Below are 230,686 nucleotides of genomic sequence, written 5' to 3'. Positions count from 1 at the left end.
GGCGAATGGCTGGCGATGAATTTGTCGATGCCGGTCGGATCGTCATCGAGGCCGAGTTGTTTGAACAGGGCCGGTAGGCTGTGCTGCGGATTTTCCATGATGCAACTCCTCTGCAATTCAGGTCCGGCGTTGCGCCGTTTGCTGCAATGGAGTTGATCATAGCTGGCGCTGCGGGTTCAGGGTCTGGCGACGTCAGGTGAGCCTGCGGCCAGTTGCGCTGACGGATAGACCGATTGCCATCCGCCGCCCAACGCCTTGTACAAACCGACCATCGCCAGGGAAACGCCGGTCGAGCTTTCCACCCATTGCTCCTGCGTGGCGAGCAAGGCGCTCTGCACGGTGAGGACGTTGACGAAATCGACCACGCCTTCGACGTATTGCTGTTGCGCGGTGCGCAGGGCGATCTGGTTCTGGCGCACGGCTTCGGCGAGGCTGTCGCGCCGGCGCTGGCTGGCGTTGTAGGCGGTCAGCTGGTCGTCGATTTCATGCCAGGCACGCAGCACAGTCTGCTGGTAGGCGATGGCCGCTTCTTGTTGCTGGGCTTCGCGCAGTTGCAGCATGCCGCGAAGGCGACCGCCGTCGAACAACGGCAAGCTGAATTGCGGGCCGATGGCAAAGGCACGCGAGCCCCATGAACCGAAATCGCTCAGCTGCATGGCCTGGGAACCGAGGTTGCCGGACAGGGTGATGCGCGGATAGAAATCGCCCCTGGCCACGCCGATGTTGGCGGTGGCGGCGTGCAGACGCGCTTCGGCCTGGCGGATATCGGGGCGGCGTTCGGCCAATTGCGACGGCAGGCCGATGGCGACTTGCAGTGGTGACTGCGGTACTGCCGCGTCTGTGGATAACGTTTGAGCGAGAGCTTGCGGTGGCTCGCCCATCAACAGACTGATCGCGTTGATCAGTTGCGCCTGACGCTGCTCGAGCGCCGGCAGCCGTGCCTCGATGGCGGCGACTTGCGCGGCGGCTTCGGCGACGTCCAGGTCGGTCGCCACGCCATCGGCCAGCCGCAGCTGCGAGAGTTTCAGGCTGTGGCGAGCGACGTCGAGGTTCTGCTCGGTGACGGCGCGGGTGTTCTGCACGCCGCGCAGCTGAATGTAGTTTTGCGCGGTGTCGGCGAGCACGGTCAGCAGTACGTCACGACGGTCGTTTTCTGCCACTTCGAGATTGGCATCAGCGGCTTCGGTTTCACGGCGCACGCGGCCCCAGAAGTCCAGTTCCCATGACGCCGAGAAGCCGGCATCCCACAGGTTGAAGGCCTCGTCGCCGTTATTTCCCGATGGATCGTTCAAGCCTTTGCCACTGTTGCGTTTGCGCCCGTAGCTGCCGCTGGCGGTGCTGTGCGGATAACGCTCGGCGGTGATCACCTGGCGCGCGGCGCGGCTTTGTTGCAGGCGGCTGCTGGCCAGTTGCAGGTCGAGGTTGCTGTTCAGCGCGCGCTGGGTGAGCGCGGACAGCTGCGGGTCCTGGAAGGTTTCCCACCAGCGTTCGTTCAAGGGTTCGCTGACGGCCTGGCTTGGGGCGGACCGCGCCGGTTTGGCCCAGTCGGCAGGTTGGGTGGCTTCGGGTTTCTGGAAGTCCGGGCCGACGGTACAAGCGCTGAGGCTGACTGCAAGCAAGGCACTCAGGGTGAGCTGCTGCCTATGCCCCCATCGCTGGCAAGCCAGCTCCCACAAGGATTGTGCAGGTTGTGCAAAATGGTTCAGCCTGCCAATGACCCCTGTGGGAGCTGGCTTGCCAGCGATGAGGCCAACCGATTCAACACCGATCATCGCTGCGTCACCTCGCGCCCGGACGCCTTTGAGCTGGCGGTATCAATACTCGCCTCCGCCGACATTCCCACCCGCAAGCGCTCGGCCAGTGGCTGGCCCGGTTCCAGCATGATCTTCACCGGAATCCGCTGCACCACTTTGGTGAAGTTACCGGTGGCGTTATCCGGTTTCACCGCAGCGAAGGTCACGCCGGTCGCTGGCGCAATGCTCTCGACGCGGCCGGTCAGGGCTTCGCCGCCCAAGCTGTCGACCCGCACTTGCACATCCTGACCCGGCTGCACGTCGGTCAACTGGGTTTCCTGAAAATTGGCGACCACATAAGCCTGCTGCAACGGCACCACCGCCAACAGTTTGCTGCCCGGGGTGACGTAGGCACCGACACGCACCGCGCGCTCGCCGATCATGCCGTCCTGCGGCGCGGTAATGCGCGTGTAAGAGAGGTTGAAACTGGCGATTTCCAGTGCCGCCTGCGCGTGTTTCAGATTGCCTTCAGCGGCGTTGCGCTGGGCAGTGAGGATTTCGACTTGTTTGCGTTCGGCCGCCAGTTTCGCCGTCGCAGTGTCAAGGCGTGCCGAGGCCTGATCGATGCGCGTGCGCGCCTGCTGCGCGTTCTGCACGGTGCCGGCACCGACTCCGGCGAGATGGTTGTAGCGGTTCAGTTCCTGCTGCGCAAAAGCCATTTGCGCTTTGGCCGAGACCACGGTGGCCTGCGCCTGAGCGATCAGCGACGCCTGCCGCTCAAGGGTCGCATTGGCGTTCTGCAATTGCGCCCGCGCGACCAGGGTTTGCGCGTCCGCCGCTTCCGCCGCTGCGCGCAAATCACGGTCATCGATCAGCGCCAACAATTGCCCGGCCTTGACCTGCTGGTTGTCTTCGACCAGCACCTGCTTGATGAACCCGGCCACGCGCGGCACCACCAGCGTGTAGTCGGCGGAGACGAAGGCGTCATTGGTGGTTTGCTCGGTGCGTTGGCCGAACAGCCCGGGCATCGCCAGGTACACCAGCACGCCCACCGCCAGCGCGGCAGCCACGGCCACCGCGAGTTTTTGCTTGGATTGAGTCATAAAAAACCTTCAGTTTCAGTACAGCGATCAGGTCGGCGCGCGCGGCGGATAAATCCGCGTCGGCAGCCAGAAAATCAGCAGGATCAACGCCACGGCGACGCCGGCCATGCACACGTAGAGATCGGCCGAAGTCAGCACCACCGCCTGCTCGTGCACGCGGTGAGCGAGGCCCGGATCGCTGTGATCGGCCAGCGGCGAATTGCCCAGGCTGTCGACCAACATGGTCGAATGGAAATGCAGGCGCGCGGTGGTCAGCGCTTCGATCACGCCGGTGGCGACCACTGCGGCGAGACCTTTGACGGTGTTGAACCACGCCGACGCGAACGGGCCTTCCATCGGCGTGATACTGCCGGTCGACAACATCAGCAGCGGCAACACCGCCATCGGCTGGCCGAAAATCTGCAGCCATTGCAGAACGTAGAAATCATCGCGAATCCACGCCGAAGTCAGGTGTGAACCGCCGAGGCAGGACAGCGCGAGCATGCTCAGACCAATGCCAAGCACCCAGCGGCAATCGACCCAGCGCAAGTTGCATAGCGCCGCCACCAATGGCAGCGCGATCAACTGCGGCAGCGCGGCAATGAGCATGATCGGCGCGGTTTGCGCCGGACGATAACCCTGCACCTGGGCCAGATAACTCGACGGAATCAACACCACCGCCAGCAGCACGATCAGCACCCCGGCGAGGGTGATCAGGGCGAACAGCAGGTTGCGGATGCCGAGCATCTGCAGCTTGAAAAACGGAATCGGCTGCGACCATTCATTGATCATAAAAGCCACCAGCAGCAGCGAACCGGCACCGAGTAATCCACAGATCAGATTCGACTCGAACCAGTCCAGCCGATTGCCCTGCAACAGACCGATGACCAACATGCAGATCGCTGGAAAGCCCAGCAGCAGGCCTTTCCAGTTGAACGTCTTGAGACGCTCCAAGCGCAGCGGATCCTGCGGCAAACCGTAGGCTACGGCGGCCATGGCAATCAGGCACGGCACGATTATCTGCCAGAAAGTCCATTGCCAGCCGACGTATTCAGTCCACAGACCGGCCAGCGGCGTGCCGAGTCCCGGGCCGAAAGTCGCGGTCAGTGCGTAGCCGGCCAGTCCGTACAGTTTGATGTTCGCCGGGAGAAAGCGCAGCGCGACGGTCATCAGCATCGGCGGCAGAGCACCGCCGGCCAGACCCTGGAGGATGCGCATCAACAACAGACTTTCGTAGTTTGGGGCGAACGGGCACAGCACGCCGAGCACGGTAAACAGACCGATGGCGCAGAGGGTGAAGCGACGCAGCGAGAAGGTCACCGAGCACCAAGGCGCGAAGGCCATGGCCGCGACCGACGTGGCCGTGTAGCTGGCGACCAGCCAGGTGCCTTCGTCGTAGCCAATGTGCAGCGCGCCGCGAATGTCGGCGAGTGCGACTTTGGTGACCATCTCGTTGAGGCCCGAGACCAGCACGGCCAACAGCACGCCGACCAGACCAAGGATGATCCGCGCCCCGAACACCGGTGGCGCAGCCGCCGTCGCCGGGCTGGTCGCGGCGAGAGGCGCCGAGACCGTCAGGGATGTCATGAATGAAAAGCTCCGGGGGTGAAAATACCGGAGCATTTTAGTGGGGCTTGATGCTGACGAAAATTGACTTATTGACAGGTTATAAGTGCATCAGACACAACGGTGAATGCCTATGTGGGAGCGAGCCTGCTCGCGAAAGCGGTGGACCAGTCGCCATTGAGGTGACTGACTCGACGCCTTCGCGAGCAGGCTCGCTCCCACAGGGATTCGATGGTGTCTGATGATTTACGGCTGTGCCGCCAGCCACGTTTCATCGCAGCAGGTCTTGAGGGTTTCGCGCAGCCAGCGGTGGGCCGGGTCCTTGTCGAAGCGCGGGTGCCAGGCCTGGGTCAGCATCAGCATGGGCAGCGGAATCGGCAGGTCGAATGAACGCAGTTTCAGGCCCAGCCGCCGCACGCTGAGCAGGGCTTCTTTAGGCACCGGCAGGATCAGGTCGGAGTCCGGCAGGGCAAACATCGCCGCATGGAAACTCGGCGCGATCACCGCCACTCGACGCTCCAGCCCCAACGCATTCAACGCCGTGTCGATCGGGCCGCGAGCGATGCCACGGCGCGACATGCTGATATGGGAAAAACCGGCGTAGCGCTCGGCAGTGATTTCGCCGTCGAGCAAAGGATGGTTCTCCCGCACCAAGCCGACGAAATGCGTGGAGAACAGGTTCTGTACCTTAACCTCCGGCGTGAGCGGTCGGGTGTTGCTGACGCTCAGATCGATGCGCCCTTCGCGCAGCGCTTCATCGTCGCCATCGCCTTCCGGGACGAAGCGCAATTCGCAATGCGGGGCGAGTTGGTCGAGGGTGTCGAACAGCTTGCCGCCGTAAACGCCGACGAAGAAATCATTGGCGCGAATGCTGAAGCGCCGGCGCAAGGTGCCCAGCTCGACGCTGTCGGCGGAGCGGAACAGCAGCGCCGCCTGCTCGACCACGTCGCGCACCTGTTCGCGCAGTTCGAGGGCTTTGGGGGTCGGCACCAGGCCACGCCCGGCGCGCACCAGAATCGGATCGCCGATGGCTTCGCGAATCCGCGTCAGCGTGCGGCTCATGGCCGCCGGGCTGAGGTTCATCCGCCGCGCCGCGCCGACCACACTGCCCTCGTCGAGCAAGGCATCGAGGGCGACCAGAAGGTTCATGTCCGGGAGTTGCATGCTGAGCACTCTTGGCTGATCTGGATTGATCCGGGCGCAATGCTAGCAAACATCCCTAAAGAGTGACGATGCCAGCGCTGGCCTCTTCGCGAGCAGGCTCGCTCCCACCCTGGAATGCGTTCTCATGTGGGAGCGAGCTTGCTCGCGAAGAGGCCGGCCCAGCCAACGAAGATCTCAGCGCTGCATACCCCAGCGCTTGACGGTCACCCGCTCAAGGGTGGCAAACACCAGATTCTCCACCAACAGGCCAATCAGGATCACCACCGCCAACCCGGCAAACACCTTGTCGGTGTACAGCTCATTGCGATTCTGGAAGATGTACCAGCCCAGCCCGCCCTTGCCGCTGGTCGCGCCAAACACCAGTTCGGCAGCGATCAAGGTGCGCCAGGCAAACGCCCAGCCAATCTTCAAACCGGCGAGAATCGACGGGAGTGCCGCCGGGATCAGGATGAACAACACAAGGCGCAAACCCTTGAGGCCATAGTTGCGCCCGGCCATGCGCAGCGTCTCGGACACACCGAGAAATCCGGCATAGGTGTTCAGCGCCAACGCCCACAACACTGAATGCACCAGCACGAAAATCAGACTGTTCTGGCCCAAGCCGAACCAGAGCAGCGCCAGCGGCAGCAGGGCAATCGCCGGCAACGGGTTGAACATCGAAGTCATGGTGCTGAGCAGATCACGTCCCAACTGGGTCGAAACCGCCAATGTCGTCAGGGCAAAGGCAAGGACGATGCCGATCAGGTAGCCCTTGATCAGCACCACCAGGGAGATCCACACCTTGGCCAGCAACTCGCCACTGAGCAGCCCGTCGAACAGGGCCTGCGCTGTTTGCAGAAAACTCGGCAGCATCAGGTCATTGTTCTGAATCCGCGCGACCACCTCCCAGATGATCGCCAGCACGATCAGGATCAGGCTTTTGCGCAACCAGCCCTGTTGCCACAGGCGTGTGCCGAGCGGCAATTCGCGCTCGACCGGCACTGCGGTCAGCGGCTCGAGCACGGTTTCGAATTCTTCACGCACGGATGATGAATGGCTCATCGGGTAGTCCTCCTGGCCGCTCAATAGGCGATGCGAACATCGTTGAAGTCGTGATCACATTCGGTCTCCGGCGCCTGGCCCTCATCGAACAGCAGACGATGAATGCGCCGCGCCGACGCCTGAAACGCCACGCCGCCGAGGCTGTGCAGATCGTATTGATGGCTGTGCACTTCGGCGCGCACCCGGCCTGGATGCGGTGACAGCAAGAGGATGCGATTGCCCACCACCAATGCTTCTTCAATCGAATGGGTGACGAACAACAGGGTGAAGCGCACCTCTTCCCAGAGCAGCAGCAACTCTTCCTGCATCTTGCGGCGGGTCAACGCATCGAGTGCAGCGAAGGGTTCGTCCATCAAAAGAATTTTCGGTTGCATGGCCAACGCCCGGGCGATCGCTACCCGCGCTTTCATGCCGCCGGACAAGGTGTGTGGATAGGCGTCGGCAAACGCCGCCAGGCCGACCTTTTCCAGATAGTGCAGCGCGCGTTCTTCGGCGCCTTTCTTGCTCAAGGTGCGCGAGGCCAGCAGCGGGAACATCACGTTCTGCTTAACGGTTTTCCACGGCGGCAACTGGTCGAATTCCTGAAACACCACAATGCGATCCGGCCCCGGCGCATCGACGCGCTGGCCTTGCAGGCGGATCTCGCCTTCGCAGGGCTGGATGAATCCGGCGACCGCTTTGAGCAAGGTCGATTTACCGCAACCGGACGGGCCGAGCAGGACGAACCGATCAGCCGGGTCGACGGCGAAACTGACTTGATGGGTAGCGCGCACCACGCGCTGCGGCGTGCGGTATTCGAGGCTGACGTGATCGACGGCCAGCAACGCTTCGCTGTGGGCGATCGGGTTGCTGGCCGCGTGGCCTGGCAAAGGGGCGTTCATGGTCGATCTCCTGCAAATCAGAAAGGCGCATCGCCCTGGATGGTCGTGCGATACAGCTTGCGGCGCAGGTGCGCAGGACAGCCGGCGGCGAGATGGATCAGCGAGCGGTTGTCCCAGAACACCAGATCATGCGGCTCCCACTGATGGCGGTAGATGTTTTGCGGCAGCACGCTGTGAGCGAAGAGTTCGCCGAGCAGCTGACGACTTTCGTCTTCCGGCAGACCGACGATGCGCGTGGTGAAGCCTTCGCTGACGAACAAGGCTTTGCGGCCGTTTTCCGGATGCGTGCGCACCACTGGGTGCACCACTTCGGCGACCTGAGCCAGTTGTTCCGGGGTCAGGGTCGGGCGCCAGTTACCTTCGAACTTGGTTTCGCTGTAGCGCGCGGTATAGGAATGCGCAGCGGAACGTCCTTCGACCGCAGTGCGCAAGGCAGCGGGCAAGTCGTCCCAGGCTTTGTGCATGTCGGCGAACAGCGTGTCGCCGCCCTCGGCGGGCAGCTCTTGGGCGTGCAGCATCGAGCCGAGACTTGGCAGCTCTTTATAGGAGAGATCGGAATGCCAGAACTTGCCGGCGTCACCGAGACCGATGTTCTGGCCGTTCTCGATAATGTTGGAAACGATGAGGATTTCCGGGTGATTGGCCAGCAGGAACTGCTTGAGCACATGGATCTGCAACACGCCGAAGCGACGGCTGAAATCGATTTGCTGTTGCGGGGTGATCTGCTGATCGCGAAAGACCACGACGTGGTGATCCAGGTGCGCGCGGTGAATGCGCGCGAAGTCCTGATCATTGACCGGCCGGCGCAGGTCGAGGCCAACGATCTCGGCGCCGACGGCACCGCTGAAGGGGCGAATTTCGAAGATTTGCGGCGCGGCAGTTGCGGCGCTTTCGGTGGCAGTAGCGGCGGACATCAATCATCTCCCACGCACGGCGCGCTCACGGACGCGCTCGTCGATCAGACACTCACGCTGGATTGCGTGTCGGTTCAGGTCGTGCGGCGCGCCGATTGGTCGGCAGGTACGCAGGTGGGTGACTTTATAGCTATAAGAACTGGAGATTAAATACCGTTATTGAATAACGATATGGCGATTGATGAGGGGGCGGGTGACCATTTGTGTCACTTACCGACGGATATGTAGCGCTTCGGAGGACGCCTTCGCGAGCAGGCTCGCTCCCACAGTTGGAATGCAATCTCCTGTGGGAGCGAGCCTGCTCGCGAATAGGCCGTCACCAGCGCCGAAGATCTAGCGCTCGTGCAACGCCTCAGCCCGCGCCCGAATGATCGGCTTGAGCAAATAGCTCAACACCGACTTCTTGCCAGTGATGATATCCACCGAAGCGACCATCCCGGGAATGATCAGCAAAGGCTTTTCATCCGTGCCCAAGTGGCTGCGCTCGGTACGCACCTTGATCACGTAATAAGTGGTTTTCTTGTCTTCGTCGGTGATGGTATCCGCACCGATCTGCTCCAGCTGTGCCTTCAGGCCGCCGTAAATCGTGTAGTCATAGGCGGTGAATTTGACGATCGCTTCCTGACCCGGATGCAGGAACGCGATGTCCTGCGGGCGGATCTTGGCTTCGACCAGCAGGGTGTCGTCCAGCGGCACGATTTCGACCATGTCGCTGCCCGGCTGGATCACACCGCCGATAGTGTTGACCAGCAACTTGTTGACGATGCCCCGCACGGGTGAGGTAACCAGCGTACGGCTGACGCGGTCTTCCAGCGCCTTGCCGGTGGCCTGGGCCTTGTTCAGATCGGTGCGCGCTTCGTTGAGTTGGGTCAGCGCTTCGCTGCGGAATTTGCCGCGGGTTTCGTCGATCTTGCGCTGCACTTCCTTGATCGCCGATTCGGCGCGCGGAATGGCCAGCGTGGTCGCGTCGAGCTGGCCACGGGTTTCCACTTCGGCACGCTTGAGGCGCAACACTTCCACCGGCGAGACCGCGCCCTGCGCCACCAGCGGCTCGGACATGTTGATTTCCTGACGCTGCAAACCGAGTTGCTGACGGTACTGCGCCTGCTTGGAGCTGAACTCACGCAGCTCTTGCTGACGCTGGATCAACTGCTCCTGCAAGCCGCCGATTTCATCGTGCAACTGCTGACGGCGGCTGATGTACAGCGACTCTTCGCTTTTCGCCTGGCCCGGCACGGCTTTGAGCACGTCCTCGGGGAAATTCAGCGGACGATCATCGACTTCCGCGCTCAGACGCTCGACCCGCAGCAGCATCGACAGGCGATCGGCCTCGGTTTCGCCGACGTTGGAGGCAAAACGTGTGTCGTCGAGACGAATCAGCGGCGCGCCGGCCTCGACGATCTGGCCTTCCTTGACGAACAGCTCGGAGACGATACCGCCCTCCAGGTTCTGGATTTTCTGGATCTTCGACGACGGAATCGCCTTGCCGTCGCCCTTGGTCACCTCGTCGATCACGGCGAAGTTGGCCCAGAGCATGAGGAACACGAAAAAGCCGATGATCGCCCAGATGGTCAGGCGCACGACGCGCGGGGCGTCTTCGATCAGCGCCTTGTTGACCTCCGGCAGCGGCTGACCCTGCAGCGAGGCAGAGCCCTTGAAGTAGCGACGGATCGACTCCTTGACACCGGATTTAAGCAACACTGATCTGCCCCTTCTTCAACGCTTCCATCACGGCGGCTTTCGGGCCGTCGGCGAGAATCTGCCCGCGATCGATCACCAGCAGGCGATCGACCAGCGACAACAGTGATGCCCGGTGCGTGACCAGCACCACGGTCTTGTTTTCAATCACTGCTGCGAGGCGTTGCTTGAGGCGCTCTTCGCCGGTGTTGTCCATCGCACTGGTTGGCTCATCCATCAGCAGAATCGGTGGATTGAGCAACAGCGCCCGGGCCAGGGCGACGTTCTGTCGTTGGCCGCCGGAGAGGTTCTGCCCGCGCTCGCCGACTTGCAGCTCGTAGCCTTGCGGGTGCAGACGGGCGAATTCGTGGACGCCGGCCAGTTCGGCGGCTTGCAGCACCAGCTCGTCTTCGACGTAACGCGCGCCGGACACCAGGTTGTCACGCAGGGTGCCGGACAGCAGCTGGATGTCCTGCGGCACGTAACCTATGTTGTAGCGCAGTTCGCTGACGTCGATCTGGCGGATGTCCACGCCGTCGACCAGCAAGGCACCGTCGTCCGGTTGATACAGGCCCACCAGCAGTTTCGCCAGCGAACTCTTGCCCGAACCGCTGCGGCCGATGATGCCGATCTTCTCGCCGGGACGGATGACCAGGTTGATGTTCTTCAGCGCCGGGTTCTGCTGGTCCGGGTAGGTGAAGCTGAGCTGACGGCATTCGATCGCACCCTGCAAAACCTTGCGGCTCAGCGGGCGCTCTTCGAAATTGCGCTCCTGCGGCAGCTCCATCATCTGGTCGACCGAAGTCATGGTCACCCGCGCCTGTTGATAGCGCGTGAGCAGGCCGGACAGCGACGCCAGCGGGCTCAGCGCACGACCACTGAGCATGTAGCAGGCAATCAGCCCGCCCATGCTCAGGTTGCCGGCGATGATCTGGTATACGCCGAAGACGATCATGATCACCCCGGCCAGTTGCTGGATCAGCAAGGTGATGTTCATCGCCAGACCGGAGAGCATTTTCACTCGCAGCTCTAGGCGGCTGAGGGTGCCGATGGTCTGCTCCCACTGATACTGGCGCTCGCTTTCGGCGTTGTTGACCTTGACCGCGTCCAGACCGGCGAGGGTTTCGATCAGGCTCGACTGGCGCTCGGCGCCCAGCGCCATGGTCCGTTCCATGGTCGCGATCAACGGCTTCTGCAAGGCGTAGCCGATCAGCAGGGCAATCGGGAAAGCCAGCACCGGAATCCACACCAGATGCCCGCCGAGAATGGCGATGACGATGAAAATCAGGATGGTGAACGGCAGGTCGATCAGGCTGGTCAGGGTCAGCGACGCGAGAAAGTCGCGCAGGCTCTGAAACTCATGGATGTTCTGGGCAAAGCTGCCGACCCTCGCCGGGCGGTATTTCATCGCCATGCCGACAATGCGCTCGAATAGCGTGGCGGAGATGATCAGGTCGGTTTTCTTCCCGGCCAGATCCAGGCACAGGCTGCGCAGGCTCTTGAGGATCAAGTCGAAGATGTAAGCGCCGGTGATGCCCAGCGCCAGCACCCAAAGGGTTGCTTCGGCCTGGTTCGGCACTACGCGGTCGTAGACGTTCATCACGAACAGCGGTGCGGCCATGGCGATGATGTTGATCAGGAAACTGGCGGCGATCGCATCGGCATACAGCCAGCGCGAACGCTTGAGGGTGTCGCGAAACCAGGAGCGTGCACGCGGGATCAGCGTGCCGTGATTGACGTCGAATTTGTGCTGCGGCTGGGCGAAGAACACTTTGCCGGTGTAATCGTCGCTCAGCAGTTCGCGGCTGACCACCGATTCGCCGCCATCGCTTTCGCTGAGCAGCACTCGTGCTTCATTGTCGCCCTGCCAGCCGAGCAGAACGGCGCTGCGGCCATCCTTGAGCAGCAACAGCGCGGGCATGGCGATCGCCGGAATTTCTTCGAGCTTGCGCTGCAATACCCGCCCCTGCAGCCCGGCGCGGGCCGCTGCGCGCGGCAGCAACTCGACACTCAAACGTTGTTTGGGCAGCGGCAGGCCGGTGGTCAGCATCGCCGCGCTGGCAGGCTTCTGGTGCAGCATGCACAGGGCGAGCAGACCATCCAGCAACGGATCGTCATGCAACGCGCGTGGATCATGGCTGAGTTGAACTCGACTGACTTCTGATTCCACGCTCGACACTCTTTAACAGTTGGAAGGGATAACTCAGTTCATCCCAGGCAGCTGGACCTTGGGCTTCACGTCGTTCTGCACAACGGATGCCAACGGCGCGACCACTCCCTGGCTTTTGAGCAATTGGCCCATGGTCGCCTTGATTCGGTACTGAGTAAATAACTGAATGTTCTTGATTTCCGCCAGACGCCGCGAGGCGGTAAACAGTTCGTTTTCGCTGTCGAGCAAATCCAGCAGGGTGCGTTCGCCGAGGCTGAATTGACGCTGGTAGGCGGTACGCACCGAGGTGCTGCGATCGACGTACTGCTGAGCGATCGGCACTTGGGCGTTGGCATTGTTCAGCGCGTTCCAGGCGAGGCCGAGCTCTTCATTCAATTGACGCAGGGCGTTGTTGCGGATGTCCAGCGCCTGGTTGGCCAGGTACGACTTGGATTCCAGATCGGCCTTGTTGCTGCCGCCGGAATACAAGTTAAAACGCATGCGCAGCATGGCCTGCCATTCGTTGTTGTGGCCGTTCTGACCATCGAGATCGTTGTCGGCGGAGCGGCCCAGTTCGGCGTCGAAACGCGGGTAGAAGGTCGATTTGGCGGTGGCGAACTGCTTCTCGGCAGCGGCGATGTCCGACTCGGCGGAACGCAGGATCGGGCTGTTTTCCAGCATTTGCGCGCGGGCTTCATTGAGGTTGGCCGGCATCATCGCCATGAACGGCGCCGGGCGCTCGAGCTGGTCGGGCATCTGGCCGACGGCGCTGAGGAAGTTGGTTTCCGCATCGGCGAGGTTGGTCTGCTCGGTGATCAGATTGTTGCGGGCCTGGGCCATACGGGCTTCGGCCTGATCAAGGTCGGCACCGCTGCCGACGCCGCGCTGGGTGCGCAACTGGATCTGGTCGTAGATGCGCTGGTGGCTCTTGAGGTTCTCCTCGGCCAGACGCACGAATTCGCGACGGGTCAGCACATCCAGATACACCTGGGCGACGGTCAGTGCAGTACGCTCGGAAGTGCCCAGCAGCGAGTAAGCACGGGAGCTGACGTTGGCTTGTTGACGCGCAACTTCGTTGGACGTCGCGAAACCGTCAAAAACCATTTGCGAGAGACGTAAACTTGACTCGCTGCGGTTCAACGTCTCCCAGTGATTGCTTCCACCGTTCGCTCGCGTGGTCACACTGTCAGTGCCTTCACGGCCATAACCGCCCAGCAGATCGACCTTGGGCAGGTATCCCCCTTTCGCAGCCTTTAACTGATAATCCGCCGCCAATCGACTGTTGACCCCCGCCTGAATCTCCGGATGGACATCCAGCGCCTGTTGCATGGCTTCTGGTAAGGATTGTGCTTGTACAAAAGAGGCGGCGAGAGCGAAGGGAGCGGCAAGGAGCAAAAGCGAACGCATGGTTGGAATTTTCCCGGAACTTCTTGTCTTGAATCACAGCAGAAACGTGGTGCTGCGTCGGATGATGGCAACCCGAAAGACCGTATGTCGGAAAGTTCAAAACAGGAACTGGATGACAGGCTGAAGGACAGGTCGCCGCGGAAATATCAATGTGACATTAGTGGGGCGATTGTTTAGGATGGCTCCCAGAAGGTCAATAGTTTGGCATAAAGTTAATCGCGATAATTTATAGCCAGATTATTGACGGAAATACAGCGTCAATAAGTTATCCATTTATAGAAAGTACGTCCAGACTGAAGTGGCGCCGACGCCCGTCAGGTCCATGGAAGTCAACTGAATGTGACACCCCGGAGAGTCTTCAATGAGCAGTGTTGTTGCCGTCGTCAAAAGCATTGTCGGTCAGGTTTTCGTGGTGTCCCCAGAGGGCGTGCGTCGCGTACTCGTTGAAGGCGATCGCCTGTATGTCGGCGACCAGATCGATACCGGTCTGTCCGGCGCGGTGTCGCTGGAACTGGCCGATGGCCGCATGCTCGATCTGGGCCGTGACACCCAGTGGAGCGCCAGCTCGCCTGACTCCAGCACTGACCTGGCCGAAGCCACGGCGCAGGCTGCGCCTTCTGTAGAAGAACTGCAGCAAGCCATCGCCGCCGGTGTCGACCCGACCACCGCACTCGAATCCACCGCGGCCGGCCCGACCGCCGCAGGTACCGGTGGTGCTGCCGGTGGCGGTCACAGCTTCGTCATGCTCGACGCCACCGCTGGCCGCGTAGATCCGACCATTGGCTTCCCCACGGCGGGCATCAATTCTGCCGGGCAAGTCGCGCAGGACACCACGGGCGGCCTGACCACCGACACCACCACCAACGCACTGCGTGACTCGACCCTGAGCCTCAGCGCCACGCCGACCATCACCGAAGCCGGCGGCGTGCTGGTGTACACCGCGACCCTGACCCAGGCGCCGCTGACCGACCTGACTATCACCCTGTCCAACGGCGCAGTCATCGTCATTCCCGCCGGCGCCACCACCGGCACCGTCAACGTGCCGCTGGCGCCGAACGACACGGTCTATAACGACCCGACCCAGATCGACGTGACCGTCACTGGCACCAGCGGCGGCAACGGCATCACCGTGACCCCGCCGACTGTCCCGGCGACCACGCAAGTGACCGACACCGTCGATACCACTACCGTCACGTTGACGGCTGGTTCGAGCGTGACCGAAGGCGGTCAGATTACCTATACGGCGACTTTGACCAACCCGGCGCAGACACCGGTAACCGTCACACTGTCGAACGGCTCGACCATTACCATTGGCGCTGGCCAGACTACCGGCACCGTCAACGTGCCGACCCCAGCCAATGACGTTTACAACAATGGCAGCACCGTTACGACCACGATCACCGGGGCTACCGGCGGCAACTTCGAAAATCTGGTGCCAAACACCACACCTGCCGTTACCACGATCACTGATTCGGTCGACAACACCGGGCTGACCCTGACCGCGACCAACAACATCGTTGAAGGTGGCCAGATCACTTATACCGCGACGTTGACCAACCCGGCGCAGACCCCGGTAACCGTCACGCTGTCCAACGGCTCGACCATCACAATTGCTGCGGGCGAAACCGTCGGCACCGTCAACGTGCCCACAGCGGCCAACGACGTCTACAACAATGGCGGCACCGTCAGCACCACGATCACTGGCGCTACCGGCGGCAACTTTGAAAACCTGGTGCCAAGCAACACGCCTGCGGTCACCACGATCACCGATTCGGTCGACAACACCGGTCTGACGCTGACTGCGACCAACAATATCGTTGAAGGCGGTCAGATCACTTACACCGCCACGTTGACCAACCCGGCGCAAACCCCGGTAACCGTCACTCTGTCCAACGGTTCGACCATCACCATTGCTGCCGGCGAAACCGTCGGCACCGTCAACGTGCCGACTGCGGCCAATGACGTCTACAACAATGGCAGCACCGTCAGCACCACGATCACTGGCGCTACCGGTGGCAACTTCGAAAACCTGGTGCCGAACACCACACCAGCCGTGACCACCATCACCGACTCGGTAGATGACACTGGCCTGACACTGACCGCGACCAACGACATCGTCGAAGGCGGCCAGATCACTTACACCGCGACGTTGACCAACCCGGCACAAACCCCGGTAACCGTCACTCTGTCCAACGGTTCGACCATCACCATTGCAGCCGGCGAAACCGTCGGCACCGTCAACGTGCCAACAGCGGCCAATGACGTCTACAACAATGGCAGCACCGTCAGCACCACGATCACTGGCGCTACCGGTGGCAACTTCGAAAACCTGGTGCCGAACACCACACCAGCCGTTACCACCATCACAGATTCGGTCGACAACACCGGCCTGACCCTGACCGCGACCAACAACATCGTTGAAGGCGGTCAGATCACCTACACCGCGACACTGACTAATCCGGCGCAGACGCCGGTTACCGTCACCCTGTCGAACGGTTCGACCATCACCATCGCGGCCGGCGAAACCGTGGGCACCGTCAACGTGCCGACTGCGGCCAATGACGTTTACAACAATGGCAGTACCGTCAGCACCACGATCACTGGCGCTACCGGTGGCAACTTCGAAAACCTGGTGCCAAGCAACACGCCTGCGGTCACCACCATCACCGATTCGGTGGATGACACTGGCCTGACCCTGACAGCGACCAACAATATCGTTGAAGGCGGTCAGATCACCTACACCGCGACACTGACTAATCCGGCGCAGACGCCGGTTACCGTCACCCTGTCCAACGGTTCGACCATCACCATTGCGGCTGGCGAAACCGTGGGCACCGTCAACGTGCCGACTGCGGCCAACGACGTCTACAACAATGGCAGCACCGTCAGCACCACGATCACTGGCGCTACCGGTGGCAATTTCGAAAACCTGGTGCCAAGCAACACGCCTGCGGTCACCACCATCACCGATTCGGTGGATGACACTGGCCTGAGCCTCAGCGCCACCGACTCTGTGGCCGAGGGTGGCCAGATCACCTACACCGCCACGCTGACGAATCCGGCCGGCACCCCGGTAACCGTGACCCTGAGCAACGGCTCGGTGATCACCATTGATGCCGGCAAAACCACCGGCACCGTTAGCGTTCCAGCGCCGGCCGATGACGTCTACAAAGACGCCGGCCAGGTCGAAGTCAGCATCAAGGACGCCACCGGCGGCAACTTCGAAAATCTGGTGCCGAACACTACGCCGGCTGTGACCGAAATCACTGACACCGTCGATACCTCGACGGTGAAGCTGAGCGCAGACACCTCGGTTGCCGAAGGCGGCACCGTGACTTACACCGCCACCGTCGGCGCGCCAGTCACCGGTTCGCCTGTGGTCGTGACGTTGGCCAACGGTCAGAACATCACCATCGCCGTCGGCCAGACCACTGGCTCCATCACCTACACTGCACCGAACGATGCCTTGACCGGCAACGCTCCGCTGACCAATTCGATCACTGGCGTAACCGGTGGCAACTACGAAAATCTGGTGGCGGACAAAACTCCAGTTTCGACCACCGTCACCGACGTGGCCGACACCACCAATCTGTCGCTGAGCGCGACCGCTTCCGTGGCTGAAGGCGGCCAGATCACTTACACCGCAACCTTGACCAATGCTGCTGGCTCGCCAGTGACCGTGACCTTGTCGAACGGCGCCGTCATCACCATCAAGGCAGGCGAAACCAGCGGTAATGTGAGCTTCCCGGCTCCGTCCGACGACGTCTACAAAGACGCCGGCTCCGTGCAGGCCACCATCACCAGCGCCACCGGCGGCGACTTCGAGAACCTCGTTCCGAGTACCACGCCAGCGGTCACTCAAGTCACCGACACCATCGATACCTCGACGGTCAAATTGACCGCCGACACTTCGGTCGCTGAAGGCGGCACCGTCACCTACACCGCCACTGTCGGCGCGCCCGTCACCGGCTCGCCAGTTGTCGTGACCCTGGCCAACGGCCAGAACATCACCATCGCCGTCGGCCAGACCACCGGCAGCGTTACCGCCCCGGTATCGAATGACGTGCAGATCGGTCACGCACCACTGACCAACTCGATCACCAACGTCAGCGGTGGCAACTACGAGAATCTGGTCGCCGACAAGACCCCGGTCAGCACCACTGTGACCGACACCGTCGACACCACCAGCGTCGCGCTGACTGCCACCGGCAACGTCAACGAAGGCGGGCAGATCACCTACACCGCGACGCTGAGCAACCCGGCCGGCGCGCCTGTGACCGTGAATCTGAGCAACGGCTCGGTCATCACCATTGAAGCCGGCAAGACCACCGGCACCGTGACCGTTCCGGCACCTGCCGATGACGTCTACAAAGACGCCGGCAAAGTCGAAGTGACCATCAAGGACGCCACCGGTGGCAACTTCGAAAATCTGGTGCCGGATACTACGCCTGCGGTGACCAATGTTGCCGACACGGTCAACACCACGCACCTGACCCTCAGCGCAGAAAGCTATGTGCTCGAAGGCTCTTCGATCACTTACACCGCAACGCTGACCAACGCCGCGCAGACGCCGGTGACCGTCAACCTGAGCAATGGCCAGACCATCACCATCGAAGCCGGCAAGACCAGCGGTTCGGTGACGATTGCCGCACCGAGCGATGACGTCTACAAGGACGTCAGCAAGCTCACCGTAACCATGACCGATGCCAGCGGCGGCAACTTCGAGAAACTCGACGTCAGCAAGACCCCGGTCAGCACCACGGTCAACGACACCGTCGACACAACCGCACTGACCCTGACTGCCAGCGATACCGTCAGCGAAGGTGGCCAGATCACCTACACCGCGACCCTGAGCAATCCGGCCGGCACTGCGATGACCGTGACCCTGGCCAACGGCGCGGTGATCAACATTGCCGCTGGCGCGACCAGCGGCTCGGTGAATTTCCCGGCGCCCGCCAACACCCCGTACATCGATGGCAGCAACGTGCGGACGGCGATCGCCAGCCACAGCGGTGGCAATTTCGAGCGAGTCGAGGCCGATCGTTCGGCTGTGGTGACCAAAGTCACCGACGCCGTCGACACCACCAACATCAGCCTGAGCGCCACCGGCAGCGTTGCCGAGGGCGGCTCGATCGTCTACACCGCCACCCTGAGCAATCCGGCCGGCACCACCATGAGCGTGACCCTGAGCAACGGCGCGGTGATCAACATTGCCAAGGGTGCGAGCACTGGCACTGCGACCGTCGCCGCGCCTGGCGATGATGTGTACAAGGACGCCGGCAAGGTCGATGCGAGCATCACCAAGACCAGCGGCGGCAACTTTGAAAATCTGGTGATCGACAAGACGCCTGCGGTAACTGATGTCACCGACACCATCGACAACAGCACCGTTGCGCTGACCGCCAGCGCCAGCGCGGTAGAAGGCGGCGTGGTTGTATACACCGCGTCCGTGACCGCCCCGGTCGCCGGTTCGCCAGTGCTGGTGACCCTGTCCAACGGCCAGACCATCACCATTCCGGTCGGCGCCAGCAGCGCCAGCGTCAACTTCACCGCGCCGAACGATGCACAGGCCGGCGGCAACACCCTGAGTGTGAAAATCGACGGCGCCAGCGGTGGCAATTACGAAAATCTCGTCGCCGACCAAACCCCGGCGGTGACCTCGGTAACCGACGTCGCCGACACCACCAACCTGTCGCTGTCCGCGACCGGCTCCGTGGCCGAGGGCGGTTCGATTGTCTACACCGCGACCCTGAGCAACCCGGCCGGTACCCCGGTGACCGTGAATCTGAGCAACGGCGCGGTGATCACCATCGAGGCCGGCAAATCCACCGGCACCGTCACCGTTCCGGCACCTGCCGACGACGTCTATAAAGACGCTGGCAAAGTTGAAGTCACGATCAAGGACGCCACCGGCGGCAACTTCGAAAACCTGGTGCCAAGCACCACGCCAGCGGTCACTGATGTCACCGACACCGTCGACACCTCGACGGTCAAGCTGACCGCCACCGAAACCGCGGCCGAAGGTGGCACCGTCACCTACACCGCCACCGTCGGCGCGCCGGTCACCGGTTCGCCTGTGGTCGTGACCCTGGCCAATGGTCAGAACATCACTATCGAAGTCGGCAAGACCAGCGGCAGCGTGAGCACCACCGCGCCGAACGACGTCCTCGCCGGCCACGCGCCGCTGACCAACTCGATCACCAACGTCAGCGGCGGTAATTTCGAAAATCTTGTCGCCGACCAGACCCCGGTCAGCACCACCGTGACCGACACCGTCGACACCACCAACCTGTCGCTCAGCGCGACCGGCGCGGTGAACGAAGGCGGCCAGATTACCTACACCGCAACCCTGAGCAACGCCGCCGGCACACCGGTCACCGTGACCCTGTCGAACGGTGCGACAATCCTCATCGAGGCCGGCAAATCCACCGGCACCGTGACCGTCGATGCACCGAAAGATGACGTCTACAAAGACGCCGGCAGCGTTGAAGCGACCATCCAGAGCGCAACCGGCGGCAACTTCGAAAACCTCGTCACCAGCACAGCGCCGGCGGTGACCACGGTCAACGACACCATCGACACCACCACCGTGTCGCTGAGCGCCACTGCGAACGTCGCTGAAGGCGAAACCGTGGTCTACACCGCGACCGTGGGCGCGCCAGTGACCGGTTCGCCGGTCACCGTCAGCCTGTCCAACGGCCAGACCATCACCATCGCGGTTGGCGAAACCACCGGCAGCGTCAACTACGTCGCGCCGAACAGCCCATTGGCGGGCGGCAGCTCGCTGAGCGTGACCATTGATGGCGCCACGGGTGGCAATTACGAAAAACTGGTGGTCGACGGCAAGTCCGCAGACACCGTGGTTTCCGACACCACCGACACCACCAACCTGAACCTGACCGCCAGCGATTCGGTCGCCGAAGGCGGCCAGATCACCTACACCGCAACCCTGACCAACCCGGCCGGCACACCGGTGACCGTGACCCTGTCGAACGGCGCCGTGATCACCATCAAGGCTGGCGAAACCACCGGCACCGCAACTGTTCCTGCACCGTCCGACGACGTCTACAAAGACGCCGGCAAAGTCGAAGTGACCATCGAGGGTGCGACCGGCGGCAACTTCGAGAACCTGGTGCCAAGCGCGGTTCCAGCGGTGACCAATGTCACCGATACCATCGACACTTCGACCGTCAAACTGACCGCCGATACTTCGGTAGCCGAAGGCGGCACCGTGACTTACACCGCCACCGTTGGTGCGCCAGTTACTGGCTCACCAGTTGTGGTAACTCTGGCCAACGGTCAGACCATCACCATCGGCGTCGGCCAGACCACTGGCACTGCAACTGCTGTTGCTGCGAACGATGCGTTGGCCGGTAATGCTCCGATCACCAACTCGATCACTGGCGTGAGCGGCGGCAATTTCGAAGATCTGGTGGCGGATAAAACACCGGTTTCGACCACTGTCACCGACGTTTCCGACACTACCAATCTGTCGCTGAGTGCGACCGGTTCGGTAGCCGAAGGTGGCCAGATCACTTACACCGCGACATTGACCAACGCCGCTGGCTCGCCAGTGACCGTGACCTTGTCGAACGGCGCTGTGATCACCATCAAGGCTGGTGAAACCAGCGGCACCGCAACAGTTCCTGCACCGTCTGATGACGTCTACAAAGATGCCGGCTCTGTGCAGGCGACGATCACCAGTGCTACCGGAGGCAACTTCGAGAACCTGGTACCGAGCACTGCTCCAGCCGTGACGACTGTCACCGACACCATCGATACGTCGACCGTCAAATTGACCGCCGATACATCGGTGGCTGAAGGCGGCACCGTGACTTACACCGCCACCGTCGGCGCGCCAGTCACCGGCTCGCCTGTGGTCGTGACTCTGGCCAACGGTCAGACCATCACCATCGGCGTCGGCCAGACTACTGGCACTGCAACTGCTGTTGCTGCGAACGATGCGTTGGCCGGTAATGCTCCGATCACCAACTCGATCACTGGCGTGAGCGGCGGCAATTTCGAAGATCTGGTGGCGGATAAAACACCGGTTTCGACCACTGTCACCGACGTTTCCGACACTACCAATCTGTCGCTGAGTGCGACCGGTTCGGTAGCCGAAGGTGGCCAGATCACTTACACCGCGACCTTGACCAACGCCGCTGGTTCGCCAGTGACCGTGACCTTGTCGAACGGCGCTGTGATCACCATCAAGGCTGGTGAAACCAGCGGCACCGCAACAGTTCCTGCACCGTCCGACGACGTCTACAAAGATGCCGGTTCGGTGCAGGCGACGATCACAAGCGCTACCGGCGGTAACTTCGAGAACCTGGTACCGAGCACTGCTCCGGCCGTGACGACAGTCACCGACACCATCGATACGTCGACCGTCAAATTGACCGCCGATACATCGGTGGCTGAAGGCGGCACCGTGACTTACACCGCCACCGTTGGTGCGCCAGTTACTGGCTCACCAGTTGTGGTAACTCTGGCCAACGGTCAGACCATCACCATCGGCGTCGGCCAGACCACTGGCACTGCAACTGCTGTTGCTGCGAACGATGCGTTGGCCGGTAATGCTCCGATCACCAACTCGATCACTGGCGTGAGCGGCGGCAATTTCGAAGATCTGGTGGCGGATAAAACACCGGTTTCGACCACTGTCACCGACGTTTCCGACACTACCAATCTGTCGCTGAGTGCGACCGGTTCGGTAGCCGAAGGTGGCCAGATCACTTACACCGCGACATTGACCAACGCCGCTGGCTCGCCAGTGACCGTGACCTTGTCGAACGGCGCTGTGATCACCATCAAGGCTGGTGAAACCAGCGGCACCGCAACAGTTCCTGCACCGTCTGATGACGTCTACAAAGATGCCGGCTCTGTGCAGGCGACGATCACCAGTGCTACCGGAGGCAACTTCGAGAACCTGGTACCGAGCACTGCTCCAGCCGTGACGACTGTCACCGACACCATCGATACGTCGACCGTCAAATTGACCGCCGATACATCGGTGGCTGAAGGCGGCACCGTGACTTACACCGCCACCGTCGGCGCGCCAGTCACCGGCTCGCCTGTGGTCGTGACTCTGGCCAACGGTCAGACCATCACCATCGGCGTCGGCCAGACTACTGGCACTGCAACTGCTGTTGCTGCGAACGATGCGCTGACCGGCAACGCCCCGATCACCAACTCGATCACAGGCGTAACTGGCGGCAATTTCGAAGATCTGGTTGCAGACAAAACTCCAGTTTCGACTTCTGTCACCGACGTTGCCGACACGACAAATCTGTCCTTGAGCGCCAGCAATTCGGTGGCGGAAGGTGGCCAGATCACCTACACCGCGACCCTGACCAATGCCGCAGGCTCGCCTGTAACCGTGACGCTGTCGAATGGCGCCGTGATCACCATCAAGGCTGGCGAAACCACCGGCACCGCAACCGTTCCTGCACCGTCCGATGACGTCTACAAAGACGCCGGTTCCGTCCAGGCGACGATCACCAGTGCCACCGGTGGTAACTTCGAAAATCTCGTGCCGAGCACCACTCCAGCGATCACTCAGGTCACTGACACCATCGATACTTCGACCGTCAAACTGACGGCTGATACTTCGGTGGCTGAAGGCGGCACCGTGACTTACACCGCAACCGTCGGTGCGCCAGTTACCGGTTCTCCTGTCGTCGTGACATTGGCCAACGGCCAGACCATCACCATTGGCGTCGGTCAGACTACTGGCACTGCAACCGCTGTTGCTGCGAACGATGCGCTGACCGGCAACGCGCCGATCACCAACTCCATCACTGGCGTAACCGGCGGCAACTTCGAAGATCTGGTGGCGGATAAAACACCGGTTTCGACCACTGTTACGGATGTCAACGACACCACCAATCTGTCGCTCAGCGCCAGCAACTCGGTGGCTGAAGGTGGCCAGATCACCTACACCGCGACCTTGACCAACGCCGCTGGCTCGCCAGTGACCGTGACCTTGTCGAACGGCGCCGTGATCACCATCAAGGCTGGTGAAACCACCGGCACCGCAACCGTTCCTGCACCGTCCGATGACGTCTACAAAGACGCCGGTTCCGTCCAGGCGACGATCACCAGTGCCACCGGTGGTAACTTCGAAAATCTCGTGCCGAGCACCACTCCAGCGATCACTCAGGTCACTGACACCATCGATACTTCGACCGTCAAACTGACGGCTGATACTTCGGTGGCTGAAGGCGGCACCGTGACTTACACCGCAACCGTCGGTGCGCCAGTTACCGGTTCTCCTGTCGTCGTGACATTGGCCAACGGCCAGACCATCACCATTGGCGTCGGCCAGACTACTGGCACTGCAACCGCTGTTGCTGCGAACGATGCGCTGACCGGCAACGCCCCGATCACCAACTCGATCACAGGCGTAACCGGTGGCAACTTCGAAGATCTGGTGGCGGACAAAACTCCAGTTTCGACTTCTGTCACGGACGTTACCGACACCACCAACCTGTCGCTGAGTGCGACCGGCTCCGTGGCTGAAGGTGGTTCGATTGTTTACACGGCTACGCTGACCAACGCCGCTGGCTCACCTGTGACAGTCACGTTGTCGAACGGCGCCGTGATCACTATCAAAGCAGGCGAAACCACCGGCACCGCAACTGTTCCTGCACCGTCCGATGACGTCTACAAAGACGCCGGTTCCGTCCAGGCAACGATCACTAGCGCTACCGGTGGCAACTTCGAAAACCTGGTACCGAGCACCACGCCAGCCGTGACCAGCGTCACCGACACCATCGACACCACCACCGTAAAACTGAGCGCAACCGCCACGGCGGCCGAAGGCGGCAACGTCGTCTACACCGCAACCGTCGGCGCGCCAGTCACAGGTTCGCCAGTGGTGGTCACTCTGGCCAACGGCCAGAACATCACTATCGCGGTCGGACAGACCACCGGTACCGTAACTGCCGTCGCACCGAACGATGCGCTGACCGGCCATGCGCCGATCACCAACGCCATCACCAACGTCAGCGGCGGCAATTTCGAAAACCTCGTCGCCGACAAGACCCCGGTCAGCACCACCGTGACCGACACCGTCGACACCACCAATCTGTCCTTGAGCGCCACCAACTCGGTGGCCGAAGGTGGCCAGATCACGTACACCGCGACCCTGACCAACGCCGCAGGCTCGCCTGTAACCGTGACCCTGTCGAATGGCGCTGTGATCACCATCAAGGCTGGCGAAACCAGCGGTAATGTGACCGTTCCGGCACCTTCCGATGACGTCTATAAAGACGCCGGCTCCGTGCAGGCGACCATCAGCAAAGCTACCGGTGGCAACTTCGAAAACCTGGTACCGAGCACCACGCCAGCCGTGACCAGCGTCACCGACACCATCGACACCACCACCGTAAAACTGAGCGCAACCGCCACAGCGGCCGAAGGCGGCAACGTCGTCTACACCGCAACCGTCGGCGCACCCGTCACCGGTTCGCCAGTGGTGGTCACTTTGGCCAACGGCCAGAACATCACCATCGCGGTCGGCCAGACTACCGGCACGGTAACTGCCGTCGCACCGAACGATGCGTTGACCGGCAACGCTCCGATCACCAACTCGATCACCAACGTCAGCGGCGGCAATTTCGAAAACCTCGTCGCCGACAAGACTCCGGTCAGCACCACCGTGACCGACACCGTCGACACCACCAACCTGTCGCTCAGCGCGACCGGTTCCGTGGCAGAAGGTGGCCAGATCACTTACACCGCGACCCTGACCAACGCCGCTGGCTCGCCAGTGACCGTGACCCTGTCGAACGGTGCCGTGATCACCATCAAAGCGGGCGAAACCACCGGCACCGTGAACGTTCCAGCGCCAGCTGACGACGTCTACAAAGACGCCGGCACCGTGCAGGCGACCATCAGCAGCGCCACCGGTGGCAACTTCGAAAAACTGGTATCGAGCACCACGCCAGCAATGACCAGCGTCACCGACACCGTCGACACCACCACCGTCAGCATCACTGGCAGCAGCTCGGTGACCGAAGGCCAGACCGCCAGCTACACCGTCAGCCTCAATCACCCGGCGCAGACCGAAGTGACCCTGAAAATCGTCTACAGCGGCACTGCTGCCGACGGTTCGGACTTCACCGGTGTGTACACCGTGAAGATCCCGGCGGGCGCCAGCAGCGCGCAGTTCAACGTCGCCACCCTCGATGACAAGATCACCGAAGGCACCGAGAACTTCGTGGTCAAGATCGATTCGGCTACCGGCGGCAACTTCGAGAACCTCGCGGTCAGCAGCACCAATGGCAGCGTCAGCACCTCGATCATCGACAACGATGCGCCACCGGTGCTCGATCTGGACGCCAACAACTCCAGCGGTGCGACCGGTGCCGATTACAAGGTGACGTTCACCGAGAACACCCCGGGCGCCGGCGTGTCGATCGCTGACACCGACATCAGCATCACCGACCCGGACAGCACGATGCTGACCGGCGCCACTGTGGTACTGACCAACCGTCAGGACGGCGATGCGCTGAATCTGGGCAACAGCGTCAACGGCATCACCATCAATGCCAACAGCACCAACGGCACGGTGACCCTGACCCTCTCGGGTAACGCGACCCTGGCCGACTACATGCAGGCCATCAAGAACATCAGCTTCACCAACAGCAGCGAAAACCCGAGCACCGTGCCGCGCGTCATCACCGTGACGGTGACCGATGGCGGCAACTACTCGAACACGGCGACGACCACAGTCAACGTGGTGGCGGTCAACGATGCACCGGTCGCTGCGCCGAGCAATGTCACCGGCACCGAAGACACGCCGCTGGTACTCGGCTGGTCGACCTTTGGCGTCAGCGATGTCGACAGCCCGGCGAGCAGCCTTGGTATCAAGATCACGCAGCTGCCGGGCGAGGGCAAACTGCAGTATCTGGACGGCTCGACCTGGAAGGATGTTGCCAACAACCAGACCTTCAGCAAGGCCGACATCGACGCCGGCAAGCTGCGCTTCCTGCCGGACGCCAACGAGTCGGGCACCAACGGTTACGGCGGCACCGGTCTGGGCAACAATCAGGCGGACTACGCACAGATCAAGTTCCAGCCTACCGATGGCCAGGCGCTGGGCAGCACCGGCACGGTGAAGATCGACATCACGCCAGTGGCGGATGCGCCGACCGTAGCCGTGGCTGACAACAGCGTGAAATCCACCGGCCTGATCAAGGAAGTCTGGACCGGTCTCGCGGGGCTGGGCACTGACGGCAGCGGCGCGAACTCGACCACCCTGAAAAACGTGATCGACGCCGCCGGCAAACCGAACTCCAGCGGCAACGTCACCAACGTGCAGTCTGACGGCAGTGTCGCCGCCGGTACGGCGTCGAAGACCTCGGGCCTGATCTACCTGGAAGCCGGCAAGACCTACAGCTTCAGCGGCGTGGCCGATGACAGCCTGCTGATCACCATCGGCGGCAAGAACGTGGCGTCGGGTACCTGGGGCGCGGGCGGTGCGATCAACGGCTCGTTCACCCCGACCACCAGCGGTTACTACACGCTCGACATCTACCACCACAATCAGAGCGGCCCGGGCAGCTACGACGTCAACCTGTCGGTCAACGGCGGCACGCCAATCGATCTGAGCAACGCCGGCGTGCCGATCTACACCGGTGTGCAGGACCTGATCAACTCGGGCGTGACCGTCTCCGATCTGCACGGCACCAACGGCGAAGGTTATTACGACGGCTACAAGCTCAACACCGGCGCTGAAGGCACCACGGTGAAACTGTCGGCAATCAGCACCGCGCTGACCGACACCGACGGCTCGGAAACCCTGAGCGTGAAGATCAGCGGCGCACCGGTCGGTTCGGTGCTCAGCGATGGCGCGGGGCATACCTTCACCGTTACCGCGAGCAATGGCGAAGCCAACGTCACCGGCTGGAACCTCGGCTCTCTGACCGTGACTCCGCCGACCTACTACAACGGCCAGTTCAACCTGACCGTGACCTCGACGTCCACCGAACAGGTCGGCGGCTCGGCAAGCAGCACCGCGACCATTCCGGTCACGGTAGTGCCTGCGGTGTACAACGCGGTCACCGCCACCTCGGGTGATGACAACGTCATCGGCACCGACGCCAACGACATCATCGTCGCTGACATCGGCGGCCTGACCGTGGTGCCGGGCACCAACTACAACATTGCGTTTATGGTCGACAGCTCGGGCAGCATGAGCACTTCGTCGCTGAACGCCGCGAAAGACTCGCTGACCTCGGTGTTCAACAGCCTCAAGCAAAGCCTGGGCGGCAGCAACTCGGGCACGGTGAACATATTCCTGGTGGACTTCGATACCCAGGTCAACAAATCGGTGTCGGTGAATCTCAACGACCCGAACGCGCTGACGATGCTCAAAGCCGTACTCAACTCGATGGGCTCTGGCGGCGGTACCAACTATGAGGACGTGTTCAAGACCACGGCCAACTGGTTCCAGAGCGCCGACGCAGTGGCCAACACCGGGGCGAAGAACCTCACGTACTTCATCACCGATGGCCAGCCGACTTACTACCAGACCGGCGAGCAGACCAACCCGACGCTGTATGGCAACGTGAAACTCGACAGCGTGGTAAACACCAGCAACTACAAGCAGGGCGACACGTTCAGCACCTACATCGACAACTCGCACTACCTGACCATCAACAGTGCCGGCAGCGTTGTGCTGCAAACCTACAACTCGTGGTGGGGCTGGAGCAGCGAGACCCTGGGCACGATTCATGCGCAGGGCGACGGTACTTATGAATTGTCGAACCTCGCGGGTACCGGCAACAGCACCAACTCGTCGACGACCAGCAACTCGACCAGCGGCTTTGCCTTGTTGAGCGGGTTGTCGAGCGTCGAAGCCATTGGTCTGAACAACGACGTCAGCCTCAACGACCTCAAGCCGTACGATTCGGACAAAACGCCGCAAACCAACATCGATCCGAAGGACCTGGCCAACTCGATCATCGGCCATACCGAAGCGACGATGCCGGGTAACGACACCGTCAACGGTGGCGAAGGCAACGACATCCTGTTCGGCGATCTGGTCAGCTTCAACGGCATTGCCGGCGAGGGTTACCAGGCGATGCAGGCGTTCGTTGCCAAAGAGACCGGCGTCGACGTCAGCAAAGTCACCACCAGCAACGTGCACCAGTACATCACCGAGCACTATCAGGCGTTCGATGTATCCGGCGCGCACGATGGCAACGACACGCTGCTCGGTGGCGCAGGCAATGACATCCTGTTCGGCTCGGGCGGCACCGACCTGCTCGACGGCGGCAAAGGCAATGACATCCTGCTCGGCGGCACCGGCAACGACACGCTGATCGGCGGTCAGGGCAACGACATCCTCATCGGCGGTTCCGGTGGCGACACCTTCGTCTGGAAATCGGGCGACACCGGTAACGACGTGATCAAGGATTTCAAAGCCAGCGAAGGCGACCGCATCGACCTGCGCGACCTGTTGCAGGGCGAGACCGGCAGCACGATCGACAACTTCCTGAAGATCACCACAGTGGATGGCACGTCGTCGCTGCAAGTCAGCTCGGCGGGCAAATTCAACTCGGGCGATGCCGCTGCGGCCACGCCGGACGTGACGATCAAACTGGAAGGCAACAATTGGGCGAGCGCCAACCTGCACAACCTGATTGCCGGCAGCGATCCGACCATCAAGGTCGATCACAACAACAGCTGAGGCTGAAACAACAACGGCCGCCTCCTGTGAGGCGGCCGTCGCGTTTGCGGGCAATGCAGCGGTGACGATTTCATCGGCGCCCCGCATACTGGCGCGCAGTTGGCTATGCTGCTGACAGCATGACGCTGTTCATTTGTGAGGGATGCTCAATGTTTTACGTGCAACGCGATGCGCAAGGCCAGTTGATTCGCGTGGAAGCTGCGGCGTACGCCGAGGCCACGGAAACGCTGCCCGCCGATAACCATGAGATTCAGGCGTGGTACGCCAACGAAGCCGTGGAAAACAGCCTCAAACAGCTCAAGCAGAGCGACTTTGAAATGATTCGGGTACTCGACGACCTGATTCAGGTGCTGACCCAGAAAGGCGTGATCCGCGTCACTGACCTGCCAGCGGCGGCCCAGGCCAAACTGATGGACCGCACCCAGGCACGTGAAGCGTTGGGCGGGTTGAGCCAGTTGATCGATGAGGATGAGGGTGGGTTGATCTGATCCTCCCAGGATCCAAAGCTTACCCTCACCCCAGCCCTATCCCTGAGGGAGAGGGGGCCGATCGAGGTGTCTTGCGCTATCCATCGACCTGAGCGATCGAGTCGATTCTGGATTCAGTGGAGCTCTTGCACGTCGGCGTATCTCGTAAATATCCCACGGTCAGTCCCCTCTCCCTCTGGGAGAGGGTTAGGGTGAGGGCGCTTATTGGCTCACCCCCAAGGCTTCGGCTCACCGAGCAACTGCCCCTGCACGCCATACAAGCCCATCTCGCGAATCACTGACAACTCCCCTTCAGTCTCGACCCGCTCGGCAATCAGCGGCAGATCGATGCTGTGCGCCGCGCGCTGGATCGCTTCGATGAACAGGCGCTTGTCGCTCTCCTGATCGATCGCCCGAATGTAGCTGCCATCGATCTTCAAATACGCCAGACCCAACCGCGCCAGGTTGCCGATCATGCTGAAGCGCCCGCCGAAGCGTTGCAGGCTCAGCGAGAAACCGAGCTCGCGCAGGCGTCGGGTCAACTGCTCCAGCACCGCCTGTTCAGGCAACTGCTCCTCGCCAATTTCCAGAGTCAGACGCGCGCCGAGATTGGAATGCGCGCGCAGAATCTCGAAGACCTTGTTCAGCGCCTGCGGGTCGGCCAGCGTCGCCGAGGACAGGTTCAGCGCCAGCGAATCCTCGTGCCCTTTCATCTGCTCGAGCACGCGTTCGAGCATCAGCCGATCAAGCCGCGCGGTCCAGCCGAAGCGCTCCAGCCACGGCAGAAAGCGCCCGGCGGGAATGGTCTGGCCCTGCTCGTCGAGCAAGCGCGACAGGACCTTGTAATGCAGCACCAGTTGCGTGTCCTGCGCGGCGACCACCGGCTGGAAATACAACTCGAAACGCTGCTGACTTAAAGCCTGATCCAGCAGTCGATGCCAAGCGTGATGGTCGTCACCGACCTCCGCCACCAGACTCTGATCGATGCACGCCCAATTCTGCTCGCCCTGCCCTTCGGCCTGTGCGAGCGCCTGATCGCCCAGTGTCAGCACCGCTTGCGGGGAGTCACCGTGGGCGAAGGGCGCCAGCCCGATCGAAGCCACCGCCGGCACATCGGTCGCGCCAGTGGCATGCAGGCTGCTCAATGCATTGTCGAGATTCTGCGCCAGTTGCAGCGCTTCCTCACGCACCAGCCCCGGCGCCAGCACGGCGAATTCACCGCCGCGAATACGCGTGACCAAGTCCTGGGTTTGTGGATATCTGGCGCACTCGCGGGTCAGTTGCTCACCGACAGCCTTGAGCAATTGGTCGGTACGCTGGCCGCCGAGACGCTGGTTGAGCCCGGCCAGATCCTTGACCCGCAACAGCAGCAAATAACCGGAACTGGCCTGCTCCGGGTTGCTCACACGGTTGTTCAGTTGCATTTCGAAATAGCGGCGGTTGGCCAGGCCGGTGAGGTTGTCCTGATAGGACTCGGTACGCAGTTTTTCACTGCGCTCGGCCTGCTCCTGAAACAGCGTCTTGAGCTTCTCGACCATCTGATTCATCGCCTGCACCACGCGACGCAATTCAGGCGTGCGCGGCAGATCCGGCAGGCTGAGAAACTCGCGGCGGGCAATCGCATGGGACTGCTGAACCATGTAATCGAGCGGCTTCAACTGCCGACGCAGCAACAGCGCGCCGAGCACCGCACTCAATGCACCGCAGATCAGCAACCAGCCAAGGCTGCCCAGTGCGCTCTGCCACAGCTTGGCCACGGCGAACATCGGATGGCTGACGACTTCGACCCGCGCCGCCTGCTCCCAGCCACGACTGACCAGTGCATCGCCACCAGCCGGCTCGAGGCCGATCAGTTTGACGAACCAGTCCGGCACGTTGCTCACCGCCGGGGTACCGCTACGCTCGACAATGGTCTGGTCGGTCTTCACGTCGACCACGCGGATGCTCGCGTAATAACCGCTGTCGAAAATCGAACTGACCAACAGCTCGACCATCGCCGGGTCGTCGATATTCGGCGTCAGCGACAACGCCAGCGCCGTCGCCGCGTCCTGTGCGTGGGAGCGCAACTGGTTGACGTACTGGGTGCGCGAGCTCTCCAGGCTGACCATGAAGCTGCCGGTGAAGGCCACGACCAGGAACAGACAGATAGCGATCAACAGCTGTTTGAACAAAGACATCTGAGCGCGTGCTCCTAGTTAGTCGTCTCGACCGGGAAACCTTCGGCCTGCATTTTTTTCAGCACATCCTGCCAGCGTGACAGGCGTTTGGTGTCGCCGACCTTCTTGTTGCCCTTGGCGCCGGGCAAATACAGGCCTTCGGCATTGAAAGAGTAGACCGGCAGCAAGTCGGTTCGCTGCGCCGCCGGCTGGATCGGATCGATCAGGCTGTCGAGCACCAGCGGCATGGCATCGGGGGTCGCATAGTACGTCAACACCATGTGCGCGCGGTTCTGCCGCAGCGCCTTGACGTAGGTGATGCGCAGCTTGTCACTGGAAACGCCGAGATGGCGCAGGCTGAAATACTTGGCGATGGCGTAGTCTTCGCAGTCGCCGGCGCCCTTCCACAGCGCTTCGATCGGGGTTTCCCAATAATCCACTTCGCGCCACAGATCGATGTCTTCGACGTAACGCACCTGCTTGTTGAAGAACAGGTTCACCACTTTGAGCTTGTCCATCTCACTGGCCTGCTTCTGCGTCGCCAGCAGATTCTGCCAGGCATCGATGCGCTGCTGCCCGGCGCCCAGTGGCCCATAAAGAGCAGTGGCCTTGCGGCTGATCGCGGAAAAATCCCAATCGGCGTGCAGACCGCCCAGCATGACGCCGGCCAGCAGCAATGCGCAGCCAAGCCAGCGCAAGGTCCGAGGGATCGCGAAACGTACCGCCACTGCAGGTTTCCAGAAGGACAGAAAGGAAGCGTTTGATGGTGAAGCTTAGCCCGGCAAAAAACAATGGCACCGTGAGATCATCGAAGACCCGCTAGACTTGAGATTGCCGCGCAACGTTTTACAAGGTTTGACAACCTGTAGAGCAATCACTAGTGTCATTTGGATCCAAATATTGCGACCTACAGGGTGTGTTGTCGTGACTCAGAAGCCCAAACCGCTGCACAGCATTAAAGTCGAGGGACCGATTCCTGCGCATCTGGCCCGGTCGGTGATTGAAGAAACCCTGCGCTCGGCCATTCTCGATGGCCGCCTGCCCTGTGGCACTGCGCTGCGCCAGCAGGATCTAGCCGATCTGTTCGGGGTCAGCCGCATGCCGGTGCGCGAAGCCTTGCGTCAGCTCGAAGCGCAGGAGCTGCTCAGCGTCACCACGCACAAAGGCGCCGTAGTCGCACCGCTGATCCAGGGCGATGCCGCTGAAACCTACGAGTTGCGCATTTTGCTCGAATCCGAGGCATTGCGGCAGTCCATTCCGCTGCTGACTGAGGCCGAGCATCAACTCGCCGCCGGCTACATCGAAGAACTGGAAGCGCAGCACGACTACAACGAGATCGGCCGCCTCAACCGTCTGTTCCACATGGCCCTGTACAGCAAGGCGCCCAATCAGCGACTGCTGCGTCTGGTGGAAGACGGTCTGAATGAAGAAGAACGTTTTCTGCGTTTCAATCTGGAAGCCATGGGCCTGGGCAAGCTGTCCCAGGATGACCATCGCGCCATGCTCCAGGCCGTGATCGAGCGCGACATCCCGCGCTCGCTCGAAATGCTGGAGCAGCACCTCAACCGTGGCGTCGAGGTGATCACCCGCTACCTCGCGACTCCCGCCGCACAGAAGCGTCACACAGCACGCTGATATCTCGTACGTCGAATAATCCCCTTACAAATCTTCGCGACCGCTCTGCTGCCGGCTCTGGCAGCGGATCGGCGTGCCCGCTGGTGCCCGCCCCGGCCCTGCCGACGCATTTCTGCTGCCCGCCGATGACCAATCGGTAATAGCCGTGACGGCAATTTACCCGCACTCTTCCAGCGCCACCCCTACAGAACGGGGACGCGCCGCCCTGACGGCACAGTCCCCGCAACAGGAACCTACGGAAGGAGCCTTGTCACGGGAAACAGGAAGTCATGGCGCCGGTCCCGGCCAACTTTCGCCTCCTTTGAATTCATAAACTTCCCTTGCTTAAAAAGTTGCTTCGAGTGAGGCATTCACTCTTGTTATCGATTTTGGCCGTTATTAGCCGAAAGGAGTAACTACGCCCAAATAAAACTTGATCCGAAAGTTTTATCGGCAACTTTCATATCCAAAAAACAGCCAACTTAAAATAATTGAAAATAAACTTGTTAAATGCATTTGCCCTGTATTAGTTTTTCTCTCGCCAGGTTTGAACGTCGCCGTTCAGCGCGGCATACCCTACGCAGCAGATGCAGCAACCGTGGCGCCGCAACGGCGCCACAGCGCAATTAATATTTGCCCGATTAATTTGCTATCCAACTTGCTCGACCGCTTACAGCAACTGAAAAGAACCGTGCACTTCATATCACTGATAAAGGACATCATGATGCCTACTAAGCAGCAACTCGCCTTGAAGAAAGCCGAACTGAGTATTCACCCGATCTTTTCCGAGATTACTTCGTTATCGGTATTGCGTCGTTTCATGGAAACCCATGTATTTGCCGTATGGGACTTCATGTCGCTGACCAAGCGCCTGCAACAGGAACTGACCTGCACGCGTTTACCCTGGTTGCCGCCGCGCGATCCCCACGCCGCTCGGTTGATCAACGAGATCGTGCTGGGCGAGGAATCGGACGATCGCCTCGATGCCGGCCATTACAGCCACTTCGAGTTGTACCTGGATGCGATGCGCGAAATCGGCGCGAGCACCTCGGCGGTGGAGCGCTTCGTCGCGTTGCAGCGCGAAGGCGTGAGTTATGACGTCGCATTGCAAAGCGTCGACGTCGACCCGGCGGCGGCACAGTTTGTTCGCGATACCTTGCGCATTGCCCTGGAGGCGCCGGGACACAGCGTTGCCGCCGCGTTCCTGCACGGTCGCGAGAGCGTTATTCCGACGATGTTCCAGCGCATCCTTGATGACTGGGGCATCGGCATCGAACAGGCGCCGACCTTCCGCTACTACCTGCAACGGCATATCGAAGTCGATTCCGAAGATCACGGCCCCGCTGCCGAACAGTTGCTGGAGCGTCTGGTGGACGGCGATCCGCAGCGCGCAGCCGAGGTTTACGCCAGCGCCATCGCTGCCGTGGAAAGCCGCATCGCCTTGTGGGACGGGCTGCGCTTGAGCATGGGCGCAAAAGTTGCCGAGGTGGCCCAATGAACGCTGCCGACTATCAATCCTTCGCCGAGGCCTGGGAAAGCCGCGCGACCATCCGCACCCGTCCACGGCGGTTGCTCGAAGACGATCAGCGCTTGATCTATCCACTCAGCCGCCAGCCGCTGGTGCTCAGCGAAACCTTCCTGCGTGAATGCCCGCAACAACGTGATTTCGCCCTGGTGCAGACGTTGTACAAATTCATAAACGACGTAGTGATTTTCGAGACTGAAATCGTCGACAAGACCGCCCGCAGCATTGCCAAGAATCGCTTCGCCGTGGCGTTCCCGTTCGCCTGTCGTTACGACGCGATGACCGTGGTGGTCGATGAGGATTACCACGCGCTGGTGGCCATGGATTTCATGCAGCAGACGGTCGCGCTGACCGGTATCGAACCGATTCCGTTGCCCGACGAAATCGAATTGAGCCGGGCGATTCCCGCCGCTGTTGCGCTGGCGCCGGAACACCTGCGCAGCGCGGTGGAATTGATCTGCGTGGCGATCGCCGAAAACACCGTGACCGGTGATGTCGCCGCGTTCGCCCGCGACGATTCGGTCAAGCCATCAATCAAGGGCCTGATGGCCGACCACTTGCTCGACGAGGGTCGCCACTCGAGTTTCTGGGCGCGGATGGTGCGCATCTATTGGCACACCGCCAGCGACGCGGACCGCGAAACCATCGCGCAGATTCTGCCGGTGTTCATCGGCCATTACCTGACCAACGATATCCAGAAATCCTTCGATTTGCGCCTGATCGATGCGCTGCCGGTCAGCGAAACCACGCGGTGCTCACTGCGCGAGGAAATCGCCGGACTGGCCTTCCCGATCAACCGCCACCACCCGCTGGTGGGCAACATCGTCAGGTTTTTCCACAACAGCTCGCTGCTCGACACACCGTGCGTGCAGCACGCGCTGCGCGACTATCTGGTTTGAGGAGGCTGACATGAAACGTCTCGACATTTTGCTCACCGGCGCCAGCCAGGCCATGACCGATCTGGCCCGGGAGCTCGAACAGCATGGCCATGCTGTGACCCGCAGCGGCGTGGCTCAAACGGCGGTGGATCTGATCATCGACGATGGCTTTATCGCTGCCGGCGACTTCTGCGCGATCCCGCATCTGCACCTGCGCCTGGGTATCGCCGCGCAAGACCATGGCGGCCTGCCGACCCTCGACTTGCTGTGCTTCCTCGGCTCGTCGCTGATCAGCCGTGTGCCGATTGGCGATGAGCCATCCGGCAACGGTCAGTCGCTACGCCAACGAGCGCTTGCCCATGTGGTCGATGAGGTGGCGTTGCTGGTCAGCCGCTTTTCCCGCGATGCCGATTATTTGCGCCATGCCCCGGCCCTTAGAGCGCCGGATTTCGAACGCCTGGAAGACCTGCTGTTTCTCGACAAGCTAGCGTACGTCCACCGTCTCAACGACACGGCAAACCCGGCGCTGCTGGAGCAGGCGCAAATCCCGCTGATCGAGCGTCTGCAGCCAAGCCTGATCGAGCATGCCGAACGACCGGCGCTGCATGTCGGCGGGAAGACCATCAGCTACGAGCAGCTTCACGCCCACAGCCGCGCGATTCAACAGCGCCTGCTGCCCTTGCTCGAGCAACATCCGCAGCCGTGGGTGGTCGCTGTCTGCCAAGGCAAAAGCCCGGCACTGTTCGCCTCGATTCTGGCGACTCTCGGCAGCGGCGCGGTGTACTTGCCGCTGGAGCCCAGCCATCCATTGCCGCGTCAGCAATACATCCTGGAAAACGCTGGTGCGGTGCTGTTGCTTCACGATGGACAGCAGGCGCTCAGCGAATCGATGGCGGGGCTCGATGTCAGTGGCATCGAAGCGCCGAACGCCGCTCTCGACCGGCCGCTGATGCAGCACCGCCCGGTGCTCGATGCGCCGTGCATGGCGCTCTACACCTCGGGTACCACCGGGCATCCGAAAGGCGTGCTGCTCAGCCAGGCCAATCTCGCCCACTTCACCGCGTGGTACGCCGACTACGTGCAGTTGCACGCCGAGAGTCGGGTGTTGCAGTTCTCATCGCTGAGCTTCGATTCATCGCTGATCGACATCTTCCCCAGCCTGCTCGCAGGGGCAGAACTGGTCGTGCCCGACGACACCCAGCGCCGCGATCCTTTGCAGCTGATTGCGCTGATTCGCCGACGACAACTGACCCACGCCTTCCTGCCGCCGGCGCTGTTGAGCATCCTGGCGCTGGAGCAACTGGAGGGCGTGCAGGTGATGACCGGCGGTGATGTCTGCGAGCCGTACGTCATCGAGCAACTGACCCGCCAAGGCACCCTGCACAACCTGTATGGCCCGACCGAAGCCACCGTGCTGATCACCGCGCGCCAGCTCAAACCGGGCGACAGCAACCGCACGCTGGGAGGGCCAATCGCCAACAGTCGGGTGCTGATTCTCGACGACGACCTGCAACCGGTGCCCGATCAAACCGTCGGTGAGCTGTTCATCGTCGGCCCCGGTGTCTGCCTCGGTTACCTGAACAATCCGCAACAGACCGCCGAGCGTTATCTGACCCTGTCGCTGCCCGGCGGCGAGACCTTGCGCGCCTACCGCAGCGGCGACATGGCCCAATGGGGCGAGCATGGTATCGAGCTGTGCGGGCGGCGCGACAATCAGGTGAAAATCCGTGGCTTCCGCGTCGAGCCGGAAGAGATCGAGCGCTGCCTGCGCGAGAGCCGCTTGTATCGGCAGATCGCCGTGGTCATCGACAGTCAGCGGCGGATTCTGGCGTTCCTCGCCCAGCCACAGACCGAGACTGCCCGCGATGAATTGAAGGCGCATGCCCGGCAATTTCTGCCGGACTACATGCAGCCGATGGCATGGACTGAACTGGCGCAGATGCCGTTCGCCAGCAACGGCAAAGTCGATCGCAAGGCGCTGCTGGCATTGCCGGTGACGGTACAGGACAACGCTGCGAAATGCCTGCCGGCCAATGCTGATGAAGCGCTGCTGTTGGAGATCTGGGCCGAGTTGCTGGAACTGCCGACCAGCGACATTTCCACTGACGAAAGCTTCTTCAATCTCGGCGGTCATTCGATTCTGCTGTCGCGGATGTTGCTGCGCTTGCGTGAGGAATTCGGCCGGAGCATTTCGATCAATCGCTTCATCGAACAGCCGACCATCAGCAAACTGGCGACGCTGGTGCGCGGCAGCGATGACAGCGCCGTGCTCAGCGCTCAGGCCATGGCCGACGCCGAGCGCGAGCTGGATATCGAACCGCTGCCGATCAGCCGCATGGGCGATGTGCACAAGGTCATCGTCACCGGTGCCAACAGTTTTGTCGGCGTGCACATCGTCGAAGCGCTGCTCGGTTGGGGCGCCAGCGAGGTCGCCTGTCTGGTACGTGATAGCGCCGGGCAAACGGCGACGCAACGCTTCGCTCAGGCACTGCGCGAAAACCGTCTGGAGCACCTCGATCTCAGCCGTGTGCGGGTTTACGCAGCTGATATCAGTCGCCCGCAACTGGGCCTGGGCGATGAGGATTATCAGCGCCTGGACCGCGAGTTCGGTGCGCTGGTACACAACGCCGCCAACGTCAACCACGTACTCGATTACGAGTCCCTGGCGGCGGACAACGTCGAGCCGATCTTCGCCCTGCTGAAGCTGTGCGAGGGGCGCAGTAAGAAGGTCTTCAACTTCGTCTCGACCCTGTCGGCATCCAGCACCGTGGATGATGCCGGTCGGGTGCTGGAACTGCCCGCCGCCGCGACGCCGCCGATCTACATTCGCAACGGCTACAACCTGTCGAAGTGGGTCGGCGAACGTATCCTTGAGCGGGCGCGCGAGCGCGGTGTACGGGTCAATCTGTATCGCCCCGGCAACATCAGCTTCAATAGCCTGAGCGGCGTCTGCCAGCCGCACAAGAACCGCTTGATGCTGATGCTCAAAGGCTCGATCCAGCTCGGTCAGGTACCGGCCTTTGCGCTGAATTTCGACCTGATGCCGGTGGACTTTCTCGCCCGCTTCATCGCCTTCCATGCCAGCCGGTATTCAGCGGATCGCGCGGTGTTCAATCTGCACAACCCCGAGCCGCTGAGCTGGGATGCCTACGTCGCTTCGTTCCGCGAAACCGGCAGCGAGTTTGCGCTGGTCAGCGTCGCCGACTGGCAGCAGCAACTGAACCGGGTCAACGCCGACAACGCGCTGTTCGGCGTGCTCGGTTTCTACCTCAATGGTTTCGAAGAAGACATCGGCGACATCTCGCTGATCGGCCACGCCAACGCCGAGGCCGGCGTGCAGCAGATGGGCGCGCACTACCCACAGAAATCCCCGGCGCTGCTGCGTCGCGGCTGCGACTACCTGAAAGAAATCAACTTCATCTGACTCATCCCAAAGGAGCAACACCATGAGCAATCTGCAACCCGACACCCTGATCAAAAACCCGCAAGGCTGCCACGTTGTGTCGTCGGTGGAAGTGCCGGCGGACGCGGCAAAAGTCTGGGCGATCGTTGGCGATTTCGCTGGCTTCGAACGATTCATTCCGGCGCTGTCGCACACCGAAATGACCGGCGAGGGCGTGTCTTCGCTGCGCAAGAAAATCTTCAAGGACGGCAACGTCGTGGTCGAACAACTCAACTCGCGCGATGAACAGGCACAGCGCATGACCTGGACGACGATTTACAACACCCTGGGGGTGGCGAATCTGTGGGCGGCAATGCAGGTGGAATCGCTGAGCGAAGGGAAGTCGCGAGCGACCTGGACGATCATTGCTGAACCAGCTTCCGGCGGAGAAGAGGCGTTGCCGGGATTCAGGGATTTCGTGCAGGGGTTTGCCGATGATGCGATGGGCAATGTCTTGAAGTTGTTTGTTTAAGGCATCGGTTTGGCGGTGATTGAACCGCCGCTTTCGCGAGCAGGCTCGCTCCCACATTTGGAATGCATTTTCCCTGTGGGAGCGAGCCTGCTCGCGAAGAACGATAACGCGGTCTGCGATCTGTGAATCAGATCTTGAAGCTGTCGACCAACTGCTTCAACCGGTTCGCCTGCTGCGACAACGCATCACAATCCTTCAACGTTTCGTTGAGGTTGGCCACGCTCTGCTGGTTCAACAGGTTGATCTGGTTGACGTCGACGTTGAGAGTTTCCACCACCGCAGTCTGCTCTTCAGTCGCAGCTGCCACCGACTGGTTCATACCGTCGATTTCGCCGATACGCTGAGTCACGCTGACCAGACGCAGACCGGCCTGATTCGCCACTTCCACGCTTTGCTCGCTGGACGCCTGACTGGCGTTCATCGTGCTCACCGCCTCACGCGAGCCGACCTGCAGCGAGGTGATCATCTTGTGGATCTCTTCCGCCGATTCCTGGGTGCGATGCGCAAGGTTGCGCACCTCATCGGCGACCACGGCAAAACCGCGCCCGGCTTCACCGGCACGTGCGGCTTCGATGGCAGCATTGAGCGCCAGCAGGTTGGTCTGCTGCGAGATGCCTTTGATCACATCGAGAATGTGGCCAATGTTGTCGGTGCTGGCGTTCAGGGTTTCGATCTGTGTGCACGACAGGCTGATTTTCTGCGACAGCTCGGTCATCGCCTGAATGGTTTGCTCGACCACCTGACGACCGTCGTCAGCTTGCTCGCTGGCGCCACTGGCGTGCTGCGAAGCATCCGCCGCGTTGCGCGCGATCTCCTGAGTAGCGGCGCCCAGCTGATTGATCGCCGCCGCGACGCTGTTGGTGCGCGCACTTTGCTCGTCGGAACCGACGATCGAAGCGTTGGACGACGCCATCACCCGTTGCGACAAGTCGTGAACGTGACGAGTCGCCGACGACACTTCGGAAATCGATGCGTGAATCCGTTCAACGAACTGGTTAAACGCGCTGCCCAGTTCACCGAACTCGTCTTTGCTCTCGACCACCAGACGCCGGGTCAGATCGCCCTCGCCCTGGGCAATGTCTTTCATCGCGCGGCCCATGGTGGTCAGCGGACGCATCAACACGTTGATCAACAGGCTCAGCAGCAAAGCAATCGCCGCGACCGCGACAAACATGGCGATCAACGCCGAAGTGCGGAATTGGCTGAGTGCGGCGTAGGCCTTATCGCGATCGATCGACAGACCGATGTACCACTGCGCATTCGGCAGATCGCTGACCGGGGTGAACGAGAGAATGCGCTCCTGACCGTTGAGCACGACATTCTGGTTGCCCTTCTCGATGCGCACGCTGGTGTTCGGGTAGATGTCCTTGAGGTTTTTCATTACCTGATCTTTGTCCGGGCTGACGATCACCTGACCGTCAGCACTGACCAGAAACGCATGGCCGAGGCCACCGAAGTCCACCGAGTTGATGATCTTCACCAGGGTTTCCAGGCTCAGGTCACCGCCGACCACACCGAGCAGTTCGCCGTCCTTCTTCACCGGCATGGCGATGGTCACCACCAAGCCGCCGACTGCCGCCATGTACGGCGGCGTCAGCATGGTTTTGTCGGCGGCTACTGCCTGCTTGTACCAAGGCCGCTGACGCGGATCGTAACCGTCCGGCATCTTCGCATCGGGACGCTGGGTGAAGACACCGTTGGCCTGCCCGACATAAGTGAACTGGAAATTCGAAGTGAAGGCCGGTTGATCGACAAGGCCCGGCAAGTCGGCATTCCTGCCTTGATGGGCAACGTTCTGCGCGAGGTTTTCCAGCACCAGAATCCGTCCGCTCATCCAGTTCTGCACGCTGCTGGCGGTGAGGTCACCGGCCTGCTGCACAGAGGACTGCAGATTCTGGCGAATGGTGTTTCGCTGCAAGTAATCGTTGTAGAGCGTGAACAGCGCGAACGCCAGGACGACGACGCCCGAAGCGGCCAGGAGGATTTTATGGCTGAACTTGAGATTCATTTCATGGGACTTCTTATGCCAAAAGTGGGGATGCGTTCCGGTTGCAACATTCCATGTACAGCGCAGGCAGCGTTCTTCTGGCCGCTCTACTTTGGTGCACGCATTTCTCACCAGTCTGTCGGCCAACGGCGGAGAAATCTTAGGGCCGCGTGAGAAATGGACGGTTTTAGGACAGGATTCCCGCCGAACGGCGTGCCAGAGCGGCTGCGAGGGAATTTTTCACAACCGCCATAGGGACGACGGTTGCAAAATCTGTAACCCTTGATGACAATGCGACTAATTATCATTTGTGACGTTCGGGCTGGCGTGTCATGTCTTCACCTGAGTTGGTCGTACAGGCGCTTTACGGTAGTCATCACGGCTGGCTCAATGCCTGGTTGCGCGCGCGGCTGGGCAACGCAGCGGATGCCGCCGATCTGGCTCAGGACACTTTCCTGCGCCTGCTGCAACGTACTGAACGCCTCGAACTGAAAGCGCCTCGCGCTTTCCTGCGGACCATCGCGCGCGGCCTGGTGATCGATCATTGGCGTCGCGAGGAAATCGAGCGGGCCTATCTGGAAACCATTGCTCATTTGCCTGAAGGCGAAGTACCTGACGCCGAATCGCGCGCGTTGGTGCTGGAACTGCTGGAAAGCATTGCGCGCATGCTTGAGGGGTTGAAGCCGAAAGTGCGTCAGGCGTTTCTCCTGGCGCAGTGCGAAGGTTTGACTCACAAACAGATCGCCGAGCAGTTGGGCGTGTCGGTACGTTCAGTGGAACGCTACGTCGCCGACGCGCTATATCACTGCTATGTGTTGCGGTATGAAAGCTGATGCCTGTGGATAACCTCTCACTCGCTCGCCGCGTCGAACCGCGCCAACAGGTGGTCAAGCAAGCGATTCACTGGCTACTGCGGCTGCGCAACAACCACGGCAATTCGCGGCTGACTCGCCAATGCGAGCAGTGGCGCGCCGAGCATCACGAACATGAAATCGCCTGGCAGCGGGTACAGTCGCTGCAAGCCGAATTGAGCTCCAGTCTGCGCGCCGTGCCGGGTGCGCAGGTCGCTTTCAATACCTTGGAAAACAGTGCGCAGGGGCTGGGCCGACGCCAGGCCTTGAAGTTGTTGTCGGGCGCGCTGTTGATGGGCTCCGCCGCGTGGCTGGCCAAGGACAGCGCCCCTTGGCAGCAATGGAGCGCCGACTACGCGACCGCGACCGGCGAACGGCGCGGTTTCCAGTTGCCCGACGGCACGCGGATCGAACTCAACACGGCCAGCGCCGTGGACCTGGATTACACCGCGCAGCAGCGCCTGATCAAACTGACCCGTGGCGAGATCATCGTTACCTGCGGCGGCTCTGACGAAGGCGCGGCATCCGATCGACCGCTGCGCGTACAGAATCGCCACGGCAGTTATGCGCCGGTCGATGGGCGTTTCATTTTGCGTCAGGACGATCAGTGCACGCGGCTCAGCGTTACCCGCGGCCGAGTGTTGGTTCGCGCTGGCGGTCATTCCCTCGAAGCGCTCGCCGGGCAAAGTTTTCTGGTCGACCAAAGCGGTTTGCGCGCAGCGCCGACGCCGGATATGGATGCGGGCGCCTGGCTCGACGGTTTGATCGTCACGCGCAATATGCGCCTGGGTGATTTTCTTGCTGAAGTCGCCCGTTATCGCCCGGGGTTTCTGAGTTGCGCGGCGGATATCGCAGACTTGCGCCTCTCTGGGGTGTTCCGTCTGGAGGACACCGACAGGCTGCTGGCGGTCCTGCCGCAGACGCTGCCGGTGCAATTGCGTTATCGCACCCGCTGGTGGGTGACTCTGGAGCGTGCGGTCTGAACATTTTTTGGCGGGTTTTCGCAGGCAGTCCGGCTTAGTCAGTAAGCACTTCAACTCAGCCCCCGCGACTGCCTACGGAAATCCACAATGACTGTCCGCGCCACTTGTAAGAACCCTCTGAATTTCACTGCAGAATCGACACTGCTGCGCCATGCGGTTCGGGCGGCACTGCTGACCACCGCGCTGGGCGTCAGCGTGTTACCGAGCCTGAGTCTGGCCGCCAACACCGGCACCGAGATCAGCCACCGCTACAACATTGCTGCCGGGCCATTGGGCGAGGCGTTGAATCAGTTTGCCCGGCAGGCCGGTATCACCCTGGCGATGACACCGCAACAGACTCAAGGTCAGCAATCACCCGGCGTGCAGGGTGAATATTCGACCGACCAGACCTTGAGCCATTTGCTCGGCAGCTCAGGGTTGGAAGCCGTCAGCCAGGACGGCAGCAGCTACATTCTGCGCCCACTCGCTGAAAGCGAAGCTCTGGCCTTGCCGACCACTGATATCAAAGGTTTTGCCCTCGGCAACGCGCTGGGCAGCATGGCCGGCTACAACGCCACGCACAGCCAGATCGCCACCAAGACCAGTACCGCATTGCTGGAAACCTCGCAAAGCGTATCGGTGGTCACGCGCGAGCAAATGGATGACCAAGGCTCGCAGACCGTCTCGCAAGCGATGCGCTACGCCCCGGGCGTGCTGACCAACCCGTATGGCGCTACGCACCGTTACGACTACGTGGCGATGCGCGGTTTCAACGACGGCTCGGTGGACAACATCTACCTCGACGGCCTCAAGTCGATGGGCGACAGCGGCACCTACAGCACCATGCAGGTCGATCCGTATTTCCTTGAGCGTGTGGACATTCTCAAAGGCCCGTCGTCCGTGCTGTACGGCCGTAGCTCGCCCGGCGGTCTGGTCGCGCTGACCAGCAAAAAGCCGTTGTATGAGGCCTACCATCAGGTGCAGGCGACAGTGGGGACGCAAGGCCAGCGTGGGGTTGGTTTTGACTTCAGCGGTCCGGTCGATGACGACAAGCGCATTGCCTATCGTCTGACCGGACTAAGCGATCAGTCCGACACGCAATTCGACCATAACAAGGAAAAACGCTTCGCCCTTGCGCCGACGCTGAGCGTCGATTTCAGCGAAGACACCTCGCTGACTCTGCAAGCCTATCTGCAGCACGATCCGGACGGCGGCTATCACGGCGGCGTTCCGGCGGACGGCACAGTCCATCAGCGCAATGGCGAGCGCATCTCGCCGCGCTTCTTCGAGGGCGAGCCGGGGATCGATGGCTACTCCCGTGACCAGCAGTCGTTTGGCTATCAGTTCGAACATCGCTTCAACGATGTCTTCACCGCCCGGCAGAACTTCCGCTATCTCGATTCCAAAGTGAACATGGATCAGGTCTACGCCTATGGCTGGACCACTCCGACCAGCAATGAACTGAACCGTTATTACACCGGCGGTGATGAGCGCCTGCATGCGTTTATCGTCGACAACATGCTGCAGGCCGAATTCTTCACCGGCGCGACCAAGCACACAGTCCTGATGGGCGCGGATTATCAACGGCGCAAAACCGTGGTCGACTGGACCAGTGGTGGGCTGGCGCCGATCAATGCGTTCAATCCGGTATACGGCAACTCGGCGATCGAAATGTACGGCGACACCAGCTATCTGCGTCGCCTCGAACAGACCGGTGTGTACCTGCAAGACCTGATCGAGATGGACAAGTGGCGCTTCTCGCTGGGCCTGCGTCAGGACTGGGTCGAGACATCCGATGAAAACCGCATCGCCGAAGCGGGGCGTCCGGTTGGTACAGAAATCAATGATCGGCGCACGAAACTCACTGGCCGCGCCGGCGCGTTATACCTGTTCGATAACGGTCTGGCGCCATACATCAGCTACTCCGAGTCGTTTAACCCGAACTCCTATGCCGACAGCGCCGGTAATCCACTCGCCCCTACCGATGGCACACAGTGGGAAGTCGGTTTGAAGTATCAGCCGCCGGGCACCGATAACCTGTTCACCGCCTCGCTGTTCCGCATCGACCAGGAAAACCTCGCGACCAAACTGCCGCAGGAAAACTTCTATCGCGCGGTCGGTGCCGTACGCTCGCAAGGTCTGGAGCTGGAAGCGCACATGCAACTGACCGATAACTTGAAAGTGCTCGGCAGTTACACCTTCACCGACATCGAATATTCCAAATCGATGATCAGCACCTTGAGCACGCCGACCGATGTCATCGAGAACAAGGGCAACTCGCCGACTCAAGCGCCGCGCCACATGGCCTCGCTATGGGCTGACTACAAATTCGACAGCGCCGCACTTGATGGTCTTCGCCTGGGTGGTGGGGTGCGCTATGTCGGCTACAGCTGGGCCGATGCGGAGAACACAATGAAGGTGCCGTCTTACACGCTGTTCGATGCCTCGATTGGTTATGACTTGGGCAAGGTCGGCTTGAAAGGAGTGGATGTACGGCTCAATGCGAACAACCTGACCAATGAATCCTATGTCGCGTCCTGCGCCAGTCTGAACTTCTGCTACATGGGCGAAGAACGCAACGTAGCGGCGACCGTCAGCTATCAGTTCTAAAGCCGTGTCCTGTGCATAAAAAAGCCAGCCCCTGATATCAGGGGCTGGCTTTGTCGTTTCTTCGGGGGTGTTCTGTATGCGTGCGTTTCTGGTTTTATTGCATCGATATATCGGCCTGGCCATTGCGGTGTTTCTATTGCTGGCGGGCCTTACAGGCAGTGTGCTGGCGTTCAATCATGAACTGGATGAATGGCTGAATCCGCAATTCTATAAAGCGACGTCAGTGGGTGAGCGCCTGCCGCCCGGCGCGTTGGTAGAGGCGGTGCAAACTGCACATCCGAAACTGCAAGTCTGGTACATGGAGTATCCGCAGGAGGCGGGGCATACGGCGCTGCTGGCGGCCGTTCCGCGTAAAGATCCGGCGACGGGCCAGCCGTTCGATGAGCGCAATCAGGTGTTCTATCTGGACCCGATCAGCGCGGAGCAAAAAGGCGCGCGCTACTGGGGTGAATGCTGTTTTCAACGAGAGAACTTCATCCCGTTCATTCTGGAGTTTCATTACAACCTGACATTGCCCGGTAACTGGGGATTGCTGTTGATGGGTGGGGTGGCGATCGCGTGGGTGATCGACTGCTTTGTCGCATTGTTCCTGACCTTGCCGCGCGGCAAGCCCTTCTGGAAGAAGTGGGCGACTGCGTGGAAGGTCAAAGGCGGGCATGCCTACCGCTTGAACTTCGATCTGCATCGCGCCGGAGGATTGTGGTTGTGGCTGCTGCTGTTACCGATCGCCGTCAGCAGCGTGGCGATGAACTTGCCGAGCCAGGTGTTCAAGCCTGCGGTTTCGTTGTTTTCGCCCATCGAGCCGAGCGTTTATGAAGCCAGAGGACGAATGCCCGCCAATCAACTGGGGACGACACAGTTGAGTTATCAACAGGCGTACGAAAGGGCATTGCAGGAAGGGGAACGATTAGGACTGACGGCCGCGATCGGCGAGTTGTATTACAGCTTTGAGTACAACTTCTACGGCGCAGGATTTGGACAGCACGATACGGACGCTCACGGTAAATCCTGGTTGTTCTTTCACGGTACCGATGGCCGATTATTGGGACAGGAGATCGCGGGACAGGGCACGCTCGGAGAGCAGTTCTATCGACTCCAGTTGCCCATACATGGGGGACGGATCATCGGGGTAACAGGGCAGGTAATGATCGCGGTACTGGGTGTGTTGATTGCGGGGTTGTCAGGGACGGGGGTTTATATCTGGTGGCGCAAGTGGCAGGCAAGACGCAACAGCAAGACTCGCAGAACGGCATGATCTTTCGTACACGTTTTAATGACAAAACCCCTGTCTGCGTTAGCAGACAGGGGTTTCGGAATTCAATCTTGACGATGACCTACTCTCACATGGGGAAACCCCACACTACCATCGGCGATACATCGTTTCACTTCTGAGTTCGGGATGGGATCAGGTGGTTCCAATGTTCTATGGTCGTCAAGAAATTCTTTATCTGGCCCGTCAACACGGTAACAAGCCAGCAAAAACAGGAACTTCTACTAAAACAAAACCCCAACTGCTTTCGCAATTGGGGTTTCGGAATTTAATCTTGACGATGACCTACTCTCACATGGGGAAACCCCACACTACCATCGGCGATGCATCGTTTCACTGCTGAGTTCGGGATGGGATCAGGTGGTTCCAACGCTCTATGGTCGTCAAGAAATTCGGGTACTGACTCGGGACCGGATGGCCTCGCTTCAGCAAATTGGGTATGTGACAGCTAGGTTTTTGTGAATTTCGAACTTTCGGTTCGTTTCGTCTTCACACACCGCAATCTGGTGCCTTTTCAGGTCAGCAAATTGCTTGGGTGTTATATGGTCAAGCCTCACGGGCAATTAGTATTGGTTAGCTCAACGCCTCACAGCGCTTACACACCCAACCTATCAACGTCGTAGTCTTCGACGGCCCTTCAGGGAACTCAAGGTTCCAGTGAGATCTCATCTTGAGGCAAGTTTCCCGCTTAGATGCTTTCAGCGGTTATCTTTCCCGAACATAGCTACCCGGCAATGCCACTGGCGTGACAACCGGAACACCAGAGGTTCGTCCACTCCGGTCCTCTCGTACTAGGAGCAGCCCCTCTCAAATCTCAAACGTCCACGGCAGATAGGGACCGAACTGTCTCACGACGTTCTAAACCCAGCTCGCGTACCACTTTAAATGGCGAACAGCCATACCCTTGGGACCGGCTTCAGCCCCAGGATGTGATGAGCCGACATCGAGGTGCCAAACACCGCCGTCGATATGAACTCTTGGGCGGTATCAGCCTGTTATCCCCGGAGTACCTTTTATCCGTTGAGCGATGGCCCTTCCATACAGAACCACCGGATCACTAAGACCTACTTTCGTACCTGCTCGACGTGTCTGTCTCGCAGTCAAGCGCGCTTTTGCCTTTATACTCTACGACCGATTTCCGACCGGTCTGAGCGCACCTTCGTACTCCTCCGTTACTCTTTAGGAGGAGACCGCCCCAGTCAAACTACCCACCATACACTGTCCTCGATCCGGATAACGGACCTGAGTTAGAACCTCAAAGTTGCCAGGGTGGTATTTCAAGGATGGCTCCACGCGAACTGGCGTCCACGCTTCAAAGCCTCCCACCTATCCTACACAAGCAAATTCAAAGTCCAGTGCAAAGCTATAGTAAAGGTTCACGGGGTCTTTCCGTCTAGCCGCGGATACACTGCATCTTCACAGCGATTTCAATTTCACTGAGTCTCGGGTGGAGACAGCGCCGCCATCGTTACGCCATTCGTGCAGGTCGGAACTTACCCGACAAGGAATTTCGCTACCTTAGGACCGTTATAGTTACGGCCGCCGTTTACCGGGGCTTCGATCAAGAGCTTCGCGTTAGCTAACCCCATCAATTAACCTTCCGGCACCGGGCAGGCGTCACACCCTATACGTCCACTTTCGTGTTTGCAGAGTGCTGTGTTTTTAATAAACAGTCGCAGCGGCCTGGTATCTTCGACCGGCATGAGCTTACGGAGCAAGTCCTTCACCCTCACCGGCGCACCTTCTCCCGAAGTTACGGTGCCATTTTGCCTAGTTCCTTCACCCGAGTTCTCTCAAGCGCCTTGGTATTCTCTACCCAACCACCTGTGTCGGTTTGGGGTACGGTTCCTGGTTACCTGAAGCTTAGAAGCTTTTCTTGGAAGCATGGCATCAACCACTTCGTGTTCTAAAAGAACACTCGTCATCAGCTCTCGGCCTTAAGATCCCGGATTTACCTAAGATCTCAGCCTACCACCTTAAACTTGGACAACCAACGCCAAGCTGGCCTAGCCTTCTCCGTCCCTCCATCGCAATAACCAGAAGTACAGGAATATTAACCTGTTTTCCATCGACTACGCTTTTCAGCCTCGCCTTAGGGACCGACTAACCCTGCGTCGATTAACGTTGCGCAGGAAACCTTGGTCTTTCGGCGTGGGTGTTTTTCACACCCATTGTCGTTACTCATGTCAGCATTCGCACTTCTGATACCTCCAGCAAGCTTCTCAACTCACCTTCACAGGCTTACAGAACGCTCCTCTACCGCATCACCCGAAGGTGATACCCGTAGCTTCGGTGTATGGTTTGAGCCCCGTTACATCTTCCGCGCAGGCCGACTCGACTAGTGAGCTATTACGCTTTCTTTAAAGGGTGGCTGCTTCTAAGCCAACCTCCTAGCTGTCTAAGCCTTCCCACATCGTTTCCCACTTAACCATAACTTTGGGACCTTAGCTGACGGTCTGGGTTGTTTCCCTTTTCACGACGGACGTTAGCACCCGCCGTGTGTCTCCCATGCTCGGCACTTGTAGGTATTCGGAGTTTGCATCGGTTTGGTAAGTCGGGATGACCCCCTAGCCGAAACAGTGCTCTACCCCCTACAGTGATACATGAGGCGCTACCTAAATAGCTTTCGAGGAGAACCAGCTATCTCCGAGCTTGATTAGCCTTTCACTCCGATCCACAGGTCATCCGCTAACTTTTCAACGGTAGTCGGTTCGGTCCTCCAGTCAGTGTTACCTAACCTTCAACCTGCCCATGGATAGATCGCCCGGTTTCGGGTCTATTCCCAGCGACTAGACGCCCTATTAAGACTCGCTTTCGCTACGCCTCCCCTATTCGGTTAAGCTCGCCACTGAAAATAAGTCGCTGACCCATTATACAAAAGGTACGCAGTCACAGAACAAAGTCTGCTCCCACTGCTTGTACGCATACGGTTTCAGGATCTATTTCACTCCCCTCTCCGGGGTTCTTTTCGCCTTTCCCTCACGGTACTAGTTCACTATCGGTCAGTCAGTAGTATTTAGCCTTGGAGGATGGTCCCCCCATATTCAGACAAAGTTTCTCGTGCTCCGTCCTACTCGATTTCATGACTAAGAGATTTTCGCGTACAGGGCTATCACCCACTATGGCCGCACTTTCCAGAGCGTTCCGCTAATCTCAAAGCCACTTAAGGGCTAGTCCCCGTTCGCTCGCCACTACTAAGGGAATCTCGGTTGATTTCTTTTCCTCAGGGTACTTAGATGTTTCAGTTCCCCTGGTTCGCCTCTTGCACCTATGTATTCAGTACAAGATAACCATCTTATGATGGCTGGGTTCCCCCATTCAGACATCTCCGGATCAAAGTCTGTTTGCCGACTCCCCGAAGCTTTTCGCAGGCTACCACGTCTTTCATCGCCTCTGACTGCCAAGGCATCCACCGTATGCGCTTCTTCACTTGACCATATAACCCCAAGCAATCTGGTTATACTGTGAAGACGACATTCGCCGAAAATTCGAATTTCTCAACTAAGAGAACTCACAAATTTTACCTTAGCCTGATCCGTTACCAGTGAAAGTAACGTTCAGTCTATCTTTCTATCACATACCCAAATTTTTAAAGAACGATCTAATCAAAAGACTAGAAATCAATATTCATCACCGTACCGGTGGAATGCTCATTTCTAAGCTTTCAAACTTCAGAAGCAGTAGTGGTGGAGCCAAGCGGGATCGAACCGCTGACCTCCTGCGTGCAAGGCAGGCGCTCTCCCAGCTGAGCTATGGCCCCGTATTTCTACAGGCGTTTCCCACACAAAATTGGTGGGTCTGGGCAGATTCGAACTGCCGACCTCACCCTTATCAGGGGTGCGCTCTAACCAACTGAGCTACAGACCCAATTTCGGGCTGCTTCTATCGTCTTCTTCAATGAATCAAGCAATTCGTGTGGGAGCTCATGCAGCAGCTGATGTCGTCGATTAAGGAGGTGATCCAGCCGCAGGTTCCCCTACGGCTACCTTGTTACGACTTCACCCCAGTCATGAATCACACCGTGGTAACCGTCCTCCCGAAGGTTAGACTAGCTACTTCTGGTGCAACCCACTCCCATGGTGTGACGGGCGGTGTGTACAAGGCCCGGGAACGTATTCACCGCGACATTCTGATTCGCGATTACTAGCGATTCCGACTTCACGCAGTCGAGTTGCAGACTGCGATCCGGACTACGATCGGTTTTATGGGATTAGCTCCACCTCGCGGCTTGGCAACCCTTTGTACCGACCATTGTAGCACGTGTGTAGCCCAGGCCGTAAGGGCCATGATGACTTGACGTCATCCCCACCTTCCTCCGGTTTGTCACCGGCAGTCTCCTTAGAGTGCCCACCATTACGTGCTGGTAACTAAGGACAAGGGTTGCGCTCGTTACGGGACTTAACCCAACATCTCACGACACGAGCTGACGACAGCCATGCAGCACCTGTCTCAATGTTCCCGAAGGCACCAATCCATCTCTGGAAAGTTCATTGGATGTCAAGGCCTGGTAAGGTTCTTCGCGTTGCTTCGAATTAAACCACATGCTCCACCGCTTGTGCGGGCCCCCGTCAATTCATTTGAGTTTTAACCTTGCGGCCGTACTCCCCAGGCGGTCAACTTAATGCGTTAGCTGCGCCACTAAGAGCTCAAGGCTCCCAACGGCTAGTTGACATCGTTTACGGCGTGGACTACCAGGGTATCTAATCCTGTTTGCTCCCCACGCTTTCGCACCTCAGTGTCAGTATCAGTCCAGGTGGTCGCCTTCGCCACTGGTGTTCCTTCCTATATCTACGCATTTCACCGCTACACAGGAAATTCCACCACCCTCTACCATACTCTAGCTTGCCAGTTTTGGATGCAGTTCCCAGGTTGAGCCCGGGGATTTCACATCCAACTTAACAAACCACCTACGCGCGCTTTACGCCCAGTAATTCCGATTAACGCTTGCACCCTCTGTATTACCGCGGCTGCTGGCACAGAGTTAGCCGGTGCTTATTCTGTCGGTAACGTCAAAATTGCAGAGTATTAATCTACAACCCTTCCTCCCAACTTAAAGTGCTTTACAATCCGAAGACCTTCTTCACACACGCGGCATGGCTGGATCAGGCTTTCGCCCATTGTCCAATATTCCCCACTGCTGCCTCCCGTAGGAGTCTGGACCGTGTCTCAGTTCCAGTGTGACTGATCATCCTCTCAGACCAGTTACGGATCGTCGCCTTGGTGAGCCATTACCTCACCAACTAGCTAATCCGACCTAGGCTCATCTGATAGCGCAAGGCCCGAAGGTCCCCTGCTTTCTCCCGTAGGACGTATGCGGTATTAGCGTTCCTTTCGAAACGTTGTCCCCCACTACCAGGCAGATTCCTAGGCATTACTCACCCGTCCGCCGCTGAATCCAGGAGCAAGCTCCTTTCATCCGCTCGACTTGCATGTGTTAGGCCTGCCGCCAGCGTTCAATCTGAGCCATGATCAAACTCTTCAGTTCAAACATCTTTGGGTTTTTAAGAAACCCTAAACTTGGCTCAGCAATCGTTGGTTACATCTTTGATTTCTCGCGGAGTAACTTGTGATGCTGATAATCTTGTTGACTATCAGTCTGACTGCACAAGCACCCACACGAATTGCTTGATTCAGTTGTTAAAGAGCGGTTGGTTAAGATCTTTCGTCTCAACCGAGGCGCGCATTCTACAGCAGCCTCATTTGCTGTCAAGTGATTATTTTCAGAAGTTTTCGAAGAATTCTTCAACAACTTCAACCACTTGCGCTTCCGATCTCTCGTTAGCGGGAGGCGAATTCTACAGCGTTAATCGCTGCTGTCAACACCTCTTTTCTCCGCTTTCGACCGAGAAGATCGAACCGTTAAAAGAGCTACACATCACTGCTCTTTCAACTCCTTCCAGGCTTCGATGATCTGAAGCAAGCCACTGTCGAAAACTGCGTAACTCTTTGAATCTCAAGGAGTTTTCCGTTTCGACTGCGCCGGAAGTGGGGCGAATTATAGACCTCTGGAATCTGCCGTCAACCGTTAATTTCGCTTTTCTTTCAATAACTTGCGTATTGGTTAAAAAACATCCAATCAGATGAGAAAAGAGCTTCTTCTATATAGAAGAAGACTTAAAGGACGCCTTCCTTCTTCAACATAGCCACCGCGCCTGCCCCCAGACCCAGCACCCGCTGCAGAACCTCTAATGTGTGCTCACCTAATAAAGGAGGCGCATGACGATATTCAACGGGCGTCTCCGACAACCGAATCGGGCTGGCCACCTGAGGCACCATCCCCGCCAATGCATGCGGCAGCTCTATCGCCAGACCGCGCGCCTTCACCTGAGGATCTTCAAATACCTGCGACAGATCATTGATCGGCCCACAAGGCACGCCCGCCTGCTCCAATTGAGCAACCCACTCGGCCGTGGTCTTGAAGACCGTAGCTTGGCGGATCAACGGGATCAACACCGCGCGGTTCGCCACCCGCAGCTTGTTGGTCGCGAAGCGCGGGTCATCCGCCCACTGCGGTTGCCCCGCGACTTCGGCGAACTTGCGGAACTGCCCGTCATTACCCACGGTGAGAATGAAGTCGCCATCCGCCGTAGGAAAGTCCTGATAAGGCACGATATTCGGATGCGCATTGCCCAGGCGCTTCGGCGCATTGCCGGTGGTCAGGTAGTTCATCGCCTGATTGGCCAGGCACGCGACCTGCACATCCAGCAACGCCATATCGATGTGCTGGCCGCCACCGTCGTGATCGCGATGAGCCAATGCCGCGAGGATCGCCACTGTCGAATACAGCCCGGTAAGAATATCCGTCAGCGCCACGCCCACTTTCACCGGCCCAGCGCCTTCATCTCCTTCAGGTCGACCAGTCAGACTCATCAAGCCGCCGAGGCCCTGGATCATGAAGTCATACCCCGCACGCTTGGCGTAAGGGCCGGTCTGGCCGAAGCCGGTGATGGAGCAATAGATCAGATTCGGGTTGAGCGCCTTCAGCGACTCATAGTCCAGACCATAGGCCGCCAGACCACCTACTTTGAAATTCTCAATCAGAATGTCCGACTTCGCCGCCAGGTCGCGCACCAGCTTCTGCCCTTCAGAACGGGTGAAGTCGATGGTCACCGATTGCTTGTTGCGGTTTGCCGAGAGGTAATAAGCCGCTTCCGATGTGTTCTCGCCGTAAGCGTCTTTAAGAAAGGGCGGGCCCCAGGCGCGGGTGTCATCACCATTGCCCGGGCGCTCGACCTTGATCACCTCGGCACCCAGGTCGGCGAGGATCTGTCCGGCCCAAGGCCCGGCCAGCACTCGTGATAAATCCAGTACCCGTAGATGCGACAGCGCGCCCATGGTCCGCCCTCCTATTAATAGAACGCCTGCAGACCGGTTTGCGCACGCCCGAGGATCAGCGCGTGAACGTCATGGGTACCTTCATAGGTATTCACCACTTCAAGGTTGACCAGGTGACGGGCCACGCCGAACTCATCGGAGATGCCGTTACCACCGAGCATGTCGCGCGCCATCCGTGCGATATCCAGCGATTTGCCGCAGGAGTTGCGCTTCATGATCGAAGTGATTTCAACGGCGGCGGTACCTTCGTCCTTCATCCGGCCCAAGCGCAGGCAACCTTGCAGTGCCAGAGTGATCTCGGTCTGCATGTCGGCGAGTTTCTTCTGCACCAGTTGAGTCGCGGCCAACGGTCGACCGAATTGCTGACGATCCAGAGTGTATTGACGCGCGGTGTGCCAGCAGAACTCGGCCGCGCCCAGTGCGCCCCAGGAAATGCCGTAGCGTGCGGAATTGAGGCAGGTGAACGGACCTTTCAGACCACGGACGTCCGGGAAGATGTTTTCTTCCGGCACGAAGACGTTGTCCATGACGATCTCGCCGGTGATGGAAGCGCGCAGGCCGACCTTGCCGTGAATCGCCGGAGCGCTCAGGCCTTTCCAGCCTTTCTCCAGAACGAAACCACGGATGTCGCCAGCATCGTCCTTGGCCCAGACCACGAATACGTCAGCAATCGGGCTGTTGGTGATCCACATCTTCGCGCCGGTCAGGCTGTAGCCGCCATCGACCTTGCGCGCCCGGCTGATCATCGCGCCCGGATCGGAACCGTGGTTCGGCTCGGTCAGACCGAAGCAACCGATCCATTCGCCGGAAGCCAGTTTCGGCAGATACTTCTGTTTCTGTGCTTCGGTACCGAATTCGTTGATCGGCACCATCACTAGCGAGGACTGCACGCTCATCATCGAGCGATAGCCGGAGTCGACGCGCTCGACCTCACGGGCAATCAGGCCATAACTGACGTAATTCAGACCACTGCCACCGTATTGTTCGGGAATGGTCGCACCGAGCAGGCCGACTTCACCCATCTCGCGGAAGATTGCCGGGTCGGTCTTTTCATGACGGAAAGCTTCGAGCACACGCGGGGCGAGACTCTGTTGAGCGAACTGCGCGGCGGTGTCGCGGATCATCCGCTCTTCTTCGGTGAGCTGTTGATCCAGCAGCAGGGGATCGATCCAGTTGAAGCTAGCTTTACCGCCCATGAGTGTGCCCTCGCAATCGGGTGAATTAACGTGGCATTGATCCTAGGCGCGGTTCGCCGTCGGAGCAAACGAGGATTTCGCATTCTGTTGTGCTAATTTCTCACTCCGTACCGTCGCGAATAGCCTTTTATGCGGCGCATTAGTGAGGTTGACGTACATGCGCAGGAAGATCCCCAGCACCGCCGCCCTGATCAGTTTCGAAGCTGCCGCCCGCCATGAGAGCTTTACCCGTGCTGCTGAAGAACTGTCGCTCACCCAAGGCGCCATTTGCCGACAGATCGCCAGCCTGGAAGATTTCCTCAGCGTGGAACTGTTCCGACGCTCGCGACGTGGAGTGAAACTGACCGAGGCGGGTCTTTCCTACAGTCGTCGGGTGGCGACTCAGCTTGATGTGGTGGAGCGCGACACCCTCTCGGTAATGGGCCAGCAGGGCACCAACGTCATCGAGCTCGCAGTCGTCCCGACCTTCGGCACGCAATGGCTGCTGCCACGGCTCAAGGATTTCCAGCTCAAGCACCCGGAAGTGACCGTCAACCTGACCAACCGCACCCGGCCGTTCCTGTTTGCCGACACCGAATTCGATGCCGCGATCTACTTCGGCGATGCCGATTGGTCGGGTACCGAATCCCACAGATTGATGGGCGAGAATCCGATGCCGGTGTGCAGCCCCGCCCTACTCGGCGATCACACGCAGCTGACAGCGCAAGCCATCGCCGAGCTACCGCTGCTGCAGCAGACCACCCGACCTTACGCCTGGCGCCAATGGTTCAACTCGCAGCAATTGAATATCCCTCGCGACATGACAGGTCCACGCTACGAGCTATTCTCGATGCTTGCCCAGGCAGCCATGCACGACATGGGCGTTGCGCTGATTCCGCCGTTTCTGATTCAGCGCGAGCTGACAGAGAAACGTCTGGTGGTTGCCAACTCTCAAGCGCTTTCCAGCATCAAGGCCTATTACCTGATGATTCCGGAGCGAAAGGTCGAATCGGCATCGCTGAAGGCATTTCGTGACTGGCTGGTAAATCAGGCGCAGAGCTACAGCCTAGAAGAATAAAGGCTTTGCGCAATACCTAACCTCGTAGTCAGAAAAACCAAAGCCCTACAGATATAACTATTTGTCGCTTCTGAGCAGACTGTATCCGAAAGTCGTACAGACGTCCCACAAGCTGCCAAACACGTGGCTTTGAGCCTCTAACGGCGACTCATTGCTGCCTATTCACGCCACCGATGCGAATTTTTTTCAAATTCAGCCAGAATCCTTGCAGGGCACGGCCTGCAAGGGGTTCAACTGGCCATCTGCGACATTCGGTCACGGCATGACTTGTAGTTAATTTTCCGTCACCCGTCATAATCCCTTGAAGGGCATAAAGTTCGCCTGCAAAATGCCGCGCCCCGCCCTGATTCGGCGGGATCGTGCTGATCGGCCGCCCCAGTCGCACCATCCGTAGTGCATGGGTTTACTCAATAAGATCACGCAGGAGATTTGACGTGCACATTGGTGTTCCTCTCGAAACCCAGACCGGTGAAACACGGGTTGCTGCAACCCCGGAAACCATCAAGAAGCTGATCAGCCAAGGCCATAAGGTCACTGTGCAAAGCGGCGCTGGCGTCAAAGCCAGTGTCGTCGACAGTGCCTATGAAGCGGCCGGCGCAAGCATTGGCAGCGCCAATGACGCGTTTGGCGCCGAGCTGATTCTCAAAGTGGTCGCGCCAAGCGATGCCGAACTGCCGCTGATCAAGCGCGGCACGGTGCTCGTGGGCATGCTCAACCCGTTCAACAACGAGACCATCGCGAAGATGGCCGAATGCGGCATTACCGCATTCGCCCTCGAAGCGGCGCCGCGCACCTCGCGGGCGCAGAGTCTTGATGTGTTGTCGTCGCAGGCGAATATCGCCGGCTACAAAGCGGTGTTGCTCGCGGCTCACTATTACCCACGCTTCATGCCGATGCTGATGACTGCTGCGGGTACCGTGAAAGCGGCGCGGGTGCTGATTCTTGGCGCGGGCGTGGCCGGTTTGCAGGCGATTGCCACAGCGAAACGCCTGGGTGCGGTGATCGAAGCGTCCGACGTGCGTCCAGCGGTGAAGGAACAGATCGAATCCCTCGGCGCCAAGTTCGTCGACGTGCCTTACGAGACCGATGAAGAGCGCGAATGCGCCGTCGGTGTCGGCGGTTACGCGCGGCCGATGCCGGCGAGCTGGATGCAGCGTCAGGCCCAGGCTGTGCACGAGCGCGCCAAGCAGGCCGATATCGTCATCACCACCGCGCTGATTCCGGGCCGCAAAGCGCCGACGCTGCTCAGCGCCGAGACCGTGGCGCAGATGAAGCCGGGCTCGGTGGTCATCGACCTCGCGGCCGCTCAGGGTGGCAACTGTCCGCTGACCGTCGCCGATCAGGTCGTTGTGGAAAACGGTGTGACGATCGTCGGTCCGACCAACCTCGCCGGTGAAGTCGCTGCCGATGCTTCGGCGCTGTACGCACGCAACCTGCTGGACTTCCTCAAGCTGGTGTTCACCAAGGAAGGCCAGTTCGACGTCAACCTCGAAGACGACATCGTCGCCGCGTGCCTGATGTGCCGCGACGGCCAAGTCATCCGCAAAAACGCCTAAGCAGGGATTCAGACGATGGAAGAGCTTATCTCCCCCGGTATCTACAACCTGATCATCTTCGTGCTGGCGATTTATGTCGGTTACCACGTGGTCTGGAACGTTACGCCTGCGCTGCACACGCCGTTGATGGCAGTCACCAACGCGATCTCGGCGATCGTGATCGTCGGCGCCATGCTCGCTGCTGCGCTGACCGTCACGCCGCTGGGCAAAACCATGGGCACGCTGGCCGTGGCACTGGCGGCAGTCAATGTGTTTGGTGGCTTCCTGGTCACTCGCCGCATGCTTGAGATGTTCAAAAAGAAAGCCCCGAAAGCAAAAGAAGAGGCGCCGAAGTAATGAGCATGAATCTCGTGACGACGCTCTACCTGATCGCGTCGATCTGCTTTATCCAGGCCCTCAAAGGCCTGTCCCACCCGACCACCTCGCGGCGCGGCAACCTGTTCGGCATGCTTGGCATGGCGCTGGCCATCATCACAACGGTCGGCCTGATCTATAAGCTCGGGGCTGAGCTCGCTACAGCCGGTATCGGTTACGTCATCGTTGGCCTGCTGGTCGGCGGCACCGCCGGTTCGATCATGGCCAAACGCGTTGAAATGACCAAGATGCCGGAACTGGTAGCGTTCATGCACAGCATGATCGGCCTCGCGGCGGTGTTCATTGCCATTGCGGCAGTGGTTGAGCCGCAGTCGTTGGGTATCGTTAAACAGCTGGGCGATGCGATCCCGGCGGGCAACCGTCTGGAGCTGTTCCTCGGTGCGGCAATCGGTGCGATCACTTTCTCCGGTTCGGTGATTGCCTTTGGCAAGCTCTCGGGCAAGTACAAGTTCCGCCTGTTCCAGGGCGCACCGGTACAGTTCAGTGGCCAGCACAAGCTCAATGCGATTCTGGGTCTGGCAACGCTGGTTCTCGGTCTGACTTTCATGTTCACCGGCAACCTTACGGCGTTCGCACTGATGCTGGCCCTGGCGTTCGTGATGGGCGTGCTGATCATCATCCCGATCGGCGGCGCCGACATGCCGGTGGTGGTGTCGATGCTCAACAGCTATTCCGGCTGGGCGGCGGCGGGCATCGGTTTCTCGCTGAACAACTCGATGCTGATCATTGCCGGCTCGCTGGTGGGTTCGAGCGGTGCGATTCTCTCGTACATCATGTGCAAGGCGATGAACCGCTCCTTCTTTAATGTACTGCTCGGCGGTTTCGGCAATACGGCAGATGCAGGTCCTGCCGGTGCGCAGGAAGCCCGCCCGGTGAAATCCGGCTCGGCGGATGACGCGACTTTCCTGCTGACCAACGCCGACACCGTGATCATCGTCCCGGGTTATGGCTTAGCAGTAGCGCGTGCACAACATGCGCTGAAGGAGCTGACCGAGAAGCTGACCCATCGCGGCGTGACTGTGAAGTACGCGATCCACCCGGTGGCCGGTCGGATGCCTGGGCATATGAACGTCCTGCTCGCCGAGGCCGAAGTGCCTTACGACCAGGTGTTCGAGATGGAAGACATCAACTCCGAGTTCGGTCAGGCCGACGTGGTGCTGGTGCTCGGCGCGAACGACGTGGTCAACCCGGCCGCGAAGAACGATCCGAAGTCACCGATTGCCGGCATGCCGATTCTCGAAGCGTTCAAGGCCAAGACCATCATCGTCAACAAGCGCTCGATGGCCAGCGGCTATGCCGGTCTGGACAACGAATTGTTCTATCTGGACAAGACCATGATGGTTTTCGGCGACGCGAAGAAAGTCATCGAAGACATGGTCAAAGCGGTCGAGTAATCACCCGTTGCAATAACGAACGCCCCGACTTGTCGGGGCGTTTTTGTTTGCGCCAGACGCTGGACAATTTGCCGCGTTGTTGCAGATCCGGTAACGGTGTTTTACTGCAAACCCGCGAAATAGAGGCCTCGTTTGCGACCTTGGTAGCGGGACAGGCGCCGGCCAAATTCACTAGACTGCGCATCCTGCTACTCGTTGCCCGAGATAATAATCCATGTACCGTGACCGTATTCGCCTGCCTTCGTTGTTGGACAAAGTGATGAGCGCTGCCGACGCTGCCGCTCTGATTGAGGACGGCATGACCGTCGGCATGAGCGGTTTCACCCGCGCCGGCGAAGCCAAGGCCGTTCCCCACGCACTGGCCGAGCGCGCCAAGGTCACGCCGCTGAAGATCAGCCTGATGACTGGCGCCAGCCTGGGCAACGACCTCGACAAGCAACTGACCGAGGCCGGCGTGCTGTCGCGGCGCATGCCGTTTCAGGTCGACAGCACTTTGCGCAAGGCGATTAACGCCGGCGAAGTAATGTTCATTGACCAGCATCTCTCGGAAACCGTAGAGCAACTGCGCAACCAGCAATTGAAGCTGCCGGACATCGCCGTCATCGAGGCAGTCGCCATCACCGAACAAGGCCATATCGTGCCGACCACGTCGGTGGGCAACTCGGCCAGCTTCGCGATCTTCGCCAAACAAGTGATCGTCGAGATCAACCTGGCCCACAACGCCAACCTCGAAGGCCTGCACGACATCTATATCCCGACGTACCGCCCGACGCGGACGCCAATCCCGCTGGTGAAAGTCGACGATCGCATCGGCAGCACGGCGATCCCGATTCCACCGGAGAAGATCGTTGCGATTGTCATCACTCAGCAGTCGGACTCGCCGTCCACAGTATCGGTACCGGACGTTGATACCAACGCCATTGCCGAACACCTGATCACCTTCTTCAAGCAGGAAGTCGCGGCCGGGCGCATGACCAACAAGCTTGGCCCACTGCAGGCCGGCATCGGCAACATCGCCAACGCGGTGATGTGCGGCTTGATCGACTCGCCGTTCGAAGACCTGACCATGTACTCGGAAGTGCTCCAGGATTCGACTTTCGACCTGATCGATGCCGGCAAGCTGAGCTTCGCCTCGGGCAGTTCGATCACCCTGTCCGAGCGCCGCAACAGCGACGTGTTCGGCAACCTGGAGAAGTACAAGGACAAACTGATTCTGCGGCCGCAGGAGATCTCCAATCACCCGGAAGTGGTGCGGCGCCTGGGTATCATTGGCATCAACACCGCGCTGGAGTTCGACATCTATGGCAACGTCAACTCCACCCATGTCTGCGGTACGCGGATGATGAACGGCATCGGCGGTTCCGGCGACTTCGCACGCAATGCGCATCTGGCGGTATTCGTGACCAAGTCGATCGCCAAGGGTGGCGCGATTTCCAGCGTGGTGCCGATGGTCAGCCACGTCGACCATACCGAGCATGACGTCGACATCCTGGTGACCGAGGTCGGGCTGGCCGATTTACGCGGCCTCGCGCCAAGGGAGCGTGCGCGAGTGATCATCGACAACTGTGTGCATCCGGACTTCCGCCAGGCACTGAATGACTACTTCAGCGCTGCCTGTGCAATCGGCGGTCACACCCCGCATATTCTGCGCGAAGCCCTGAGCTGGCATATGAACCTGGAAGAAACCGGGCGCATGCTGGCGGTGTGATTCACACAGATAACCACCGAGGCAAACACAGTTTTGCATCGGTGGATGCCCGCGAGAAGCAGGATCGCAAAAAACTGTACTGCTGTACCGGTCTTTTCCTACAGCAAAGCCCTACTCAATCCCCTGATACGAGCTCAAATGCACCATTCAAGTGCAGACAGGTACAGTTTGCCCAATTTCGACCCGTACACCATCCATAAACAGTTAACTGCTCACTCACAATACAAATGAACTGTATCTACAGAGACTAGGCAAACGAGAGGATCATGGGCACCAGTCAAACCACTACCTGATCCCGCCACAAGCGGAAGGATGTCAACCATGGAACGTACACTCAGTTCCGAACTGTTCTTCGAAGACAAAGCTGTAAACACCCAGGCTTCCCTGCCTCTGCGCGTTATTGCCAACCTGATGTTGTGGCAGCGCCGCATCTCCAGCCGCCATCAACTGGCCCGTCTGGATTCGCGTCTGCTGGCCGACGCCGGTATCAGCGAAGCACAACGCTACGAAGAGCTGAGCAAGCCGTTCTGGCGCTAAGTAGCGTCGCTGGCTCTGGTCGTCAGACCCACCGCCAGCAACCCGAATTGCACAAGCAAAACCCGTCGTGGGCAACCACGACGGGTTTTGTCGTTCCATCGCCTTGAATGCTCTAAAACGCATAACTGAACGAGCACAGGTACAATTTACGAAATCATCAAATAACACCAGTACAGTTATGCAGAACCTTTAGGAGTATCAATAGCCACCACTGGGCGAACCGGATTTGGCAGCCTAATATTCATGCAGAACGTGGCGAACGTTGCGCAACAGGCGTCTGACTCCTCAGATACCGAGCCACCTCTCACTACGGTTTATCCAAAGGAGTTACATCATGACCCGTCTTCGCCTGCTCAGTGCCGCCGCCCTGCTGGCCGTGGCTGCCAACGCCAGTGCTACCAGTTTCATCGTGACCACCGACTCGATCGTCGGCGCGCTGAAAGCCACTTCCGACGCCACTTCCGATGTGACCTCCTCGTTCCGTGACGACAAGATCGTCCTCGCCGCCCGCGACGATGCCGCCAGCTTCGTGGCCAGCGAAGGCGATATCCGTGGGGTGAAGCTGGAAAGCGCGCTCGATCACATCCGCCATCAGGCGCCACAACTCAATGCCACCGATGCCCAATTGGCTCAGGCCATTCTGACGCTCTGATCGCTTGCGGTATTGCGGGACACGCCAGCCGTGTCCCGATGTTTCAACGCTGGCTCTGGCCCGGGCATTTGCGCTAGCCTTCAGGCTCGCTAACAGTTGTCGAGTCCCATGCGCTTTCTTCCAACTTTGCTCATCTCTTCCACTCTATTCACCGCCTGCTGGGCGATGTCTGCCAACGCCTTCGATGCTTTCAATGCATCGACCCAAGGCACGGTTGTCAGCGGTTACGCCACCAGCATGGTGTCTTCTGCGCCGTTCGACCGTAAACTGCTGCGCGCCGCCCATGATGACGCGGCCGCCTTCGTCGCCAGTGACGGTGAATGGCGAGGCGCACGGCTGGAGTCCGCGCTGCATTACCTGCGCAAAACCCGGCCGAAACTTCATGCCAGCGACCTTGAACTGGCAGAGGCAATTCTCGTCCAATAGTTATCCTTGTCCTTCCGGAGTCGTTCCATGCGTAGCCCGCTGATTGCTGCCGCCCTTGGCCTGTTTGTGTTGGCCGATGTGGCCCAGGCGCACACCCTGGTAGCCACCAGTAACATCATCGTTCGTGCCTCCCAGCGCAGCATCGATTTCACTTCCGATACCACCACGTCGATTCGCGATTCGAAAATCATCCGCGAAGCCCACGACGACGCCGCCAGTTTCGTCGCCAGCAACGGCGACATCCGTGGCGCGCACCTCGAAGCCGCTCTCAACACCTTGCGTACACGGGTGCCGGAAGCGCGCGACGCCAGTGACCAGGTACTCGCCGAAGCCATCCTCGCACTGTGAGGTCCGTTGGCGCCTGGCTGCTGGCCGGGGCGTTGTTGCTGCTTGGCAACAGCGCCCACGCCGGCCTGCAATTGCGGCTCAAGACCGAGGGTCTGAGCCCCGCTCAACAACAGGCCAGTCAGGCGCTGATTGATGAGGCCATGGCGAAACTGCCGCCGAGCTTCATCGAGCGGCTGGATCGGCGTATCGATGTCGGCTGGACCGACGACATGCCGGCCAATGCTTACGGGCAGGCGACGCTGGTTGCCGAACTTGATCTGAATCGCAAGCTTCTCGCAGCTCTCACCGATGGCAGCGCGGCGAAAGAGAAAACCAATCGCCCCCACGGCACTGTGCGCCAGGAACTGCTAGCCACAGTGCTGCACGAAATCACGCATATCTACGACCGCGCGCGTTTATGGCCAAGCGCCGAACGCACGTTGATCCAGCGCTGCACCCGACGCTTCAACAGCGCCGGGCTGATCGGTATTCCCGATGAGTGTCGCGGGCAGAACGGTCGGCGCTTCACCATCAGCGATGACCCGCGCCTGCTTGACCTCGCCGGGTGGCAGCAATACGTCGGCCGCCGCGGCGAGCGTGAACAACACAACCGGCAGATCGCGCGCAGCCCGGACCTCTACGAAATTTCCAGTCCCAAGGAATTTGTCGCGGTCAACATGGAGTACTTCCTCCTCGACCCGAGCTACGCCTGCCGCCGCCCGGCGCTGTATCGCTACTACAAGGAACATTTCGGCTGGGCGCCGCCAGCGCAGGACACCTGCAGCAAGAGCTTTGCCTTTCTCAATGCAGGCAATGACTTCGCCAAGCAGCCTCTGGGGCAAGTCGATCCGGAGCGCGTCTACGCTGTCGATTACCTGCTGGCCGAAGCCAATCAGAACTGGGTCAGCCGCTGGGGCCACAGCATGTTGCGCCTGGTGATCTGCGCCCCCGGTCGCCCGCGTGGCCCGGATTGCCGCCTCGACCTCGACCAGCACCTGGTGCTGTCCTATCGCGCCTTCGTTGGCGATGTGCAGCTGTCGAGCTGGGACGGACTGGTCGGCAAATACCCGTCGCGGCTGTTCGTGTTGCCGCTGGCACAGGTGATCGACGAATACACCAAGACCGAGCTGCGCAGCCTCGCTTCAGTGCCGCTGAACCTGTCTCGCGAGGAAATCGAAGGCGTGGTCGAACATGCCGCCGAGATGCACTGGAGCTACGACGGCAACTATTTCTTCCTGTCCAACAACTGCGCGGTAGAAGGTTTAAAACTGTTGCGCAGCGGCAGCAACAACAGCCAACTGGTCGGCCTCGACAGCATCATGCCCAACGGCTTGCTGGAAGTGCTCAAGGGCCGTGGTCTGGCCGACACCAGTGTGCTCGACGATCCGAAAGAAGCGCTGCGTCTGGGTTACCGCTTCGACTCGTTCCGCGATCGCTATCAAGCGATGTTCGATGTATTGAAGAAGCAGCTGCCGATCAAGCAGACCACTGTCGAAGACTGGCTGTCACTCAGCGCTGAGCAACGCCGCGAATGGTTCGACCGCGCCGACCTGCGCACCAGCGCGGCGCTGTTGCTGCTGGAGCAAGCCAGTTTCCGCCGGCAGTTGTTGCTGGCCCAGGACGAGGTCAAGCAACGCTACCTCGGCGCCCGCGAGCTGGAGAACGGCGGCATGGACAAGGCCAACGCGACCTTGCAGGAAATCCTCGCCAACAGTGGTTTCCTCAGCCGCCCGGCGGAACTGCTCGACTCCAAAGGTTACGGACTACCGCAGCCGAGCGAGTTTGGCCGACTGGAAGCGGAAAGCAGCCAACGGCAGAAGAAGCTGCTCGCCCTGTCCGGCGACCTCGATACTGAAGTGCGCAAGCTGCTCGAACCCAAGCGCGCCGCCGAGATTGCCGCCAGCGAGGCCAACGTGAAACAGATTGGCGAGCATCTGCGCAAACTGCACAAGGCTTCGGGCGGACTGCAATTGCCCTGAGCACAAAAAAAGGCTTCAGAACGCCTGTTCTGAAGCCTTTTTGATTTCCCCTGCGGCTTTAGACGCGAGCCTTGCGCACGCCTTGGGACAGCGCCGAACACAGACTCAACACGCCATCGATGGCCTGCTCAGGCGTATCGGCACTGGCGATGTGATCGATCAACGCCGAGCCCACCACCACACCGTCAGCCAGACGCGCGATGGCCGCAGCCTGCTCCGGTGTACGGATACCGAAGCCAATGCTGATCGGCAGGTCGGTATGCCGACGCAGACGCGCAACCGCCTCTTCCACGTGTTCCAGAGTCGCTGCACCGGCGCCGGTGACACCCGCGACCGACACGTAGTAGACAAAACCGGAACTACCGTTGAGCACACGCGGCAGGCGCGCGTCGTCGGTGGTCGGCGTGGTCAGGCGGATGAAGTCCAGGCCAGCAGCCTGCGCCGGGTCGCACAGCTCTTCGTTGTGCTCTGGTGGCATGTCGACCACGATCAGGCCATCGACGCCGGCATCCTTGGCTTCTGTGATGAAACGCTCGACGCCGAATTTGTGGATCGGGTTGAAGTAACCCATCAACACCAGCGGCGTGTCGCTGTTGCCTTCACGGAATTCGCGAACCATTTGCAGGGTTTTCGCCAGATTCTGTTTGGCGCCCAGTGCGCGGATATTGGCCAACTGGATCGCCGGGCCATCGGCCATCGGATCGGTGAACGGCATGCCCAGTTCGATCACGTCGGCACCTGCCGCCGGCAGGCCTTTGAGGATTGCCAGCGAAGTGTCGTAGTCAGGATCGCCAGCGGTGACAAAGGTCACCAGCGCGGCGCGGTTCTGTTGCTTGAGGTCGGCAAAGCGGGTTTGCAGGCGGCTCATCAGTGTTTCTCCTGCTGCGACTGTTGCATATGGTGCATTACGGTTTGCATGTCCTTGTCGCCACGGCCCGAGAGGTTGACCACCATCAGGTGATCCTTCGGCAGCTTCGGTGCACGTTTGAACACTTCGGCCAGGGCGTGAGCGCTTTCCAGGGCAGGGATGATCCCTTCCAGACGGCAGCATTTGTGGAACGCTTCAAGCGCTTCGTCGTCGGTCACCGAGGTGTACTGGACGCGGCCGATGTCATGCAACCAGGCGTGTTCAGGGCCGATGCCCGGATAGTCGAGGCCAGCGGAAATCGAGTGGGCGTCGATGATCTGCCCATCGTCGTCCTGCAGCAGGAAGGTGCGGTTACCGTGCAGCACGCCCGGCACACCGCCGTTCAGGCTGGCCGCGTGCTTGCCGGTTTCGATGCCGTAACCGGCGGCTTCGACGCCGATGATCTCCACGCTCTTGTCATCGAGGAACGGGTGGAACAGGCCCATGGCGTTGGAACCGCCACCGATGCATGCCACCAGACTGTCCGGCAGACGACCTTCCTGAGCCTGCAGCTGATCGCGGGTTTCCTTGCCGATGACGGCCTGGAAGTCGCGGACCATTGCTGGATAAGGGTGTGGGCCGGCCACAGTGCCGATCAGATAGAAAGTGTTGTCGACGTTGGTCACCCAGTCACGCAGGGCTTCGTTCATCGCATCCTTCAGGGTGCCGGTGCCAGCCACCACCGGAATGACTTCAGCGCCCAGCAGCTTCATGCGGAAGACGTTGGCCTGCTGACGTTCGATGTCGGTGGTGCCCATGTAGATCACGCAGTCCAGACCGAAACGCGCAGCGACGGTGGCCGTGGCCACGCCGTGCATGCCGGCGCCGGTCTCGGCGATGATGCGCTTCTTGCCCATGCGCCGCGCCAGCAGGATCTGGCCGATGCAGTTGTTGATCTTGTGCGCGCCGGTGTGATTCAGCTCTTCACGCTTGAGGTAGATCTTGGCGCCGCCGCAGAACTCGGTCAGGCGTTCGGCGAAATACAGCGGGCTCGGACGTCCGACGTAATCACGCTGGAAGTAGGCCAATTCTTCTTTGAATGCCGGATCTTCCTTGGCCGCTTCGTATTCGCGGGCCAGGTCGAGGATCAACGGCATCAGGGTTTCCGCTACATAACGGCCACCGAACGCACCGAACAGGCCGTTGGCGTCAGGGCCGTTACGCAGATCAGAGGTGTTCGAAGTCTGGGTCATGGGTCGCTCCAGGTGAATTCGGTCAGAAGACAATGACGACCACTCTACCCCTGACTTTCCAGGCTGAAAACCGATAAGATCGCCGCAACCTGTCAGGAAAACTCACAGATACCATGAGCCACGACCTTCCCCCGCTCAATGCCTTGCGCGCCTTCGAGGCCACCGCCCGTCTGAACAGCGTCAGTCAGGCTGCCGAGCAGCTGCATGTCACTCACGGCGCGGTCAGCCGCCAGCTGAAAGCGCTTGAAGAACATCTCGGCGTGAGTCTGTTCGTGAAGGATGGGCGCGGCTTGAAACTCACAGATGCCGGCGTGCGTCTGCGCGATGCCAGCGCTGAGGCGTTCGATCGCTTGCGCACTGTTTGTGCGGAATTGACCCAAAGCACTGCCGATGCGCCGTTCGTGCTTGGTTGTTCGGGGAGTCTGCTGGCGCGCTGGTTCATTCCGCGCCTGGGGCGGTTGAATGCCGATTTGCCTGATCTGCGACTGCACCTGTCGGCCGGTGAAGGCGATCTCGACCCTCGGCGCCCGGGACTCGATGCGCTATTGCTGTTCGCCGAGCCACCGTGGCCGGCCGATATGCAGGTCTATGAACTGGCGGCGGAACGCATCGGCCCGGTGATGAGCCCGTTATTCAGTGGTTATCAGAACCTGCACGACGCTCCTGGCGCAGAATTGCTCAAGCAGCCCTTGCTGCACACCACCTCTCGCCCGCAAGCCTGGCCCAGCTGGGCGCAGCAAAACCACCTCGATCCCAAGGCGTTGAAGCTCGGGCAAGGTTTTGAGCATTTGTATTATTTGCTGGAGGCGGCTGTTGCAGGTCTCGGCGTGGCAATCGCACCGGAGCCGTTAGTAACTGAAGACCTGAAGGCGGGTCGCCTGGTTGCGCCGTGGGGCTTCTGCGAAACCCCGGCGCAACTGGCGTTGTGGCTACCCAAGCGCGCCGCGGACGGGCGCGCCCGGCAACTGGCGCAGTGGCTCAAAAACGAGCTGCGCCAGCCTGATCACTCACCGCGCTTGAACAAAAAGTAGGCAGCGAGCAGACCGATTGCACCGACAGCCACGCCAGCCGTGGTCCATGGGTGTTCCTGCGCATAGTCACGAGTGGCAATGCCGGTCTCGCGGGTTTTCACTTTGACTTCTTCGTACGCGTCGCTGAGCAGATGACGGGAATGTTTCAGTGCACTTTCGGCATTGCTTTTCAGCGCCTTGAGGGTCTTGCGCGACTCGTCCGAAGCATCGTCTTTCAAGCTTTCCAACGATTTGAGCAGACTCTCGATCTCGGCTTCCATGCTTTGCAACGAGGCTTTACGTAAAGAGGTGTTGGCCATGGTGGCTCTCCTGCATTGGTGATGAGTGGCGTGTGTTGGTTGGGACTTCACCACTTCGAGAAAGTGCAGAAATTCTGAACTTCGCCAGCGCAGCGGCGCCGAAATCAACAGTGCAATTGCCTGCTAGGCTCAATTTCACACGCCATTCCAACCCAAGGAGAACGCCATGAGTGACCATCACACGTACAAGAAAGTCGAGCTGGTCGGTTCGTCCACCACCAGCATCGAAGACGCCATCAACAACGCACTGGCCGAAGCCAACAAAACCCTGCGCAATCTGGAATGGTTTGAAGTGACCGAAACCCGTGGCCACATCGAAAACGGCCAGGTGGCGCACTTTCAGGTAACGCTGAAAGTCGGCTTCAAGATTGCCGCCAGCTGAGTTTGAGCTAGTCTTCTGAACTTGCGCGCTGGCCGAGTGCCATAGGGAATGGCAAAGCGCTACAAGGTGAGCGCATCGGGTGGATGACCCGATGCCCGCCTCATTCAATCCGACCAGGGAGTGCGACCGATGAAGAAGTTCATGTTGGCAGTAGGTTTGTTGAGCCTTGCGGGTGGTGCGTTTGCAGCCGGCAAGCCTTGTGAAGAGCTGAAAAGCGAAATCGCCGCGAAGCTCGACGCCAAAGGCGTATCCGGTTATTCGCTGGAAGTTGTCGACAAGGGTGCGGCCGCTGATGGCGACGTCGTCGGCAGTTGCGAAGGCGGCAGCAAGGACATCGTCTACAAGCGAGGTTGATTGCGCCTGAAATACAAAAGCCGACGTGGATGCGTCGGCTTTTTTGTGGACGATGATTTTCCGGGTAGGAGCTGCGGGACGCTGCGATCTTTTGATCTTGATTTCAAATCATAATCAAAAGATCGCAGCCTCGTTGCACTCGACAGCTCCTACAAGGGTTCGCGTTATCCCTTCATGACTTGGGCCAACAATTCGTAGGAATGGATGCGATCGGCGTGTTCGTAAAGATCAGTGGTGAAAATCAGCTCATCCGCCTGGGTCTGCTCGATCAACACTTCCAGTTTGGCGCGGATCTTCTGCGGGCCGCCGACCATGGCGAGGCCGAGGAAATCGCCCACCGCTTCACGTTCATGGGGCAGCCACAGGCCGTCCATGGTTTTCACCGGCGGACGCTGCACCAGGCTCTGACCACGCATCAGCGCAAGAATGCGCTGGTACACCGACGTCGCCAGATAATCGGCTTGCTCATCGGTATCGGCGGCCACCAGCGGCACGCCGAGCATTACGTACGGTTTGTCGAGCACCGCCGACGGTTTGAAGTGATTGCGGTAGATGCGGATCGCCTCGTGCATGAAGCGCGGCGCGAAGTGCGAGGCGAAGGCGTAAGGCAAGCCGCGCTCACCCGCCAATTGCGCACTGAACAGGCTTGAGCCGAGCAGCCAGACCGGCACGTTGGTGCCGGTGCCGGGCATGGCGATCACCCGTTGTTCCGGAGTGCGCGGGCCGAGGTAGCGCATCAGTTCGGCAACGTCTTCAGGGAAGTCGTCAGCGCTGCCCGAGCGCTCGCGGCGCAAGGCGCGGGCGGTCATCTGGTCAGAGCCGGGCGCGCGGCCCAGGCCCAAATCGATTCGCCCCGGATACAGGCTCTCGAGGGTGCCGAACTGCTCGGCGATCACCAGCGGCGCATGGTTGGGCAGCATTACCCCGCCAGAACCGACGCGGATCGTCGACGTGCCTCCGGCCAGATAGCCGAGCAACACCGAAGTTGCCGAACTGGCGATGCCGTCCATGTTGTGATGTTCGGCGACCCAGAAGCGCGTGTAGCCGAATTTTTCGGCATGTTGTGCCAGATCCAGCGAGTTGCGCAGCGATTGCGCTGCGCTGCCGTTTTCGCGCACTGGCACCAGGTCGAGGGTGGAAAATTTTACGTCGGACAGTTTTTTCATGAACCTGCATCTCCGGGTGGGGAGGCAGGTTTTTCTTGCGAGCGAAAACCTGCCAAATCCATAAGCGTGTTTTATGGAATGAGGGCATATACCCGAGATTCAATAGCAGCGGCGAAATTTCCTACTAAAAAAGTCAACGATTCAGTCAGGCTGAACTTTGTTCCGCCGTCTATCCTCAGAAGCCTTGCTAGTAAAAACCGCGAAGGCGCGGCGTCCCGCGCCACATTTGAGGAGGCAGACATGGCTATCGTGAAAAAGGCATCGGCGCATTGGGAAGGCGATCTGAAAACCGGTCTCGGCTCGATCTCCACCGAAACCGGCGTACTGCGCGAAGCGCCGTACGGCTTCAAGGCGCGCTTTGAAGGCGGCAAGGGTACCAATCCGGAAGAACTGATCGGCGCGGCCCACGCCGGCTGCTTTTCCATGGCGTTTTCGATGATTCTCGGCGATGCCGGCCTGAAGGCAGACAGCATCGACACCAACGCTGAAGTCACCCTCGATCAGGTTGACGGCGGCTTCGCAATCACTGCGGTAAAGCTGATTCTCAAGGCGAAGATTCCAGGCGCAACTCAGCAGCAGTTTGAAGAACTGAGCAACAAGGCCAAGGAAGGTTGCCCGGTTTCCAAAGTGCTGAACGCGAAGATCACCCTCGAGGCTTCGCTGGTCAGCTGATTGGGCGTTTGCAGGGCTGACGCTTTCGCGGGCAGGCTCGCTCCCACAGGGGATTTGTGCACGGCGCAGATCCAGTGGGGGAGCGAGCTTGCTCGCGAAGGCAGTCTAGAAACCTGCTCAGCGGCCGGCAATTAATACAAGGTGTGAGCAAAGTCAGAACCCGCTCCGCAGAATTGTGGTCGAATAATCGACAGCAGCTTCAGCGCACACCCGTGCGCGCTGCCTCAAGGAGCTTCATCGATGAAACGTATTGGCTTGGCGATCCTTTGCAGTGCACTGGCCACTTCCGCTTTCGCAGCCCCCAAGGACTGCGAAAAGCTTAGAAAGGAAATCGAGGTCAAAATTCAGGCGAAAGCGGTCCCAACGTACACCCTGGAAATCATCACGGCGGAGGAGGCGAAGCAGCATGACTCAGCCATGATCGTTGGTTCTTGCGAGAACGGCACCAAGCGAATCATCTATCAGAAAAACGATAGCTGATTGCCTATCACGGCACGCAATTGATCTGCCGCTCGTTGGCAACGATCTGCCCCTGACGATTGATCAAGCGTGCACTTGGCGTGAAGGCCAGCGATCGGGCCTCAAGGCGGTAACGCTGCCCGGCCTCGAAGTGTTCATAGGGCACGGTCATGTAACACAGCCGCTCTTGCGGATCGGTATCCATGCCCTGACCACCCCCGAATACTTCGAAGTCAAAGCGCACGGTGAGCTCATGACTACCGGGCGTCACCTGAAAAAACCGTCCGTCGCGCAAGCGCTGTTTATCCAGGCGCTCGGCCATCAGCACTTTGCCGCCGGGGGTAGGCATGGCGAAGTCGACCCAGGCTTTGTCTGGATCGGCCGCCGGCAACGGGCTCTGACAACCGGCGAGCACACTGGCGGCCAGCAATGTCGTCAACTTGCGCATGATCGATATCCTTAGACGGGATTTCCAGCATAGCGCCGATCAACTGCTCTGACAGCCCGCCGGTGTGCCCTGACCGACAACCTTGCGCTGTTCGTCATACAGCTTGGCCCAAGGCCTGAAGCCGATGCTGCCAGCCTGCAGCTGATAGCGCTGGCCGGCGTTGAAGTCCTTGAATTTCACGCTCAACTGGCAATCGCGCCACAGCGGTTCGGCAGTCGGGCCGATGTTGGTGGCCTCGACCGGGAATTGATAGCGCACCTTCAGCTCATGGCTCCCGGGCTGCACTTCGAAATAGCGTTTGTCGATGGCCTGGGTGGCATCGACTTGAACGGCTTGCAGCGCCGTGTCGTGTTGGCGAGCGTCAAGATCGATCCAGGCTTGCGAGGGGTCGGGGTCGGGCATTCCGAATCCGGCACAACCGGCCAGCGTCAGCAGGCCTCCTGTCAGCATGAACATGCGCATAGCGGTGCTCCTTGAGGCGGGATAGTCTTGGGGCAGACTTTCCGGGGAATTTCTTATTTTGATCAGGCCGTTTTCCAGCCTTGGGTTACTTGATCGCGTTTTTCCGATTTTGTTTCCGGGTGTGTTGTTTTTGTTGCTCAACGGTTGCGCCAGCGTCAGCTATTACAGCCAGCTCGCCAGCGGCCAGTTGCAATTGCTGCGCGCCCGGGAGCCGGTGGAGAAGGTCATTGCCGACCCCAGCCGCGATGCCAAATTGCGCGCGCATCTGGCTCAATCACAAAAGGCCCGTACCTTTGCCAGCGAGCATCTGCATTTGCCGGATAACCAGAGCTATCGCCTGTACGCCGATATCCATCGCCCCTACGTGGTGTGGAATGTGTTCGCTACTCAAGAGTTCTCCCTGACACCGCAGAATCACTGCTTCCCGATTGCCGGCTGCGTGGCCTATCGCGGCTACTACAGCCAGAGCGCCGCCCGTGGCGAAGCGGCGATTCAACGTTTGCAGGGTATGGATGTGTCGATCGGCGGGGTCGAGGCGTACTCGACGCTCGGCTGGTTCAATGACCCGATCCTCAATTCGATGATGGGCTGGGGCGATGAGCGACTGGCCACGCTGATCTTTCATGAGCTGGCGCACCAGAAGTTCTATGTGAAGGACGACACCGAATTCAACGAGTCATTTGCCACGTTTGTCGAGCAGGAAGGTACGCGGCAATGGCGCGCCTTTCGCGGGCTACCGGCAGAGTCGGATGCGAGGCTCAAGCAGCGTGACCAATTCATCGAACTGGTACTCGCCACGCGTTCACGACTGGAGACGCTGTATGCGCAGCCGCTGTCGGTTGAGCAAATGCGTGAGCACAAAGCAGCTGAATTCGAGCGCTTGCGCCGGGAGTATCAGGCAACGCGCGACAGTCAGTGGGCCGGGGACAAGCGCTATGACGCCTGGGTCAATGCGCCGCTGAACAATGCGCGGTTGTTGCCGTTCGGGCTGTATGACCAGTGGGTGCCGGCGTTTGCGGCGCTGTTCAACCAAGTGGGTGGGGATTGGCTGAGGTTCTATGCCGAGGTTGAGCGGTTGGGGCGATTGCCGGTTGATGAGCGTAAGGCGGCTTTGAGGGCCTTGGCAGTTCCTGAGTCCACCAGCGGCTGAACGGGCCTCATCGCTGGCAAGCCAGCGATAGCCATCTGCTCAGCGCTGCAAAAAAGCCTGATGCAACGCATTCAAAGTTTCGAAGTGATAAGCCGGTGATTCGGCGTTCAATTCCTCGAAGCTGCCAAATCCATAGCCCACCGCCGCTGCATCGAGACCATTGCTGCGCGCGCCGATCAGGTCATGCTTGCGATCACCGATCATCAGGGTCTGTGCCGGGTCCAGGCGTTCTTCCTCAAGCAAGTGCGCAATCAACTCAACCTTGTTGGTCCGCGTGCCGTCCAGCTCGCTGCCGTAGATCACCTTGAAGTGGCGGGCGAAGTCGAAGTGCCGGGCGATCTCGCGGGCGAACACCCACGGTTTGGAGGTGGCGATGTACAACTGCCGCCCCTGCCCGCTCAAGGTTTCCAGCAACGGCGTGACCCCGTCGAACACCCGATTCTCGTAGAGCCCGGTGACCTTGAAGCGCTCGCGATAGAAATTCACCGCTTCCCAGGCCCTGGCCTCGTCGAAGTCGTAGAACTGCATGAACGCTTGCAGCAGCGGCGGGCCGATGAAGTGTTCCAGTTTGCTCAGGTCCGGTTCGTCGATGCCGAGATTGGCCAAGGCAAATTGAATTGAGCGGGTGATGCCCTCACGCGGGTCGGTCAGGGTGCCATCGAGGTCGAACAGTACGGTCTGGTAATGCATGAGAGTTCCTGAGCTGGTGTAGGGCAATTCAGAGCTGGTCGTAGCCTTCGGCCAGATGCAGGTCCTTGAGCTTGACGTAGTTCGCCGCGCTGTACGTAAAGAAGGCATTTTCCTTATCGGTCAGCGGGCGCACTTGCTTGACCGGGCTGCCGACATACAGGAAGCCGCTCTGCAGGCGCTTGCCCGGCGGCACCAGGCTGCCGGCGCCGATGATCACGTCGTCCTCGACCACGGCGCCGTCCATGACGATGCTGCCCATGCCGATCAACACGCGGCTGCCAACGGTGCAGCCGTGCAGCATGACCTTGTGGGCGATGGTCACGTCATCGCCGATCAGCAAGGGAAAACCGTCCGGGTTGAACGGGCCGGCGTGGGTGATGTGCAGCACGCAGCCGTCCTGCACGCTGGTGCGCGCACCGATGCGGATGCGGTGCATGTCGCCACGGATCACCGTCAGCGGCCAGACCGAGCTGTCTGCGCCAATTTCGACGTCGCCGATCACCACCGCCGAACCGTCGACGAATGCGCCGTTGCTCAAGCGGGGTGTGTGATTCTGGTATTTGCGAAGGGACACGATTAGTTCTCTCTCTGTCGCCGATAGCTGCGGTGAGTGCCGATTGTAATTAAGATGGGCGCATGTTTCTTCCAGCCAAGGTGCCAACCGTGAGCGTGAACAACCCTCTTTTGCAGTCCTACGACCTGCCGCCGTTCTCCACGATCCGTGCCGAACACGTCCTGCCCGCCATCGAAACCATCCTCGCGGACAACCGCGCCGCCATCGCCGAGATCCTCAAGACCCAGGGCAAGAACCCGACCTGGGCCGGTCTGGTGCTGGCGATGGATGAACTCAACGATCGCCTCGGTGCAGCATGGAGCCCGGTCAGCCATCTTAACGCCGTGTGCAACAGCGCCGAACTGCGTGAAGCCTACGAGTCGTGCCTGCCGGCTCTGAGCGCCTACTCCACCGAAATGGGCCAGAACCGCGAACTGTTCCAGGCGTATGAAGCGCTGGCCAACAGTCCGGAAGCTGCCAGTTTCGACGTCGCGCAAAAAACCATTCTGGAACACGCCCTGCGCGATTTCCGTCTGTCGGGTATCGATCTGCCGGAAGCCGAGCAGAAACGTTACGCCGAAGTGCAGAGCAAGCTGTCCGAGCTCGGCAGCCGCTTCTCCAACCAATTGCTCGACGCCACTCAGGCGTGGACCAAACATATTACCGATGAAGCCGCCCTCGCCGGCCTGACCGATTCGGCCAAGGCGCAAATGGCTGCCGCCGCCCAAACCAAAGGTCTGGATGGCTGGTTGATCACTCTGGAATTCCCCAGCTATTACGCGGTGATGACCTACGCGCAAGACCGCGCGCTGCGCGAAGAAGTCTACGCCGCCTACTGCACCCGTGCCTCGGATCAAGGCCCGAATGCCGGGCAGAACGACAACGGCCCGGTGATGGAAGAGATCCTCGACCTGCGCCAGGAACTGGCCCGACTGCTGGGCTTCGCCAGTTTCGCTGAACTGAGCCTGGCGACGAAAATGGCCGAATCCAGTGATCAGGTGCTGAGTTTCCTGCGTGATCTGGCCCAGCGCAGCAAGCCGTTCGCCGCGCAGGATCTGCAACAACTGCGCGCTTACGCCGCCGAACAGGGCTGCGCCGATCTGCAAAGCTGGGACAGCGGTTTCTACGGTGAAAAACTTCGCGAGCAGCGTTACAGCGTTGCTCAGGAAACCCTGCGTGCCTACTTCCCGATCGACAAAGTCCTCAGCGGCCTGTTCGCCATCGTCCAGCGTCTGTACGGCATCGAGATCGCCGAGCAGAAAGGCTTCGACACTTGGCACCCGGACGTCCGCCTGTTCGAGATCAAGGAAAACGGTCAGCACGTCGGCCGCTTCTTCTTCGACTTGTATGCCCGCGCCAACAAGCGTGGCGGCGCGTGGATGGACGGCGCCCGCGACCGTCGCCGCACCATCGACGGCGTGCTGCAAAGCCCGGTGGCCAATCTGGTGTGCAACTTCACTCCGGCCGACAGCGGCAAACCGGCGCTGCTGACCCACGATGAAGTGACCACCCTGTTCCACGAGTTCGGCCACGGCCTGCATCACCTGCTGACCCGCGTCGAACACGCTGGCGTATCCGGCATCAACGGCGTGGCCTGGGACGCGGTCGAGCTGCCGAGCCAGTTCATGGAAAACTGGTGCTGGGAGCCGGAAGGCCTGGCGCTGATTTCCGGCCACTACGAGACTGGCGAGCCACTGCCGCAGGACCTGCTGGAAAAAATGCTCGCGGCGAAGAACTTCCAGTCCGGGCTGATGATGGTGCGTCAGCTGGAGTTTTCGCTGTTCGACTTCGAACTGCATGCCACCCATGGCGATGGCCGCAGCGTGGCGCAAGTGCTCGAGGGCGTGCGTGACGAGGTGTCGGTGATGCGTCCACCGGCTTACAACCGCTTCCCCAACAGCTTTGCGCACATTTTCGCTGGTGGTTACGCGGCGGGTTATTACAGCTACAAGTGGGCTGAAGTGCTGTCCGCCGACGCCTTCTCGAAATTCGAGGAAGACGGCGTGCTCAACGCTGAAACCGGTCGGGCGTTCCGCGAAGCGATTCTGGCGCGCGGCGGTTCCCAGGCACCGATGGTGCTGTTCGTCGACTTCCGGGGCCGTGAGCCGTCGATCGACGCGCTGCTTCGCCACAGCGGCCTGAGTGAGGACGCGGCAGCATGAGCGACGGCCCTGTGATCACCAAGAAGCGCTTCATCGCCGGGGCGGTCTGCCCGGCGTGCAGCGAGCCGGACAAGTTGATGATGTGGAACGAAGACGGCGTGCCGCACCGCGAATGCGTGGCCTGCGGTTACTCCGACACGCTCAACGAGCAAGGCCTGTCGGTGCCCAAAGAGCTGGGCACGCGGGTCAATACCAGCGCGCTGAAGCCTGCCGCCGACAAAAAGGTTCAGGCGGTGCAGTTCTTCCCCAACCCCAAGTTGAAGAAAAAGCCCGACGAGCAACAATGACAACGACCGCTGCCTGCCGATCATCGTCGGCAGGTGGCGGTATCTATCCACCACCTTGCCTCTGCGCTTCCTGATTAGGCTGGCCAATCCAGCCCTCTCTCACGGAAGACGCCATGCCTGACACCAACCCACTCCTGCAACATTGGCAGTTGCCGCCCTGGGCGGCGATACGCGCCGAACATCTGCTGCCAGCAGTCGAGCGCATCGTTGCCGACAACCTGCTGATCATCGAAAACGTCATCGCCACTCAGGTCGATCATCCCAACTGGGACGACGTGGTAATTGCCATCGATGAAGCCGATGCGCGCCTGGATGAAACCATGGCGATCATCGAATTCCTCTCGATCAGTCATGCCGATGAGCCCCAGTGGTTGATGCAGGAAGCCCTGAGTACGCACGCCGCGCAGCGTTACAAGACTGCGAAGGCCGGCAATCGACAGTTGCTCCAGGTTTATCAACGATTGGCACAGAGCTCCATAGCCGCCAGCTTCAGTGATGCACGCAAAGCCTCGCTGGCGAAAATCCTGCGCCGGTTTCACTTGGCGGGAAGCGAATTGTCGAGTGCGCAGCGCAAGGATCTGGCGCGATTGAACGGCGAAATCGATCTGCTGGAAAAGCGCTTCATGAGCAACCTCAAATCGGTCAACGCGGCATGGAGCAAGGACATCGACGATGCCGCGCTATTGGCGGGACTGCCGGCCGAAATGCGGGCGCATCTGGCCGCCAATGCCCACAAGGCCGGCCTGCCCGGGTGGCGGCTGACCCTGGATCAGAACACTTACCAACAGGTCATGAGGCGGGCACAACACCGCGGACTGCGCGAGGAGTATTTCAAAGCCTGGTGCACCCGCGCTTCGGATCAGGGGCCACAGGCCGGTCGCTTCGATAACGGGCCGGTTTTGCAGACGCTGCTGGCCGCACGTCATGCCAAAGCCCGGCTCTTGGGTTTTGACAACTTTGCCCATCTGCGCCTGCACAACCGTATGGCTACCGGTACCGATCAGGTTGGCCGTTTTCTGCGCCAGCAGATCGCCCGCAATGCCGTGTCACTGGCGGGCGAGACCGATGAATTGCAGGCCTTGGCCCGCGAGCACGGGGTTGAACAGCTAGAAGCGTGGGATCACGATTTCCTCGCCGAGCAATTACGCCTGAAGCAGTCCGGCGGCACGGAGCAGGACCTGCGCGAGTTCTTCGCGCTGCAAGCCACACTGCACAGCCTCTGCCGCTTCAGCGAGCATATGTTCGGTATCAGCATCAGCGAAAATACCGTCCACGAGCGTTTCGCCGAAAATGTTCGCCTGTTCGAAATCAGCGAGCGTCAGCAACCGGTTGGTTACATCTACATCGACCCGTTCCACCGCGACGCGGGCAACGACTATGCCTGGACCGGTGTACTGCGCAATCGACGGATCACCGCCGAAGGCCGACCATTACTGCCGATTGCCTCGCTTCAATGCAATTACCCGGCAGCGGAAAACGGGCAAACGCACCTGCTGGATCCGCAGGATCTGCGCGTTCTGCTGCACGAATTCGGCCATTGCCTGCATCACGTGCTGACGCGTTCGCCGCATTACAACCTGTCCGGCATTTCGCATCTGAGCCGCGACGCTGCCGAGTTTGTCGGGCAACTGTTCGAAAAATGGGCGTTATCCGGGCAATTCCTGCGCTGGCTGGGTACGCATCACCAGAGCGGTGAGCGTCTGTCCGAAGCGCAGGCCAATACCGCGTTTTCCGCCACAGGCATCCAGCGCAGCCGGGAAACGGCAATGCTGTTGCTGAACGCGCTGGTCGACTTCGAACTGCACCGCTGTCACGGTGACGGTCGCACTGTTCAGCAAGTAGTCGAGGATGTGCAAAGTGAGTTCGCGCACCTGTCCATCCCGGCCTACTGCCGCTTCGCCAACAGCTGCGATTATCTGGTTACCGGTTATGAGGCTTCGCTGTACGCCTACAAATGGTCGGGTGTGCTGGCGAGCGAGGCGTTCAAGCGCTTCGAACGTGAAGGTCTGTTCAACGAACAGACGGGCCGCGACATGCGCGAACACCTGCTCTCGGGGGACAGACAGGCACTGCCCGCCGCACTGCAAGCCTTTCTCGGAAAACCCATCGACAGCGCACTGTTTCCTGCGCCAGCCGATTGAACTGATCAACGCTGAACGTGGGCCGAGTCGAACCAGCTCTTCATCGAACACATGGCGAATGCACTGGTGCTGCATTCGCCATTGATCAGGGCTTCGTGCAACCGATCAACATCGGCCTGCATCACGTAGCGCACGCTGTCGTGGAAATGCTGACTGTCACCAAAACCGCCCTCGGTCATTTCCTTGAGCGCCTGCTCTTTGCTCCAGCCCTGCACCACCACCCGGTACATCGCCGCCATCAGACCGGTGCGGTCAGAACCGTGCTTGCAGTGCATGAGCACCGGGCCGTCGGCTTCGGCGGACTGAATCGCGCGCAGAGCCTTGAGCACATCGCTGTCGTCGACGTGGTTGGTGCGATACGGCAGTTGCACCTGCTTGATGCCCGGCGCGGAGAGCCAGTCGCTATCAGCGTCAGGCAGGAAGTTGATTACGGTGACGACATGCAGATCGTTCAACAGCGGCACCGCACTGCGGCTGGGCAAGGCGCTGCGATACAGCGTCGGTGACATGCGGAACAGGTTGAACTGCGCCTCTACCGGTTGCGCCCACTCGGCCGGGCGAGATGGCGTGGCGTCGGCCGCCCGGGCGGCAATGCCATGCAACAGTGCAACAAGCGAGAAACATAACGCGGGGAAAAAGCGCACTCGATACATGCTGGGCTGACCGTTTCGGCAATCTTCATGGGAGGAATTGCAGCTTCGCTTTTGAGCGGTCAACGCGCCGTGAGCCGGTCGTCAAAGAAACGTGAATCGGCGCCTCGCCGGGCTTTTTTCCGGGAAAACGGTTTTTCTTGATGCTTAGCCTGCTACCATTTGTCACATGATGTTGCAGAGGGATCGGCCTTTACCCGACCGAACCCTGATCGTCGCAACGCAAAATTCCTCGAGCTGCTCGCAGAAGCGGCTGACTTCTATGCCTGATGAGGTGCCCCCCATGTCTGATCAAGATCGAGACAACCCGCGGCGTGAGTTCTTGCGCAAATCCCTGACCCTGATTCCGGTGGTCACGCTTGCCGGTACCGGCCTGGGCAGCAGCGTGCTGCAAGCCGCACCTGAAAGCACACCGGCGCCGGCCGCAGCAAAACCGGCCTCTGTCGCTGGTGACTATCAGCCGAGCTTTTTCACCGCTGAAGAATGGGCATTCATCAATGCCGCCGTCGCCCAGTTGATCCCCAACGACGCGCAAGGCCCCGGTGCCCTCGAAGCCGGCGTGCCGGAATACATCGACCGGCAGATGAACACCCCGTACGCCGCCGGTGCCCTGTGGTACATGCAAGGCCCGTTCAATGCCGACGCGGCACCGGAGATGGGCTGGCAGAGCAAACTGGTGCCCAAAGACATCTATCGCCTCGGCATCGCCGCCACGGATCAGTGGGTAAAAGGTTTGAGCGGTAAAACATTTGCCGAGCAAGACAGCGCTACCCGAGACGATTTGCTCAAGCAACTGGAAGCCGGCAAGCCGCAGTTCGATGCGGTGCCGGCGAAGATCTTCTTCAACCTGCTGCTGCAAAATACCAAGGAAGGTTTCTTCTGTGACCCGATCCACGGTGGCAATAAAGGCATGGTCGGCTGGACCATGATCGGTTTCCCCGGCGCCCGCGCCGATTTCATGGATTGGGTGGAACGCAACGAGCAATACCCCTTCCCGGCAGTGTCGATTCGCGGCGAGAGGGCGTAAGCATGGCAACGGTAATGAAGAAGGTTGATGCAGTCATCGTCGGTTTTGGCTGGACTGGCGCGATCATGGCCAAGGAGCTCACCGAGGCGGGTCTGAACGTGCTGGCGCTGGAGCGCGGGCCGATGCAGGACACCTACCCCGACGGCAACTATCCGCAGGTGATCGACGAACTCACCTACAGCGTGCGCAAGAAACTCTTTCAGGACATCTCCAAAGAGACGGTGACCATTCGCCACAGCGTCAACGACATCGCCCTGCCCAACCGCCAGCTGGGCGCGTTCCTGCCGGGGAATGGCGTCGGCGGCGCCGGTCTGCACTGGTCGGGCGTGCACTTTCGTGTCGACCCGATCGAGTTGCGCATGCGCAGCCACTATGAAGAACGCTACGGCAAAAGCTTCATCCCCAAAGACATGACCATTCAGGATTTCGGCGTCAGCTATGAAGAGCTGGAACCGTTTTTCGACTTCGCGGAAAAAGTCTTCGGCACCTCCGGCCAGGCCTGGACGGTGAAAGGCCAACTGGTCGGTCAGGGCAAGGGCGGCAACCCCTATGCGGCGGATCGCTCCAATCCGTTTCCGCTTCAAGCGCAGAAAAACACCGTGTCCGCACAGCTGTTCGGCAAGGCGGCTACAGAAGTCGGTTACAAACCCTACAACCTGCCTTCCGCCAATACTTCGGGGCCGTACACCAATCCCTACGGCGCACAGATGGGGCCGTGCAATTTCTGCGGTTTCTGCAGCGGCTACGTCTGCTACATGTATTCCAAAGCCTCGCCGAACGTGAACATTCTGCCGGCGCTCAAGCCCCTGCCGAATTTCGAGCTGCGGCCCAACTCCCATGTGCTGCGGGTCAACCTCGACAGCACGAAAAGCAAAGCCACCGGCGTCACCTACATCGACGGCCAGGGCCGCGAGATCGAGCAGCCGGCGGATTTGGTGATCCTCGGCGCATTCCAGTTGCACAACGTGCGTCTGATGCTGCTGTCCGGGATCGGCAAACCGTACGACCCGATCAGCGGCGAAGGCGTGGTCGGGCGTAACTTCGCCTACCAGAACATGGCCACCATCAAGGCCTTCTTCGACAAGGACACCCACACCAACAACTTCATCGGCGCTGGCGGCAACGGCGTGGCGGTGGACGATTTCAACGCCGACAACTTCGACCACGGCCCGCACGGCTTCGTCGGCGGTTCGCCGATGTGGGTCAACCAGGCTGGCAGTCGACCGATTGCCGGCACCTCGAACCCGCCGGGCACACCGGCCTGGGGCAGCGCATGGAAACGCGCCACCGCCGATTACTACACCCACCAGGTGTCGATGGACGCCCACGGCGCGCATCAATCCTACCGTGGCAACTACCTCGATCTCGATCCGGTGTACCGCGATGCCTACGGCCTGCCGCTGCTGCGCATGACCTTCGACTGGCAGGAAAACGACATCAAGATGAACCGCTTCATGGTCGAGAAAATGGGCAAGATCGCCCAAGCCATGGGCCCGAAAGCCATTGCAGTGATCGGCAAGCAGGTCGGCGATCACTTCAACACCGCCTCGTACCAGACCACCCACCTCAACGGTGGCGCGATCATGGGCACCGATCCGAAGACCAGCGCCCTGAACCGCTATTTGCAGAGCTGGGACGTGCACAACGTATTCGTCCCGGGCGCCTCGGCGTTCCCGCAGGGCCTGGGCTACAACCCGACCGGGCTGGTGGCGGCGCTGACCTACTGGTCGGCAAAAGCGATCCGCGAGCAATACCTGAAAAACCCCGGCCCGCTGGTGCAGGCTTAAGGAGCGATGACCATGAAAACCCTCGTTATCGCCACCGTCGCCCTGCTCGGCAGCACTGCAATTTATGCGGCCGATGTTGATCAAAATCTGATCAAGCAAGGTGAATACCTTGCCCGCGCCGGCGACTGCGTGGCCTGCCACACGGCCAAGGGCGGCAAGCCGTTCGCCGGCGGTCTGCCGATGGAGACGCCGATCGGCACGATCTACTCGACCAACATCACCCCGGACAAGACCGGTCTGGGCGACTACAGCTTCGAAGACTTCGATCAGGCCGTGCGCCACGGTGTGGCCAAAAACGGCAGCACGTTGTACCCGGCGATGCCGTATCCGTCCTACGCGCGGGTCAACCAGGCCGACATGCAAGCGCTGTACGCCTACTTCATGCACGGCGTCGAACCGGTGGCGCAGGAGAACAAGGCCAGCGACATTCCCTGGCCGTTGAGCATGCGCTGGCCGCTGATGGGCTGGCGCTGGCTGTTTGCGCCGAAGGTCGAGGATTACCAGGCCACATCGGCCGATCCGGTGATCGATCGTGGCGCATACCTGGTCGAAGGCCTCGGCCACTGCGGTGCCTGTCATACCCCGCGCGCGCTGACCATGCAGGAAAAATCCCTGAGCGCGGCGGACGGCAGCGAATTCCTCGCCGGCAGTGCGCCGCTGGAAGGCTGGATCGCCAAGAGCCTGCGCGGCGATCACAAGGATGGCCTCGGCAGCTGGAGCGAAGAACAACTGGTGCAGTTCCTCAAGACCGGGCGCAGTGATCGCAGCGCAGTGTTCGGCGGCATGGGCGATGTGGTCACCCACAGCATGCAGTACATGAGCGACGCCGACCTCACCGCGATTGCCCGTTATCTCAAATCACTGCCGGCCAATGACCCGGCGGATCAGCCGCATCAGTACGACGAGAAAGTGGCCAAAGCGCTGTGGAACGGCGACGACAGCCAACGCGGCGCGTCGGTGTACATCGACAACTGCGCAGCCTGCCACCGTACCGATGGCCAGGGCTACACCCGGGTGTTCCCGGCGCTGGCGGGCAATCCGGTGCTGCAGACGGATGACCCGACATCGCTGATCCACATCGTGCTCAAGGGCGGGACTTTGCCGGCAACGCACACCGCGCCATCGACCTTCACCATGCCCGGTTTCGCCTGGCGCCTGTCGGATCAGGAAGTCGCGGATGTGGTGAGTTTCATTCGTGGCAGCTGGGGCAACAAGGGTGCGCCAGTGAAAGCTGCCGATGTTGCCGAGTTGCGTACGGAGGATATGAAGCAGACCTCCGGTGACGATCTTGGGCAGCTCACCTCGCATAACTGAGCGAAATGTGTCGACAGACCGCTGGCACGACATGACTTCGCATGTTGAGTCAGCGGTGTTCATCGTGTCGATTTCAGACCTCTGAACTGCACAAACGCATCCGCCAACTGCAAGTACAGTCTCTTGTCATGGTTATCGATATCGCCATCTCCGTCGCTATCGATAACCTCTTCGGAAAGCAGGTCATAGCGATCGTTTGCCTGCGATGAAGAGGCAAATAGCGCGTAGTCGTAGTCCATCATTTCGGTGGCGTTATCGCCATAATGATAAAAAACAACCTCGGGACTTCCGTCGCGTTCCATGTCTGCAATTTCAAGCAAAATTCTGATTGGCATCACATTCAATCCATTCCGGTTGGCAAGACATTATTAGTCATGAGGCTTTAACCTAAGACGGCGCTTGCAACCACGTCTACTGTCATATCTGACAGGGTGTATGTGCACACAGTTGTGGGAACGTCGGTTACGATCAGAGAAAGCCCTGAATGCTGTTCCTCTCCGCGAACATAGCGGACATGAACAACCACAACTGATCACTCGCCCGACGGCACTAGCCAGATGAGGATCGCCCCGATACTGTGCGCATATACAGTATCGGGGCGTTTTCATGTCTACTCCATTGCCACCTCGCGGTCGCGGCACCGCGACCAACCCGCACAACCGCTTTGCGCCCAGTCGTTCGGTGGCCGAGGACGATGGCTGGTATCAGGAAGTGCCAGAGACGCAAAACACCGAAGTGATCATCGAGAAGGCCAAATCGATCATCAGCCGCAACACCTCGCCGGATCTGCCCTTCGACCGTTCGCTCAATCCCTATCGCGGCTGCGAACACGGCTGCATCTATTGCTACGCACGGCCCAGCCACGCCTATTGGGACATGTCGCCGGGCCTGGATTTCGAAACCCGGCTGATTGCCAAGACCAATGCCGCCCAGATCCTTGAAGAACAACTGAGCAAACCCGGCTATCAATGTGCGCCGATCAATCTCGGCTCAAATACCGACCCGTATCAGCCCATCGAGCGCGAATACAAAATCACCCGTCAGACCCTGGAAGTGCTGCTGCGTTACCGGCATCCGGTGACCATTGTCACCAAAGGTTCGCTGATTCTGCGCGATCTCGATTTGCTGACCGAGTTGGCGCAGCAACGGCTGGTGTCGGTGATGATCAGCCTGACCACCCTGGACGACGAACTTAAACGCATCCTTGAACCGCGCGCCGCTGCGCCCAAGGCACGCTTGCGCGCGATCCGGGTGATGCGCGAAGCAGGCATTCCAGTCGGCGTGCTGTGTTCGCCGATGATTCCGATGATCAATGACAGTGAAATCGAAAGCCTGCTCAACGAGGCCCACGCCGCCGGTGCGCAAAGCGCTGCCTACATGATGCTGCGCCTGCCGCTGGAAGTCGCGCCGCTGTTCGAGGAGTGGTTGCAGGCGCACTATCCGCAACGTGCCGCCCATGTGCTGAGCCTGATCCGCCAGAGTCGCGGCGGTGAACTCTACGACAGTCGATTCGGCGCGCGCATGCGCGGTGAAGGACCGTTTGCAGACCTGCTCGCACAAAGATTTGCCAAGGCCATCAAAAAGCTTGGCCTGAACAAACGCGAGGGCTATAACCTCGACTGCTCGGCCTTCTGTCCGCCGGGTCGCCAGATGTCGTTGATTTAGCGACAATTGGCTTTGGGTTGACGGGTTGGAATCCTTCCGCCGAAACACGCCAGTCACGTTTTTTGTGACCTGGAACACACGTTCTAGAGCGTTTGATTCAGTTTCAGTTAAGTTTCGGCGGCTACCTTGTTCATCGAGTGACTGACGGGTCGGGATGACCCGGATGGTTTAAACAGCCACTGGCTTCATACCGGAATACCGGGGAAGACTCCCTGAATCCGCACAAGAGGATGAATCATGAGTGACAAGGATAAACAGTCGTTGGCTGCCTCGGCGCAAAGCCCTGAAGCACAATCCGCCGATGCAGCACTGCGACAGATCGTTGATGGCTTTTTACGCTTTCACCATGACGTTTTTCCGCAGCAGGAAGAATTGTTCAAGAAGCTCGCCACCGCTCAGGCGCCCAAGGCGATGTTCATCACTTGCGCCGACTCGCGCATCGTTCCCGAGCTGATCACCCAGAGCTCGCCGGGCGATCTGTTCGTTACCCGTAACGTCGGCAACGTGGTGCCGCCCTACGGTCAGATGAACGGCGGCGTCTCCACCGCGATCGAATACGCGGTACTGGCGCTGGGCGTGCAGCACATCATCATTTGCGGCCACTCCGATTGCGGCGCCATGCGCGCGGTACTCAACCCCGACAGCCTGGAAAAAATGCCGACGGTCAAAGCCTGGCTGCGCCACGCTGAAGTCGCGAAAACCATGGTGCACGACAACTGCAACTGCACCGACGAAAAAGACAGCATGCCGATCCTCACCGAGGAAAACGTCATCGCCCAACTGCAGCACTTGCGTACCCATCCTTCGGTAGCCTCGCGCATGGCGAACGGTCATCTGTTCATCCATGGCTGGGTCTACAACATCGAAACCAGCGAAATCAAAGCTTACGACGCGGACCAGGGTCGTTTCCTGCCTCTCGACGGCAGCCATCCGATTCCTGTGGCGACGCCCAAAGCGCGCTTCTAAATCTTCCCAACAATCTGTGTGGTATGACGCCGGCCGCTGATTCAGCGGTCCGGCCTCGCCACGCCTGAAGAAAACTTCGGGAGAATCGCCATGCGTGCGGCTCAATTGAAAGCTGTGTTGCCACGGGAGCTGCTCGCTTCCGTGGTTGTGTTTCTGGTCGCCCTGCCGCTGTGCATGGGCATCGCGATTGCGTCAGGGCTGCCGCCGGCAAAAGGTCTGATCACCGGCATTATCGGCGGTCTGGTGGTCGGTTGGCTGGCGGGGTCGCCGTTGCAGGTCAGCGGTCCGGCGGCGGGTCTGGCAGTGCTGGTTTTCGAGCTGGTGCGCCAGCATGGCGTCGAGATGCTCGGACCGATCCTGCTGCTCGCCGGTTTTCTGCAACTGGTCGCCGGGCGGCTGAAGCTTGGCTGCTGGTTTCGGGTCACGGCGCCAGCGGTGGTCTACGGCATGCTCGCGGGCATTGGCGTGTTGATTGTGCTCTCGCAAATCCATGTGATGCTCGATGCCAAGCCGCAGCCTTCCGGGCTGGACAACCTCACGGCGTTCCCGGCGGCCGTGGCGCAGGCCTTGCCATCGTTGGGCTGGCAGGCGGGTCTGCTCGGCTTGTCGACGATTGCGGTGATGTGGCTGTGGGAAAAATTCCGTCCGCATTCGCTGCGCTTCATTCCCGGCGCATTGCTCGGTGTGGGTCTGGCGACGGTGGCGAGCCTGATGCTGGCGTTGCAGGTCAAGCGCGTTGAGGTACCGGCGAACCTGGCCGAAGCGATCGATTGGCTCAAGCCGGCCGACCTGATGAATCTGGCCGACCCGACACTGCTGATTGCCGCGTTCGCCGTGGCGTTTATCGCCAGTGCCGAAACCCTGTTGTCGGCGGCAGCGGTGGACCGCATGCACAGCGGCGTGCGTTCGGACTTCGACCGTGAACTGTCGGCGCAAGGTGTCGGCAACATGCTCTGCGGTCTGGTCGGCGCGCTGCCGATGACCGGGGTGATCGTGCGCAGTTCGGCCAACGTCCAGGCCGGTGCGACCACACGCTACTCGACGATTTTCCATGGCCTGTGGCTGCTGGCATTCGTGCTGTTGCTGTCGAGCGTGCTGCAAAGCATTCCGGTGGCGAGTCTGGCGGGTGTGCTGGTGTATACCGGCTTCAAGCTGGTCGACCTGAAAGCCTTCCGTGGTCTGGGCCGGTACGGGCGGATGCCGATGTTCACCTACGCCGCTACAGCGTTGGCGATCATCTTCACTGATCTGCTCACCGGTGTGCTGATCGGCTTCGGTCTGACCATGTTGAAGCTGGCGTTCAAGGCTTCGCGCCTGAAGATCAGCCTGATCGACTTGCCGCAGGACGGCGAGATGGAACTGCGTCTGGTTGGTGCAGCGACGTTCCTCAAAGTGCCGGCGCTGACCCAGGTGCTGGGCAGCATTCCTCACGGCACCACAGTGCATGTGCCGCTCAACAACCTGAGCTACATCGACCATTCGTGCCTGGAGTTGCTTGAGGAATGGGGCCGGGCGAATGCGGCCAAGGGTTCGAAGCTGTTGATCGAATCGCGTGGGTTGAAGCGAAGGCTTGAGGGGCGGGTGCGGACCAATACCGGGATTGGTGCGGCTGGCTAGATCTTCCTGCCTGAGCACAATCCCTGTGGGAGCGAGCCTGCTCGCGAAAGCGGTGTATCAGCCAACAGAGATGTTGAATGATCGACCGCATTCGCGAGCAGGCTCGCTCCCACATTGCATCTATGGTGTATGAGGGTTACGCAGCAGGCTGATCCAGCTCAAGCCCCACTCCCAACCGGCGGCTCATGCACGGCCAGCGTTTCCACGCCGCGCCAGTGTCCGGACTGCTGAGTTTTTCGCGGTAGGCTTCTACCGACTCCAAAGCAAAACTCTCTTCGTTGAGCATCTCGTCGATCGCGTGATGCACCGCTTCGTCCAGTTGGTTGGCGAATTCCTCACCGATCAATTGATGAGCAATCAGGTTGGCGACCGTCATGTCCAAGGGGATCAGTGGCTGGCCGAAATGCTTGATGTACAGGTCGTTGACCTCTTCGACAAAACGGTGTGCCAGATAGGCCTCGTCGAGCAGGCTGTCCAAGCCGACATGCCCGGCCATGATCGCCGGCGGCTGGAGGAAATACTGCTCGGCGATTTTCAGCACCGGTTTGATCTGCGATTCGATGCCGGCTTCCCTGGCGACTTCATTGGCTGCATCCAGCAGATCGGGTACTTCATCGATGTAGGCGGCGACAAAACGTGTCAGAACGCCCTGGGCGTCGGCTTCCGGCAACTGGATCGCCGGGTGCAGGTGAGGCAGCTTGCTTTCCAGCTGACGGGTCAGCAGGCCGGTGTCTTTTTCGTGCTGTTGGGCTTGTTGGATCTGCTCGCGCAATGCGGCGGTGTTCATGAAAACTCCAGGAAACAAGGCAATGAAATAGGGAAGACATAACTTAGCTGGCTTACGAAAAACGCTAAGACGCATTTGTCATAATTATTTCATCCTTGATGCAGCTGCGTTATATCCATTCGCCACCACTCGTCTGCATCCTTCTCCATTCGGGCACTTGAACGCAAGCGCCGGGTGTTTCAGCTCATTTACGTGCCCGGGTTGCAAATCCCGGGCGCTGTCTATACTCGCCAATGAATGGAGTTAGCTGATGACGCCCGACTGCACCCGCAGCAAGGCCCGGCGATTCAAGTTCGTAGTCTGATGCAGCCGCTCCCTTGCCGCAGGCGATACGCCGGCGGGATAACAAGAACGATAAGGGGAACCCGCAATGATGCGACATCCACATGTCTGGATGGGCCTCCTGTTGTGGTCGATTTTCAGCCCGGCCAACGCGGCCTGGACTGTGAATATGGCGCCTGGAGCGACTGAAATCAGTCACGCAGTATTCGACCTGCACATGACCATTTTCTGGATCTGTGTGGTGATCGGGATCATCGTCTTCGGCGCCATGTTCTGGTCGATGATGGTGCACCGCCGCTCTACCGGCCAGGTCGCGGCCAAATTCCACGAAAGCACCGGCGTCGAGATCATGTGGACCATCGTGCCGCTGCTGATCCTGGTGGCCATGGCCGTCCCCGCCACCGCGACGCTGATCAAGATGTACGACACCAGCGAGCCGGACATCGATATCCAGATCACCGGTTATCAGTGGAAGTGGCACTACAAATACCTGGGCCAGGACGTTGAGTTCTTCAGCAACCTGGCCACCCCCGCCGAACAGATTCACAATAAAGAAGCCAAGGGCGAGCACTACCTGCTCGAAGTCGACAAGCCGCTGGTGCTGCCGATCGGCGCCAAGGTGCGCTTTCTGGTGACCTCGGCTGACGTCATTCACTCATGGTGGGTGCCGGCGTTTGCGGTCAAGCGCGACGCGATCCCCGGGTTCGTCAACGAAGCCTGGACGCGCATCGACAAACCCGGCCTCTACCGTGGCCAGTGCGCCGAATTGTGCGGCAAGGACCACGGCTTCATGCCGATCGTGGTCGAGGTCAAGGAACAGGCCGACTACGAAAAATGGCTCGCCGAGCGCAAGGCCGAGGCCGCGCAGCTCAAAGAACTGACCAGCAAGGAATGGACCCTCGACGAGCTCAAGGAGCGCGGCGACAAGGTTTACCACACCACCTGCGTTGCCTGTCACCAGGCCGAAGGCCAGGGCCTGCCGCCGATGTTTCCGGCACTCAAGGGCTCGAAAATCGCCACCGGGCCGATCAAGGATCACCTGAGCATCGTCTACCACGGCAAACCGGGCACCGCCATGGCGGCGTTCGGCAAACAGCTGTCGGAAGTCGATATCGCAGCGGTCGTGACTTACGAACGTAACGCCTGGGGCAACAACAAGGGCGACATGGTCACGCCAAAAGAAGTGCTGGAGCTGAAACAGGCGGAAAGCAAATGAGCCGGTCAATTGCGTATTCAGTGAACCGGTCGGGGCAGCGCGCCCTGGCCTGCCCCGTCCACTTTCGTGAAGGAGACCGGCCATGAGCGCTGTCATCGATGACCACGGTCACGCCGACCACGCCCACGGCCCCGCCAAAGGCCTGATGCGCTGGGTGCTGACCACCAACCACAAGGACATCGGCACGCTGTACCTGTGGTTTGCCTTCTGCATGTTCCTGCTGGGCGGCTCGTTCGCCATGGTCATTCGCGCCGAGCTGTTCCAGCCCGGCCTGCAGATCGTGCAGCCGGAATTCTTCAACCAGATGACCACCATGCACGGTCTGGTCATGGTGTTCGGTGCGGTGATGCCGGCATTCGTCGGTCTCGCCAACTGGATGATTCCGCTGATGGTCGGCGCGCCCGACATGGCCCTGCCACGGATGAACAACTTCAGTTTCTGGCTGTTGCCGGCAGCGTTTCTGCTGCTGGTCTCGACGCTGTTCACCCCCGGTGGCGGGCCGAATTTCGGCTGGACGTTCTACGCGCCGCTGTCGACGACTTATGCACCGGAAAGCGTGACGTTCTTCATCTTCGCCATCCACTTGATGGGCATCAGTTCGATCATGGGCGCGATCAACGTAGTCGCGACCATCCTCAACCTGCGCGCACCCGGCATGACCCTGATGAAAATGCCGCTGTTCGTGTGGACCTGGCTGATCACCGCGTTTCTGCTGATCGCAGTGATGCCGGTGCTCGCTGGCTGCGTGACGATGATGCTCATGGACATCCACTTCGGCACCAGTTTCTTCAGTGCTGCCGGCGGTGGTGATCCAGTGCTGTTCCAGCATGTGTTCTGGTTCTTCGGCCACCCCGAGGTGTACATCATGATCCTGCCGGCGTTCGGCGCGGTCAGCCAGATCATCCCGACCTTCGCGCGCAAGCCGCTGTTCGGCTACACCTCGATGGTCTACGCCACGGCGAGCATCGCGTTCCTGTCGTTCATCGTCTGGGCGCACCACATGTTCGTGGTCGGCATCCCGCTGGTGGGCGAGTTGTTCTTCATGTACGCGACCATGCTGATCGCCGTGCCTACGGGTGTGAAAGTGTTCAACTGGGCCAGCACCATGTGGCAGGGCTCGATGACCTTCGAGACGCCGATGCTGTTTGCCGTGGCGTTCGTCATCCTGTTCTCGATCGGTGGTTTTTCCGGGCTGATGCTGGCGATCGCCCCGGCGGACTTCCAGTACCAGGACACCTACTTCGTTGTCGCGCACTTCCACTACGTGCTGGTGCCCGGGGCGATCTTCGGCATCTTCGCCTCGGCCTATTACTGGCTGCCGAAGTGGACCGGGCACATGTACGACGAAACCCTCGGCAAGCTGCATTTCTGGCTGTCGTTCGTGGGCATGAACCTGACCTTTTTTCCGATGCACTTCGTCGGCCTTGCGGGGATGCCGCGACGGATTCCGGACTACAACCTGCAGTTCGCCGACTTCAACATGGTCTCGTCGATCGGCGCGTTCATGTTTGGCGCCACGCAGATCTTCTTCCTGTTCATCGTCATCAAGACCATCCGTGGCGGCGCACCGGCCCCGGCGAAACCGTGGGACGGCGCCGAAGGGCTGGAGTGGAGCGTGCCGTCGCCGGCGCCGTATCACACCTTCACCACGCCGCCGGAAGTGAAATGAACACCTCCTGTTTTTTGCAATGTGTGCAGAGGCACAGATCCCCAGTGGATGCTCACAGATCTTCTGTGGATGTACACAGATCCCCCGTGGCGAGGGGATTTATCCCCGTTGGGCTGCGCAGCAGCCCCAAAATCTGCAATCGAAATTTATCAGGTAGACCGTGTGCGCTGGATTCAGGGCCGCTTCGCAGCCCAACGGGGATAAATCCCCTCACCACAGCATCACCGGCCACCAGGGAACACGAGGGAGGCATGAACCATGGCTGACTCGATCTCGCTGAAGAAACTCGTCACCCGCCTGTTGCTGGTGGTAGTGGCGATGTTCGTCTTCGGTTTCGCCCTGGTGCCGATCTATGACGTGATGTGCAAAGCCTTCGGCATCAACGGCAAGACCGGCGGCCAGTATGCGGGCGAGCAAGTAGTCGACACGTCGCGCCAGGTGCGCGTGCAGTTTCTCTCGACCAACACCGCCGACATGCCGTGGGACTTTTACCCGAAACACGACGAGCTGACCGCCAATCCCGGCGCGGTGAACGAGATGGTCTTCATCGCACGCAATCCCACCGACAAACCGATGAGTGCGCAAGCGGTGCCGAGTATTGCGCCGAGCAACGCCGCGGCGTTTTTCCACAAGACCGAATGCTTTTGCTTTACCCAGCAGGTGCTGCAACCCGGTGAACAGATCGAGATGCCGGTGCGTTTCATCGTTGACCGCGACATGCCCAAGGAAGTGAAGCACCTGACGCTGTCCTACACGCTGTTCGATATCACCGCCCGACATCCGCCGGTGGCTGTTAACACTGGCGGTTGAGCGTGGCCGATAAGGAGAACAATAAATGGCAACTCATGAGCATTATTACGTCCCGGCCCAGAGCAAATGGCCGATCATCGCCACGCTCGGGATGTTCGTCACCGTGTACGGCCTCGCCACCTGGTTCAACGATCTCAAGGCCGCACGCCCGGATTCCCACGGCCCGCTGATCTTTTTCGTCGGCGGCCTGCTGCTGGCGTACATGCTGTTCGGCTGGTTCGGTGCGGTGATCAAGGAAAGTCGCGCGGGGCTGTACAGCCCGCAGCTGGACCGCTCGTTCCGCTGGGGCATGAGCTGGTTCATCTTTTCCGAGGTGATGTTCTTCGTCGCCTTCTTCGGCGCGCTGTTCTATGTGCGCCATGTGTCCGGGCCGGCGCTGGGCGGTGAGGGGCCGAAAGGCATCGCGCACATGCTCTGGCCGAACTTCGAATTTGTCTGGCCGCTGCTGCACACACCTGATCCGAAACTGTTCCCGCCGCCAAAAGAAGTCATCAGCCCGTGGGGCCTGCCGCTGATCAACACCATTCTGCTGGTCAGCTCCAGCGTGACCATCACCATCGCCCACCATGCGCTGAAGAAAGGCCATCGCGGTGCACTGAAACTGTGGCTGGCGATCACCGTACTGCTGGGCATCGCGTTCCTCGGTTTCCAGGCCGAGGAATACATCCACGCCTATAAAGAGCTGGGGTTGACCCTCGGCTCGGGCATCTACGGCGCGACGTTCTTCATGCTCACCGGATTCCACGGCGCCCACGTGACCATCGGCACGATCATCCTGTTCGTGATGCTGATGCGCATCATGAAAGGCCACTTCGACAACGAGCACCAGTTCGGTTTCGAGGCGGCGAGCTGGTACTGGCACTTCGTCGATGTGGTGTGGATCGGTTTGTTCTTCTTCGTTTACGTCCTCTGACTGCTGGCGCTACCAGGGCGCATGGGACACCAACTGGCCGCTATAGAAACCCCAGGCCATCAGGCCGACGGTGACCACGGCCAGTGCCACCCGAACACTCAAGGCGATGACCAGGCGATTGGAGCTGCTGTCGTCCTTGACCAGGAAAAACAGGCCGCTGAACAGGCTGACGACCGTGGCAATCAGCATCAGGACGATCGCTGCTTTGAACATGGCAAGACTCCGGGGGACAGGCGATGCAATTGAGTATAGCGATCGCGATGACTGACTTTATGGCGCGCCCATGAAGCGCTTTAGCCCGGGCGTGATTCCCACTGTCGTGGTGGCGCTGTTGCTGCCGCTGATGGTTGCGCTGGGCTTCTGGCAACTGGGCCGGGGCGCGGAGAAAACCGCGCTGCTGGCCAGTTATGCCGAACGTCGCGTGGCCGAACCGCTGGCCAGCAGTGAACTGCTCGGCAACGCCGACCCGGCTTACCGCCGCGTGCGCCTGCACGGCCAGTTCGACCCCGCCCATACCCTGTTGCTCGACAACCGCCAGCGTGGCGGCAAGGTCGGCGTTGAATTGCTGCAACCGTTTCAGGATCACCGCAGCGGTCTCTGGCTGCTAGTCAATCGCGGCTGGTTGCCTTGGCCCGACCGGCGTGTGCCGCCGCAATTCACGACACCCGCCGAGGCGCTGACGCTCGACGCCTGGGTCTATGTCGCCCCCGGCGCAACGTTCCAGTTGCACGCCGATCCGGTCAGCAGTGTCTGGCCGCAGACCATCACCGCCGTCGAGCCGGGCAAATTGTGGCAAACCCTGGAGCGCGACGGCTTCGCCTACGAATTACGCGCCGAACCCGGCCCGGTCAGCTATCAGACCGATTGGCCGGTAGTCGCGATGGGGCCGGAAAAACACCTCGGCTACGCCGTGCAATGGTTCGCCATGGCCACGGCCCTGCTCGGTCTTTACCTCTATTTGGGCTGGCACAACGCAAAGGAGAAACGCCATGGGAAGCGCCATGAATCCACCCAGCATGTCTGAGGCCAAACCCGTTCCCAGCCGCCGGCGCGGGCGCATTCAGTTGTTGCTGATCGTGCTTGGCGTGGTCGGGCCGATGCTGCTCGCCACCGGCATGTACAAATTGCAGTTCTGGGTGCCGGAAGGACGCAGCTATCACGGCGAGCTGATCGGCAACGGCCAGACCCGCGCCGACCTCGGCGTGCAGGCCGACGAGCAGCGCTGGCAGATTCTGGTCACGGCGCCGAAGGATTGCGCCGTCGATTGCCAGCAACTGGTTTATCTGGCGCGGCAGATCCAGATCAGCCTCGGCCGCGAAGCCGGCCGCGCCAGCCACGCCCTCGCCGCCGCGCAACCACTGAGCGCCGATTACGCCGCCAAGCTCGACCGTGAATATCCGCAACTGCAGCGCTATCCGCTGGATGCCGGCGTGTTCGCCAGGACCACCGGCGACAAAGCCGTGCCGCAGCTGTGGATCGTCGACCCGCACGGCAATCTGGTGCTGCGTTACGAGCCGAATGTGAAGGGCAAGGATCTGCTTAACGACCTGCGGCATCTGCTGAAACTGTCGAACATCGGATGAGGGCATCGTCATGGCCAAACCTGGATTTCGCCTCGCGCTGTTTGCCACCCTGCTGGCACTGATTGTAGTGCTGCTCGGCGCCTACACCCGCCTGACCCACGCCGGCCTCGGCTGCCCGGACTGGCCAGGCTGCTACGGCTTTATCAGCGTGCCGAAAAGCGAGGCGCAACTGGCCCATGCCGAACTGCACTTCCCTGACGCGCCAGTGGAGGCGCACAAGGGCTGGAACGAGATGATTCACCGCTACTTCGCCGGCACCCTCGGTTTGCTGATTTCAGTGCTGGCCGGGCGCGCCTGGGTCAACCGGCGCCATCCGGGCCAGCCGGTGAAACTGCCGCTGTTTCTGCTGGCGGTGGTCATCGCCCAAGCGGCGTTCGGCATGTGGACGGTGACGCTCAAGCTTTGGCCGCAAGTGGTCACCGGGCACTTGCTCGGCGGCTTTGCCACGTTGAGTCTGCTGTTTCTGTTGACGCTGAGGTTATCCGGCGTGCTGCCGGCGCTGACGGTACCGAAGCGCCTGCAATATTGGGCGACGGCGGGGCTGCTGCTGGTGATCGGCCAGATCGCCTTGGGCGGCTGGGTCAGTTCCAACTACGCAGCGGTGGCCTGCATCGACTTCCCCACCTGCCACGGCCAATGGCTGCCGCCGGCGGACTTCGCCAACGGTTTCCACCTGACCCAGCACATCGGCCCGAATTATCTCGGCGGGCAACTCGATAGCGATGCACGCACGGCGATTCACCTGACTCACCGCATCGGCGCTCTGCTGGTGACGGTCGTACTGCTCGGTCTGGCCTGGCAGTTGAAAGCGGTAGGCATGACCCGATTGGCCGGATTGCTGCTGATCGCCCTTGCGGCGCAGATCACCCTCGGCATCAGCAACGTGCTGTTTCATCTGCCGCTGCCGGTGGCCGTCGCCCATAACGCTGGCGGTGCGGCGTTATTGCTGACGCTGGTACTGGTCAATTACCACGCCCGCACCAGCCTGCTGCGGGTGAGCCAACCGGTGCTGGCGCGCTGGCGCTTGAGTGCGCACAAACCTGCCGTTGCGCCCATCGCATTGAAAGGAGAAACGCCATGGCGAGTCTGATCGGCGAGCGTGCGGCGCAAGCGCTGTGGCGCGATTATCTGGAGCTGACCAAACCGAAAGTCGTGGTGCTGATGCTGATCACCTCGCTGGTCGGCATGTTCCTCGCCACCCGCGCGGGCGTACCGTGGACAGTGCTGGTGTTTGGCAATCTGGGCATTGCCTTGTGTGCCGGCGGTGCGGCGGCGGTCAATCATGTGGTCGATCGGCGTATCGATGCGGTAATGGCGCGCACGCACAAACGTCCCTTGGCCGAAGGCCGGGTTTCACCTGCGGCGGCGCTGACCTTCGCCTTGGTGCTGGCGCTGCTCGGTCAGGCGCTGCTGCTGACTTTCACCAATCAGCTGACCGCGTGGCTGACCCTCGCCTCGCTGCTCGGTTACGCGGTGGTCTACACCGGTTTTCTCAAGCGTGCGACGCCGCAGAACATCGTCATCGGCGGCCTCGCTGGCGCCGCGCCACCGCTGCTCGGCTGGACCGCCGCCACCGGTCATGTCAGCGCCGAACCGCTGTTGCTGGTGCTGATCATCTTCGCCTGGACCCCGCCGCATTTCTGGGCGCTGGCGATTCATCGCAAGGAGGAATACGCCAAGGCCGACATTCCGATGCTGCCGGTGACCCATGGCGAGCACTACACCAAAGTACACATTCTGCTCTACACCTTCGCGCTGCTGGCGGTGAGTCTGCTGCCGTACGTGATTCACATGAGCGGCATGTTGTATCTGGTCTGTGCGCTGGCGTTGGGCGCAAGGTTTCTGCAATGGGCCGTGGTGCTGTACCGTGGCACTCGGCCGCACGCGGCGATCAATACCTTCAAGTACTCTATTTATTACTTGTTCCTGTTGTTCATCGCCCTGCTCGTAGACCACTACTTACTGTTGAACCTATGACCCGAACCCAGAAAACCGTCTTCATCCTCGTCGCCGTGATCGCGCTGATCCTCGGGCTTACCGTGAATAAAGTGCTGAACGGCAAAGGCCAGGGCGATCCGACTGCGCTGATCGACGCCGGGATCATTCTGCTGCCGCAGAGCCGCAACCTGCCGGACGTGACCATGACCGATCAGGACGGCAAACCGGTTGCAATCAATGAGTTGAAAGGCAAGTGGAGTCTGTTGTTCTTCGGCTACACCTTCTGCCCGGACATCTGCCCGACCACCCTGGCGCAACTGCGACAGATCAAGAGTGAACTGCCGAAAGAGGCTGTGGATAAATTGCAGATCGTGCTGGTCAGCGTGGACCCCAACCGCGATACGCCGAAGCAGTTGAAGCAGTATCTGGGCTACTTCGATCCGCAGTTCATTGGCCTGACGCCTTCATCTATCGAAGAGCTGCAGAAGGTGGCGAATGCGGTGAGCATTCCGTTTATTCCGGCGGATACGAGTAAGCCGAATTACACGGTGGACCATAGCGGCAATCTGGCGGTGATCGGGCCGGATGGTACGCAGCGTGGGTTTATTCGGGCGCCGTTGAACAATGCCAAGCTGGTGGCGCAGTTGCCGGCGATGCTTGAGCGCAATTGACAGTTCAAAAGCTAAAAAGCCCCTCACCCTAACCCTCTCCCAGAGGGAGAGGGGACTGGCCGAGGTGTTTATTCGAATTGCGCCGACCTCCAATTGTGAGTCGAACTCAGGCTCGAAAAGCTTGAAGGTCGGCCCCCTCTCCCTCGGGAGAGGGCTGGGGTGAGGGGCAGCTTCAAAGCAGGTCCAAAGCCAGACACCAGACACAAAAAAGGGGACGCCATTGGCGTCCCCTTTTTCATTGCAGCCATCCAAATCAGAACGCCGGCAATACCGCGCCTTTGTACTTCTCGGTAATGAACTGCTTCACTTGCGGGCTGTGCAGCGCAGCCGCCAGTTTCTTCATCGCGTCGCTGTCCTTGTTGTCCGGGCGGGACACGAGGATGTTTACGTATGGCGAGTCGTTGCCTTCGATCACCAGCGCATCCTTGGACGGATCAAGCTTGGCTTCCAGCGCGTAGTTGGTGTTGATCAGCGCCAGATCGACCTGAGTCAGCACGCGCGGGATGGTCGCGGCTTCCAGTTCACGGATCTTCAGGTCTTTCGGATTCTCGGCGATGTCTTTGACGGTCGACAGAATGTTCTTCGAATCCTTGAGCTTGATCACGCCAGCCTTGTCCAGCAGCAACAGCGCACGGCCGCCGTTGGTGGCGTCGTTCGGGATCACCACGTTGGCACCGCCGGGCAGGTCTTTCAGATCCTTGATCTTGCTCGAATATGCGCCCAGTGGCTCCAGATGCACACCGGTCACGGCTACAAGATCAGTGCCCTTGGCCTTGTTGAATTCATCAAGATACGGCTGGTGCTGGAAGAAGTTCGCGTCCAGACGCTTTTCCGCGACCTGTACGTTCGGCTGAATGTAGTCGGTGAAGACCTTGACCTTCAGATCCACGCCTTCCTTGGCCAGGGCCGGTTTGACGAACTCGAGGATTTCCGCGTGCGGCACCGGAGTGGCGGCAACGGTCAGGGTCTCGGCGTGGGCCGAAAACGCCGCAACAGCGGCGAAAGCAGCGATCAGTTTTTTCATTCAGCTAACTCCTTGTGAGGGCGCCCGCCAGCGAATGGCCGGCGCCTCTTGATTAAAAAACCGCTTATTTGCGCGAGAAATGCACGACCAGGCGGTCGCCAACCATTTGCAGCACTTGCACCAGAATCAACAGCAGCACCACGGTGACGATCATCACGTCGGTCTGGAAACGCTGGTAGCCGAAACGGATCGCCAGGTCGCCCAGACCACCGGCGCCGACCACACCGGCCATCGCCGTGTAGGACACCAGTGTAATCGCTGTCACCGTAATCGCTGCGAAGATGCCCGGACGGGCTTCCGGCAGCAGGGCGTTCATGATGATCTGCCGCGTGGTCGCGCCCATCGACTGGGTCGCTTCGATGATGCCGCGATCGACTTCGCGCAGCGCGGTTTCCACCAGACGCGCGAAGAACGGCGTGGCGCCCACCACCAGCGGCGGGATCGCCCCGGCCACACCCAGCGAGGTGCCGGTGATCAGCACGGTGAACGGGATCATCACGATCAGCAGAATAATGAACGGCAGCGAACGCAAGATGTTCACCACCAGCGACAGCACGGCGTAGAGGCCACGGTTCTCCAGCAACTGACGCGGGCTGCAGAGAAACAGCAGCACCCCCAGCGGCAGACCGAGCAGCACGGTGAACAACAGCGAACCGCCGAGCATCAGCATGGTGTCGCCAGTCGCCAGCCAGATTTCGTACCAGTCGATATTGGCGAAGAAACTTATCAGGTCGGCCATTAGCGCAACACCTCCATGTGAACGTCAGCGGCGGTGAAGCGGGCAAACGCCGCTTCCATGTCGCCACCGGTGACAGCGAGGGTCAGTTGCCCGTACGGAATGTCTTTGATGCGGTCGATGCGACCGGCAAGGATGCTGTAGTCGACGCCGGTTTCCCGGGCGACGGTGCCGAGCAACGGCGCGTAGGTCGCTTCACCCTGGAAGGTCAGACGCACGATGCGCCCGGGCACGTGGGCGAAATCGTCACGCTGCTCGCTCTCGTCAATCTGCTCGCTTTCCTGGACGAAACGCTTGGTGGTCGGGTGCTGCGGATGCAGGAACACATCGGCCACCGGACCCTGCTCGACGATCACGCCGGCGTCCATCACCGCGACCTGATCGCAGACTCGACGGATCACGTCCATTTCGTGGGTGATCAGGACAATGGTCAGTTTCAGCTCGCGATTGATTTCTGCCAGCAGTTGCAGGACCGATGCGGTGGTCTGCGGGTCGAGGGCGCTGGTGGCCTCGTCGCACAGCAGAATCTTCGGCTTGGTCGCCAGCGCACGGGCGATGCCGACGCGCTGCTTCTGACCGCCGGACAGTTGCGCCGGGTACTTTTTCGCGTGGTCGGACAAACCGACCCGCGCCAGCAGCTCGGCCACCCGTTGGTTGATTTCACTGCTCGACAGCTCACCGGCCAGGGTCAGCGGCAGGGCCACGTTGTCGGCGACGGTCTTGGAGGCGAGCAGATTGAAGTGCTGGAAGATCATCCCGACCTGCTGGCGGAAACGGCGCAGGCCGTTGGCGTCCAGTGCGGTGACTTCTTCGCCGTCGACGATGATCTTGCCGCCACTGGAGTCTTCCAGGCGATTGATCAGACGCAGCAGGGTACTTTTGCCCGCACCGGAATGGCCAATCAGGCCGAACACCTGGCCGTTCTCGATGGCGAGACTGGTCGGGTGCAGCGCGGGAATATCCTTACCGGCAACGCGGTAAGTCTTGTGGACGTTTTGAAACTCGATCACGTAGCGAACCTTGTGGGGCGCGTTGGAAAAGGATCAGCGGTTAGCCGGGCGCGCATTTTAGCCTGTCCGTATAGAGGTTCTTAGCATTTATTTCGCAATTAACCTTCAATTTGGCAATAACGCGATCAAAGGTCAGATAAACGGAACGGCTGAAACGCTCATCAGTCACTACTTAAGCGACTTGAAACCCCTGGGTGCCGTGCCCGGGAATCACTCAAGGGTCTTCGGAAGGCATCCGGGGCCAAACGAGGAGTTTACGTCTGATGAGCATCAAAAAGCCTGCACCTGATAAAAGCGAAATGGCCGGGACCGATACCCCGGATCGCGCCAACACCAACGCCAAGCTCGACAGCCTGGAAGAATTCCGTTCCGACGCCACCGGTCAGGCGCTACGCACCAATCAGGGCGTGAAGATCGCCGACAACCAGAACACCCTCAAAGCCGGGCCGCGCGGGCCGTCGCTGCTGGAAGATTTCATCATGCGTGAAAAGATCACGCACTTTGACCATGAGCGCATTCCGGAGCGTATCGTCCATGCGCGCGGTACCGGCGCGCACGGTTTCTTTCAGACTTACGAGAACCATGCAGCACTGACCAAGGCCGGTTTCCTACAGGATCCGGGCAAGAAAACCCCGGTGTTCGTGCGTTTTTCTACGGTGCAGGGGCCACGGGGTTCCGGCGATACCGTGCGTGACGTGCGCGGCTTTGCGGTGAAATTCTTCACCGACGAAGGCAACTTCGACCTCGTCGGCAACAACATGCCGGTGTTCTTCATTCAGGACGCGATCAAGTTCCCGGACTTCGTCCACGCGGTGAAACCCGAGCCGCACAACGAAATCCCGACCGGCGGCTCGGCTCACGACACGTTCTGGGACTTCGTCTCGCTGGTGCCGGAATCGGCGCACATGGTCATCTGGGCGATGTCCGACCGGGCGATCCCGAAAAGCCTGCGCAGCATGCAGGGCTTCGGCGTGCACACCTTCCGCCTGATCAACGCCGAGGGCAAATCACGCTTCGTCAAATTCCACTGGCGCCCTACCGCCGGCACTTGCTCGCTGGTGTGGGACGAGGCGCAGAAGCTCGCCGGTAAGGACACCGACTACCACCGCCGCGACCTGTGGGAAGCGATCGAGATGGGCGATTACCCGGAATGGGAACTGGGCGTGCAGATCGTCGAAGAAGAGAACGAACACGATTTTGACTTCGACATCCTCGACCCGACCAAGATCATTCCAGAAGAAATCGTCCCGATTACGCCGCTGGGCAAAATGACCCTGAACCGCAACCCGGACAACTTCTTCGCCGAAACCGAGCAGGTCGCCTTCTGCCCTGGCCACATTGTGCCGGGTATCGACTTCTCCAATGACCCGTTGCTGCAAGGTCGGCTGTTTTCCTATACCGACACGCAGATCAGCCGACTCGGCGGGCCGAACTTCCATGAGTTGCCGATCAACCGTCCGGTGGCGCCGTTCCACAACGGCCAGCGCGATGCGCAACACCGCACCACCATCGACAAGGGGCGTGCCTCGTACGAGCCGAACTCGATCGACGGCGGTTGGCCAAAAGAAACCCCGCCAGCGGCACAGGACGGTGGTTTCGAGAGCTACCCGGAGCGCATCGATGCGGCGAAGATCCGTCAGCGCAGCGAATCGTTCAGCGATCACTTCTCCCAGGCCCGCTTGTTCTTCAACAGCATGAGCGACCACGAAAAAGAGCACATCATCGCTGCCTACAGCTTCGAGCTGGGCAAGGTCGAACGTGAGTTCATCCGTGCCCGTGAAGTGAACGAGATCCTCGCCAATATCGACCTGACCCTGGCCAAACGTGTGGCTGAAAACCTTGGTTTGCCGGCACCAGCCAAAGGCACGGTCGAAGTGCGCAAGACCTCGCTGGAGCAATCGCCAGCGCTGAGCCAGGCCAACCTGCTGCCAGGCAACATCAAGACGCGCAAAGTGGCGATCCTTGCTGCCAACGGTGTTGACGCTGCGGCCATCGATGCGATGAAGAAGGCGCTGGAAGCCGAAGGTGCCCACGCGAAACTGCTTGGCCCGACCTCGGCGCCAGTGAAGACCGCTGATGGCAAGGCATTGCCGGTGGATGCCTCGATGGAAGGCATGCCTTCAATTGCGTTCGATGCGGTGTTCGTACCGGGTGGCGCGGCGTCGATTACCGCGTTGAGCGGTGACGGCGTGGCGTTGCATTATCTGCTCGAAGCTTACAAGCATCTCAAGGCGATCGCGCTGCACGGCGAGGCCAAGCAGTTGCAGGACCTGTTGAAGCTCGACGCGGATGCGGGGTTGTTGCAGGGCGCGGATGTCGGGGCGTTGACCAAGCCGTTCTTCGCCGCGATCGGCAAGCATCGGGTCTGGGCGCGGGAGCCTAAGGCCAAGGCTATTCCGGCTTAAGACCTTTATTGGTTGAGAGGACGCTTTCGCGAGCAGGCTCGCTCCCACAGGTACGCTGTTGCACCTGTGGGAGCGAGCCTGCTCGCGAAGCTTTTTATGGCTTGCGCGGGCTTAAAACCATCTGCGCCGGAACCGTGCGCAAGATCTGCTTCTCGATCTGCAAATCAAAATCAGGATCGAGCTTCTTTACTCGCTTGCTCAGCAACGTCGCCAGCCAAGGATAATCCGCGGTGCGCGGCGCCTGAATGCTGACAGCGCATTCGTAATTCACCACATCGGCGGCGATAGCATCGAGTTGCCGTTGCAGCTTGTGAATATCGCCGATGTTCAACGCAACAGTGGTGCTCTCGGCGGTCGGGTCGATGACCTTGGCTTTCGGCCTGGCTTCGGCAGCCAGCAGCGCGGCCTCGGCCTTTTCCAGCTCGGCCTTGCGCGCTTCGGTGATCGCGCCGTTGACGCCGCCGGTCAGCGCTGGCGCCTTGGGCATCAGAGCACGGGCGCGGCTGAGCGCGGTGGCGGCAGCGTTGACATCGCCTTTCTGCAGAACGATCTGGCTGCGGCGCAGGTACGCCTCGGCCAGCTGCCGCTGGTACTGCTCAAGGGACTGATCGTTGGGGGTCGCGGCCTGCAACGCGGCCAACTGGTCTTCGGCGGTGGCCAGTTCGCTGCTGGCCAGGCTTTGCTCCAGCTGTGCGATGGCCGTAGCCCGCGCGTCCGGGAGTTCAGCCACCGGCGGCGTGCTTTGGCAGGCGCCCAGTAGCACTGAAAATGCGACAAGGAGCAGATAACGGGAGGCGAACGGCTTCATTCCTGCGACTCTCTAATTGCGCAAAAAGCGGCCAAGTCTACACCCCACGACGGGGCAGAACAAAACTCAACAGAAACAGCGCGGCTGCCGTCACAACGATAGACGGCCCCGCCGGGGTGTCCTTGAACCACGACAACGCCAGCCCGCCGCACACCGCGAGCATGCCCAGCAGGCTCGCGCCCAAGGCCATCTGCTCCGGCGAACGGGCGTGACGCTGTGCCGCAGCCGCCGGGATGATCAGTAGCGATGTAATCAGCAACACCCCGACGATTTTCATCGCCACGGCGATCACCACCGCGATCAACAGCATCAGCGCCAAGCGCAAACCCGCAACCGGCAGGCCTTCGACCCGCGCCAATTCTTCGTGCACGGTGACCGCCAGCAGCGGCCGCCACAGCGTCACCAGCAACACCAGCACCGCCGCGGTGCCACCGAGAATCCACGCAAGATCGCTCGGACTGATTGCCAGCAAGTCGCCGAACAGATAGGCCATCAGGTCGATCCGCACTTCATGCATGAAGCTTAGTACCACCAGGCCGAGAGAGAGGGTGCTCGGCGCAAGAATTCCCAATAGTGTGTCGGACGCCAGTGGCTGACGCTGTTGCAACGTCACCAAGAGCACCGCCAGCAGCAGGCAACCGACCGTCACCGCCACCGTCGGGCTGACGTCCAGCAGAAAGCCCAGCGCCACGCCGAGCAACGCAGCGTGGGAAAGGGTATCGCCGAAATAGGCCATGCGCCGCCACACCACAAACGAGCCGAGCGGTCCGGCCACCAGCGCCAGGGCCAGACCTGCAAGCAGGGCATACAAAAGAAAATCAGCCATGCTTGCAGCCGTCTCCATGAACATGAGGTTGCCCGCCGAGCGGACCTTTGACCACCGAACCGTGCAGGTCGTGGGCGTGGTCGTGATGGTGGTGATAGATCGCCAGACTCGGCGCGTTCTTGCCGAACAACTCGACAAATGCCGGATCGCCGCTGACCTGCTCGGGATGCCCGGAGCAGCAGACGTGACGATTGAGGCAGACCACCTGATCGGTAGTGCTCATCACCAGATGCAAATCGTGGGACACCATCAGCACGCCGCAACCGTGGCGGTCGCGCAGACGGGTGATCAAGCTGTACAGCTCGGCCTGCCCGGCCACGTCGACGCCCTGCACCGGCTCATCGAGCACCAACAGTTCCGGCTCGCGCAGCAGTGCCCGAGCCAGCAGCACGCGCTGCATTTCGCCGCCGGAAACGCTCTGCACCGGGCTGTCGATCACGTGTTCAGCGCCAACTTCCTTCAACGCGGCCAAGGCACGCGAACGATCGACGCCAGGCACCAGGCGCAGGAAGCGCAGCACTGACAGCGGCAGGGTCGGGTCGACATGCAGCTTCTGCGGCATGTAGCCGACGCGCAGCTTCGGTTTGCGCCAGACGCTGCCGCTGTTTGGCTTCAACAGCCCGAGCACGGCGCGTACCAACGTGGTCTTGCCGGCGCCATTGGGGCCGATCAGGGTGACGATCTGCCCCGGCTCGACGCTCAGCTCGATGTTGTCCAGCACGGTCTGCCCGGCAAACGTGACGGCGACCTGCTCCAGACGGATCAGCGCGTTGCTCATCAGGCCCCCTGGCAACCGGCGCACAGACCAACCACTTCGACCGTCTGCGCTTCGACGATGAAACCCACGTCTTTGGCGCTGCTGATGATCGCGTCGCTGATCACTTTTTGCTCAAGTTCGATGGCGGCGTGGCACTCGCGGCAGATCAGGAACTGGCCTTGATGCGCGTGTTCAGGATGCACGCAGCCAACGAAGGCGTTGAGCGACGAGATGCGATGGACCAGGCCGTTTTCGAGCAGGAAATCCAGTGCGCGGTACACCGTAGGCGGCGCGGCGCGGCGGCCGTCCTGCTCGCTGAGCACCGCAAGGATGTCGTAGGCACCCAGCGGCTTGTGGCTTTGCCAGACCAGTTCCAGCACGCGGCGGCGCAGGGCAGTCAGACGCAAACCTTTCTGCGCGCACAAGGTATCGGCCTCGGACAGAGCGCTGTGCACGCAATGGGAGTGGTCGTGGGGACGGCTGGCAATCGGTGTAATAGGCATGAGCGGCGACGAGATTTGCTGGAGACGTTATTATGTTACCCGTTCTCGCTTCCTTGAGTGATCATCGTGTCCCGACTTTTTTCTGTTTTTGTGGCTTTTGTTGCCAGTTTTCTGCTGATCGGTACGGCCGAGGCCGAGGTCAAAGTGCTCACCAGTATCAAACCGTTGCAGCTGATTGCGGCTGCCGTGCAGAACGGCGTGGCGATTCCCGAGGTGCTGCTGCCGCCGGGTGCCTCGCCGCACAATTACGCCCTGCGCCCATCCGACGTACGGAAGGTGCAGTCAGTCGATCTGCTCTACTGGATCGGCCCGGACATGGAAGGTTTCCTGCCGCGCGTACTCGGCGGTCGCAGCCTGCCGAGCGTCGCCGTGCAGGATCTGCCGGGGCTCAAGCTGCGGCATTTCGGCGCGGACAACCATTCCCATGCCGAAGAAGCCGACGAGCATGATCACGATCATCGCCCCGGCTCGCTGGATGCACATTTGTGGCTGTCACCGGTCAATGCGCGGGTGATCGCCGACAAAATGGCCGCCGACCTCAGCGCCGCCGACCCGGCCAATGCCCAGCGCTATCAGAGCAATGCCAAAGCCTTCGATGAACGTCTGGATGCGCTGGATCAGCGCTTGAAGAAGCGTCTTGCCAATGTCGAAGGCAAGCCGTACTTCGTCTTCCACGAAGCCTTCGATTATTTCGAAGACGCTTACGGCCTGAAGCACGCCGGGGTGTTCGCGGTGGCCGCCGAAGTACAGCCCGGCGCCCAGCATGTCGCGGCGATGCGCAAGCGTTTGCAGGAAGTAGGCAAGACCTGTGTGTTCAGCGAGCCGCCATTGCGTCCGCGCCTGGCGGAAACCCTGGTGGCCGGTTTGCCGGTGAAACTCGCCGAGCTGGATGCGTTGGGTGGTTATACGCCGGCGACGGCTGAGGGCTATGAGCAGGTGCTGGAAAAGTTGGGCAATGATTTGGCGGGATGCCTGGAATCTCTGTAACCCAGAAATAGATCGCAGCCTTCGGCAGCTCCTACAGGGTGTACATCAATCCCTTGTAGGAGCTGCCGAAGGCTGCGATCTTTTGATCTTAAAGGGCGAAAGGCAACGGTGTGTGCACCTGCTGCCGCTGCGCCAGGCGCTGCTCGAATTCCTGCGGATCGTGAATCAACACGTCCTGCCCGGCGAACTGCTCGGCGGCGATCAGGCGTGACAGCCAGAACCGCACACAAGCCACACGCAACATCGTTGGCCAGAGCTCAGCCTCCGCCGCCGTGAACGGGCGCAGCGCCGCGTAGGCACCGAGGAATGCCCGGGCGCGCGGGCCATCGATCACGCCCTCCTCGTCCGAACACCAGTCATTCAACGCGATCGCCACGTCGTACAGCATCGGCCCCGAGCAGGCGTTGTAGAAGTCGATCAACCCGGTCAGATGGGTGCCTTCGAACATGGCGTTGTCGCGGAACAGATCGGCGTGAATATTGGCGCGAGGTAGCGCAAGAATCTTCTCTTTGCGCTCGGTGATCTCATCCAGCGCCTTTTGCAGCAAGGCACGCGGCTCATCGCTCAGGTGCGAGAGAAATTCAGTGCCCTCCTCCAGCATCCAGTCCAGGCCGCGATCGGTTTTGCGCTTGATCATGCGCTCGCCCTGAGTCGCCAGATGCAGATGTGCCTGCAACTCACCGACCTGGGCGCAATGCTGGGCGTTGGCGACCTTGATGTGCTTGCCCGACAGACGCGGTTGCAGCAACGCCGGCTTGCCTTTGAGTTCACGCAGTGCCACGCCGTCAGTGGTGCGCAGGGCGTAAGGCACCGGCAGTTCGGCTTCGTGCAGCACGTCGAGCAGGTCGATGAAGAACGGCATCTCCTGCACCGGGCCGCGTTCGACCAGGGTCAGGACAAACTCGCCCTGCTCCAGACTGATGAAGAAATTGGTGTTTTCGCTGCCGGCGGCGATCCCCTGGAAATCGAGCAGGCGGCCGAGCCCGTAAGGGGCGAGAAAGGTTTCCAGCTCGGGCCGAGCCAGGGGAGTGAACACAGACATGTCTTGACTGCCAGTACGGGCGCCGCAACGGCGGCGCCACAAGTGAATTAAAAACCTACTTCCATTCGAAGATCTTCCATGACGGGATCAGCATATCCGGCTGGTCCGAGCGGATGAAGTTGGCATCCGTTCCGTCGGCGCGCACCAGAAAGTACGGCGGCGCGCCCTTCGGCGTGACCTTGATCGCATACAGGAAACCGTTCTGACGGTACTCCTGAATAGTCTTGTCGCCCTCCGTGCGGATGGTGACCTCGGGGTCGCCGCCCGGCGCATCATCCGCCGCAATCGCGGCCAGTGGTGAGACAGCGATCAACCCGACCAGCAGCAAGCGATTTAACGTACGCATGATAACCTTGTCCCTTTGTCGTCAACGGTCCCGCTATTCTAGCGCCGGACCCGCCGAAAAGGTTGATCCTGCTCATGAGCCAAGCCCCCCTCGTCCTGGTGGACGGTTCGTCTTACCTGTACCGCGCCTTTCATGCACTGCCACCACTGACCACGTCCAAAGGCCTGCCGACCGGTGCGGTCAAAGGCGTGCTGAACATGCTCAAGAGTCTGCGCAAGCAGTACCCGGACAGCCCCTTCGCCGTGGTGTTCGACGCCAAGGGTGGAACATTTCGCGATGAGATGTACGCCGAATACAAGGCCAACCGGCCGAGCATGCCCGATGACATGCGCGTGCAGATCGAGCCGCTGCACCAGAGCGTGATCGCCCTCGGCTTCCCGCTGCTGTGCGTCGACGGCGTCGAGGCCGACGACGTGATCGGCACCCTCGCCCGCAGCAGTGCGGCAGCAGATCGGCCGGTGATCATTTCCACCGGTGACAAGGACATGGCGCAACTGGTCGACGGCCACATTACCTTGGTCAACACCATGTCCGGTAGCTCGATGGATGTGGAAGGCGTGAAGGAGAAATTTGGCGTCGCACCGGAGCAGATCATCGATTATCTGGCACTGATGGGCGATTCCTCCGACAACATTCCGGGCGTGCCGGGCATCGGCCCGAAGACGGCGTCCGGCCTGTTGGTCGGCGTCAACGGCGGTCTGACCGAGCTGTACGCCAACCTCGACATCGTGCCGACCCTGCCGATCCGTGGCGCAAAAACCTTGCCGGCCAAGCTCGAAGAGCATCGGGAAATGGCTTTCCTGTCCTATCAACTGGCGACCATCAAGGTCGACGTGCCGCTGGATATCGGCCTCGATGATCTGCAGATGGGCCAGGAAGATCCGGCCAAACTCTACGAGCTGTACACCCTGCTGGAATTCAAGAGCTGGCTCAATGATCTGGATCGCGATGCCAAGCGTCTGGAACTGAGTGCGGCGGCCGAACCTGCGCCCGCCCATGATCTGTTCAGCGCCCCGCAAGCCGAGGCACCTGTTGCCCCTGCCGAGGCCGCGTACGAAACCATCCTCGATCAGGCTCGCTTCGACGTCTGGCTGGAAAAACTGCGCAACGCCAAACTGATCGCCTTCGACACCGAAACCACCGGCATCGACGCGCAGCGAGCGCAACTGGTCGGTCTGTCGTTCGCCGTACAGGCCAACGAAGCTGCGTACATCCCGCTGACCCACTCCTACATCGGCGTGCCTGAGCAGCTGGATCGCGACACCGTGCTGCGGGCACTCAAGCCGATTCTGGAAGACCCGAGCAAACTCAAGGTTGGCCAGCACGCCAAGTTCGACATGAACATTCTGGCCAACTGCGCCATTGGCGGCGATCAGAGTGAAGGCATCAGCGTGCGCGGCATCGCCTTCGACACCATGCTCGAGTCCTACGTACTCAATTCCACCGCGACCCGTCACGACATGGACAGCCTCGCGCAGAAGTACCTTGACCACACCACGGTGAGCTTCCAGGACATCGCCGGCAAAGGTGCCAAGCAACTGACCTTCGACCAGATCGCTCTGGAACAGGCCGGGCCGTATGCCGCCGAAGACGCCGACATCACTCTGCGCCTGCACCAGATCCTGTTCGACAAGCTCAGCGCGATTCCGAGCCTGGCCAGCGTCTTGACCGACATCGAAATCCCACTGGTACCGGTACTGGCGCGCATCGAACGCCAGGGCGCGTTCGTCGATGCCGAACTGCTCGGCATTCAGAGCATTGAGCTGGGCAACAAAATGGTCGCGCTGGAGCGTGAAGCCTTCGAAATTGCCGGGGAGGAATTCAACCTCGGCTCGCCGAAGCAGCTGGGCGTGATTCTCTATGAAAAGCTCGGCCTGCCGGTGCTGAAGAAAACCGCCAAGGGCCAGCCGTCCACCGCTGAAGAAGTGCTGGCGAAACTCGCCGAAGACGATCACCGCTTGCCGAAGGTGCTGATGGAGCACCGTTCGATGAGCAAGCTGAAAAGCACCTACACCGATCGCCTGCCCGAACAGATCAACCCGCGCACTGGGCGCATCCACACCTCGTATCACCAGGCTGTGGCTTCGACCGGACGCCTGTCCTCCAGTGATCCGAACCTGCAGAACATCCCGGTACGCACTGCCGAAGGCCGGCGCATTCGTCAGGCGTTCGTCGCGCCGAAGGGTTACAAACTGCTGGCGGCGGACTACTCGCAAATCGAGTTGCGGATCATGGCGCACCTGTCCCGCGACGAAGGCCTGATGAACGCCTTCCGCAACAACCTCGACGTGCACACCGCGACCGCTGCCGAAGTATTCAAGGTCGAGCTTGATCAAGTGACCTCCGACCAGCGCCGCAGCGCCAAGGCGATCAACTTCGGTCTGATCTACGGCATGGGCGCGCAGAAGCTCGGCAAGGACATCGGCGTCGACACCAAGACCGCCAAGGCTTACATCGACACCTACTTCGCCCGTTATCCAGGCGTGCGCGAATACATGGAGCGTACCCGCGCGCAAGCGGCGGATCAGGGTTACGTCGAAACTTTCTTCGGTCGTCGCCTGTACTTGCCGGAGATCAACTCGAACAAGCCGCAGGAACGCGCCGCTGCAGAACGCACAGCGATCAACGCGCCGATGCAGGGCACGGCAGCGGACATCATCAAGAAAGCGATGGTGGCTGTGGATAACTGGCTGGCCACGTCGGGGCTGGATGCCCGGGTCATCCTGCAAGTGCACGACGAACTGGTGCTGGAGGTTCGCGAGGATCTGGTCGAGCAGGTCAGTGCCGAAATTCGTACGCACATGAGCGAAGCGGCGAAACTGGATGTGCCGCTGCTGGTGGAAGTTGGCGTGGGCAACAACTGGGATGAGGCGCACTGAGTTTGTAAAGGTGCCGCGACGCGACGTCGCGGCAAGTCCCGTAAACCGGCTTAGAACGATAAATGCTTGAGGCTATTCCAAAGCTTTTTGAAAAAAATCTGAACTAATCTGTCGACCGAACACTCAGAGGTACTGAATGGCTGGTGAAGCCCTTCGATGCTCCTATGTTGTGTTAAGTGTTGGCAGATATCTGAACCCCGCCCTAGCGGTTCGGAACTTGAACCCCGGAACTTCTCCCTCCCCAATGAAGTCCGGGGCTTTTTTTTGCCCCAAAACTGGCTGTGATGCCGTCATGCTGCGTTAAAAGCACCGCTAAAAATGCTCATTTAGGTACCCTAAACTCCGCTTTTTAGCGGTGCTTTCGCCTTGCCTGACAGCACCACAGTCAGTTTTGAAATTGTCTTACTCGGCTGCCGCCTCGGTGTTTTTGTCTGCCAGTTCCATCCAGTCGGCCAATACGGTGTAGGCCTCTTCCAGGCCCATGCGTTTTGGTGCGGAGAACAGTTGGATGGTGATCGAGTCGCCCCAGCCTTTGCGGATTTCCGACTGTACTTTCAGCAGGGTGTTCTTGGCTGCGCCGTAGGTGAGCTTGTCGGCTTTGGTCAGCAGGATGTGCATTGGCATGCCAGCGGCGACGGCCCAGTCGAGCATCAGCAGGTCGAAATCGGTCATCGGATGGCGGATGTCCATCATCAGAATCAGACCTTTCAAACTCTCCCGACCACCGAGGTAAGCCTCAAGGTGGCGCTGCCAGTGTTGCTTGAGCGGGATCGGTACTTTTGCATAACCGTAGCCCGGCAGGTCGACCAGACGGCGATCATCGTCTAGCTTGAAGAAGTTCAACAGCTGTGTGCGACCCGGAGTTTTCGAGGTGCGCGCCAGGCTGGCGTGGGTCAGGGTGTTCAGCGCGCTGGATTTGCCGGCGTTGGAACGACCGGCAAACGCCACTTCGAAGCCTTCGTCGTCTGGGCATTGATCGACTTTGGCGGCACTGAGCATGAACGTGGACTGTTGGCACAGGCCGAGGATGGGATTCTTGAGTTGCATGGGATTTCCGATGTGGGCGGCGCCGGGATTGGGCGCGGAACGCGGTGTCGCTTCCGTTTCAGTGACGCCAGTATATAATGCCGCAGATTTTGTGTGTGCTTTGTCCCAGCGAAGGATGAAGTTCACGAGAGCGACAGACTTTGATTGCGCATTAGAACGCAGAACGCTCTCAACCCTGAAAAGGTCGTTTTATGACGAAATGGCTGCTGGCTGCCGGAGTCTTGATGCCGCTTTACAGCGCACAGGCTACACAGGATCCGGAAGCCGTGTACAACCGTGTTTGTGGTGCCTGTCATTCCGGCCAACTACCCATGGCGCCCGCAAGAGGCGATCAGGAAGCTTGGACGCCGAGGTTGGCGAAAGGTATGGGGACGCTGGTGCAACACGTGACCCAGGGTTTCAAGGCGATGCCGCCGCGTGGTTTGTGCATGGACTGCAGTGCCGAGGATTACCAGGCCATCATCCTGTGGATGAGCGAGAGTAAGCCCGGTCCATAACTTAACCCTTAGCCGTAGTTGGATTAGCTGATGAACAAATTGATCGTGAGTCTGCTGTTGACCGTGGGAATTTCAGGTGTCGCCCATGCTGCCGGCGATGCCGCAGCAGGCCAGGCCAAAGCTGCCGTGTGCGGAGCCTGCCATGGCCCGGACGGCAACAGCATGGCGCCAAACTTTCCGAAACTGGCAGGTCAGGGTGAACGCTACCTCGACAAGCAATTGCACGACATCAAGTCGGGCAAGCGCGTAGTGCTGGAAATGACCGGGCTGCTGACCAACCTGAATGACCAGGATCTGGCCGACATCGCTGCGTACTTCGCCAGCCAGAAAGGCAGCGTCGGCGCCGCCGATCCGAAGATCGTCGCTCGCGGTGAAGCGCTGTTCCGTGGCGGCAACCTGGAAAAAGGCCTGCCAGCCTGCACCGGCTGCCATTCGCCGAACGGTGCCGGCAATGCTGCAGCAGGCTTCCCGCACCTGGGTGGCCAGCATGCGCAATACATCGCCAAGCAACTGACCGATTTCCGCAAGGAAGAAGGCGGTCGCGCCAACGACGGCGACGCAATGACCATGCGCACCATCGCACGCAAGCTGAGCGACGAAGACATCGCTGCGGTTTCCAGCTACATCCAGGGCTTGCACTGAGACCCTGATTCGAGGGTTGCACGAGGCGCGTAACGCCGGCCACGTTAACGCTCGATTAATCCTTCGCAGCAAGTATAAAAAGGGTGGCTTTGGCCGCCCTTTTTTGTGGCCGCTGCCGTTACACTACAGCACTCATGCCCGCCAGGATCTGTGTCGCAACAGGTCGAGCGAGGCGACCCAAATTGTTCAGGAGTAAAGCATGCGTAATCTGATCATCAGCGCCGCCCTCGTCGCTGCCAGCCTGTTCGGCGTCACCGCCCAGGCCGCTGAAGCCCCTGCCGCCCCTTATGTCGAACTGGCCAATCCGGTGCCGGTTGCAAAGCCTGGCAAGATCGAAGTGGTCGAGCTGTTCTGGTACGGCTGCCCGCATTGCTACGCTTTTGAGCCAGTGATCAATCCATGGGTTGAAAAACTGCCGTCCGACGTCAACTTCGTGCGCATTCCCGCCATGTTCGGCGGCCCATGGGACGCTCACGGCCAGATGTTCCTGACTCTGGAAGCCATGGGTGTCGAGCACCAGGTGCACAACGCCGTGTTCAACGCGATCCAGAAAGAACACAAGAAGCTCACCGACAAGAATGACATGGCTGACTTCCTCGCCACTCAAGGCGTGGACAAGGACAAGTTCCTCGCCACTTTCGACTCGTTCGCTATCAAAGGCCAGATCGTCAAGGCCCGTGAGCTGGCGAAGAAGTACGAAATCACTGGCGTGCCAACCATGATCGTCAATGGTAAATACCGCTTCGACATCGGCTCTGCCGGTGGTGCCGAGCAAGCATTGAAGCTGGCTGACGATCTGGTCGCCAAAGAGCGAGCGGCTAACAAGGCTGCTGCCAACTAAGCGCGGCATTCGCCATGCGCCGCTGGAAGTCCGAACGCATCGTTGGCCTGCATGATCCGCAGGTCAACGAGCATCATCTGGCGTCTACGGGCCTGCCCGCAGACCAGCGTCTGCGCTTGCTCAGTTTCAACATTCAGGTCGGCATCAGCACCGAGCGCTATCGGCATTACCTGACCCGCAGCTGGCAGCATCTGCTGCCGCACACCGGGCGTTCCGGCAATCTGCAGAAGATCGGTGACCTGCTCGGCGACTTCGATCTGGTCGCCCTGCAGGAAGCCGATGGCGGCAGCCTGCGTTCGGGCTACGTCAATCAGGTCGAACATCTGGCCCACCTCGGCGCCTTTCCCTACTGGTATCAACAACTCAATCGCAACCTCGGTCGACTGGCCCAGCACAGCAATGGCGTGCTCAGTCGCCTGAAGCCGTGGGCGATCGAGGATCATCCGCTGCCCGGCCCGAAAGGTCGCGGCGCGATCCTGCTGCGTTTCGGCGAAGGTCCGGAAGCGCTGGTGGTGGTAATGATGCACCTGGCCCTCGGCGCGCGGACGCGCAGCCTGCAACTGGCCTACATTCGTGATTTGATCAGCGGTTACAAGCATCAGGTGCTGATGGGCGACATGAATACCCATGCCAGCGACCTGCTCGAACACTCGCCATTACGCGATCTCGGCCTACTGGCCCCGCAGGTGGAAGCGACCTTCCCCAGCTGGCGCCCACAGCGTTGCCTTGATCATATTCTGCTCAGCCCGACCCTGACCCTGGAAAAGGTCGAGGTACTGGCCCAGCCCATTTCCGATCACCTGCCGGTCGCGGTGGAAATTCGTCTGCCGGGTTCGCTCACGGCCGACGCATTGCCCGCGTTGAGCCCTGCCCCTCGCGGAACCTGTGAATGAGCGACGACGCCCAGCGCTGGAAAGAGAAGTACCTCAAGAGCATCGAACAGCAGGACAAGCTCGAACGCCGCTGGGCCGCGCGACTCGACCTGCTGCGGCGCGGTCTGGTGCGCAGCACGCTGGCGGCCGAGGGCACCGACAAGGTCGTCGATCAGTGCATGAAAGAAATGCGCGAAGTGGTGCGTACCGATGACATGGACGCCGGCCTCGCCGCCCTGCTGCCGCGCCTGGAAAAAGCCGTGCTCGACTCCGAGCAGCGCCGTGAGACCCGCATTGATCAGGTCAGCACCGCGCTGACCGCGCTGGTCACCCAGTTGCAGGCTTTGCCGCTGCCGCGCGAAGTCGCGCAACCGCTGAAGAAATTCGCCAAACAACTGGACAGCCGCGTCGGTCAGGCGCGGGAAATGCCACTGCTGCTGAGCGAACTCAGTGGCTTGCAGGGCAAGGCCTTGAGTCAGTTGGAAACGCCTGCCGAGCCGGGTCGGCCGGGGTTGTTGCAGCGTTTGTTTGGTAGTCGCGACAGTGAAGAAACCGTTGCACCGGCGGCCGACATACCAGCAACACCAGTGCCGCAGCTGGTCGAAGCTCAGCAGCCTGAACCGGAGCCTGCGCAATCGGCACCGGTGGCCAACGCGGAGCCAGCGATCGCAGCGCCCGAGACCATCATCGAAACGCCCGCCCAGACGCCGCCTGATGAGCCGCAAGTCATTGCGTTCGCTGCGCCTGTGGTCGTCGTTGAAGCCGAGCCAGCGCAAGTTGAACCCGCCGCGGACGCCGAGATGACCGTCGCTGCGCCAGCAACCGAGGCGTTCAACCCCGATGAATTGATCCACCCCGGCGATCCCTCGCCGCTGCTCCTCGACAGCCTGCCCTTGCCCGAGCCAATCGCTCAAGCATTGGCCGCTATCGACCCGGAGCAGTCGGAACACGACATCCTCTTCGCTCTGCCGGATTCCCCGGAGCCGTCCTACAGCTCCGTGGCCAGACATATCGAAGACACGCTGATCGGCCTGCTCGACGACCTGACCCTGCCCGAGCGTCACCGGCCGCAAGCCGAAGCCATGCGCGAACGGCTCAAACACGGGTTGAACTGGTACGAACTGCTGCCGATCCTCGACGATCTTGCAACTTTGATGCTGGCGATTACCGATAGCGGTCAGCACGAATTCGAAGCCTATCTGCAACAGCTCAACGAACGCCTTGAAGCGTTTCAGAGCAACCTGCAAGCGGCCAGCGAAGGGCATGCCGACAACAGCTCGGCGGCGCGGGCCATGGACACGCAGATTCGCGAGCAGGTCGACGGCTTGCAGAGCAGCGTCCAGCAAGCAGCCGACCTCGATGACCTCAAGCATGTGCTGGAGAATCATCTGGAAGGCCTGCTGGGAACGATGGACCAGCACCAGAAGCAGCGCGACGCACGCGAACAGGAAGTCGCCGCCAGATTGAAGAGCCTGTCGGAGCGGGTCGCGCATATGGAGCAGGAAGCCTTGGGTTTCCGCGAACACCTTGAGGAACAGCGGCAGAAAGCCCTGATCGATCCGTTGACCGGCCTGCCTAACCGCGCGGCGTGGAGCGAACGCCTGGAGCATGAAATCCAGCAATGGCAGCAGCACGGCAACACCCTTAGCCTGGCCATGCTCGACCTCGATCACTTCAAGCGGATCAACGACAGCTACGGCCACCTGGCGGGCGACAAAGTCCTGAAGATCATCGCCACTGTGCTGCGCAAGCGCCTGCGCGGCTCGGATTTCATCGCCCGTTTCGGCGGTGAAGAGTTTGTGCTGTTGCTGCCGGCGACGCCGCCAGCGGTTGGCGCAAAGCTGCTGGAAACCCTGCGCGCGGCGATCGAAGCCTGCCCGTTTCATTTCAAGGGCGAGCGAGTGACCATTACGATTTCCATGGGACTGGCATCGTTCAGGGTCGGAGAACACAGCGATCTAGTGTTGAAAAGAGCCGATCAGGCGCTGTATCGGGCAAAAAACGCCGGACGCAACCGAGTGGAGCTCGGCTAAGGCAATTGTTCCATTTTGTTTAATTCCGCCCGCTGGCGAACGCTGGCCAAACCGGTACGTTACACTGTTGCATTACTGTCTTCTGCGTATTGTCCTCTGCCATGAAATTCTTTGCCCTTGTTGCCTCGCTGTTCGTCCTCGCTGGTTGCGCCAGCGGCCCGCGTTACGACACCAGCCACCCTTCGGCCAATTACGACAGTCGCATCCAGTTCGTTGTGGTGCATTACACCTCGGCGTCGCTGGAGCGTTCGCTGCAATTGCTGACCCATGGCGACGTCAGCAGCCATTACCTGATCGGCGATGACAAGAACGCCACAATCTACAAGCTGATGGACGAAAACCAACGGGCCTGGCACGCCGGCGAGAGTCAATGGCAAGGCCGCACCTGGTTGAACTCCAGCTCCATCGGCATCGAAATCGTCAATCCCGGCTACAAGGACACCCCGACCGGGCGCCTGTGGTATCCGTACAGCGAAGCGCAGATCGAATCGTTGATCACCCTGCTCAAGGACATCAGCAAGCGCAACGGCATCAGCCCGCGGCACATCATCGGTCACAGCGACATCGCGCCGCTGCGCAAGCTTGATCCGGGGCCACTGTTTCCGTGGAAACGTCTCGCCGCCGAAGGCCTTGGCCTGTGGCCGAACGAGCAAGCGGTGGCGCGTCAGCAGGCGGTTTTCAACACCAATCCGCTGCCGGAGATCGGCTGGTTCCAGGCGCAACTTGCGCGCCTGGGTTACGACACGCCGCAGACCGGCGAGCTGGACGTCGCCACGCGCCACGTCCTCGCAGCGTTCCAGATGCATTACCGCCCTGCTCGCTTCGACGGCACGCCGGATGCACAAACCGCGGCACTTCTCCTGATCCTCAATCAGACAAAATAATGACGCCCGCCCGACGGTCAGGGCGAAATCGCAATCAGCAGCTATAACTCATGGTAATTCTTCGGAAAATCCTTGATGGCTGCGACCCGAGAGACGCTGCGTAGCTGGTTTTATCGCCCTGCTTTTTTGGCGATGATCGCGGCTGTCCTCAGCGCCAGCCTGTTGATCGCCGGCGGTATGTTCGCGGCGATACGCCAGATGGAAGTGCGCGAGAGCCAGGAAATGAACGCCCAGGGCGAGCGTTTCCTCGCTCGCCTCGAACAATTGTTCGGCCAGTTGCGCGAAAGTCTCGACGATCTTGAAGCCCAGCCCTTGCGTGGCTGCGACGAAGAAATGATCGCGACCCTGCAGCAAGTCACCTTCAACTACCGCTTCGTCTATGAAGCGGCATATATGGACGCTTCGCGATTCTGCTCCAACCGTCCGCGCCAGGAAGGTCTGTCGTTGGTGCGCGCGCCGGACATTCAGGGTCCGACCTACAGCTATTGGCTGAATACCACCACCGAACCCGATGAAAACCGCGCGGCACTGATGCTCGGTCGCGGTAACTTTCGTGTCGCTACCTCGCGCGGACATTTGACCGACATGGTCGATCTGTCGCCCGGCAGCAGCCTGCTGGTGGTACTCGATCACGGCACTCGCGCGATTCCGGTGCTCGGCACCGCACAGACCTGGCCACCGACCGAACCCTGGCCACCGAAGAGCCGTGATGCGCTGCAAGTCACGCAAACGCGGCTGATCTATCGCATGCCCACCGACAACCCGGAATATCAATTGGTGCTGATCACGCCGCGCACGGGCATGCACGTCCCGGCTGTGTGGTGGTGGCTGTTGCCGGTGTGCCTGATCGCCGGCGCCGTTGTCGGCTTTCTGACCTTGCTGCTGGTGCGTCAGCGCCAGTCACTGGATGCCGAGCTGCACGGTGCGATCCGCCGGGGTGAGTTGCAGGTGCTATATCAGCCGATCTTCGACCTCGACAGCCGCCACTGCGTCGGCGCCGAAGCGCTGCTGCGCTGGCGGCGCCCGGACGGCACCCTGACCAGCCCCGACCTGTTCATTCCCATGGCGGAGAACACCGGGCAGATCCGGCAGATGACCGACTTCGTGTTGCAGCGTCTGCTCGAACAACTGGGCCAGTTACTGCGCGCCAATCCGCAGCTGTATATCTCGGTGAACCTCGCGGCCTGCGACGTCATGGTGCCGCGCATCGGCCAGGTCATGGCGCGGCTGCTTGCCCTGCACCGGGTCGCCGCGCGGCAGATAGCCTTCGAAGTCACCGAGCGCGGCCTGATCGATGTGGTGGTGGCGCGGGAAAACCTGCAAGCCTTGCGCGACGTCGGCCATCAGGTGCTGATCGATGATTTCGGCACCGGCTATTGCAGCCTTGCCTATCTGCAGACCTTGCCGGTGGACTGCCTGAAGATCGACAAGGCGTTCATCGATGCGCTGGGCCATGACGCGGCGAGCAGCGGCGTCGCTCCGCACATCATTCACATGGCGCAGGCGCTGGATCTGAAAGTGATTGCCGAAGGCATCGAGCTGGAATCCCAGGCAGCGCTGCTCAGCAGTGAGGGGGTCAAGTTCGGTCAGGGCTGGCTGTTCGCCCACGCCTTGAGCGCCGTGCAATTCATCGAACTGATCACCCGAGGTCGACGCCTGGCCGGGCGGCGTATGGACGACGAGGCTTAAACCGCCAGCGCCATGTAGAACTGGGTGCCCTGCCCAGGCCGCGAGTAGACGCCCATGCGCCCGCCGTGCAGCTGGACGATTTCCTTGCACAGCGCCAGGCCAAGGCCGGCACCGCCCTTCTTGCGCCCGACCTGCACGAACGGCTCGAAAATCCGCCCCTGCTGGCCGTAGGCAATGCCTTCGCCATTGTCTTCGACGCTGATGATGACCCGCTCGCCATGGCGGCGCGCCTGCAGACGGATCTGGCCGTCGCGGGCGGTATGGCGCAGGGCGTTGTCGATCAAATTGTCGAGGACCCGATCGAGTTGCGCCTGATCAGCCTGCAACCTCGGCAGCGGGCCTTGAATCTCGACGTTCAGCGCAACACCTTTGGCCGCAGCCACGTCGGCAAAGCGCAGTTGCGCCTGCTCCAGCAGGTCCTCAATGGAACATGGCGCCAAGGTGAGTTTCTGTAGACCGTTCTGGTAGCGCGAGAAATTCAGCAAGTCGTTGATCAATTGCATCAGCCGCTGCATTTCTTCGTTGACCGTATCCAGCAGGTCCGCTTCGCGCGATTCAGCCGGGAATTTCGCCCGCTCGCGAAACAGCCCGAAGGCCATGTGCATGCCTGTGACCGGCGTGCGCAGTTCATGGGAAGCGCGCAAGACAAACTCACTGCGCACGCGCTCGAACGCGCGTTGCTCGGTGACGTCGTGCAGCACCATCACCGCGCCGAGAATATGCCCCTGGGTATGACTGACCGGCGTCAGGCTGTAGGTCAGCAGGCGCGATTCGCCATCGACTTCGATACTCAGATCTTCCGGCGCACGCTCCAGCGTGCCGCCGCGCAGGACCAATTGCAGTTGCGCATCCAGCTCCGGGCGCCCAAGTGCGGTGCCCAAGCCTTGGCCCAGTCGATCGTCTTCCCAGCCCAACTGGCGCTGGGCAACAGGGTTGAGGTGTTCGAGCTGACCCTGGCGATCAATCATCAACAAACCGTCGTCGATACTGTCGAGCACCGCTTGCAAACGCTGCTGACCGGCCAACAGTTCGTCGACATTCATCGCCTGGTGTTCGCGCAACGCCTCGGCCATCAAGCCGAAGCGTCGCGACAGCAGGTTGACTTCCATGGCCGTGGAAATCGGCAGGGTCACGTCATAGTTGCCCTGGCCGATGTTGTCGGCAGCCTTGGCCAGCGCTTCGATCGGTGCGCCGAAGCGCCGAGCAATGCCCTGCGCCGTGACAAAACCGATGATCAGCACTGCCAGCCCGACCAGGCCAAGCAGCCCGGCTATCAGCAGGGCGCGTTCGCGAGCGGCGTGCTGCACCTTATTGATACTGTCCAGCGCGTGCTTGTGCTCAGCAATCAACCCATTACGCAGGATATTGAAGCGCTCGCGGAAATCCGCGCTGGTGCTGGCGTTCTTTGCCGCTTCGGCAGTCACATCGAATGAGGCGAGGAAGTTCAGGTAATCGGCCTTGGCCTGGCGGAAACCGTAAGGCTGGCCATCGCCCTCCTGCTGCTGGGCGATGCCTTGGTCGAGCAACTCGAAGTAGTGCTGCTTGGACGCTTCGAACGCGACGGGGTCGGGCTTCTCGGCGAGCATGATGATCAATTGATCACCGAGGGTCTGGCGCAGCTTGAGGCCCAGATCCAGAGTGACAAAGTTGCTGCGCACCAGCGCTTCCTGCGACCCGGCCATCTGCATCACGCTGACCAGCCCGAGCAAGAGCCCGAGCAAGGCCACGGTGATCAACGCAGAAATGCTCAGGAACAGGCGCGTGCGCAGCTTGATCGCCAGTTTCATCGCGCAGTGCTCACAGGTTGTACTGCTTGCGTTTGCGATACAGGGTCGAGGCGTCGATGCCGAGGGTTTTCGCCGCTTGATCCAGAGTGCCGGCGGTGGCCAGCACCGCGCCGATGTGCGCTTTCTCCAGCTCGTCCAGGCTCAGTGCCGCGCCGACCCGTGGCGCGTTGTTGGCCGGTTGTTCGGCCATGCCCAGGTGGCTGATTTCCACGCGTTCCTGCGGGCAGATGATGCTGGCCCGCTCGACCACGTTGCGCAGTTCGCGAATGTTGCCCGGCCAGCGATAACCGAGCAGCGCTTCGCGCGCCTCATCGCTGAAGCCGCGCGCTGGGCGTGCGTACTCTTTGACGAAACGTGCAAGGAACCGATCGGCGAGGGTCAGGATGTCTTCGGCGCGCTCGCGCAGAGGCGGCAGATGCAGGGTGATGACGTTGAGGCGATAGAGCAGATCTTCGCGGAAGCGGCCGTCGCGGACCATGTCTTCGAGATTGAGGTTGGTGGCGGCGAGGATGCGCACATCGGCGCGGCGAGTGACCGGATCGCCGACCCGCTCGTATTCCTTGTCCTGGATGAAGCGCAGCAACTTGGGTTGCAAAGTCAGAGGAAAGTCGCCGATCTCGTCGAGAAACAGCGTGCCGCCGTCGGCCTGGTTGACCCGACCCAGCGTGCTTTCGCTGGCACCGGTAAACGCGCCACGGCTATGGCCAAACAGCTCGCTTTCCATCAGTTCGGCAGTCAGCGACGGGCAGTTGATAGTGACGCAGGATTTCTTCTCGCGCTTGCTCCAGCCGTGGATCGCACGGGCCAGTTCACCTTTACCCGTACCGGACTCGCCAAGGATAAGAATGTTGGCGTCGGTGCTTGCGACCTGCCGTGCGGTTTCCAGCACGACTTTCATCGCCGGGCTGTGGGAATCGAGACCGTCTTTCGGTTTGCGGATCTCGCCTTCGAGCGCTTCAAGGCGTGCGGAGAGCTGGCGCACTTCCAACTGCTTGGCGGTGGCCAGGCGCAGTTGATCAGGGCTGCACGGCTTGACCAGATAATCGGCGGCGCCAGCCTGGATGGCATCAACCGCGGTGTCGACCGCCGAGTGGGCGGTGACGATCACTACGCGCATCCACGGCGCCTGAATGCGCATCTGCGCGAGGACGTCGAGACCGTTGTCCTCGCCCAGACGCAAATCGAGGAAGCACAGGTCGAAGACCTGACGTTGCAGCAAAGCATCGGCCTGAGCTGCGCTATTGGCGGTGGCTACCGTATAGCCTTCGTCTTCGAGGCAATAACGAAACGTACGCAGGATGGCGGATTCATCGTCCACCAGCAGAATGCGGCCTTGTTGCTCAGTGGCAGATTCCATTTTTCCTACGCTCCATAGTGATTAGTCTTGGGTTAGTCCCGGAAAAATCGGGCAAGTTGCATGGTTGATTCTGAACGATACCAGCCATAGGAGGGTAGCTCTCTACTGCCATAACGGCCAATTCATTGATTTCGTTGAGTTTTAAAACATTCGGCGTTTTGCAGGGCAGATCCTGCGTCCTCTTCTGACATCTGCGTACCGGTAGCAATTCCATATCATCGAAATTTCCCACGAAATAATCGTGCATTGCGCACGACCGCAGAAGAGCCATCGTGCAGGATGCGTCGCAGGAAATTTCCGAAGAGTACGTAACTTATTGTTTTTATTGATAATTTCTGACATCAAAAAACTGGCATGCAGGCTGCAATACCTCACTCAGCCCGGGCAGAACAGCACTGCCCCAACAGAACAAGCGTGAGGAACACAGGATGACTCGCCCAATCGCCGCCCAAGTACGTATTTCGCCACTGCAGATCCAGCAAGGTCTGTTCGGTGTACTGGCGTTGCTGATCACCCTGATCGTCTGCCAGCAGTACATGAGCTGGGAAAACAGCCGTAAACCCGAGCCATTGATTTCGATGCAGCACAGCACTCAGACGCACTTCAGTGCCGTGAGCAGCAGCCAGGCTGAAAACGCTTCGATGCACATGATCGATGTCGACCAGGCGCAACCGCTGGATCAATTGCCACGGGAAGAGCGCTGGGTTTTCTAAGTCAGTGAATACATTCGGGCGCGTAGCGCCGGAAACCGGAAACACCCCTAAATAGAGAAGTAAGGAGAATCACCATGTTGAGCTGGGCAATTACATTCTTGATCATTGCCATCATCGCCGCCGTTCTGGGCTTCGGTGGTATCGCGGGCACCGCCACGGGTATCGCCAAGATTCTCTTTGTCGTGTTCCTGGTGATGTTCATCGCTTCCTTCTTCTTTGGCCGTCGCGGCCGAGGTTAACGATGATCGGTCTCAAGACATTGGCCGCCGCCCTGCTTCTGGGCGGCAGTGCCATGGCCATGGCGGCCAATGACGGCCAGACCCGGGTCAACGAACTGCTCGCTTCCGACGCGCAGTACCGTGAAACCTGGGAAGGCGTGATCAAAAAGGAAGAGCGCGTACCTGAATGGGTGATCAACCTGTCCGGCACTTCCGAGCAACAGATGCACGCCGTTACGGAAGATGGTGATCAGTATCTGGTCGGCCCGCTCTGCGAGAGTCAGGACAAGTGCCTGAATCACCGGTTGATCGTGGCCTTCAGCTTCGACAAGGATGACGCCTACGCCATGCTGGTCGATGTGCCGGAAGGTCTGCCGCAGGACAAGTCGCCGACGCGCCACGCGGCGTATCGCTTCTTCGGCAAACCTGATCAGGGCATGCAGGATCTGCTGATGGAAACCCTGAAGAAAGATCCGAAGTGGTACTGACGCAGGACGCGCAAAGGTTTCGAACACGAAAGCAGCGCCCCGCTGCTTTCCATTGCGCCGCCCGATGAGGGTCGGTGCATGACCAGGGGGCCGGGACGTTCTGACTGATGCAGGGTCGGAGTGACCTACGGGTACAGGGAGTACCTGCGCAAGGGCCGGGTCAGGGTAAAAGCTGCGCCGCAGGTTCGTCGACCCGATGGTCTGACGAATCTGCGCTGGGCTTTGAATCAGCTAAACCATTGATCCAGCGCGCCAATCCCCTTCTTACAATCGTCGACACTGTGCGGAAAAACATTTCGCGGTGTTTCCTGACGACCGTATATCGACAAAGATCGCGCTCGATTCGTGTGACTCCTAGTCTTTCGATTTGGAGTTTTTCTGGAAATTTCCGCCAATTCCCGCTGTACAACATTTGACCGCCCTAAGCTGTAATGGCCGGTTCACGGCACTTATGCCGGCTGAAATGTCACAATCGAACCGCTTGGGACGCCAGTTTCAAATGAAAAAGCTCATGCCGATTCGGCATAGGGTAGGCGTTTACGGCATTAGACGGCGCCACCTTGCATCGGAATAGTTGCGCCTTTTTTCGCCTGCCGAAGAGCCGTAAACACGCGCTTCGGGGCACCTTATACGGAGGCAGATGCACAGACTTTTCCGCTGATGAGCGTTCCAGTTCCTGCATGTGCCTGAGTCAAACGCAAGTAAGGGTAAAGATAATGAAGAAGGCAAAAATCAGCCTCGCCTGGCAGATCCTCATCGGTCTGGTTCTGGGGATTGCACTGGGTGCGTTGCTCAATCACTTCAGCGCCGAGAAGGCCTGGTGGATCAGCAACGTCCTGCAACCGGCAGGCGATATCTTTATCCGTCTGATCAAGATGATCGTGATCCCGATCGTCATTTCCTCGCTGATCGTCGGCATCGCTGGCGTGGGCGACGCCAAGAAGCTCGGGCGTATCGGCCTGAAGACCATCATCTATTTCGAGATCGTCACCACCATCGCCATCGTCGTCGGCCTGGTGCTGGCCAACGTGTTCCATCCGGGCACCGGCATCGACATGAGCACTCTGGGCACGGTGGATATCTCCAAGTACCAGGCGACCGCCGCCGAAGTGCAGCATGAACATGCGTTCATCGAGACCATCCTCAACCTGATCCCGTCGAACATCTTCGCGGCCATGGCTCGCGGCGAAATGCTGCCGATCATCTTCTTCTCCGTACTGTTCGGTCTCGGCCTGTCGAGCCTGCAGTCGGACCTGCGCGAGCCGCTGGTAAAGATGTTCCAGGGCGTTTCGGAAAGCATGTTCAAAGTCACCCACATGATCATGAACTACGCTCCGATTGGCGTATTCGCACTGATCGCGGTGACCGTCGCCAACTTCGGCTTCGCTTCGCTGTTGCCGCTGGCGAAACTGGTGATTCTGGTTTACGTCACCATCGCCTTCTTCGCCTTCGTCGTGCTGGGCCTGATCGCCAAGCTGTTCGGCTTCTCGGTGCTCAAGCTGATGCGCATCTTCAAGGATGAGCTGGTGCTGGCCTACTCCACCGCTTCCTCGGAAACCGTGCTGCCACGTGTCATCGAGAAGATGGAAGCCTACGGCGCGCCGAAAGCCATCTGCAGCTTCGTGGTACCGACCGGTTACTCGTTCAACCTCGACGGCTCGACCCTGTACCAGTCGATCGCGGCGATCTTCATTGCCCAGCTGTATGGCATCGACCTGTCGATCAGCCAGCAACTGCTGCTGGTGCTGACCCTGATGGTCACCTCCAAAGGCATCGCCGGTGTACCGGGCGTGTCTTTCGTGGTGCTGCTGGCCACTCTGGGCAGCGTCGGCATCCCGCTTGAAGGCCTGGCGTTCATCGCTGGTGTCGATCGCATCATGGACATGGCACGTACTGCACTGAACGTGATCGGTAATGCCTTGGCAGTGCTGGTTATCGCGCGCTGGGAAGGCATGTACGACGACGCCAAGGGCGAGCGTTACTGGAATTCCCTGCCGCACTGGCGCAGCAAGGAAAAACTGCCGGCTGGCGAGATTTCCAAGAACTGACACCCCCCTGTAGGAGCTGCCGCAGGCTGCGATCTTTTGATCTTGCTTTTAAAAAACAAAATCAAAAGATCGCAGCCTTCGGCAGCTCCTACAGTAGATTGAGGCCACCCAGTAAATCGGGGGGCGGCAGATCCATACGAACCCCGGAGCAATCCGGGGTTTGTCGTTTCTGGTGACCCCGCTATCATTCGCCGCATTCTTCGGGGGATTTGACTGATGCTTAATGGCCTGTGGCTTGGCTTCTTCATCGTGGCAGCCGTGTCGGCGCTGGCGCAGTGGCTGATCGGCGGCAACGCCGGGATCTTTGCGGCGATGGTGGAAAGCATTTTCGCCATGGCCAAGCTGTCGGTCGAAGTCATGGTGCTGCTGTTCGGCACCCTCACCCTGTGGCTGGGCTTTCTGCGCATCGCCGAAAAGGCCGGGATCGTCGAGTGGCTGGCCAAGGTGCTCGGTCCGCTGTTTCTGCGGCTGATGCCGGAAGTCCCGGCCGGCCACCCTGCCCTTGGCCTGATCACGCTGAACTTCGCCGCCAACGGTCTGGGCCTGGACAACGCCGCCACGCCGATCGGCCTCAAAGCCATGAAAGCGCTGCAAGAACTCAACCCCAGCGCCACCATCGCCAGCAACGCGCAGATCCTGTTTCTGGTGCTCAACGCCTCGTCGCTGACCCTGCTGCCCGTGACCATCTTCATGTACCGCGCCCAGCAAGGCGCGCCGGATCCGACGCTGGTGTTCCTGCCGATTCTGCTGGCGACCAGTTGCTCGACCATCGTCGGCTTCCTCTCCGTTGCCTTCATGCAACGCCTGCGCATCTGGGACCCGGTGGTGCTCGCCTATCTGGTGCCCGGCGCGCTGATCCTCGGCGGCTTCATGGCCCTGCTTGGTACGCTTTCTGCGACAGCACTGGCGGGATTGTCGTCGATCCTCGGCAATCTCACGCTGTTCGGCTTGATCATGCTGTTCTTGCTGATCGGCGCGCTGCGCAAGGTCAAGGTGTACGAGGCGTTCGTCGAAGGCGCGAAAGAGGGCTTCGATGTGGCGAAGAACCTCTTGCCGTATCTGGTGGCGATGCTCTGTGCGGTTGGCGTGTTGCGCGCCTCTGGTGCGCTGGATTTCGGCCTGGACGGTATTCGGCATCTGGTCGAGTGGGCCGGCTGGGACACGCGCTTCGTCGATGCGTTGCCGACGGCGATGGTCAAACCGTTTTCCGGCAGCGCCGCGCGGGCGATGCTCATCGAGACCATGCAGACCTCCGGCGTCGACAGCTTCCCGGCGCTGGTCGCGGCGACGGTGCAGGGCAGTACCGAAACCACGTTCTATGTGCTGGCGGTGTACTTCGGCGCGGTGGGGATTCAGCGCGCACGGCATGCGGTGGGGTGTGCGTTGCTGGCCGAGTTTGCTGGTGTGGTGGGCGCTATCGGGGTCTGCTACTGGTTCTTTGGTTGATAAAGAACCCTGTGGGAGCTGGCTTGCCAGCGATGAGGGAAGCACATCCGAAATATCTGGTAGCTGACACACCGCCATCGCGGGCAAGCCCGCTCCCACAGGGATTGTGTTGGGCTTAAGGCCTTTGGGGGGCCAGTTTCTGGCCTTGCTCCACGGCCCAGGCCACAACCTCGGCCGTAAGGCGATCACTGGCCTGGCCAAACCCGGCGACCACCGCTGGCACCTGCACATCATTCAACGACTGGCGCTCTTCAAAACGGCGGCTGGCGAGGATGCGCTGGTCGTAACCACGCACCAGCAACGCATCAACCCGCACCACAACGCCGGCCTGGGTGCCCTGATATTCCGTCTGAAACGCCTGCAAACTACCGCCCAGTTCCAGATCCGCCTGGAAGTTGCTGTCGTCGGTGCTCAGCAACGTCACTCTGCCGTCACGCTGGAATCCATCGAGCAGGCGATTGCGCAGCAGCACCGGCGCCGGATCACTCCAGCGCGAGCCTTTGTAGCTGCTGATCACATCGCCCTGCGGGATAACGGCAATGCTCGGCCGGTTCAGTGCTTCGCTGGCCTGCAATTTATTCAAGCGCAGCGACCACGACTGCGCCGCCGCCGGGCTGGCCGAGGCGGGCGCTTGCGCGGCGGGCAGGCGGTAGACATCCGAAGGTTCCGACTGGGGCAAGATCGAGCACGCGCCGATCAGGGTCAGGCCAGCGCCGAGCAGGGCGATTCGAGTCAGTTTCATGGGGTGAATTCCTTGTTCTTGTCGCTGCCCAGCAGGTAGCCGCTGGGATTGGCCTCAAGGCGCTGGGAAATCGCGCGCAGCGAGGTCAGCGTCTCGCGCAGTTCGCGAATCGCCGGGGCCAGGCCGTTGAGGCCCTGCATGCCGTTATCCAGCGAGTTCTGGTTTTTGCTGAGCAAGCCGTTGATGGTCACGCTGCTTTGCTCCAGCGACTTCATCGCCTGCTCGGCGCTGCCAAGGGCCTGTTTGCCCTGATCGTTGAGCAGGCCGTTGGCGTTGCGCATCAGCAGTGAGGTCTGCTCGAGCATGCTGCCGGCCTGTTTGCCGACCGTTGCCAGTTGCTGCATGGCTTGCTTGATGTCGCCGCGCTGGTCATTGATGGTGCCGGTGGTCTGTTCCAGATGGGCGAGGGTCTTGCTCACGCGCTCGACGTTTTCCGCGGAGAACATGTGGTTGGCGTTTTGCAGCAGGGCGCTGATGCCGGTCATCAAGTCGCTGCTGTCGTTGAGCAGACGCGAAATAGGCGAGGGCGAGGCGACCAGCGTTGGCAACTTGCCGTCATGCCCGCGCAATTTCGGGCTCTCGGGTGTGCCGCCGCTGAGCTGGATGATCGACGTGCCAGTAATGCCGGTCAGTGCCAGCTTGGCCTGGGTGTCTTCCTTGACCGGCGTGTCGCCCGCCAGACGAATCCGCGCCAGCACCCGGCGCGGGTCCTGCGGATCAAGGCGCAGGCTGACCACGTCACCGACCTTGATGCCGCTGTACTGCACCGAGCTGCCCTTGGACAGACCGCTGACCGCCTCGTTGAACACCACTTCGTAATCCTTGAACTCGGTGTCGACGCTGGACTTTGCCAGAAACAGGCCGAAGAGCAGGGCGCCGGCCACGACGATCACCGTGAACAGGCCGATCAACACATGATGGGCTCGGGTTTCCATATCAGACCTCGTTGAGCAGTTTGGCGGCGTCCAGCGCCGAGCGGCCGCGCGGGCCGTGGAAGTATTCGTGAATCCACGCGTCGGCGGTTTCCGAGACGACGTCGATAGGGCCGGCAACCAGCACTTTCTTCTGCGCCAGCACCGCCACGCGATCGGTGATGGTGTACAGCGTGTCGAGGTCGTGGGTCACCAGAAACACGCTCAGCCCCAACGCATCGCGCAGGGTCAGGATCAATTGATCGAACTGCGCCGCGCCAATCGGATCGAGTCCGGCGGTGGGCTCATCGAGAAACAGAATGTCCGGATCCAGCGCCAAAGCCCGCGCCAGCGCCGCGCGCTTGATCATGCCGCCAGACAGCGACGCCGGGTATTTATCCGCCGCCGACAACGGCAGCCCGGCCAGCGCCAGTTTCACCGCCGCCAGATGCTCGGCGTCGTGACGGCTGAGGCCGGCGTGTTCGATCAGGGGCAGGGCGACGTTCTCGGTCACGGTCAGCGACGAGAACAGCGCGCCTTTCTGGAACAGCACACCGAAGCGGCGTTCGATCAGCGAGCGTTCATGCTCGGCCAGGTTCGGCAGGTTCTGGCCGAAGACTTTGACCATGCCTTCGCTGGGCCGATTCAGCCCGACAATGCTGCGCAGCAGCACCGATTTGCCGGTACCGGAGCCGCCAACCACGGCGAGGATCTCGCCCTTGTACACGTCCAGATCAAGGTTCTCGTGCACGCTCTGCGGGCCGAAGCGATTGCACAGGCCACGGACTTCGATCACCGCCTCCGAGGGCGCGCGGGGTAGACGACTCACCAGCCCATCTCCATGAAAAACAGCGCAGCCACCGCATCAAGCACGATCACCACGAAAATCGACTGGACCACGCTGGAGGTGGTGTGCGCGCCGACCGATTCGGCGCTGCCGCTGACCTTGAAGCCTTCCAGGCAACCGATCGCCGCGATCAGGAAGGCGAAGATCGGCGCCTTCACCAGCCCGACCAGAAAATGCTGAATGCCGATGTCCGATTGCAGCAGCGAGAGGAACATCGCCGGCGAGATGTCCAGCGACACCGCACAAACCACACCGCCGCCGACGATCCCCGAGAGCATCGCCAGAAACGTCAGCATCGGCAGCGCCACCAGCAGCGCCAGCACACGCGGCACCACCAGCAATTCGATCGGGTCGAGGCCAAGGGTGCGGATCGCGTCGATTTCTTCGTTGGCCTTCATCGAGCCGATCTGCGCGGTGAATGCACTGGCGGTGCGCCCGGCCATCAGGATCGCCGTGAGCAACACGCCGAATTCGCGCAGGAACGAGAAGCCGACCAGGTCCACGGTGAAAATCGTCGCGCCGAAACTGGCCAGTACCGTGGCGCCAAGAAACGCCACCACCGCACCGACCAGAAACGTCAGCAAGGCCACGATCGGCGCAGCGTCGAGGCCGGTCTGCTCGATGTGCGCGATCATCGGCGTAATGCGCCAGCGCTTGGGCCGCAACAGACCACGGGCGATGACTTCGAGAATCAGGCCGACGAAGCCGAGCAGCTGCATCGTGTCTTTCCACACCGTATCCACTGCGCGGCCGATGCGCGTCAGCAGTTGCACGCTGACGCTGACTTCCGGCTCCTTGATCGGCACGCAGAAATCGCTCAGCGAGCAATACACGGTTTGCAGCAAGGCGCGGTCGGCAGTTGAAAGGGTGCAATCGGGGTGTTCGGCGGTTTTGCCCAAGCGCTCGGAACCGAGCAGCTCGACCAGCAACGAGGCGCCGGCGGTGTCCAGGGCTCCGAGGCCGTTCAGATCGATGGAAGTGTTGGCGTCGTACTGGCCGCGGAGCTTTTCGCTCAGATGCTTGAGCGCGGTGTAGTGGGCGAGCGTCCAGTCGCCGCTGACCCGCAGACGGGCAGGGCTGAGCGCGGTGTCCAGATGGGCACTGCCGGGGGTTGGGCTGCTGGTCATAAGCTCCGTGCTTGTACGGCCGTTACGAGATCCTACGTAATAGCACGAACCGGATTACTTTTCTTTGGCCGGTGTGCTGTCGGTAATTGCGAAACGCAGCACGCCGATCAACTGGCCATCCTCGGTCAGCACCCGCACCTGCCACTTGCCCGCCGGGTTGCCGGGGAAATTCTGTTTGTGCGTCCACGCCCGGTAGCCTTCCTTGCGCCCGCCATGGATGTCGAGGGCGATGCGGTCGACCTCTTTGCCGTTGAAGGTCCACACGTGATAAATCCGCTCGTCGAGACCGCGCGGCGCGTTGATCGCAGTGTAGGCGTAGAGCCCGCCGCTGCGGATCTGCTCGGCACTGACGGTGTCGAGGCTGGCGCCGGGGGTGCGATCCTGCAATTGCGTGCTGATCGCTACGTCGGTCATCCACAGCGTTGCCGGCGGCACCCACGAACGCAGCGCCCAACCGACGCCGCCGATGCCGAAGGTAATGAACAGAATCGCCAGGGCATTGCGCACTGTGCGGATCGGGAAGATTGACGCCAGGCTCGGGAACGACAGCAGCACGGCAATTCCCAGCGCCCATTTGAAACTCTGCGCGGTGGTCAGGTGCATGATCACCGGCAACGCAGTGAGCAGTGCGGCGAACAGGGTCAGGGTGTGCAGCGCGAGAAACGCCCAGCGCCGTGGCGCCAGCCATTTGTAGTACAGCGGATCGACGATGGAGATCAGTGCGGCAACGCTGAGCAGCCCCGTGAAGACAAACTGGCCGCTGTTCCACGTAGTGGTGATGAAGAAGAATGGCAAAACGAAAAACAGGCTTTCCTGATGGATCATCTGCGTCGCGTAACGCAGCAGCGGCTGGGGAATTTCGCGTTTGAAGATCCGTGTGAACAGCCCGGTCAGGGTGTTTTCCAGCATCAGCCAGATCCAGCTGAGCAGCATGATCACCGTGATCCAGCTCGCCAGACCCTGTTGGCGATCGACGAGGATGAAACTGCCGACCCCGGAAATGAACCCACCCGCCGCGATCAACCCGGGGTAGCGCTTCATCAGCTCGAGAATGCGCTGGATAAGGAGGGTCAGTTTTGGCATTTTGGCGGTTCACGACGATATGGGGAAAATCCCGGAAAGGTTAACGCCGCATGACCCCTGTGGCGAGGGGATTTATCCCCGATCGGCGGCGCAGCCGTCGTAGATCCTGCGAGCGAATTCTGTCTGGATATACCGAGCTGCCCTTATCGGGGCTGCTGCGCAGCCCATCGGGGATAAATCCCCTCGCCACAAGTGCTCACTCACCACAGGATTAATGGCTTCCAGCAATTTTTTGGCGACGATACACACGCCAGCCGATCAACATCAGCAGCACCAGCCCCACCCCACCTGCAGCCAGCCACAACACTTGATCATCACTGATCAACGGCTTCTCGATCCGGATATACCCCGGCTGCAGCAACAGCTCGCGCATCGCCTTGTTCGCCGCTTCCAGCGTCACCCCCTGCAACTCCCGCGCGGGATTGGCAAAGCGACCATCCTGATAGTCGGCCAGCGCGCTCCAGTAATAGTCCGCCAGTGCGCTGTTGCCCTGCACGGCCCAGGCTTGGTGGGCGATGGCGGCTTGCTTGATGCGGGCGAAGGTGCTCGGGTCGAGACCGTTTTGCAGCAGGTCGGCCTTGAGGTCTTCAAGCACCTGGATGGCTTCGTCGACGTCATCGCGATCCAGGTCAGCGTTGAGGCTCATGAAGCCGACACCGCCGAACACTTCGCGCTCGGCCCACGGTCCGTACGACAAGCCATGGTTGAGACGAATCTGCCGGTACAACGCCCAGTCGAGGTAATCCTTGAGAATGTCGAACGTCTGATCGTACTGATCGTCGAGCACCGGTTCCGGCACCAGCCAGTGCAGCTTGGCGCTGTCGCCGATAAAGCCACGGGTGAGGGTGCGTTCATGGGCGGCGCTGGTGCGGATGTCCGGCAGCGGCCGATGCTCGCTCGGCTCGACCGGCTCCAGCTCACCCCAGGTACGCTCCAGATAGGCCGGCAGCAGTTTGTCGAGTTCGCCGACGACGATCAGGGTCATGTTGTTCGGCGCATACCAGGCCTTGCGCACCTTCTCCAGTTGCTCTTGGGTCAGATGGCCGACTTCGGCGCGCTGCGGGCATTTCAGTCCCAGCTCGACAGCCAGTTGATTGCTCGCGGTATGACCGAGGTCCTGACGGTCGAGGAAACGTTGCAGCCTGGTGTAGTGCCCGCCGTCCTCACGCTCGACCACCCGCTTGGCGGCGTTGATAGCATTGTCGTCGATGCGTGTCTGGGTCAGCAGCGCGAGCAGCAGGTCGAGCACCTTGCGCTGATTTTTCGCCGGGGCCTCGATGACGAACGTGGTGTCGGCATTGCTGGTGAACGCGTTCCAGTCACCACCCAACGCCTGCATGCGCTCTTCCAGACCGCCTTCGCCAGTGGCGTCGATACCGCTGAACAGCAGGTGTTCGAGCAAATGCGGCAGCTCTTTCTCGTCGCAATCGAAGTCATCCAGGCCAACGCCGACCACCAGCCGGATCGCCACATGGCCACGTTCGGTGCCGGGTTTGAGCATCAGTTGCAAACCGTTGGGCAGCGCATAGCCTTCGACCTGAAACCGATCCAGGGCAAAAGCGGGCAGGGAACCGAGCAACAGACAGGCGAACAACAGGCAACGCATAACAGGCTTCCATACGGCTGATTTGGAGATCCGTGTCGTCAGTCAGGGCCCCATCGCTGGCAAGCCAGCTCCCACAAGGATCTGCGGCGCTCACAAAACCTTGTGGGAGCTGGCTTGCCAGCGATGACGGTCTCAAGGCTGAACCACTGTAACTGACTGGCCCCAGCCCCAGACGTTCAAGGCGAATGCGTAATGTCGGCCATGTCATCCACGGCCAGCGCGCCGGTGTCCGCCGTTTCCAGCACCACATAGGCGCTGCTGCAGAACAGCGAATTGAGCCGTTTCATGTCGGCGATCAACTCCAGATGCAGCGAGCTGGTCTCCAGGCTCTGAACGATCTTGCGTTGCAAACGGCTGACATGCGCATGGGCCAGACGCCGTTCCTGCGCACGAAAGCGGCGTTTCTCCCGTAACAACTGCCGCGCGCTTTCGCGGTCGCCGCTGAGAAACACCGACAGGCCCAGGCGCAGGTTGGCGATCAGTTGCTGTTGCAGCCCGGCAAGATCTTCCAGGCCTTCTTCGGAAAACGAACGACGCTGCGAAGTCTTCTGCTGCTGGATCTTGCGCAGCATGCGCTCGATCAGGTCTGCGGCGAGTTTCAGGTTGATCGCCAGTTCGATGATCTCGGCCCAGCGCCGACTGTCGTGCTCGCCGAGATCCTCGCGGGGCATCTGCGCCAGATACAGCTTGATCGCGCTGTACAGCGCTTCGATGTCGTCGGTCAGTCGGCGCATCTCCTGGGTGACGGCGGTCTGCTTGCCGCGCAACACATCGAGGGAGGCGTCGAGCATGTTGTCGAGCAGATCACCCATGCGCAGGGTTTCCCGCGCGGCATTGGCCAGCGCCAGGCTCGGCGTGACCAGCGCGGTCGGGTCGAGATGGCGTGGTTTGGCGGCGCCGTTGACCTCCGGCCGCTCGGGCAGCAGCCACGCACAAAGCCGCGCCATCGGCCCGACGCTCGGCAGCAGGATCAGGCAGCGCGCGGTGTTGTAGAGCAGGTGGAAGCCGATGACCATTTCCTGCGGGCTGAAATCAAGGCTGTCGATCCAGTGCACCAGCGGGTCGAGCACCGGGATGATCAGCAGCAAACCGATCAATTTGTACAACAGACTGCCCAGCGCAACCTGGCGGCCGGCGGCGTTCTGCATGCTGGTGCTCATGAAGGCGAGGATGCCGCTGCCGATGTTGGCGCCGATCACCAGACCGATCGCCACCGGCAAACTGATCACCGCAGCCCCGGCCAGCGTGGCGGTGAGCAGCACGGCGGCGAGGCTGGAGTAGGAAATCATCGCAAACAGTGCTCCGACCAGGGCGTCGAGGAGGATGTCGCCGGTCAGCGAGGCGAAAATCACTTTCACCCCTTGCGCGTGAGTGATCGGCGCAGCGGCCTCGACGATCAATTGCAGGGCGAGAATGATCAGCCCCAGCCCGATCGACACCCGGCCCATTTGCCCGAGCCGCGTCTGTTTGCGCGACAGAAAGAAAATCACCCCGAGGAAAATCAGCAGCGGCGACAGCCATGACAGATCGAGGGTCAGCACCCGCGCCATCAACGCGGTACCGACATCGGCGCCCAGCATGGTCGCCAGCGCCGGGGTCAGCGCCATCAGACCCTGACCGACAAACGAAGTGACCAGCATCGCCGTGGCGTTGCTGCTCTGCACCATGGCGGTGACGAGAATACCGGCGATGAACGCCAGCCATTTCTTCGACATGTTCTGGCCGATGACATGTCGCAGATTGGTGCCATAAACCCGCAGGATGCCGGTTCGGACGATGTGCGTGCCCCAGATCAACAGGGCGACGGCGGACAACAGATTGAGCAGGGTGAGCATGCAGACCCCCTGTAGTAGCAGCGCCCCAGAGGGGCAAGTGAACGGCACCGCGCGGTTTCTACGTTCTTGATACTTAAGCTGTAGTTGGCGAACGGTCTCGGCGCCAGCATTGCACAGCTAAAGAGTGGATTGAAACAAAAGTGTCATGAAAAGCGCTTCATACACTCCCTTTAAATCAACGCCGTCTCCTGTGGGAGCTGGCTTGCCAGCGATGGCGTCAGCACAACCAACATTGATGTCGCCTGACACTCCGCTATCGCTGGCAAGCCAGCTCCCACAAGGTCCGCAGTGACTGAATGTTGCACAAACAAATGTGGGAGCGAGCCTGCTCGCGAAAGGGGTGGATCAGCCAACATTTCAGTCGACTGACACTCCGTCTTCGCGAGCAGGCTCGCTCCCACAGGGGGTACTGCGTATTGCCGGACTAGCAGATTACTGGCCCGGGACATCCTTGCGCAGTTTCACCGGATCCTGCTGCTGTCTCTTCTTGGCCATCGCGCCGCGCAGTTTGATGTTGATCGCTTCCACCGCCAGCGAGAACGCCATGGCGAAGTAGACGTAGCCTTTTGGCACGTGCACGTCGAACGATTCGGCGATCAGCACGGTACCGACCACCAGCAGGAACGACAGCGCGAGCATTTTCAGCGACGGGTGCTTGTCGATGAATTCGCTGATTTTGCCCGACGCCAGCATCATCACCAGCACGGCCACAACGATCGCCGCAACCATCACCGGCACGTGGGAAACCATACCCACTGCAGTGATCACCGAATCCAGCGAGAAGACGATGTCGATGATCGCGATCTGGATGATGGTGTAAAGGAAGTTGCCACCCTTGCCACCCGGGGTTTCGTCGCTTTCGTCTTCGCCTTCCAGCGCGTGATACATCTCTTGCGAGCTCTTCCACAGCAGGAACAGACCACCGAAGAACAGGATCAGGTCGCGGCCGGAAATGCCCTGACCGAACACCTCGAACAGGTCGGCAGTGAGGCGCATGACCCAGGTAATCGACAGCAGCAACAGGATCCGGGTGACCATGGCCAGGCCAAGACCGAAGATCCGCGTGCGCTGCTGCATGTGTTTCGGCATGCGGCTGACCAGGATCGAAATCATGATGATGTTATCGATACCGAGGACGATTTCCAGGGCGGTCAGGGTAAAAAAGGCAACCCAGATTTCGGGGTTGGTCAGCCAATCCATGTGTATTCCTTTGAGCGAGTGTTAAACCGAAACAGGTCCGGGCTTCAAACCGCGAAGCCGGGACCCGTAACGGTGAGTCTTGGGCTTATAGAGTGCTGAACAGCGGGAAAGTCCCCAACAGCAGTGCAGCAATCAGAATGCAGATACACACCAGGATCGCCCATTTCAGGGTGAAACGCTGGTGATCACCGAAATCGATGCCGGCCAGCGCCACCAACAGATAGGTCGACGGCACCAACGGGCTCAGCAAGTGGACGGGCTGGCCGACGATCGAGGCACGGGCCATTTCCACCGCAGTGATCCCATAGTGGCTGGCCGCTTCGGTCAGCACCGGCAATACACCGTAATAGAACGCATCGTTGGACATGAAGAAGGTGAAGGGCATGCTCACCAGCGCCGTAATCACCGCCAGGTACGGGCCGAGGAATTCCGGAATCACCGCCAACAGGCTCTTCGACATCGCATCGACCATGCCGGTGCCCGACAGGATACCGGTGAAGATACCGGCCGCAAAGATCAGCCCGACCACTGCCAGCACGCTGCCGGAATGCGCGGCGACGCGATCCTTCTGCATTTGCAGGCATGGGTAGTTGACGATCATCGCAATACTGAACGCCACCATGAACAGCACCGGCAGCGGCAACAGACCGCCGATCAGCGTGCACATCAGGCCGAAAGTCAGTGCGGCGTTGAACCAGATCAGCTTCGGACGGCGTGCGTCGGGGAATTGCGAGACGCTGATTTCACTGTGATCGATCTCGTCGCCGACCAGGTGCAGCTCGCCGAGGCGGGCACGTTCACGCTTGCCGTAGAAGTAGGCAATCACCAGGATCGCCAAGACACCGGCGGCCATGGCCGGGATCATCGGTACGAAAATGTCCGACGGATCGACATGCAGGGCACTCGCCGCGCGGGCGGTCGGGCCGCCCCACGGGGTCATGTTCATCACGCCACCGGCGAGGATGATCAGACCGGCCATGATTCGCGGGCTCATGCCGATGCGGCTGTACAGCGGCAGCATCGCGGCCACGCAGATCATGTAAGTGGTCGCGCCGTCACCATCGAGGGAAACGACGAGCGCCAGAACGGCGGTACCGACCGAAACTTTCAACGGGTCGCCCTTGACCAGTTTGAGGATCTTGCGCACGGCCGGGTCGAACAGACCGGAGTCGATCATCAGGGCGAAATACAGAATGGCGAACATCAACATCACGCCGGTCGGCGCCAGTTTGGTGATGCCTTCAAGCATCATCGGGCCGATCTTCGGCGCGAAACCACCGAACAGGGCGAACAGGATCGGGATGATGATCAGGGCGATCAGCGCGGACAGGCGCTTGGTCATGATCAGGAACATGAACGTGATGACCATGGCGAAGCCAAGGAAAGTCAGCATGGGAATACTCCAGGCGTAGCGCGGCTAGTTGAATGAGCGGATCGGGCGGGATCAGCGCAGAACGGGAGGCGCGAGGCGTACGGGCGGAGTGACCAGCAGGAAGCGGGAGAAACGGCGGGTTGCAGAAGACATCAGAATCACCATTGTTGTTGTTAATTGGGCCGGGCCTGTGGAAAAAACACAGGGCTTGGGCCAACCGGTCTGTTGCCGGGAGTGGGGCGATCCTAATCGGGGAAGCTTTCAGCTACCTTTCGCGACCGAAAGCGATGAATGAATGGTCAACCGGCGGTCGGATGCAGCGACAGCCAATGAATACGGGCCGAGAAGCGATGCGAGGGAACGGACAGGCAACGCTGGCTGGCAGTCTGGACATATTCGTTATCAGTTCAGTCCAAGCACCTGGTTAAAAAATCGACAGATCCAGCGGCCGCACCGCGCCCATCCAGATCGCGTGTTCGGTGTGGTCGAGCAGGTCATCGCCAGTGTCCGGATGCAGGAACACCACCAACCCCTTGCGGTTAAGCGCCAGCCACGGCAGCACCTCGCCGATCAGCTCGGGACCGAAAGCCAGTTGGCAGCTCCAGTCGGGGTGCGGCCCCACCGGGCGTTCGTGCACGCGGCCCATTTTCAGCGCAAACAACTGCGCGGCCTGTTCGCACAAGGCCCGCGCCTGGTCGATGCTTTGTGCGTCGAAATAGACATGGGCGTGATAGCCCTTGATCCCTTGCATCGTGTCGCCTCTCAATCGGTTCGAACCCTTGGCTGTTTCCACCGTCACAGGTCATATAGGACAACTATAAGGAAAACAGCCATGAAAAATGCCGAGACCCAAGTGGTCAAAGTGGTGCTTTATGGTGCCATGGCCAGCCTGGGCGGTGCATTGATGGCTGAATTGCTGCGTCGCCAACACGAAGTCATCGCCATTCTCGACGATCTCACCGCACTCGCGCCGCGTCCGGGGTTGCGCACCAAGACCGGCGATCTGTTCGATGCCGAGCGGGTCAATCAGAGCGTCGCCGGCAGCTCGGCGGTGATCTGCCTGCTGGACGCGCCGGGGTTGCCGTTCAGCAGCGACCACGTTGAACGCTCGGTGACGCTGGGGCCGGTCGAACAGGTGCTGGCAGTCGACGCCTTGGTCGAAGGTTTGCAACTGGCCAGCGTGCCGCGCCTGTTTCTGGTCGGCAACTTCGGTGTGCTCGACGAGCCTGACAATGACGAGCGCCTGCAACGTCACGCTGCCGAAGAAATCCTCGAGGCGATACAAAGCAGCTCACTGCGCTGGACCTTGGTCAATGCGCCCCATGGAGTGGCCGGATTGACCATCGAGCACTTCAGTCAGGTCGGCGGCAATCTCGAACCGGGATTGGCCGAACCGCTGGAACGCTTGAACCGTGTCGCGGTGGGGATTGCCGATGAACTGCGGTTGAACCTGCATGTGGGGCAGCATGTGAATTTTGTGGCGGCTTCTGATTCGTAAAAGATCGGACGATCTTTTGCTCTTCACACCGCAATCGAGGGCAGGGCCAGACCGTTAAGCGATTCGGCACTGCTGGCCTGTTCCGCCATCAACCAATCAACAAATTCTTGAATCAACAAACCTCGACGTTTGCGTTGCGGTAACACCACGTAATACCCCAGCCGCGACAGCGTGGTTTCCGCCAGCGGTCGGCACAGCAAACCCTGCACCAGCAAGTTATCCACAAGGTGGCGCCAACCGATTGCCACGCCTTGCCCGCCGATCGCCGCTTGGATCAATAACGTGTAATTGTCGAAGCGCAGCTGCCCCGGCGCCGGCGGCGTGGTCAGGCCAAGTTGACGGAACAGCCCGCTCCAGTCGAACCAGTTGCTGCTGTTTTCACCACGCAGATGCAGCAGCGGCAATTCCAGCAGGGCCTGCGCGGGCAACGGCAATGAACGCTCCTTGAGCAGCAGCGGGCTGCACACCGGGAACACTTCTTCGCTGAACAGCCAGTGGCTCTCACCCTGCTTGAATCGACCATCGCCAAACAGGATCGCCACGTCGATGTCGGTGCGCAGCATGTTGTGGTTGCGCTCGCTGGTGACCAGGCTGACATCAATGTGCGGATTGGCCTCATGGAAGCGATGCAGGCGCGGCATCAGCCAATAAGCGGCGAAAGCGAAATCCGTGGCCACTTGCAGCACTTCATGTTGCTGCTGAGTGCTGATTGCGCTTAATCCTGCGTCGATATTCTGCAAACCGAGGGCAACTTGCTCGAAAAGCAGGGCGCCAACCTCTGTCAACTCGATACCCCGGTAAATCCGGTCGAACAGGCGCGTACCGAGCTGCTCTTCCAGACGTTTCATTTGCTGGCTGATCGCCGGCTGCGTGGTGCCAAGCTCCACCGCAGCAGCGGTAAAACTGCGATGGCGGGCCGCCGCTTCAAAGGTGCGCAGCAGATCGAGGGAGAGGTCACCGAGGGCGTCATACATAAGCTGTACTTATCCTAGTCATTGTCCGGCGCGGGCTTTACCGGAACAGGCATGGAATCCATGCTCGATCGCAGCACTCTCGCATAAATATTCAACATGGAATGCCGCGATCACATGAAGCGCAAGAACATTCTTTTCATCATGGCCGATCAAATGGCCGCGCCAATGTTGCCGTTCTACGGCCCATCGCCAATCAAACTGCCGAATCTGTCCCGCCTCGCCGCCCAAGGCGTGGTGTTCGATGCTGCTTATTGCAACAGCCCGCTGTGCGCGCCGTCGCGTTTCACCCTGGTCAGCGGCCAGTTGCCGAGCAAGATCGGCGCCTACGACAACGCGGCTGACTTTCCTGCCGACATTCCGACTTACGCGCATTACCTGCGGCGTCTCGGCTACCGCACCGCGCTGTCGGGCAAGATGCACTTCTGCGGGCCGGACCAGTTGCACGGTTATGAAGAACGCCTGACCAGCGATATCTATCCGGCCGATTACGGTTGGGCGGTGAACTGGGACGAGCCGGACGTGCGGCCGAGCTGGTATCACAATATGTCTTCGGTACTGCAGGCCGGGCCGTGCGTGCGCACCAATCAGCTGGATTTCGACGAAGAGGTGGTGTTCAAGGCGCAGCAATATCTGTTCGATCACATCCGCGAGGACGGCGACCAGCCGTTCTGCCTGACTGTGTCGATGACCCACCCGCACGACCCGTACACGATTCCCAAGGCGTTCTGGGATCTGTATGACGATGCTGATATCCCGTTGCCTACAGCTTTGAACCAGGGCGAACTCGATCCGCACTCGCAACGTCTGCTCAAGGTTTACGACCTGTGGGACAAGCCGCTGCCTGTGGATAAGATCCGCGATGCCCGTCGCGCCTACTTCGGCGCTTGCAGCTATATCGACGCCAATGTCGGCAAACTGCTGCAAACCCTTGAGGAAACCGGGCTGATCGATGACACCGTCATCGTCTTCTCCGGTGACCATGGCGACATGCTCGGCGAGAAAGGCCTCTGGTACAAAATGCACTGGTTCGAGATGGCTGCTCGAGTGCCGCTGCTGATCAGCGCCCCGGGACAATTCGAGGCCGGCCGGGTCAGCGCCGCCGTTTCCACCGCCGACCTGCTGCCGACCTTCGTGGATCTGGCCGGTGGCACGCTTGAGCCGGGCCTGCCACTGGACGGCCGTTCCTTGCTGCCGCACCTGCAAGGGCAGGGCGGGCATGACGAGGTGTTCGGCGAATACATGGCCGAAGGCACTGTCAGCCCGCTGATGATGATTCGCCGGGGCGCCTACAAATTTATCTACAGCGAAAGCGACCCGTGCCTACTCTTCGATGTGGATAACGATCCGCGCGAAGAAGAAGAGCTGAGCCAATCGCCGCAACATCGTCCGCTGTTCGAAGACTTTCTCGCCGAAGCGCGGGCCAAGTGGGACATTCCGGCGATCCATCGGGACGTACTGGCCAGCCAGCGCCGACGCCGTTTCGTCGCCGATGCGTTAACCATCGGCAAGTTGAAGAGCTGGGATCACCAGCCGCTGGTCGATGCCAGTCAGCAGTACATGCGCAACCACATCGACCTTGATGATCTGGAGCGCAAGGCCCGTTATCCACAACCCTGCCAAAACCAAAAATGTTAAGGGGAAGTCCATGCGCAAGTTATCCACAGCTGTCACTGTCGGCCTGATCGCATTGAGCAGCGCCTCGGCGTTCGCCGAGCAAAGCTGCGAGACCGTGAAGATGGCCGATCCGGGCTGGAGCGACATCGCCGCAACCAATGCCATCACCGGGTTTCTGCTGGACGGCATGGGCTATAAGGCCAAAGTCGACACCCTTGCGGTGCCGATCACCTTCGGCGGCTTGAAGGATGGCCAGGTTGACGTGTTCCTCGGCAACTGGATGCCGGCGCAGCAGGGCTTCTATGACAAGTTCGTCGCCACCGGCGATGTGACGCAATTGGCCAAGAACCTGGAAGGCACCGAATTCACTCTCGCCGTCCCCGACTATGTCTGGGAGGCAGGCGTGCATGATTTTGCCGACCTGAACAAATTCGCCGACAAGTTCGACAAGAAGATCTACGGCATCGGCTCAGGCGCGCCGGCGAACATTTCGCTGCAGGAGATCATCAAGAAGAACGACTTCAACATGGGCCAGTGGAAGCTGATCGAGTCCAGCGAACAGGCGATGCTCGCCGAAGTGTCGCGGGCGGTGAAGAAACAGAAATTCGTCACCTTCCTCGGCTGGACCCCACACCCGATGAACGTGCAGCTGAAAATGCGTTACCTGAAGGGCGGCGAAAAATACTTCGGCGATACCGGCAGCGTATTCACCCTGACCCGTAAGGGCTACGCCGAGGCCTGCCCGAATGTGGGCAAGTTGCTGACCAATCTTGCGTTTACCCAGGACATGGAGAACAGCATCATGGCCGAGGTGGTGAACAAGAAGATCAGCAATGCCGAAGCGGCGAAGGCGTGGATCAAGGCCAATCCGGCGGTGCTGGACAAGTGGCTGGACGGGGTGAAGACCGTGGATGGCAAGGATGCGTTGGTGGCGGTGAAGGCCAAGCTTTGATCTCAGTGTTGCTGGAATAGCGTTCGGCTGGAGATTTTTTCCCCCTCACCCCAGCCCTCTCCCCCAAGGGGGCGAGGGGGGAAAGGGAGCCGATCGCTGTTGAATCAAAACTTGCGTTCAACGCCGAAATCGCAGGTCGGTGAATCTTCAACAAACAGCTCGGTCAGTCCCCTCTCCCTCAGGGAGAGGGCTAGGGTGAGGGGCCTTTACACCTGACACCCTGATAACCTTGAACAAAACCCCAACCGCGAGGACCCATGGCCTTCCCCAGCCGCCATTCACTTTTTCCTTTCCTGAGCTGGTTGCCACGGCAAACCCGCGCCAGCGTCGGGCGGGACCTGATCGTCGGCCTCAGCGGTGCGATTCTCGCCTTGCCCCAGTCGATTGCCTACGCGCTGATTGCCGGACTGCCACCGGAATACGGCCTGTATGCGGCGATCATCCCGGTGTTGATCGCCTGCCTGTGGGGGTCGTCATGGCATCTGATCTGCGGCCCGACGGCGGCGATTTCGATTGTCCTGTACGCCAGCGTCAGCCCGCTCGCGGTGCCGGCGTCCGAGGACTACATCACTCTGATCCTGCTGCTGACGTTCCTTGCGGGGATTTTCCAGTGGTTGCTCGGCTTGCTGCGCTTTGGCGCACTGGTGAATTTCGTTTCGCATTCGGTGGTGCTCGGCTTCACCCTCGGCGCCGCCGTGGTGATCGCCATCGGGCAATTGCCCAATCTGCTCGGGCTGGAATTGCCGGCCAACACCACGGCGCTCGCCAGCCTGATGGATCTGCTGCGACATCTGGGGGCTGTGGATAAGCCCTCGCTGATGCTCGGCGTCGCTACAGTGATCGTCGGCGTGGCCCTGAAAAAACTCCTGCCGCGCTGGCCGACGCTGTTGATCACGCTGGTGCTGGCCAGTCTGCTGGTGTGGATCTGGCCAGCGATGTTCGGCCATGTGCATCTGGTCAGCGCTTTCGTCGGACGCCTGCCGCCGCTGAGCGCCTTGCCGCTGGATCTGGAGGTGATCCTGCGCCTGCTGCCAAGCGCGGTGGCAGTGGGCATGCTCGGGCTGGTCACCAGCCTGTCGATTGCCCGCTCGATTTCGGCGCGGTCGCAGCAGTTGCTCGATGCCAATCAGGAAGTCCGCGCACAAGGTTTGTCGAACATCGTCGGTGCGTTCTTTTCCGGGTCGCTCTCAGCCGGATCGTTTACCCGTTCGGGATTGAGTTATGAGGCGGGTGCCTGCTCGCCGCTGGCCGGGGTGTTCTCGGCGATCTGGGTGGCGCTGTTCGCGGTGTTCGGCGCCGGGCTGATCGCACACATTCCGATCCCGGCCATGGCCGGCAGCATCCTGTTGATTGCCTGGGGTCTGGTCGATCACCGGGGCATTCGCGCTTTGCTACGGGTCAGCCGCGCCGAGTTCGTGGTGATGGCCCTGACTTGCCTGGCGACTCTGCTGCTGGAGTTGCAGACGGCAATTTACGCCGGGGTGCTGGCGTCGTTGTTTTTCTACCTCAAGCGCACCTCGCAACCACGGGTGCAGCATTGGCGCGATGGTGACGACGATGTGTTGCGCGTGGGTGGTTCGATCTTCTTCGGCGCCAGCCATTACCTGCAAGTGCGCCTGCAACGCCTGCATGGCGCACGGGTGGTGATCGAGGCGCAGCAGATCAACTTCATCGATTATTCGGGGGTGGAAATGCTGCACCAGGAAGCGCGACGCCTGCTGAGCCAGGGTCGCAGCCTGACCCTGCGCCGGGCGCGGCCGCCGGTGGTGGAGGAGTTGAGGAAGCTGGAGGGGGCGGAGAAGTGCCCAATCAGGTTTGAGGATTGATCTGATATCGCGGTGGTGATGCGATTCGCGAGCACGCTCGCTCCCACATTGATCGTATTTCAATGTGGGAGCAAAGCTTAAAGGGCCAGTTGGCGGCGCAGCTCGGCGAGTACCGGCGCGGTATCCGGGCGCACGCCACGCCACAGCCAGAATGCCTCTGCCGCCTGTTCGGCGAGCATGCCCAGACCATCCATCGCCAGCGCCGCGCCGTGCTCAGTGGCCCAGCGGCAAAACGCGGTCGGTTCCTTGCCGTACATCATGTCGTAGCACAGCGTCTGGCCTGGCTCGATCAGGCTTGGCGCAATCGGCGGCACGTCACCGGTCAGGCTGGCGGAGGTGGCGTTGATGATCACGTCCACCGGTTCGCGCAGCCAGTCGAAACCACTGGCCGACACCGGCCCGAGGTCGCAGAACAACTCGGCCAGCAGTTCAGCCTTGTCCACGGTGCGATTGGCGATGATCACCGAGGCCGGCTTCTCCGCCAGCAATGGCTCCAGCGCACCGCGCACCGCGCCGCCAGCGCCGAGCAAAAGGATGCGCTTACCGGTCAGGCTGAACCCGGCATTCACCGTCAGATCGCGGACCAGGCCTGCGCCATCGGTGTTGTCGCCGAGCAGTGAGCCATCGTCCAGTTTGCTCAAGGTGTTCACCGCACCGGCGCGCTGCGCGCGGGCGGTCAGGCTGTTGGCCAGACGGTAGGCATCTTCCTTGAACGGCACCGTCACATTGGCGCCGCGCCCTTCGCGAAAGAACGCCTTGGCGCAGCCGGCAAAATCATCCAGCGGCGCCAGCAGCGTGCTGTAGTCGAGGCGCTGGCCGGTCTGTTCGGCGAACAACTGGTGAATCATCGGCGACTTGCTGTGGCCGATCGGATTACCGAAAACGACGTAACGATCCATCACCCGTCCTCAGGCCTCGGCCAGCCAGTCGCGATCCTGCAGGAAGTAATCGGTCAGGCGCGCTTCTGCGCTGCCCGGCTCGGCCTTCCAGTCATAGCCCCAGCGCACTTGCGGTGGCAGCGACATCAGAATCGATTCAGTGCGGCCACCCGATTGCAGACCGAACAGCGTGCCACGGTCGTAAACCAGGTTGAATTCGACGTAGCGGCCTCGGCGGAATTCCTGGAATTCGCGCTGCTGGGCAGTGAAGGCGTCGTTCTTGCGCCGTTGCACGATCGGCAGGTAGGCCTCGATATAGGCATCGCCGATGGCGCGCATGAAGGCGAAACTGGTGTCGAAATCCCACTCGTTCAGATCGTCGAAGAACAGACCGCCAATGCCACGTGGCTCATGACGATGCTTGATATGGAAATAGGTGTCGCACCAGGCCTTGTAACGCGGATAGACGTCCGCACCGAACGGCGCACAGGCTTGCTCGGCGACACGGTGCCAATGAATGCAATCTTCCTCAACGCCGTAATACGGGGTCAGGTCGAAACCGCCGCCAAACCACCAGACCGGTTCTTCGCCTTCTTTTTCAGCAATGAAAAAACGCACGTTGGCGTGGGAGGTCGGCACATGCGGATTGTGCGGGTGGATCACCAGCGACACGCCGAGCGCCTCGAAACCACGCCCGGCCAGTTCCGGCCGATGGGCGCTGGCCGAGGGCGGCAGGCCGCTGCCGAATACGTGGGACAAATTGACGCCGCCCTTTTCGATCAGCGTACCGTTTTCCAGCACGCGGGTGCGCCCGCCACCGCCCGCCGGCCGGGTCCAGGCGTCTTCGACGAAGCATTTGCCGCCGTCTTCGGTTTCCAGTGCAGCGCAGATGCGGTCTTGCAGATCGAGCAGATAGGCCTTTACGGCGTCGGTGCGGGTCGTCATAGCTTCACCTTGAATCGGGCGGCGCCCCGGCAGGCGGGCGGCGCAAATGGGCGCGTAGCATACCATCGCAGACCGGCGCGCCGCAGTTGACGAAGATCAAGCAGGGGAGTTGGATAGAGGGCTTAGCAACGACCCAAGGAGAGCAGGCAGATGGCAAAGCGTATCCAGTTCCGCGCCCACGGCGGTCCCGAAGTGCTCGAACATGTTGACTACGAACCCGCTGCGCCCGGGCCGAATCAGGTGCGCGTGGCCAACCAGGCGATCGGCCTGAACTTCATCGACACCTATTACCGCAGCGGCCTCTATGCACCGCCCGCGTTGCCGTCCGGCCTGGGTTCGGAAGGCGCCGGCACGGTCGATGCGGTGGGCAGCGAAGTCACCCGTTTCAAGGTCGGCGATCGCGTGGCATACGGCAGCGGCCCGCTCGGCGCCTATAGCCAGCTGCATGTTCTGCCGCAGGACAATCTGGTGCATCTGCCCGATGAAATCAGTTTCGAAACTGCCGCCGGGGTCATGCTCAAGGGTCTGACCGTGCAATACCTGCTGCGCCAGACCTACCAACTGCAGGGCGGCGAAACCATTCTGTTCCACGCCGCAGCCGGTGGCGTCGGCTCTCTGGCCTGCCAATGGGCCAAAGCGCTGGGCGTGAAGCTGATCGGCACCGTCAGCTCGAAGGAGAAAGCCGAACTGGCCAAGGCCAACGGCGCCTGGGCCACCATCGACTACAGCCATGAAAACGTTGCCGAGCGCGTGCTGGCGCTGACTGACGGCAAGAAAGTCCCGGTGGTGTATGACGGCGTCGGCAAGGACACCTGGCTCACGTCCCTGGACAGCGTGGCACCACGTGGCCTTGTAGTGAGTTTCGGCAATGCTTCGGGCGCAGTCGACGGCGTCAACCTTGGCATTCTTGCTGCGAAGGGCTCGTTGTACGTCACCCGGCCTACGCTGGCGACCTACGCCAACAACGCCGAGAACCTGCAGCGCATGGCCGACGAGCTGTTCGAGATGATCATCAGCGGCAAGCTGAAGGTCGACATCAGCCAGCGCCATGCATTGGCCGATGCGGCAAAAGCACAAACCGAACTGTCGGCACGGCGCACTACCGGTTCCACGATTCTGTTGCCATAACGCTTCAAGTTGATACTCGGTGAACTCTTCCATGAGTTCGCCGAGTATCTTTCAGCTATATCAAGTACATCTTCCGGTGAAGCTTCTTCGCCGCTGGCCTACGACCGGAAAACTTCCTGCGCAACTTCTTCGGCTCGTATACAAGCCATTTCTCTGCCCACTCTTCGATTATTGGCGGATCAATACTGACGGTTATGAACATCACGATACTCCGGCTGATGCACGTTCATGTTCACTGGCTGATCCAGGGCCATCAGAATTTGCCGCCATTCGGCGGACAACAGCCAATAATCGCCCCGGGCACGCTGCTCGATATGCATGGCGTGCGAAGCGATCGGTGTCAGGCCGAAGCGCTGAAACAGTTGCCGCTGTGGCGATCTGCACAAGGCCGTGACCCCATGATATCCGCGATCGATCGCCCATTCGGCGGCGGTGGCGAGCAGGCCATTGATCGACACCGGCCGGTGCTGCTGGGAATGGGTGATCAAGCGACTGAATTCGACATGCCGTGCCAATGCCACAGTGGGAGACACGTGATGCTGCGCCAGTGAGGCCCATTCGAACGGCGCCGGGGTTGCCCGCAGCACTGCAATGAGTTGATCTCGCTGGTAGAGCAAGAAGTGCGTACTGCGCGAGGTGATCGCCAAGTGGGTTTCCAGCGCCCGGGCTCTGGAGGTGAGCATGTAATGCTGCAATCGCAGGCGAAACTGCCGACCAATGAAACGCTCGAATTCTCCGGCGTCCGACCCCGCCTCAAGAATGGCCACTCGATAGTCGGCCTGTTGATTCTTGAGTGTCTCCTGAAAGCCCTGCAGATAATCCTTGAGGTGTAAATCCGTAATATCCATTACTTCTCCGCAGCCATTAACATTTCGAAGTTGTATCAAGCACATTGAAAGAATGGATGCTTTTGAAAATCTCGCCACTGCACGCGTTCTGATAATCGCGTGGGAAAACTTACAGATATTGCAGAGTCGAAGATCCGTCTGACGCATGCAAGAACAATGGCAACGGATAAGTTTTAAACGAGTGCAGGAATAAACTGCAGGCATGCGCAGAACTCCTCGTCGATAGCGCCGAGGAGTCCGCAAAAAAATAAAAAGAAGGGCGTCAGTCAGGACGAACGACGTTACCGGTGGCCAGGTCGCGGATCACGCTAGGATTCTTGCGCCCGCCAAGGCTGCCGCCGAGCACCAGATCGACCTGCCCACGGAAATACTGCTCGATGCGCAAACGCGTGCGCGCGGGCGGTCGCCCCTGTGGATTGGCTGATGTCGAGATCAGCGGCCCGACCAGCGAGCACAAGTCGCGCACCTGCGGGTGATCGCTGACTCGCAGCGCCACGGTGTCATGCACGCCTGTGACCCATTCCGGCAACAGGTTCTGATGCGGCACCAGCCAGGTGTTCGGCCCCGGCCAGGTGCTGGCCATGCGGTCGATCCAGTCCTGCGGGAAGTCCTCGAAGAGGAAATCGAACTGGCGGATATTGTCGGCGACCAGGATCAGCCCTTTGCTCACCGAGCGATTCTTGATCGCCAGCAAGCGGTCCACTGCGTCTTCGTTCCACGGGTCGCAACCCAGCCCCCAGACGGCTTCGGTTGGATAGGCAATCACCGCGCCGGCGCGAACTTCCCGCGCGGCTTGTTGCACACGCCAACTGTTGACCATGAAAAAACTCTCCACAAACAGGTTTCGCGCAGTTTACCGATCTTCATCGTAAAACCTAGCTCGACCGCGCCAACCAGCGACCGTTTTCGCATACCGCACGGCCTTCGATCTCCAGCTCGGTCAACGTTGCCAGCACTTTCGGCAACGCCCAGCCACAGCTCGCGGCCAACGCCTCGCTGGTGTGCGGCGCCGCGTGCAGCAGCGTCAGCAACGGGTGATCGGCCTGCGGCGGCGCTGTGGATAACAACGGTTGCTGCCAGCCGCGCAGGGCTTCGAGGATATGTTCGATAGTCTCCACCAACACCGCCCCGTCGCGAATCAACTGATGACAACCGCGCGCGCCGGGGTGATGGATAGAGCCCGGAATGGCATAAACCTCGCGCCCTTGCTCTGCCGCCAGCCGCGCGGTAATCAACGAACCGCTGGCAACACTGGCCTCGACCACCAGCACGCCAAGGGATAACCCGCTGATGATGCGATTGCGCCGGGGGAAGTTGCTCGCGGTTGGCCCGGCGTCCAGCGGAAACTCCGAGAGCACCGCGCTGCCCGACGCAATCATCGCCTCAGCCAGGCGTTTATTGCGCTGTGGATAAAAATTCTCCAGGCCCGTGCCAAGCACCCCCACGGTCAACCCGCCAACGTCCAGAGCAGCCTGATGGGCAGCGGCATCGATGCCCAGCGCCAGACCACTGGTGATGACAAAACCGGCCCCGGCCAGACTGCGAGAAAACGCCGCCGCCGTGTCCATGCCCGGGCGCGAAGCGCGGCGGCTGCCGACCATCGCCAGTTGCGGTTTTTCCAGAATCGACGGATCGCCGGCGACGAATAACAGTGGCGGCGGGTCAGGAATCTGCGCCAGCAACGCTGGATAGTCCGCCTGGTCCCACATCAGCAAATGTTGACCGGGGCGCTCTAGCCAGCGCATTGCGTGGCTGGCGCCGTCGCGCACCGTCGGACAACGCCGTGCTTCGGCACACGCCGCCGGCAACCCGAGCGAGCGCCAGGCACTGGCCGGCGCGCTGAGGGCTTTGGACGCCGAGCCGAAGGCTTCGAGCAATTTGGCAAAACGCTTGGGACCGATATCCGGCATGCGGTGCAGGCGCAGACGCGCCTCCAGTTCCGCCGGGGAAATGGCTGTACTGACAGACAACATGAATGGATCATCCTTGATCGTTCGATGCTCCGAACCATTCGGAACAAGCTGTGGATAACTCTGTTGGTAACTTGTTAAGCAAGCTTACGGATTTCGCACCTTGTCGAGCACCGCCAGCGAGCGTGAAGCGTTGAGCACCAGGCCGTAACTGAGTTTGTCGTAGGTGCGGAACACCATTAGCAGGCCGGCGCGTTCATCGGGAATTTTCAGCGGCTGGCCAGTGATCCGGTCACGCACCGTTTCGCCGGTTTTCATCACCGCCAGAACATTGCCTTCGGCCAGACCGTCGCGTTTGCCCTTGTTCAGGGTGACCACGTCCATCACGCCGATCTGCGTGACGCCGCGTGGCACATCGATGATCACGCCGTTGATGTCGCTTTTCGGCGCGCTCGGCATGAAGGTCGAATTGATCGAACGTTCTTCACCGCCGAACAAGCGGTCACCGAGGCGTACTTCCTGGGTGGTGCGTTGCAGGGCGAGGGTGGCGACGTCGCCTTCGGTGGCAACAACCTCGCCGCCGCCGATATCGTCGGCGTTGATGCCGAGAAACTCCTTGGTCTGCGGGTCGGTGTATACCTTGCCTTGGCGGAAGATGCCGTACACCGGTTGCTCCGGATCGAAATGGCCACGGGCGAAGATGCGGTCACCGGTACCGCTGAGCACCCGTTCGGCATCGCCGGCGACGATGTACGGCGCCTTGTCGAAGTCTTCGGCCTTATCGACGATGCGATTGCTCAGCAGAAAGCTGTTGATCGATTTCAGCGGAATGCTTGGAATCGCCTCGGCCACCGGGCTGGTGCGAATCCGTGGCGAGAGCTTGATGGTGCCGCGCGACTCGCCACGATGGACGGTCAGTTGCGGTTGGCCGTTGACGTAGCTGAGGGTCAGCGTGTCGCCGGGATAGATCAGGTTGGGGTTTTCGATCTGCGGATTGGCCCGCCACAGTTGTGGCCACTGCCAGGGCTCGCGCAGGTATTTGCCGGAAATGTCCCAGAGCGTGTCCCCGGAAACCACCGTGTATTGCTGTGGAAAACCATCCTTGAGTTGCACTTGCCCTTGCGCGGCGCCGGCCGAAGCCAGGAGCAGCAGGGCGAGTAGTGTTTTCCTCATGCAGTGAATCCCTTTATCATGTGCGTTCGCGTGAATCGTCAGAGCCCCCGTGGCTCGCTTCTGTATTTCAGAAGCTACGCTTCACAACGGTAGCCTGCATCTTCGGACCCGCCAGGCCATCGACCCGACTTTACTCAACGTGTGCAGCAATCGAAGCCTATGGCCATTTTAAACATCCTCGAATTTCCGGACCCGCGTCTGCGCACTATCGCCAAACCAGTGGCTGTAGTGGACGACGAAGTGCGTCAGTTGGTCGACGACATGTTTGAAACAATGTATGAAGCGCCGGGCATCGGCCTCGCCGCGACCCAGGTCAACGTGCACAAACGTATCGTCGTGATGGACCTGTCCGAAGACCGCACCGAGCCACGGGTGTTCATCAACCCCGAGTTCGAATCGCTGACCGACGAGATGGACCAGTACCAGGAAGGCTGCCTCTCGGTACCGGGCTTCTACGAAAACGTCGACCGCCCGCAGAAGGTCAAAATCAAGGCGCTGGACCGCGACGGCAAGCCATATGAGCTGATCGCCGAAGGCCTGCTCGCGGTGTGCATCCAGCACGAATGCGACCACCTCAACGGCAAATTGTTCGTCGATTACCTGTCCACACTCAAACGCGACCGGATCAAGAAGAAGCTGGAAAAGCTGCACCGCCAGAACGCTTGATGCCCCTCTTCAAAGGCTTGCTGCGGCAAGCCTTTTTCTTTTATGAGACGCCTTTCATGACTGAGCCACTGCGCATTGTTTTTGCCGGTACCCCGGAATTCGCCGCCGAACACCTCAAGGCCCTGCTGAGCAGCCCATACGAGATCGTCGCGGTCTACACCCAGCCGGATCGCCCGGCCGGCCGTGGGCAAAAACTCATGCCAAGCCCGGTCAAACAACTCGCCCTGGAAAATAATATCCAGGTGTTGCAGCCGCCGACGTTGCGCAATGCCGAGGCCCAGGCGGAGCTGGCCGCGCTGAAGCCGGACTTGATGGTGGTGGTCGCCTACGGTTTGATCCTCCCGCAAGCGGTGCTGGATATTCCGCGTCTGGGTTGCATCAACAGCCACGCGTCGTTGCTGCCACGCTGGCGCGGTGCGGCGCCGATCCAGCGCGCGGTTGAACACGGCGACGCCGAAAGCGGTGTAACGGTGATGCGCATGGAAGCCGGCCTCGACACCGGGCCGATGCTGCTCAAGGTCGCCACGCCGATCAGCGCGCAAGACACTGGCGGCACCCTGCATGATCGCCTCGCCGAGATGGGGCCGCCCGCTGTGGTGCAGGCGATTGCCGGTCTGGCTGCCGGCACCCTGCAAGGTGAGGTGCAGAACGACGAGCTCGCCACCTACGCACACAAACTCAACAAAGACGAAGCACGCATCGACTGGAGCCGTCCGGCAGTGGAGCTGGAACGTCTGGTGCGCGCCTTCAATCCGTGGCCGATCACCCACAGCACGCTCAATGGCGAAGCATTGAAAGTGCTGGCCGCGACCGTGGCCGAAGGCTCTGGCGCCCCGGGTGAAATCCTCAGCGCCAGCAAGGACGGCCTGATTGTCGCCTGCGGTGCACAAGCGCTCTGTCTGACCCGCCTGCAATTGCCCGGCGGCAAGGCGCTGAACTTCAGCGACCTGTTCAACAGCCGCCGCGAGAAATTCGCCGTCGGCAGCGTGCTCGGCGCTGCGGTGGAAGCGCAATGAACCCGCGTCTGGCCGCCGCCAAGGCGCTCGCCGCCGTACTCAGCGGCAAGGCTTCGCTGAACAGCTCCCTGCCGACGCAACTGGACAAGGTCGAGGATCGTGATCGCGGTTTCACTCAGGATCTGGCCTTCGGCACCGCACGCTGGCAGCCACGCCTGTCGGCATTGGCGGAAAAACTTCTGCAGAAACCGTTCAAAGCCGCCGACGCCGATGTCGAGGCGCTGCTGCTGGTTGGTCTGTATCAACTGCTCTACACCCGCGTGCCGGCGCACGCCGCCATCGGTGAAACCGTCGGCTGCGCAGACAAGCTGAAAAAGCCTTGGGCCAAAGGTCTGCTCAACGCCGTGCTGCGCAATGCCCAGCGCGAAAGCGAGACGATCTTCGCCGAACTGGAACGCGACCCGGTGGTGCGCACGGCCCACCCGCGCTGGCTGCAAAAATCCCTGAAGGCATTTTGGCCCGAGCAGTGGGAAGCGATCTGCGCAGCGAACAACGCGCATCCGCCAATGATCCTGCGGGTCAACCGCCGTCATCACAGCCGCGATGCTTATCTTGCGTTGCTGGGCGAAACCGGGATCGCCGCGACACCGTGCGTTTACAGCCGCGACGGCATCGTCCTCGAAGCCGCTGCCGACGTGCGCAGCCTGCCGGGTTTCGCCGAAGGCTGGATCAGCGTGCAGGACGAAGCCGCGCAAATGGCCGCCGACCTGCTCGATCTGGCGCCAGGCCAGCGCGTACTCGACGCCTGCTGCGCCCCTGGCGGCAAGACCTGCCACATCCTCGAAGCCGAACCGGCGCTCGCTGGCGTGGTCGCGGTGGATCTGGAAGCCAAGCGTCTGGTACGGGTGAAGGAAAACCTCGAGCGCCTCGGCCTCGACGCTGAACTGATCGCCGCCGACGGTCGCGATATCGACAAATGGTGGGACGGCAAACCGTTCCAGCGCATCCTCCTCGACGCGCCATGCTCGGCCACCGGGGTGATCCGCCGCCATCCGGACATCAAGCTGACCCGCCAGCCGGACGACATCGTCGCCCTCGCGCAACTACAAGGCGAACTGCTCGACGCCATGTGGAAAACCCTCGAAGTCGGCGGCATCCTGCTCTACGCCACGTGCTCGACGCTGCCGACCGAGAACACCGAAGTCATCGCTGCGTTTCTCGAACGCACCCCCGGTGCCCGTGAACTGGATCTGGCCACAGCGGCCGGCATCAAGCAGCCCCATGGTCGCCAGTTGCTGGCCCAGCAGGGCGGGCATGACGGGTTTTACTACGCCAAGCTGATCAAGATCGCCGCCGCGCGCGGCTAAACGGATTCATGGAGTGACTGGATGAAAATCATCATCCTCGGTGCGGGACAGGTCGGCGGTTCGCTGGCCGAACATCTGGCCAGCGAGGCCAACGACATCACTGTGGTCGACACCGATGGCGAGCGCCTGCGCGACCTCGGCGACCGCCTCGACATCCGCACCGTGCAGGGCCGGGGCTCGCTGCCGTCGGTGCTGCGTCAGGCCGGTGCCGACGACGCCGACATGCTGGTAGCGGTGACCAACAGCGACGAAACCAACATGGTTGCCTGCCAGGTCGCGCACACGCTGTTCCACACGCCGACCAAGATCGCTCGCGTGCGCGAAGCGTCGTACCTCAATCGCGAGGAACAGCTGTTCCAGAACGAAGCGATTCCGGTCGACGTGCTGATCAGTCCCGAGCAGGTCGTGACCAACTACATCAAGCGCCTGATCCAGCATCCCGGCGCCTTGCAGGTGATCGACTTCGCCGAAGGCGCGGCGCAACTGGTGGCGGTGCGCGCCTATTACGGCGGGCCTTTGGTCGGCCAGCAACTGCGCCAGTTGCGCGAGCACATGCCGAATGTCGAAACCCGCGTAGCGGCGATCTTCCGCCGTGACCGGCCGATTTTGCCGCAGGGCGACACGGTGATCGAGGCCGATGACGAGGTGTTCTTCATCGCTGCCCGTGAGGACATTCGCGCGGTGATGAGCGAAATGCGTCGCCTCGACGAAACCTACAAACGCATCGTTATCGCCGGGGGCGGGCAGATCGGCGAGCGCCTGGCCGAGGCCATCGAAAGCCGCTATCAGGTGAAGATCATCGAGATGAGCCCGGCGCGCTGCCGCTACCTCTCCGATACCCTCGACAGCACTGTAGTGTTGCAGGGCAGTGCGTCGGACCGCGATCTGCTGCTGGAAGAGAACATCGCCGACGCCGATATCTTCCTCGCCCTGACCAACGATGACGAAGCCAACATCATGTCGTCGCTGCTGGCGAAACGGCTGGGGGCGAAGAAGGTCATGACGATCATCAACAACCCGGCCTACGTCGACCTGATCCAGGGCGGCGACATTGATATCGCCATCAGCCCGCAACTGGCGACCATCGGCACCTTGCTCGCCCACGTGCGCCGTGGCGATATCGTCAGCGTGCACTCACTGCGGCGCGGCGCGGCGGAAGCGATCGAGGCGATTGCCCACGGTGATGCGAAATCGAGCAAGGTCATCGGCAAACCGATCGAGAAGATCGGCCTGCCACCAGGCACCACCATCGGCGCGGTGATCCGCAACGAGAACGTGATCATCGCCCACGACGACACGGTGATCGAAGCGGGTGACCATGTGATTCTGTTCCTTGTGGATAAAAAGCATATTCGCGATGTGGAGAAGCTGTTCCATGTGGGGTTGAGCTTTTTCTGACCTGAAGACAACGTTGCCCGCGATGGCCCCTTCGCGAGCAGGCTCGCTCCCACAGTGGAATGCATTCCAAATGTGGGAGCGAGCCTGCTCGCGAAAGCGGTTTGACAGACTCGCAGGTTCTCTGACGAACAATAGAAAGGAATCCGCCAATGCTCGAATCCCTGGAAAAAATGCTCGCCAAGGGTGTGGATAACGCGCTGTTGCGCTTCGGTCTGGGCAAGGGTTATCTGGACTTGGGTGAAAACGCCAAGGCTGCCGAGCATTTTCAGCGTTGTGTCGCTTTCGATCCGAAATACTCGGCAGCGTGGAAGCTGCTGGGCAAGGCGCAGCTGGCGCTAGGCGATCACGCCGCTGCGCGTCAGGCCTGGGAACAAGGCCTGGAAGCGGCCCGCGCCCAGGGTGACAAACAGGCCGAGAAGGAGATGACGGTATTCCTGAAAAAGCTTGAGCGGCAGGCGCCTTGAGCTACCGATTGAGCAAGGCGAGCCCGTCTGCATCAACCGTCACCCCATCGAAGTTGCTCAGTACCAGCGCGCCTCGCCCGGCGGACGCTTCTTGAAGCGTTTCATGCTCCACATGTACTGGCTCGGATACGCCGCAACATAACGTTCCACTACCTTGCTCATCGCCGCGCAGGACTCTGCGGTATCGGTGCTGTACATCGCTTCGGGCGCGGCTTCGAGAATGACTTTGTAGCCCGAGCCGTCAGGCAGGCGCAGGGCGTGCAGGAACACACCGACCGCTTTGCCGCCGGCCAACATGTTCGGCACGAATTTGCTGGTCAGCGCCTGAGTTGCGAAGAACGGCACGAAAATCCCGGCGGATTCGGCCGGTTCCGGGTCGGCGGGAATGCCCACGGCACCACCCTTGCGCACTTCCTTGATGACGCTGAGAATGCCTTCCTTGGTCGACGCCGCGACCTTGTTGCCCAGCTGCACGCGCTGTTTGCGCAGCAATTCATCCACTGCCTTGAGCTTCGGCGGACGATAGAAAATGATCGGTTTGCACTGGCTGCAATAGAAGTGGTTGAGCACTTCCCAGTTGCCGAGGTGGCTGGTGATGCCGACCACGCCTTTGCCCGAAGCGAGCGCGTCTTTCAACACATCGAGGCCTTCGACTTCGCGAACCAGATCGATCGAGCGCTGCGCCGGCCAGATCCACGCGCAGGCGCTTTCGGTCAGCGACTTGCCGATGTCCTTCAAACTCTGTCCGACCAGACGCTCACGTTCGGCCGCATCCATCTGCGGAAAACACTTGGACAGGTTGATCCGCACCACGTCGCGGGAACGATTGGGGGTTTTCCACATGATCCAGCCGATCACCGAACCCACGGCCTGCACGGCCCGCCATGGCAGCAGGGCAAACAGCCGCAGAGCGCCTACCAGCAAGGCGCCTTTAAACTTTTCCACAGGTCACTCCTGATCTTTGTGCTGTGCGCGAGGCGGGCATTCTAACCGGCGTTGGCGAGCTGCGCGTAGCGGTCGCAATCCTGGGTGTGGTCCATGACCATGCCCGAGGCCTGCATCAGCGCGTAGCAAATGGTCGGACCGACGAAGGTGAAGCCGGCTTTTTTCAGCGCTTTGCTCATCGCCAGCGCTTCGGGGGTGATCGCCGGGACCTCGCTGCGATCCTTGAAATGATTGATGATCGGTTGGTCGCCCACGAACGACCAGAGCAATGCCACCGGATCCTCCAGCGCCAGCCACGCCTGGGCATTGCGCCGCGCGGCGTTGAGTTTCAGGCGATTGCGGATGATGCCCGGGTCGAGCATCAGTTCGTCGATCTCGGCGTCACTCATCTGCGCCACGCGCTGCACATCGAAGCCGAACAGCACCTGACGGTAACGCTCGCGTTTGCGCAGCACAGTGATCCACGACAACCCGGCCTGGAACCCTTCGAGCAAAAGCAACTCGAACAAACCCTGCGCATCGCGCAGCGGCGTGCCCCACTCCTGATCGTGATAAGCCATGTACAGCGGATCTTCGGTACACCAAAAGCAGCGTGGCATAAGGCTCCAGGGGGCGTGCGCAGCAACGAATCGGGTATACTCCCGCTCTTTAAATCGCAGCCCAAGAAACAGGTGAATTTCGTGAGCCAGCCTACGCCAGCCGTGCGTACCTTCCAAGACTTGATCCTCGCGCTCCAGCAATACTGGGCCGAGCAAGGTTGTGTGGTACTTCAGCCCTACGATATGGAAGTAGGCGCCGGCACTTTCCACACCGCGACCTTCCTGCGCGCCATCGGCCCGGAAACCTGGAACGCCGCGTACGTGCAGCCAAGCCGCCGTCCGACTGACGGCCGTTACGGCGAAAACCCGAACCGTCTGCAGCACTACTACCAGTTCCAGGTAGTCCTGAAGCCGAACCCGGACAATTTCCAGGAGCTGTATCTGGGCTCGCTCAAGCATGTCGGCCTCGACCCGCTGGTGCACGACATCCGCTTCGTCGAAGACAACTGGGAATCGCCGACCCTCGGCGCCTGGGGTCTGGGCTGGGAAGTCTGGCTCAATGGCATGGAAGTCACCCAGTTCACCTACTTCCAGCAAGCGGGCGGCATCGAGTGCTACCCGGTGACCGGCGAGATCACCTACGGTCTCGAGCGCCTGGCGATGTACCTGCAAGGCGTCGATTCGGTCTACGACCTGGTCTGGGCTGACGGCCCGTTCGGCAAAGTCACCTACGGCGACGTGTTCCACCAGAACGAAGTGGAGCAGTCCACCTACAACTTCGAACACGCCAACGTCGACAAACTGTTCGAGCTGTTCGACTTCTATGAAAGCGAAGCCAAGCGCCTGATCGAACTCGACCAGCCGCTGCCGTTGCCGAGCTACGAAATGGTGCTGAAGGCGTCGCACACCTTCAACCTGCTGGATGCGCGCCGGGCGATCTCGGTGACTGCGCGTCAGCAATACATTCTGCGCGTACGCACCCTGGCGCGTTCCGTTGCGCAAGCCTACCTGCTGGCCCGCGCCAAGCTGGGCTTCCCGATGGCGACCCCGGACCTGCGTGACGAAGTACTGGCCAAGCTGGAGGCTGCACAATGAGTGCGCAAGATTTTCTGGTTGAACTGGGCACCGAAGAACTGCCACCCAAAGCCCTGAACACTTTGGCTGATGCGTTCCTCGCCGGTATCGACAAGGGCCTGCAAGCCGCTGGCCTGAGCTACGAAAGCAAAACCGTTTATGCCGCGCCACGTCGTCTGGCTGTGCTGATCACTGCGCTGGCCACTCAGCAGCCGGATCGCAGCATCAACCTCGATGGCCCGCCACGTCAGGCCGCGTTCGACGCTGACGGCAATCCGACTCAGGCCGCCCTGGGCTTTGCCAAGAAGTGCGGCGTCGAGCTGAGCGAAATCGACCAGAGCGGTCCGAAACTGCGTTATAGCCAGAACATCGCCGGCAAGCCGACCGCGAGCCTGCTGCCGACCATCGTCGAAGATTCGCTGAACGACCTGCCGATCCCGAAACGCATGCGTTGGGGTGCGCGCAAGGAAGAATTCGTGCGTCCGACCCAGTGGCTGGTGATGCTGCTCGGTGACCAGGTCATCGACTGCACGATCCTCGCGCAGAAGGCTGGCCGTGAATCCCGTGGTCACCGTTTCCATCATCCGGAGAGCGTGCGCATCGGTTCGCCATCGAGCTACCTCGCCGACTTGCGTGCCGCTTACGTATTGGCCGATGCCAACGAGCGTCGCGAGATCATCAGCAAGCGCACCGAAGAGCTGGCCACCCGTCAGGAAGGCACGGCGATCGTGCCGCCGGCACTGCTCGACGAAGTGACTGCGCTGGTGGAATGGCCGGTGCCGCTGGTGTGCTCGTTCGAGGAACGCTTCCTCGACGTACCGCAAGAAGCGCTGATCACCACCATGCAGGACAACCAGAAGTATTTCTGCCTGCTGGATGCCGACGGCAAGTTGCTGCCACGTTTCATTACCGTGGCCAACATCGAAAGCAAAGACCCGCAGCAGATCATCGCCGGTAACGAGAAAGTGGTTCGCCCACGCCTGACCGACGCCGAGTTCTTCTTCAAGCAGGACAAGAAGCAGAAACTCGAAGACTTCAACCTGCGCCTGCAGAACGTGGTGTTCCAGGAAAAACTCGGCAGCGTCTACGACAAGGCCGAGCGCGTTTCCAAACTGGCCGCGTACATCGCCGCGCGCATCGGCGGCAACGCCTCGTGGGCTGCCCGTGCGGGCCTGCTGTCGAAGTGCGACCTGGCCACCGAAATGGTTGGCGAGTTCCCGGAGATGCAAGGTGTCGCCGGTTACTACTACGCCCTCAATGACGGCGAGCCGCAGGACGTCGCGCTGGCGCTGAACGAGCAATACATGCCACGCGGTGCCGGTGCCGAATTGCCAGCGACCCTGACCGGTGCAGCTGTCGCCATCGCCGACAAGCTCGACACTCTGGTCGGCATCTTCGGTATCGGCATGCTGCCAACCGGCAGCAAAGACCCTTATGCCCTGCGCCGTGCGGCACTGGGCGTGCTGCGTATCCTGATCGAGAAACAACTGGATCTGGATCTGAACGACGCCGTGGCTTTCGCGGTGAATGCCTTCGGCGGCAAGGTCAAGGCGGCCGGTCTCAACGAAGCCGTGCTGGAATTCATCTTCGACCGTCTGCGTGCGCGTTATGAAGACGAAGGCGTCGACGTCGCCACTTACCTGTCGGTCCGTGCCCTCAAGCCGGGCTCGGCGCTGGACTTCGACCAGCGTGTGCAAGCGGTTCAGGCCTTCCGCAAACTGCCGGAAGCGGCAGCGCTGGCCGCGGTGAACAAGCGCGTGTCGAACCTGTTGAGCAAAGTCGAAGGCTCGGTACCGACCGTGGTCGAGGCCAAGTATTTCGACAATGCCAACGAGTTCTCGCTGTACTCGGCGATCCAGCAAGCGGATCAGGCGGTGCAGCCAATGGCCGCGGCGCGTCAGTACAACGAATCGCTGGCGCGCCTGGCGGCACTGCGCGAGCCGGTCGACGCGTTCTTCGACGCGGTGATGGTCAATGCCGACGACGCCAATGTGCGGGCTAACCGTTACGCGCTGCTGGCGCGTCTGCGTGGCCTGTTCCTCGGTGTTGCCGACATTTCGCTGCTGGGTTGAGGGATTGCTGTTGAAACTGCTGATTCTCGATCGTGACGGCGTGATCAATTACGACTCCGATGCCTACATCAAGTCGGTGGAGGAGTGGATCCCGCTGCCCGGCTCGATCGAAGCGATCGCGCAGTTGAGCAAGGCCGGCTGGACGGTGGCGGTGGCCACCAACCAGTCGGGCATTGCTCGCGGCTATTACGACCTCGCCACCCTCGAGGCCATGCACGCGCGCCTGCGCGAGCTGGTCGCGGAGCAGGGCGGTGAAGTCGGTTTGATCGTGTATTGCCCGCATGGCCCGGATGAAGGTTGCGATTGCCGCAAACCGAAACCGGGAATGCTCAAAACCATTGCCGAGCATTACACGGTGCCGTTGACCAACGTCTGGTTCGTCGGCGACAGCCTTGGTGACCTGGAGGCCGCCAAAGCCGTCGATTCACAGCCAGTTTTGGTGAAGACCGGGAAAGGCGAAAAGACTCAGGGTAAAACCCTGCCGGTTGGCACCCTGATTTTTGACGATCTGGCGGCGATTGCCGCAGAACTTATCCACAACTAGAGTACTTCTGAATTTCCTGGCCAGGGATTGCTCGGGAGTGCGCTTGAACAGTCGGGGCATTGCCCCGTAACGGTAACCGTCGCCATGTCGATACTGCGGGCCTTCAGAATCTTTGTTTTTTATCTGCTGCTGGGCACAACAGCGTTGCTGTGGTGCAGTCTGAGCTTTTTCATCGCGCCGTTTCTGTCCTTCAAGGCGCGCTATCGTTTCATCAATGTGTACTGGTGCCGTTGCGCCCTGTGGCTGACCAAGGTTTTCCTTGGCATCCGCTACGAAATCAAAGGTGCGGAAAACGTGCCTGACCGGCCCTGCGTGATTCAATCGAACCACCAGAGCACTTGGGAGACCTTCTTTCTCTCCGCTTATTTCTCGCCATTGAGCCAAGTGCTCAAGCGCGAATTGCTCTACGTGCCGTTCTTCGGCTGGGCCATGGCCATGCTGCGCCCGATCGCCATCGACCGCGACAACCCGAAGGCCGCGCTCAAACAAGTCGCGGCCAAAGGCGACGAGCTGCTCAAGGACAACGTCTGGGTGCTGATCTTCCCCGAAGGCACACGAGTCCCCTACGGCACTGTCGGAAAATTCTCCCGCAGTGGCAGCGCATTGGCAGTGAATGCGGCGCTTCCGGTGCTGCCGATTGCACACAATGCCGGCAAATTCTGGCCAAAAATCGGCTGGGGCAAACAGGCCGGAGTGATCACCGTGGTCATTGGCGAACCGATGTATGCCGAAGGCAGCGGGCCGCGCGCCATCGCTGATCTGAATGACCGTGTGCAGGCGTGGAACGAGAAGACCCAGCGTGAAATGGGTTCGCTGCCACCGGCGCCACAGGCACCGGCCGCGAGTGACCAAATGGCTGTCTGAATTTTGTGGATAACCTGTGTACGCTTTCCCTCCAAAGCAGAGCAATTCAAATTTAACTTGTTGATTTCTATATATATTTTCAAATCTTTAATTTGAATGAAATCCGTGCATAAGTTTTATTCGGATGTAAAAAAACCGGCCGTTATAGCCGGTTTTTTTGTGCCCCTTTTTCAATCAGCAACCAGCGGCAACTCGATAAGGAAAGTGGTTCCCGCATCGACCACGCTACGACACTCAATCGTACCTCCATGATGATCAATCACGGCTTTGACCATCGATAGACCCAAGCCCACGCCGTCGATGCCCTGGGCCGAAGAGAAACGCCGATACTGGCTGAACAGGTCAGGCAATTCATCGGCGGCAATGCCCTTGCCCTGATCGGTCAATTCGCAGCGCAGCCACTGTCCATCACAGCTGACCTTCAGTTGCACAGTGCTGTCTGCGGGGCTGTACTTGATCGCGTTTTCCAGCAGGTTGAACAGGGCGCGCGTCAGCAGTCCCTGATCGGCCAGAATCAGCCGCTCCTGGCATTGCTCATCGACCTCGTTGAGCAGCTCGATGCGTTTCTGCTGGGCGATCGGCAACGCCTGATCGAGCACGTCCAGTACCAGCATGGCGAACAATGTCGGGCGGAACTGGTAGGTTTCGGATTCAGCGCGCGCCAACAAGACAAAACCATCAGTCAGATCCAGCGCTCGGCGCACCTGACGCTCAATCTGCTCGAACAGCGGCGCATCAGCACCCGCCTGATGACGATGCACATCCAGCAGGGCGAGGATCGCCGAATGGGGGGCGCGCAGGTCGTGGGAAAGAAAACGCAGCAGGACGCCGCGCTGCTCCTCGGCCGCACGCTCGGCACTCAAGTCCGTCAGGCTGAGCAGCCAACCGATCGGCGTATCGCCGTCGACCGGCAGCAGCGCCGCTCTTTCCAGGCGCAGACTGCGCTCCTTGTGATCGCGAAATTCCAGCAGCGGCAGGGTGGCCAGCGGCGGTCGCGGCGCTGTGGATAATTCCGGATAGCCGAGCCGTGCCAGTTGATCGAGCACGTCATCGCCCACCAGCGGATCCTCGAACAACTCGCGCGCCTTGCGATTGCCCAGCAGGATCTTGCCCAGCGGATCACTGATCAGCGTCGCCACCGGCAGGTATTCCAGGCCATCGGCAATGAACCGCCGGGTGTCGCGGGTGCGGCTCATGGCTTGTTCGAGCGCCATGATCTGGCCCTGCAAACGGTCGGCACCGGTGAAGCGGGTCCGCCGACGTTCAGGGAAGACTTTCGGTTCGCTGTCCAGACGTGCCAGCTCCCAGCCGAAATACGTCAACACAACACTCAAGCGTCGCCAGTTCCAGATCAGGTAACCGAACAACATCCCCAGGGCTGCTGGCGTTGGCGACCACCAGTAGCGGACTTCGGCCAGCAGGGCGCTGGCGATCAGCGCACAGGCCATACCGACCAAGGTTACCCACAGCGCCCAACGCGGCCGCCACAGCAACAATCCCAGCACACCCGCGACCATCGCCACGGACAACAGAGCGCCGGGCGCTGGCGACGGATTGTGCAGATTGATCTGGGCGCGATAAGACAACAAGGCAGTCAGCGGCAACAGCACTAGACTTATCCACAACCACTCGCGCACCAGCCGCCGGAACAGACGCTGGACCTGGCTCGGCTCACGACTTTCACGTCGGCGTTGAGGGTTACGCATGAGGCAAAGGGCAGGGCAGTGGATAGGGTTTCATAGGTCTCGGGGCGGAGGCGTAGACCCGAAGAATCATAGCGGACGTCGACCACCGACGGGCTGCTTCTTTCATCGCGGCCGGGGAGTCGCTATTGTCGACATCCCAGCCCCAGCGACAAGGAACACCGCCGATGCGCGTTGCCATTCTGGACGACGAACCTGCCGAACTGCGCCGGGTCGAGCAAACCCTGGAGCAAATGGCCGAAGCTGGCGAACAGCCGTGGTCGCTGCACAGCTTCGAGCGCGGCGAAGACTTGTTGCGCCAGTTGCGCCGGGAAACCTTCGACCTGTTGATTCTCGATTGGCAACTTCCTGATCTCACGGGCCTGGCACTGCTGCGCTGGACCCGCGAACACATGGACGCGCCACCTGCGGCGATCATGCTCACCAGCCGCGACGGCGAAAGCGATATCGTTCAAGCCTTGAATGCCGGGGCCGACGATTATGTCAGCAAGCCGTTTCGCCCGAATGAGTTGAAGGCGAGGGTGGCTGCGGTATTGCGTCGGCATAGCCAACCGCGCAGCGCGGCGGGCGAAGTACAGACGTTTCACGATCTGACTTTCGACGACGCCGAACTGACCGTCACCCGAGAAGGCAAACCGATTCTCATGACCGAACGCGAATACCGCCTGGCGCGTTGCCTGTTCAGCAACCTGGGGCGGCCATTGTCGCGGGATTACCTGTACGAGCGCTTCTGGCCGAACGAGGAGACAACTTCTTCGCGGCCACTGGATACGCATATCTACCGATTGCGCAACAAGCTCGGGCTGACAGCGGATCGGGGTTGGCAGTTGCTGACAATTTATGGGTATGGGTATCGGTTGGAGAGTGTCGGCACTGGAAATGAGTGAGGCCAAAAAAAACCCCGGCATTGGCCGGGGTTTTTCATGAGCGGGTAGCAATCAGGATCAGAAATCCAGGTTGGAAACCGCCAATGCGTTGCTCTCGATAAAGTCTCGGCGAGGTTCGACCGCATCACCCATCAGGGTGTTGAAGATCTGGTCTGCACCGATGGCGTCTTCGATGGTGACTTTCAGCATGCGCCGCACGCTTGGGTCCATGGTGGTTTCCCACAGCTGATCCGGGTTCATTTCGCCCAGACCTTTGTAGCGCTGGATGGTGTGGCGCTTGGTGCTTTCGGCCATCAGCCAGTCGAGGGCTTCCTTGAACTCGGTAACGGCTTTCTTGCGCTCGCCACGCTGGATGTACGCGCCTTCGTCGAGCAGGGTGCTCAATTGGGCGCCCAAAGTGACCACGGTTTTGTAGTCGTTGCTGCCGAAGAAGTCGCGGTTGAAGGTGACGTAGTTCGACAGGCCGTGGGAGATCAGTTCGACCTCTGGCAGCCAGACGCCACGTTCGCGATCTTCACGCAGGCTGGCCTTGTAGACCAGACCCGACTTCTCGTTGGTGCGCAGGCGAACTTCGTACTGGGCCAGCCACTCTTGCATCGCTGCGTGGTCGCCCAAGGTTTCCAGACTGACGGCCGGCAGATAGATGAAGTGCTCGGTCAGCTCCTGAGGGTACAGACGCGACAGACGCTTGAGGGTCTTCATGACCATGCGGAAGTCGTTCACCAGACGTTCCAGCGCTTCACCGGAAATGCCCGGGGCTTCTTCGTTCAGGTGCAGGCTTGCATCTTCCAGGGCCGACTGCGTCATGTACTCTTCCATGGCGTCGTCGTCTTTGATGTATTGCTCTTGCTTGCCTTTTTTGACTTTGTACAGCGGTGGCTGGGCGATGTAGATGTAGCCACGCTCGATCAGCTCCGGCAGTTGACGGAAGAAGAAGGTCAGCAGCAGGGTACGGATGTGCGAACCGTCGACGTCAGCATCGGTCATGATGATGATGTTGTGATAGCGCAGCTTGTCGATGTTGTACTCTTCGCGACCGATGCCGCAGCCCAGCGCGGTGATCAGCGTGCCCACTTCCTGGGACGAGATCATCTTGTCGAAACGGGCCTTCTCAACGTTGAGGATCTTGCCCTTCAACGGCAGGATCGCCTGGGTCTTGCGGTTACGTCCCTGCTTCGCAGAACCGCCCGCGGAGTCACCCTCCACCAGGTACAGTTCGGACAGCGCCGGGTCTTTTTCCTGGCAGTCGGCGAGCTTGCCCGGCAGACCGGCGATGTCCAGCGCGCCTTTGCGGCGGGTCATCTCACGGGCCTTGCGCGCGGCTTCACGGGCACGGGCGGCGTCGATCATCTTGCCGACCACCAGCTTGGCTTCGTTCGGGTTTTCCAGGAGGAAGTCGGAGAAGTATTTGCCCATCTCCTGTTCCACCGCAGTCTTCACCTCGGAAGACACCAGCTTGTCTTTGGTCTGCGAGCTGAACTTCGGATCCGGCACTTTCACCGAGATGATCGCGGTCAGGCCTTCACGGGCATCGTCGCCGGTGGTGGCGACTTTGTGCTTCTTCGCCAGACCTTCCTGCTCGATGTAGTTGTTCAGGTTACGCGTCAGCGCCGAGCGGAAGCCCACCAGGTGGGTGCCGCCGTCGCGCTGCGGAATGTTGTTGGTGAAGCACAACAGGTTCTCGTTGAAGCTGTCGTTCCACTGCAGGGCGATTTCCACGCCGATGCCGTCTTCACGCTGGATGTTGAAGTGGAACACCTGATTGACCGCAGTCTTGTTGGTGTTCAGGTATTCAACGAACGCACGCAGGCCGCCTTCGTACTTGAACAGCTCTTCCTTGCCGCTGCGCTCGTCCTTGAGGACGATGCCGACACCGGAGTTGAGGAAGGACAGTTCACGAATGCGCTTGGCGAGGATGTCCCAGCTGAAGTGAATGTTCTTGAAGGTTTCGCTGGAAGCCTTGAAGTGGATCTGGGTACCGGTGGTTTCGCTGTCGCCAACGATGGCCATCGGTGCCTGAGGCACGCCGTGGACGTAGGTCTGTTCCCAGATCTTGCCACTGCGGCGAACGGTCAGGACCAGTTCTTCGGACAGCGCGTTCACCACCGACACACCTACGCCGTGCAGACCGCCGGATACTTTGTAGGAGTTGTCGTCGAACTTACCGCCAGCGTGGAGGACGGTCATGATGACCTCTGCGGCGGAAACGCCTTCCTCTTTATGCACGTCTACCGGGATGCCACGACCGTTGTCTTTAACGGTGATGGATTCGTCCGGGTGAATGATGATGCTGATGTCGTCGCAATGGCCGGCGAGGGCTTCGTCGATCGAGTTGTCGACCACCTCGAACACCATGTGGTGCAGACCGCTGCCATCGTCGGTGTCACCAATGTACATACCGGGACGTTTGCGTACGGCATCCAGGCCTTTCAGCACTTTAATGCTCGTTGAGTCGTACGTATTTTCTTCGCTCAATGCCTTCACTCCCGATGGTCGTGGGTCTGGGTGATACGGCCCTGTTCCACGTGGAACAAAGCGACTGGCGTTTCCGTCTGCCAGCCTTCCCTCAGTAATTCGTGATCTACACAGGTGATAAACACCTGGCAGCGTAAGTCTTCCAGCAAGCGGCACAGCGCGCGGCGGTGGCTCTCGTCCAGCTCGGACGGCAAATCATCCACCAGATAAATACACTGTCCGCGACGGGCCTGGCTGACCAGGTGCCCTTGGGCAATCCGTAGTGCACAGACCACAAGCTTCTGCTGACCCCGGGACAGGATGTCCGCGGCATTGTGTGCGCCCAATCTGAGACGCAAATCAGCTCGTTGCGGTCCGGCCTGGGTGTGCCCCATCTGCTGGTCCCGTTGTACGGAAGCGGCGAGTACGGCGCTCAATTCGCGGTCCTTGTCCCAGCCTCGGTAATAGCTGAGCGTCAAACCCTCGAGCTCAACCAGTTCGCTCAAGGTCTGTTCGAAGACCGGTTTCAAGGCTGTGATGTAAGCGCGGCGGTATTCATCGATTTCAGCGCTGGCCTGGCACAGTTCCCTGTCCCAAACCGCTTGCGAAACGGCGTCAAGTGTACCATGCCGCAGCCAGGAGTTTCTCTGGCGCAGCGCCTTCTGCAAACGCTGCCAAGTGGCCATGAAACGCGGTTCGACGTGGAACACGCCCCAGTCGAGAAACTGCCGGCGAATCTTCGGTGCGCCTTCCAGCAGACGGAAGCTGTCCGGGTTGATCAACTGCAGCGGCAGGATCTCCGCCAGCTGCGCAGCGCTACGGGCGTTCTGGCCGTCGATGCGAATCTGGAACTCGCCCTGACGGTCGCGGGAAATCCCCAGCGCACTGTGTCCGCCTTCAGCCAGCTCAACCTGACCGAATACGGTACAGGCGAGCTGTTCGTACTGAATCACGGGCAACAGCCGCGTGCTGCGAAACGAACGGGCAAGCCCCAGCAGATGAATGGCTTCCAGAACACTGGTTTTGCCGCTGCCGTTGGCGCCGTAAAGAATGTTGATGCGGGGGGAGGGGGAGAAGGTCACCGGGTGCAGATTGCGCACCGCGGTGACCGAAACACGACTTAACGACATTCAGGATCAGCTGATTACAGACGCATCGGCATGACAACGTAAGCCGAATCGTCATTGTCGGACTCTTGCACCAGCGCACTGCTGTTGGAGTCGGACAGGATCAGGCGAACCTGCTCGGTGGTCATCACGCCCAGCACGTCGAGCAGATAGCTGACGTTGAAGCCGATCTCCAGCGAGCCGCCGTTGTATTCAACGCCCACTTCTTCTTCCGCTTCTTCCTGCTCCGGGTTGTTGGCCTGGATCTTCAACTGACCGCTGGCCAGTTGCAGACGGATACCGCGGTACTTCTCGTTGGACAGAATCGCGGTACGGCTGAACGCTTCACGCAACGCCTGACGATCGCCGAGTACCAGCTTGTCACCACCTTTCGGCAGGACGCGCTCGTAATCCGGGAATTTACCGTCGACCAGTTTCGAGGTGAAAGTGAACTCGCCAGTGGTGGCGCGGATGTGGTGCTGGCCGAGGACGATGCTGACATTGCCATCCGGCTCGGTGAGCAGACGCGCCAGCTCGAGGATACCTTTGCGCGGCACGATCACCTGATGGCGATCCGGCTGACCGATATCGGCCTGCATCGAGCACATCGCCAGACGGTGTCCGTCGGTGGCCACGGCGCGGATCACACCAGCGGAAACTTCCAGCAGCATGCCGTTGAGGTAGTAACGCACGTCCTGCTGGGCCATGGCGAAGCTGGTGCGTTCGATCAGACGACGCAGTTTGCTTTGCTCCAGGCTGCAGGTCAGCGAGCCCGGGCCTTCTTCGACGGTCGGGAAATCGTTGGCCGGCAGGGTCGACAGGGTGAAGCGGCTACGGCCGGCCTTTACCACCAGCTTCTGCTCGTCGACCTTGATGTCGATCAGCGCATCGTTGGGCAGGCTTTTGCAGATATCCATCAGCTTGCGCGCCGGCACGGTGATGGAACCGGTTTCGGCCGGCTCTTCGAGTTGCACACGACCGACCAGCTCGACTTCCAGGTCGGTACCGGTCAGCGACAGTTGCTGGCCTTCGACGACCAACAGCACGTTGGACAGTACCGGCAAGGTCTGTCGGCGCTCGACGACGCCTGCGACCAGTTGCAGGGGTTTCAACAGGGCTTCGCGTTGAATGGTGAAATGCATGGTCTAGTCCCTTGCCTTAATAAGCTGCGCTGGTGTTCATCAAGTGGTCAGTGTACGCAGCAGGTTCTTGTAGTCCTCGCGGATGTCCGCGTCGGATTCCTTAAGTTCGTTGATCTTGCGGCAGGCGTGCAGCACGGTGGTGTGGTCGCGGCCGCCAAACACATCGCCGATTTCCGGCAGGCTGTGGTTGGTCAGTTCCTTGGACAACGCCATGGCCACCTGACGCGGACGAGCCACCGAGCGCGAACGGCGCTTGGACAGCAGGTCGGAAATCTTGATCTTGTAATACTCGGCGACGGTGCGCTGAATGTTATCCACAGAAACAAGTTTGTCCTGCAACGCCAGCAAGTCTTTCAGGGATTCGCGGATCAGCTCGATGGTGATGTCGCGGCCCATGAAGTGCGAGTGGGCGATTACGCGTTTCAGCGCACCTTCCAGCTCACGGACGTTGGAGCGAATGCGCTGGGCAATGAAGAATGCGGCATCGTGAGGCAACTCGACTTTGGCCTGATCGGCCTTCTTCATCAGGATCGCCACGCGGGTTTCCAGCTCAGGCGGCTCGACCGCAACGGTCAGGCCCCAGCCGAAGCGGGATTTGAGGCGTTCTTCAAGGCCTTCGATTTCTTTCGGGTAGCGGTCACTGGTGAGAATGACCTGCTGACCACCCTCAAGCAGCGCGTTGAAGGTGTGGAAAAACTCTTCCTGGGAACGCTCCTTGCGGGCGAAGAACTGAATATCGTCGATCAGCAAGGCATCCACCGAACGGTAGAAACGCTTGAATTCGTTGATGGCGTTCAGTTGCAACGCCTTGACCATGTCGGCCACGAAGCGCTCGGAATGCAGGTACACGACCTTGGCATTCGGATTCTTCTTTAATAGATGGTTGCCCACCGCGTGCATCAAGTGGGTTTTACCCAGGCCGACGCCACCATAAAGGAACAGCGGGTTATAGCCGTGCTTGGGATTGTCCGCCACCTGCCAGGCCGCTGCACGGGCTAGCTGGTTGGATTTACCTTCAACGAAGTTTTCGAAGGTGAACGTGCGATTCAGGTAACTGGTGTGCTTGAGCGCACCTTCTACCTGCACGGTGCGCTGCTCCGCGCGAACCGGGGCCTGCTGCGAAGCGGCGCCGGCCATCGGGTCGAAGCTGTCGCGGGAAGGTTCTTCGCTGACTTCAGCGGCCTTCTGTGTGGAACGTTTGGCCGGAGCAGGGGCTGGCGTCGGTGCCGGATTGCTCGCTGGCACATTATTGGCCTGCGCCTGAGCAACCTGCGCGGCCGCCAGCGGCGCATTGGGTGCGGCACGAGGTGCCGAGCTGCGCTTGCTGCCTATTAACAAGGACAGCGCCGGCGTCGAGCCATTGCCGTGCTCATCCAGCAGTTCAAGAACGCGGCCCAGGTACTTTTCGTTGACCCAGTCCAGCACGAAACGATTCGGTGCGTAGACGCGCAACTCGTCGCCTTCGGCTTCGACCTGTAGTGGACGGATCCAGGTGTTGAATTGTTGGGCAGGCAGCTCTTCGCGCAAAAGCTCCACGCACTGCTGCCAAAGTTCCACTGACACGGATATCCCCTAAGTTGAAAGCCGGTGAGGCAAAAACAAGCGGCCATTGTAGCGGCGAGCGGTTCACTTATCCACATGCAGGTAGGTCCATCGCCATCATTTATCAATGCGTTAACGCATTAAAAGGCGACCAACGGCACATGAATAAGCCCTGTGGATAAACGCCTCTGAGGGCACTGGACAACTGGGGGTTAAACCCGGTGGATAACCAGCCTGTGGATAACAAGCCCTTTCACACACAGCTTTTCCGATAGCGCAGCACAGGCTGAACACGGTTTTCCACTGTAGTTGTCATTCTCTGTACACCCCGAAGAATAAGGCCCCATGGCAGTTATCCACAGAAGATGGCGTGTCTAGCTTTTACAAGCTTTACAGAAAAGCTTTAAATAATTCCCTTCTTTATTTCTATATCTGGCTGACAGGCTTTCGAGCTCAAACCCTGCCCTGATCTATTTATAAGGAAACGCTGGTTGGAAATTGACCTGAGGGCTTGCTTTCTCTAGAATCCCCGGTCTCTTAAAACGGGGGCCATTCCGGCCCGTTGTGGACGAACCAGGTAACACGACATGAAACGTACTTTCCAACCAAGCACTATCAAACGCGCTCGTACCCACGGTTTCCGTGCTCGCATGGCTACCAAGAACGGCCGCGCAGTCCTGTCGCGTCGTCGCGCCAAAGGTCGTGCGCGTCTGGCAGTTTGATAATCCGGTACTGGAGGTGAGTCAGGACTTCAGTCGGGAAAAGCGTCTGCTTACCCCCCGGCATTTCAAGGCAGTCTTTGACTCCCCTACCGGCAAGGTTCCGGGGAAAAATCTCCTGCTCCTTGCACGCAACAACGATCTTGATCACCCCCGTCTCGGGCTGGTTATCGGGAAAAAGAGCGTAAAGCTCTCCGTTGAGCGCAATCGCCTTAAACGTCTGATGCGCGAATCGTTCCGTCTGCACCAGGATTCACTGGTCGGCTGGGACATCGTTATCGTCGCGCGCAAAGGTTTGGGTGATGTAGAAAACCCCGAATTGATTCAGCATTTCGGCAAACTCTGGAAGCGTCTGGCACGCAACAAGCCCGTTCCGGCAGTCAAAACCGAAACTGTAGGGGTAGACAGTACCGATGCGTAAACTGGCCCTCGTTCCGATCCAGTTTTATCGCTATGCCATTAGTCCTTTAATGGCCAGCCACTGTCGCTTCTACCCCAGTTGTTCCTGCTACGCGTATGAAGCCATTGAAAATCATGGCCTTCTGCGCGGTGGCTGGCTGACCTTTCGTCGTTTAGGTCGCTGTCATCCGTGGAATCCCGGTGGTTATGACCCGGTTCCACCTGTCCCTACCTCCCGTTCTTCTTCGATGGCCGAGTAATCATGGATATCAAACGCACGATCCTGATCGTCGCCCTGGCAATCGTGTCCTACGTCATGGTTCTTAAATGGAACCAGGATTATGGCCAGGCTGCCCTGCCGACTCAGAATGTTGCTTCCAGTACGACTACATCCGGTTTGCCGGACACCGCCACTGGCACAAATGCTGCCAGTGACGATATTCCGCGCGCCGCCAGCGATACCAGCGCACCTGCCGAAACGCCGGTCGCCGCCAGCAAGGATCTGATTCAGGTCAAGACCGATGTACTCGATCTGGCGATCGATCCACAGGGTGGCGACGTTGCGCAACTGACTCTGCCTTTGTATCCACGTCGTCAGGATCGTCCTGACGTTCCGTTCCAGCTGTTCGATAACGGCGGCGAACGTGTATATCTGGCGCAAAGCGGTCTGATCGGTACCAACGGCCCGGATGCAAACCCGGCCGGTCGTCCGGTTTATTCCTCGGAGAAGAAGGTTTACCAACTGGCTGACGGTCAGGATCAACTCGTCGTTGACCTGAAATTCAGCAAGGACGGCGTCAACTACATCAAGCGTTTCACCATGAAACGTGGCCTGTACGACGTCGCTGTCTCCTACATTGTGGATAACCAGAGCGCTCAGCCCTGGAACGGCGCAATGTTTGCCCAGTTGAAGCGCGACGCCAGCGCTGATCCTTCGTCGACCACGGCTACTGGCACCGCGACTTACCTGGGCGCCGCCCTGTGGACAAGTTCCGAGCCGTACAAGAAAGTGTCGATGAAGGACATGGACAAGGCGCAGCTCAAGGAAACCGTCACCGGTGGTTGGGTAGCCTGGCTGCAGCACTACTTCGTGACCGCGTGGATTCCGGCCAAGGGCGAGAACAATATCGTCCAGACCCGTAAAGACAGCAAAGGCAACTACATCATCGGTTACACCGGTCCGACTCTGACCGCTGCTCCAGGTGCAAAAGTTGAAACCAGCGCTGTGCTGTACGCAGGTCCGAAAAGCCAGGCTGTGTTGAAAGAGTTGTCCCCAGGTCTGGAACTGACCGTCGACTACGGCATTCTGTGGTTCATTGCCCAGCCGATCTTCTGGCTGCTGCAACATATCCACGCCATTGTCGGTAACTGGGGCTGGTCGATCATCTTCCTGACCATGCTGATCAAAGGGATCTTCTTCCCGCTGTCGGCCGCCAGCTACAAATCGATGGCGCGCATGCGTGCCGTGGCTCCGAAACTGGCTGCGCTGAAAGAGCAACATGGCGATGACCGGCAGAAAATGTCGCAGGCCATGATGGAGCTGTACAAGAAAGAGAAGATCAATCCACTGGGCGGCTGCTTGCCGATCCTCGTGCAGATGCCGGTCTTCCTGTCGCTGTACTGGGTTCTGCTGGAAAGCGTGGAAATGCGCCAGGCGCCGTTCATGCTGTGGATCACTGACCTGTCGATCAAGGATCCGTTCTTCATTCTGCCGATCATCATGGGCGCAACCATGTTCATCCAGCAGCAGCTGAACCCGACGCCTCCGGATCCGATGCAGGCGAAGGTCATGAAAATGATGCCAATCATCTTCACCTTCTTCTTCCTGTGGTTCCCGGCGGGCCTGGTACTGTACTGGGTTGTGAACAACTGCCTGTCGATTGCACAACAGTGGTATATCACGCGTAAGATCGAAGCGGCGACGAAAAAAGCCGAGGCGTAACTTGCACTGTGGATAACACCACTCAAAGCGCCCCCTAGTGGGGCGTTTTGCTATCTGCCACTTTTGTCTGGATGCCGCTTTATGAGCACACCCCGTGAAACCATCGCCGCTGTCGCCACCGCTCAAGGGCGCGGCGGTGTGGGCATCGTCCGTATTTCCGGGCCGTTGGCCAGCGTTGCGGCAATAGCCATCAGCGGCCGAGAACTGAAACCACGTTACGCTCATTACGGGCCGTTTTTCAGTGACGACCAGCAGGTGCTGGACGAAGGTCTGGCTTTGTATTTTCCGGGTCCGAACTCGTTTACCGGCGAAGACGTCTTGGAATTGCAGGGCCATGGCGGCCCGATCGTTCTGGACATGTTGCTCAAGCGTTGTCTGGAACTGGGCTGCCGTCTGGCCCGTCCAGGTGAATTCAGCGAGCGCGCCTTCCTCAATGACAAACTCGATCTGGCCCAGGCCGAAGCAATCGCCGATTTGATCGAAGCCAGTTCTGCACAGGCTGCGCGCAATGCGCTGCGCTCATTGCAGGGTGCGTTTTCCCAGCGTGTGCATAACCTGACCGAGCAACTGATCGGTTTGCGTATCTACGTTGAAGCCGCCATCGACTTCCCGGAAGAGGAAATCGACTTTCTCGCCGACGGTCATGTATTGGGCATGCTCGATAAGGTACGCGATGAGTTATCCACAGTGCTGCGCGAAGCAGGGCAGGGCGCGTTATTGCGTGATGGCATGACCGTCGTCATCGCTGGGCGGCCGAATGCTGGTAAATCCAGCCTGTTGAATGCATTGGCCGGTCGCGAAGCCGCCATCGTCACCGAGATTGCCGGCACCACGCGGGATATCCTGCGCGAACATATCCACATCGACGGCATGCCCTTACATGTTGTCGATACTGCAGGCCTGCGGGACACGGATGATCATGTGGAAAAAATCGGCGTGGAACGGGCTTTGAGGGCCATCGGTGAAGCGGATCGGGTTTTGTTGGTGGTCGATTCGACAGCACCAGAGGCACTGGATCCTTTTGCCTTGTGGCCAGAATTCCTTGAGTCTCGACCGGATCCGGCGAAAGTCACCCTGATCCGGAACAAAGCCGATCTGACCGGTGAAGCGATTGCTCTGGAAACCAGTGACGACGGCCACGTGACCATCAGTCTCAGCGCCAAGTCCGCTGAAGGCCTCGACCTGCTGCGTGATCATCTAAAGGCGTGCATGGGTTACGAGCAGACCTCGGAGAGCAGCTTCAGCGCACGTCGCCGGCATCTGGAGGCACTGCGCCACGCCAGCGCGGCATTGGAACATGGCCGCGCGCAACTGACCCTGGCGGGCGCTGGGGAGTTGCTCGCTGAGGATTTGCGCCAGGCTCAACATTCCCTGGGTGAAATTACCGGGGCGTTCAGTTCTGATGATTTGCTCGGACGGATTTTCTCCAGCTTCTGCATTGGCAAATAAAGAGGGGGCTGTGGATAATTCATCCACAGCCCCTTTTTTGTTCACCAGTTATAGGACACCGTACCGAGCAAAGTACGATCCTCGCCCCAGTAACAGCGACCTGCATCGTTGCATCCCGAAACGTATTCCTTATCGAACAGGTTCTTCGCGTTCAGATCGACACTCCAGTGTGTATCTATCTGATATCCAACCGCCGCGTCGACCAATGTCACGTCGCCGGCATCCAGTTTTCCGTAGAGAGAAGGCGAAGTGTAGGCAAACGCACTGTCGAAATAACGCACGCCACCGGCCACATACAAGCCTTTCAAATCACCGTCGAGGAAGCGATATTTCGCCCAGGCCGACGCTTGATTACGCGGCACGCCGGTCATTTGGTGGCCCTTGACCAGCGACGTCGCCGAATCCTTGGTAATTTTTGCGTCGGTGTAGGTATAAGCCGCCGTGACATTGAGGTTCTGCGTCAAATTACTGTTGAGTTCCAGCTCCACCCCTTTGGCGCGGCTTTCGCCCACCTGGCGATAGGTTGACGTCGTTGCGTCGAAATAGGTGTCGTCCTTCTTGCGCAGGTCATACACCGAAGCGGTGAAAGCGGTGTCCCAGCCCATCGGTTCGTACTTCAAACCCACTTCGTACTGGCTGCTGGTGATCGGATCAAGCGGTGCGCCGGCATTGGAAATCTGCTGCACCGGCACGAACGCTGTTGAATAGCTGACATACGGCGTCATGCCGTTGTCGAACTGATACATCACGCCGCCCTGATAGGTGAACTTCTTGTCCTCGGAGCTGATGTTGCTGCCTCGCGCCACCTTGTCGCGGAAGTCACTGTCGACCCAGTCCTGGCGCCCGCCCAGCAGGAACAGCCAGTGGTCGTACTTGCTCTGAATCTGTGCATAAACACCCTTCATCTGCTGCTCGAGCAAAGTGTTCTGCACGGCAATTGGCGTGGTCGGATCGCGCAGGTAAACCGGGTTATACACATCGATCGGCCCGACAACGCCGGCATTCCAGTCCTGGTTGAACGAGGTGCGATCGTAGCTGACGCCCAACAGCACGGTGTTTTCCAGCTCGCCCGCCTCGAACTTGCCTTCGAGCTGGTTATCCAGCGAATACACCATGGATTTGTTGAAGCGATCGTAAGCGGTCACGTTCAACCGCGTGCCGAAACCGGCGTTGTTCAGATTGCCCGGCCAGGTTTCGTGGCGGGTGATGCGCGACTGCATGTAGCGCGAGTTCTGGCGGAACTGCCAGTCGTCGTTGAACGAGTGGCTGAACTCGTAACCGCTGCTCCAGGTTTCCCGTTCGAAGGTATTCCAGTCCGGGTCGCCGAGCATTGTGTCTTTGGATAATTGGCCGTTGGGATTACTCAGCAACGTGCCGGCGGCCGGCAGGCCAAGCTCCATGTTGGTGTGGTCTTTCTGGTAGTTGGCCAGCAGCGTCAGCGTATTGAAATCGTCGAAGTTCAGGGTCAGCGAAGGGGCGATATAAATCCGGTCGTCAGGAACGTGCTCGGTCTGGGTATCGGATTTGCGCCCCTGCATCACCACGCGTCCGAGAACGTTGCCGTTGTCATTGAGCGGGCCGGAGACATCTACGCCGATTTGCCGGCGATTGTTCGAGCCATAGCCCAGTTGCACTTCGCCCTGAGGCGCGGCGGTCGGGCGTTTGCTGACCAGATTGACCAGACCGCCTGGCGCATTTTCGCCATACAGCAGCGAAGACGGGCCACGGAACACCTCGACCCGCTCAAGTCCGTACGGCTCGGTGCTGGTGTCATAGCGATTGCCCTGCACGCGCAGTCCATCGCGCAGCAAACCGTAGCCGTAATCGGTGGCGTTGAAACCACGGATATAGAACAGGTCGCCAGCCAGACTGTCACCGGCGGCAAAAGGTGGGGCGAAGATCCCCGGCACGTAGCCGAGTACGTCGGTGAGTGTCTGGGATTTCTGATCCTTGATGCGCTGCCCGGTCACCACTGACACGGAACGCGGTGTTTCCGACAGCGGCGTATTGGTTTTCGTACCGATCCGGCTGTTTTGCGCCTTGTAGCCGACGTCGGCGGTGTAATCCAGATTCATTGGATTACCCAACTGCGCATTGATGTTGGTCGGCGCCAGTTCCAGGGCGTCACCGCTGGGCACGTTCTGCAGAATGTAACTGCCGGGTGCTTGTGGCACTGCCTGTAAACCCGAGCCTTGCAGCAATTGAGCGAAACCTTGTTCGACGCTGAAATCGCCATTTAAACCGGCACTGCGCAAGCGGCTGGTCTGCTGCGGCGAGAACGACAGAATCACATTGGCGGCAGCGGCGAACTGGCTCAAGGCACTATCCAGCGGGCCGGCGGCAATGGCGAAGCGCTGGGATGTCGACGCCGCGAAGGCGCTGTTGCTGATCACCAGACAAGACGCAGCGCTGGCCATCAATAAGCTGCATGCAATGCAATGTGGAGAAAAGCGCTGACGGAACGTGGGAAGACGCATGTGTGGATTAGCCCTGAAGGTGGCGAAGAGCCGCGTTTATCGCGATTACCTGTAGGGCCGGGTCAGGGCGAAAAAAGATAACCCTGCTTGAAATTATTTTTCCCCAGGCATTTTTTGATCAAGCGCTATGGCTGATCGAGATCCAATAACGGCTGAAATAACGCACGTTGATTGGCAACGAGGCCTGAAGGTTGGCCAGCACTGCGTCGGTCGAATCGAGCCGGAAAGTCCCGGAGACCCGCAGATCCCGGGCGCGGCGATCACAATGCAATACACCACTGCGATAGCGTCCCAACTCCGCGATTACATCGCCCAGGCGCGCGTCGAAAACGATCAACTGGCCGTTGATCCAGGCCACTTCTGATGACTGGAAGGAATGACTGAGGCCGATGTGCCGACTATCGAAATCCGCGCCTTCGCCTGCTTTCAGAATGAGCGCAGCAGTGGATGACTGCGCGGGTTGAACGCTGACTCGATCTTCCAGCACCCCAACTCTGGTTGAGCTGGACATCTGATGCACCGAGAACCGGGTGCCCAAAGCTTGAATCCGCCCGTCGCGGGTTTGCACATAAAACGGCCGCTGATCGCCAAGCTTGCCGGTTTGGATGAGGATTTCACCGGCACGCAGTTGAATCAGGCGTTGCGCTGCGTCGAAAGAAACATCGATGGCCGAGTCGGTGTTGAGCTGGATCTGGCTGCCATCGGCCAGGCTGATGGTGCGACGCTGACCCACACCGGTTTTATAGTCGGCCCAAACGTTGCCGAGGGATGTGTGTCGTTGAGCACTCCAGCCAACGAAGCCTGTTCCCGCTGCGAGCAGCAACAGCTTGAGCACCTGCCGGCGGTGCTGACCAGTGTTATTGAGCGCACATCGTTTCAGATCCTGCGGCAGCGTACCGAGGTGGCGCTGCAATTGTTCCATCTGGTTCCACGCCGCCAGATGCGCTGGATCGCTGTCTATCCACAACTGCCAGGCCTTTTGTTCGGCAAGGCTCGGTGGCTGAGACTGAAACTGCACATACCAGCTGGCGGCAGTTTCCAATAGCTGACGGTTTGCAGCGGCGGCCATCATGGCTGCGCCATGAGCAGGGCGCACTCAGTCAGGGCGCGGATCATGTGTTTTTTTACTGTGGTCAGCGAGACTCTCAATTGCACGGCGATCTGTTGATAAGTCAGTCCGTCGACTTGCGAAAGCATGAAGATGTGCCGTGTTCGCGGACCCAGCCCGGTCAATGCTTTATCCACAGCGATCAGGGTTTCAATGATCAGCGCCCTGTCTTCTTCGCTAATGACTGACGCTTCCGGCCGAGCTGCGAGGGCCTGCAGATAAGCGCTTTCAATCGCCCTGCGTCTATAACAATCGATGACCAGGCCGCGCGCAATAGTCGTCAGGTAATCCCTCGGCTCACGAATATGAGCTGCATTGCGCGCCGCCAGAACTCGCAAAAACGTGTCATGCGCCACATCGGCTGCATCGCAGGCGTTGTGCAGTTTGCCCTTGAGCCAACCATACAGCCACGAATGATGTTGCTCGTAGATTTGCTCGATCGCAGCGGTGTGGGCGGGTAGGGGCATGGGAGAAACTGATGTTTTAATGATAATGGCTATTATTAGCTTCTGTTACGTCCTCTCACAATAGCCTTTTCATTTCCTGCCCTTGGCTTGCCGAGCGTCACTAATCCCTAGCTGACGCTTTTTTTGCGTCCGGAAAAAGACATGTTGGCGATTTTCTGTGGACTAAGCCCTGTGAATAACTGCTCCTGAGGTCAGTTGATAAAGGGGGTTGAAAACTGGATATAACCTGCTCTGTGGATAACCATCCCTTTCATCCACAGGCTTACACCGGTTATCCAAGGGCCTCATTGCCACATGAGCACAGGGTTTTTAATCTCTGTACACATTGTAATACATGGCCTGTAGCGATCTATCCACAGAAATGGTGCTCAGTAAGAATAAACATAAAAACAAAGGTTTTATAAATTTCTCTCTTTTTTATTTTTTTTAACCTCGAGTTCTCCACAGCTGGTTAAATTTTGTGCAAAGGGTTCTTTAGAAAGGGCGAAGTCCCTATACTTGCCGACCAGGTCCAGAAACCTGGTTTCAATATTTCCTGAATGACCTACTTAAGCAGGCACGAGGTGCGTGGTGGATTTCCCTTCCCGTTTTGAAGTGATCGTCATCGGCGGCGGTCATGCCGGTACCGAGGCAGCACTGGCGTCAGCACGCATGGGGGCAAAAACCCTGTTGCTGACGCATAACGTGGAAACCCTCGGCGCCATGAGTTGCAACCCGGCCATCGGTGGCATCGGCAAAAGCCATCTGGTCAAGGAAATCGATGCCCTCGGCGGCGCGATGGCCATGGCTACCGACAAGGGCGGCATCCAGTTTCGTGTGTTGAACAGCCGCAAAGGCCCGGCAGTACGGGCGACCCGTGCGCAAGCCGACCGGATTCTCTACAAGGCCGCTGTCCGCGAAATCCTGGAAAACCAGCCGAACCTGTGGATATTTCAACAGGCTGCTGACGACCTGATCGTTGAGCAGGAGCGAGTCCGTGGTGTTGTCACACAGATGGGTCTGCGCTTCTTCGCCGATTCCGTGGTGTTGACCACTGGTACCTTCCTCGGTGGACTTATCCACATTGGTTTGCAGAATTTCTCTGGCGGTCGCGCGGGTGATCCACCGTCGATTGCTCTGGCCCACCGTCTGCGTGAGTTGCCATTGCGTGTCGGGCGCCTGAAAACCGGTACACCGCCGCGTATTGATGGCAAATCTGTGGATTTCTCGGTGATGACCGAGCAACCGGGTGACACTCCGATCCCGGTGATGTCGTTCATGGGCAGCAAGGAGCAGCATCCGCGCCAGGTCAGTTGCTGGATCACCCATACCAACGCGCGTACCCACGAAATCATCGCGGCGAATCTTGATCGTTCGCCGATGTATTCCGCTGCCGGTGAAATCGAAGGTGTCGGCCCGCGTTATTGCCCGTCGATCGAAGACAAGATTCATCGCTTTGCCGACAAGGAAAGCCATCAGGTGTTCATCGAACCGGAAGGTCTGACCACCCATGAGCTGTATCCGAACGGGATATCCACAAGCCTGCCGTTCGACGTGCAATTGCAGATCGTGCAGTCGATCCGCGGTATGGAAAACGCGCACATCGTGCGTCCGGGTTATGCGATCGAGTACGACTACTTCGATCCCCGCGATCTGAAGTACAGTCTGGAAACCAAAGTCATCGGCGGTCTGTTCTTCGCCGGGCAGATCAACGGCACCACCGGTTACGAAGAAGCCGGCGCTCAAGGTCTGCTCGCCGGCGCCAACGCTGCGCTGCGGGCCAAGGGCAAAGAAGCCTGGTGTCCGCGCCGCGATGAAGCGTACATCGGCGTTCTGGTCGACGACCTGATCACCCTCGGTACCCAAGAGCCGTACCGCATGTTCACCTCTCGCGCCGAGTACCGCCTGATTCTGCGCGAAGACAACGCCGACCTGCGCCTGACCGAAAAAGGTCGCGAACTCGGTCTGGTCGATGACGCGCGCTGGGCGGCCTTCTGCAAGAAACGCGAAAGCATCGAGCTTGAAGAGCAGCGCCTGAAAAGCACTTGGGTGCGGCCAAATACTCCGCAGGGCGATGCTATTGCTGACAAGTTCGGCACGCCGCTGACCCACGAATACAACTTGCTCAACCTGTTGAGCCGTCCGGAAATCGATTACGCCGGTCTGGTCGAAGTGACCGGGCAGGGCGCCGAAGATCCACAGGTCGCCGAGCAGGTTGAGATCAAGACCAAATACGCCGGTTACATCGACCGCCAACAGGACGAAATCGCTCGTCTGCGTGCCAGCGAAGACACAAAATTGCCTGTGGATATCGATTACACCAACATCTCCGGTCTGTCCAAGGAGATCCAGAGCAAGCTCGGCGCCACACGTCCCGAAACGCTGGGCCAGGCTTCGCGGATCCCGGGCGTGACCCCGGCAGCGATTTCGCTGTTGATGATTCATTTGAAAAAACGCGGCGCGGGCCGTCAGTTGGAGCAAAGCGCTTGAGTGCCAAGGTCACTTCGCAACACGCCGAAGAGTTATCCACAGGAGCCCGCGAGCTCGGTGTCAATCTCACAGAAACTCAGCACGCATTGCTGCTGGGTTATCTGGCCCTGTTGATCAAATGGAACCAGGCCTACAACCTGACCGCTGTGCGCGATCCGGACGAAATGGTTTCGCGGCACTTGCTCGATAGTCTCAGCGTGATGTCGTTTATCGAAAACGGTCGCTGGCTCGATGTCGGCAGTGGTGGTGGCATGCCTGGTATTCCGCTGGCGATCCTGTATCCGGACTCGCAGGTGACCTGTCTGGACAGCAATGGCAAGAAAACCCGCTTTCTGACTCAGGTCAAACTGGAGCTGAAGCTGGATAACCTGCAAGTTATCCACAGTCGCGTCGAAGCGTTTCAGCCTGCGCAACCATTCAACGGGATCATTTCCCGGGCCTTCAGCAGCATGGAAAACTTTACCAACTGGACGCGTCACCTCGGCGATGCCGATACACGCTGGCTGGCAATGAAGGGCGTTCATCCGGCCGATGAGCTGGTAGCATTGCCGGCAGATTTCAAACTCGATAGCGAACACGCCCTGGCCGTCCCCGGTTGCCAAGGCCAACGCCATCTGCTGATACTGCGCCGCACGGCATGATTGGGAACACAAGCAAGAATGGCTAAGGTATTCGCGATAGCGAACCAGAAGGGTGGTGTGGGCAAAACCACCACCTGCATCAACCTCGCAGCATCCCTGGTCGCGACCAAGCGCCGGGTGCTGTTGATCGATCTCGATCCACAGGGCAACGCCACCATGGGTAGCGGTGTGGATAAACATGGTCTGGAAAACTCGGTCTACGATCTGCTGATCGGTGAATGCGACCTGGGTCAGGCCATGCACTTCTCCGAGCACGGCGGTTATCAATTGCTGCCGGCCAACCGCGATCTGACCGCGGCCGAAGTGGTGCTGCTGGAAATGCAGATGAAGGAAAGCCGTCTGCGCAGCGCGCTGGCGCCGATCCGTGACAACTACGATTACATTTTGATCGACTGCCCACCGTCGCTGTCGATGCTCACACTCAACGCACTGGTCGCCGCTGACGGGGTGATTATCCCCATGCAGTGCGAATACTTTGCGCTGGAAGGTTTGAGCGACCTTGTGGATAACATCAAGCGCATCGCCGAGCTGCTCAACCCGAACCTGAAAGTCGAAGGCCTGCTGCGGACCATGTACGACCCGCGCTTGAGCCTGATGAACGATGTTTCGGCGCAGCTCAAGGAGCACTTCGGCGATCAGCTGTACGACACGGTGATCCCGCGCAACATTCGCTTGGCCGAAGCACCGAGCTACGGCATGCCGGCGCTGGCTTACGACAAGCAATCGCGTGGTGCCCTGGCCTATCTGGCTCTGGCAGGCGAGATGGTTCGTCGTCAGCGCAAAAATTCACGCATTGCTGCTGCTCAGCCAACTTAAGGAATCCCCATGGCCGTCAAGAAACGAGGTCTCGGACGTGGACTCGATGCACTGCTGAGTGGTCCGACGGTCAGCGCGCTGGAAGAACAAGCCGCGCAGGCCGACACCCGCGAACTGCAACACCTGCCGCTGGACCTGCTGCAGCGTGGCAAATATCAGCCGCGCCGTGACATGGACCCGCAGGCCCTGGAAGAGCTGGCGCAGTCGATCAAGGCCCAAGGCGTGATGCAGCCGATCGTGGTACGCCCGATTGGTGGCGGCCGGTTTGAGATCATTGCCGGTGAACGCCGCTGGCGCGCCAGTCAGCAGGCCGGGCAGGAAACCATCCCGGCGATGGTTCGCGATGTGCCGGATGAAACCGCCATTGCGATTGCGCTGATCGAGAACATCCAGCGTGAAGACCTCAACCCGATCGAAGAAGCCGTCGCCTTGCAGCGCTTGCAGCAGGAATTCCAGCTGACTCAGCAACAGGTTGCCGAGGCTGTGGGTAAGTCGCGGGTGACTGTGGCTAACCTGTTGCGACTTATTGCACTGCCCGAAGTGATCAAGACCATGCTGTCGCACGGTGACCTGGAAATGGGTCACGCGCGTGCCTTGCTCGGTCTGCCGGACAATCAGCAGGTCGAAGGGGCGCGACATGTTGTCGCACGAGGGCTGACTGTGCGCCAAACCGAGGCACTGGTTCGCCAGTGGTTGAGTGGCAAACCGGAGCCTGTGGAAGCTGCCAAACCCGACCCGGACATCGCTCGCCTCGAGCAGCGCCTGGCCGAGCGCCTAGGCTCTGCGGTGCAGATTCGCCATGGCAAGAAGGGCAAAGGCCAATTGGTGATTGGTTATAACTCGCTCGACGAGCTTCAAGGTGTGCTCGCACACATCCGCTGAAACATTTCCTCATGTAGCGCGCAGTCGGAAATCACTACCTGACAGTTGAATAGGGGCAGAACCGCCCCTATACTCTGCGCGCATTTTGTCGGCACAAATTATGCCAAGTTATTGAATTTCGGCAGCCGACCATTGGAGAGCAACTGTGATGGAAACCCGCACGCCAAACCGCTTGCCTTTCCATCGCCTGGCGGTTTTTCCGGTGTTGATGGCTCAATTTGTCATTCTGCTCATTGCCGCTTTGGCGCTCTGGCAATGGCATGGAGTCGTTGCCGGATACTCGGGACTTTGCGGAGGCCTGATAGCCTTGCTGCCCAATGTTTATTTCGCTCACAGGGCATTCCGGTTTTCCGGCGCCCGAGCAGCCCAGTCCATCGTCCGGTCTTTTTATGCCGGCGAGGCAGGCAAACTTATTTTGACGGCAGTGCTGTTTGCACTGGTGTTCGCAGGTGTGAAGCCACTGGCGCCGATCGCAGTATTCGGCGTGTTCGTGCTGACGCAGTCGGTCAGCTGGTTCGCTCCCCTGCTGATGAGAACAAGACTTTCGAGACCTTAGGGCGTTTGAGGCAACCATGGCAGAGACAACCGCTTCGGGCTATATCCAGCACCACTTGCAGAACCTGACTTTCGGTCAGCTACCCAACGGCGGCTGGGGCTTTGCCCACACCGCAGCAGAAGCCAAGGAAATGGGCTTCTGGGCTTTCCACGTCGATACCCTCGGCTGGTCGGTCGCGCTGGGTCTGATCTTCGTTCTTCTTTTCCGCATGGCGGCAAAGAAAGCGACTTCGGGTCAGCCGGGTGCCTTGCAGAACTTCGTTGAAGTATTGGTCGAATTCGTCGATGGCAGCGTGAAAGACAGCTTCCATGGCCGTAGCCCGGTGATTGCACCGCTGGCACTGACCATCTTCGTCTGGGTGTTCCTGATGAACGCCGTCGACCTGGTACCGGTCGACTGGATTCCTCAGCTGGCCATCCTGATCTCCGGCGATGCCCACATCCCGTTCCGCGCCGTGTCGACTACCGACCCGAACGCGACTCTGGGCATGGCGTTCTCGGTGTTCGCACTGATCATTTTCTACAGCATCAAGGTCAAGGGCATCGGCGGCTTCATCGGCGAACTGACCCTGCACCCGTTCGGCAGCAAGAACATCTTCGTTCAGGCCCTGCTGATCCCGGTGAACTTCCTGCTGGAATTCGTCACCCTGATCGCCAAGCCGATCTCTCTGGCTCTGCGTCTGTTCGGCAACATGTATGCCGGCGAGCTGGTGTTCATTCTGATCGCTGTGATGTTCGGCAGCGGCCTGCTCTGGCTCAGCGGCCTGGGCGTTGTTCTGCAGTGGGCGTGGGCTGTATTCCACATCCTGATCATCACCCTGCAGGCGTTCATCTTCATGATGCTGACCATCGTCTACCTGTCGATGGCGCACGAAGAAAACCATTAAGACCAGTCTCGACTAGTCTGATGTTCCTCCCGGTCAAACGGGAGGGAGCTCCTTGCGGGGCAGCTGAAACGATTTGTTTTACCGCTTTAATCTAAAAAACCTAAACCATACGACGTAAAAGTCGGGAGGAAAGATGGAAACTGTAGTTGGTCTAACCGCTATCGCTGTTGCACTGTTGATCGGCCTGGGCGCACTGGGTACCGCAATTGGTTTCGGCCTGCTGGGCGGCAAGTTCCTGGAAGGCGCAGCGCGTCAGCCAGAAATGGTTCCAATGCTGCAAGTAAAAATGTTCATCGTTGCCGGTCTGCTCGACGCCGTAACCATGATCGGTGTTGGTATCGCTCTGTTCTTCACCTTTGCGAACCCGTTCGTTGGTCAGATCGCTGGCTGATTACTCGGATCTTCCGGGTAATTTGGTGTGATGGACAACGTAACTGCGAGGTGTTGGCGTGAACATTAATGCGACCCTGATTGGCCAGTCCGTTGCGTTCCTGATTTTTGTACTGTTCTGCATGAAGTATGTATGGCCTCCGGTCATCGCTGCTCTGCACGAACGTCAAAAGAAGATCGCTGATGGTCTGGACGCTGCCAGCCGTGCAGCTCGCGACCTGGAGTTGGCCCAAGAGAAAGCGGGTCAGCAACTGCGCGAAGCGAAAGCTCAGGCAGCTGAAATCATCGAGCAAGCCAAGAAACGCGGTAACCAGATCGTCGAAGAGGCTGTTGAAAAAGCCCGTATCGACGCTGACCGTGTGAAGGTTCAGGCTCAAGCCGAGATCGAACAGGAACTGAACAGCGTCAAAGACAAGCTGCGTGCCCAAGTGGGCTTGCTGGCTGTTGGCGGCGCCGAGAAGATCCTGGGTGCCACAATCGATCAAAACGCGCACGCAGAGCTGGTTAACCAACTGGCTGCTGAAATCTAAGCGAGGGCGATCATGGCAGAACTGACCACGTTGGCCCGACCTTACGCTAAGGCGGCCTTCGAGCACGCTCAGGCCCACCAGCAACTGGCCAATTGGTCAGCCATGCTCGGCCTGGCAGCAGCGGTGTCGCAAGACGACACCCTGCAGCGCGTGCTCAAGGCCCCGCGACTGACGAGCGCAGAAAAGGCCGCCACGTTCATTGACGTGTGCGGCGACAAGTTTGATGAAAAGGCACGCAATTTCATCAACGTCGTTGCCGAGAACGACCGTCTCCTGCTTCTGCCGGAGATCGCCGCTCTGTTCGACCTGTACAAGGCCGAACAAGAGAAATCGGTAGACGTTGAAGTGACCAGTGCATTTGCATTGAACCAAGAACAGCAAGACAAACTCGCCAAGGTTCTCAGTGCACGACTCAACCGGGAAGTGCGCCTGCAAGTTGCGGAGGACGCTGCCTTGATTGGTGGTGTCGTGATCCGCGCCGGCGACCTGGTTATCGATGGCTCGATTCGCGGCAAAATCGCGAAACTTGCCGAAGCATTGAAATCTTGAGTTTGAAGGGGCAGCAGAGCAATGCAGCAACTCAATCCTTCCGAAATAAGTGAAATTATCAAGGGCCGCATCGACAAGCTCGATGTGACCTCCCAAGCCCGTAACGAAGGCACTGTCGTCAGCGTATCTGACGGCATCGTGCGGATTCACGGTCTGGCCGACGTCATGTACGGCGAGATGATCGAGTTTCCGGGCGGCGTCTACGGTATGGCCCTCAACCTGGAGCAGGACTCCGTAGGTGCCGTGGTATTGGGCTCCTACCAGTCGCTGGCTGAAGGCATGAGCGCCAAGTGCACCGGCCGCATCCTCGAAGTTCCTGTTGGTAAGGAATTGCTGGGCCGCGTAGTCGATGCTCTGGGTAACCCTGTTGACGGCAAAGGTCCACTGGGCAACACCGAGACCGACGCGGTCGAGAAAGTTGCTCCAGGCGTGATCTGGCGTAAGTCGGTAGACCAGCCTGTACAGACTGGCTACAAGGCTGTCGATGCCATGATCCCTGTCGGCCGTGGCCAGCGTGAGCTGATCATCGGTGACCGTCAGATCGGTAAAACCGCTCTGGCGATCGACGCGATCATCAACCAGAAAGACAGCGGCATTTTCTGCGTCTACGTAGCCATCGGTCAGAAGCAATCGACCATCGCCAACGTGGTTCGCAAGCTGGAAGAAAACGGCGCCCTGGCCAACACGATCATCGTGGCTGCCAGTGCTTCGGAATCTCCTGCGCTGCAATTCCTGGCACCGTACTCCGGTTGCACCATGGGTGAATTCTTCCGCGACCGCGGTGAAGACGCGCTGATCGTTTATGACGATCTGTCCAAGCAGGCAGTGGCTTACCGCCAGATTTCCCTGCTGCTGCGCCGTCCACCAGGCCGTGAAGCTTACCCAGGCGACGTGTTCTATCTCCACTCCCGTCTGCTGGAGCGCGCATCCCGCGTTTCGGAAGAATACGTAGAGAAGTTCACCAACGGCGCAGTGACCGGCAAAACCGGTTCCCTGACCGCACTGCCGATCATCGAAACCCAGGCTGGCGACGTTTCCGCGTTCGTTCCGACCAACGTGATTTCCATCACCGACGGTCAGATCTTCCTGGAATCGGCCATGTTCAACTCGGGCATCCGCCCTGCAGTGAACGCCGGTGTTTCGGTATCCCGTGTGGGTGGTGCCGCTCAGACCAAGATCATCAAGAAGCTCTCCGGTGGTATCCGTACCGCTCTGGCTCAGTACCGTGAACTGGCGGCATTCGCTCAGTTCGCTTCTGACCTGGACGAAGCGACCCGCAAGCAACTTGAGCATGGTCAGCGCGTTACCGAGCTGATGAAGCAGAAGCAATACGCACCAATGTCGATCGCTGACATGGCGCTGTCGCTGTATGCCGCTGAGCGTGGGTTCCTGACTGACATTGAAATCGCCAAGGTCGGCAGCTTCGAACAAGCGCTGATTGCTTTCTTCAACCGCGATCACGCCGATTTGATGGCCAAGATCAACGTTAAAGGTGACTTCAATGACGAAATCGACGCTGGCATGAAAGCCGGTATCGAGAAGTTCAAGGCCACCCAAACCTGGTAAGCCGCAGCGGGAGCCGCGAGGCTCCCGCTTGCTAACCTGATAGGTGTTACATGGCAGGCGCAAAAGAGATTCGCAGTAAGATTGCGAGCATCAAAAGCACGCAAAAGATTACCAGCGCCATGGAAAAAGTGGCGGTCAGCAAAATGCGCAAGGCACAAATGCGCATGGCTGCTAGCCGTCCTTATGCGGAGCGTATCCGCCAGGTAATTGGGCATCTGGCCAACGCCAACCCGGAATACCGCCACCCGTTCATGATCGACCGCGAAATCAAGCGCGTCGGTTATGTCGTCGTGAGCAGTGACCGTGGTCTGTGCGGCGGCTTGAACACCAACCTGTTCAAGGCCCTGGTCAAGGACATGGCGTTAAACCGCGAAAACGGCGTCGAGATTGATCTGTGTGTAGTCGGTAGCAAGGGTGCGGCCTTTTTCCGCAACTTCGGCGGTAACGTCGTTGCAGCTATCAGCCACCTGGGTGAAGAGCCGTCGATCAATGATCTGATCGGCAGCGTCAAGGTGATGCTGGATGCCTACCTGGACGGCCGTATCGACCGCCTGTCCGTGGTGTCCAACAAGTTCATCAACACCATGACACAACAGCCTACCGTGGAGCAGTTGATTCCACTGGTGGCAACCCCGGATCAGGATCTCAAGCACCACTGGGACTATCTCTACGAACCGGACGCCAAAGAGCTGCTTGACGGCTTGATGGTCCGTTACGTCGAGTCGCAGGTCTACCAGGCGGTGGTCGAGAACAACGCGGCTGAACAGGCTGCGCGGATGATCGCGATGAAGAACGCTACCGACAACGCCGGTGATTTGATCAGCGATTTGCAGCTGATCTACAACAAGGCGCGTCAGGCTGCGATCACCCAAGAGATCTCGGAAATCGTCGGCGGCGCTGCCGCGGTTTAACGGTTCAAATATTCAGAGGATCCAGCTATGAGTAGCGGACGTATCGTTCAAATCATCGGCGCCGTTATCGACGTGGAATTTCCACGCGACAGCGTACCGAGCATCTACAACGCGCTGACTGTACAAAGCGCGGCCGCAACCACCCTGGAAGTTCAGCAGCAGCTGGGCGACGGCGTGGTGCGTACCATTGCGATGGGTTCCACCGAGGGCTTGAAGCGCGGTCTGGAAGTCACCGACTCTGGCGCAGCCATCTCCGTACCGGTCGGTAAAGCGACCCTGGGCCGGATCATGGACGTCCTCGGTAACCCGATCGACGAAGCTGGCCCGATCGACACCGAAGAGCGCTGGGGCATTCACCGCGCAGCACCTTCGTTCGCCGAGCAAGCAGGCGGCAACGACCTGCTGGAAACCGGCATCAAGGTTATCGACCTGGTCTGCCCGTTCGCCAAGGGCGGTAAAGTCGGTCTGTTCGGTGGTGCCGGTGTAGGCAAAACCGTAAACATGATGGAACTGATCCGTAACATCGCCATCGAGCACAGCGGTTATTCCGTGTTCGCCGGTGTGGGTGAGCGTACTCGTGAGGGTAACGACTTCTACCACGAGATGAAGGACTCCAACGTTCTGGACAAAGTGGCACTGGTTTACGGTCAGATGAACGAGCCGCCGGGAAACCGTCTGCGCGTAGCACTGACCGGCCTGACCATGGCCGAGAAGTTCCGTGACGAAGGTAACGACGTTCTGCTGTTCGTCGACAACATCTATCGTTACACCCTGGCCGGTACTGAAGTATCCGCACTGCTGGGCCGTATGCCTTCGGCAGTAGGTTACCAGCCGACCCTGGCTGAAGAGATGGGCGTTCTGCAGGAACGTATCACTTCGACCAAGGAAGGTTCGATCACCTCGATCCAGGCGGTATACGTACCTGCGGACGACTTGACCGACCCGTCGCCAGCGACCACCTTCGCCCACTTGGACGCCACCGTCGTTCTGTCCCGTGACATCGCTTCCCTGGGTATCTACCCGGCGGTAGATCCACTGGATTCGACTTCGCGCCAGCTGGACCCGAACGTGATCGGTCAGGACCACTACGACACCGCTCGCGGCGTTCAGTATGTTCTGCAGCGTTACAAAGAGCTGAAAGACATCATCGCGATCCTGGGTATGGACGAGCTGTCGGAAGCCGACAAACAGTTGGTTAACCGTGCTCGTAAGATCCAGCGCTTCTTGTCGCAGCCGTTCTTCGTGGCTGAAGTCTTCACCGGTGCTTCGGGTAAATACGTTTCCCTGAAAGACACCATTGCTGGCTTCAAAGGCATCCTCAACGGTGACTACGACCACCTGCCAGAACAAGCGTTCTACATGGTTGGCGGCATCGAAGAAGCGATCGAAAAAGCCAAGAAACTGTAATCCCGGCGCCCGGCAACGGGCGCTAATTTAGGTTGAGGCAATCAGATGGCTATGACAGTCCATTGCGATATCGTCAGCGCGGAAGGGGAAATCTTTTCCGGCCTGGTCGAGATGGTGATTGCGCACGGTGCACTGGGTGATCTTGGTATCGCTCTGGGTCACGCGCCGCTGATCACTAATCTCAAGCCGGGTCCGATCCGCCTGATCAAGCAAGGCGGGGAAGCCGAGGTGTTCTACATCTCCGGTGGTTTCCTCGAGGTTCAGCCGAACATGGTCAAGGTACTTGCCGATACCGTGCAACGTGCCGCCGACCTGGATGAAGCTCAGGCTCAGGCAGCTCTCAAGGCTGCCGAGAATGCCCTGAACGAAAAAGGCGCGGACTTCGATTACGGCGCCGCTGCCACTCGTCTGGCCGAGGCTGCAGCCCAGCTGCGCACCGTCCAGCAGATCCGCAAGAAGTTTGGCGGTTAATCCGTCATCCGCTTGTTGTGCGATTGATAAAAAAGGGTAGCCTCGGCTACCCTTTTTTCTTTTCCGAATTCCCACAAACCGGTCGCAGTTGCTGACCACCCAGGATTGGTAGCCAGTCATGTCTCTCGAAATCGTTATCCTCGCGGCCGGTCAAGGCACTCGCATGCGCTCGGCGCTGCCCAAAGTGCTGCACCCGATTGCCGGCAACTCCATGCTCGGCCATGTTATCCACAGCGCCCGGCAACTTGATCCACAGCGCATCCACGTAGTGATCGGGCACGGTGCCGATGTGGTGCGTGAGCGTCTGGCAGCTGATGACCTGAATTTCGTGTTGCAGGACAAGCAACTGGGCACTGGCCATGCCACCGCCCAGGCGGTGCCGTTCATTGATGCCGACACTGTGCTGATTCTTTACGGCGATGTGCCGCTGATTGAAGTCGAAACCCTGCAACGTCTGCTCAAGCATGTCGTGCCGGGCCAGATGGGTTTGCTCACTGTCGAGCTGGATGACCCGACCGGTTACGGCCGCATCGTGCGTGATGCTGACGGCAAGGTCGCGGCAATCGTCGAGCACAAAGACGCCAGCGAAGCGCAACGTGCGATCACCGAAGGCAACACCGGCATCCTCGCTGTGCCGGCCAATCGCCTGGCGGACTGGATGAGTCGCCTGTCGAACAATAACGCGCAGGGCGAGTACTACCTTACCGACGTGATCGAAATGGCGGTCAGCGATGGTCTGGTGGTTGCCACCGAACAGCCGCACGACCCGATGGAAGTGCAGGGCGCCAACGATCGCAAGCAGCTCTCTGAACTGGAGCGTCATTACCAGTTGCGCGCCGGCCGCCGCCTGATGGCTGAGGGCGTGACCCTGCGTGACCCGGCCCGCTTCGACGTACGCGGCGAAGTCAGCGTCGGTCGCGATGTGCTGATCGACATCAACGTGATCCTCGAAGGCAAGGTCATCATCGAAGACGACGTACAGATCGGCCCGAACTGCGTGATCAAGGACAGCACCCTGCGCAAAGGCGTGGTAATCAAGGCCAACAGTCATATAGAAGGCGCCATTCTCGGTGAAGGCAGTGACGCTGGTCCCTTCGCGCGGTTACGCCCGGGCACTGTGCTCGAAGCGCGCGCCCATGTGGGTAACTTCGTTGAGCTGAAAAATGCACACATGGGCGAAGGTGCCAAGGCTGGCCATCTGACCTATCTGGGCGATGCCGAAATCGGCGCACGCACCAATATCGGTGCCGGCACCATCACCTGCAACTACGATGGCGCCAACAAGTGGAAAACCGTGCTGGGTGCTGATGTGTTCATCGGTTCCAACAACTCGCTGGTCGCGCCTGTGGATATCTCCAACGGTGCAACCACTGCAGCCGGCTCGACCATCACGCAAAATGTGGATAACGCTCAGCTGGCGGTTGGCCGAGCCCGTCAGAAGAACATTGACGGCTGGAAGCGGCCGGAAAAAATCAAAAAATCCTGATTTATCCACAATCCCCTGTAGGAGCGAGCCTGCTCGCGAATGCGGTCTCTCAGTCACGTCTTGAGTGGCTAAGACTCCCCCTTTCGCGATCGGGCTCGCTCCCACAGTCATTTCAATCTTTCTGAATTTTTCTCTTCGTGTCTTGACGGCAACCTTTCGATAGAGTTTCATTGCTTGCGTTATCTTTCGAATCGAAACTTAAGCTGCCATGTCCAAGCGCAATACTCCTCAACGTCGCCATAACATCCTCGCCTTGCTCAATGAGCAGGGCGAAGTCAGTGTCGACGAGCTGGCCAAGCGTTTCGAAACTTCGGAAGTTACGATTCGCAAGGATCTCGCCGCGCTGGAAACCCATGGTCTATTGCTGCGTCGTTACGGCGGTGCGATCACCATGCCGCAAGAGCTGGTCGCAGAAACGGCGCAGAGTATTTCCAAATACAAACAGGCGATCGCTCGCGCGGCGGTCAAACGCATCCGCGAGCACGCGCGCATCATCATCGACAGCGGCAGCACCACCGCCGCGATGATTCCCGAACTGGGCCAGCAACCGGGTCTGGTGGTGATGACCAACTCGCTGCATGTCGCCAATGCCTTGAGCGAACTGGAACACGAGCCGGTGCTGCTGATGACCGGCGGCACTTGGGATCCACACTCGGAATCCTTTCAGGGCCAGGTCGCCGAGCAGGTACTACGCTCTTACGACTTCGATCAACTGTTCATCGGCGCTGACGGCATCGATCTGGTGCGCGGCACCACCACCTTCAATGAACTGCTCGGCCTCAGCCGGGTGATGGCCGACGTTGCGCGAGAAGTGATCGTCATGGTCGAGGCCGACAAGATCGGTCGCAAGATTCCCAACCTGGAGCTGCCCTGGAGCAGCATCCATACCCTCATTACCGATGATCGCCTGTCTGTCGAGGCACGCGATCAGCTTCAGGCCCGCGGGATCACTTTGATCTGTGCGGCTGTCAGTCAGGAGAAATAACCATGTGTGGCATTGTCGGCGCTGTAGCTGAACGTAATATCACCGCCATCCTTCTCGAAGGCCTGAAGCGCCTCGAATACCGCGGCTATGACAGCGCCGGTGTGGCGGTTTATACCAATGACCAGACCCTGGAACGCATGCGCCGTCCGGGCAAGGTCAGCGAACTGGAAACTGCGCTGGCCGAACAGCCGCTGGCCGGCCGTCTCGGTATCGCCCACACCCGTTGGGCTACCCATGGCGCGCCGTGCGAGCGCAATGCCCACCCGCATTTTTCCGGTGACATTGCGGTGGTGCACAACGGCATCATCGAGAACCACGAAGCCCTGCGCGAACAGCTGAAAGCGCTGGGCTATGCGTTCAGCTCGGACACCGACACCGAAGTCATCGCCCACCTGCTGACCCACAAGCTCAAGGAACAACCGGACCTGACTGCCGCGCTCAAAGCGACCGTCAAGGAGCTGCACGGTGCCTACGGTCTGGCAGTGATCAATGCACAGCAACCGGATCGTCTGGTCGCCGCGCGCAGTGGCAGTCCATTGGTGATCGGCCTGGGTCTGGGCGAGAACTTCCTCGCTTCCGACCAACTCGCTCTGCGTCAGGTCACTGACCGCTTCATGTACCTGGAAGAAGGCGATATCGCTGAAATCCGTCGCGACAGCGTGCAGATCTGGGACGTGAACGGCAACGCTGTCGAGCGCCAGACCGTGCAGTACACCGACGGTGCCGAAGCCGCCGACAAGGGCGAGTTCCGCCACTACATGCTCAAGGAAATCCACGAGCAACCGACCGTGGTTCAGCGCACTCTCGAAGGTCGCCTGGGCAACAATCAAGTGCTGGTTGAGGCCTTCGGTCCACAAGCTGCCGAGCTGTTCGCCAAAGTACGCAACGTGCAGATCGTCGCCTGCGGCACCAGCTATCACGCCGGCATGGTCGCGCGTTACTGGCTCGAAGAACTGGCCGGCATCCCGTGCCAGGTGGAAGTCGCCAGCGAATTCCGTTATCGCAAAGTGGTGGTGCAGCCGGACACGCTGTTCGTGACCATCTCGCAGTCCGGCGAAACCGCTGACACCCTCGCGGCCCTGCGCAATGCCAAAGAGCTGGGCTTCCTCGCCAGCCTGGCGATCTGCAACGTCGGCATCAGCTCGCTGGTGCGTGAATCCGACCTGACTCTTTTGACCCAGGCCGGCCGCGAAATCGGTGTGGCCTCGACCAAAGCCTTTACCACGCAACTGGTCGGCCTGTTGCTGCTGACTTTGTCGCTGGGTCAGGTGCGCGGCACTCTGGCCAACGGTGTCGAAGCCACACTCGTCGAAGAACTGCGTCGCCTGCCGACCCGCCTCGGCGAAGCGCTGGCGATGGACAGCACCGTGGAAAAAATCGCCGAGCTGTTTGCCGAGAAAAACCACACCCTGTTCCTCGGCCGCGGCGCGCAATTCCCGGTAGCAATGGAAGGTGCCTTGAAGCTCAAGGAGATCTCCTACATCCATGCCGAAGCCTACCCGGCCGGCGAGCTCAAACACGGGCCGCTGGCACTTGTGGATAACGACATGCCAGTGGTGACCGTCGCGCCGAACAACGAACTGCTGGAGAAGCTCAAATCCAACCTGCAGGAAGTCCGCGCTCGCGGCGGCGAGTTGATCGTGTTCGCGGACGAAAAGGCTGCGATGACCAACGGCGAAGGCACTCACGTGGTGCAGATGCCGCACATCCACGACATTCTCTCGCCGATCCTTTATACGATTCCGCTGCAACTGCTGTCTTACTACGTGGCCGTGCTCAAGGGCACCGACGTTGATCAGCCGCGCAACCTGGCGAAATCGGTCACCGTGGAATAAGTTATCCACCGTTGATCTACGCTCCTGGTTTTGAACAATATAGATTGACACTAATCAATATAGTTTGACACGCGGAAACATAGATTGACACAAGGCTGAAACCCCCGTATCTACGGGGGTTTCTTCTTTCCAGGCTTTCCTTTGGTCTGGATTCATCGCTTCAGTTTTCAGCGGGTGTAGTCTAGAAATGCTTTAAATATGGTCGCTACGGTGGTCATGTTCTTCTACGACTTTTTCTCGGCAAGAGGTGAAGCGGTCCACATCGACTGAGGAGGCGTGGGTTGCGAGGTCGTAAGTTTGCATCACAGCAGGACATTGATCGGCACATTGCAAATGGATTTGGCGGAGGCGCCGGGGCGAGCTACGTGCCTTGGCTGCGGGTACAGGACGTTCCTTCGATCGGTCGTTCGCACAAGATTCAAGGCGTCAAGATCGACAGGATCCATCACTTGCTGTCAGATCTCGAGCGTTCTTACTTCCTTGTGTGTGAATTTTCAGAAGACGTCGTGGATATTCGTGAGCAATACCCATTGCTCCCCTCAGAGCGGGCGCAAGCAATAGCAACGTCTATAGATGTACGCTTCCCCCGGTACCCTAGAACAACGCTACCTTATGTGATGACGACCGACTTTCTACTAACTGTTAAGGACCAGAATGGAAATTTCAAGTCGGTAGCTAGAACTGTGAAGTATCGTTCTGATTTAGTAGGTAAAGGAAATAAACGCACGCTTGAAAAACTTGAGATTGAAAAGCGCTTTTGGCAGGGTCAAGGTGTCGATTGGAAAATCGTCACAGACGAGTTTTTTACACGAGATCTGATTAAAAACCTTGGGCTAATCAGAAAATACTCAAAACTCCCTCGTGATTTAATGAAAGTATCGCTGCATTCTAATTTTATTGATTGCTTGGCAAACAGCCGGGAATATCCGTGGACTTTGGCCACCTGTTTGAGAAAAATTGCATCCCTTCTGTCCATCTCCTATATCGACGCCCAAGCAATATTCTTCCATCTGGTTTGGAATAAGGTACTGAAAATCGACTTGGTAAGCTCTCCTCTACATCTTACTGGGCTAGTTCCTGACTTCGAAGTTATCCAGAACTCTATCGATATTTCGGTGAAGGAGAAAATGTCATGAATTTGTTCGTAAATGACGTTTTTGAGCCTGTTACCGATTTGTCAGTTATTGGTACGATCGTTAGGCTCATTTACCTTGATGAAATGCATGACGTGGCTGTTGTGATTGACCTAGCTGATCCTCCCAGGCAGCCATACGCTATTAGTCTTGAAGAGCTGCATCGATCGGTATCCGGTGGTGATACGAAACCAGTGACCATCGCCACACCCGAGTTCATGCTTGTGCTTGAGGATCAGTTGGACGAGGCAGCCAAGCTGGGCCGAGACGAAAAATGGGCCATCATTGCCCCTCTGCTAGATCCTGACTACCCAGGGCGAATATTCGCACGGGGGGAATTCGGCCCGTTGGTTAGCAAAAGAGCTTCAGACTTGGGGATTCAGCGGAAGAAGATTTATCGGCTTCTTTACCGTTATTGGATCTATGGTCAAATCCGAAACTCCTTGCTTAATAATTATTCAGCGGTAGGTGTTTCCGATAGAAAATATGATCCGAGTAAGCCTCCAGGTCGAAAGCCTAAATTTCAAGGCGTTCTTACGTCGTCCTCCAAGATGCTTAGTGATGTTGATAAAAAGTGTATTCGTGTTGGGTATGCGCTTTACGTGAAAGATAAAAAATCATCTATTTCGAGCGCATATGACGAAATGTTGAGAAGATTCTACTCTGTTCGAGATATCTCGAAAAACAGCGAAGAAGAACTTCATTTGCTTCCGAGTTCAGAAATACCCAGCTTGAGGCAGTTTAGATATTGGGGCCAAATCTTTTTTGACGAAATAGAAACTGAGCGTGGCCGTAAAGGTTTGAGGAGGTGGCTGAAAGACTGCCGCCCGCTTTCAGGTACTGTTCGCGATTGGCTGCGCGGACCATGTCACCAGTTTGAAATCGACGCAACTATTGCCGATATTTATTTGGTCAACAGCTACTCTAGACGGATGCTCATAGGCCGCCCCGTAGTTTATATCGTAGTGGATAGCTTTTCCGGAATGATCGTTGGTCTCTATGTGGGGTTGGAAGGCCCCAGTTGGAATGGGGCGAGGCAGGCGCTATTCAACGCGTTTACTTCAAAGGTCGCGTTTTGCGCGCAGAACGGCGTTGAAATCAACGCAGATGACTGGGATTGTCACCACTTGCCCCACCAGATTTATGCCGACAGGGGCGAGATGCTCTCACTGGCAGCAGAAGGGCTTTCGTCAGGCTTGGGGATTGAGATGGGCACGGCCCCGCCATATCGGCCGGATTGGAAGCCTATGGTAGAGAGTCGGTTTGGCATTTTGAATGATCTGACGGGCATTAGATGGCTACCTGGCGGGGTAGCTGCGCGTGATAAAGAGCGAGGCGAGCGAGACTACCGGCTCGATGCCACCCTCACGCTTAAAGAATTCACACAGATCCTCATCAACTGCGTGCTCCACTATAACCGGCATCATCGTCAGCCTGACCGGCTGACGCAGGCAATGATGAATGACGGCGTTGAACCAACACCCAGCGGAATATGGAGTTGGGCTTGCGAGAACGATCTGGTCGAATCTAACAAACGCCCCGACGAGATGGTTTACCTCCACCTCCTGCCCCGAGAGCGCGCGACCGTTCAAAAGGGTGGAGTGATGTTTCGCGGAATGCACTACGTGTGTGATATGGCCGTAGAGAAAAACTGGTTTGCCAAAGCTCGCAAAGGGGGAGTTTGGTCAATAGAGTGTTGGTTCGATCCGAACTCTGCTGCGCACATTTGGATCCAGGGTGATGCCAAGCAGTTTATCCGTTGTGATCTTCGACAATCGGATGCCAGTTACGCGAACTACCGCTCGGACGAAATTTTTGACCTGCTCGAAGCCTATCGCCAGAAACCACCAGCTCACCGACGAGCTGAGCTGGAAAGCCGTGTGCAGCTTAGCGATCAAGTCCATCAGATCATCACCAATGCCCTTTCTGAAAGAGAGCTGGAGCCTGCTCCTCCCACCAAGGCCGAGGCCACAGGAAACATCCGCGAAAACCGCGCCGAAGAACGGCTCCGTGAGCGTGAAAATGCGGTTGTACCAGCAGGTGTCAGGGCTGAGCCAGCTTCTCAACAATCTGAATCGACGCCGACAGCGCGTGACTCATATGCCGGCGAGCGCACCGCGCAGGTTATCGATTTGCTCAAAAGAATTCGGCCAGGACAGGCGCAATGAAAGGTGCACAGACGTTTGCCAATTACGTCAAACAGGATATTCGTGAGTATGCCGGAAATCCGCTAATTGAAGCTTTGCCTCCAATACTCTCGGAGGCGACGGCTATAGAGCTGATCTCGAATTTTCCTCAGCCGGTGGATCCGAAAGAGCTGAGCCTCGAAGGAGCCACTCGTATTCACTGTATCGACCGTTTGAGAACAGTGGTACAGCCGTTTCTGTTGCACTTGGAACTGGAGGCTCTCTTCTCGCTGCTCATCCGCCGAGGGTATGTTGGGCGTAACCCGATGTCGCCCGCTACCGTCCGGCATTTGCATTCTTTATCCGGTGCTCAGCGTTACCACGATGCGTTCAAATCCACCGCAGAGACATTTACCGTCGTCGGCCTGAGCGGCATTGGGAAGTCGACGGCACTTCACGCCATTTTGAGCCTTTATCCACAGACAATCCGTCATGAGCGCTATGAAGGGAGACAGTTTGTTCATACCCAAATCACTTGGCTGAAGCTTGACTGCCCTCGGGATGGATCACTGGCTGGGTTTTGCCAGCAGTTTTTTTATGCGGTTGGGGATGCTCTAGGGGACAAGGACTACCACAAGCGCTACAGGCACCGAAACATCAATGATGCGCTGCAACAGATGGAGCAGGTGGCGAGTACATTTTTCATCGGCGCCTTGTTGATCGACGAGCTGCAAAACCTCCACCTGGCGAAAACTGGTGGTAAGGAGAGCATGCTGAATTTTTTTCTGCACTTGGTTAACAACATCGGTATTCCGGTCGTTTTCAGTGGCACGAACTCGATGATTAGCCTGTTCTCAGAAGTGATGCGTACGGCCCGCCGAGTCTGTGGAGCCGGTACGCTCGAATTCAAACGCTTCGAGAAAGATGATGAGGAGTGGCGGTTGTTGGTCGAAAATCTTTGGAGCTATCAATGGTGCAAGCAGACCGCTGAGCTGACCGACGAAATTTTAGACACACTGTATGAGCACACCCAAGGTGTCACAGATTTCCTGGTCAAGCTGCTGGTATTGAGTCAGCGATACGCGGTTCAGAGTGGCTCCGAGTGTTTGACTGCCGAGACTTTGGTGAAGGTCAGCAACTCAAAAATGCAGATTCTCAAGCCAGCCCTTTCGGCTCTGCGTAGCCGAGATCCGAAGCGCATGCGGCAGTTCGACGATTTGCTTCCGATTGAGGAGCAACTGAACGAAATGATGGTTTTCGACGGGTTGGCACGAGCGGACCGCCTTTCCTTACTTCGAAGCGTTGTTTCCCGTGAAAAGCCGACAGATGCATCTCCCGCGAAAGAGCGCCAATCGCCGGTTGTTGCTGCAGTGGAAAGCTCAGAGGCTAAATCGTTAAGTGAACACAACAATCCTCTCGATGCGTTGCGAGCTGCGGACTGGCTTAACGAGGATCTATTTGAGTTCTCGCCGATGTATCAAAAAGAGTAAGTAGGGGGTGATGAAGTGCACCTTAAACTCCATTTCTTCCCCACAGCGTTTCCAGACGAAACGCTGCACAGCCTGATTTCTCGCTATGCCAGTCTTTGCGGTGTTCGTAGTATCCGAGCCGCGTTCTCCGGCCTGAAATCGGCGGCGGCATTTTCACAGAATGTCGCCTTCCCAAGTCATCTTAGGGATTTTGTCGAAGCGCTACCCAGCGGTACCGAGCTATCAGTAGCCGAGATTCTTATGCGTCACACGTTATTACCCTACTACGCGCCATTTTTGAGTATGCGCCAGGTAGAACATGCTCGTACGTTGATGACCGCTGATGGCAAAGGCCTGATGCTGAAGCTGGGTGTCAACGCGAGCCGTATTGAATTCGCCTCTAGAGTGCGGTTATGCGAAGAGTGTATTGCCCAAGATCAGGTACAACGGGGGGTCGCTTACTGGCATAGGGTTCACATGCTTCCGGGCGTGCTGGTCTGTCCGCATCACGGCACGTCACTCAGGATCCTTGATCATCGCTGGTCCAGCCGCAACTCTCGACAACTCACACTGCCGAGTGACGAGCATGTCCAAGCACACACGATACCTCTTGATATCCCGTCGGTGTGCAAGCCGCCGCTCCACGATATAGCGTTGCGCTCGCTTCAGATCCTTGAATCTGAAGTCAGTGCGTTGTCGGCAGATACGATGCGCTACACGTTTATGCAAAAGGCAACACAGCTTAATCTTGCCTCTGGAAACCACCGTTTATATCTGCAACTGCTGGCACAGCACATGACCAATTTTTTTGCAGCACTGCCTCGAGATTGGGAGTTTGCTGTACTCGGGAACGTCGGTGGGGATATACCCGCCACATGGGTCACGAAGCTGCTTCGTAAGCCAATCACCTCTCATCATCCGCTCAAATACATTCTGTTAGCCGGTGCACTGGACGTTGACATGGCGAGGTTGCTGCATGAACAACGCCCGCTGGAGCGGGAAGTGGCGTCTGGTCCGAAAACACACATGCGGCTACCCAGGCGCGATCTACCGGAGACGTCGAGTAAAGGACTGGACTGTTCGTTGACCGCTGTATGGGAACATGCCCTTGAGGGAGCTGATGCCAAAAAGATTGCTGCCGTTTTAGGTGTCTCATTGGCGTGCGTCTATCGCCGCATCCGCAGCGTACCTGGCGGTCAAGATGCTTGGAGGAAGGCTCGATTTCAAATTCAGCTATGTGCAAGACGCAGGGTCTTCGAGGCCGATTACCGTTTGCAAAAAGCACATGCGTGCAAGGGGTACGCTTGGCTATATCGAAATGACAAGCAGTGGCTGTCGAGATCAACTACAAACCCCAGTATCCATCGCGCACCCCGAATCAATAGCTCAGAGATGTTCGCTTCTCTCGATAACAGACTAGCCGGGGAAGTACGGCACTGTGCTGATGTACTCTATGGTTTTAAAGGTAAGCCGGTCCGCGTGTCACGTACCAGAATTGGGAGAGAACTTCATGTTCTGTCTCGCTTCGAAAAGCAGCTCAGCAAGCTTCCTCTCTGTGCAGCAGCGCTTGACAAGGTATGTGAATCAGTTGAAGGCTTTCACGAACGGCGTTTACGGTGGGCTAGGCGCAAACTGCTCTCGGAGGGCAAGTCCGTGACGCGTTCTTCGCTCTACAGGCTCGCGAGCATACGGCTAACGGTGTGATCCAGCCGGTAATAAATCATCATTCGACACCCCGCATTCAACTCTTTGTGCCGCAGGGCATTCCACAAAAATCCGTTTACTTCTCAAAAATAGCTGGCATTAAGCTACGTAGGTCGCGATATGAGAAGTATGTTTCATCTAGCGATCAGAATAATCTTGATTGTATATTCCTCACGCGTTCAACTTGCGGGAGCTGGATTATCGATACGTGTTTTTGATTCAATGAATACTGCTACGATTGCGGTTGGGTAATCCATCAAAATTCGGAGCAGGGTGACACCCTATCGTGTGGTCATTTCAGAGAGCCTAACCCCAGTACAAAATTTAATGTGCAATCTATATACTCCATCTTGGATCCGCGTTTTTCTTTAACTCTACTTTGTTAATCGGTAAATGATGTCTGAACTACTATTTTTCCCTGTATCGATGCCGGATGAAATGCTGCACTCTCGCGTCACCCGCTATCACTACCTATCAGGGAATAGAACAGCGGCGGAAACCTACCGTGATTTATTCGCATCTAAGCCATTTAGCATCGGTGGCATCGTGCCTCAGCAGATTGAGAAGCTTGCCGACAGGCTACCAGGGCAGCTGGAGAGCAATCTTGCAGAACTTATCAGTAACAACACGACGTTTCCTGCGTACAGACCTTTTCTAGGTGTGAGGCAAGGACCGGAGGACCATTCTGGATCGCACGCTTTTGATGGGGTGGTACGAATTCCTCGCCGCGAAGAGTCCATCCATGGGAAAGCTAAGCTTTGCCCTACCTGCGTTCAGGAGGATTTGATCGATTGCGGTTCTGCCTACTGGCATCGATCACACCATATACCCGGTGTTTCAGTCTGTTGGCGCCACGGGGACTCGCTGATCCATGCTTGCCCCAAGTGCTCCCACCCTTTCTATCGAAAATTGAAGCTGCTTCCAAATCTGACTGAACCATGCGCATGCGGGTGGAATCCGCTTAACGCTAAGACGACGCATAAGGGCTCGGATCTGGAGAAGAAGGTCGCGCTATTCGCGCATGATATCTTGCAACGAAAGATCCCGCCAATAGGTAGCGCGGTATTGAGCTCTTGCTATGTGCGGCAATGTAAGAAACGTGGATTTGTATTTGGAAACAATGCGGGCATTGCGAAACTTTTTGATAGTATTCAAAGTGCTTATGGCGATGAGTATTTAGCGCAAATTGATCCGGCCTACAATAATGGAAAGCATGAGCAATGGATTAGGCTGAAGTCAGACAAGGGTCAGCTTAATATGCCACTAGCGCGACATTTGATTATCGCGCTTCATTTATTTTCCAGTGCTGATGATTTCGAGGGAGCGTTGAAGAATGAGTCTATCCTGCTAAGTGCTTCGAGTTCGCCACGACCTTCTAAAAATGAAGATGCGCATTCCGGTAAAATGATTAAGTACCGTCAAAAAATCGAGATGCTTTTGGCGCTGCGCTCCGAGGCTGATGTGGAGTACCTTTGGAAAAAAGCCTATAAACCAACTCATTGGCTAATGGAAAATGATAATGCATGGCTGATCGCAAAACTTCGCATGCCTAAGAAGGTTGCCGTTAAGGTTGAGAAGACTATCGACTCAAGAGACGCTGGTTATGCAGCCCTTATTGAAGCGGGCGTGGATGAGTTGTATAGCGTTGCGAAAGATCCTAAAAGGGTGAACATTAGAAATTTGCAGACGCTGCTCCCAAACTCGTTACCTCACGGCCTAGAACTGCGTAAGCAGAGGTTCCCTCTTACTTATCACCAGATCAAGCGTCACCAAGAGTCAGTGTGGTATTTCCGATTAAGGACATTGGTGTGGAGCATCTCTGAAATCATAAGAATGAAGCTGCCGGTGAACTATTCGACTGTAAGATTGACCTCGGCGGTAGCAAGCAAAGTTTTCTTGGTTTTTTCCAGCTTCTTCGAGTGGGATCTGGAAAGCTTGGCGAGAACAGGCGTGGATGCAGAGGCCTTGCTCAAGTCTACCGGAGTATCGAGAGACTGGGAGGGACCGCCGATTGCGATTAGCTTCTGAGGGCATCTGCGCTCTATCCGCCCCGAAAACGTCCTCAGGGGCTGGAGCGATAGCTTTAAGAACCGATTATCGCGCATCGGGTTCTTTAGCTGGTTCTTGTGGGGGGCGCAAGGAGATTGATGTCGTTTGGTTTTTGAGCGAGATATGTATCGAAATTAGCGAGTTTATGTCTTCTGCATAAAATCGCTAATTTCGATACATACGCTTCTGGTCAGCACCATAACCCATCAGCATTTGCCAGAAATCGAAAGCTGCCATCACTCCGTTTCGATGAGTCAAAAAAAGCGTCTTGGTCAAGACGCCTCGGCATTAATCACCCTCAGATCTCTCTTGAAATCGCGGCAAATGACCTTAATATGATCTTATCTTGCCATCATCGTTTTCAATCATGGATGTTTCTCGGGGGTAGGTCGAAATGGCAGAACCAGAAGACGCTAAGCCCGCGAGTGGGCGCTTTAACACGAATGATGAGACGAAGCGGATCGTATGGACACAGAGCGCTGGTCATTGCGAACTGTGCGGCACAGATCTAACGTTCGACTATCGTGCCGGCAAGCCAATGAAATGGGGCGAAGTGGCGCATATCCTACCCGCCAGTCCCAAGGGGCCTCGGGGACGCGCGGATCATGATGCTGAGGCGCACACGAACGATACTGCTAACCTGATGCTCCTGTGCCCAGGCTGTCATGACAAAATTGATCGTGACGCAGATGGTTACCCTGAAAATGACTTGAGTGGTTTGCACCAAGCATACATAGAACGCCTCCGAATCGCTGCAACGACCCCCGATGGTGGCAGAGCCATTCCCCTAATTGTCCAGAGTCAGCATTTCCAGACTATCAGCGACATTCCCGTTCGCGATCTGTTGACTGCGATGTCTGCTGAAGGACTAACGGCCTTCGATCAAGGCATCAAAATCACTTTCCCTGCGCCCGGACCGCGAGGTAGGGACGCGACCTATTGGCAGAACATCAAAGACAGCGTCCAGTATGAGCTGGAGCAGCAACTCAGGCGTCGCGGCGGCACCTATGGCGATGCGCCTGCACTAGCTGTAGTGGGCTTGGCCGATATTCCAGCTTTGATGATGTTGGGTCAGAGCATCGGCGACCGTTCTAAACGCTTGATCTTCTCTTTTAACCGCGAGCATCTTCTGCGCTGGCCCGATCAGTCCGCTGAGCCGCCCAAGTTTCTGTTTACTCCTCCGCCGGACGGTGATGGCCCACTGGCGCTAGTGCTCTCCATTTCTGCGCAAGTTCCAATTCGCGACGTGACTGACGCCATTCCAGGTGCGCGCATTGCAGAGCTGTTGATTCCGGAACCTAGCTACGCGATGGTACAGAACCGTCGGGTGATTCATGCCTTTCGCGACGCACTCCAAATACGACTGAGCCAGCTTGAGGCTCTGACTCCTGATCCTATCCACGTCTTCGCCGCCATTCCTGCGGCACTGGCCATCGAGTTTGGCGCGTTGCTCACAACGCAGCATCAACATACGTACCTGATCTTCGATCGGGACAAAGAAAACCAAGATCGGTTTACGCAAACACTGCAATTGGGCTCGGTGGCCCAGGAGGCTATGTAAATGCTTTTGAGCAACGAACAAACCAAGCGCAGCAGTTGGGAATATTTTCTGCTTCGCGCCGCGCGGGAAATCTCGCTGTCGGAAGCGCAGTACGAAAAAATCAATGACCGCTACTCCCAACTGGAAAAAATCCTCTCGGCTTCTGACAATCCGTTGCTCGCTGAGGCCCATATCTTCGTTCAGGGCTCAATGCGGCTGAAAACCACCATTAAGCCAATTCCCGGCGCGCCTGCGGATCTGGACACCATTGATGCGGACGCGATTATCTGGCTCCCTCACGCTCAAGGCGCTGGTGCGAAGGAAGTTCTAGAGGCGATTGAACAGCGTTTTAGAGAGGGCTCCCGCGTTCAGGAAGAAGTTAAGCAACTACGTCGTGGTATTCGGATCGTTTATGCCGACGAAAATCCAGGTTTCCACATTGATGTCACACCTGCCCGCGCGATCAACGGAAATGGCGAAGCAAACGGCGAGGGTAAGCTGGAGGTTCCGGATCGGGTCACAGGGTGGAAAGCAAGCAGCCCTATTCCTTACTCGAATTGGTTGCAGGTCGCATCCGCCCAAGAAATCTCCCTGGAAAGCTTGGTGATTGCCAAAAGCCAGCGAATGCTTGATGCCGCGACACAAGATCCTTTGCCGCATTATCAGGACTACATCGATCAAGATCCCCTGCGTGCGACCATAAAGCTGCTTAAGCGGCATCGCGATGAATGGGCCATCAAAACAAGGAGCGCTGATACTCGCCCCATATCTGCAGTTATCACCACTCTGGCCACTCACGCGTACCTGGATGTCGTGAAGGAGTCCCAGTCGAAGCCTTTGGCACCGCTCGATGCAATTTTGGAAATCGTTCGCAGAATGCCGCAGCACATCGCGCAAAGAGGTAGCGATTGCTTTGTCTGCAACCCTGCCGATAACGGCGAAAACTTTGCAGAGAAGTGGAATCGACCGGGCGAGGGGCAAGGCTATCGCCAAGCATTTACCAAGTGGCATGCGGACGCCAGTGCATCTGTGTCATTGGGTTTGGAAAGTTTTGAATCCAACGATTCCTTTGCCGAGGCAGTGAAAAAGAATTTCGGTATTGCACCGGCATTCATTACGGCAGTGAACAATGAGATCCCTGCGAATTGGACGATGCCCGGCCGACCGGATGGCACTACTCGAAACTCTGCTTCGATGGGTTCGCTCTTCGGAGGGGCCAGCGGTGGCGGAACCTCTCAGTCGAGCGTAAAGCCAGTTGGACGCCTTGGCTGATCCTATTAAGACGCCATTGCAGCGCGGAATCGCCGCACTGCGAAACACCCTAGGTCAGGATGCTGCCAATGCATTGCTCCAGCCCGCACCCATGCGGGCTGACGAAGCGGCGTGCTTTCACTTCCCCTTGCCCATTGATTACACGGGGCAGGAGCGGCGACTGCGTATTGGTTTCCCCTCCAACTTTCCTCGTGGGCTCTTGCGGCTGAACGTCGAACCTTCTCCATGGCTGGTTTGGCCGCATGCCACTAAGTCGGGGCTTTGCCTTCATGGCTTTCAGGAACGCCCCATTATGGGCTCCCCGGAGGTCGTGGTAGAGGACAGTCTTGCTCGCTTGGCCCAGATCGTTTCGTTGTCCAAGATGGGATCAAGTCAGACAACGCGCGATATCGAATTTCAGAATGAGATCACTACCTACTGGTCTTTTCAGCACGGACAGTCGTACCAGAACCTTTTACTTTTGGATCGACCTCAGGCTGCCTCGCAGTTGTTTGCTCTCAGCGATCCGCGCCGGGCTGTGCCATCCGGTCAGGAAACGGTTTGGCTAGCATCGAACATAGCTGCGCTCAAAGGGCATTACCGACGGGTTGTCGGGCGCTCCGCTGTCATTCGCGCGGCCGAAACTCCCGGTTTTTACGTCAAGCTTCAGACTTATCCGGATATCCGCACCCCGGATCCAGAAGATTTATTGCTGTGGCTCACGCCACACCTTCAACCAGACGATGCCGAGCAATTACTGGCATGGTTTGAGCTGCATGGAACGTTGGCGAGTCGATGGATTGTCCTGGAGCTTCCTGGGGGGACGGATGCTCCAACTTATTGCCTCAATGTGCGCTCGCTTGGCGTACAGCAAGAGCGGGGGGCAAAGTTTGGCTTGCGCACAGCGCGCCGCCGGCCAGCCATCGCAAATGCACATCCTCCGGCACTCGTCCGCGCAACTGCCCTAGACGTGCTTGATCGTGCGTCCATTCTGTCCCGCGATATAAGCGGCACTGCAAAGCACCTTGAAAATGCTCGGGTCGTTTGTGTTGGCGTTGGCTCGTTAGGCAGTGCGGTGGCAATACAATTGGCACGCTCCGGTGTCGGCCACCTTACCCTCATCGATCCTGACACTCTGGTGTCAGCCAATCTGGGTAGGCACGTTCTGGGAGCGGATAGCCTAGGGAGGCTGAAAGCCTCAGCGTTGAGGGACAAGATTCTGTTAGATCTTCCGACTACAGAATGCACCGCTTATTCGACTTTCGCCGAAGTAGTTATGAGTAGCAAACCAGAAGTGTTCGATAACGCAGATCTTGTGGTGATTACGACAGCGGACTGGCAGTCAGAGGTCACTGTATGGCGAGCCAAATCCAGCGGCGTTTCTTGGGGACTTTTACAAGCCTGGAGCGAACCGTATACCCAGGTAGGCCACGCGCTATTCGCACCAGCCGGTACCTTTGATGGCCGTCATTTATTCACGGACATCGGCGATTTTCTTCATAAGTTTACAGAGTGGCCGGGAGGAGGTGCAGTTCCGCTGCCCGCTTGTGGGGAGAGCTTTATTCCAGGCGGATCGTTGGGGATGACCAATATCGCCTCTATGGTGTCGCACACGGCTTTACGTGCATTGACCGGCAACATCACCACTGCATCTTGGGTGAGCAGTATCTACAGGCCTGAAGATGTGCCGAGCCTAGGAGGCCAATACCATGGGCCCAAACTTCCAGAGGGGGCGCAGCAACTCCTACTCGAGCGCGGATGGCCGGAACATAAGGATGAAATGGTATGACGGATATCGCTTGGCGCTGGAGATGGGCGGAGGTGGATTCCGAGCTATTGGTGTCGCAAGCTGTCGCGGACATCTTGGATAGTCATCGGCAAGGCCTCTTTGGCATGGAGCGAGGGGGACAGTTATTCGTCAACCCGGTTAATCCGAAAGGGTTGCTGCTGGCCTTGGCCACGTTGCCTCATCGCGCCGATCGGTCAGGCTGGTCTTGGCTAGAGTTGGATGCGGAGCGGTGCTGCCAGGAGATCCAAGCTGCTAACCAACAAGGGTTGCGTCTGGTGGGCTATTGGCATACGCATCCCCAATCTGTTCCGGTGATTTCTCCGGCAGACATAGGAAGTTTTTCCAGATTTGCTGCGCGTTACACGCAGGATCTGCCGCACCCAATAGCCGTTATCGTTGGCAAGTCCGAAAAACCAGAAGGCATCAAGGCGTGGTCGTTCAGGGGCGGCAGGTATGTTGAGGCAACCTGGCTTAGATAAGCTTCAAGTCGGTGCCATGGGAGGCACGTCAGCGGTTACCTTTACCCGCCAGCATTAGTGCGAAGAGCTCTGCCTGAAAGCGAGCATCATCCAATGCGTTATGGTTCGGTTCGCTGAGCGGCTTCAGCGCAGCGGTCATCTTGGATGATCTTGTTTCCTGCCAGCTGCAACCTACAGCTCCCATGAAGTAGGCCTTCATGTCGATAGCGGTAAAACCAAAGGGGTTGGTTTCCAAGTATTTATGGAAGTAGTAGTTGACGAATGACCAGTCAAACGGTGCATTGAGTCCTACGAAAATGACCTTCTGCCCCGTTTGGCAGGAAGATTTCAGCCATTCACCAAATGTCAGCATCGCCTGTTGCGGAGTGAGTCCTTCGCGCTCCAGCTTCTCCAGACTCAGCCCCGATACTGCCAGTGCTTCTGGGTCGTGTTTTGGACTGTCAGGCCGTAGCTCAAGATAGATGGATGTGGCAGGTTGATCTACAAGGCAGGCTCCAATGGAAAGCAGACTGTATTCGCCTGGTATAGGTCCAGAAGTCTCGACGTCGACGGAAACATAAAGCTCAACAGGGTTCATGTCATATCCTTTTCGTGTAGTTGCCAGATCAAGCTCGTAACCATGTGACGGTGGAAAGGCGGCAAAGCCATTGACCCATTTTTTGCTGTTTTACTCGCTATCCGGCGTTCGAGCAGCGGCAGTGCATGTCTACTGGAGGAGTGCACGTTCCTTTGGTCAGCTCTGCGCCCGAGCATAATGATGTGTGTCATTCTCTAATCGCGGATGAGGGCCGGACAATCATGAGCGAGCGTTGGATAGTCAAGTGCCAGAATACTGAGGACGGTACTGGCGACATCATCATTGACCTACCTCCAGAGTTGCTTGACCAAATGGGGTTAGGTGTTGGGGACGACCTGGAGCTAACGGTAGCGAATGGCACATTAGTGCTGATGCCCCTGGACAACGCAACATCAGTGCGGCCAATGTTCGCTGGCGTCCTGCGTCATGATGTCTATCATGGTTACCGCACGCGTCTGGAGGCGCTTCTTCATATCTCGGTCAATGCTTCGGATCTGGACATTCACGACAAGATTGTAGCTGGCTTCTCGGCCAGCCTGATCAAGGTGCTCTATGATGATGGAACCCTAAGCGACGAAGAACGCGACAGAATCATTCAACCCAAAACGCTCAAAAAAAAATTGGCAGCCAATCAACTCTTAACTTTGCATGAGAGCGACCGCCTGTTCCGGTTTGGACACATTACTGCCATGGCCGAGGTGATCTTCGGTGACAAAGGGAAGGCCAAACGATGGCTTTCAAAACCCAAAGCCCGTTTTGTGGGAGAGAGCCCATCGGCGATGCTCACTACAACCATTGGCACACATCTAGTCGAAGAAATGCTGATTCAGGTGGCTGAGGGCATGTCATCTTAATCCAGCCGCAGCCGCAGCCGATTAGTGAGAATCGCTTTTTCCTGAAGATAGGGCGTCTTGCGTCAAAACAAAATAATGCAGGCTTAATGCTGATGGGCTTATATCGTGCGTTATCAAGCGGCTTGCATGCGCTAGCTGAAAGCCAGTGTCTATACGCGTTCAGCGAAAAGCGCAGGCCCGGATACTTTTATCTTCCGTTTTCACGCCTAAATGATCCAGGGCTTTTGCCATGGAAGCGACTAAAAGCGCGGCTAAAGGCTGCCTCGGACTGATAACCAACGATCTCTGCAATGATGGCCACGCTGCGCGTGTCACGACTTAACCAATGCGCAGCCTTCGCCATTCTAATACGCACGAGCATATCTCCAGGCGTCATTCCTGCTACTTTCACGAAATGACGTGCGAACGTTGCGCGCGATAAATGACAGGTATTAGCCAGCTCTTCCACCGACCACTGTCGAGCCGGGTCCTCCAGCATGGCGTATAAGCCGCGAACGAGGCGTGGATCCGACAGTAATGCCAGCATACTAGGTTGAGTTTGTGCCTGGGACATCCATGCTCGGAGAATTATTGCGAACAAGGCTGAGGCAAGCTGGCTCAGGATTACTTCCGATCCCTGACCTGTGGTCCGTTGCTCGCAGCCAAGAATGGCGATCAAAGATTGCATAACCTGCAAGTCTTTACCGCCGGCTTCGCGAACAACCATCAAGCTAGGCAGAGAGCTGAACAATGGGCCAGCAATGCCAGGCTCAAAATGGAAGTACCCGCACAGTATCTCACTTTGCGCACCCACCTCATCATTTACTGCAACAGGCAGCGCTGAACCGGTTTCCACCCGTACTAAGCTCGGCAAACTATCAGGGTCTGCTTTTAAGGTATGTGCAGCGCCAGTAGGGAAAACGATAACGTCACCGCAGTGCAGATGCAGTGGCTCGAAGCCAGAGGTGTAAAGCCACACACTTCCAGAGGTAACAATATGATAAGGAGCGACTCCGTAATTGGTAGGCGGGTTCTCGAGCGCCCAGGGAGCCCCGAGCTTGCACACATGGTCTAGAGCGACCTCGACGGGATAGAGGCGCAGTAAGCGGCTTAATAGGTCCATTTTCTTTCCAGATTGAGACGCTAGGGCAAGAAGATGCCCAAACCTATCATCATTTGGATCGATTACCTCGCTAAAGTGGCTACATCCGGCGCTCCTGCCGGTCCACATTAGCAAAAGGAAATCGTATGACCCGCCTTACTTCCCACCCCGTCGATCAGGCAACCGGCCGCGCTGCCGAATTGTTCGTTGCTATCAAGACTGCCTTTGGCGCTGTACCCAATACCTTCGCAGATATCGGTGCCAATAGCCCCGCAGCGCTGGAGGCAGCTCTGGCAGTCGATAGCACCTTGTCAAAAGGATCGCTGACTACACAAGACATCGAGGTAATCAAGCTCGCTATCAGCCAACAGACCGGTTGCGACTATTGCCTTGCCGCGCATACGGTGATCGGTCGGGGTGCGGGTCTTAGTAAAGAACAAATCCTGGCTGCTCGCCATGGCGATGCATCATCGGGCAACGCAAAGCTAGATGCGCTCGCGTCATTTGCCCGAGTTTTGTACCAAACTCGAGGCACTCTACCAGCGGAGCATGTGGATGCAATAAAAGCCGCCGGCTATAACAACAAGCAAATTGTTGAGATCCTTCTTGCTGTCTCGTCTGGTATTTTCACTAACTACTTTAATCGTGTGAATGACACCGTAATTGAGTTTCCGAAAGTAACCTGAAAAGACCAGTAAGTTTTAGGCGCAGCACCCAGTATACAAAATCACCGTAATGTTGCTTATAGTCCCCAGGGACTATTAATAGCCAGTTGCCCATCATTCGTCTAGAGGAAATAATTATGAACTACATTATTAATTTGCTTGGCCGTTCCTTTATCATGAAGCACGACCTAGATTATCACTTGCTCCGAGCCTCCATGGTGCTTATCTTCCTTTGGTTTGGCTATGACAAGTGGTTCGATGTTGAAATAAGAGACTTAATTCCTTTGCTGACCAACGCGCCACTTCTTTCTTGGACAATTCCAGTATTAGGTGTTAGCGGCACGAGCATCTTGCTGGGTACTGCGGAATGGACTTTCGGGCTGTTATTGTTCCTCGGGTTCTGGAACAAAAAAATTGGCGTACTTGGCGCTCTTGGTTCGATTGTAACATTTATAGGTACACTCACGATTTTCCCGTTTGCACCAGGAGCTTGGCACCCAGAAGCTGGCGGGTTCCCAGCGATGACCATAGTTTCGGGTTTCTTGTTGAAAGATCTCGTCTTATTGATGGCTTCTGTCTATCTACTGAAGCAAGATCTCGCTAAGTTGCTCAAAGTTTAGGATTAGCTCTCAATAGCGGAAAGTGGGTACTGTCTAATTCTGTTCCTCAGCCGCGGTGAACACGCCGCGGCGGTCAGTAGGGCGTTGCAGAAATTAGGACTTAAAATTGTCTAAACATATTATGGCGAGTAATATCGATCGGTTTGCCAGAGCTCTAATAGTAGTTTGGGAGTAGATAAATATGAAAAATGTAACAATGTGTATTCCCCAGCGTTGGTTCTCGTTGCCATTATGCCAAAGCATTCTTAACAGGCGAGAGCATTAGGGTGAAAGAAATTAATGTTGAGGCTGATTCTCAGCGCTTGCGAGAACGGATTATCAAAAGTGGGACGACACAACGTTCCGCAGATGTTTGTTGGAGAGCATCATGTAGGTGGCTTCGATTATATGATTGCACTTGAGCACGCGGGTAGTCGTGACGCCCTGCTAGGGTAATGAAAAGAACGTGCTTTGGCAGCGATCATGGACTGACCAAATTACTATAAATTGAGTTCACCGAGGCTGTTTTTACGCCGCATTTACGCCGCATCAGAGAACACGTCGTAAGCGTCTTACACGATTCAGGAATAGTTGCTATGCAACGGCTTAATGCTTTTTCGTGCTTCCGGAGGATCAGTGTTTTTGGGCTTTTAATAGTCGTTGCGCTATTAAATATGAAGGGCCTAACAACTCCCGTTTTAGAAGTTGGAAAAGGCAGGCCGCTATCATTATCGATATCACGAAGGGCATCCTTGCGCTACACGGGATTCGAACATCACCTTCAACAAAAACCCTTAATTAAATAGTTTATGCTGATCGAATAATTCTTAAGGCGCCTCGTTTAGTAGTAAGTTGTCAGTATTTGTTCCTCTTCTGCTTCCGACATCAGCCAATCACGCACTGCTTTTACTTGGGGTCGCAGGGTAGCGTGGTGGGGATACACCACGAAATAGGAAGAGTGAGACGTTTCGTATCCATCGAAAGGACGCACCAATCGCCCTGAAACCAAATCCTCTTTTACTAATCGGCTGCGAGCTAACGCGACACCGTGCCCTTCAATAGCTGCCTGGATAGCTAGCGCAGATGCATTCACATGCATGCCACGCAGTCCATGAATATTATTGTACCCTCGAGATGACAGCCATGAAGTCCACGTTGGGAAATTTGGATCGAAGCTTATGGTTGCATCGTGTATCAAGGTCAAAGAAGCAATATCGTCAAGACTTAATGAAGGCTTTCCCAGCTTGTCTAGCAAATTTTGGCTGCAAACCGGGAATACGTACTCTCCCATCATTCGCTCCGCTGTTAAATCGGGGTAACGGCCTATCCCAAAGCGAACGCCGATGTCTACGCCCTCACTGCGAAAATCGACAAGACGGTCAGTAGTGTGCAATCGAATATCCCATTGTGGATAGCGAGCGCTGAAACCAGAAATTCGGGTCAAGAGCCATTTGCTAGCAAAAGCAGGCGTTACAGATAGCGTGACGACATTAACCGGTAGCGCTGTCCGCAAACGTTGTAATCCCTCCGCCAGCAGTGAAAATCCGTCGCGGATCTGAGGATAAATCGCAGCGGCTTCAGGGGTTAACGTCACGCCACTACGGGATCGTTCAAACAGAGAACGCCCTACGTAATCTTCTAACGTTTTGATTAATTGGCTGATCGCAGGAGGGGTTACGTTGAGTTCCTCCGCAGCAGCGGAGAACGTTTGCAGCCTTGCAGCTGCCTCGAATGCCCGTAGAGCATTCAAATAAATTGCAATCCGTCGAGCTTCTTCGTTAAGCACAGCTTATTGCTCCGGCAAGAAAATCCCAATATTCGGCTGCTTCGTTCGCTCACATAATAGCCACTCAAGCGGGTAAATGTTCAAGATGAACGATGCCGGCGACGTGATCTCTCTTATTTTTCTGTTTAACGGAGTTTTTATGAAAGCGTCTATTTTTCGTGAGTTCGGTGGCCCAAACGTTCTGCGCTACGAGGACGTTGCTACGCCAAGCGCACGCCCAGGACACGTGGTCATTCGGGTACTAGCTGCAGGCATCAATCGACTTGAACTCTACCTGCGTGAAGGTGCTATCACCCGTGATCTTGCTTTGCCTCATATTCTTGGGTCGGATGCGGTTGGGGAAGTAGTCGAGTTGGGTGCCGGTGTGACCGACTTCTCACTGGGTGAACGTGTAGTACCTATGCCTGGTTACCCGCTAGATAAAGCTGACTATGCATTTTCCCCCATGAGTGCAGCTCCCAGCTATGCCATTGCAGGCATTATGAGTTGGGGGGCCTATGCTGAGTACATGGAAGTTCCCGCGCATTGGTTGCTGCGCGACGATACGGGCCTGTCCCCAGAGGAGCTTGCGACGTTGCCAATGGTCCTAGTGACTGCTGTGCGCGCTGTGAGAGTCGTAGGCGCGGTGAAAGCGGGAGACACCGTTTTGGTCCAAGCGGGCGGTTCGGGTACAGGTTCGATGAGCATCCAAATCGCTAAGGCGCTTGGCGCCAGGGTCGTAACCACAGTTAGTAACGATGAGAAAGCTGAAGTCGCACGAAAGCTCGGTGCCGATCTGGTCATCAACAGCAAGCGTGAAGACTTTGTGGCAGTCTCTCGCGAGTGGACAGGAGGTAAAGGTATGGATGTAACGATCGACAACCTCGGTGGTGAAATTCTTGCCCGCAGTATTGAAGCCACGCGTCCTACTGGCACTGTGGTTACCTTGGGCTTCGTCGCAGGGTCTGAGCTGAATCTTGATATTCGTAGCTTTTTCTTCAGCCAGCGTCGCCTGCTTGGGACGCTTATGGGGGATTTGGACGACCTGCGTTTCGGGTTGGATTTGATAAAGAAAGGCGCTGTGCGCCCAGTACTGGATCAAGTAATTCCGCTTTCTGAAGCAGCTCGTGCTCATGAGCTACTCGGGGAAGGGCGTGTGTCGGGCAATTTAGTGCTGAAGCCTTGATTCGGAGTCGATCATGAAGACACCTATATCATTGGAATTATCGCCCGACGCGCTAAGTGGCGACGAGATTGCTGAAAGACTGCGCTTGCTCGGCATTACGTTACCGGAGCCCCCTAAGCCGGTCGGTTCCTATAGTGCGGTGATGATTCGCAATGGCATAGGGGCTGTTTCTGGGCAGTTTCCTTTAGTTGACGGCAAACTTTTTCACCCTGGTGTGGTTGGCTTCCATATAAGTGAAGCCGATGGCTACGCCGCTGCAAGAGCGGCAGCTCTCAATGTTATCTCGCAAATTGAAACGGCCTTAGGTGGGTTTCAACGGTTTGGCGGGTTATTGCGTTTGGAAGGGTATGTTGCCAGTGCACAGGATTTCCTTGCACAGCCACATGTGCTGGATGGAGCGTCAGAGCTTTTTGTGTCTGTTTTTGGCCAGTCTCTTGGTAGCCATAGCCGGACGGCATTCTCTGTAACGCAGCTACCGCTTGGAGCATCTGTAGAACTAGCAGTGACCTTCGCAGTGACGAATGATTAATTGCAAGTTGTTGTAGCGCCACTGCTAAGGCAGATTATTATGGAGTTAAAACGTTGGTAGGCACTAAACTTAAAAGAAAATAGAGAGGGATTTATGAAGCTAAATATGAAATCTTTTTTGATTGCTGGTTTGGTTACTACATTAGGCTTGATCGCAAGTGTCGCTTCGGCGTCCCCGATTTTAAATCAAACCCGCCACCAGACTATTAATATCGATGGAGTAGAAGTTTTCTATCGCGAGGCAGGTGATAAGAGTGCTCCGACAGTTTTATTGCTGCACGGGTTTGGTGCATCCTCCCACATGTTTCGTGATTTAATTCCGAAATTGGCTACGAAGTACCATGTGGTCGCACCAGATTTACCGGGGTTTGGTTTGACTACAGTCGATCCTACAAGAAAGTTTATTTATAATTTTGATAATCTTGCAGGGGTAGTACAAAGGTTTACAGAAGCTAAAGCTTTAAACAAATATGCCATCTATGTTTTTGATTATGGTGCACCTGTAGGTTGGCGTCTTGCTGTTAAAAACCCTGAAAAAATCACAGCCATCATCACTCAAAATGGGAATGCCTACGAAGAAGGGCTTAGCCCAGGGTGGGCAGATATGCGTAAAGCCTGGGCGGATCCATCCCTTGAAAATCGCGAAGCGTTGCGAAAACTGAATACGCTGGAAATGACCAAGTGGCAGTACACCGAGGGAGTAAATGATCCTGCGCTTATCGCGCCTGAGAGCTACCTGTTGGCACAGGCAGCTGTGGAGCGTCTGGGCGTCGACATCCAACTCGACTTGATTATGAACTATGGCGAAAACATCAAGCAATATGCTGAGGTGCAAGAATACTTTAGAACTAGGCAGCCTGCCCTATTAGCGATCTGGGGAAAAAATGACCCTTTCTTCCTCCCCGCTGGTGCTGAGGCGTTCAAACGGGATATTCCGAATGCAGAAATCGTATTTCTCGATACCGGTCACTTTGCAATTGAAACTCATGGAGATGTAATTGCCGAGAGAATGCTTAATTTTCTTGGTAATAATTCGAAGAACTTGTAAGCGTAATAGTAATTTTTCTTCGCTCTGAATCCACCAATGTCGGTTTGAAAGCTGACATTGGAGATCGCCTGATCTCAGGCGTAATTATGAACGCCGCAGCATGATTAAACAGCCTCTTTAAAAAGAGGCGGCTGAGCGTTCACTCATGCATGACAAAAGGTAACTTTATGAATCGTTTGAATGTAACGGGCGTTGATGACGCGACCGGTCACTCTGCAGAAGTATTCGCCTCTATTAAGCGTGCTTTTGGTGGAGTGCCCAATGCTTTTCTAGTCGCAGGCACTAACAGCCCTCTCGCTTTGGAAGCCGCGCTCGCACTCGATAGTGCTCTACATAAGGGAAGTCTAAGCGTAAAGGAAATCGAGGTAATCAAACTCGCCGTCAGCCAGGCTTCAGGATGTGATTATTGCCTTGCAGCACATACTGTTATCGGGAAAGGTGCCGGTCTTAAGGACGACGAAATACTCGCGGCGCGCCACAATACGCCTTCTGGCAATTCCAAATTTGATGCTTTGTCGAAGTTCGCTAGAACGCTCGTTAGTACATCGGGTACCCTCGCGATCGAAGCCGTTAATACTGTCAAAGAAGTCGGTTATTCAGATCAGCAGATTGTGGATGTCGTGCTTGCTGTTTCAAGTATCACATTTACTAATTTAATTAACCGTATAAATGATACTCCGCTAGATTTTCCAGCGGTTAGCTGAAAATCAGTCGGTGCCGCACGGTCGCCGTGCGGCACTGATACCGGCGTTATTCTGCCTCGTGCAAAATTGTATCTTATTAGCAAATAAATATTTCTCCGTGAGTGTCTAAAATGACGAATCCACAGCTCAAGAATCAAACTTCATTATTTGGCATTGAGAAGTTGCGCGTTTGGGGCGACAAAATCATGCAGCTTAGTATTTATGGTTTATATTGTGCCTTAGCTGTAATCTATTTTTGGTTTGGCGGTATGAAGTTCACTCAATACGAAGCGCAAGGTTTAGTACCGCTTGTTAGCAACAGCCCGGTGGTAGGTTGGACATATGAAATGCTCAGCGTGGGTAATTTTTCTAGTGCGCTTGGTTATATAGAGGTCTTGATTGGAGCCCTTATCCTCGGTCGCATCGTATCACCAAAGATTTCATTGCTCGGTGGTGTGTTATCTGTTGGGATATTTTTAACCACGATAAGCTTTATGTTTTCTACTCCTGGAGTTATTGAGGAAGGCCTTGGTTTTCCCGCTATTACGGTTTCTCTTGGGCAGTTTTTGCTAAAGGATGTTGCACTTCTCGCAGTATCAATATTTATCGTCGGTCATTCACTTTCAGCACTCGAATCCAAAGATGATGGTTTCGTAATATTTGAAAACAGGTAATTGATATGACATATCAGCCACTGGACTGCGGTCTCTACGATTTTATTGAAATGGTCTGTATGCGACATAATTTGCTCGATGTGGAAATGTTAGACGGCCAACGTATAAAAGCACGAGCTTTAACTACAAAAACCTCCGCTTCCAAGGAAGAGTATCTTCAACTGGAGTCCCCGAATTTACTTCAAGAGGTGAGGTTGGATATGATATCTGCAATAACAGTTATGGACGAGGGGGCGGGTTATCAGCGAAAAGACTTCACTATAGGTTCTTGCGCCATCTGAATCATTGTGCTCAGGTTTAGTAGGTTTTTTAGAATAGGTGACAGCTTTATAAATTTCAGTCCTTATGATATTTTTTCATAAAATATCATTCCAGATGGCTGGGGCGATATGTAATTACGAGCCCGCTGGCGCGCACCAGACCGACCTGATTGCCGCGGATCAGCAAGTGAGTTATTGCCACGCTCAGATTGAGGACTTTAAGACGCAACTCTCCGGAGTCGCAGCGCATTTGCGGACAGCACAATTATCCAAACTGAAGGCTGTGCCTTAAGTCGTTCAGCCCTTCAAACGCGGTTCCTCAAGTGGCAGCAAGAAAAGATATGAATTATAAGGTGAGGGGTGCTTCACCCCACTGATGCCTTTGCCATCCAAGCCAATCTATGGACCAGTGGTTTCGGGCTCAGTCATCTCGTTCGCGTTGATACTACCGACTGTGAAAAAGATGCAAGCACGAATAGCCGCGACACTGCCAACGTATCCCTATCTGGTAGCCCTGGGTGGAAGGCAGCGTCGATGGATACGCTCACGCAAGCCAGCATCGAGCGAGAAACGCCCTGGTCGGTGCATGTCACCGTATATGTCGACCCGGCTTTGCACCGAAGGGAGGTGTGCTTTATAAGCAGCTTCTTCTAGGCCTAGAGAAACAAGGTTTTCATGTAGCCTATGCCGGCATTGCCTCACCCAACGCTGGAAGCACAGGTATCCATAACGCGCTCGGGCTAACTCAAATCGGCACCTACCCGGAGGTTGGTTTCAAGCACGGTCAATGGCAAAGCGTGGGCTATTGGCGCAAACCGCTTTGTGCGGTCACTCCGCTAACAGCAATCATCCCGTTCAGGGAGATAAAGGAAGAGTAGAGGAACAAGGTGTGAGATGACTTGACTACTTTTTGTCGCCATCAATACCAGGCTGTTCGCTGGGAGCTATGCTTAGTGATGATTAACGTTCGAGACGGTTTACCGACCCGCCGGAGGAATTAATGAATTTGGCGGCGTTTACCTTGCTGCTTTCCGCAGGCGAGACCATAGACGGGTGCCCGCTCACTGACTCAGATGCAGTGGCACTCGCAAATCTGCATTTTCCTTCCCGTGCCTATTGCCTTGTTGCGGATTGGGTAATCTTGGACCTAGAAGTTACAACACGTCAGCGAACTGCCATCGCCGCTAGAGGGCTTATCCCGGCCTTGGTTTACGCGTTGACTGTTATCCAAGATAGTAAAGGCCGTTTTGCACCTGGTGATTGGGTTAGATCAACGTTGGAGGTTTCCTTGTCCCAGAACTGCTTATTTGAGACGAAAAACACGGTTTATGTGCTCATGGGAGCCGGACGTAGGTTGCGTACAGATTTAGATATCGCACTGAGCTTGTGCTGAAGACAGCAGTTTATGGGCTCTCCCTTCATGGCTGCTTACTTCTAGCTCTTCGTGTCAAACTATGTTGTGAGCAATCGGGCCCTGTATTTCAAACGCAGCCCATCTGGGTCAATCTATGTTGCTGATGTCTTTATCCCGAATCATCCTACAGACCCCGATTTAGGCGAGGGTTTGTGTCAAACTATGTTGTTGCTACCCAGCTCCCACAATCGCAGCCTCGGCTGCGATTGTCGTATCCGCCGCCGAGGAACCCCATGGACCGCTTTCAGGAAATGCAGATCTTCGTTGTCGTCGCCCAGGAGCAAGGCTTTTCGGCGGCGTCGCGGCGTCTGGGTCTGTCGGCGGCGAGCGTCACCCGGGCGGTAGCGGCGCTGGAGCAGCATATCGGTACGCAGCTGCTGGTGCGTACCACGCGCACCGTGCATCTCACCGAAGCCGGGCAGCGTTATTTCGATGACTGCCGGCGGATTCTTGCCGAGGTGCAGGAGGCCGAGGATTCGGCGGCAGGCAGCCATGCCTTGCCGCGCGGGCAGTTGACGATTACTGCGCCGGTGCTGTTTGGCGATCTGTTCGTGACGCCAGTGATGGCCGATTACCTTTGTCGTTATCCGGATGTGTCGATCAACGCGTTGTTGCTGGACCGGGTCGTCAACATGGTCGAGGAGGGCATTGATGTCGCGGTACGCATCGGTGAGCTGCCGGACAGCAATCAGCATGCGATCCGAGTTGGGGAAGTGCGGCGGGTAATCTGCGCTTCGCCGGGGTTTCTGGCTGAACATGGCCGCCCGGAGCATCCGCAGGCCTTGGCCGGGCTGCCGGTGGTGGCGACGTCGGCGATCGGTCAGCAACGCAACTGGCCGTTTCTCGACGGCGGTGAAGCACTCAGTGTGCGCACCGAACCGCGCCTGACCGTCACGGCCAATCAGTCGGCGATCACTGCCGCGCGCAAAGGCCTGGGCCTGACGCGAGTGCTGTCGTATCAAGTGGCGGACAAAGTCGCGGCGGGGGAGCTGGAAATCGTCCTCGCCGAGTTTGAATTGCCACCGTTGCCGATCCATGTGGTGTATCAGGGCGGGCGCAAGGCACCGGCGCGGATCCGCAGTTTTGTCGACTTCGCCGTGAAGGCGCTGCGTGAGCATCCAGCCTTGAGTGCTGCGGCGTTATTGCACGAGATGAAATAATCGATTGCAGTGGCTGGTTATTCTGTTGTTCCGGCAACCCATAGATGATGACTCCATCGGCGCGCTCATTCCCGTAGCGACGTCATTTTTCAGCGGAGTCGACCATGCAAGCGATCAAACTCTACAACTTCCCACGTTCCGGTCACGCCCACCGCGTCGAGTTGATGCTGTCGCTGCTGCAACTGCCGACCGAGCTGATCTTCGTCGATCTGGCCAAAGGTGAGCACAAGCAGCCGCAGTACCTGGCGATCAACAGCTTTGGCCAAGTGCCGGCGATTGATGACAACGGCGTGGTGCTGGCCGATTCCAACGCGATTCTGGTTTATCTGGCGCAGAAATATGGCAACGGACGCTGGCTGCCGGCCGACCCGGTGGGCGCAGCGCATGTGCAGCGCTGGTTGTCGGCAGCGGCGGGACCGATTGCCTTTGGCCCGGCGGCGGCACGCCTGATCACGGTGTTTGGTGCGCAACTGAATGCCGAGGAAGTCATTGGCCGTGCGCACAATCTGCTCAAGGTCATGGAGCTAGAACTGGGCAAAACAGCGTATCTGGCGGGCGAAGAGCCGACCATCGCTGACGTGTCTGCCTACAGCTACATTGCGCATGCCCCGGAGGGCAATGTCTCGCTGGACGACTACGCCAACGTTCGCGCCTGGCTGGCACGGATCGAAGCGTTGCCGGGTTTTGTCGCAATGCCGCGCACGGTGGCCGGGTTGCAGAAAACCGCGTGACCTCCACTCAAGCGTAGGACAGAGCCTTTTCAGCCAGCAGTTCCTGATACAGCTCTGTCCACTTGCGACCCATCTCATCGGCGGTGAACAGCTGCCGATAGCGCGCTTCCGCTTTGACCCCCATCTCGGCAGCACGCTCAGGGTTGTCCCATAGCGTACGCATGGCTTCCCGAAAGGCCTGTGGATTGCTCGGCGGCACCACCAGTCCGGTTTCGTTGTGGATATTGATGAAACTGGTGCCGGTGCCGATTTCGCTGGAGATCATCGGTTTACCGTACATCGCGCCTTCGAGCAACGAAATCCCGAAAGCCTCGGAGCGCAGGTGCGAAGGAAAGACAATCGCATAGCTCAATTGCAGCAACGCCACTTTGTCCTCGTCACTCAGACGGCCGAGGAAATGAATATTGCGCAGGCCCAGCGCGGCGGCCTGTGCATGCAGTTCCTGCTCCAGCGGACCGGCACCGACAATCACCACGGGATAATCGATGTCTTTGAGCGCGTCGAGCAGGATGTGCAGACCCTTGTAATAACGCATCACCCCGACGAACAGAAAAAACTTATCCCCAAGCTGTTGGCGCCAGCGGTTCATGCGTTCGGTATCGGGCTGTGGATAACCTGCTTTATTCAGGCCGTAGGGGATAACGCGGGTCTTGTCCTGAAACTGCTGCAGCACATCGCTGGTGTGCAGATAGTTCGGCGATGCAGCAACGATGCGGTCGGCGCTGGCGAGGAAGCGATTCATCAGTGGCCGATAGAGCTTGAGCAGATGCTTTTGGCGAATGATGTCCGAGTGATAGGTGACCACGCTCGGCTTGTTCACGGCGCTGGCGAAATGCACCAGGTCCATGAACGGCCAGGGGAAGTGATAGTTGATCACGTCGGCTTCGGCGGCCAGCTCACGGAACTGATTGAACACACTCCAGGAAAACCCGGTCGAGGCGAACTGGATATCCAGCTTCGCCCGATGTACTTCGTGCTGACCCAGTTGCACCACGGGCGGTGTCGGATTGGTGCTGAGGGTCAGCACTTGCCCATCGATGCCATGCTGAGCGCCGCTTTCGCACAACTGAAAGATGACTTGTTCGATGCCGCCGACCGAATCGGGCAGGTACGTCTTGAAGAAATGAAGAACGCGCATTCAACCTCCCATGGCCTGGCGGTAGGCACCAGCCGTAGCCTGTGCACAACGTTGCCAGGAAAAAAGTGCCGCCTGCTGCAATCCCGCTTCGCGGCAGGCCTGCCAATGCAGCGAGTCGTCGATCAGCCGGCCCATTGCATCACGCAGACCCTCGGCATCGTCCGCTTCAATATAGTTGCCAGCCGCGCCAGCCACTTCCGGCATCGCCGAAGAACGGGTGGTCACCACCGGTGTGCCACTGGCCATGGCTTCCAGCACCGGCAAGCCAAAGCCCTCATACAACGACGGAAATATCAGCGCCCGGGCGCCGGCCAGCAGTTGCGCCAATTGCTCATCGGGCAGATAGCCGAGCAGGCACACGTGGCCGCTGGCCAATGCCTGGCGCAGTGGCTCGCTGAACTGCTCGCGCTGCCATCCGGCCATGCCTGCAATCAACAAGGGAAAGCGCTGGCGCACGGCGTCTGGCAGCAGGGCGTGGGCCTGCAACGCCAGGCTCAGGTTCTTGCGCGGCTCCAGGGTGCCGACACAGAGGAAATATTCCCGTGCCTGGACGGCGTGAGCCTTGAGCACACTGTCGATTTCCTCAAGTGGCCGGGGACGGAAGCGTTCGGACACACCCAACGGCGCCACAACGAATTGCTGTGCAGGGAGATTGAAATAGGTTTGCGCCTCGTCAGCGATCGCCTGCGAATCGGTCAGAATGACCCGCGCCTGCTCCACGCCGGCGGCCAGACGACGTTCGATCTCCCTCAGCCGTGCTGGCGGTTGGGTTTCTGGAAAATGCAGGTGCGTCAGATCATGCAGGGTGATCACGGTCGGGCCGTCGAAGGCCAGGGGCCACAGGCTCGGCTCGTGATAAAGATCGAGCCCTTGTGCACGTCCCTGATCAAAACGTTTCTGCTCCAGCCAGCGGCGCGCCTGATAGGCCCCGGGAATTTGCCGCAGCAATGGCGTCATGCGCGAGTAGCCGGGCATGGCTGCGGCCGGCAGGGCCGAACTCCAGCCCCATCCGTGAAACAGGCTTACGTCCACATCGGGTTCGCTGCGCAAGGCGTTGACCAGTTCGGCGACGTAGTGGCCAATGCCGGTGCGCGGCGCTTGCAGGATGCGGGCGTTAAGAGCAATGCGCATGCGGCCTCGCTTGCACGCGCAGGGCCTGCTGAACATGGGCAAGGCTGCGTGTCGCCAACTGCTCACTGGCCTCGCGCCAGCCGATCCAGCGCCAGTCAGCGACGTCGCGGGCGGCGGGAAACTGTCCGCTGCGTTGATAGGTTTCGATCAGATCGGCAAGGCTTTGTGGATCCAGCAGATCGAAGTAGGCCATGAAGTCGCCGCCGATCTCGCGAAACACAGCGATGTCGCTGCCCATTGCCGGCAAACCGCGCTGCATGGCTTCTACCAGCGGCAGGCCGAAGCCTTCGACGAACGAGGGGAAGACCAGCGCACTGGCCTGCGCGTATGCGTATTCAAGGCTGGTGTCGCTCAGATTATTGAACATGAACAGGCGCCGATTCAGTTCCGGATGATTGCGGATTCGCTCAAGCAGCGCCTCGCATTTCCAGCCGATACGCCCGGCGATGCACAAGCGTGCCGTCAAGCCGGCAGCCCAGGCGCGTTCGAAGGCGTCGAGCAGGTATCCATGGTTCTTGCGCGGCTCGATGGTGCTGACCATCAGAAATACCGGGCCGGATGCAGCGAACAGATCCTTGAGGCGTGGTTCGATCGTTGCCGCGCTGTGATGCAGGTCGAGCTCGGACCCCAGATAAAAGTAATCGAACCAGCGCTTTTCAGTCTGCTCGGCACCGATTCTGCGTTGCAATTCACCACGCACCTGATCACGCACCGTGGCGGAAATTGCCATGTAGCCGTCGGCCGTGCGGGTAATCCAGTCGAACCATTCATTGAAAACTTCGACCAGACGCGTGTCGTAAAACTGCGGATGCGTCAGCGGAATCAGGTCGTAGATCACCGCGATCATGCCGACGCCGTCGCGTTTGAGCTGCTCGACATGGGCGAAAAAGTCCGAGTGCCAGGATGAATCCAGCAGCACCAGTTGATCGCCCGGGTGGTGTTGAAGCGGCGAACAACGTTTAAGCAGCTGCCTGCGATTGATCCGTCTGACGAGCCGAATCGGCAGGCCGAGCACGGCAAACTGGGTCAACCGATAGCTGGCGTAAAGGAGCCGCCGCGCCAGTTTCGAAGTGCATAGCGCATCGCGGCGCTGATGCCACTGCCAGAAATGATGGGCGAGGCGCTCCAGGCGTTCACCGAAGGTTTCGAGGCTGTTCCAGAACGGTGTATCGAGTGGCGCCAGTTGCAGCACGCGGTAGAGCTGGCTATTGATCACCACCACCGGCATGCACTCGACGCCTTCAGCGCTGGCGGGCAACTGCTTGATGACATTGCGCACCACGCGCTGGATCCCCGAATTGATCTTGGGGTGTTTGAATACGTGAGTGCATTCGACCAGCAGGCGGGTCATGGCGCGCGCTCGACAGACAGGGCCTCGGTGTCGCGGCTGATGGTGGTTTTGGCGTCCAGCCAGGTACAGCCGACGAAGTCTTCCCGACGGCTGTTGATCACCTGGAACACCATCCCGTAGTCACGCCACTCGAAATTGCGATCCAGATGTGAGTCCAGACGCGACAGGCTCAGCGACACCGAATAGTTGCCTTTGCCCAGGCCCATGATGAAGGCGAAGCGATAGGTGAAGCGTTCACCGGCGCGCAGATCGGTCAATGCCTTGTTCAGCCGGTGGGTGTTGATGCCGTACATCATCTGGCCGAGGCGATCCTTGAGAATGAAGCCCAGCACCAGCCGTTCGATGTCCTTGCGCACTTCGACCTGCACTTCGAGCACTACCGGTTGGCCGACTTCGACAGCCTCAATGCTGCGCTGGTTTTCATCGAGCAGGCGTACGCTCAGAATCGCCGCCTCGCCGGTGCCGGAGACCGTTTGCACCTCGCCGCCGGCGAGCGTTTCCTGGCGTACTACCTGACCCTCACGTTCGGCCATCAGCGCATTGTAATAATCGAGAACCGGCTCCGGTTTGCCGCGCATGGCCACGCGCCCATCCTTGAGCAGGATCGCCGAGTCGCAAATCGACTGAATCGCGAAGCGATCATGGGACACGATCAATAACGTCGTGCCGGATTTGCGAAAGCTGCGGATGCGTTCGAAGCTCTTGTGCTGGAAATAGGCATCACCCACCGACAGCGCTTCGTCGACGATCAGGATGTCCGGGCGCCGGGCGGTGGCGACACTGAACGCCAGGCGCATCTGCATGCCACTGGAATAAGTGCGGACCGGGTGGTCGATCGCATCGCCAATTTCAGCGAAGTGCTCGATATCGGGCATCAGGGCCTGGATTTCTTCAAGCTGCATGCCCAACAACTGACCGGCCATGATTGCGTTCTGCCGACCGGTAAAGTCTGGGTGGAAACCCATGCCCAGCTCCAGCAGCGCTGCGACGCGCCCTTGCAATTCAATCTTGCCTTGGGTGGGTTGAGTGGTGCCGGTGATCATTTTCAGCAAGGTGCTTTTGCCTGCTCCGTTGGCGCCGACGATACCCACCGCTTCACCCGGAGCAATCTCGAATTCGACATCTTGCAGTACCCAGTGCTGTTGATGCCGAAGCGGCGAAAACGGAATCAGCCACTCGGCCAGCCGTGCCCAGCGGTTTGGGTATTGCTTATAGGCCTTGCCCAGGCCGGTGACGCGAATATGTCCCATCAGAGTTCATCCACCATTTCGCCGACGCGCTGGCGAAACAGCCGCAGACCGATCAGACAGAACACCACGCCAGTAATGAAAACCGGCAGCAGCGAACTCCATACCGGCCACTGACCGTAGAGAAACAGGTTCTGATAACTGCTGAACAGCTTGGTCAGCGGGTTGAGTTGCAGCAGGCGCTGCACCCATTCCGGCAGGATCGTGATCGGGTAGACGATCGGTGTCAGCCAGAACCAGAACTGCAGGCAGATGCCGAACAACTGGCCGACATCGCGAAAGAACACGTTCAACACGCCAAGGACCATACCCAGCCCGGCGCAGAACATCATTTGCAGAGCAATCAGCGGAATCAGCGCCAGCAAAGCCATTCCCGGCCAGCGCCCGGTGATCAGCAGAAAACCGAGAAACAGACTGATGATGATGGCGAAATTGATCCCGGCATTGATCAATACAATCACCGGCAGGCAGATCCTCGGGAAGCTGATTTTCTTCAGCAGGTTGGCGTTTTCCAGAAACATGTTCTGACTGCGCAGGGTTATTTCGGAAAACAGTCCCCAGGCCAGCAGACCAGCGCACAGGTAGACGCTGTAGGCCATGCTGTCGTCCACACCCGGTAAACGCGCGCGCATGATCTGGGAAAAGATCACCGTGTAGACAATGATCATCGACAGCGGATTGAAAATCGGCCATAG

At 59.0% G+C, this 230,686-nt stretch carries 192 protein-coding genes, 2 tRNA genes, 4 rRNA genes and 2 pseudogenes (2 of these 200 cut by a window edge); 118 read left to right on the top strand and 82 right to left on the bottom strand.

All coding sequences use genetic code 11. From position 1 onward, the window contains the following. The 11 genes from AB4O45_RS14120 to AB4O45_RS14070 all read right to left on the bottom strand — a co-directional run. Positions 1 to 98: the 5' portion of a DUF2789 domain-containing protein gene (locus AB4O45_RS14120; RefSeq protein ID WP_095181147.1), read on the bottom strand. 148 nt of this gene lie to the left of the window's left edge; 98 of the gene's 246 nt are visible here — the first part of the coding sequence; the start codon lies at positions 96 to 98; its stop codon lies off the left edge, out of view. Between the two features lie 78 nt (positions 99 to 176). Next, positions 177 to 1,772 carry an efflux transporter outer membrane subunit gene (locus AB4O45_RS14115; RefSeq protein ID WP_460160210.1) on the bottom strand — a complete coding sequence of 532 codons (1,596 nt, stop codon included), beginning with the start codon at positions 1,770 to 1,772 and terminating at the stop codon, positions 177 to 179. Further along, the gene (locus AB4O45_RS14110) at positions 1,769 to 2,836 is read right to left on the bottom strand and encodes an HlyD family secretion protein (protein WP_460160209.1); all 1,068 of its coding nucleotides are present in this window, start codon (positions 2,834 to 2,836) and stop codon (positions 1,769 to 1,771) included. The genes AB4O45_RS14115 and AB4O45_RS14110 overlap by 4 nt, the downstream gene beginning before the upstream one ends. 27 nt (positions 2,837 to 2,863) lie before the next feature. Then, on the bottom strand, positions 2,864 to 4,402 hold the full coding sequence (locus AB4O45_RS14105) for an MFS transporter (RefSeq protein ID WP_460160208.1): 1,539 nt from the start codon (positions 4,400 to 4,402) through the stop codon (positions 2,864 to 2,866). A 225-nt stretch (positions 4,403 to 4,627) separates the two neighbouring features. Then, entirely contained in the window at positions 4,628 to 5,545 is a 918-nt protein-coding gene (locus AB4O45_RS14100) for a LysR family transcriptional regulator (protein ID WP_016772273.1), read from the bottom strand. A 174-nt stretch (positions 5,546 to 5,719) separates the two neighbouring features. Beyond that, positions 5,720 to 6,586, bottom strand: coding sequence for an ABC transporter permease (locus AB4O45_RS14095; protein ID WP_041477414.1), 867 nt, complete (start codon positions 6,584 to 6,586; stop codon positions 5,720 to 5,722). A gap of 20 nt (positions 6,587 to 6,606) precedes the next feature. Further along, entirely contained in the window at positions 6,607 to 7,467 is an 861-nt protein-coding gene (locus tag AB4O45_RS14090; RefSeq protein ID WP_460160207.1) for an ABC transporter ATP-binding protein, read from the bottom strand. Positions 7,468 to 7,484: 17 nt separating this feature from the next. Next, complete coding sequence (locus AB4O45_RS14085) at positions 7,485 to 8,381, bottom strand: TauD/TfdA dioxygenase family protein (RefSeq protein ID WP_130928977.1); 897 nt, start codon at positions 8,379 to 8,381, stop codon at positions 7,485 to 7,487. Between the two features lie 333 nt (positions 8,382 to 8,714). Further along, a complete protein-coding gene (locus tag AB4O45_RS14080; protein WP_024011116.1) occupies positions 8,715 to 10,082 on the bottom strand; it encodes an HlyD family type I secretion periplasmic adaptor subunit in 1,368 nt (455 codons plus the stop codon). Next, on the bottom strand, positions 10,072 to 12,228 hold the full coding sequence (locus tag AB4O45_RS14075) for a type I secretion system permease/ATPase (protein ID WP_051600365.1): 2,157 nt from the start codon (positions 12,226 to 12,228) through the stop codon (positions 10,072 to 10,074). The genes AB4O45_RS14080 and AB4O45_RS14075 overlap by 11 nt, the downstream gene beginning before the upstream one ends. Before the next feature lie 33 nt (positions 12,229 to 12,261). Next, positions 12,262 to 13,614, bottom strand: coding sequence for a TolC family outer membrane protein (locus tag AB4O45_RS14070; protein WP_095181152.1), 1,353 nt, complete (start codon positions 13,612 to 13,614; stop codon positions 12,262 to 12,264). A 361-nt stretch (positions 13,615 to 13,975) separates the two neighbouring features. Here AB4O45_RS14070 and AB4O45_RS14065 point away from each other — a divergent pair, with 361 nt between their 5' ends. Both AB4O45_RS14065 and AB4O45_RS14060 read left to right on the top strand, forming a co-directional pair. Continuing rightward, entirely contained in the window at positions 13,976 to 29,314 is a 15,339-nt protein-coding gene (locus tag AB4O45_RS14065) for a LapA family giant adhesin (RefSeq protein WP_460160206.1), read from the top strand. Positions 29,315 to 29,463: 149 nt separating this feature from the next. Beyond that, positions 29,464 to 29,802, top strand: coding sequence for a hypothetical protein (locus AB4O45_RS14060; protein WP_016772279.1), 339 nt, complete (start codon positions 29,464 to 29,466; stop codon positions 29,800 to 29,802). A gap of 209 nt (positions 29,803 to 30,011) precedes the next feature. On the opposite strand, the gene lapD is transcribed toward AB4O45_RS14060, so the two are convergent. Both lapD and lapG read right to left on the bottom strand, forming a co-directional pair. Continuing rightward, a complete protein-coding gene (lapD, locus tag AB4O45_RS14055; RefSeq protein WP_423665178.1) occupies positions 30,012 to 31,958 on the bottom strand; it encodes a cyclic di-GMP receptor LapD in 1,947 nt (648 codons plus the stop codon). Positions 31,959 to 31,972: 14 nt separating this feature from the next. Then, positions 31,973 to 32,665 carry a cysteine protease LapG gene (gene lapG / locus AB4O45_RS14050; protein ID WP_056786901.1) on the bottom strand — a complete coding sequence of 231 codons (693 nt, stop codon included), beginning with the start codon at positions 32,663 to 32,665 and terminating at the stop codon, positions 31,973 to 31,975. 196 nt (positions 32,666 to 32,861) lie between these two features. Between lapG and AB4O45_RS14045 the strand changes: the two genes are divergently transcribed. The 5 genes from AB4O45_RS14045 (at position 32,862) to AB4O45_RS14025 (ending at position 39,868) form a co-directional block, all read left to right on the top strand. Then, positions 32,862 to 33,572: a GntR family transcriptional regulator gene (locus AB4O45_RS14045; RefSeq protein WP_056786898.1), complete on the top strand. Its 711-nt coding sequence runs from the start codon at positions 32,862 to 32,864 to the stop codon at positions 33,570 to 33,572. Between the two features lie 700 nt (positions 33,573 to 34,272). Continuing rightward, positions 34,273 to 35,049 (top strand): DUF3050 domain-containing protein, encoded by a 777-nt coding sequence (locus AB4O45_RS14040; protein ID WP_150637830.1) that lies wholly within the window; start codon positions 34,273 to 34,275, stop codon positions 35,047 to 35,049. Beyond that, on the top strand, positions 35,046 to 35,975 hold the full coding sequence (locus AB4O45_RS14035; RefSeq protein ID WP_236169885.1) for a diiron oxygenase: 930 nt from the start codon (positions 35,046 to 35,048) through the stop codon (positions 35,973 to 35,975). Before AB4O45_RS14040 ends, AB4O45_RS14035 begins: the two co-directional genes overlap by 4 nt. 10 nt (positions 35,976 to 35,985) lie before the next feature. After that, positions 35,986 to 39,378, top strand: a complete 3,393-nt coding sequence (locus AB4O45_RS14030; protein WP_460160205.1) for a non-ribosomal peptide synthetase — start codon at positions 35,986 to 35,988, stop codon at positions 39,376 to 39,378. 22 nt (positions 39,379 to 39,400) lie between these two features. Then, positions 39,401 to 39,868: an SRPBCC family protein gene (locus AB4O45_RS14025; RefSeq protein WP_310219489.1), complete on the top strand. Its 468-nt coding sequence runs from the start codon at positions 39,401 to 39,403 to the stop codon at positions 39,866 to 39,868. Between the two features lie 127 nt (positions 39,869 to 39,995). Here the strand turns inward: AB4O45_RS14025 and AB4O45_RS14020 are convergent, their stop codons facing one another. Together AB4O45_RS14020 and AB4O45_RS14015 are read right to left on the bottom strand one after the other, a co-directional pair. Next, a complete protein-coding gene (locus AB4O45_RS14020; protein ID WP_370593577.1) occupies positions 39,996 to 40,781 on the bottom strand; it encodes a methyl-accepting chemotaxis protein in 786 nt (261 codons plus the stop codon). Positions 40,782 to 40,850: 69 nt separating this feature from the next. Beyond that, positions 40,851 to 41,876: pseudogene (locus AB4O45_RS14015) on the bottom strand (HAMP domain-containing protein); the annotation flags it as partial. A gap of 311 nt (positions 41,877 to 42,187) precedes the next feature. Here AB4O45_RS14015 and AB4O45_RS14010 point away from each other — a divergent pair. From AB4O45_RS14010 to AB4O45_RS13995, 4 genes are all read left to right on the top strand, one after another. Continuing rightward, a complete protein-coding gene (locus AB4O45_RS14010) occupies positions 42,188 to 42,688 on the top strand; it encodes a sigma-70 family RNA polymerase sigma factor (RefSeq protein WP_041479723.1) in 501 nt (166 codons plus the stop codon). Then, complete coding sequence (locus AB4O45_RS14005) at positions 42,688 to 43,689, top strand: FecR domain-containing protein (protein WP_460160204.1); 1,002 nt, start codon at positions 42,688 to 42,690, stop codon at positions 43,687 to 43,689. The genes AB4O45_RS14010 and AB4O45_RS14005 overlap by 1 nt, the downstream gene beginning before the upstream one ends. An 87-nt stretch (positions 43,690 to 43,776) precedes the next feature. Beyond that, complete coding sequence (locus tag AB4O45_RS14000; RefSeq protein ID WP_460160203.1) at positions 43,777 to 46,278, top strand: TonB-dependent siderophore receptor; 2,502 nt, start codon at positions 43,777 to 43,779, stop codon at positions 46,276 to 46,278. A gap of 76 nt (positions 46,279 to 46,354) precedes the next feature. Then, complete coding sequence (locus AB4O45_RS13995; RefSeq protein ID WP_460160202.1) at positions 46,355 to 47,533, top strand: PepSY-associated TM helix domain-containing protein; 1,179 nt, start codon at positions 46,355 to 46,357, stop codon at positions 47,531 to 47,533. Positions 47,534 to 47,599: 66 nt separating this feature from the next. Here AB4O45_RS13995 and rrf (AB4O45_RS13990) read toward each other — a convergent pair. The 8 genes from rrf (AB4O45_RS13990) to AB4O45_RS13955 all read right to left on the bottom strand — a co-directional run bounded on the left by rrf (AB4O45_RS13990) (position 47,600) and on the right by AB4O45_RS13955 (position 56,079). Continuing rightward, a 5S ribosomal RNA gene (gene rrf, locus AB4O45_RS13990) occupies positions 47,600 to 47,715 on the bottom strand. A 105-nt stretch (positions 47,716 to 47,820) separates the two neighbouring features. Continuing rightward, positions 47,821 to 47,936, bottom strand: a 5S ribosomal RNA gene (gene rrf / locus AB4O45_RS13985). 154 nt (positions 47,937 to 48,090) lie between these two features. After that, positions 48,091 to 50,984, bottom strand: a 23S ribosomal RNA gene (locus AB4O45_RS13980). 248 nt (positions 50,985 to 51,232) lie between these two features. Next, positions 51,233 to 51,308: transfer RNA gene (locus AB4O45_RS13975), tRNA-Ala, on the bottom strand. Between the two features lie 30 nt (positions 51,309 to 51,338). Then, positions 51,339 to 51,415: transfer RNA gene (locus AB4O45_RS13970), tRNA-Ile, on the bottom strand. Between the two features lie 81 nt (positions 51,416 to 51,496). After that, positions 51,497 to 53,033, bottom strand: a 16S ribosomal RNA gene (locus AB4O45_RS13965). The 16S, 23S and 5S rRNA genes sit together here with 2 tRNA genes alongside, the layout of an rRNA operon. A gap of 629 nt (positions 53,034 to 53,662) precedes the next feature. After that, positions 53,663 to 54,883: a CaiB/BaiF CoA transferase family protein gene (locus tag AB4O45_RS13960; RefSeq protein WP_076564898.1), complete on the bottom strand. Its 1,221-nt coding sequence runs from the start codon at positions 54,881 to 54,883 to the stop codon at positions 53,663 to 53,665. 14 nt (positions 54,884 to 54,897) lie between these two features. After that, entirely contained in the window at positions 54,898 to 56,079 is a 1,182-nt protein-coding gene (locus AB4O45_RS13955) for an acyl-CoA dehydrogenase (protein ID WP_024015035.1), read from the bottom strand. Between the two features lie 157 nt (positions 56,080 to 56,236). On the opposite strand from AB4O45_RS13955, the gene AB4O45_RS13950 reads away from it, so the two are divergent. From AB4O45_RS13950 to AB4O45_RS13905, 10 genes are all read left to right on the top strand, one after another. Then, positions 56,237 to 57,136: a LysR family transcriptional regulator gene (locus AB4O45_RS13950; protein WP_460160201.1), complete on the top strand. Its 900-nt coding sequence runs from the start codon at positions 56,237 to 56,239 to the stop codon at positions 57,134 to 57,136. Positions 57,137 to 57,570: 434 nt separating this feature from the next. Beyond that, a complete protein-coding gene (locus tag AB4O45_RS13945; RefSeq protein WP_041476446.1) occupies positions 57,571 to 58,692 on the top strand; it encodes a Re/Si-specific NAD(P)(+) transhydrogenase subunit alpha in 1,122 nt (373 codons plus the stop codon). Between the two features lie 15 nt (positions 58,693 to 58,707). Continuing rightward, entirely contained in the window at positions 58,708 to 59,028 is a 321-nt protein-coding gene (locus AB4O45_RS13940; RefSeq protein ID WP_003220416.1) for an NAD(P) transhydrogenase subunit alpha part 2, read from the top strand. Continuing rightward, complete coding sequence (locus AB4O45_RS13935; RefSeq protein ID WP_041476447.1) at positions 59,028 to 60,461, top strand: NAD(P)(+) transhydrogenase (Re/Si-specific) subunit beta; 1,434 nt, start codon at positions 59,028 to 59,030, stop codon at positions 60,459 to 60,461. The genes AB4O45_RS13940 and AB4O45_RS13935 overlap by 1 nt, the downstream gene beginning before the upstream one ends. 214 nt (positions 60,462 to 60,675) lie before the next feature. Next, complete coding sequence (locus AB4O45_RS13930) at positions 60,676 to 62,169, top strand: acetyl-CoA hydrolase/transferase family protein (RefSeq protein WP_071173986.1); 1,494 nt, start codon at positions 60,676 to 60,678, stop codon at positions 62,167 to 62,169. A gap of 321 nt (positions 62,170 to 62,490) precedes the next feature. Then, positions 62,491 to 62,706 (top strand): DUF1127 domain-containing protein, encoded by a 216-nt coding sequence (locus AB4O45_RS13925; protein ID WP_007911656.1) that lies wholly within the window; start codon positions 62,491 to 62,493, stop codon positions 62,704 to 62,706. 334 nt (positions 62,707 to 63,040) lie between these two features. Further along, positions 63,041 to 63,358, top strand: a complete 318-nt coding sequence (locus tag AB4O45_RS13920) for a DUF2388 domain-containing protein (RefSeq protein ID WP_016772298.1) — start codon at positions 63,041 to 63,043, stop codon at positions 63,356 to 63,358. Positions 63,359 to 63,466: 108 nt separating this feature from the next. Continuing rightward, positions 63,467 to 63,784 (top strand): DUF2388 domain-containing protein, encoded by a 318-nt coding sequence (locus AB4O45_RS13915; protein WP_056791311.1) that lies wholly within the window; start codon positions 63,467 to 63,469, stop codon positions 63,782 to 63,784. A 27-nt stretch (positions 63,785 to 63,811) separates the two neighbouring features. Continuing rightward, positions 63,812 to 64,132: a DUF2388 domain-containing protein gene (locus AB4O45_RS13910; RefSeq protein ID WP_041476450.1), complete on the top strand. Its 321-nt coding sequence runs from the start codon at positions 63,812 to 63,814 to the stop codon at positions 64,130 to 64,132. After that, positions 64,129 to 66,090 carry a DUF7844 domain-containing protein gene (locus AB4O45_RS13905; protein WP_315435052.1) on the top strand — a complete coding sequence of 654 codons (1,962 nt, stop codon included), beginning with the start codon at positions 64,129 to 64,131 and terminating at the stop codon, positions 66,088 to 66,090. Before AB4O45_RS13910 ends, AB4O45_RS13905 begins: the two co-directional genes overlap by 4 nt. Positions 66,091 to 66,148: 58 nt before the next feature. Here the strand turns inward: AB4O45_RS13905 and trpA are convergent, their stop codons facing one another. Continuing rightward, positions 66,149 to 66,958: a tryptophan synthase subunit alpha gene (gene trpA, locus AB4O45_RS13900; protein ID WP_252868560.1), complete on the bottom strand. Its 810-nt coding sequence runs from the start codon at positions 66,956 to 66,958 to the stop codon at positions 66,149 to 66,151. After that, positions 66,958 to 68,190: a tryptophan synthase subunit beta gene (gene trpB / locus AB4O45_RS13895; RefSeq protein ID WP_016772302.1), complete on the bottom strand. Its 1,233-nt coding sequence runs from the start codon at positions 68,188 to 68,190 to the stop codon at positions 66,958 to 66,960. The genes trpA and trpB overlap by 1 nt, the downstream gene beginning before the upstream one ends. 113 nt (positions 68,191 to 68,303) lie before the next feature. On the opposite strand from trpB, the gene AB4O45_RS13890 reads away from it, so the two are divergent. After that, a complete protein-coding gene (locus AB4O45_RS13890; protein WP_252885102.1) occupies positions 68,304 to 69,221 on the top strand; it encodes a LysR family transcriptional regulator in 918 nt (305 codons plus the stop codon). Here the strand turns inward: AB4O45_RS13890 and AB4O45_RS13885 are convergent. Continuing rightward, positions 69,194 to 69,520 carry an ElaB/YgaM/YqjD family protein gene (locus tag AB4O45_RS13885; RefSeq protein ID WP_039757078.1) on the bottom strand — a complete coding sequence of 109 codons (327 nt, stop codon included), beginning with the start codon at positions 69,518 to 69,520 and terminating at the stop codon, positions 69,194 to 69,196. The two genes, AB4O45_RS13890 and AB4O45_RS13885, sit on opposite strands and share 28 nt — an antisense overlap. Positions 69,521 to 69,686: 166 nt before the next feature. Between AB4O45_RS13885 and AB4O45_RS13880 the strand changes: the two genes are divergently transcribed. Next, complete coding sequence (locus AB4O45_RS13880) at positions 69,687 to 69,902, top strand: dodecin (RefSeq protein WP_016772305.1); 216 nt, start codon at positions 69,687 to 69,689, stop codon at positions 69,900 to 69,902. 129 nt (positions 69,903 to 70,031) lie between these two features. Then, positions 70,032 to 70,256 carry a DUF1161 domain-containing protein gene (locus tag AB4O45_RS13875; protein WP_071173980.1) on the top strand — a complete coding sequence of 75 codons (225 nt, stop codon included), beginning with the start codon at positions 70,032 to 70,034 and terminating at the stop codon, positions 70,254 to 70,256. A gap of 164 nt (positions 70,257 to 70,420) precedes the next feature. On the opposite strand, the gene AB4O45_RS13870 is transcribed toward AB4O45_RS13875, so the two are convergent. Beyond that, positions 70,421 to 71,422 carry an LLM class flavin-dependent oxidoreductase gene (locus AB4O45_RS13870; RefSeq protein ID WP_460160200.1) on the bottom strand — a complete coding sequence of 334 codons (1,002 nt, stop codon included), beginning with the start codon at positions 71,420 to 71,422 and terminating at the stop codon, positions 70,421 to 70,423. A gap of 240 nt (positions 71,423 to 71,662) precedes the next feature. On the opposite strand from AB4O45_RS13870, the gene AB4O45_RS13865 reads away from it, so the two are divergent. Both AB4O45_RS13865 and AB4O45_RS13860 read left to right on the top strand, forming a co-directional pair. Then, positions 71,663 to 72,094: an OsmC family protein gene (locus AB4O45_RS13865; RefSeq protein WP_016772308.1), complete on the top strand. Its 432-nt coding sequence runs from the start codon at positions 71,663 to 71,665 to the stop codon at positions 72,092 to 72,094. A gap of 240 nt (positions 72,095 to 72,334) precedes the next feature. Then, entirely contained in the window at positions 72,335 to 72,574 is a 240-nt protein-coding gene (locus AB4O45_RS13860) for a DUF1161 domain-containing protein (protein ID WP_460160199.1), read from the top strand. 7 nt (positions 72,575 to 72,581) lie between these two features. Here the strand turns inward: AB4O45_RS13860 and AB4O45_RS13855 are convergent, their stop codons facing one another. Together AB4O45_RS13855 and AB4O45_RS13850 are read right to left on the bottom strand one after the other, a co-directional pair. After that, a complete protein-coding gene (locus tag AB4O45_RS13855; RefSeq protein WP_016772310.1) occupies positions 72,582 to 73,001 on the bottom strand; it encodes a PA0061/PA0062 family lipoprotein in 420 nt (139 codons plus the stop codon). A 39-nt stretch (positions 73,002 to 73,040) separates the two neighbouring features. Continuing rightward, positions 73,041 to 73,463: a PA0061/PA0062 family lipoprotein gene (locus AB4O45_RS13850; RefSeq protein WP_056791288.1), complete on the bottom strand. Its 423-nt coding sequence runs from the start codon at positions 73,461 to 73,463 to the stop codon at positions 73,041 to 73,043. Positions 73,464 to 73,521: 58 nt separating this feature from the next. Here AB4O45_RS13850 and AB4O45_RS13845 point away from each other — a divergent pair, with 58 nt between their 5' ends. Next, positions 73,522 to 74,613 (top strand): aminopeptidase, encoded by a 1,092-nt coding sequence (locus tag AB4O45_RS13845; protein WP_236167907.1) that lies wholly within the window; start codon positions 73,522 to 73,524, stop codon positions 74,611 to 74,613. Between the two features lie 39 nt (positions 74,614 to 74,652). Here the strand turns inward: AB4O45_RS13845 and AB4O45_RS13840 are convergent, their stop codons facing one another. Continuing rightward, positions 74,653 to 75,303 carry an HAD family hydrolase gene (locus AB4O45_RS13840; protein WP_073470769.1) on the bottom strand — a complete coding sequence of 217 codons (651 nt, stop codon included), beginning with the start codon at positions 75,301 to 75,303 and terminating at the stop codon, positions 74,653 to 74,655. 28 nt (positions 75,304 to 75,331) lie between these two features. Continuing rightward, the gene (locus AB4O45_RS13835; RefSeq protein WP_016772314.1) at positions 75,332 to 75,877 is read right to left on the bottom strand and encodes a gamma carbonic anhydrase family protein; all 546 of its coding nucleotides are present in this window, start codon (positions 75,875 to 75,877) and stop codon (positions 75,332 to 75,334) included. An 89-nt stretch (positions 75,878 to 75,966) separates the two neighbouring features. Between AB4O45_RS13835 and prlC the strand changes: the two genes are divergently transcribed. The 3 genes from prlC (at position 75,967) to AB4O45_RS13820 (ending at position 80,446) form a co-directional block, all read left to right on the top strand. Then, entirely contained in the window at positions 75,967 to 78,018 is a 2,052-nt protein-coding gene (gene prlC, locus AB4O45_RS13830; protein ID WP_460160198.1) for an oligopeptidase A, read from the top strand. Further along, a complete protein-coding gene (locus tag AB4O45_RS13825; RefSeq protein ID WP_016772316.1) occupies positions 78,015 to 78,305 on the top strand; it encodes a YheV family putative zinc ribbon protein in 291 nt (96 codons plus the stop codon). The genes prlC and AB4O45_RS13825 overlap by 4 nt, the downstream gene beginning before the upstream one ends. A 113-nt stretch (positions 78,306 to 78,418) precedes the next feature. Beyond that, positions 78,419 to 80,446: a M3 family metallopeptidase gene (locus AB4O45_RS13820; protein WP_056791277.1), complete on the top strand. Its 2,028-nt coding sequence runs from the start codon at positions 78,419 to 78,421 to the stop codon at positions 80,444 to 80,446. A 5-nt stretch (positions 80,447 to 80,451) separates the two neighbouring features. Here the strand turns inward: AB4O45_RS13820 and AB4O45_RS13815 are convergent, their stop codons facing one another. After that, a complete protein-coding gene (locus AB4O45_RS13815) occupies positions 80,452 to 81,099 on the bottom strand; it encodes a phosphatase domain-containing protein (protein WP_256807407.1) in 648 nt (215 codons plus the stop codon). A 280-nt stretch (positions 81,100 to 81,379) separates the two neighbouring features. On the opposite strand from AB4O45_RS13815, the gene AB4O45_RS13810 reads away from it, so the two are divergent. From AB4O45_RS13810 to AB4O45_RS13800, 3 genes are read left to right on the top strand one after another with little or no spacing between them, the layout of a single operon-like run. Beyond that, the gene (locus AB4O45_RS13810; RefSeq protein ID WP_056791272.1) at positions 81,380 to 82,123 is read left to right on the top strand and encodes a gluconate 2-dehydrogenase subunit 3 family protein; all 744 of its coding nucleotides are present in this window, start codon (positions 81,380 to 81,382) and stop codon (positions 82,121 to 82,123) included. Positions 82,124 to 82,125: 2 nt separating this feature from the next. Next, the gene (locus AB4O45_RS13805; RefSeq protein ID WP_415760932.1) at positions 82,126 to 83,910 is read left to right on the top strand and encodes a GMC family oxidoreductase; all 1,785 of its coding nucleotides are present in this window, start codon (positions 82,126 to 82,128) and stop codon (positions 83,908 to 83,910) included. A gap of 12 nt (positions 83,911 to 83,922) precedes the next feature. Further along, positions 83,923 to 85,224 carry a c-type cytochrome gene (locus AB4O45_RS13800; RefSeq protein ID WP_460160197.1) on the top strand — a complete coding sequence of 434 codons (1,302 nt, stop codon included), beginning with the start codon at positions 83,923 to 83,925 and terminating at the stop codon, positions 85,222 to 85,224. Between the two features lie 59 nt (positions 85,225 to 85,283). On the opposite strand, the gene AB4O45_RS13795 is transcribed toward AB4O45_RS13800, so the two are convergent. Then, positions 85,284 to 85,559 (bottom strand): hypothetical protein, encoded by a 276-nt coding sequence (locus AB4O45_RS13795; protein WP_095182282.1) that lies wholly within the window; start codon positions 85,557 to 85,559, stop codon positions 85,284 to 85,286. Positions 85,560 to 85,830: 271 nt separating this feature from the next. Here AB4O45_RS13795 and AB4O45_RS13790 point away from each other — a divergent pair, with 271 nt between their 5' ends. The 3 genes from AB4O45_RS13790 to AB4O45_RS13780 all read left to right on the top strand — a co-directional run bounded on the left by AB4O45_RS13790 (position 85,831) and on the right by AB4O45_RS13780 (position 89,472). Beyond that, complete coding sequence (locus tag AB4O45_RS13790; protein ID WP_150637319.1) at positions 85,831 to 86,889, top strand: PA0069 family radical SAM protein; 1,059 nt, start codon at positions 85,831 to 85,833, stop codon at positions 86,887 to 86,889. Between the two features lie 237 nt (positions 86,890 to 87,126). Continuing rightward, positions 87,127 to 87,855: a carbonic anhydrase gene (locus tag AB4O45_RS13785; RefSeq protein WP_016772323.1), complete on the top strand. Its 729-nt coding sequence runs from the start codon at positions 87,127 to 87,129 to the stop codon at positions 87,853 to 87,855. A 90-nt stretch (positions 87,856 to 87,945) separates the two neighbouring features. Next, complete coding sequence (locus AB4O45_RS13780; protein ID WP_095182284.1) at positions 87,946 to 89,472, top strand: SulP family inorganic anion transporter; 1,527 nt, start codon at positions 87,946 to 87,948, stop codon at positions 89,470 to 89,472. Positions 89,473 to 89,608: 136 nt separating this feature from the next. Here AB4O45_RS13780 and AB4O45_RS13775 read toward each other — a convergent pair whose 3' ends face one another. Next, positions 89,609 to 90,259, bottom strand: coding sequence for a hypothetical protein (locus AB4O45_RS13775; RefSeq protein ID WP_041476468.1), 651 nt, complete (start codon positions 90,257 to 90,259; stop codon positions 89,609 to 89,611). Positions 90,260 to 90,629: 370 nt separating this feature from the next. Here AB4O45_RS13775 and coxB point away from each other — a divergent pair, with 370 nt between their 5' ends. The 4 genes from coxB (at position 90,630) to AB4O45_RS13755 (ending at position 95,149) form a co-directional block, all read left to right on the top strand. Beyond that, positions 90,630 to 91,757: a cytochrome c oxidase subunit II gene (gene coxB / locus AB4O45_RS13770; RefSeq protein ID WP_016772326.1), complete on the top strand. Its 1,128-nt coding sequence runs from the start codon at positions 90,630 to 90,632 to the stop codon at positions 91,755 to 91,757. 82 nt (positions 91,758 to 91,839) lie between these two features. After that, on the top strand, positions 91,840 to 93,426 hold the full coding sequence (gene ctaD / locus AB4O45_RS13765) for a cytochrome c oxidase subunit I (RefSeq protein WP_016772327.1): 1,587 nt from the start codon (positions 91,840 to 91,842) through the stop codon (positions 93,424 to 93,426). A 258-nt stretch (positions 93,427 to 93,684) separates the two neighbouring features. Then, the gene (locus AB4O45_RS13760) at positions 93,685 to 94,236 is read left to right on the top strand and encodes a cytochrome c oxidase assembly protein (protein ID WP_016772328.1); all 552 of its coding nucleotides are present in this window, start codon (positions 93,685 to 93,687) and stop codon (positions 94,234 to 94,236) included. Positions 94,237 to 94,261: 25 nt separating this feature from the next. Next, on the top strand, positions 94,262 to 95,149 hold the full coding sequence (locus AB4O45_RS13755) for a cytochrome c oxidase subunit 3 (protein ID WP_095182286.1): 888 nt from the start codon (positions 94,262 to 94,264) through the stop codon (positions 95,147 to 95,149). A 9-nt stretch (positions 95,150 to 95,158) separates the two neighbouring features. Here AB4O45_RS13755 and AB4O45_RS13750 read toward each other — a convergent pair whose 3' ends face one another. Next, positions 95,159 to 95,362 (bottom strand): twin transmembrane helix small protein, encoded by a 204-nt coding sequence (locus AB4O45_RS13750; protein WP_016772330.1) that lies wholly within the window; start codon positions 95,360 to 95,362, stop codon positions 95,159 to 95,161. 70 nt (positions 95,363 to 95,432) lie between these two features. On the opposite strand from AB4O45_RS13750, the gene AB4O45_RS13745 reads away from it, so the two are divergent. The 5 genes from AB4O45_RS13745 to AB4O45_RS13725 are packed head-to-tail and all read left to right on the top strand — an operon-like array spanning position 95,433 to position 99,341. Continuing rightward, positions 95,433 to 96,173, top strand: a complete 741-nt coding sequence (locus AB4O45_RS13745; RefSeq protein ID WP_460160196.1) for an SURF1 family protein — start codon at positions 95,433 to 95,435, stop codon at positions 96,171 to 96,173. Beyond that, complete coding sequence (locus AB4O45_RS13740) at positions 96,139 to 96,732, top strand: hypothetical protein (RefSeq protein ID WP_056791251.1); 594 nt, start codon at positions 96,139 to 96,141, stop codon at positions 96,730 to 96,732. The genes AB4O45_RS13745 and AB4O45_RS13740 overlap by 35 nt, the downstream gene beginning before the upstream one ends. A gap of 10 nt (positions 96,733 to 96,742) precedes the next feature. Beyond that, positions 96,743 to 97,822: a COX15/CtaA family protein gene (locus AB4O45_RS13735; protein ID WP_039757117.1), complete on the top strand. Its 1,080-nt coding sequence runs from the start codon at positions 96,743 to 96,745 to the stop codon at positions 97,820 to 97,822. Continuing rightward, positions 97,810 to 98,709 (top strand): heme o synthase, encoded by a 900-nt coding sequence (gene cyoE / locus AB4O45_RS13730; RefSeq protein WP_095182288.1) that lies wholly within the window; start codon positions 97,810 to 97,812, stop codon positions 98,707 to 98,709. Before AB4O45_RS13735 ends, cyoE begins: the two co-directional genes overlap by 13 nt. Next, entirely contained in the window at positions 98,706 to 99,341 is a 636-nt protein-coding gene (locus AB4O45_RS13725; RefSeq protein ID WP_460160195.1) for an SCO family protein, read from the top strand. The genes cyoE and AB4O45_RS13725 overlap by 4 nt, the downstream gene beginning before the upstream one ends. A 253-nt stretch (positions 99,342 to 99,594) precedes the next feature. Here AB4O45_RS13725 and AB4O45_RS13720 read toward each other — a convergent pair whose 3' ends face one another. The 3 genes from AB4O45_RS13720 to AB4O45_RS13710 form a co-directional block, all read right to left on the bottom strand. After that, the gene (locus AB4O45_RS13720) at positions 99,595 to 100,365 is read right to left on the bottom strand and encodes a MetQ/NlpA family ABC transporter substrate-binding protein (RefSeq protein WP_252879183.1); all 771 of its coding nucleotides are present in this window, start codon (positions 100,363 to 100,365) and stop codon (positions 99,595 to 99,597) included. A gap of 64 nt (positions 100,366 to 100,429) precedes the next feature. After that, on the bottom strand, positions 100,430 to 101,104 hold the full coding sequence (locus AB4O45_RS13715) for a methionine ABC transporter permease (protein ID WP_460160194.1): 675 nt from the start codon (positions 101,102 to 101,104) through the stop codon (positions 100,430 to 100,432). After that, positions 101,104 to 102,111, bottom strand: coding sequence for a methionine ABC transporter ATP-binding protein (locus tag AB4O45_RS13710; protein ID WP_016772338.1), 1,008 nt, complete (start codon positions 102,109 to 102,111; stop codon positions 101,104 to 101,106). The genes AB4O45_RS13715 and AB4O45_RS13710 overlap by 1 nt, the downstream gene beginning before the upstream one ends. Before the next feature lie 263 nt (positions 102,112 to 102,374). Here AB4O45_RS13710 and katE point away from each other — a divergent pair, with 263 nt between their 5' ends. Further along, positions 102,375 to 104,516 carry a catalase HPII gene (gene katE / locus AB4O45_RS13705; RefSeq protein WP_150637312.1) on the top strand — a complete coding sequence of 714 codons (2,142 nt, stop codon included), beginning with the start codon at positions 102,375 to 102,377 and terminating at the stop codon, positions 104,514 to 104,516. 94 nt (positions 104,517 to 104,610) lie between these two features. On the opposite strand, the gene AB4O45_RS13700 is transcribed toward katE, so the two are convergent. From AB4O45_RS13700 to AB4O45_RS13685, 4 genes are read right to left on the bottom strand one after another with little or no spacing between them, the layout of a single operon-like run. Next, positions 104,611 to 105,324, bottom strand: a complete 714-nt coding sequence (locus AB4O45_RS13700) for a PA5502 family lipoprotein (protein WP_460160193.1) — start codon at positions 105,322 to 105,324, stop codon at positions 104,611 to 104,613. Positions 105,325 to 105,361: 37 nt separating this feature from the next. Further along, positions 105,362 to 106,150 (bottom strand): zinc ABC transporter permease subunit ZnuB, encoded by a 789-nt coding sequence (znuB, locus tag AB4O45_RS13695; protein WP_016772340.1) that lies wholly within the window; start codon positions 106,148 to 106,150, stop codon positions 105,362 to 105,364. Beyond that, positions 106,143 to 106,928: a zinc ABC transporter ATP-binding protein ZnuC gene (gene znuC, locus AB4O45_RS13690; protein WP_024014991.1), complete on the bottom strand. Its 786-nt coding sequence runs from the start codon at positions 106,926 to 106,928 to the stop codon at positions 106,143 to 106,145. The genes znuB and znuC overlap by 8 nt, the downstream gene beginning before the upstream one ends. After that, entirely contained in the window at positions 106,928 to 107,410 is a 483-nt protein-coding gene (locus tag AB4O45_RS13685; protein WP_024014990.1) for a Fur family transcriptional regulator, read from the bottom strand. The genes znuC and AB4O45_RS13685 overlap by 1 nt, the downstream gene beginning before the upstream one ends. A 66-nt stretch (positions 107,411 to 107,476) precedes the next feature. On the opposite strand from AB4O45_RS13685, the gene AB4O45_RS13680 reads away from it, so the two are divergent. Beyond that, positions 107,477 to 108,397: a zinc ABC transporter substrate-binding protein gene (locus tag AB4O45_RS13680; RefSeq protein WP_460160192.1), complete on the top strand. Its 921-nt coding sequence runs from the start codon at positions 107,477 to 107,479 to the stop codon at positions 108,395 to 108,397. 88 nt (positions 108,398 to 108,485) lie between these two features. On the opposite strand, the gene AB4O45_RS13675 is transcribed toward AB4O45_RS13680, so the two are convergent. Then, positions 108,486 to 109,439 carry a homoserine kinase gene (locus AB4O45_RS13675; RefSeq protein ID WP_252868542.1) on the bottom strand — a complete coding sequence of 318 codons (954 nt, stop codon included), beginning with the start codon at positions 109,437 to 109,439 and terminating at the stop codon, positions 108,486 to 108,488. A 55-nt stretch (positions 109,440 to 109,494) separates the two neighbouring features. After that, a complete protein-coding gene (locus AB4O45_RS13670) occupies positions 109,495 to 109,785 on the bottom strand; it encodes a DUF2782 domain-containing protein (RefSeq protein WP_041476480.1) in 291 nt (96 codons plus the stop codon). Positions 109,786 to 109,859: 74 nt separating this feature from the next. Here AB4O45_RS13670 and polA point away from each other — a divergent pair, with 74 nt between their 5' ends. After that, positions 109,860 to 112,664 carry a DNA polymerase I gene (gene polA / locus AB4O45_RS13665; RefSeq protein WP_252887075.1) on the top strand — a complete coding sequence of 935 codons (2,805 nt, stop codon included), beginning with the start codon at positions 109,860 to 109,862 and terminating at the stop codon, positions 112,662 to 112,664. Between the two features lie 402 nt (positions 112,665 to 113,066). Here the strand turns inward: polA and yihA are convergent, their stop codons facing one another. Then, entirely contained in the window at positions 113,067 to 113,711 is a 645-nt protein-coding gene (gene yihA, locus AB4O45_RS13660; RefSeq protein ID WP_056791221.1) for a ribosome biogenesis GTP-binding protein YihA/YsxC, read from the bottom strand. Between the two features lie 191 nt (positions 113,712 to 113,902). On the opposite strand from yihA, the gene AB4O45_RS13655 reads away from it, so the two are divergent. The 7 genes from AB4O45_RS13655 (at position 113,903) to AB4O45_RS13625 (ending at position 121,169) form a co-directional block, all read left to right on the top strand. Continuing rightward, entirely contained in the window at positions 113,903 to 114,208 is a 306-nt protein-coding gene (locus AB4O45_RS13655; protein ID WP_016772347.1) for a c-type cytochrome, read from the top strand. Between the two features lie 30 nt (positions 114,209 to 114,238). Then, complete coding sequence (locus tag AB4O45_RS13650) at positions 114,239 to 114,850, top strand: c-type cytochrome (RefSeq protein ID WP_122506337.1); 612 nt, start codon at positions 114,239 to 114,241, stop codon at positions 114,848 to 114,850. 199 nt (positions 114,851 to 115,049) lie between these two features. Further along, positions 115,050 to 115,691, top strand: coding sequence for a thiol:disulfide interchange protein DsbA/DsbL (locus tag AB4O45_RS13645; RefSeq protein WP_016772349.1), 642 nt, complete (start codon positions 115,050 to 115,052; stop codon positions 115,689 to 115,691). A 14-nt stretch (positions 115,692 to 115,705) separates the two neighbouring features. Further along, a complete protein-coding gene (locus AB4O45_RS13640) occupies positions 115,706 to 116,584 on the top strand; it encodes an endonuclease/exonuclease/phosphatase family protein (protein ID WP_024014985.1) in 879 nt (292 codons plus the stop codon). Beyond that, entirely contained in the window at positions 116,581 to 118,596 is a 2,016-nt protein-coding gene (locus AB4O45_RS13635) for a GGDEF domain-containing protein (protein WP_460160191.1), read from the top strand. The genes AB4O45_RS13640 and AB4O45_RS13635 overlap by 4 nt, the downstream gene beginning before the upstream one ends. A gap of 101 nt (positions 118,597 to 118,697) precedes the next feature. Then, positions 118,698 to 119,480 carry an N-acetylmuramoyl-L-alanine amidase gene (locus AB4O45_RS13630; protein ID WP_457264789.1) on the top strand — a complete coding sequence of 261 codons (783 nt, stop codon included), beginning with the start codon at positions 118,698 to 118,700 and terminating at the stop codon, positions 119,478 to 119,480. A gap of 75 nt (positions 119,481 to 119,555) precedes the next feature. Next, a complete protein-coding gene (locus AB4O45_RS13625) occupies positions 119,556 to 121,169 on the top strand; it encodes an EAL domain-containing protein (protein WP_150637297.1) in 1,614 nt (537 codons plus the stop codon). On the opposite strand, the gene AB4O45_RS13620 is transcribed toward AB4O45_RS13625, so the two are convergent. Both AB4O45_RS13620 and algB read right to left on the bottom strand, forming a co-directional pair. Beyond that, entirely contained in the window at positions 121,166 to 122,956 is a 1,791-nt protein-coding gene (locus AB4O45_RS13620) for an ATP-binding protein (RefSeq protein WP_041476487.1), read from the bottom strand. The genes AB4O45_RS13625 and AB4O45_RS13620 overlap by 4 nt on opposite strands. A 10-nt stretch (positions 122,957 to 122,966) precedes the next feature. Beyond that, entirely contained in the window at positions 122,967 to 124,313 is a 1,347-nt protein-coding gene (gene algB / locus AB4O45_RS13615) for a sigma-54-dependent response regulator transcription factor AlgB (protein ID WP_024014980.1), read from the bottom strand. Positions 124,314 to 124,741: 428 nt separating this feature from the next. Here algB and AB4O45_RS13610 point away from each other — a divergent pair, with 428 nt between their 5' ends. The 5 genes from AB4O45_RS13610 (at position 124,742) to AB4O45_RS13590 (ending at position 129,226) form a co-directional block, all read left to right on the top strand. Then, positions 124,742 to 125,026: a hypothetical protein gene (locus AB4O45_RS13610; RefSeq protein WP_024014979.1), complete on the top strand. Its 285-nt coding sequence runs from the start codon at positions 124,742 to 124,744 to the stop codon at positions 125,024 to 125,026. A 74-nt stretch (positions 125,027 to 125,100) separates the two neighbouring features. Then, positions 125,101 to 125,265, top strand: coding sequence for a DUF1328 domain-containing protein (locus AB4O45_RS13605; RefSeq protein ID WP_003177151.1), 165 nt, complete (start codon positions 125,101 to 125,103; stop codon positions 125,263 to 125,265). Positions 125,266 to 125,267: 2 nt separating this feature from the next. Next, a complete protein-coding gene (locus AB4O45_RS13600; RefSeq protein WP_460160190.1) occupies positions 125,268 to 125,732 on the top strand; it encodes an inhibitor of vertebrate lysozyme family protein in 465 nt (154 codons plus the stop codon). A 716-nt stretch (positions 125,733 to 126,448) separates the two neighbouring features. Then, entirely contained in the window at positions 126,449 to 127,780 is a 1,332-nt protein-coding gene (gene gltP, locus AB4O45_RS13595; RefSeq protein ID WP_460160189.1) for a glutamate/aspartate:proton symporter GltP, read from the top strand. Between the two features lie 216 nt (positions 127,781 to 127,996). Next, positions 127,997 to 129,226 carry a nucleoside recognition domain-containing protein gene (locus tag AB4O45_RS13590; RefSeq protein ID WP_041476489.1) on the top strand — a complete coding sequence of 410 codons (1,230 nt, stop codon included), beginning with the start codon at positions 127,997 to 127,999 and terminating at the stop codon, positions 129,224 to 129,226. Between the two features lie 115 nt (positions 129,227 to 129,341). Here AB4O45_RS13590 and AB4O45_RS13585 read toward each other — a convergent pair whose 3' ends face one another. The 10 genes from AB4O45_RS13585 to AB4O45_RS13540 form a co-directional block, all read right to left on the bottom strand. Further along, entirely contained in the window at positions 129,342 to 129,968 is a 627-nt protein-coding gene (locus AB4O45_RS13585) for an ABC-type transport auxiliary lipoprotein family protein (RefSeq protein ID WP_460160188.1), read from the bottom strand. Further along, positions 129,965 to 130,903, bottom strand: a complete 939-nt coding sequence (locus AB4O45_RS13580; protein WP_016772359.1) for an MlaD family protein — start codon at positions 130,901 to 130,903, stop codon at positions 129,965 to 129,967. Before AB4O45_RS13580 ends, AB4O45_RS13585 begins: the two co-directional genes overlap by 4 nt. Before the next feature lies 1 nt (position 130,904). Next, a complete protein-coding gene (locus tag AB4O45_RS13575; RefSeq protein WP_056791199.1) occupies positions 130,905 to 131,708 on the bottom strand; it encodes an ABC transporter ATP-binding protein in 804 nt (267 codons plus the stop codon). Further along, positions 131,705 to 132,853: an ABC transporter permease gene (locus AB4O45_RS13570; protein ID WP_305381897.1), complete on the bottom strand. Its 1,149-nt coding sequence runs from the start codon at positions 132,851 to 132,853 to the stop codon at positions 131,705 to 131,707. The genes AB4O45_RS13575 and AB4O45_RS13570 overlap by 4 nt, the downstream gene beginning before the upstream one ends. A gap of 54 nt (positions 132,854 to 132,907) precedes the next feature. Then, the gene (locus AB4O45_RS13565; protein WP_423521965.1) at positions 132,908 to 133,936 is read right to left on the bottom strand and encodes a DUF5924 family protein; all 1,029 of its coding nucleotides are present in this window, start codon (positions 133,934 to 133,936) and stop codon (positions 132,908 to 132,910) included. Between the two features lie 211 nt (positions 133,937 to 134,147). Beyond that, on the bottom strand, positions 134,148 to 135,542 hold the full coding sequence (locus AB4O45_RS13560; RefSeq protein ID WP_460142543.1) for a M16 family metallopeptidase: 1,395 nt from the start codon (positions 135,540 to 135,542) through the stop codon (positions 134,148 to 134,150). Between the two features lie 176 nt (positions 135,543 to 135,718). Further along, complete coding sequence (locus AB4O45_RS13555; protein WP_056791186.1) at positions 135,719 to 137,377, bottom strand: Na/Pi cotransporter family protein; 1,659 nt, start codon at positions 137,375 to 137,377, stop codon at positions 135,719 to 135,721. Between the two features lie 432 nt (positions 137,378 to 137,809). Beyond that, positions 137,810 to 138,577 (bottom strand): TerC family protein, encoded by a 768-nt coding sequence (locus tag AB4O45_RS13550; RefSeq protein WP_236167881.1) that lies wholly within the window; start codon positions 138,575 to 138,577, stop codon positions 137,810 to 137,812. Between the two features lie 85 nt (positions 138,578 to 138,662). Further along, on the bottom strand, positions 138,663 to 139,970 hold the full coding sequence (locus AB4O45_RS13545; RefSeq protein WP_056791180.1) for a CitMHS family transporter: 1,308 nt from the start codon (positions 139,968 to 139,970) through the stop codon (positions 138,663 to 138,665). A 403-nt stretch (positions 139,971 to 140,373) separates the two neighbouring features. Further along, complete coding sequence (locus AB4O45_RS13540) at positions 140,374 to 140,700, bottom strand: DOPA 4,5-dioxygenase family protein (RefSeq protein WP_076564780.1); 327 nt, start codon at positions 140,698 to 140,700, stop codon at positions 140,374 to 140,376. Positions 140,701 to 140,781: 81 nt separating this feature from the next. On the opposite strand from AB4O45_RS13540, the gene AB4O45_RS13535 reads away from it, so the two are divergent. Next, entirely contained in the window at positions 140,782 to 141,447 is a 666-nt protein-coding gene (locus AB4O45_RS13535) for an NAD(P)-dependent oxidoreductase (RefSeq protein ID WP_460160187.1), read from the top strand. A gap of 23 nt (positions 141,448 to 141,470) precedes the next feature. Here the strand turns inward: AB4O45_RS13535 and AB4O45_RS13530 are convergent, their stop codons facing one another. Next, a complete protein-coding gene (locus AB4O45_RS13530) occupies positions 141,471 to 142,421 on the bottom strand; it encodes a choline sulfate utilization transcriptional regulator (RefSeq protein ID WP_460160186.1) in 951 nt (316 codons plus the stop codon). A 114-nt stretch (positions 142,422 to 142,535) separates the two neighbouring features. Here AB4O45_RS13530 and betC point away from each other — a divergent pair, with 114 nt between their 5' ends. The 3 genes from betC to AB4O45_RS13515 all read left to right on the top strand — a co-directional run bounded on the left by betC (position 142,536) and on the right by AB4O45_RS13515 (position 146,813). After that, positions 142,536 to 144,056 carry a choline-sulfatase gene (betC, locus tag AB4O45_RS13525; RefSeq protein WP_310218534.1) on the top strand — a complete coding sequence of 507 codons (1,521 nt, stop codon included), beginning with the start codon at positions 142,536 to 142,538 and terminating at the stop codon, positions 144,054 to 144,056. A gap of 10 nt (positions 144,057 to 144,066) precedes the next feature. Then, positions 144,067 to 144,987 (top strand): choline ABC transporter substrate-binding protein, encoded by a 921-nt coding sequence (gene choX / locus AB4O45_RS13520; RefSeq protein ID WP_041476503.1) that lies wholly within the window; start codon positions 144,067 to 144,069, stop codon positions 144,985 to 144,987. A gap of 257 nt (positions 144,988 to 145,244) precedes the next feature. Then, positions 145,245 to 146,813: a SulP family inorganic anion transporter gene (locus tag AB4O45_RS13515; protein WP_095182310.1), complete on the top strand. Its 1,569-nt coding sequence runs from the start codon at positions 145,245 to 145,247 to the stop codon at positions 146,811 to 146,813. Positions 146,814 to 146,890: 77 nt separating this feature from the next. On the opposite strand, the gene aroE is transcribed toward AB4O45_RS13515, so the two are convergent. Continuing rightward, positions 146,891 to 147,712 (bottom strand): shikimate dehydrogenase, encoded by an 822-nt coding sequence (gene aroE, locus AB4O45_RS13510; RefSeq protein WP_460160185.1) that lies wholly within the window; start codon positions 147,710 to 147,712, stop codon positions 146,891 to 146,893. Between the two features lie 9 nt (positions 147,713 to 147,721). After that, positions 147,722 to 148,636, bottom strand: a complete 915-nt coding sequence (gene hemF, locus AB4O45_RS13505; RefSeq protein ID WP_460160184.1) for an oxygen-dependent coproporphyrinogen oxidase — start codon at positions 148,634 to 148,636, stop codon at positions 147,722 to 147,724. 150 nt (positions 148,637 to 148,786) lie between these two features. Between hemF and AB4O45_RS13500 the strand changes: the two genes are divergently transcribed. Further along, positions 148,787 to 149,764: a quinone oxidoreductase family protein gene (locus AB4O45_RS13500; RefSeq protein ID WP_305381889.1), complete on the top strand. Its 978-nt coding sequence runs from the start codon at positions 148,787 to 148,789 to the stop codon at positions 149,762 to 149,764. Between the two features lie 179 nt (positions 149,765 to 149,943). Here AB4O45_RS13500 and AB4O45_RS13495 read toward each other — a convergent pair whose 3' ends face one another. The 4 genes from AB4O45_RS13495 to AB4O45_RS13480 form a co-directional block, all read right to left on the bottom strand. Further along, positions 149,944 to 150,612: a hypothetical protein gene (locus AB4O45_RS13495; RefSeq protein ID WP_457264810.1), complete on the bottom strand. Its 669-nt coding sequence runs from the start codon at positions 150,610 to 150,612 to the stop codon at positions 149,944 to 149,946. A 262-nt stretch (positions 150,613 to 150,874) separates the two neighbouring features. Next, positions 150,875 to 151,432, bottom strand: a complete 558-nt coding sequence (locus AB4O45_RS13490) for an L-threonylcarbamoyladenylate synthase type 1 TsaC (RefSeq protein ID WP_039757175.1) — start codon at positions 151,430 to 151,432, stop codon at positions 150,875 to 150,877. A gap of 55 nt (positions 151,433 to 151,487) precedes the next feature. Beyond that, the gene (dprA, locus tag AB4O45_RS13485; RefSeq protein WP_236167870.1) at positions 151,488 to 152,585 is read right to left on the bottom strand and encodes a DNA-processing protein DprA; all 1,098 of its coding nucleotides are present in this window, start codon (positions 152,583 to 152,585) and stop codon (positions 151,488 to 151,490) included. Between the two features lie 84 nt (positions 152,586 to 152,669). Next, positions 152,670 to 153,695: a LysM peptidoglycan-binding domain-containing protein gene (locus AB4O45_RS13480; protein ID WP_217849867.1), complete on the bottom strand. Its 1,026-nt coding sequence runs from the start codon at positions 153,693 to 153,695 to the stop codon at positions 152,670 to 152,672. Positions 153,696 to 153,854: 159 nt separating this feature from the next. On the opposite strand from AB4O45_RS13480, the gene def reads away from it, so the two are divergent. The 5 genes from def (at position 153,855) to AB4O45_RS13455 (ending at position 158,546) form a co-directional block, all read left to right on the top strand. Then, a complete protein-coding gene (gene def, locus AB4O45_RS13475; protein WP_095182315.1) occupies positions 153,855 to 154,361 on the top strand; it encodes a peptide deformylase in 507 nt (168 codons plus the stop codon). Between the two features lie 56 nt (positions 154,362 to 154,417). Then, positions 154,418 to 155,377 carry a methionyl-tRNA formyltransferase gene (gene fmt / locus AB4O45_RS13470; RefSeq protein ID WP_460160183.1) on the top strand — a complete coding sequence of 320 codons (960 nt, stop codon included), beginning with the start codon at positions 154,418 to 154,420 and terminating at the stop codon, positions 155,375 to 155,377. Next, positions 155,374 to 156,684 carry a 16S rRNA (cytosine(967)-C(5))-methyltransferase RsmB gene (rsmB, locus tag AB4O45_RS13465; RefSeq protein ID WP_460160182.1) on the top strand — a complete coding sequence of 437 codons (1,311 nt, stop codon included), beginning with the start codon at positions 155,374 to 155,376 and terminating at the stop codon, positions 156,682 to 156,684. Before fmt ends, rsmB begins: the two co-directional genes overlap by 4 nt. Before the next feature lie 21 nt (positions 156,685 to 156,705). Continuing rightward, entirely contained in the window at positions 156,706 to 158,082 is a 1,377-nt protein-coding gene (trkA, locus tag AB4O45_RS13460) for a Trk system potassium transporter TrkA (protein WP_041476512.1), read from the top strand. Positions 158,083 to 158,231: 149 nt separating this feature from the next. Further along, positions 158,232 to 158,546: a tetratricopeptide repeat protein gene (locus tag AB4O45_RS13455; protein WP_252868526.1), complete on the top strand. Its 315-nt coding sequence runs from the start codon at positions 158,232 to 158,234 to the stop codon at positions 158,544 to 158,546. Positions 158,547 to 158,603: 57 nt separating this feature from the next. Here the strand turns inward: AB4O45_RS13455 and AB4O45_RS13450 are convergent, their stop codons facing one another. Both AB4O45_RS13450 and AB4O45_RS13445 read right to left on the bottom strand, forming a co-directional pair. Then, positions 158,604 to 159,491, bottom strand: a complete 888-nt coding sequence (locus tag AB4O45_RS13450; RefSeq protein WP_056791136.1) for a lysophospholipid acyltransferase — start codon at positions 159,489 to 159,491, stop codon at positions 158,604 to 158,606. Between the two features lie 41 nt (positions 159,492 to 159,532). Beyond that, complete coding sequence (locus AB4O45_RS13445; protein ID WP_056791133.1) at positions 159,533 to 160,090, bottom strand: DNA-3-methyladenine glycosylase I; 558 nt, start codon at positions 160,088 to 160,090, stop codon at positions 159,533 to 159,535. A gap of 81 nt (positions 160,091 to 160,171) precedes the next feature. Between AB4O45_RS13445 and glyQ the strand changes: the two genes are divergently transcribed. The 4 genes from glyQ (at position 160,172) to AB4O45_RS13425 (ending at position 164,584) form a co-directional block, all read left to right on the top strand. Further along, positions 160,172 to 161,125, top strand: a complete 954-nt coding sequence (glyQ, locus tag AB4O45_RS13440; protein ID WP_003187265.1) for a glycine--tRNA ligase subunit alpha — start codon at positions 160,172 to 160,174, stop codon at positions 161,123 to 161,125. Beyond that, positions 161,122 to 163,176, top strand: a complete 2,055-nt coding sequence (gene glyS, locus AB4O45_RS13435) for a glycine--tRNA ligase subunit beta (RefSeq protein ID WP_160767902.1) — start codon at positions 161,122 to 161,124, stop codon at positions 163,174 to 163,176. The genes glyQ and glyS overlap by 4 nt, the downstream gene beginning before the upstream one ends. A 4-nt stretch (positions 163,177 to 163,180) precedes the next feature. Beyond that, on the top strand, positions 163,181 to 163,720 hold the full coding sequence (gene gmhB / locus AB4O45_RS13430; protein ID WP_164488352.1) for a D-glycero-beta-D-manno-heptose 1,7-bisphosphate 7-phosphatase: 540 nt from the start codon (positions 163,181 to 163,183) through the stop codon (positions 163,718 to 163,720). A gap of 84 nt (positions 163,721 to 163,804) precedes the next feature. After that, on the top strand, positions 163,805 to 164,584 hold the full coding sequence (locus AB4O45_RS13425) for a lysophospholipid acyltransferase family protein (protein ID WP_460161494.1): 780 nt from the start codon (positions 163,805 to 163,807) through the stop codon (positions 164,582 to 164,584). A 170-nt stretch (positions 164,585 to 164,754) separates the two neighbouring features. Here the strand turns inward: AB4O45_RS13425 and AB4O45_RS13420 are convergent, their stop codons facing one another. Continuing rightward, entirely contained in the window at positions 164,755 to 166,290 is a 1,536-nt protein-coding gene (locus AB4O45_RS13420; protein WP_252868524.1) for a sensor histidine kinase, read from the bottom strand. Between the two features lie 164 nt (positions 166,291 to 166,454). Between AB4O45_RS13420 and AB4O45_RS13415 the strand changes: the two genes are divergently transcribed. Then, on the top strand, positions 166,455 to 167,174 hold the full coding sequence (locus AB4O45_RS13415; protein WP_024014949.1) for a response regulator transcription factor: 720 nt from the start codon (positions 166,455 to 166,457) through the stop codon (positions 167,172 to 167,174). A gap of 57 nt (positions 167,175 to 167,231) precedes the next feature. On the opposite strand, the gene gyrB is transcribed toward AB4O45_RS13415, so the two are convergent. The 4 genes from gyrB to dnaA are packed head-to-tail and all read right to left on the bottom strand — an operon-like array spanning position 167,232 to position 173,439. Next, positions 167,232 to 169,649: a DNA topoisomerase (ATP-hydrolyzing) subunit B gene (gene gyrB, locus AB4O45_RS13410; protein WP_024014948.1), complete on the bottom strand. Its 2,418-nt coding sequence runs from the start codon at positions 169,647 to 169,649 to the stop codon at positions 167,232 to 167,234. A 5-nt stretch (positions 169,650 to 169,654) separates the two neighbouring features. Continuing rightward, entirely contained in the window at positions 169,655 to 170,758 is a 1,104-nt protein-coding gene (gene recF / locus AB4O45_RS13405; RefSeq protein ID WP_056791117.1) for a DNA replication/repair protein RecF, read from the bottom strand. Positions 170,759 to 170,772: 14 nt separating this feature from the next. Continuing rightward, positions 170,773 to 171,876, bottom strand: coding sequence for a DNA polymerase III subunit beta (gene dnaN / locus AB4O45_RS13400; RefSeq protein WP_016772390.1), 1,104 nt, complete (start codon positions 171,874 to 171,876; stop codon positions 170,773 to 170,775). Positions 171,877 to 171,915: 39 nt separating this feature from the next. Beyond that, positions 171,916 to 173,439 (bottom strand): chromosomal replication initiator protein DnaA, encoded by a 1,524-nt coding sequence (gene dnaA, locus AB4O45_RS13395; RefSeq protein ID WP_024014947.1) that lies wholly within the window; start codon positions 173,437 to 173,439, stop codon positions 171,916 to 171,918. 566 nt (positions 173,440 to 174,005) lie between these two features. Here dnaA and rpmH point away from each other — a divergent pair. From rpmH to mnmE, 5 genes are all read left to right on the top strand, one after another. Continuing rightward, on the top strand, positions 174,006 to 174,140 hold the full coding sequence (gene rpmH / locus AB4O45_RS13390) for a 50S ribosomal protein L34 (RefSeq protein WP_003213577.1): 135 nt from the start codon (positions 174,006 to 174,008) through the stop codon (positions 174,138 to 174,140). A gap of 16 nt (positions 174,141 to 174,156) precedes the next feature. Next, complete coding sequence (rnpA, locus tag AB4O45_RS13385) at positions 174,157 to 174,558, top strand: ribonuclease P protein component (RefSeq protein WP_024014946.1); 402 nt, start codon at positions 174,157 to 174,159, stop codon at positions 174,556 to 174,558. Beyond that, complete coding sequence (gene yidD / locus AB4O45_RS13380; RefSeq protein WP_027901580.1) at positions 174,551 to 174,796, top strand: membrane protein insertion efficiency factor YidD; 246 nt, start codon at positions 174,551 to 174,553, stop codon at positions 174,794 to 174,796. Before rnpA ends, yidD begins: the two co-directional genes overlap by 8 nt. Before the next feature lie 2 nt (positions 174,797 to 174,798). Further along, on the top strand, positions 174,799 to 176,478 hold the full coding sequence (gene yidC / locus AB4O45_RS13375) for a membrane protein insertase YidC (RefSeq protein ID WP_041476523.1): 1,680 nt from the start codon (positions 174,799 to 174,801) through the stop codon (positions 176,476 to 176,478). A gap of 81 nt (positions 176,479 to 176,559) precedes the next feature. Beyond that, entirely contained in the window at positions 176,560 to 177,927 is a 1,368-nt protein-coding gene (gene mnmE / locus AB4O45_RS13370; protein WP_150743201.1) for a tRNA uridine-5-carboxymethylaminomethyl(34) synthesis GTPase MnmE, read from the top strand. 41 nt (positions 177,928 to 177,968) lie between these two features. Here mnmE and AB4O45_RS13365 read toward each other — a convergent pair whose 3' ends face one another. From AB4O45_RS13365 to AB4O45_RS13355, 3 genes are all read right to left on the bottom strand, one after another. Continuing rightward, the gene (locus tag AB4O45_RS13365; RefSeq protein WP_460161493.1) at positions 177,969 to 180,404 is read right to left on the bottom strand and encodes a TonB-dependent siderophore receptor; all 2,436 of its coding nucleotides are present in this window, start codon (positions 180,402 to 180,404) and stop codon (positions 177,969 to 177,971) included. Between the two features lie 118 nt (positions 180,405 to 180,522). Beyond that, entirely contained in the window at positions 180,523 to 181,473 is a 951-nt protein-coding gene (locus tag AB4O45_RS13360; RefSeq protein ID WP_252887058.1) for a FecR domain-containing protein, read from the bottom strand. Next, complete coding sequence (locus tag AB4O45_RS13355; RefSeq protein ID WP_460161492.1) at positions 181,473 to 181,979, bottom strand: sigma-70 family RNA polymerase sigma factor; 507 nt, start codon at positions 181,977 to 181,979, stop codon at positions 181,473 to 181,475. The genes AB4O45_RS13360 and AB4O45_RS13355 overlap by 1 nt, the downstream gene beginning before the upstream one ends. A 570-nt stretch (positions 181,980 to 182,549) precedes the next feature. On the opposite strand from AB4O45_RS13355, the gene mnmG reads away from it, so the two are divergent. The 25 genes from mnmG to AB4O45_RS13230 all read left to right on the top strand — a co-directional run bounded on the left by mnmG (position 182,550) and on the right by AB4O45_RS13230 (position 211,899). Continuing rightward, entirely contained in the window at positions 182,550 to 184,448 is a 1,899-nt protein-coding gene (mnmG, locus tag AB4O45_RS13350) for a tRNA uridine-5-carboxymethylaminomethyl(34) synthesis enzyme MnmG (RefSeq protein WP_252868519.1), read from the top strand. Then, complete coding sequence (gene rsmG, locus AB4O45_RS13345; protein WP_123441912.1) at positions 184,445 to 185,089, top strand: 16S rRNA (guanine(527)-N(7))-methyltransferase RsmG; 645 nt, start codon at positions 184,445 to 184,447, stop codon at positions 185,087 to 185,089. The genes mnmG and rsmG overlap by 4 nt, the downstream gene beginning before the upstream one ends. 18 nt (positions 185,090 to 185,107) lie before the next feature. Continuing rightward, positions 185,108 to 185,905 (top strand): ParA family protein, encoded by a 798-nt coding sequence (locus tag AB4O45_RS13340; protein ID WP_016772400.1) that lies wholly within the window; start codon positions 185,108 to 185,110, stop codon positions 185,903 to 185,905. 9 nt (positions 185,906 to 185,914) lie between these two features. Continuing rightward, the gene (locus AB4O45_RS13335; protein ID WP_007960777.1) at positions 185,915 to 186,787 is read left to right on the top strand and encodes a ParB/RepB/Spo0J family partition protein; all 873 of its coding nucleotides are present in this window, start codon (positions 185,915 to 185,917) and stop codon (positions 186,785 to 186,787) included. A 148-nt stretch (positions 186,788 to 186,935) separates the two neighbouring features. Then, complete coding sequence (locus tag AB4O45_RS13330) at positions 186,936 to 187,343, top strand: F0F1 ATP synthase subunit I (RefSeq protein WP_016772401.1); 408 nt, start codon at positions 186,936 to 186,938, stop codon at positions 187,341 to 187,343. 16 nt (positions 187,344 to 187,359) lie between these two features. Next, on the top strand, positions 187,360 to 188,229 hold the full coding sequence (gene atpB / locus AB4O45_RS13325; RefSeq protein ID WP_016772402.1) for a F0F1 ATP synthase subunit A: 870 nt from the start codon (positions 187,360 to 187,362) through the stop codon (positions 188,227 to 188,229). Positions 188,230 to 188,362: 133 nt separating this feature from the next. Beyond that, entirely contained in the window at positions 188,363 to 188,620 is a 258-nt protein-coding gene (gene atpE, locus AB4O45_RS13320; protein WP_003097235.1) for a F0F1 ATP synthase subunit C, read from the top strand. A gap of 58 nt (positions 188,621 to 188,678) precedes the next feature. Continuing rightward, entirely contained in the window at positions 188,679 to 189,149 is a 471-nt protein-coding gene (locus AB4O45_RS13315; RefSeq protein ID WP_016772403.1) for a F0F1 ATP synthase subunit B, read from the top strand. A 12-nt stretch (positions 189,150 to 189,161) separates the two neighbouring features. Further along, on the top strand, positions 189,162 to 189,698 hold the full coding sequence (locus AB4O45_RS13310) for a F0F1 ATP synthase subunit delta (RefSeq protein WP_016772404.1): 537 nt from the start codon (positions 189,162 to 189,164) through the stop codon (positions 189,696 to 189,698). Positions 189,699 to 189,719: 21 nt separating this feature from the next. Further along, the gene (gene atpA, locus AB4O45_RS13305; RefSeq protein WP_016772405.1) at positions 189,720 to 191,264 is read left to right on the top strand and encodes a F0F1 ATP synthase subunit alpha; all 1,545 of its coding nucleotides are present in this window, start codon (positions 189,720 to 189,722) and stop codon (positions 191,262 to 191,264) included. A gap of 50 nt (positions 191,265 to 191,314) precedes the next feature. Continuing rightward, entirely contained in the window at positions 191,315 to 192,175 is an 861-nt protein-coding gene (gene atpG, locus AB4O45_RS13300; RefSeq protein WP_056791102.1) for a F0F1 ATP synthase subunit gamma, read from the top strand. Between the two features lie 27 nt (positions 192,176 to 192,202). Further along, positions 192,203 to 193,582 (top strand): F0F1 ATP synthase subunit beta, encoded by a 1,380-nt coding sequence (atpD, locus tag AB4O45_RS13295; RefSeq protein WP_016772406.1) that lies wholly within the window; start codon positions 192,203 to 192,205, stop codon positions 193,580 to 193,582. 45 nt (positions 193,583 to 193,627) lie between these two features. Next, the gene (locus AB4O45_RS13290; protein WP_016772407.1) at positions 193,628 to 194,053 is read left to right on the top strand and encodes a F0F1 ATP synthase subunit epsilon; all 426 of its coding nucleotides are present in this window, start codon (positions 193,628 to 193,630) and stop codon (positions 194,051 to 194,053) included. Between the two features lie 118 nt (positions 194,054 to 194,171). Next, positions 194,172 to 195,539 carry a bifunctional UDP-N-acetylglucosamine diphosphorylase/glucosamine-1-phosphate N-acetyltransferase GlmU gene (gene glmU, locus AB4O45_RS13285; protein ID WP_056791096.1) on the top strand — a complete coding sequence of 456 codons (1,368 nt, stop codon included), beginning with the start codon at positions 194,172 to 194,174 and terminating at the stop codon, positions 195,537 to 195,539. A 208-nt stretch (positions 195,540 to 195,747) separates the two neighbouring features. Then, positions 195,748 to 196,524 (top strand): DeoR/GlpR family DNA-binding transcription regulator, encoded by a 777-nt coding sequence (locus AB4O45_RS13280; RefSeq protein WP_016772409.1) that lies wholly within the window; start codon positions 195,748 to 195,750, stop codon positions 196,522 to 196,524. Between the two features lie 2 nt (positions 196,525 to 196,526). Continuing rightward, positions 196,527 to 198,359, top strand: a complete 1,833-nt coding sequence (gene glmS, locus AB4O45_RS13275) for a glutamine--fructose-6-phosphate transaminase (isomerizing) (RefSeq protein WP_212617527.1) — start codon at positions 196,527 to 196,529, stop codon at positions 198,357 to 198,359. 281 nt (positions 198,360 to 198,640) lie between these two features. Continuing rightward, entirely contained in the window at positions 198,641 to 199,495 is an 855-nt protein-coding gene (locus tag AB4O45_RS13270) for a TnsA endonuclease N-terminal domain-containing protein (RefSeq protein WP_460161491.1), read from the top strand. Continuing rightward, positions 199,492 to 201,660 (top strand): Mu transposase C-terminal domain-containing protein, encoded by a 2,169-nt coding sequence (locus AB4O45_RS13265; RefSeq protein WP_460161490.1) that lies wholly within the window; start codon positions 199,492 to 199,494, stop codon positions 201,658 to 201,660. The genes AB4O45_RS13270 and AB4O45_RS13265 overlap by 4 nt, the downstream gene beginning before the upstream one ends. Beyond that, positions 201,657 to 203,108: an ATP-binding protein gene (locus tag AB4O45_RS13260; RefSeq protein ID WP_056854276.1), complete on the top strand. Its 1,452-nt coding sequence runs from the start codon at positions 201,657 to 201,659 to the stop codon at positions 203,106 to 203,108. The genes AB4O45_RS13265 and AB4O45_RS13260 overlap by 4 nt, the downstream gene beginning before the upstream one ends. A 15-nt stretch (positions 203,109 to 203,123) precedes the next feature. Beyond that, entirely contained in the window at positions 203,124 to 204,791 is a 1,668-nt protein-coding gene (locus AB4O45_RS13255) for a TnsD family Tn7-like transposition protein (RefSeq protein WP_056854277.1), read from the top strand. 396 nt (positions 204,792 to 205,187) lie between these two features. Beyond that, positions 205,188 to 206,819: a TniQ family protein gene (locus AB4O45_RS13250; RefSeq protein ID WP_236248966.1), complete on the top strand. Its 1,632-nt coding sequence runs from the start codon at positions 205,188 to 205,190 to the stop codon at positions 206,817 to 206,819. A 415-nt stretch (positions 206,820 to 207,234) separates the two neighbouring features. After that, a complete protein-coding gene (locus AB4O45_RS13245) occupies positions 207,235 to 208,401 on the top strand; it encodes an SAVED domain-containing protein (RefSeq protein ID WP_460161489.1) in 1,167 nt (388 codons plus the stop codon). Beyond that, a complete protein-coding gene (locus tag AB4O45_RS13240; RefSeq protein ID WP_056854279.1) occupies positions 208,402 to 209,652 on the top strand; it encodes a nucleotidyltransferase domain-containing protein in 1,251 nt (416 codons plus the stop codon). Continuing rightward, positions 209,636 to 211,420, top strand: a complete 1,785-nt coding sequence (locus AB4O45_RS13235; protein ID WP_460161488.1) for a ThiF family adenylyltransferase — start codon at positions 209,636 to 209,638, stop codon at positions 211,418 to 211,420. Before AB4O45_RS13240 ends, AB4O45_RS13235 begins: the two co-directional genes overlap by 17 nt. Further along, positions 211,417 to 211,899: a Mov34/MPN/PAD-1 family protein gene (locus tag AB4O45_RS13230; RefSeq protein WP_056854281.1), complete on the top strand. Its 483-nt coding sequence runs from the start codon at positions 211,417 to 211,419 to the stop codon at positions 211,897 to 211,899. Before AB4O45_RS13235 ends, AB4O45_RS13230 begins: the two co-directional genes overlap by 4 nt. Before the next feature lie 28 nt (positions 211,900 to 211,927). Here the strand turns inward: AB4O45_RS13230 and AB4O45_RS13225 are convergent, their stop codons facing one another. Continuing rightward, positions 211,928 to 212,476, bottom strand: a complete 549-nt coding sequence (locus AB4O45_RS13225) for a 3'-5' exonuclease (RefSeq protein ID WP_056854282.1) — start codon at positions 212,474 to 212,476, stop codon at positions 211,928 to 211,930. A gap of 221 nt (positions 212,477 to 212,697) precedes the next feature. Between AB4O45_RS13225 and AB4O45_RS13220 the strand changes: the two genes are divergently transcribed. After that, on the top strand, positions 212,698 to 213,330 hold the full coding sequence (locus tag AB4O45_RS13220; protein ID WP_460111917.1) for an antitoxin Xre/MbcA/ParS toxin-binding domain-containing protein: 633 nt from the start codon (positions 212,698 to 212,700) through the stop codon (positions 213,328 to 213,330). Positions 213,331 to 213,517: 187 nt separating this feature from the next. Here the strand turns inward: AB4O45_RS13220 and AB4O45_RS13215 are convergent, their stop codons facing one another. Further along, positions 213,518 to 214,432, bottom strand: a complete 915-nt coding sequence (locus AB4O45_RS13215; protein WP_460161487.1) for an AraC family transcriptional regulator — start codon at positions 214,430 to 214,432, stop codon at positions 213,518 to 213,520. Positions 214,433 to 214,557: 125 nt separating this feature from the next. Between AB4O45_RS13215 and AB4O45_RS13210 the strand changes: the two genes are divergently transcribed. Then, on the top strand, positions 214,558 to 215,097 hold the full coding sequence (locus tag AB4O45_RS13210; RefSeq protein WP_460161486.1) for a carboxymuconolactone decarboxylase family protein: 540 nt from the start codon (positions 214,558 to 214,560) through the stop codon (positions 215,095 to 215,097). Positions 215,098 to 215,213: 116 nt separating this feature from the next. Beyond that, complete coding sequence (locus AB4O45_RS13205; RefSeq protein WP_460161485.1) at positions 215,214 to 215,696, top strand: YkgB family protein; 483 nt, start codon at positions 215,214 to 215,216, stop codon at positions 215,694 to 215,696. A gap of 820 nt (positions 215,697 to 216,516) precedes the next feature. On the opposite strand, the gene gcvA is transcribed toward AB4O45_RS13205, so the two are convergent. Next, positions 216,517 to 217,461 carry a transcriptional regulator GcvA gene (gene gcvA / locus AB4O45_RS13200; RefSeq protein ID WP_177336571.1) on the bottom strand — a complete coding sequence of 315 codons (945 nt, stop codon included), beginning with the start codon at positions 217,459 to 217,461 and terminating at the stop codon, positions 216,517 to 216,519. Positions 217,462 to 217,537: 76 nt separating this feature from the next. Here gcvA and AB4O45_RS13195 point away from each other — a divergent pair, with 76 nt between their 5' ends. The 10 genes and pseudogenes from AB4O45_RS13195 (at position 217,538) to AB4O45_RS13150 (ending at position 225,124) form a co-directional block, all read left to right on the top strand. Beyond that, positions 217,538 to 218,626 carry a quinone oxidoreductase family protein gene (locus AB4O45_RS13195; protein ID WP_460111925.1) on the top strand — a complete coding sequence of 363 codons (1,089 nt, stop codon included), beginning with the start codon at positions 217,538 to 217,540 and terminating at the stop codon, positions 218,624 to 218,626. 13 nt (positions 218,627 to 218,639) lie between these two features. Further along, on the top strand, positions 218,640 to 219,155 hold the full coding sequence (locus AB4O45_RS13190; RefSeq protein ID WP_460161484.1) for a RidA family protein: 516 nt from the start codon (positions 218,640 to 218,642) through the stop codon (positions 219,153 to 219,155). A 93-nt stretch (positions 219,156 to 219,248) separates the two neighbouring features. Further along, positions 219,249 to 220,202, top strand: coding sequence for an alpha/beta fold hydrolase (locus AB4O45_RS13185; RefSeq protein ID WP_160767950.1), 954 nt, complete (start codon positions 219,249 to 219,251; stop codon positions 220,200 to 220,202). 167 nt (positions 220,203 to 220,369) lie between these two features. Continuing rightward, positions 220,370 to 220,906, top strand: coding sequence for a carboxymuconolactone decarboxylase family protein (locus AB4O45_RS13180; protein ID WP_056854380.1), 537 nt, complete (start codon positions 220,370 to 220,372; stop codon positions 220,904 to 220,906). A gap of 110 nt (positions 220,907 to 221,016) precedes the next feature. Further along, on the top strand, positions 221,017 to 221,559 hold the full coding sequence (locus tag AB4O45_RS13175; RefSeq protein ID WP_460161483.1) for a YkgB family protein: 543 nt from the start codon (positions 221,017 to 221,019) through the stop codon (positions 221,557 to 221,559). Positions 221,560 to 221,564: 5 nt separating this feature from the next. Further along, positions 221,565 to 221,840 carry a Rho-binding antiterminator gene (locus AB4O45_RS13170; protein ID WP_160767952.1) on the top strand — a complete coding sequence of 92 codons (276 nt, stop codon included), beginning with the start codon at positions 221,565 to 221,567 and terminating at the stop codon, positions 221,838 to 221,840. Positions 221,841 to 222,179: 339 nt separating this feature from the next. Then, positions 222,180 to 222,697, top strand: a pseudogene (locus tag AB4O45_RS13165) (N-acetyltransferase family protein). A 122-nt stretch (positions 222,698 to 222,819) separates the two neighbouring features. After that, positions 222,820 to 223,212 (top strand): DUF6957 family protein, encoded by a 393-nt coding sequence (locus tag AB4O45_RS13160; protein ID WP_460161482.1) that lies wholly within the window; start codon positions 222,820 to 222,822, stop codon positions 223,210 to 223,212. A 254-nt stretch (positions 223,213 to 223,466) separates the two neighbouring features. Next, positions 223,467 to 224,393, top strand: coding sequence for a LysR family transcriptional regulator (locus AB4O45_RS13155; protein WP_041476539.1), 927 nt, complete (start codon positions 223,467 to 223,469; stop codon positions 224,391 to 224,393). A gap of 104 nt (positions 224,394 to 224,497) precedes the next feature. Then, on the top strand, positions 224,498 to 225,124 hold the full coding sequence (locus tag AB4O45_RS13150) for a glutathione S-transferase family protein (protein WP_076564722.1): 627 nt from the start codon (positions 224,498 to 224,500) through the stop codon (positions 225,122 to 225,124). 7 nt (positions 225,125 to 225,131) lie between these two features. On the opposite strand, the gene AB4O45_RS13145 is transcribed toward AB4O45_RS13150, so the two are convergent. The 5 genes in view from AB4O45_RS13145 to AB4O45_RS13125 are tightly spaced (each overlapping or abutting the next) and all read right to left on the bottom strand, a layout consistent with a single transcriptional unit that may run on beyond the window. Continuing rightward, on the bottom strand, positions 225,132 to 226,262 hold the full coding sequence (locus AB4O45_RS13145) for a glycosyltransferase family 4 protein (protein WP_056791080.1): 1,131 nt from the start codon (positions 226,260 to 226,262) through the stop codon (positions 225,132 to 225,134). Beyond that, the gene (locus AB4O45_RS13140) at positions 226,263 to 227,393 is read right to left on the bottom strand and encodes a glycosyltransferase family 4 protein (protein WP_460161481.1); all 1,131 of its coding nucleotides are present in this window, start codon (positions 227,391 to 227,393) and stop codon (positions 226,263 to 226,265) included. Next, positions 227,377 to 228,744: a glycosyltransferase family 4 protein gene (locus tag AB4O45_RS13135; protein ID WP_460161480.1), complete on the bottom strand. Its 1,368-nt coding sequence runs from the start codon at positions 228,742 to 228,744 to the stop codon at positions 227,377 to 227,379. Before AB4O45_RS13135 ends, AB4O45_RS13140 begins: the two co-directional genes overlap by 17 nt. After that, positions 228,741 to 229,994, bottom strand: a complete 1,254-nt coding sequence (locus tag AB4O45_RS13130; RefSeq protein ID WP_460161479.1) for an ABC transporter ATP-binding protein — start codon at positions 229,992 to 229,994, stop codon at positions 228,741 to 228,743. Before AB4O45_RS13130 ends, AB4O45_RS13135 begins: the two co-directional genes overlap by 4 nt. Continuing rightward, positions 229,994 to 230,686: the 3' portion of an ABC transporter permease gene (locus AB4O45_RS13125; RefSeq protein WP_236167826.1), read on the bottom strand. It continues 105 nt past the right edge of the window; only the last 693 of its 798 coding nucleotides appear in the window; its start codon lies beyond the right edge, outside the window; the stop codon is at positions 229,994 to 229,996. Before AB4O45_RS13125 ends, AB4O45_RS13130 begins: the two co-directional genes overlap by 1 nt.

The sequence above is a fragment of the Pseudomonas sp. S2_B10 genome, from assembly GCF_054668425.1.
Note: the sequence above shows the minus strand (reverse complement) of the source record. Positions and strands in the feature narration are given on the sequence as shown.

Bases quoted from the DNA above. Each gene is read 5' to 3' on its own strand.
- AB4O45_RS14115 (WP_460160210.1), bottom strand. From the start codon at position 1,772: ATGATCGGTGTTGAATCGGTTGGCCTCATCGCTGGCAAGCCAGCTCCC.
- AB4O45_RS14110 (WP_460160209.1), bottom strand. From the start codon at position 2,836: ATGACTCAATCCAAGCAAAAACTCGCGGTGGCCGTGGCTGCCGCGCTG.
- AB4O45_RS14105 (WP_460160208.1), bottom strand. From the start codon at position 4,402: ATGACATCCCTGACGGTCTCGGCGCCTCTCGCCGCGACCAGCCCGGCG.
- AB4O45_RS14100 (WP_016772273.1), bottom strand. From the start codon at position 5,545: ATGCAACTCCCGGACATGAACCTTCTGGTCGCCCTCGATGCCTTGCTC.
- AB4O45_RS14095 (WP_041477414.1), bottom strand. From the start codon at position 6,586: ATGAGCCATTCATCATCCGTGCGTGAAGAATTCGAAACCGTGCTCGAG.
- AB4O45_RS14090 (WP_460160207.1), bottom strand. From the start codon at position 7,467: ATGAACGCCCCTTTGCCAGGCCACGCGGCCAGCAACCCGATCGCCCAC.
- AB4O45_RS14085 (WP_130928977.1), bottom strand. From the start codon at position 8,381: ATGTCCGCCGCTACTGCCACCGAAAGCGCCGCAACTGCCGCGCCGCAA.
- AB4O45_RS14070 (WP_095181152.1), bottom strand. From the start codon at position 13,614: ATGCGTTCGCTTTTGCTCCTTGCCGCTCCCTTCGCTCTCGCCGCCTCT.
- AB4O45_RS14065 (WP_460160206.1), top strand. From the start codon at position 13,976: ATGAGCAGTGTTGTTGCCGTCGTCAAAAGCATTGTCGGTCAGGTTTTC.
- AB4O45_RS14060 (WP_016772279.1), top strand. From the start codon at position 29,464: ATGTTTTACGTGCAACGCGATGCGCAAGGCCAGTTGATTCGCGTGGAA.
- lapD (WP_423665178.1), bottom strand. From the start codon at position 31,958: ATGTCTTTGTTCAAACAGCTGTTGATCGCTATCTGTCTGTTCCTGGTC.
- AB4O45_RS14040 (WP_150637830.1), top strand. From the start codon at position 34,273: ATGATGCCTACTAAGCAGCAACTCGCCTTGAAGAAAGCCGAACTGAGT.
- AB4O45_RS14035 (WP_236169885.1), top strand. From the start codon at position 35,046: ATGAACGCTGCCGACTATCAATCCTTCGCCGAGGCCTGGGAAAGCCGC.
- AB4O45_RS14030 (WP_460160205.1), top strand. From the start codon at position 35,986: ATGAAACGTCTCGACATTTTGCTCACCGGCGCCAGCCAGGCCATGACC.
- AB4O45_RS14025 (WP_310219489.1), top strand. From the start codon at position 39,401: ATGAGCAATCTGCAACCCGACACCCTGATCAAAAACCCGCAAGGCTGC.
- AB4O45_RS14020 (WP_370593577.1), bottom strand. From the start codon at position 40,781: ATGGCGTCGTCCAACGCTTCGATCGTCGGTTCCGACGAGCAAAGTGCG.
- AB4O45_RS14010 (WP_041479723.1), top strand. From the start codon at position 42,188: ATGTCTTCACCTGAGTTGGTCGTACAGGCGCTTTACGGTAGTCATCAC.
- AB4O45_RS14005 (WP_460160204.1), top strand. From the start codon at position 42,688: ATGCCTGTGGATAACCTCTCACTCGCTCGCCGCGTCGAACCGCGCCAA.
- AB4O45_RS14000 (WP_460160203.1), top strand. From the start codon at position 43,777: ATGACTGTCCGCGCCACTTGTAAGAACCCTCTGAATTTCACTGCAGAA.
- AB4O45_RS13995 (WP_460160202.1), top strand. From the start codon at position 46,355: ATGCGTGCGTTTCTGGTTTTATTGCATCGATATATCGGCCTGGCCATT.
- AB4O45_RS13960 (WP_076564898.1), bottom strand. From the start codon at position 54,883: ATGGGCGCGCTGTCGCATCTACGGGTACTGGATTTATCACGAGTGCTG.
- AB4O45_RS13955 (WP_024015035.1), bottom strand. From the start codon at position 56,079: ATGGGCGGTAAAGCTAGCTTCAACTGGATCGATCCCCTGCTGCTGGAT.
- AB4O45_RS13950 (WP_460160201.1), top strand. From the start codon at position 56,237: ATGCGCAGGAAGATCCCCAGCACCGCCGCCCTGATCAGTTTCGAAGCT.
- AB4O45_RS13940 (WP_003220416.1), top strand. From the start codon at position 58,708: ATGGAAGAGCTTATCTCCCCCGGTATCTACAACCTGATCATCTTCGTG.
- AB4O45_RS13935 (WP_041476447.1), top strand. From the start codon at position 59,028: ATGAGCATGAATCTCGTGACGACGCTCTACCTGATCGCGTCGATCTGC.
- AB4O45_RS13930 (WP_071173986.1), top strand. From the start codon at position 60,676: ATGTACCGTGACCGTATTCGCCTGCCTTCGTTGTTGGACAAAGTGATG.
- AB4O45_RS13925 (WP_007911656.1), top strand. From the start codon at position 62,491: ATGGAACGTACACTCAGTTCCGAACTGTTCTTCGAAGACAAAGCTGTA.
- AB4O45_RS13920 (WP_016772298.1), top strand. From the start codon at position 63,041: ATGACCCGTCTTCGCCTGCTCAGTGCCGCCGCCCTGCTGGCCGTGGCT.
- AB4O45_RS13915 (WP_056791311.1), top strand. From the start codon at position 63,467: ATGCGCTTTCTTCCAACTTTGCTCATCTCTTCCACTCTATTCACCGCC.
- AB4O45_RS13910 (WP_041476450.1), top strand. From the start codon at position 63,812: ATGCGTAGCCCGCTGATTGCTGCCGCCCTTGGCCTGTTTGTGTTGGCC.
- trpA (WP_252868560.1), bottom strand. From the start codon at position 66,958: ATGAGCCGCCTGCAAACCCGCTTTGCCGACCTCAAGCAACAGAACCGC.
- trpB (WP_016772302.1), bottom strand. From the start codon at position 68,190: ATGACCCAGACTTCGAACACCTCTGATCTGCGTAACGGCCCTGACGCC.
- AB4O45_RS13890 (WP_252885102.1), top strand. From the start codon at position 68,304: ATGAGCCACGACCTTCCCCCGCTCAATGCCTTGCGCGCCTTCGAGGCC.
- AB4O45_RS13885 (WP_039757078.1), bottom strand. From the start codon at position 69,520: ATGGCCAACACCTCTTTACGTAAAGCCTCGTTGCAAAGCATGGAAGCC.
- AB4O45_RS13880 (WP_016772305.1), top strand. From the start codon at position 69,687: ATGAGTGACCATCACACGTACAAGAAAGTCGAGCTGGTCGGTTCGTCC.
- AB4O45_RS13875 (WP_071173980.1), top strand. From the start codon at position 70,032: ATGAAGAAGTTCATGTTGGCAGTAGGTTTGTTGAGCCTTGCGGGTGGT.
- AB4O45_RS13870 (WP_460160200.1), bottom strand. From the start codon at position 71,422: ATGAAAAAACTGTCCGACGTAAAATTTTCCACCCTCGACCTGGTGCCA.
- AB4O45_RS13865 (WP_016772308.1), top strand. From the start codon at position 71,663: ATGGCTATCGTGAAAAAGGCATCGGCGCATTGGGAAGGCGATCTGAAA.
- AB4O45_RS13860 (WP_460160199.1), top strand. From the start codon at position 72,335: ATGAAACGTATTGGCTTGGCGATCCTTTGCAGTGCACTGGCCACTTCC.
- AB4O45_RS13855 (WP_016772310.1), bottom strand. From the start codon at position 73,001: ATGCGCAAGTTGACGACATTGCTGGCCGCCAGTGTGCTCGCCGGTTGT.
- AB4O45_RS13850 (WP_056791288.1), bottom strand. From the start codon at position 73,463: ATGCGCATGTTCATGCTGACAGGAGGCCTGCTGACGCTGGCCGGTTGT.
- AB4O45_RS13840 (WP_073470769.1), bottom strand. From the start codon at position 75,303: ATGCATTACCAGACCGTACTGTTCGACCTCGATGGCACCCTGACCGAC.
- AB4O45_RS13825 (WP_016772316.1), top strand. From the start codon at position 78,015: ATGAGCGACGGCCCTGTGATCACCAAGAAGCGCTTCATCGCCGGGGCG.
- AB4O45_RS13820 (WP_056791277.1), top strand. From the start codon at position 78,419: ATGCCTGACACCAACCCACTCCTGCAACATTGGCAGTTGCCGCCCTGG.
- AB4O45_RS13815 (WP_256807407.1), bottom strand. From the start codon at position 81,099: ATGTATCGAGTGCGCTTTTTCCCCGCGTTATGTTTCTCGCTTGTTGCA.
- AB4O45_RS13810 (WP_056791272.1), top strand. From the start codon at position 81,380: ATGTCTGATCAAGATCGAGACAACCCGCGGCGTGAGTTCTTGCGCAAA.
- AB4O45_RS13805 (WP_415760932.1), top strand. From the start codon at position 82,126: ATGGCAACGGTAATGAAGAAGGTTGATGCAGTCATCGTCGGTTTTGGC.
- AB4O45_RS13800 (WP_460160197.1), top strand. From the start codon at position 83,923: ATGAAAACCCTCGTTATCGCCACCGTCGCCCTGCTCGGCAGCACTGCA.
- AB4O45_RS13795 (WP_095182282.1), bottom strand. From the start codon at position 85,559: ATGCCAATCAGAATTTTGCTTGAAATTGCAGACATGGAACGCGACGGA.
- AB4O45_RS13790 (WP_150637319.1), top strand. From the start codon at position 85,831: ATGTCTACTCCATTGCCACCTCGCGGTCGCGGCACCGCGACCAACCCG.
- AB4O45_RS13785 (WP_016772323.1), top strand. From the start codon at position 87,127: ATGAGTGACAAGGATAAACAGTCGTTGGCTGCCTCGGCGCAAAGCCCT.
- AB4O45_RS13780 (WP_095182284.1), top strand. From the start codon at position 87,946: ATGCGTGCGGCTCAATTGAAAGCTGTGTTGCCACGGGAGCTGCTCGCT.
- AB4O45_RS13775 (WP_041476468.1), bottom strand. From the start codon at position 90,259: ATGAACACCGCCGCATTGCGCGAGCAGATCCAACAAGCCCAACAGCAC.
- coxB (WP_016772326.1), top strand. From the start codon at position 90,630: ATGATGCGACATCCACATGTCTGGATGGGCCTCCTGTTGTGGTCGATT.
- ctaD (WP_016772327.1), top strand. From the start codon at position 91,840: ATGAGCGCTGTCATCGATGACCACGGTCACGCCGACCACGCCCACGGC.
- AB4O45_RS13760 (WP_016772328.1), top strand. From the start codon at position 93,685: ATGGCTGACTCGATCTCGCTGAAGAAACTCGTCACCCGCCTGTTGCTG.
- AB4O45_RS13755 (WP_095182286.1), top strand. From the start codon at position 94,262: ATGGCAACTCATGAGCATTATTACGTCCCGGCCCAGAGCAAATGGCCG.
- AB4O45_RS13750 (WP_016772330.1), bottom strand. From the start codon at position 95,362: ATGTTCAAAGCAGCGATCGTCCTGATGCTGATTGCCACGGTCGTCAGC.
- AB4O45_RS13745 (WP_460160196.1), top strand. From the start codon at position 95,433: ATGAAGCGCTTTAGCCCGGGCGTGATTCCCACTGTCGTGGTGGCGCTG.
- AB4O45_RS13740 (WP_056791251.1), top strand. From the start codon at position 96,139: ATGGGAAGCGCCATGAATCCACCCAGCATGTCTGAGGCCAAACCCGTT.
- AB4O45_RS13735 (WP_039757117.1), top strand. From the start codon at position 96,743: ATGGCCAAACCTGGATTTCGCCTCGCGCTGTTTGCCACCCTGCTGGCA.
- cyoE (WP_095182288.1), top strand. From the start codon at position 97,810: ATGGCGAGTCTGATCGGCGAGCGTGCGGCGCAAGCGCTGTGGCGCGAT.
- AB4O45_RS13725 (WP_460160195.1), top strand. From the start codon at position 98,706: ATGACCCGAACCCAGAAAACCGTCTTCATCCTCGTCGCCGTGATCGCG.
- AB4O45_RS13720 (WP_252879183.1), bottom strand. From the start codon at position 100,365: ATGAAAAAACTGATCGCTGCTTTCGCCGCTGTTGCGGCGTTTTCGGCC.
- AB4O45_RS13715 (WP_460160194.1), bottom strand. From the start codon at position 101,104: ATGGCCGACCTGATAAGTTTCTTCGCCAATATCGACTGGTACGAAATC.
- katE (WP_150637312.1), top strand. From the start codon at position 102,375: ATGAGCATCAAAAAGCCTGCACCTGATAAAAGCGAAATGGCCGGGACC.
- AB4O45_RS13700 (WP_460160193.1), bottom strand. From the start codon at position 105,324: ATGAAGCCGTTCGCCTCCCGTTATCTGCTCCTTGTCGCATTTTCAGTG.
- znuB (WP_016772340.1), bottom strand. From the start codon at position 106,150: ATGGCTGATTTTCTTTTGTATGCCCTGCTTGCAGGTCTGGCCCTGGCG.
- znuC (WP_024014991.1), bottom strand. From the start codon at position 106,928: ATGAGCAACGCGCTGATCCGTCTGGAGCAGGTCGCCGTCACGTTTGCC.
- AB4O45_RS13685 (WP_024014990.1), bottom strand. From the start codon at position 107,410: ATGCCTATTACACCGATTGCCAGCCGTCCCCACGACCACTCCCATTGC.
- AB4O45_RS13675 (WP_252868542.1), bottom strand. From the start codon at position 109,439: ATGTCTGTGTTCACTCCCCTGGCTCGGCCCGAGCTGGAAACCTTTCTC.
- AB4O45_RS13670 (WP_041476480.1), bottom strand. From the start codon at position 109,785: ATGCGTACGTTAAATCGCTTGCTGCTGGTCGGGTTGATCGCTGTCTCA.
- polA (WP_252887075.1), top strand. From the start codon at position 109,860: ATGAGCCAAGCCCCCCTCGTCCTGGTGGACGGTTCGTCTTACCTGTAC.
- yihA (WP_056791221.1), bottom strand. From the start codon at position 113,711: ATGCAACTCAAGAATCCCATCCTCGGCCTGTGCCAACAGTCCACGTTC.
- AB4O45_RS13655 (WP_016772347.1), top strand. From the start codon at position 113,903: ATGACGAAATGGCTGCTGGCTGCCGGAGTCTTGATGCCGCTTTACAGC.
- AB4O45_RS13650 (WP_122506337.1), top strand. From the start codon at position 114,239: ATGAACAAATTGATCGTGAGTCTGCTGTTGACCGTGGGAATTTCAGGT.
- AB4O45_RS13645 (WP_016772349.1), top strand. From the start codon at position 115,050: ATGCGTAATCTGATCATCAGCGCCGCCCTCGTCGCTGCCAGCCTGTTC.
- AB4O45_RS13640 (WP_024014985.1), top strand. From the start codon at position 115,706: ATGCGCCGCTGGAAGTCCGAACGCATCGTTGGCCTGCATGATCCGCAG.
- AB4O45_RS13635 (WP_460160191.1), top strand. From the start codon at position 116,581: ATGAGCGACGACGCCCAGCGCTGGAAAGAGAAGTACCTCAAGAGCATC.
- AB4O45_RS13630 (WP_457264789.1), top strand. From the start codon at position 118,698: ATGAAATTCTTTGCCCTTGTTGCCTCGCTGTTCGTCCTCGCTGGTTGC.
- AB4O45_RS13625 (WP_150637297.1), top strand. From the start codon at position 119,556: ATGGCTGCGACCCGAGAGACGCTGCGTAGCTGGTTTTATCGCCCTGCT.
- AB4O45_RS13620 (WP_041476487.1), bottom strand. From the start codon at position 122,956: ATGAAACTGGCGATCAAGCTGCGCACGCGCCTGTTCCTGAGCATTTCT.
- algB (WP_024014980.1), bottom strand. From the start codon at position 124,313: ATGGAATCTGCCACTGAGCAACAAGGCCGCATTCTGCTGGTGGACGAT.
- AB4O45_RS13610 (WP_024014979.1), top strand. From the start codon at position 124,742: ATGACTCGCCCAATCGCCGCCCAAGTACGTATTTCGCCACTGCAGATC.
- AB4O45_RS13605 (WP_003177151.1), top strand. From the start codon at position 125,101: ATGTTGAGCTGGGCAATTACATTCTTGATCATTGCCATCATCGCCGCC.
- AB4O45_RS13600 (WP_460160190.1), top strand. From the start codon at position 125,268: ATGATCGGTCTCAAGACATTGGCCGCCGCCCTGCTTCTGGGCGGCAGT.
- gltP (WP_460160189.1), top strand. From the start codon at position 126,449: ATGAAGAAGGCAAAAATCAGCCTCGCCTGGCAGATCCTCATCGGTCTG.
- AB4O45_RS13590 (WP_041476489.1), top strand. From the start codon at position 127,997: ATGCTTAATGGCCTGTGGCTTGGCTTCTTCATCGTGGCAGCCGTGTCG.
- AB4O45_RS13585 (WP_460160188.1), bottom strand. From the start codon at position 129,968: ATGAAACTGACTCGAATCGCCCTGCTCGGCGCTGGCCTGACCCTGATC.
- AB4O45_RS13580 (WP_016772359.1), bottom strand. From the start codon at position 130,903: ATGGAAACCCGAGCCCATCATGTGTTGATCGGCCTGTTCACGGTGATC.
- AB4O45_RS13570 (WP_305381897.1), bottom strand. From the start codon at position 132,853: ATGACCAGCAGCCCAACCCCCGGCAGTGCCCATCTGGACACCGCGCTC.
- AB4O45_RS13565 (WP_423521965.1), bottom strand. From the start codon at position 133,936: ATGCCAAAACTGACCCTCCTTATCCAGCGCATTCTCGAGCTGATGAAG.
- AB4O45_RS13560 (WP_460142543.1), bottom strand. From the start codon at position 135,542: ATGCGTTGCCTGTTGTTCGCCTGTCTGTTGCTCGGTTCCCTGCCCGCT.
- AB4O45_RS13555 (WP_056791186.1), bottom strand. From the start codon at position 137,377: ATGCTCACCCTGCTCAATCTGTTGTCCGCCGTCGCCCTGTTGATCTGG.
- AB4O45_RS13550 (WP_236167881.1), bottom strand. From the start codon at position 138,577: ATGGATTGGCTGACCAACCCCGAAATCTGGGTTGCCTTTTTTACCCTG.
- AB4O45_RS13545 (WP_056791180.1), bottom strand. From the start codon at position 139,970: ATGCTGACTTTCCTTGGCTTCGCCATGGTCATCACGTTCATGTTCCTG.
- AB4O45_RS13540 (WP_076564780.1), bottom strand. From the start codon at position 140,700: ATGCAAGGGATCAAGGGCTATCACGCCCATGTCTATTTCGACGCACAA.
- AB4O45_RS13535 (WP_460160187.1), top strand. From the start codon at position 140,782: ATGAAAAATGCCGAGACCCAAGTGGTCAAAGTGGTGCTTTATGGTGCC.
- AB4O45_RS13530 (WP_460160186.1), bottom strand. From the start codon at position 142,421: ATGTATGACGCCCTCGGTGACCTCTCCCTCGATCTGCTGCGCACCTTT.
- betC (WP_310218534.1), top strand. From the start codon at position 142,536: ATGAAGCGCAAGAACATTCTTTTCATCATGGCCGATCAAATGGCCGCG.
- choX (WP_041476503.1), top strand. From the start codon at position 144,067: ATGCGCAAGTTATCCACAGCTGTCACTGTCGGCCTGATCGCATTGAGC.
- AB4O45_RS13515 (WP_095182310.1), top strand. From the start codon at position 145,245: ATGGCCTTCCCCAGCCGCCATTCACTTTTTCCTTTCCTGAGCTGGTTG.
- aroE (WP_460160185.1), bottom strand. From the start codon at position 147,712: ATGGATCGTTACGTCGTTTTCGGTAATCCGATCGGCCACAGCAAGTCG.
- hemF (WP_460160184.1), bottom strand. From the start codon at position 148,636: ATGACGACCCGCACCGACGCCGTAAAGGCCTATCTGCTCGATCTGCAA.
- AB4O45_RS13500 (WP_305381889.1), top strand. From the start codon at position 148,787: ATGGCAAAGCGTATCCAGTTCCGCGCCCACGGCGGTCCCGAAGTGCTC.
- AB4O45_RS13495 (WP_457264810.1), bottom strand. From the start codon at position 150,612: ATGGATATTACGGATTTACACCTCAAGGATTATCTGCAGGGCTTTCAG.
- AB4O45_RS13490 (WP_039757175.1), bottom strand. From the start codon at position 151,432: ATGGTCAACAGTTGGCGTGTGCAACAAGCCGCGCGGGAAGTTCGCGCC.
- dprA (WP_236167870.1), bottom strand. From the start codon at position 152,585: ATGTTGTCTGTCAGTACAGCCATTTCCCCGGCGGAACTGGAGGCGCGT.
- AB4O45_RS13480 (WP_217849867.1), bottom strand. From the start codon at position 153,695: ATGAGGAAAACACTACTCGCCCTGCTGCTCCTGGCTTCGGCCGGCGCC.
- def (WP_095182315.1), top strand. From the start codon at position 153,855: ATGGCCATTTTAAACATCCTCGAATTTCCGGACCCGCGTCTGCGCACT.
- fmt (WP_460160183.1), top strand. From the start codon at position 154,418: ATGACTGAGCCACTGCGCATTGTTTTTGCCGGTACCCCGGAATTCGCC.
- rsmB (WP_460160182.1), top strand. From the start codon at position 155,374: ATGAACCCGCGTCTGGCCGCCGCCAAGGCGCTCGCCGCCGTACTCAGC.
- trkA (WP_041476512.1), top strand. From the start codon at position 156,706: ATGAAAATCATCATCCTCGGTGCGGGACAGGTCGGCGGTTCGCTGGCC.
- AB4O45_RS13455 (WP_252868526.1), top strand. From the start codon at position 158,232: ATGCTCGAATCCCTGGAAAAAATGCTCGCCAAGGGTGTGGATAACGCG.
- AB4O45_RS13445 (WP_056791133.1), bottom strand. From the start codon at position 160,090: ATGCCACGCTGCTTTTGGTGTACCGAAGATCCGCTGTACATGGCTTAT.
- glyS (WP_160767902.1), top strand. From the start codon at position 161,122: ATGAGTGCGCAAGATTTTCTGGTTGAACTGGGCACCGAAGAACTGCCA.
- AB4O45_RS13425 (WP_460161494.1), top strand. From the start codon at position 163,805: ATGTCGATACTGCGGGCCTTCAGAATCTTTGTTTTTTATCTGCTGCTG.
- AB4O45_RS13420 (WP_252868524.1), bottom strand. From the start codon at position 166,290: ATGCGTAACCCTCAACGCCGACGTGAAAGTCGTGAGCCGAGCCAGGTC.
- AB4O45_RS13415 (WP_024014949.1), top strand. From the start codon at position 166,455: ATGCGCGTTGCCATTCTGGACGACGAACCTGCCGAACTGCGCCGGGTC.
- recF (WP_056791117.1), bottom strand. From the start codon at position 170,758: ATGTCGTTAAGTCGTGTTTCGGTCACCGCGGTGCGCAATCTGCACCCG.
- dnaN (WP_016772390.1), bottom strand. From the start codon at position 171,876: ATGCATTTCACCATTCAACGCGAAGCCCTGTTGAAACCCCTGCAACTG.
- rpmH (WP_003213577.1), top strand. From the start codon at position 174,006: ATGAAACGTACTTTCCAACCAAGCACTATCAAACGCGCTCGTACCCAC.
- yidD (WP_027901580.1), top strand. From the start codon at position 174,551: ATGCGTAAACTGGCCCTCGTTCCGATCCAGTTTTATCGCTATGCCATT.
- yidC (WP_041476523.1), top strand. From the start codon at position 174,799: ATGGATATCAAACGCACGATCCTGATCGTCGCCCTGGCAATCGTGTCC.
- mnmE (WP_150743201.1), top strand. From the start codon at position 176,560: ATGAGCACACCCCGTGAAACCATCGCCGCTGTCGCCACCGCTCAAGGG.
- AB4O45_RS13365 (WP_460161493.1), bottom strand. From the start codon at position 180,404: ATGCGTCTTCCCACGTTCCGTCAGCGCTTTTCTCCACATTGCATTGCA.
- AB4O45_RS13360 (WP_252887058.1), bottom strand. From the start codon at position 181,473: ATGGCCGCCGCTGCAAACCGTCAGCTATTGGAAACTGCCGCCAGCTGG.
- AB4O45_RS13355 (WP_460161492.1), bottom strand. From the start codon at position 181,979: ATGCCCCTACCCGCCCACACCGCTGCGATCGAGCAAATCTACGAGCAA.
- AB4O45_RS13340 (WP_016772400.1), top strand. From the start codon at position 185,108: ATGGCTAAGGTATTCGCGATAGCGAACCAGAAGGGTGGTGTGGGCAAA.
- AB4O45_RS13335 (WP_007960777.1), top strand. From the start codon at position 185,915: ATGGCCGTCAAGAAACGAGGTCTCGGACGTGGACTCGATGCACTGCTG.
- AB4O45_RS13330 (WP_016772401.1), top strand. From the start codon at position 186,936: ATGGAAACCCGCACGCCAAACCGCTTGCCTTTCCATCGCCTGGCGGTT.
- atpB (WP_016772402.1), top strand. From the start codon at position 187,360: ATGGCAGAGACAACCGCTTCGGGCTATATCCAGCACCACTTGCAGAAC.
- atpE (WP_003097235.1), top strand. From the start codon at position 188,363: ATGGAAACTGTAGTTGGTCTAACCGCTATCGCTGTTGCACTGTTGATC.
- AB4O45_RS13310 (WP_016772404.1), top strand. From the start codon at position 189,162: ATGGCAGAACTGACCACGTTGGCCCGACCTTACGCTAAGGCGGCCTTC.
- atpA (WP_016772405.1), top strand. From the start codon at position 189,720: ATGCAGCAACTCAATCCTTCCGAAATAAGTGAAATTATCAAGGGCCGC.
- atpG (WP_056791102.1), top strand. From the start codon at position 191,315: ATGGCAGGCGCAAAAGAGATTCGCAGTAAGATTGCGAGCATCAAAAGC.
- atpD (WP_016772406.1), top strand. From the start codon at position 192,203: ATGAGTAGCGGACGTATCGTTCAAATCATCGGCGCCGTTATCGACGTG.
- AB4O45_RS13290 (WP_016772407.1), top strand. From the start codon at position 193,628: ATGGCTATGACAGTCCATTGCGATATCGTCAGCGCGGAAGGGGAAATC.
- glmU (WP_056791096.1), top strand. From the start codon at position 194,172: ATGTCTCTCGAAATCGTTATCCTCGCGGCCGGTCAAGGCACTCGCATG.
- AB4O45_RS13280 (WP_016772409.1), top strand. From the start codon at position 195,748: ATGTCCAAGCGCAATACTCCTCAACGTCGCCATAACATCCTCGCCTTG.
- glmS (WP_212617527.1), top strand. From the start codon at position 196,527: ATGTGTGGCATTGTCGGCGCTGTAGCTGAACGTAATATCACCGCCATC.
- AB4O45_RS13265 (WP_460161490.1), top strand. From the start codon at position 199,492: ATGAATTTGTTCGTAAATGACGTTTTTGAGCCTGTTACCGATTTGTCA.
- AB4O45_RS13260 (WP_056854276.1), top strand. From the start codon at position 201,657: ATGAAAGGTGCACAGACGTTTGCCAATTACGTCAAACAGGATATTCGT.
- AB4O45_RS13250 (WP_236248966.1), top strand. From the start codon at position 205,188: ATGTCTGAACTACTATTTTTCCCTGTATCGATGCCGGATGAAATGCTG.
- AB4O45_RS13245 (WP_460161489.1), top strand. From the start codon at position 207,235: ATGGCAGAACCAGAAGACGCTAAGCCCGCGAGTGGGCGCTTTAACACG.
- AB4O45_RS13240 (WP_056854279.1), top strand. From the start codon at position 208,402: ATGCTTTTGAGCAACGAACAAACCAAGCGCAGCAGTTGGGAATATTTT.
- AB4O45_RS13230 (WP_056854281.1), top strand. From the start codon at position 211,417: ATGACGGATATCGCTTGGCGCTGGAGATGGGCGGAGGTGGATTCCGAG.
- AB4O45_RS13225 (WP_056854282.1), bottom strand. From the start codon at position 212,476: ATGAACCCTGTTGAGCTTTATGTTTCCGTCGACGTCGAGACTTCTGGA.
- AB4O45_RS13220 (WP_460111917.1), top strand. From the start codon at position 212,698: ATGAGCGAGCGTTGGATAGTCAAGTGCCAGAATACTGAGGACGGTACT.
- AB4O45_RS13215 (WP_460161487.1), bottom strand. From the start codon at position 214,432: ATGGACCTATTAAGCCGCTTACTGCGCCTCTATCCCGTCGAGGTCGCT.
- AB4O45_RS13210 (WP_460161486.1), top strand. From the start codon at position 214,558: ATGACCCGCCTTACTTCCCACCCCGTCGATCAGGCAACCGGCCGCGCT.
- AB4O45_RS13205 (WP_460161485.1), top strand. From the start codon at position 215,214: ATGAACTACATTATTAATTTGCTTGGCCGTTCCTTTATCATGAAGCAC.
- AB4O45_RS13195 (WP_460111925.1), top strand. From the start codon at position 217,538: ATGTTCAAGATGAACGATGCCGGCGACGTGATCTCTCTTATTTTTCTG.
- AB4O45_RS13190 (WP_460161484.1), top strand. From the start codon at position 218,640: ATGAAGACACCTATATCATTGGAATTATCGCCCGACGCGCTAAGTGGC.
- AB4O45_RS13185 (WP_160767950.1), top strand. From the start codon at position 219,249: ATGAAGCTAAATATGAAATCTTTTTTGATTGCTGGTTTGGTTACTACA.
- AB4O45_RS13180 (WP_056854380.1), top strand. From the start codon at position 220,370: ATGAATCGTTTGAATGTAACGGGCGTTGATGACGCGACCGGTCACTCT.
- AB4O45_RS13175 (WP_460161483.1), top strand. From the start codon at position 221,017: ATGACGAATCCACAGCTCAAGAATCAAACTTCATTATTTGGCATTGAG.
- AB4O45_RS13170 (WP_160767952.1), top strand. From the start codon at position 221,565: ATGACATATCAGCCACTGGACTGCGGTCTCTACGATTTTATTGAAATG.
- AB4O45_RS13160 (WP_460161482.1), top strand. From the start codon at position 222,820: ATGAATTTGGCGGCGTTTACCTTGCTGCTTTCCGCAGGCGAGACCATA.
- AB4O45_RS13155 (WP_041476539.1), top strand. From the start codon at position 223,467: ATGGACCGCTTTCAGGAAATGCAGATCTTCGTTGTCGTCGCCCAGGAG.
- AB4O45_RS13150 (WP_076564722.1), top strand. From the start codon at position 224,498: ATGCAAGCGATCAAACTCTACAACTTCCCACGTTCCGGTCACGCCCAC.
- AB4O45_RS13145 (WP_056791080.1), bottom strand. From the start codon at position 226,262: ATGCGCGTTCTTCATTTCTTCAAGACGTACCTGCCCGATTCGGTCGGC.
- AB4O45_RS13140 (WP_460161481.1), bottom strand. From the start codon at position 227,393: ATGCGCATTGCTCTTAACGCCCGCATCCTGCAAGCGCCGCGCACCGGC.
- AB4O45_RS13135 (WP_460161480.1), bottom strand. From the start codon at position 228,744: ATGACCCGCCTGCTGGTCGAATGCACTCACGTATTCAAACACCCCAAG.
- AB4O45_RS13130 (WP_460161479.1), bottom strand. From the start codon at position 229,994: ATGGGACATATTCGCGTCACCGGCCTGGGCAAGGCCTATAAGCAATAC.